The sequence below is a fragment of the Bacillus sp. 1A genome (genome assembly GCF_052682215.1).
The window spans coordinates 1,201,885-1,432,570 of sequence record NZ_JBQYLZ010000001.1 but is presented as its reverse complement, the minus strand read 5'-3'; the positions used below and the strand labels follow the sequence as shown (position 1 = coordinate 1,432,570).

The window sequence follows — 230,686 nt, the reverse complement described above, 5'->3', positions numbered from 1 at the left end:
ATACCTGCACCAGGTCCGATATCAAGTAAATAATCAGCAGCCATCATCGTATCTTCATCATGTTCAACGACAATTAACGTATTTCCTAAATCGCGCATTTCTTGCAACGTACGAATAAGACGATCGTTATCGCGCTGATGCAAACCGATTGAAGGCTCATCAAGAATGTAAAGTACGCCAGTAAGACGAGAACCGATTTGTGTCGCTAAACGAATACGCTGCGCCTCACCACCTGATAAAGTTCCTGCAGCACGACTTAACGTTAAATAATCTAAACCGACGTTCACTAAGAATCCAACGCGCTCCTGGATTTCTCTTAAAATTAAATGAGCAATTGTTCGTTGTTTCTCCGTTAGCTCCACATTCGAGAAGAATTCCTGTACTTCTTGAACAGAATACTTCGTTACATCAGCAATCGTTTTATCACCAACGAAAACAGCTAAACTCTCAGGCTTTAAGCGTCCACCTTTACACTTCGGACAAGCTTGCTCTGCCATATACTTTTCCATTTGCTCACGGACATAATCAGAACTCGTTTCACGATAACGACGTTCGATATTTGGAATAACACCTTCAAATAAAATCTCATTTTCCTTTACTTGACCAAATTCATTTACATAGCGGAAATAAACTTTCTCTTCACCGCTTCCGTACAACACTTTATCAAATAAATCTTTCGGTATATCTTTCACAGGCATATCCATATCAACGCCGTAATGATTACATACAGATTGTAAAAGCTGTGGGTAATATTGTGAGCTTGTCGGCTCCCAAGGCGCAATCGCATGTTCATTTAATGATAAATCCCAATTCGGAATGACAAGTTCTAAATCCACCTCTAACTTTGAACCAAGTCCATCACAAGAAGGACACGCCCCGAATGGACTATTGAATGAGAACATGCGCGGCTCTAATTCTCCAATTGAAAAGCCACAATGCGGACAAGCATGATGTTCACTAAATAGAAGTTCCTCTTCTCCCATTACATCAATTAACACTCGGCCCCCGCCAAGCTTTAATGCACTTTCAAGTGAATCCGCAAGACGGCTTGCAATCCCTTCTTTTACAACAATACGGTCAATTACAACTTCAATAGAATGCTTCTTATTTTTATCTAACTCAATATCTTCAGATACATCAAGCATTTCACCATCAACACGTACACGAACATATCCTTGCTTCTTAATGTCTTCAAGCACTTTCACATGTGCACCTTTACGCCCAGAAACGATAGGAGCTAACACTTGTAATTTCGTACGTTCAGGATATTCAAGTACACGGTCTACCATCTGCTCTACTGTTTGTGATGTAATTTCAATACCATGATTCGGACAAATTGGCGTACCAATTCGCGCAAATAATAAACGTAAATAATCATAAATCTCCGTGACCGTTCCAACTGTTGAACGTGGATTACGACTCGTCGTTTTTTGATCGATTGAAATCGCTGGAGATAAACCTTCAATCGTATCTACATCCGGCTTATCCATTTGTCCTAAAAACTGACGCGCATACGCAGATAACGATTCTACGTATCTGCGCTGCCCTTCTGCATAAATCGTATCAAACGCTAATGATGATTTCCCTGAACCAGACAATCCCGTCACAACAACAAGCTGATTTCTCGGAATGGTTACATCAATATTTTTCAAATTATGTGCTCTAGCACCTTTTACGACAATAAAATCCTTGCTTATGCTCACTCTGTTCACCCTTCCGCTTTTAATTCTAATAGTAAATCTCTTAATTCAGCTGCACGCTCGAAATCTAACGCTTTTGCTGCTTCTTTCATCTCTGCTTCCATCTTCGCAATTGTCTTTTCACGCTCTTTTTTCGTCATCTTCTTGGCTGGTACTGCTTCATATGTTTCCGGCTCTTCAGCAGCTGTCGTTGCACGGATAACATCACGCACGCCTTTTTGAATTGTTTTCGGCGTAATACCATGCTCTTTATTGTAAGCTTCTTGTATAGTACGACGACGTTGTGTTTCTTCAATCGCAATTCCCATCGATCTCGTTATACGATCTGCATACATAATAACGCGGCCGTTTTCATTACGTGCTGCACGACCAATTGTTTGAATTAATGAACGCTCTGAACGCAAGAATCCTTCCTTATCAGCATCTAAAATAGCTACAAGTGATACTTCTGGAATATCTAATCCTTCTCGTAATAAGTTAATACCGACAAGTACGTCAAACTTACCAAGGCGAAGGTCACGGATAATTTCAATACGTTCTAACGTTTTAATTTCAGAGTGGAGATAGTTCACTTTAATTCCTACATCTTTTAAGTAGTCCGTTAAATCCTCTGACATTTTCTTCGTTAAAGTCGTAATTAATACACGTTCATTTTTTGCAATGCGATCTTGAATTTCACCTAATAAATCATCAATTTGTCCTTCAATTGGTCGTATATCAATTGGTGGATCTAAAAGCCCTGTTGGACGAATAATTTGTTCTATTACCTCCGGTGCCTGCTCTAACTCGTACGGTCCTGGCGTTGCCGAAACGTAAATAACTTGATTCGTTTTCCCTTCAAACTCATCAAACGTAAGCGGTCTATTATCTAAAGCTGATGGCAAACGGAACCCATGATCCACAAGTACTTGCTTACGTGCTTGGTCCCCGTTATACATCGCTCTTACTTGTGGTACTGATACGTGTGACTCATCCATAACAATTAAGAAATCTTTCGGGAAATAGTCTATTAACGTATATGGCGTTGCCCCCGCCGGACGAAGTGTTAAATGACGGGAATAATTTTCAATCCCTGAACAAAAGCCCATCTCACGCATCATTTCTAAATCATAACGTGTACGTTGCTCTATACGCTGCGCTTCTAACAACTTGCCATTATCATTTAATTCCTTTAAACGCTCTTCTAATTCTTTTTCGATATTTTCAATAGCGACCTTCATTTTTTCCTCACGTGTAACGAAGTGAGATGCTGGGAAGATCGCTACATGATCACGTTCTGCTAATACTTCACCTGTTAACGCATTTACTTCGCGAATACGATCGATTTCATCGCCGAAAAATTCAATTCGAATACAATGCTCATCAAGTGATGCTGGGAAGATTTCAACTACATCTCCGCGCACACGGAATGTACCACGCTTGAAATCAATGTCATTACGTCCATACTGTACATCAACAAGTTCACGAAGCAATTGATTGCGGTCCTTTTCCATACCAACTCTAAGTGAAACAACTAACTCGCGGTATTCTTCTGGAGAACCTAAGCCGTATATACACGAAACACTCGCAACAATAATCACATCATCCCGTTCAAATAGTGCAGATGTTGCTGAGTGACGCAATTTATCGATTTCATCATTAATCTGCGCATCTTTTTCAATAAACGTATCTGTTTGCGGCACATACGCTTCTGGCTGATAATAATCGTAATAACTAACAAAATATTCAACTGCATTATTCGGAAAAAAATCTTTCAGCTCACTATATAACTGTCCTGCTAACGTTTTATTATGAGCCATGACAAGTGTTGGCTTCTGCACCTCTTTAATGACATTTGAAATCGTAAATGTCTTACCCGTTCCTGTCGCTCCAAGCAACACTTGCTTTTTCTTTCCACTATTAATTCCCTCTACAAGCTTCTCTATAGCTACCGGCTGATCACCTTGCGGGGAATACGCTGAGATAATTTCAAATTGATGTTCCACTTAAGTTCCGACCTCCTCATAAAAATCTGTATTATCATTTTACCACGAATACCCCCAAAAAACCTAAAAAAACGAACAGATATTCGGTAAAGTTTTCGACAATATATAGAAAAAGGAAGGAGAGCACACTTCCTTCCTTATCAAACCTTCTCCCGCATGAACAAACAGTAAGCACCACACTGATTAAAATTCTACTTCATTTAAAACCAGCTCTTTTTCCTACTGTCATCCTCTCCTATACAAACTATTGGTATACTAAAAAAAGCTACTTTCCACTATGAAAGTAGCTTCTTGTTCCCTTTCTCCTTCTTCGGAAAAATAACATATGAAAACGAAATAACTGTATCCACTAAAAGTATAATCGCCCAAACTTGGCTAACGCGACTCGCTGCTTTATTTAAAACAATTCCTGATTCTAACCAATTCCCCCATTGTTCAAATGGTACAAAACCGTACAGAAAGAAAAAGAAAATATGCACAACAACAAACAAACTAAGGTGTAATACCCAATTTTTTATTTCCTGTTTCGCATATGCCATACCTGTTAATTCTATCTGTTCTTCCATAATTGGCGCTGGTTCATTCCGCCATTTCGCAACTAGCTTTTGCACAAACATATCAAGCTTCTTCAAATCCTTTTTCCCGTAGAAGACCGCATATAATAAAATAATTACAGTAATGATTTGAAAGTTAGAGAACTTTCCTGTTTGATAGTAATCCACTACTGCTAAAGTTAAAATAAACACTTCATTTAAGAGTAGGACAATCCCCATAATAAAACTTGCCTTTTTCAAACGAAAACCGTAACGGAGTAAAAAGAAACTAATAGCCGATAACCAAAATACAATTTCTGCCCCAATTAAAAAATACCAACGATATTCTGCGAGTATACTCATTTATCATTCTCCCTTTCATCATAAATACGAAAAGCCTCATCCATATATATTAAAAGTTCTTCTTCAATTGGATACATGCTCATTTTCTGTGAATCTTCCTTCGATTTTCTAACTTCCCATAACTTATCTAAAAATGCTTCATCACCATTGGCCATTTCTAAACACTTCCGCATTAATTTCTTCGTTGCCCCTTGTACCTCATCATTTGCAGTTTCTTTACCATCTTTCATAAAAGTGCGAAATTGCTTTAATAAATCTACCCACTCTAAAACATTCGGATCTTCTTCACTCATATTTGGCAAATTATGAAGCAATTTTTGTTCTTCCTTTGAAAATAATTCATTTTGAAATATTTCACGTATACGAGAAGACTGTTTCGAAAGCTGAATCAGTTCAAACATAATTTTCCAATCAAGTTCTCCCTCTACATCTACCGAATAAACAACAGCTTGTAAAACACGCTCCATTCGATTAAATTTCTTTTGTTCTTCCTGTACAAATCGAAGTTGTTTTTTAAGCGAATCCTTTAAATTAAGCTCACCTTTTACTAACATATTCGCAGACTCTTTTAATGAAAATCCCATTTCCTTTAAAAATAAAATTTGTTGCAGCCGTATTACGTCAGCTTCACTATATAAACGATGTCCACCTTCTGTTTTCCCGCTCGGCTTTAATAAATCTATTTGATCATAATAACGTAATGTACGTACTGTTATCCCTGTTTCTTTCGTCAATTGTTGTATTGAAATCACTACCATCACCTCTTCCCCTTCATTATAAAAGATGACGTTACGTCACTTTCAAGCCTTTTGTAAAAAAATACAAAAAGCTGTTTATACTCTTTGTATAAACAGCTTTTACGGAAATAACCCTTTTTGTACAGCACGCCCACAAAATAAAATAAGTGCTCCAACGACAACACTCGTTGCTGTTTTATGATAATGAGCTAATAGTAATAAATAATACGATAAACCTACAGTACCAATCATAATACAAATGCTTGGCACTGGATTACGAGAAAAATTTTGCATTCCCCAAAGAAGCGCAAATATGACTGTAGCGACACATAATACCGGTAATCCCATCCCAGTTCCCCTTTTTCTATCTATTCCTTGTTGCTAAAGTACTCGTCAATGCCATACTTATTAATAAGCCAAAAATAGCAATATATAATAGCTCATTTACATGTACTACTTGCCTATCTAAATACTTATTTACACCAAGATACATAATGAACAAAAAAACCAAGCTCGTAATACAAATCGTAAAATACGACTTCATCTTGTTCACAACTCTCTCATCAATCGACGGTACTCCCTCTTCTTTTAAACGCTTCTGTTCTCTATATTCCGAAATTCCATACAAAACGACTAGTGCTATATTCGATATAAAAGTAGTTCCCCACGAAATACTTAACATTATTAAACTCGCATTCAAAATAAGCCCCACTAAGAACAAACTTCCTATAAACCGTATAACATCTTGCTTACTCATACATGATCGACCTCTTTTTGATTTCTATATTTCCACTTCGGCCAATAGTTCACAAAAAAATACACCCACTGCCCTATTACAAATAAAACAAACGGCATACCAGCATTTCCATCAACAATTAAATTATATAAACTCCATATCGCTAAACTAATCGTAAAAAATACTCCTACATATTTAAACGCTTTATCCGACTGAAATCTCTCAAACTCATCTTGCATTTTTCATTCCTCCTATCTCTATGCCCGTTTTCCTATCATGACTCCTATGATGAGACTACCCGCAAATAAGGAGCTACATATCATAAATATTTCTTGCACTGGTATAACAGCTCTGCCTATCGCTTTACTCACAACAATATAAACAATAAGCAATAGAAACGCGAATACAAATGAGACATTTACATACTTTTTTATGTTTTCATTTACTCGCTCATCTATATCTGGAAGTTCTTCTTTTTTGTACTTACGCTTTTTGTAATACGAATACACTATCAAAAATACAATTGCTAAAACGTTACTCACTACGAGCGGTAAAATTGGTATAGCCGGATTCATACTATGAACTACAATGTCTCCCAAAAACAATCCAAAAGTCGCACCGATAAATAACTTTTTAGTATCTTCCATTTTTTCTCCCCTTACTCTAGCGTAAATATTTCCTCCACCTTCACCCCAAAATATTTGGCGATTTTTAGGGATAACTCTAGACTCGGGTTATAATGATGGTTTTCAATCGCCACAATCGTCTGCCGCGTCACCTGCATCGCCTTTGCCATTTCAACTTGCGTTATATGATGTTGCTTTCTTAACTCTTTTATTTTATTTTTCACACCCATAGGCTCCACCTTCGAAAGTAAAGATATCTTTACTTTAATTATAAATATTTTCCATTTATAAGTAAAGATATCTTTACAAATTTTAGAAAAACGTTTCACTGATCACCTTCTCTAACAAAGTACAAGCGTAATTCAATTTATATCAGCTATTTTTTTAATATATCGACACCCGTAGCACTATAAACATAAAAAAAGCTGTCCCAAAATATCTTTTGGAACAGCTTCTTCGTCCTACTACATAAATCCTAATACATATACAAGAACGTATCCAAGAATAGAAAGGAAAACCGAGCCGATCAGCCCCGCCACGAATGCCTTACTTCCTAACTTACGGAACGTTTTAAACTCTACATTTAAACCAAGACCCGCCATCGCCATTGCAATAAGCATGTAAGCAATGACAACAATGTATCCGGCAACAACTTCTGGTATAACCCCGAGCGAATGCACTGCACTCATCGCTAAAAATCCGAAGATGAACCACGGAATTGGAAGGTCACGCCACGATTTTTTTTCCTCGCTGCCTTCACTCTTACCAAACCATAATCCAATTAAAATCGCTACTGGCACAAGCATTGCAACGCGCGTTAATTTCACGATAACTGCGATGTCTACAGCCGTACTTCCTCCTGGCGCCGCAGCTGCGATGACATGAGCGATTTCGTGCAGCGTCGCACCTGAGAATACACCGTAACCGTACGGTGAGAAGCCAAGCACTGGGTATAATAGCGTATAAATAAGTGTAAATATTGTACCTAAAATTGCAATAATTGCTGCCCCAACTGCCGTTTCTTCATCCTTCGCTTTCACTTGCGGTGCAATTGCCACGACCGCAGCCGCGCCGCAAATTGCTGTTCCGCACGCTGTTAAAATTCCGAGTTTCTTTTCTACCTTAAATACTTTCGTTAGCCCATATACAACGAAAATCGTAAATGTAATAACAACGGCAGCGATGACCAATACTTTCGGCCCTGCCTTCGCAATATCAACAAGATTTAACCGCATTCCAAGTAAGATAATCCCAAAGCGCAGCAACTTCTTACTCGCAAAGTTCGTTCCGGCAATCGCATCATGAGGAACTCCAATTGCCGCACGCCAAACCATCCCAATTAGAATAGCAATCACTAATTGTCCCATAATATTTAAAAATGGAAGCTCTGCTAAATATTTCGCAGCAATTGCGATTAATAATGTAATCCCAATTCCTTGTGAAAATCCAAAGCCCTTCTTCTTTTGTATAACAAGTGTTTGTTCCACTTTGTACCACTCCAATAATCGTATTGGAACATGCATGTTCTTTCTACTTACATTATAAGAGAGTTTCTATAATAAGTTTAATATCAATATTGAATCTCTATCATCAGAAATACTTATGATAAAATGATAGAAAAAGAAAGGAGCCCATTACATGAACGTAGACATTTTAAAAATATTTGTTACTGTCGTTGAACAGAAGCATTTCTCCCGTGCAGCAGAATTATTAAACCTTTCACAGCCTGGCGTAAGTATGCATATACGCAACTTAGAAAACGAATTTGGCACTACTCTTATTCAGCGCTCCCCAAAGCACGTCCAAGTGACGGAGGCTGGAAACATATTATATATACATGCAAAACAAATGCTCTCTCTTTATGAAGATGCTAAGCAAGAAATTAACGAGCTACATAACGTTGTAACAGGAACTCTTCGCATCGGTGCTAGTTTTACAATTGGCGAATACTTACTTCCAAAAATACTGGCTAACTATGCGAATGAAAATCCACACGTCGAAGTTCATACCTTTATCTCAAATACAGAAGACGTTTTGCAAAGCCTTCGCTCTAATCAAATCGATATCGGCTTAGTGGAAGGGCAAGTCGTATACGCCGACGTTGACGTTGAAACGTTTATGCAAGATGAAATGAAGCTCGTCGTCCCGCCAAATCATCCACTGCTCCGCACAAATGAAATAAATGAAAGCACACTCCAAGATCAAGTATGGGTATTAAGAGAAAGTGGTTCTGGAACACGTGCTTATAGTGACCGCTTTATTCATCAACACCATTTAAAATTGAAGCGCTTCTTTACATTCAGTAGTATCCAAAGCGTGAAAGAAGCAGTTAGTGCCGGGCTTGGCATCGCTATACTTTCTGATTGGACTGTACGGAAAGAGTTACTGGCAAAAGAGCTATTCCACGTCGAAGTTCCAAATGAACAACTCATCCGTCCATTCTCCATCGTGCGCGGCAAATACTTCATCCCGTCTAAAGCTATTCAAGTGTTTTTAAATCATGTAGACTCTTTTGCGAAAAAACAGCATTGACCTTCACATTAGTGTGAAGGTTTACAATACATGTAAAAGGAGTGAAACACATTGCGAATTGGAGAGTTATCAAAAGAAACCGAGGTTAGCGAAAGATCACTAAGACATTATGAAGAAAAGGGATTACTCCCTTCTAAGCGCCTCGCAAATGGCTACCGTGACTTTGATGAAAGTGCCATCGAAAAAGTGGAGCTTATTCAAATGTACTTACAAATTGGCTTAAATTTAGAAGAGACGGCAAGGATGCTGCGCTGCCTCGAAATAGAGCCGCACCTGTACGAAAATCCTTGCAGCAGTATCCTTACGCTTTATGAAGATAAACTTAATGAAGTAACGAAGCAAATCTCATTACTTTCTAGCATTCAAACGAATTTGCAAAAACACGTTTCACTCCTAAAGCAAACAAAAGAAAAGGGATGATTACATGTTTGTTATACATGGCAGTTCAAGACAAAACGGAAATACAGAAGCTTTAACACATATGGTGATTGATGGAATTGAAACAGAACAAATTTACTTGCGTGATCATATCGTCCACCCAATCATAGATCAGCGCCATGATGCAGAAGGATTCCAACCTGTAAATGATGACTACGAGCAGTTAATTGAGCGTATGTTAGAACACGACACAATTATCTTTGCTACACCGCTATACTGGTATGGAATGAGCGGTCATATGAAAAACTTCGTCGATCGCTGGTCACAAAGCTTGCGTGATACATCTCTTCATTTCAAAGAAAAAATGAAAGGTAAAAAAATGTACGTTATCATCGTTGGCGGAGACAATCCAAAGCTGAAAGCATTACCGCTTATCTCCCAGTTTCAATATATCTTTGATTTTGTTGGTTCATCATTTGAAGGGTATGTTATTGGGGATGCGAATGGACTAGATGAAATCAAAGACGATGCAGAAGCGCTAGCAAAGGCACAATTGTATAATAATGAATTCACAAATAGCAAATAGAAATAAGTTTGACAAACTATTTAGACTTAGCAACGCAAGAAGAACTAGAAATCATGTTACAAGAATATCCTGGCACAATACTTTTCATTAGCCATGACCTTGCCTTCATTCGTTCTGTTGCAGACCATATTCTACAAGTAGATGAGAGTGAACCAAGAATATTCCACGGTAATTACGAGCAATACACAAAAAGAACCACCGGGGATTCTGTAAACGTAACTGAACAAGAATTATTACGATTACAAACAAAATTAACAGAAATTATCGGCCGAATTTCCATGCCAAATCATCACGATGATATCCCATCTCTCGAACAAGAATACGAAACATTATTAGTTCAAATCCAGAAATGTAAAGAAGCGCTCTAATGTCTTCCCTATATATCGACAGGGCCTTCCGCATTTCCCAAGAAATATTGGAACTTCGACATAGAATAGCATTAATAAAAGTGAAAAAGCCGTGCATCAGCGCGGCTTTTTCACTTTAAATACGGACAGCAGTTCCGCTCACTGCAACCATTAGCATTCCTTCGCGAACTACTTCGTAATCCACGTCGATACCAACAATTGCATTCGCATTTTTTTGTCTTGCGAAAGTTTTCATCTCTTCCATTGCAATGTCGCGCGCTTCTTTTAATTTACTTTCATAAGCGCCCGCACGACCGCCGACAACGTCACGGACAGAGGCGAAAAGGTCACGAACGATATTCGCGCCCATAATCGCTTCTCCATTGACGATATCGATATACTCAATAATTTCTTTTCCTTGAATTGTAGACGTTGTTGTTACAATCATGCTTCATAGCCTCCCATATAAGATTTTCACTTACTTATGGTGCACTAATTCAGCAGAAATTATATTTACGAACTGAACTGTGCTTCGTATAACCTGCTGTATCCTCCGCCTTGTTCAATTAATTCATCATGTGAACCTTGTTCTGCAATACCATCTTTATTTACAACGACGATACGATCTGCATTTTTAATCGTTGCAAGTCTGTGAGCAATAACTAATGTTGTACGGCCCACAGATAGTTCAGCAAGTGATTTTTGAATCGCCAGTTCCGTCTCTGTATCTAATGCGGAAGTCGCTTCATCTAATATTAAAATTGGCGGGTTTTTCAAGAACATACGAGCAATCGCTAGACGCTGCTTCTGTCCACCAGAAAGTTTCACCCCACGCTCACCGATAACGGTATCTAAACCGTCTGGTTGTGAGTAAATTAAGTCTTCTAACTGCGCACGTTTTACTGCCTGCCAAATTTCAGCTTCTGACGCCTTTAAGTTTCCGTAAGCGATATTTTCACGAATTGTTCCTGAGAATAAGAACACATCTTGCTGCACAATTCCAATTTGCTTACGAAGTGAAGATAACGTCATATCTTTCGTATCAATACCATCAATTTGAATCGATCCAGACGATTGTTCATAAAAACGTGGTAATAGACTACATAACGTCGTTTTTCCAGCTCCTGATGGTCCTACGAAAGCAACTGTTTCACCTGCATGTATTTTCAAACTAATATCATTTAAAATCGGTTCTTTATTTTCATATCCGAATGTAACGTTGCTATATTGAATATCACCATGTACATGTTTAACTTCCATCGCGTCTTTAAAGTCTACAATATCTGGCTCTGTTTCAAGAAGCTCTACATACCTCTTAAAACCAGCGATCCCTTTCGGATAACTTTCAATAACCGCATTAATTTTTTCAATTGGGCGGAAGAAAATATTCGTTAATAGAACGAATCCGATAAATCCACCGTACGTTAATTCTCCTTGCAGAACAAACCATGTACCGCATATTAAGACGAAGAGCGTTACGAGACGCATGAGCATATAACTAATTGACGAATTTAACGCCATAATTTTATACGCCATTAATTTCGTTGTACGGAAACGAGCGTTGTTCACAGCAAATTGCTCTTTCTCAAACTTTTCATTTCCGAATGCTTGTACAACACGGATACCGCCAACGTTGTTCTCAATACATGCATTGAAATCAGCAACGTCTGAGAATAAACGTCTAAACGTACCTGTCATTTTTTTATTGAAGTAAAGTGCCAACCATAATAAGAATGGAATAACGAAGAACGTTAATAGCGCTAACTTCCAGTTGATCATCATCATAAATGAAAATGCCCCAACTAAAGTCATAACAGCGATAAATAAATCTTCTGGTCCGTGGTGAGCAATTTCCCCAATTTCCATTAAATCGTTCGTAAGACGTGATATTAAATGACCTGTTTTATTATTGTCAAAAAATCTGAATGATAGCTTTTGAATGTGATCAAATAATTTCTGCCTCATATCTGTTTCAATGTTAACACCAAGCATATGCCCCCAATATGTAACGACATATTGCAAACCTGCATTTAATATATACACTGCAAGTAAACCGAAACAAGCCCATAAAATAAGCGTCCAGTTTTGCCCTGGCAATAACTTATCAATAAATTGATTTACGATAAGCGGGAAGCCAAGTTCTAGTAACCCTGCGACAACTGCGCAAGAAAAGTCGAGTATAAATAAACCTTTATACGGTTTATAGTAAGAAAAAAATTTACGTAGCATATCTTACCTCCATTTTCCAAAATTAAAAAGACTCCCTAAATGATAACCATTATCAAATAATTATTCAAGTTATCCGTCTATGAAACTTCAAAATAAGGTTTGCGATAGTTATCGTTTTTTCCAGAAAGTCGATATATTTGAATAATCACCGATGTAAATTTCATTTACTACTAATCCCGCCCCCCACAACCAAAAAGGGTATCACCACAAGGTGATACCCTTTCTTCTATTACATCGCTTCCGAATCCCACTCATGCTCCTGCTGAACAAACACAATTCCTAATTCGTGATGTCCTCCGGCGTATAATGCCGTTTGAGCAAGGCGAAGCTCTCCATTTGTATCTAATACTTCTAATTTACAAAATGCTCCTGTCGTCTTCGTTTGAAGCGCATCATAAAATTCCTCAGCGCTTCCTGGAATGACTCCATTTACTTTCGTAATTACTTCTCCAGGCAGTAAATTCAGCTCTGCCCCAATTGTATTCGGGATTGTATCTAATACAACAAGCCCATCATTACGTGCAGCGAAGTACGCCGGTCTTGTCTCATCAGCAATTTTTTCTTGCATGGAAATTGTGAAACGCCCAAGCATTGCGACTCCCATTGCGATAATGGCAAGTACGTGCCACCAATAACTTGCGATTCCTAAAACAAGTACAATTCCTGCTAATCCGTAGACACGTCTTCCTGTAAATAATAAAGCTTCCGTTGGCTCATAACTTCTAATCTTTCTCATAAATCCAATTAAAAATGGAACGAGGAATAGAGAATAGGTATGTGAACCGATTGAAACGACAGGCCACCATGAAATAAACTGCGTTACTGCATCACCTGGTACAAGAATAAAAATAGGCACAATCCATAAACGCTTTGATTCGTGTAAACCAATCTTTAGCCCACGCTTACCCTTCCTAATCTTCGGCGTAGAATATCCTACTGCATTTTTAGAAATCAACAAGCCCTCTACAACAAGCATGACGCCTAGTAAAATAGCAAGAGATACAATCGTACTCTCTTCACCCTCTCCAAGCTGTAAGAAGGAAACTGGTAGCTTAGAAGATAATAGAACGCATACAATTGCGATACTAAATGTATAAGCTGCTGATAAATATCGATACATAGCAGTTAATCCAAATAATAACGTCCAAAGTAAGATGACCCATAAGCTCGCTTTGGAAACAACAAGGCCAAGTCCAATTGTAAGAATAGATACGATTAATCCGTATCCAACTCCCGCAAATAGAGATGTTCGCAGTTCAAACCAAATATCATAAACTTTAAAGGAAAAATCCTTTCGTTCTCGTAACATACGTAAGTATCCAACGAAGATACTACTTATTAAAAATACATAGACAGCAGGGTGTAAGAAAAAACGTCCAACTGCCCGCATTATTTCAAAAATCCATGCCTCCACGAACCCATTCACCACCATTTATATCATTCTTTCTTTTTATATTATCATAACTGGACAAACGTTTGTTTAACACAAAAAAATACAGGCAGCAAACTACCTGTATTTCTTTTTATCCCGCTTTAATGGGCAGTAAGACCCCCACTGATTAAAGTTTCACTTTATTTCGCTATTAATTTTAATGCGGACTGTAATTGTAGATCATTTTCTCCAGAACGGATTTTTTCAATAATTTTAGTTTGAATCGCCTCAGCTGTCTTTTTATCCAGCTGTCCCGTCGCTTCCATCTCATTCGCATTTTGGAATGCTTTCAGCGCTGATTCAGTCTCTTTACTAAAGTATCCATCTTCACGCCCCGGTACATACCCTAAACTCTTAAGCATTTCTTGCGCGTGTTTTACTTGCACATCATTTGAATTGTATGAAAGTGTCTTTTCAATTTGAATTGGTGTCGCATGATAATAATCTGGTTGCTTCACTTCTACTGTTGGCGCGATTCCTTTTTTATGAATCCAGTTTCCATCTGGTGTTAACCATTTAAACATCGTTAATTTAATGTTGCTGCCATCTTTAAATGGAACGGCTTGCTGAACAGTACCTTTACCAAACGTTTTTTCACCAATTAAATCGTATCCTTCTCCCTCTTTTAGCGCACCCGCTAAAATCTCTGAAGCAGAAGCACTTCCATTATCAATTAATACTGAAATTGGATATGGCTTTTTCTCTTTCAGTTCCGTAGAGAATTTCTTTTTCTCACCATTTCGTTGCTCTACTTGTAGCATCGGCTTTTTATCCGTCATAATTTCCCCTAGTATCTCTTCTACACTATTTAAGTAGCCACCAGGATTACCACGCACGTCAATAACTAAGCCTTTTATGTTTTTCTTCTCTAACTCTTTTAACTGATCCTTAAATTCTTTCGCCGTATTTTCAGCAAAAGAAGTGATTTGCATATAACCGATATCTTTTCCGCTCTCTTGTTTCACAGAACTAAACACCGTGAAGATTGGAATTTTTTCACGCTTAATTTTAAATACAATCGGATCAGCTACTCCTGCACGCTTAATTTCAATCGCGACAGTCGTTCCTTTTTTACCACGAATCTTTAATACTGCTTCTTCACGTGATAAATCTTTCACACTATTTCCATCTACAGATAAAATTTGGTCATTCGGTTTAATTCCAATCTTTTCTGCCGGTGAGCCTTTAATTGGAGATACGATAATAAGCTTACCGTCCGTTTTGTTCACCTCAGCCCCGATCCCCTCTAGCTCAGGATCAAGTGATTCACTAAACTGTTTAGCCGTTTCTTTATCCATATACGTGGAATAAGGGTCCTTCAGCGTAGACAACATGCCTTGTATTGCACCTTCGACTAACTTGTCATCCTTCACGTCTTCCACATAACGTGAATCAATTAGTGCATACGCCTCATTAATTTTTGCCAAATTCCCTTGTGAGGTGCTAGCGTTTCCACTCGAAATTGTTTGCGTTACTTCTGCTGGGTTAACCCCAAATAAAGACATACCTGCAAACATTCCGCCAGCACCAATTAAAAATGCAACAACCATTCCAATAATTGCAACTCTACGTTTCAATGCGGAATTCCCCTTTCCAAAACACACAGGTGGTGTAGCAAAAGGCATCACACAGTGTGTGATGCCTTTACCTATTTCTACTATATGATAAGCTTGTACGAATTATGTTTGCAACTTTTTATACTTTTAAGAAGCGACGAATTGACATTACACTTCCCCACATACCGATTAAAGCCCCGATTAACACTAGTAAACCAGCTAATTGGAATACGAAAGGACTGTATGGTAGAAGTTCGAAAATTGTTCCGCCAAGTTTTTCGTTAAACACACTTTGTAGTGAATTATACGTAACTAGAATTAAGCCAATTGGAATAATTGATCCTAATACTCCTAGGAATAATCCCTCTAATAAGAACGGCCAACGAATAAACCAGTTTGTTGCACCTACCAGTTTCATAATTTCAATCTCAGTACTACGAGCATAAATTGTAATTTTAATTGTATTAGAGATTAAGAACATTGCTGTGAATAAAAGGCCTGCAATTAACGCAATCCCGATATTACGTCCTGTTTTTACAGTATCAAATAATTTTTCAACTTGGCCTTTACCATATTGAACATTACTTACAAACTGCATTTTCTCAATCTTTTTCGCGATTGTCGCTGTATCTGTTGGTTCTTTTGCTTTTACAATAAATACGTTTTTAAGTGGGTTATCTTGTTCAAATAACTCAAACGTTTTTCCGCTATCACCTAAGCTTTTAATTAAGCGTTTTAGCTCTTCTTCTTTAGAAGAATATTTAATAGATTCTACTTTCGCAATCTTACTCATATCATCTTCTAATTTCTTTTGATCAGCTTCTTTTGCTGCTGGATCAATGTGTACACGAATTTCTACATCTTGCTCTACTTTCGTCGCAAAATGGTTCATATTCATAATCGCTGTTAAAAAGACACCTACAAGTAATAATGTAACTGTTACTGCACTAACAGAAGCAAATGTCATCCATCCGTTACGTGATAGATTCTTTACACCTTCTCGCAAATGTCGACTAAGGGTCTTAGCCTTCATATCCGTATCCTCCCTCAATCTCATCTCGAACAATTTTTCCGCCTTCAATCGCGATTACACGATGACGAATTGTATTTACGATATCTGAGTTATGTGTCGCCATAACAATCGTTGTACCACGCTCGTTAATACGCGTAAAAATCTTCATAATATCAAGAGCTGTTTCAATATCTAAGTTACCTGTTGGCTCATCGGCAATTACAACCTTTGGTCTATTAACAATTGCTCTCGCAATCGCAACACGTTGCTGCTCTCCGCCCGAAAGTTCACTTGGTAGTGCGTCTGCACGATCCTCAAGACCTACAAGACCTAAAACTTCTGTTACACGCTCACGAATGGCTTCTTTTTCTTCTTCAATTACTTCTAAAGCAAACGCAACATTCTCATATACCGTTAACTTAGGTAGTAATTTAAAATCTTGGAAAATTACGCCTAATTGACGACGGAAATATGGAACATCTCTTTCTGCTAATGTTTCAATAACAAGTCCATTTACATTAATTGATCCTGTAGATGGCTTCTCTTCACGATACATCATTTTAATAAATGTAGATTTCCCGGCTCCACTCGGTCCAACTACGTATACAAACTCACCTTGTTTAATGTTAACTGTGAGACCAGCAATGGCTTTCATACCATTCGGGTACTCCTTATAAACATTCGTCATTTTTATCATTATTTATCACCCAATACTTAATGATTTTTTTCGAAATACTTTTCTGTACATCTGAAAATAAAAGATAACCTTTTATTCTCGCTTAACCACTCTTGTTGAAGGTAGCTTCCATTCATGCTTTTTATTAGCAGCGCTACTCTATGTAATATATTTCAGCAAAATTCTACAAACCTCATTGTAACATCAAACGGTTTCCAGTTCGGATACATTTTTGTTACAGTTATGTTACACAAAAAAAAAAAAAGGAAACGAGTCGTCATAGTTCTTACCCAAAATCATTTTGGGATAAGATTATATAACCAACCCGTCCAGTTCACCCTTTTTATTTATGTTCAGCTAACCACTCAGCTACTTTTTTCGCATCCTCACCTTGAATAATTCCTGGTGACATGGAACCGCGACCTTTTTCAATAATCTTTTCAATCTCTGCTGCATCATATTTCTGTCCCACTTTTCGTAAATCCGGTCCAGTTGCTCCCGATAAATCTTTCGCGTGACAGCCTATACAACTTTTTTGGTAAATTTGCTCTGCGCTATCTGTGCTTGCAGATTGTTTCGAAGGCTTACTCTCTTCTTTATTTCCACATGCTCCTAAAGCAAAAACGACTGATGTTCCTAACGCAATAGCCAACAATTTCTTTTTCACTTCTATCGCTCCCCATTGTTGATATTCTTTTCATTCCTAACACACTCATTTTCATTATAAGCATTATCTTTATATAGAAAAACTAAGGTATATTTCATATTTTTCAAAAATACAGTAAGAACCCTGATAATATAAAGCTTTCATAAGTTGTTTCAATTCTGTGAACAACATAAAAATTTCTATAAAGAATTCTTGTTGAACAGAAAATCAGAAAAGTTCTGTTCAAGTCTTACTCTATTGCCGCTCTGTTTTACTATTCTCTACTTTTTACAATACAATATACAACATTGTATGCTACATATAATCTCATCAAAAAGAGAAGTTGTCGTTTCCAACTTCTCTTCCTCTTTACTTCATCTATAGAAATAAAATCAAATTCTTTATATCCTCGATTATCCTCAGCATACGCCGACAACTTTGTTGGCTTTTTTTCGCTTATTAGATGCGAGAACGTAAGTAAGCATCAATAAATGGATCAATTTCTCCATCCATAACTGCTTGTACGTTACCAACCTCTGTATTTGTACGGTGGTCTTTCACAAGAGAATACGGGTGGAATACGTAAGAACGAATTTGGCTACCCCATCCGATTTCTTTTTGTTCACCGCGAATTTCATCTAACTCCGCTTGTTGCTCTTCTAATTTCTTTTGGTATAATTTCGCTTTTAACATTTTCATCGCGTGCTCACGGTTTTTAATTTGTGAACGCTCTGACTGACATGTTACAACTGTGTTTGTTGGTGTATGTGTAATACGAACTGCTGAGTCTGTCGTATTAATATGCTGTCCACCTGCACCACTTGCACGGTACGTATCAACTTTTAAGTCTTCTGAACGTATTTCGATTTCAACTTCATCATTGAACTCAGGTACAACTTCACAAGACACGAACGATGTATGACGACGGCCTGAAGAATCGAATGGCGAAATACGTACAAGACGATGTACACCTTTCTCTGCCTTTAAATAACCGTAAGCGTTATGACCTTTAATTAATAAAGTAACACTCTTAATACCAGCTTCATCACCTGGTAAGTAGTCAACCGTTTCTACTTTAAACCCACGTTTTTCAGCCCAACGTGTGTACATACGTAATAACATAGAACCCCAGTCTTGTGATTCTGTTCCACCAGCACCTGGGTGTAATTCTAAAATAGCGTTATTTTTATCATAAGGATCGCTTAGTAGTAACTGAAGCTCATACTCATTCATTTCTTGAATTAAGCCTTTCACTTCAGATTCAAGTTCCTCATGTAAATCTTCATCATACTCTTCTTTTAAAAGCTCATGCGTGATTTCTAAATTTTCGAAGGTCTCATCTAACTGACGGAACTTTCCAACCATCTCTTTCAGTGCATTAGCTTCGTTAATTACAGCTTGTGCACCTTGTTGGTCATCCCAAAATCCTGCACCCATCATTGTCTCTTCTAACTCTGCAATTTGTTTCTCCTTAGTAGGAAGGTCAAAGAGACCCCCTAAAAGCCGCTAATCTCTTAGCCATTTTCTCTAATTCTTGTCTAATTTCTACTAATTCCATTTCCTTCACCTCTATGTAATTGCTGTTGCTTTCTTATGAGAACAAGGGAAACTCTCTCCAGTTATGACGGAGAGAGTTTAATCTTTCTTAATTATACATTTTTGATGTAAAATTTTGCAAAGCAATCTGGGCTACCGCCCTGTATTACTTCCCGATACCACAGCAGTTTTTATATTTTTTACCGCTACCACATTTACATAAATCGTTGCGGCCTACTTGGTCACCTTTTACAACTGGTTTTTTCTTCGCTTCTTCGCCATCGCTAGATGGATGAACAGCTTCACCTTGAACAACTTCTTGACGCTCTAAGTTTTGTTCAATTTCAGCTTTCATAATGTAACGAGAAATTTCCTCTTCAATAGAAGCAATCATTGACTCGAACATTGCGAATCCTTCCATTTGATACTCACGAAGTGGATCAATTTGACCGTAAGCACGTAAATGAATACCTTCACGAAGGTGATCCATCGCATCAATATGCTCTGTCCATTTCGTATCTACTACACGGAATACAACAACTTTTTCAAACTCACGCATTTGCTCTTCTGGCAGAAGCTTTTCTTTGTCGTTGTAACGCTCTATTAATTTCGCGATAATTGGCTCGCTCATTTCCTCTGGAGCAAGACGACGTAACTCTTCTTCTTTTATATCGCCTTCTTGCAGAAGGTTTGTATTTAAGTAGTCAACAAGACCTTTAATGTTCCAATCTTCTTCAATTTCCTCTTGTGTATGAAGCGCAACAGCACGTTCTACTGTAGATTTCATCATACCTTCAATAATACTGCGTAAGTTCTCAGAATCCATTACTTCTTGACGCTGTTTGTAAATAACTTCACGTTGCTGACGAAGTACATCATCGTACTGCAGTAACTGCTTACGTGCATCATAGTTATTTCCTTCTACACGTTTTTGTGCAGATTCTACCGCACGAGAAACCATTTTACTTTCAATCGGCTGTGAATCATCCATACCAAGACGATCCATCATCGCTTTCATATTGTCAGAACCGAAGCGGCGCATTAGTTCATCTTCCATAGACAAGTAGAACTGCGTTACACCAGGGTCCCCTTGACGACCAGCACGACCACGTAACTGATTATCAATACGACGGCTTTCGTGACGCTCTGTACCGATAACTGCTAGACCAACGTTTCTAATATCGTCTCCAAGCTTAATATCCGTACCACGACCAGCCATATTCGTCGCAATCGTTACAGCACCTTTCATACCAGCTTCTGCAATGATATCTGCTTCTCGCGCATGGTTTTTCGCATTTAAAATGTTATGGCGTACACCTTTACGTGTTAACATTTTTGAAATAAGCTCTGACGTTTCAATTGCAACTGTACCGACAAGAATAGGTTGCCCTTGTTTATGACGATTTACAATATCCTCAACAACTGCATTGAATTTGCCTTCCATTGATTTGAAGATTAAATCAGCACGGTCATCACGAATAATATCTTTGTTCGTTGGAATTACGATAACATTCATATTGTAAATACTACGGAATTCTTCTTCTTCCGTTTTCGCTGTACCAGTCATACCAGATAACTTTTCATACATACGGAAATAGTTCTGGAACGTAATTGTTGCGAGTGTCATACTTTCATTTTGAATTTCTACGCCTTCTTTTGCTTCAATAGCTTGGTGCAAACCTTCGCTATAACGACGACCTTTCATAAGACGACCAGTGAATTGGTCTACAATTACGATTTCGCCTTCTTGTACAACATAATCTGTATCAAGGTGCATGACAACGTGTGCACGAAGCGCCTGATTAATATGGTGAAGAAGTGCGACATGTTTTAAATCGAATAAGTTTTCAATATGGAAAGCTTTCTCTGCTTTCGTAATACCATCTTCAGTTAACATTACATTTTTCGTTTTCACATCAAATGAATACTCTTTTTCATTTTCTAATGTACGAACGAATGCATTTGCAAACATGTATAGCTCTGTTGATTTTTGAGCTTGTCCCGAAATAATAAGCGGCGTACGTGCTTCATCGACTAAAATAGAATCGACTTCATCGATAATAGCAAAATGAAGTGGACGCTGAACGCACTGTTCCCTATATAAAACCATGTTGTCACGTAAGTAATCGAATCCAAGCTCATTATTTGTGCTATACGTAATATCAGCAGCATAAGCCTCTTGTTTCTCTTCGCGTGACATACTGTTTAAGTTAATTCCTACTGTTAAGCCAAGGAACTCATGAAGTTGTCCCATTTCGCTCGCATCACGTTGTGCTAAGTATTCATTGACTGTAACAACGTGAACACCTTTTCCTGTTAAAGCATTTAAATATACAGGTAATGTAGATGTTAACGTTTTACCTTCACCCGTTTTCATCTCAGAGATATTCCCTTCATGTAAGGCAATACCACCCATTAACTGCACGCCATACGGACGCATTCCAAGAACACGAGTCGCAGCTTCGCGAACAACTGCAAAAGCTTCTGGAAGTAGATCATCTACTGTCTCACCTTTTGTTAGACGTTCTTTAAATTCAAGCGTCTTTCCTTTTAATTGTTCATCTGTTAGTGGCTTAATAGATGATTCTAATGCATCAATTTGCTCAACTGTCTTCTGCATACGTTTAATTTGGCGTTGATTTACATCAAATACCTTTTTTAAAATACCGATCATAGGAAATACGCTCCTCTTTTTTATTAAAATAAAACTTCCGATTGTTTTTTCTTTTTCTATTACAATCAGTCGTTATAAAAATCAAATGTATGTTATGCCAATTTTTCTCCTAATTAAAAAAACTAAAATGTATATACCTAATGATAATTGTAACACTTGTCTTATAACTATGCCAACAATCGGCCGAATGTCTCGTTCTAAATTAAGAAAACTTTTAAAAAAAATCTATTTTCAGCAAAAAAAGCGCAGCCATTTCGGCTGCGCTTTTGAATTATTATTTAGTTTCGATTAAACCATATTTCCCATCTTTACGGCCATATACAACATTAGTTTCATTTGTATCAGCATTTGTGAAGACGAAGAAATTATGTCCTAGCATATCCATTTGTAGGATCGCTTCTTCAACGTCCATCGGTTTTAAATCAAATCGTTTTGTACGTACAAGTTCTAATTCATCCTCTTCTACCGCATCCAGAACAGCTACTGCTTCTGGAAGGATAAAGTTCGTTTTCATAGAACCTTTCTCACGTAATTTACGATTTACCTTTGTTTTATGTTTACGAATTTGTCGCTCAAGTTTATCAACTACTAAATCGATAGCAGCGTACATATCGCTATTAGTTTCTTCTGCACGAAGTAATAAATCAGTAAATGGAATTGTTACCTCGACACGTTGCTTGTCAGAGTATACTTTTAAATTAACTTTAATCTCTGGGAATGTATCAAAATAACGCTCTAACTTACTTAGTTTTTTCTCTACATATTCCTTTAATGCTGGAGTTACTTCAATATTTTCACCACGAATGTTGAATTTCATAGATGAATTCCTCCTTTCAAGCCTATGTACTATAATTTCGACATTGGCTTAAAAACTCCTTCTAACTTTTTTAAAAAAATTAGTGGAATTGCGATTTTTTTATCGTTTTTTGTTGAAATGAAAAGATGCATCGTTTCTATCTTTATTTTATCCTATTAACATCGTGAATAACGAATATAACTGTGGACAATTCGTTACAGAAAAGTAACAACTTTTTGACAACTTGATTCATAACAAAAACCTCTTGCAAAAAACAAGAGGTTCTACCATATATATAACGTTGCCACAAACGCAGCTCTCTCTTCCCAAAAACAATATTCCTACAGTTTTACAACATTAGCTGCTTGTGGTCCACGTGCTCCATCTACAATGTCAAACTCAACTTGTTGCCCTTCTTCTAATGACTTATATCCCTCTTGTTGAATAGCAGAAAAATGAACAAACACATCATCACCATCTTCACGCTCAATAAACCCAAATCCCTTTTCTGCATTGAACCATTTCACTCTTCCTTGCATGTTCATTCCATTCCCTTCACTCTAAAAATCAGGGCATTCGCCCCATACTTTGACTATAGCGAATGACAACTTACGAAGTCAAAGAAGACTTATCGTCTTTTTATTATCCCTTTCGACAGTTACAGATCAACTTCTACAAAGCGTCAAACTAGAAACTTCCCTTGCTCCTCTATCGTATAAAAGACTTCCAATTTGTCTAACTGTAATTCCTGTCGTATATACATCATCAACGAGTAAAATATGTTGATCACGAAACATATCTTCTCCCTGAAAATAAAAAGGATTACTTCCCGAAAGCCTTTCTTTACGTGTCTTCTTACTTTGCTTTTCTGTTTCCCTTCTTCTTAATGAGGGATAAGAAATTTTGACAGGTAAACATGCTGCTAATAACTCTGCCTGATTAAAACCACGTTCATATTCCCGTTCCCTACTAAGCGGAACAGCAATAACACTTGAAACGCTCGTAAAATGCTTTTGAAACAGCTCCCGAAAGGATCGATAAAAAATATGAACTAACTCCGCATCTCCCCGAAACTTAAACTGTGCTAATATTTCTTTCATCTCATCATCGTACACGTGCAAAGAACGATTTTTAAAAGGACGATACTTCTCCTCTTTTATCCACCTTATGCAATCCACACAAATATCATTTTCTTTATATTCGGAAGTCAAGTCCTCTAAAGATCGCCCACACTCCATGCAAATCTCTCCTATAATATAGGAAAGTTTCCGCTCACACCTATCACATATATATTTTTTGTGAGACTTTACAAAGAAGGTGTACCAACTAACTGTTTCCAACATATACTCATCGCAAAGTAGACAATGCATTAATCGATTAATCCTTGTTCTTTCGCCTTTTTGTTCATACTTTGAATATGCCTTTTCGCGCGTACCATCGCCTCTGTCTTACCGTAATGAAAATAAACGACCTCGCCATAAGGTTCTTCAAAACTACGACCTGCTCGGCCTGCAATTTGTACAAGCGCACTTTCTGAAAAGATTTCTTCTTCCGCCCCTAACACCGCAACTTGTAAATTCTTCACAGTTACTCCTCTCTCTAAAATTGTCGTTGTAACTAATAACGGAATTTCTCCCTTTCTGAAAGCTGCTACTTTTTCTTTTCTCATCGGATTTTCTGCATGTACACCATCGATTCTAGGATCCAACGTTTTCAATATCAGGCTCAATTCTTCTATATATCGCACATGAGGAACAAATAAAAAAATGGGATACTTTTTGCTTACGTACATTTTTAACCATTGTAGTAACACTCGAGGAATTCTTTTATGGTGGAGACTTTTCTTCCAATTTCCGCACCAGCAAAATAGAGGAACTGGTAACGGATGACGATGGTATCGTCCAGAGACAATGATACCTTTTTGTTTACCACTTCTGAAATTATGTTTCCACTTTTCATCGGGAGTTGCCGTTAAATAAATACGCGCCGCTTTCTCTTTCATCGCTTGTTGCACTGCATATTGTAACATTTGATCCGCATAATACGGGAAGGCATCAATCTCATCTACAATCATGACATGAAACGCTCTATAGTAACGTAACAGTTGATGCGTAGTTGCAACGACTAACGCTGCATCTTTGTCCCTATCTTCACTTCCTCCGTATAAGGACGCTACATTTACATTTGGAAACACTTTTTGTAATCTCGGCGCTAATTCTAGTACAACATCTGTTCTTGGCGTTGCGATACAAACTCTTTCTCCTTTTTGAAGTGCCTCTGCAATACCGTAAAATAGCATTTCAGTTTTTCCAGCCCCGCACACAGCCCAAATAAAATAAGAGTCTTTCTTCTTAATAGCTTCTATAACACCTTGCGCCGCCAACTCCTGACCAGTAGACAAGGCCCCGTTCCACTGTAACGAATTTAAACCTTTTTCTCCTCTTCTTTCAGCGATCCCACGAACGAGTACAGCACATTCACTTACCCTCCCCATCGTTATACACTTCCGGCAATACGTACATACTCTACTACACCTTTTACATAAAAATGACGCAAATAGTCGCTGCTCTATATTTCCGCAGCGCTGACACATATATTTAGAAGCTTTCTTTTTTACACCTTGTACACATACGACCTCTCTCTTCTTTTTCAAATCTTGTAATGTATCCCGTAAATCTGAAGAGAGTTCCTCTAATAGTAACTGTTTCCCTGCTAACATCAGCAACCACCTCCAGCACTACTATAAACCTTTCTCATAATCTCGTAAAAACGCAAAAAAGCCGATAACCTACTTATAAAATAGTAAGCTATCGACTTTATACACGTTTTTTTATTAAATTATAATCCTATAATCTACCGTAACCTAAGAAATGTTTTTGGTTATAAGAACTATTTACACTACCGTAAGTAACACCCGTTGATTCATCAGCAGCATGGATCATTTGACCGCCACCAATATAAATACCAACGTGAGATACGCCTGCTCTGTAAGTACCTTGTAAGAAGATAAGATCTCCTGGTTTTGCTTCAGATGGGCTAATCTTTTGTACAGAGTTCCATAAACCTCTAGTATCTTGACGACCTAAACCGTAAACATAAGAGATTAAACCACTGCAGTCAAATCCACCATTTGAAATTGACGCACTACCCCATACGTATTTCAGACCTACTAAACCTTTAGCTTTTGAGACAACATCTTGTCTACCGCCACCAGTGTCAGCTGGTACTTCTGGAGCTGGTGCTGGTTTTTTCGCTTCTTCCTTTTTAGGCTCTTCTTTTGGAGCTTGTACAGCATTGTTTGCTGGCGCTGCTGGTTGAGCTTGTGTTTGTGCTGGTTGAGCTGGAGCCTGTGCAGGTTGTGTTGCAGCCTGCGCTTGTTGTGCAGCTTGCTCTGCTTGTTTTTGAGCAGCAGCTTCTTGTGCAGCTTTTTCTTGCGCTTCTTTTTCAGCAATTTGTTGTAATTTTAATGCCTGTTGTTCAAGCTCCTTCAATTGATCTTCCGTACTTGTCATTGAAGTTACAACTGTATCCATTTTACCACTTAAGTCATTTACTGCTGTTGCTTTTTTCGCTTTTTCAGCGTCAAGTTCTTTTTTAGCAGTTTCAATTTGAGCTTGTGCTTCTTTTAATTCTTTTTGCTTTGTTTTTACCGTTTCAACATCTTTTTTCACGTTCGCTTGATCTTCTTGTTGCGTTTTCATGATGTCTTCGTCAGACTCAAGAATTTTAGAAACTGAATTTAAACGATCCACTAAATCTGCAATGTTTTTAGAGTTTACAAGAACTTCTGTTACAACGTTTGTGTTTGGTTGTTCTTGAAGTGCAACTAAACGTTTTCTTAATAACTCTTCACGTTTTGCAATTTTCGTTTGTAGTTCTGCAATATCTTTATTTTTCTTTTCGATTAATTGCTCCGTATCAGCAACTTTTTTCGTTGTTTCATCAAGTTTTGACGCATTCTCTTGAACAGATTTATCCAAACCTTGAATTGTTTTGTTTAAGTCGTTCATTTGTTTTTGTAATTCATCACGTTCTTGTTGTTGTTTATGTAAAGTGTCATTTTGTGTATTAATTTGTGATTTCACGTCAGAAATTTTATCTTCTGCAAATACATTTGGTGTTAGTCCTGAAAACATTAACCCTGCAACTAATGCGCAAGATGCCATTTTTAGCTTTTTCATTTTATTTTTTACACCGCTTTCTTTTGTCTTTTTTCCGTATATAACCTATAAAATTTATACCATAATTCGGGATTTTTTTTGCTAATGTTACGCTATTGTAAAACAAATGTAATATTATATGTAACTCTATCGCAAAATATGCACATTTTTGTATATATGTGTAGAATTTTAAAAGCTTTTTATAAGCAAAGAAAAAACGCAAGGTTTCCCTTACGCTTTGTTAAATACACTAATACGAATGCAATCCAAGCATTATTTCATCCATTTCTCAGCCCAATTTTGGACTTCATCCATAACACTTTCTAATGCTTTCCCTTTTTCAGTTAAGCCGTACTCGATTCGAACTGGTACTTCTGGATAAACATTACGAACTACAATGCCTTCACTTTCCAATTCCTTTAAACGCTCTGATAACATACGATCGCTCATATTCGGTATAATATCTGCGATTTCTCTAAAACGTTTTGACTCTTCAAGCAAAGATTTAATAATTAAGCCAGTCCATTTTTTACTAAGCAAAGTAAAAGCTGACTCAAACTTTGGACATAAACAAGAATTATGCTCCATATGTTTCACCTCTCTTCTATTATAATATAGTTTCTTGTAAAAAGTAAGTTATAAAACTTTCCTCATTATTTTATTTTACGTACATTCTACCATTTCCAAATATTAACTTGTCAACTACACGTAAAATATCCGTAAAAAAACCCTCTTCAAAAAGAGAGCTTTTTATATCTTATTACTTCGTATACCATCCAAGACCTAGTGCACCTTCACCTAAATGCGTACCAATTACAGCACCGAAATAACCTGTGCGGATTGTAACATGGGGATATTTTGCTTCTAATTCTGCCTTCCATTCATTCGCTTCCTCTTCACGTTGTGCATGAATGATAACAGCTTCCATAGGTACACCTTGACTTGCTTGCTCATCAAAAATTTCAACAATTCGTTTTAACGCTTTTTTACGTGTACGAATCTTTTCAAATGGAATAATGATTTTATCTCTAAAATATAAAACTGGCTTCACTTGTAACAAACTACCAATGAAAGCTTGTGCACTATTTAATCGTCCTCCACGTTGTAAATGATGTAAATCATCCACTACAAAATAAGCGTCCATCGTTTTCTTCATTTCATCAAAACGGGCAACGATCTCTTTCGGATTTTTTCCTTCGCTTGCTAATTTTGCCCCTTCACGTACATAAAATCCTTGTACTTCACAACTAATTTCAGAGTCGTACGTATATACATCAATACCCTCTACCATTTGCCCGGCTGTCGTTGCCGTTTGATATGTACCACTAATCCCACTTGAAAGATGAATGCTAATAACCGCATCATAATCCTTAGATAGTTCTTCAAATAACTCAACAAACTTTCCGATTGCTGGCTGAGAAGTTTTCGGAAGTTCTTCTTGCTCACGTACTTTTACATAGAAATCATCTACTGAAATTTCAGCTTCTTCTTGATAAGATTCCGTTCCAAACACAACGTTTAATGGAATCATATATATATTGAGTTCATCACGAATATGCTTCGGTATATATGCTGTACTATCAGTAACAATAGCTGTTTTCATTTGCGTACCTGCCTTATAAAAAAGTTTTTATTCCCTAAGTTTACACGAAAACTAAAAATGGTGCATCCATACATGAAAATGCCAATTTGAAATAACACTTACCATCTCGACAAATTACAACAAAAAGGTGAAATACTCACCAAAAATTTCAACTTATTTATAAAAAATGTTTGAATATAAAAACGCTCGCTTTTAAAATGTAAAGTACTAGTCATTTTGGTAGATAGGGGCGTATACGAGTGTTATTACAATATTTAACAATCAAAGACTACGGTGAGCACGAAATTGTCATTCAAAAATCAAGATTTATTTGCTACGTTAGCAGAGCTACAACCGAAGCAGAAGCTCAAGAATTTATACAAAAAATAAAAAAACAAAATTGGAATGCCACACATAATTGTTCTGCGTATTTGATTGGCGAACAAGATCAAATCCAAAAAGCAAATGATGATGGAGAACCTAGCGGCACAGCTGGCGTACCTATGTTAGAGGTACTAAAAAAACGCGGTTTAAAAGATACCGTCGTTGTCGTTACACGCTATTTTGGTGGCATCAAACTTGGCGCAGGTGGATTAATTCGCGCATATGGAAAATGTACAAGCGAAGGCATTAATCATGTCGGTGTTGTTCAGCGAAAACTAATGCGTGTTATGCAGACCGAAATTGATTACACATTACTTGGCAAAATTGAAAATGAATTACGTAATTCGAAATATGCCATTAAAGATATACATTATCTCGAAAATGTCACATTTGATACGTATGTAGAAGAAGACGGAAAACAAGCATTCACAGATTGGATGATTGAATTAACAAATGGGAAATGTACAATTACAGAAGGAGATATGTTGTACTTAGAACAAGATGTTATCTAAGAATAACTACATCCTCACCTTTAAAGATTAATGTAGGGAATTACTTTCCTATAAATGAACTAAGGAGATTATATATGGAAGAACGTTATTATCATCTCCAAAATAGCAGAATAAAAAAGAAACGAAGAAGAAAGTTTTTCTACTTCCTTATTTTCGTATTTTTATTTGGTGGTGTAGGACTTTATATATTAAATTCCTACTCTTCTCTCATGGGGATGTATAGTGGTTTTACTCGTCAAAAATCGGACTTGAGAACCGAAGATGTAGAAATTACAAAGGAGCCTTTTACACTCCTCATTATGGGTATAGAAGATTATGCAACGGACGGTCAAAACGGTCGTACAGATTCATTAATGTTTGCGACCGTCAATCCTAAAACTAAAAAGATTTCGCTTATGAGTATCCCTCGTGATAGTCGCGTTCCAATTGTTGGTAAGAACAAAGAGGACAAAATTAACGCTGCGCACGCTTACGGCGGAGAAGAAATGGCAATCAAAACTGTCGAAGGTTTTCTAAAAGTTCCTGTAGACCATTATATTAAAATTGATTTCCAAGGCTTTAAAGGTATTGTTGATGCTGTTGGCGGTGTTACTGTTGATGTCCCATTCGATTTTTGGGAGCGTTCAGACGTGGATTACTACAAAAAAATCGAATTTAAGCAAGGACAACAAGACTTAAATGGGGAAGAAGCACTCGCATACGTACGTATGCGAAAGCAGGATCCAAACGGCGATTATGGTCGGGCCGCTAGACAAAGACAATTACTAGCTGCTGTTGCTCAAAAACTAAATTCAGCCTCTACCGTATTTAAAATTAAAGATTTAACAGCAGTCGTTGGAAAATATATAAAAACTGACATTCCTATTTCTGACGGACTTGCACTTTACAATAAACTATCTGGGTTTGATCCTTCTACAATACAAACGTTCAAACTTGAAGGAGAAGACAAAAAAATAGGTGGTATTTATTACTTCCTTCCGGATCCAAACGGTGTTGAGGCAGTACGTAACGAAATAAAAAAAGAATTAGGAGAAACAGCAAACACGCAAGACAATTCAACGACAAAAACTGAATCAAATCCTTCTTCAAATGCTAATTCTAACGAAAAAGCGAAGAAAGAAACGAATCAGAACCAAAATCAGAACAAAACACCAACTGAGCCACCTCCTTCTACGAATGCTCATGCAGAGTGGATTATGAGAAATCAGCAATAACAAAAAGAGCCAAATCGCATATGATTTGGCTCTTTTTTATTTACTTATTAAAGTGTTGTAAAATTGCTTCAACAATGCGCTCTGATGCACGGCCATCACCGTAAGGATTAGATGCTTTTGACATCTTATCATGAGCTTCTTTATCTGATAATAACTCATCAGCAAGACCAAAGATTGTCTCTTCGTCTGTTCCTGCTAATTTCAATGTACCTGCTTCAATACCTTCTGGGCGCTCTGTTGTATCACGAAGAACAAGAACCGGTACACCAAGTGACGGCGCTTCCTCTTGTACACCACCAGAATCCGTTAACATTAAGTATGAACGAGCTGCAACATTGTGGAAATCAATTACATCTAGCGGCTCAATTAAATGAATGCGGCTATGATCGCCTAAAATATCATTCGCTGTTTCACGAACAACTGGGTTCATATGAACCGGATACACAACTTGTACGTCTTCATGCTTATCAACAAGACGTTTAATTGCACGGAACATATTACGCATTGGCTCTCCTAAGTTTTCACGGCGGTGAGCTGTCATAAGTACAAGACGATCGTTTCCAAGTTTCTCTAGTACAGGATGACTATATGTTTCTTTTACAGTCGTTTTTAGTGCGTCAATCGCTGTATTTCCTGTTATGAAAATGCGTGACTCATCTTTATTTTCTTTCTGTAAGTTCGTTGCTGATTTTGTTGTAGGTGAGAAATGAAGATCTGCCATGACTCCTGTTAATTGGCGATTCATCTCTTCTGGGTATGGAGAATATTTATCCCATGTACGAAGTCCTGCTTCAACATGCCCTACTGGAATTTGATTGTAGAAAGCAGCTAAACTTGCAATAAATGTTGTCGTTGTATCACCATGTACAAGTACAATATCCGGCTTTGCTTCTTTCATTACTTTATCCAAACCTTCTAAACCACGCGTTGTAATATCAATTAAAGTTTGGCGGTCTTTCATAATATTCAAATCGAAATCTGGCGTAATTCCAAAGATACTTAATACTTGGTCTAACATTTGACGATGTTGCGCTGTTACAGTCACAATCGACTCAATTTTTTCTGGATGTTTTTGCAACTCTAACACAAGAGGTGCCATTTTAATTGCTTCTGGACGTGTCCCGAAAATTGTCATTACTTTTAAACGTTCAGTCATTTCATTGCCTCTTTTCTTTCACTAGTTACAACTTCTATTATGACATATAAGAATATACATGAATACATGCCTTTTTAACGAATAACGGAAAAGTCCCTCTTACAAATACTTTCTCTTCCAACCGAATAATAATCTATCTCTTGCTTCTTGACATCCTCAATAGTATAACAATTTCTTCCATCTAATAAAATAGGCTCTCTCATAAGTTGTGCGTACCTTTCTAACGGATAAGCTCGGATAGCCTCCCATTCTGTCATGATAAAAGCCGCACTCGCTCCTCTAATCGATTCATCTATACATTCGCTATATTGTATAGTCTCTCCAAAGATATTTTTCATATTTGGAATCGCTTTTGGGTCATATAGAACTACATCCGCACCTATATGAATTAATTCTTGTATCATAATAAGGGACGGTGCGTCTCTTATATCATCAGTATTCGGTTTAAATGCCGCTCCCAGCACCGCAATCCTCTTCTTGTTCATATTTAATACTTTCTTCGCTTTCTCAATCAATAACAACTGTTGTTTATTATTCACTTCAATGACTGCTTTTAACAAGCGAAAATCATGCGCCACATTCCCTGCAATTTGCACAAGGGCTTTCGTATCTTTCGGAAAACACGAACCCCCATAACCAATGCCCGCATTTAAAAAAGACGCCCCAATTCTCTTATCCATTCCCATCCCTTGTGCAACGTCTAATACATTGGCTCCTACCTTCTCACATATATTTGAAATTTCATTGATAAAACTAATTTTTGTCGCTAAAAAAGCATTCGATGCATATTTAATCATCTCTGCACTTTTTATATTTGTAACATACGTTTTTAAGCGTAATTCACTATACAAATTCTCCACTTTTCGTGCCGCTTCCTCATTATCTGCTCCAATTACAATACGATCTCCCTGAAAAAAATCGTAAATTCCTGAACCTTCCCGTAAAAATTCCGGATTCGATACGATATGTAATTCATATCTATTTTGTAATTTCTCCTCAATCCATCCCCTCATAACATCATTTGTACCTACAGGAACCGTACTTTTCGTAACGACAATAATGTCATTCGTCGCATATGTTCCAATATCGTCACAAGCACTTCGAATATATGTTAAATCCGCTGTCCCATCTAATAAAGATGGCGTTCCAACTGCAATAAATATAAATTCTGCATCGTAAAATGCTTTTACTCTACTTGTTGTAAAAGTTAAACAATCATTCTCACATGCATCATTTATTAATTCATATAAACCCGCTTCATAAATAGGCAGATCGCCTTGCTTTATCCGTTCAATTTTCTCATCATTTATATCAAAACATGTGACTGAATGGCCTAACATTGCCAATCCTACTCCTGTAATTAATCCAACGTATCCGGTACCTATTATCGTAATTTTCATTTCCTTTTCGCACAGGAATATACAATAGAAAATATACGAATACATAGAATTCTCCCTGCGCTTCCCCCTCTCACATTAAAAATGAGAAAACTCTTTTACTTCTTTATTATATGAATTACTTTTTCCATTCTTTTTTAAGTTTTTGTAAAATTACATGTAAGAATATAAAATGAAACTTTATTCAGTAAAGGTCATCCATCACCGACTAATTATTAGTTAAACCAATCAGGCTTTTACAGGAATTAAGATCCCCACCTAACTTCTTTTCTCCAACTGAATTTTGAGGTGCGAACCTTACTGCCCGTTCATGCGGATAAATTCCCACATTTTAACACGGAACTTACTCATTTCTACGTGTAACACTTATAATACTGAAATTAAAGTATTCACTATCGAAGAAAAAGAGAAAATGTCATATTCCAAAGCCCAATACGATTAACCTTCTCAAATGATTCAACATTCTGTATACAATTGTCATATATTCTATCCGCTTCCATTTACCACACAAAGAAAAAAAGATTGAATTCTAATCTTTTTGTGATACCATATGTTATGAGCCTGTAAATAAACATCATAATTTTCAGATAAATATATTAAAAAAAAATTACGTTAGACTATAAAAGGGTGGGGTATTAATGGACTCACAAGTGATTTATGCCATCTTGGCATCTTTCATCACTGTACTCGTCGTTACTCCTTTAGTTATTAAGTTAGCTTTTAAAATAGGAGCAACAGATAAGCCAAACGCTCGTAAAGTGCATCAAAAGATTATGCCTCGTCTTGGCGGGTTAGCGATATTTATTGGTGTAGCTGTAGGATTTGTTGTCGGCGGCTTATACGAACAAAGAATGTTATCGATAACGCTAGGTGCGATTATCATTGTAATCATCGGTATTTTAGATGATATGTACGAGTTATCTGCGAAGGTAAAATTCGGTGGACAACTACTAGTTGCCATGATGATTGTAAAAAGTGGATTATTAGTGCAAGTATTATATATCCCAATCCTCGGGGATACTGAACTTGGATGGCTTGCTTATCCAATTACAGTATTTTGGATTGTAGGTATTACAAATGCAATCAACTTAATTGATGGCTTAGATGGGTTATCTGCTGGTATTTCATCTATCGTACTTGCAACGCTAGCATATATGGCCTTCACTAGCCCATGGGGCACTGGAGCCGCTATTATCTTACCACTAGCATTAATTACATTAGCAAGTACAATTGGATTTTTATTCTACAACTTCCATCCAGCAAGAATTTTCATGGGAGATACAGGCGCACTATTTTTAGGATACTGTATTTCTGTTATATCGTTACTTGGATTATACAAAAGTGTAACGTTATTCAGCTTTATCGTTCCAGTTATCATTTTGGGCGTACCTGTATTTGATACGACATTTGCAATTATCCGTCGTATCGTAAATAAAAAACCTATTTCAGCACCAGATAAATCGCATTTACATCACCGTTTACTTGCAATGGGCTTCTCTCATCGTAAAACGGTACTAATTATATACGCATTCGGTATTTTCTTTAGTGTAAATGCAATCATTTTCTCTAGTGCGACATTATGGTTATCCATTATTCTTCTTTTCGTTTTAATCTTCTTTACAGAAATCATTGCTGAAGTAATTGGGCTTGTACATGAACGTTACAAACCACTTATTTCCTTTTATAAAAAAGTGAAAAAACGCGAAGACTAATTGTAGTATAGCCTTTACAATTATGAAATATTCAAATAGCATCCTCTTTCTTATAAGAGGATGCTATTTTTTATTTTTTACTCCTCATTTCATATTTCCAAAATATAGATTGTTTGAGAGCTCCACTATTGGAGAAAGATATACATAATAAGAAAAGGATTATATTTTCTTTTTTACATCTTGATTGTCAAACTGAGGGTGAATGTTATGATCAAGCAAGTATTTCAATACGTTATTTTATTTTTAACAATTACTATGTACGCGTCATCTCATGCAGGAGCAACTACAATGACCCCTGCTGAACATCATCCAAATACTGAAACTACCTCTCCTATCCAAAAAATCGCGTACTTAACATTTGATGACGGACCAAACAAATATACTACGCAAATTTTAAACATCTTAAAGGAAAAGAACGGAAAAGCAACTTTCTTTGTTATTGGTGGAAAAGTACCACATTATAAAAAAACAATGCAACGATTAATTAAAGAGGGGCATTATATCGGACTTCACAGTATGTCACACGATGTAAAACGCCTTTACACTGGTGATCCATCCACTTTAATTACAGAAATGGAACAAACACAAAATATTGTTCAGCAAGTTACAAAATTAAATACACATCTCGTTCGTGTCCCGTATGGTAGCATGCCTTACTTAAAAAAGAATTACCGTGATGCACTTGTATCCGCCCAGTATAAAATGTGGGATTGGACAATTGATACATATGATTGGAAAAGCTATGACAATCCTTCTGCCATACTAGAAAGAGTACGTAATCAAAGTGATGAACAAGTCGAAGTTATTTTAATGCACGATTCAAGTGTCACTGTACAAATACTGCCAAAAGTAATCGATTATTTACAGTCACAAGGATACAAACTTCTTCCCTATAATCCATCTTCTCACCTCGAAGTGAACTTTTGGAAAGACACAAGATTGTAACAGCTTTAGTGCCTATTTGCTAAAGCTGTTTTATTTTTCTCTTCCCACCCTTCCCATTTTTGTGTAAAATTTTAAATAGTGATGAAGTTTCGAGGTGAATAGAAATGAAACGAATAGATCTCATTTTTAACGCAATACAAGAAGGAAATTACACAGAAGGTGTAACCGCATCAGAACTCGCTACCCTGTTGCAACTAGATCGTGCCAATGTAAGTAGCGACTTAAACAAACTTGTAAAAGATAAACGTTTATTAAAAACAAATACGCGTCCTGTTCGTTTTTATATAGAAACGAACGCTTCATTGGAAACGCATTCAAAGGAAATGACTTCATTAGATACATTTGCAATTGAAAATACAAGCCTTAAAATCGCAATCGAAAAAGCGAAAGCTTCTATTCTCTATCCTCCAAACGGTATGCATACTTTACTGCTAGGAGAAACAGGGGTCGGAAAATCTATGTTCGCTTCTTTAATGCACGAATATGCAATTGAAGTTGAACAGCTTCCTAAAAATGCACCATTTATCGTCTTTAACTGTGCCGATTACGCAAATAATCCACAGCTACTACTCGGGCAGTTATTTGGGATTAAAAAAGGAGCTTATACAGGGGCAAGTGATCAAAAAGGGTTAATTGAAAAAGCACATGAAGGGATCCTTTTCTTAGATGAAGTACATCGCCTTCCTCCAGAGGGACAAGAAATGCTTTTCACCTTTATTGACCGCGGGGTATACCGCCGCCTTGGAGAAACAGAAAACGAGCGTAAAGCACAAGTATTAATCATTACTGCAACAACAGAAGAACCAAATTCATTTTTATTAAAAACATTTACAAGACGTATACCAATGACTGTTACGCTGCCACCACTTCGTGAGCGTACACATAAAGAACGATTTGCTTTACTGCAACTATTTTTCACAAATGAAGCAATCCGTCTGCGAAAAGAAATTCACGTTAGTCCGAATGCAATGCGCGCTTTCGTCTTTTACAATTGTCCCAATAACATCGGGCAATTAAAAACGGATGTACAAATTGCCTGTGCGAAAGCCTACTCTGAGTTTGTGACAAAGAAACGTGATTCTGTCTATGTTTCAAGTACAGATTTACCTTGGTATATGAAAGAAGGGCTATTCATTGAAAGAAAGAGCCGTCATCTATACCAAATACCAAATGAAACATTTGTATTTACAGGTGATGAAGGTTGGAGTAATCATAAAACAGAAAATGAAAAACAGTCTTCTATTTACGATTATATTGATTATAAATACGAAGAACTTCAAGCTCGCGGTATTGAAGAAGACGAATTAGAATTACTAATAGAAAATGATATTCAAAGCTTTTTCGTACAATATTTTAACCAAATTTCTAAAAAAACAAGTCATGAAAATGTTTTTAAAATTGTGGATCGTAATATCGTTTCCGTATGTGAAAGAATTGCGGAACTTGCTGAAAAGCATTTATCTAAGACGTTTGATGAAAAAGTATTTCTCGCTTTAAGCTTACATGTACAGACAACTCTACAACGTTTGCAAGCTGGGAAACAAATTCATCACCCACAATTAAATCAAATTCGTACGAAATATAAAGACGCTTTTTCCGTAGCTATGCAATGCATTCAACTACTGGAGGACGAATTACAAATAACAATGCCTATTGATGAAGCAGGCTTTTTAACAATGTTCTTCGTTGTTGATCCAATTCCTGCCTCACAAACAGAAGTAAAAGTATTAATATTAGCGCACGGCAACGGCATCGCAACAGAAATGGCAAACGTCGCAAACGAACTGCTCGGCATTGAGGAAGTAACCGGTATCGATATGCCGTTACATGAATCGCCGAAAGATTTCTTAGAGCGTGTGAAAGTGTATATGAAAACACTCCAAAATGTAAATGGACTTCTCTTACTCGTTGATATGGGCTCGCTCGCTTATATTGGTGATATATTAGAAACTGAGTTCAAAATTCCGGTACGTGTTCTTTCCATGACAAGCACTCCACATGCACTAGAAGCAGCTCGAAAAGCTCAACTTGGCTACTCGTTAGATGCATTATATGAAACAGTGAAGAACTTAACACCGTTTTACTTAAACGTACAAGAAGAAAAGAAAAAGCCACTATCACCAATGAAGTCTGTTATTTTAACAGCTTGTTTAACTGGGGAAGGCAGTGCTTTAGCTATTCAAAAAATGTTAGAGAACTATTTGCGATTTGACAAAGACTTAATTGAAATTATTCCAATTAGTATCGTCCATGAAAAAGATTTAACGAAAATGATTGAGAACATAAAAAAAGAGCGGAATATCATTTGTATCGTCACAAATTTCGATGTGCAGGTGCCATGCTTAACATATCATTTCCAAGACATTGTAAACTACACAGCGATTCAGCCAATTCAAGAATTAATTACGTATGAAGAAACATATGCAAAAATGGCTGATATTCTGGAACAACAAATGCAGCGGAACGACGGAGCATTACTTATTAAAACAATTCGTTACGCATTAAATACAATTCAAGAATTAATTTCCTTACAGCTAACTCCTGACAGCTTAATGGGTGTGATTCTGCATATGAGCTGTATGGTTGACCGTCTTCAAAAAGGAGAAAGCCTCCTTCCTCATCCAGATAAAGAGAAACGAAGACAAGATGAGTACTGGATGTATATGAAAGTAAACAAAGCATTACAACCAATTGAAAATACATTTGAAATACAAATACCTGATGATGAAGTGTTTTATATCATGGACTTCTTCATTAAAAATCAGCCTGTAAAAAATTAATCGAAGCAGTTTTTTAAATATATCGACCGTAACGCGAATTATATTAGCGATTTTCATAATATATAGATTTACCGATAATAACCGCTAAAATTTGCACCTTATAGAAAAAAGGCTGTTCCAAAATTGATATGCTCCCCTTAAGGTAGACAGATTAAAAAATAAAAATCTGTTTGATCTTAAGGGGAGTTTTTTTGATGTCCAAAAAACGGTATCTTCCTGAATTTAAGCTAGAGCTATTGCTTGCTTATAGAAAAGGAAATTATACAATTACAGAACTTTGTAAGAAGCATCAAGTTACACAATATTCATTCAAGGAATGGATGAAGTGTTTTGAACAATACGGGATTGAAGGTCTACAAAAAAGCTCATCATGGAAACGATATTCAAAGGAAGTCAAAGAAACAGCGATTATGGAGTATTTATCAGGGGAATATTCTCAATATGAAATTATTAGAAGACATGAAATCTCAAGTAGATCCGTTCTCCAGCGATGGATAAAAGATTATAATAGTCATAGAGAGTTGAAAGAGACGCCGAAAGGGAAGATGCGATCTATGACGAAAAAGAGAATAACTTCTTGGGAGGAACGAATTCAAATCGTCCTATCCTGTTTAGAAAACGATAAAAATTTTCAAATGACAGCTGAAACATATGATGTTTCTTACCAACAGGTCTATCAATGGGTTAAAAAATATAACAATGGCGGAGACGAAGCATTAAAAGATAGACGTGGAAGAAAGAAGGAAGAACAAGAACTTTCACCAGAAGAAAAAGTAAAGTTAGAAATGAAAAATCTTGAAAGAGAGAATGAACGGTTACGAGCCGAAAATGCATTCTTAAAAAAGTTAGAAGAACTCGAGAGGAGGCGTTAAATCAAGTACGTTTTGAAAATAAATATGTCGCAATTCAAGAACTTCATAAAGAAAAAAATATGACAATTTCACTACTCTGTAAAATCGCTGGCATTACACGTGCAGCATATTATAAGTGGATAAATCGTAAACCTTCAGTTAGAGAAATAGAAAATAAAAAAATCATAGAAGAAATACAAACTCTTCACGAGAAATTAAACGGGATCTATGGCTATCGTCGAATGGTGTTAAATATGAATCGCCTATTCGGTCAAACCTTCAATCACAAACGTATTTATCGTTTGATGAAGATAGCTGGATTACAATCTATCATTCGTAGAAAGAGAAAGCGTTACAAAAACACCACTCCACAACATGTCACACAAAACGTATTAAATCGTGAGTTTCAAGCAAATAGGCCAAATGAAAAGTGGGTAACGGACGTGACAGAATTCAAGTACAGCTCATCTAAGAAGGCTTATTTAAGTGCGATTCTTGATTTGTATGACGGTTCCATCGTCAGCTACGTTCTAGGACATTCTAACAATAATCAACTTGTATTTAAAACCTTTGATCAAGCACCAGTTCGTTCACCTAAGGATGAACTTCTTCTGCATAGCGATCGTGGTTTTCAATATACTTCCCATGGATTCAAGCACCGTGTAGATAAAACAGGCATAGTCCATAGTATGTCACGTGTTGGTAGATGCATTGATAATGGGCCAATGGAGTCTTTTTGGGGAACGATTAAGTGCGAGAAATATTACTTACATAAATACGATACGTTTGAGGAACTAAATCAAGCGGTAGATGAGTACATTCAATTTTATAATTATGACCGATTCCAAAAACGACTAAACGGCCTCAGCCCCATGGAATATAGGGCTGAAGCCGCTTAGGATGTTTTTATTATTTCCACTGTCTACTTGACGGGGGGCTGTTCAAATATGGACAGCCTTTTTTCTACTTCTTTACTTTTCTGATTCTCCCCCTGATTTCGCCCTTCTTATTCGACTTCGTATAAACATTTACATATACATTCGCCTGAATGATTTCTTGAAGTAGGCTATCAAACGCTCTTCCCTGTAAAGGACCTTCAAAATCTTCCACATTGACTACACCGGTCACGACTCCTTCATTTACACTAATCCCTTGCTTTATTGGACCAAACAAATTTAAAACCACTGGACCAATTTGATCCGCTTTTCCTAAATGAATTTGGCATGATGTAACTTTTTCGATGTTTTTCAATATGATCCGATATTGTAATTTCTTTAAATCATCACTAAATATAAACTCTGTTACACCATAAGCTTCTGTATTTACAGGAGGTATTTCCCTCTTCCCTGTTAACCTCGCAAAGAAATGTGTTGTCATACGGGCATTCTCCTCATATAAATTTCCCAGCACTACTTCTACTACTTTATGGTTTATACATAATCATTTATGACTTTTTCAAGTTTTAATTACGAAGAAAAGATTCACACAATCTTTACATTAGAATCGTTCCTTTTTCTTTACTACCTCTTGTATAATGCACGTAGAAAAGCATTCTAGGAGGTAGTTTTGAAAAATAACAAATACACTTTCCACACATTATTAGAGATTTTTCTCGTCTCATTTAAATTAGGACTTACTTCATTTGGGGGCCCTGTCGCCCATCTTGGCTATTTCCACCATGAATACATACAAAAAAGAAAATGGATGGATGAACGAAGCTATGGAGATTTAGTAGCACTATGTCAATTCCTTCCTGGTCCTGCTAGCAGTCAAGTCGGTATGGGGGTTGGATTATTAAGAGGCGGGGTATTAGGAGCTATTATTTCATGGATTGGATTCACTTTACCGTCTGTGCTTGTTTTAGTTTTCTTCGCCTCATTCCTTAATCAATTCGACCTTGGAAGTGCTGGCTGGATTCATGGACTAAAACTTGTAGCCGTCGCCATTGTTGCTCATGCCATATGGGGAATGGCGCAAAAATTAACGCCAGACCGAAATCGTGCGACGATTGCTATTGTAACTGCCGCAATCGCCTTATTATGGCCAAGTAGCTGGACACAAGTCATTCTCATTATAGTATCTGGCTTTATCGGCTGGTTTTTATATCGCAACCAACCAATTAGTCAATCTCAACATATAAAAGTACCTATTTCAAAAACGATAGCAGTTTCTTGTCTCATCTTATTCTTCGGACTATTACTGTTGCTACCAATATTAAGACCGTTCTCATATTACATCGCTTTATTTGATAGTTTCTATCGCTCTGGCGCACTTGTATTTGGAGGCGGACACGTCGTGCTACCCCTTCTTGAAGGTGAGTTCGTACAAAACGGAATGATGACGAAAGAACAGTTCCTAGCTGGATACGGATTAACACAAGCCGTACCAGGTCCACTATTTACATTCGCTTCTTATATAGGAGCTGTATTAAACGGGACGCTTGGGGCAATACTCGCAACAATTGCGATCTTTCTTCCTGCTTTCTTGCTCGTTATTGGTGTTTTACCATTTTGGGACAGTGTGAGAAAAATCTCTTACATACAAGGTGCACTACTTGGAGTCAATGCAGCTGTTGTCGGTATTTTATTAGCGGCTTTTTATGATCCAATTTGGACAAGCACAATTATGAACGCTGTAGATTTTGTTTTTGCATCTCTTCTATTTTGCTTGCTCGCTTTTTGGAAAACACCACCTTGGGTTATCGTTATACTCGGAGCCTTTGGCGGATATATCCTATCGATTTTGTAAATACAAAAAACGACGGCATTATGTAGCCGTCGTTTTTTTATTAAAACTTCACAAGCTCTATTCCGTCAGGCAACTCGCTCTCTGTTAAAATACGCAATTCTTTCACACGATCCATTACGTAAGAAGAACGCTTCACAAGCTCTGGATCAATATACGCTGGATGAACCATAATTTCTACCGTTTGTTCACCTTGTACTCTTTCTTTTAACTTCACAAAGTAATCTTCCGTCACACCATCTGCGTAAAAATCACTATAAAACACATTTGAAAATGGACGCACCGCTCGGTCTTCTTCACAACGACGAATTGGAACATTATATGTAGCAGCTAATCTCTCAAGAACATCGTGCAAGATCGGTAACCCATGCACGTGATGATGACTATCTAAATGAGTTGGTTTTAATCCGTAAGATAAGAATTTCTCAATTTGAGCAGTCCACTCTCTCTCAACTTCCTCTGGATTTACCTTCCCTTCCCATACGACGCTTTGTTTATGAAACAATCCATCGCTATTTACAAGTGATGGTACGTCTCCAAGAAGAGGTTCCCCTGCCGTTAATACGAGATGTACGCCTACTCCGAGTAGGTTATATTCTTTGGCTAAGCGTACCGCATGCTCTGTTCCTGGCATATTCATCATCATCGTCGTTGAATTTACAAGTCCATTTATATGTCCATCAATAATACCGTAATTTGTACCTTCTGTAAGACCGAAATCATCTGCGTTTACAATTAACTTAATCATCGTAATACCTCCTAATAGAATAAAAAAAGCGGGCTAAATAGCGCCGCTTTATTTCTCTACCTTTTTGAAGAACTGCGGAAGATATTCTTTATGTGCTTCCAACATTTCATCTAAAATTTGTTTTGCAACTTTATCTGATGGTACAAGTGGATTAATTGTCATAGCAAGCAGCGCTTTATGATAATCTCCTGTAACAGCAGCTTCAATTGTTGTGCGCTCAAATGATTTAATTTGTTGTACTAAACCGCGAACTGGTACGGGAAGATCTCCAACTGCAATTGGTTTTGGACCTTCTTTCGTAATAATACAGTTCACTTCAACAGCAGAGTCATGTGGCAAGCTTGCAATTGTTCCGTTGTTTCGTGTATTAACAGGCTGGATATCACCTTTATTATTGTAAATAGACGTAATTAAGCTACATGCTGCGTCACTATAATAAGCGCCGCCACGTTTTTCTAATTGTGGTGGTTTAATATCTAAGTTCGGGTCTTTATATAGCTCGAATAAATCGTCTTCTAACTGTTTCACTACCTCTGCACGTGTACCTTTTTCAATCGAAGCTTCTTTCTCTTCTTCTAGCATTTCACGTGTTTTGTAGTAATAGCGATGGTATGGACATGGAATTGCACGAAGGCCGCGAATAAAGTCTGGCTCCCAGTTAAGCGCTGCAATATTTTCCATCGTAATTTGCTTTTCTGGATCTGTTACAAGCTCTAACACACGATCCATTACACTTACGCCATCTAAATATACGTCTAGTCCGTATACCATATGATTTAAACCTGCGAAGTCAACGTGGACACGACTTGCATCTACTTCAAGTAATCTTGCAAGACCCATACGGATTCCGATTGGAACGTTACATAGACCAACTACTCTTTGAATATTTGTATAACGAAGCACAGCTTCTGTTACCATACCAGCTGGGTTTGCGAAGTTAATTAACCATGCATTCGGACAAAGCTCCTCCATATCCTTACAAATATCTAAAATAACAGGAATCGTTCTCAGTGCTTTGAATAAACCACCAGGACCATTCGTTTCCTGACCGATTACATCATATTTTAACGGGATTGCTTCATCTTTTGCACGTGCTTCTAATAAACCTACGCGAAGCTGCGTTGTTACGAAATCAGCATCCTTTAATGCCTCGCGGCGATCAAGTGTTAAATGTACCTCGATTGGTAAACCAGATTTTTTCACCATACGTTTCGCTAAGTTACCAACGATTTCTAACTTTTCTTTTCCTGCCTCAATGTCTACTAACCAAATTTCACGAACAGGAAGCTCATCATATCGTTTAATAAATCCTTCAATTAACTCTGGTGTATAACTAGATCCACCGCCGATTGTAGCAATTTTAATTCCAGTCATGCTTTATTCCCCTTTCGCTTCTAACTTTTTATAAAGGTCAATAAATTCTGCTGCTAATTCTTTTACTGTAATCGCATTCATTAAATGATCTTGTGCGTGAATTAAAAGAACACTAATCTCTGTTTTTTCTCCTCTTGCTTCTGATTGTATGAGCTCTGTTTGGAAATGATGCGCTTCATTAATCGCTTCTTTCGCCTTTACCATCGCTTCATCAGCCTCTGCCATTTTCCCCTGTTTGGCAAATTGAAGTGCCTCCATCGCAAAGCTTCGTGCATTACCACTATTTAAAATTAATTGGAATGGAATTTGTTCTGCTGTAGTCATCATAATTACCGCCCTCTCTATTATGGTTCAACCGATTTACATACCCCTTCAGTTTGAACATGTCTATTAAATTATTATTTTATGAATGATAGTTTGGTGTTCTTGAAGATGAGTCTCATCTTTTTGAACATGATATAAAGGTAATTGTTCTCACAGACAATATTGTCTGTGAGAACAATCTCTATGTTACATAGGTACAGAGTTGTTATTTCCTTGCGCTGCTGCTTTTTCAGTACGAACAACTGAACGGTCAGATAATACAACGAATGGATAGTAGATTACCATCGCAATTACAAAGTTGAATAACTGTAGAATTGCACCTGAAAGATGCCCACCTGTTACAAGATAACCACTAATAATTGGTGGTGTTGCCCATGGAATCATCACAACTGTTTTTGGTACCCAGCCAATAGATATAGCTGTATAAGAAGTAATTACTAATACAATTGGTGTTATGATAAACGGTAAGAATAAAATTGGATTTAAAATAATTGGTGTACCAAAGATTACTGGTTCGTTAATGTTGAATGCACCTGGTCCAATTGATAAGCGAGAGACACCGCGTAATTGTGCACTTTTTGCTACAAGTAATACAACTACTAAGAACGCTAATGTTGCACCAGAACCACCAAGATATACGAAAGTATCAAAGAATGGTTTTGTAACAATGTTTGGAACATCAAATGCAGATGTACCACCTTGGAATAACTTCATGTTTTTCTCTAATGCCGGTAAGTATAATGGCTCAATAATACCACCAACGATATTTGGCCCATGTAAACCGAAGAACCAAAGAAGATGAACAAGGAGTACAATGACAATGGCACTTGGTAATGTCCCTGCTAAACTTTGCAGTGGTGATTGAATCGTATTAAAGATAAATTCATGAACACTTGTACCAGCTAATTTCACTGCTAATTGAATACCTGCAACTACTGTTAAGATAACAAATGCTGGAACTATAGCTGCGAAAGATCTTAAAACTGCCGGTGGTACTCCATCAGGCATTTTAAAAGTAATGTTTCTTTGTACGAAGAAACGGAATACTTCAGTAACAAGGAGTGCCACAATAATTGCTACGAATAACCCTTGTGCACCTGTCCAAGCTAAGTTCAATCCGCCTTCTTTCGGTGTTGTTGGCGTAAGAATAATTAACGCACCAAATGAAATAATACCTGCTGACAAACCATCAACGCCGTAAGATTTTGCTAAGTTATAACTTGTTGTAAATGCTATGATTAGTGCTAGAATCGCGAAAGAACCAGTCCACATTCCACCGCCAACTTGTTTCCACGTTTCACCAAACAAACCTTTCATGAAATCTTGGAAAGCTTCAGACGGAAAACCATTAATTAGTGATGCCAGTGCACCAACTAAAATAAGTGGCATAACTGCGATAAATCCGTCACGGATCGCAGCTAAATGACGTTGCGACCCGATTTTACCAGCGACAGGAACAATATATTTCTCCATAAATGCAATAAATTTTTGCATTTCGCTTCCCCCTAATTATTTTTTAAGTGTTAACGCGTGATCTAAAACTGCTTCTCCATTCATCATGCCGTAGTGCATTGGATTGATAACGTCGATTCCAATGTTTCTCTCATCAGCAAGCGTTTTCATTGAAGAAAGCATGTAACGAACTTGTGGTCCTAGTAATAATACATCTGCTTGATCGATATTTGTTTTTACTGCATCCCCAGATACAGCCCAAATCTTTCCTTCTAGACCGCGAGCTTTTGCAGCCGCTTCCATTTTTGTAACTAGTAAACTTGTAGACATCCCTGCTGAGCAACATAATAAAATATTCATTTGAAAATCCCCCTTGTGTAGTATAAAAAATTTATGTTTATTTATTTTTCTTTACGCTATTTATTAATGCAATTAGCGTGCCAACTTTTTAAAACCACTAAAATCAGCACTTTTTCGACTGTTTTCTTTGTGTGTTAACGCTTTCAATTAGTGTGTCCCCCAAAAAACACACAGTGTGTTATAAAACAACACGCTTTTAACACATAACTGTATGAAAATAGATTAGTGTTTAGTTGTCTAGTTGTATTTAAAACAAAAAAACACTAAAAAAATTTTTCACGCGTGAAAATCTAGTAAAAATAAACCTCTCTTGAACACACTCTTCTATCTATTGTCCAAGCCAACTCTACTAAATTACATAGAATAGAATAAAATAACACAATTCGAAAGGGGATTCCTATGCCAAAACATAGAAAACAGAACAAAATAAAGATTTATAGAATAACAAGCTATAAAAAAGACAAGCGCTCTGAATTAGACTATGACAAATTTGAACTAGAACCGCAGGAAATAGAAAACAAACAGGACAAACAAGATAAACAAGTACAATCGGAAAATGTAATCATAGTACCCACAAATTCACACAGCTTAGATATATGGGATGAAATTTCTCTAAAAGAAATACAAGCTGGTGAGCATACAAATTTATTTGCAGAACAAAGTAATTATCAAAATATTACTTTGTTACAAGTAAGCGATGTCCGTTTATATTTGGACAAGCAATTACAATTTAGTTCCATCGATGAGCAAATTTATCATGAAGCACTTGTTCATCCAATTATGTCAAAGGTAATTGATCCAAAACGTGTTCTTATATTAGGTGGTGGCGATGGTCTTGCCCTGCGAGAAGTTTTAAAATATGAAACTGTGCTACATGTAGATCTTGTTGATTTAGATGGATCGATGATTGATATGGCTCGTAATGTTCCTGAATTAGTTTCTTTGAACAAAAGTGCATTTTTTGATAATCGTGTAAATACACACGTATGTGATGCAAAAGAATTTTTAAACTCTCCTTCCTCTTTATACGATGTCATCATTATTGATTTTCCAGACCCAGCAACAGAGTTGTTAAGTACTTTATATACAAGCGAACTATTTGCTCGTATAGCTACATTCTTAACAGAAGGTGGAGCATTCGTCTGCCAATCTAATTCACCTGCTGATGCACCACTAGTATATTGGAGTATTGGTAACACAATTGAACATGCGGGATTAACTGTGAAAAGTTATCATACAATCGTTCCTTCTTTCGGAACTGACTGGGGATTTCATATTGCCGCTAATTCTGCCAATGTACTCAATCAAATTGAGCAATTATACGTAGTACCAACTCCTCGAACATTACCTTCTCTTCTTTCTCCTTTATTTCAATTTAAAGAAGAACATTTAGAACAACGTAATCTCGCTCTTCTAAACTCAGAATCGAATCTTATCCTACATCAATGTTACAAAAAGGAAATGGAGTTTTGACGATATTATAGTGAGGAGTGCTACCTTATGGAATACTCTACTTTCGGTAAGCATATAATAGTAGATTTATGGGGAGTGGACTTTTCTTTATTAGATGATGTTCACTTTTTAGAACATCATTTAGTTACCGCTGCTGATTGCTCTGGTGCCCATGTTTTAAATGTAAGTACAAAAGAATTCGATCCGCATGGCGTTACTATTTTAGTTTTACTATCTGAAAGCCACCTTTCTATTCACACTTATCCAGAAAAAAACTTTGCAGCCATTGACTGTTATACGTGCGGTACAACCGTTGAACCGCAAATAGCGATTGATTATATCGTAAATATATTAAAACCAAATGAGATGCATATAAAAAAACTAATTCGTGGTATAGGAGAGATTGTAAATACCGATTAAATATCACTCTTACTCATTTGTAAAAAGGAGGATTGCAAATACCATCAGTGGAACGAACACTCCACTGATGGTACAGACACATACATAAAAAAACCTTGCATACGCAAGGTTCATTCAGTCGCTGACATCTTCCTATATAATTCTACAAATTCACTCGCTAATTCCTTCACCGTAATCGCGTTCATTAAATGATCTTGCGCGTGCACCATTAGAAGAGTAACTTCGGTCTTTTCACCACCAGCTTCTTTCTGTATGAGCTCCGTTTGTACACGGTGCGCCTCTTTTAATTCCTCTAACGCTTCTTGTAATTTCGCTTCTGCTTCTGTAAACTCTCCACGCTTTGCACAATCAATTGCTTCCATTGAACAACTTCTCGCATTTCCCCCATGCAAAATTAAATGAAAAGCTTTCGTCTCTATCGTATCCATTTTAGTTCTTTACTCCCCCTTTTCTTCCGCTACCTTTTGTTTATCCCATATTTTTAAGAACGGTAAATAAATGAAGAATGCAAGCGCAAAGTTAACAAGTTGTAAAACAACGCCTGAAATTTTCCCGCCCGATCCTAAATATCCACTAAATAGAATTGGTGTCGTCCAAGGTACAGCAGCTCCACTCGGGCGAGCAACTAATCCCCATTCCATTGCAAAGTAAGAAACAATTGTTAACACAACTGGAACCAATATAAATGGAATTAATAAAATTGGGTTCATTACAATCGGCATACCAAAAGTTACCATCTCATTAATATTAAATATGCCAGGAGCAATTGACAATCTCCCTAAACTTTTTAATTGCTGACTTCGCGCAAATAGTAACATTCCTACAACTAAAGCAAGTGTTGCACCGGAACCGCCCATATAAATCCATAAATCAAAAAACTGTGCGGTAATCGTATTTGGTACATCTTGCCCTGCTTGAAAAGCAACTCGATTTTGATCCATTAACGATAACCAAACGGGGCTCATTACACCACCAACAATAGTAGCACCATGAATTCCACACGACCAAAGAACATGAACGAGAATAACTGCTATTATTGCGCCCCAGAGACTAGCACCAAGTACACTAAGTGGTTCCTGTAAAATTTGCCCTACAATATTATGGATACTGCCAAAAGAAGTATTTTCTATAATTAAGCGTAAAATCCAAATAACCGTTACAACAATAAATCCTGGAACAAGTGCCGCAAATGAACGCGTCACAGCTGGTGGAACTGTCTCTGGCATCTTTATAATTATCTTTTTTTGTACAATAAACCGATAAAGTTCAGTAGATATAAGTGCAATAATCATTGCTACAAACAACCCTTGGCTTCCCATTAATGCTGCTGGGATAGCACCTTCTACAAGTACACTCTCTTTTGTACTTGGTATAATATATGCGACTTGAAATGGTGTCGCAAGTAAAAACGTCACAAGCGACAATGCCCCAGATGCTAAAGCATCCACTTTATAATACTCCCCAAGCCTGTAAGCGATTCCAAAAACAGCTATTAAAGCCATTATATTAAAAGTTGCACTAACTGGATACCCCAAAGCCCTCTGCCAATTCTCCCCAAACAAACCTGCCATAAAATCATTGTATCCTGGTATTGGTAAAGCACTAATAATAAGAAAAAATGATCCAATAATTAAGAACGGCATCGTCAAAATAATCCCATCACGAATTGCTTGCAAATGCCTCTGTTCTGCAACCTTCCCCGCTAATGGCATTACATATTTCTCTAAAAACTGTATCATCTATCCCACTCTCCTCATTGTTTCATGGACAAAGCTGCTTGTAAGATAGCCTCTCCATTACAAAGTCCGTAATGGACGGATTGAATGACATCAACAGGTATTCCCTTCTCCTTACATAATTCTTTCATTTTCGGTAATAAATAACGTACTTGCGGTCCAAGTAAAAGTACATCAGCTTCATCTATGTGACTATTTACTTCAGAACCTGATACAGCCCAAATCTTTACCTCTATCCCTTTTGCCTCTGCTGCTTTCTCCATTTTTGTAACAATCAAACTGGAAGACATTCCCGCTGCACAGCAAAGTAAAATATTCATCCCTTTTCCCTCCCCCTTTTTCCAAACCTAAGTTACGGTGCATCCTTTGCCACCACTAGGTTACAAATATATATGTCTAGATTTCCTGCTGTATGCCGAGCTTAAAAACAAAAATTTCTCGGTTTTCACGCTATTCCATCTATCATTATTCTCCTAGTAAAGAGGACTCTAACTCGCTATAATAATTCAGTATGATTTTTTTAATTGATAGGAGGATATATTTATGAAGGCATATCGCTTTCCACTTATTTTATTATCTTCTATCCTAATTGGTGGTTTCATTGGTTATTTCATGGGTGCCGATGCAGTTGCTTTAAAGCCGCTTGGTGACATTTTCTTAAACTTAATGTTTACGATTGTTGTACCTCTAGTGTTCTTTAGCATCGCGTCATCTATTGCTAATATGGATGGATTAAAACGTTTCGGTAAAATTATGTCTAGTATGGCTGGGACTTTCTTATTTACAAGTATTTTAGCTGCTATTTTTATGATTATTGTCGTGAAAGTATTCCCGCCAGCACAAGGGGTTATATTAGAACTAACGCAGCCTGATAAAGCTGAAAAAGCTGTTAGTGTTGCGGATCAAATTGTTGGTATTATAACAGTATCTGATTTTTCGAAGTTACTATCTCGTGAAAATATGTTAGCTCTTATTTTCTTCTCTATTTTAATGGGGGTTGCAACTTCAGCAGTTGGTGAAAAAGGAAAGCCATTCGCTACATTCTTACAAGCTGGTGCAGAAATTTCAATGAAAGTTGTATCTTTCATTATGTACTACGCTCCAATCGGACTTGCTGCTTACTTCGCGGCATTAGTTGGTGAATTCGGACCACAACTTCTTGGAACTTACTTCCGAGCAGCAATGGTATACTATCCAGCGTCTCTCATTTACTTCTTTGTATTCTTCACGTTCTATGCCTACCTTGCGGGTCGCAAGCAAGGTGTACAAATTTTTTGGAAGAACATGGTCTCTCCTACAGTTACATCACTAGCAACTTGTAGTAGTGCTGCTAGTATTCCAGCGAACTTGGAAGCAACGAAGAAGATGGGTATCTCTTCTGACGTTCGTGAAACAGTTGTCCTTCTTGGATCTACACTTCATAAAGATGGATCTGTTTTAGGTGGCGTATTAAAAATTGCTTTCTTATTCGGTATTTTCAACATGGAATTCGAAGGACCGAAAACATTAGCAATCGCACTTGTTGTTTCTCTATTAGTAGGAACAGTAATGGGTGCTATTCCAGGCGGTGGTATGATTGGTGAAATGTTAATCGTTTCTCTATACGGCTTCCCGCCAGAAGCATTGCCAATTATCGCAGCCATTAGTACAATCATTGATCCTCCTGCAACAGTGTTAAACGTAACAGGAGATAACGCTTGTGCCGTAATGACAGCTCGCCTTGTAGAAGGTAAGAACTGGATCAAAAACAAATTTGCTTAATAAATAGAAAGAGGATGCTCGTTTGGAGCATCCTCTTTTTTTCGTTATTTGTTGATAAGTCGATATATTGAAAAAATCGTTGATATATTTGAAGTTATAATAGATATATCCGAAAAATCGTTGATATATTTGAAGTTATAACAGATATATCCGAAAAATCGTTGATATCTCCTTCCGCCACAAATTTGTTAAAATCTTCACAAACATTCCACATTCATTATCCATTTTCCGTACTATAATCATGTATGGAAAAGGAGATGGAAACAATGACACAAAGCGCACCAGAATTTAAAGTTTTGCAAAGCATTGCATTCCTTGCTGTCGTTTTGCAAAGTTCGTTATTATATACAATGAATCAAGGAAATGTTTTACTTGAGCAATCCCTCATTATGGGCATGCTATTCAACCTTGCAAAATTTTCGGCACCTGCATTCATATTTATCGTTGGATTTCATTTAATTCGTCACTATACGAAGCAATTAGTATACAAAGAATATATTTCTGAAAAAGCCGCACATTTACTCATTCCTTATTTCTTCTGGTCTATTCTTTACTTATTAACAACAAACGATATGATTACACTACAAAGCGGAATAAAAAGTTTATTACTCGGAACAGCCGCACCCCATCTTTGGTATGTGATTATGATGTTCCAAATTCATTTATTGTTCCCTTTACTGTGCACACTATTTTATTGGTTTCAAAAACGAACCGAAAATAAAAAAGACATATATAAATATATGACCATCTTTGCTTGTCTATATTTCTTATTAATGTGGTTTTCTTCTCACTACATTTTTAATGGAGAGAAATTGACTAGCTCAACCATTTTACATTATACAGATCGTTCCTTCTTCTTCTACTCGTTCTATTTCGTCATGGGAGGAATCGCTGCTGTCGCACTAAAAACTTGGCGTATATTTGTCATGAAACATATCCCGCTTATCACAATATTATTTTTTATCTTATTTTTATTCATCAATTATGAGTTGTTTAGTTTTTACGGAGCAAACTCTATTCATTTAACCGTTTCGACTTATTTAAAACCGTCTATGTTTCTATATATCGTATGCGAAATTATTATACTTTACGTGCTTTCTATTACAATCGTACAGCGACGCGGTTTTTTATATAAAGCTTTACGATTTATCGGGAATTACACGTACGGTGCTTATTTAGCTCACTTTTTCTTCTTGCAACTATGTACAAAATTTCTTTCTTTATTCACACTGCAAGAAAACACAATATTATATAGTCTATTATTATTTACAATAACGGCCACAATCTCAATTTCAGCAATGGTCATTTGCAGTACACTACCACTTCATACGTGGATTACAGGCCCTTCTCCTACGACGAATGTGAAATGGGCGAAGATTGTACTTCGAAAAAATCATGAAAAAGTATTCAAACCATATCTTTGATATAATAGAATTCCATACAAGAAAAGAAAGTAGGACACACCTATGATTAATCAAATTGGACAAATTATGTTATATGTAAATAATCAAGATGAAGCAGTACAATTTTGGACTGAGACAGTAGGATTCCAAATTATTGCGGAAGAAAATAACGGACAAGGGTTTCGCTGGATTGAAATTGCGCCAGCAAAAGAAGCAGGAACAAGCATCGTCCTTCACGATAAAGCGTTAATTGCGAAGATGCAACCTGAATTAAACTTAGGTACTCCTTCACTTATGTTCTTCGCTAATAACTTAGATCAACTGTATAAAGATCTTTCTGAGAAAGGTGTTACAGTTGGACAAGTTGTAGATTTACCTACTGGTAGAGCATTTAACTTTGCTGATCATGAAAACAATTACTTTGCGGTAATGGAGCGAAAATAAAAAAGAAGCTATCCGAAAAAATCGGATAGCTTCTTTCATTTTAAGAAACTTGTTCTGCATTCGTTTCCCTATGTTGTATATGACTCGTGATCCAAGAAATTCCGCCGGCAACAACGAGGTAACATAACAATATTAAAATTTGCATTTGTAATTGTGACCAATCTCCTAAAGAGATAACATCTTGTAATCCTCTAAGAGAATGGGACATTGGGAGAAACTGTCCAATTTTGCTAAGAACAGCTATATTTAATTCTCCTGGGAAAGTACCCCCGCTCGTTGCTAATTGCAGGACGAGAAGCGTTACTGCTAAGAACTTTCCAACAAGACCAAATACCGTTACTAGCATAAGAATAAATGTCATGAACGTAAAAGAAATAATGATACTTGATAAAACAAAGAGTGGCACACTTGCAACTTCTAATTTCATAACACCTAGCACAACCACATCCACTAATAACGCTTGAATAAGTCCAATTACATATACCAAGCCTAGTTTATTAATAAAATGTACTGTTCCGCTTACTTTCATATTTTGTCTACGACCAAGCGGTAAAATATTCGATGCCATAATTCCGCCAACATAAAATGCCAGTGATAAAAAGTATGGTGCAATGCCTGAACCGTAGTTAGGCACATCAGAAACTGTCGACTTCACTAATTGAACTGGCTCTGAGAACATCGTATTGCGTGCATCATCATTACGAACATCCGCTATCTTCTCTGCGCCCTCTCCCAATTTCGTAGAAAGTTCTTTCGCACCATCGTCAAGTTTAACAAGTCCGTTCGTTAACTTATCAGCACCATGATTCAGCTCTGTTCCGCCACTCACAAGGTGATTTACACCTTCTTGTAATGATGTAAATCCATTTCCCCATTTCGTAAATCCGCCAGCTACATTCGCAGCACCATCTGCTATCTTTTTCGTTCCAGCAGTAGCTTCGCTTAACTTAACTCCGAATGTATTCATACCTTCTTCAATCTTATTCTGACCGTCAGCAAGCTTCTTCGCACCTTGTGTCAATTGTTGTTGGCCACCATTTAAAGCGTTTGTTGCTTTAGCTAATCCATTAGAAGTAGCAATGATCTTTTGAAAAGCAGGGTCTTGCTGCACTTCCGGATGACTTTTCACGTACTCTTCTAATTGTTGTTTTACACTATTAGCTGCACCCTCAGCTTTTACTTGCCCTTCAGCAAGCTTCTCACTTCCGCTCACCCATTCATTTGTACCAGCACTTAATTCACTAACTCCTGATTGTAAAGTTTTTTCACCTTGTGCTAATAACTCCATACCACGATGAAGTGATGTCGATCCTTCACTCAGCTCATTCGCTCCCCCCGTTAAGGCAGATTGGCTAGAAGCAAGTTTTTCACTTCCCTCTTTCACTTTTGATGTCCCGTCACTTAAACGATGAATACCATCTGCAAGCTCATTTGCTCCATTTCTTGCATCTGTCGTTCCTTCATGTAACTTCTTAGCGCCATCACTTGCATCACTTAACCCTTGTGCCAAGTCTTGAAACTTTGAAAAGACACCTTCTGTATAAGATTTCGTAATACTATTTGAAATTTTTGTTTTCATATTTTCCACAGCTGTCGTTCCAATTTGAGCTGCTACAAAGTTTTTACCCGGATTTACTTTGTACTGAAGCTGCGCTGGCTCTGGTTTCTCATCCATAAGTGTACTTACCTTTTTAGAGAAATCCTCCGGAATCGTAACAACCATATAATACTTATCTTCTTTTAGCCCTTCATCAGCATTTTTTTCTGATACGAAATGAAAAGCTAGTTCCTTATTCTCTTTTAAATTTTTGACAAAATCTTCTCCTGCATGAATTGTTTTTTCATCCATCGCAGCACCCTTATCTAGATTCACAACCGCAACAGGTAATTTATCTAATCGTCCGTACGGATCCCAATATCCAGCTAAAAAGAATCCTGAATAAATTAACGGAACGATTAATAAAAAAATTAAAGCGATACGTCCATGTTTATGGTGCCACATCGCTTTCCAATCTTTAAATATAAGTTGAATTCCTTTCATGAAACATACTCCTCTTCTAATTTAACACCCTTCGAATGGTTTAACAGATTTACTATACACGTCACTTTCCATACTGTATAATACATCTTTAATTATCAATTCATTCCTTTTGGTCTATAGAAAGGAGAGTCAATATGGAACTTCTTCAACTAAAATACTTTCAGACAGTCGCACGATTAGAGCATATGACAAAGGCCGCTGAAGAATTGCATATCGCACAACCTTCGCTCAGCAAAACAATTGCTAGATTAGAAAAGGACTTAGGCGTCCCTTTATTTGATCGCCAAGGTCGACAGATTACATTAAACTCTTTTGGAAAAGTATTTTTAAAACGAGTAGAGCGCATTTTTCATGAATTAAGTGAAGGCGAACGAGAAATTCAAGATTTAGCTGAATTACAACAAAGCTCTATTACACTGGCAGTTTCTATCCCGAGAATATTACCAGAACTACTCGGCTCTTTTTTACTAGAACATCCTAACGTTCGATTCCAGCAATTTCTCGCATCTACTCCTTCTATGAAGCGACAACTAGATAATATAGAAATTGACTTTTGCATTTCTTCTGTGCCAATTGAAGGCGAGGAAATTATGTGGGAACCACTTATTACAGAAGAAATTTTCTTAGTCGTCCCTTCAGGTCATCGTTTATCAGGACGCGAAAGTATCCATCTGCATGAAGTAAAAGACGAACCATTTATTAGTATGAACACTGGTTACGGATTTCGGCACTTAACAGATGAATTTTGTAAAGAAGCTGGCTTCACTCCACATATCGCTTTTGAAGTAGATGAACCAACCGTGATTAGCGACCTTATTAAGCAAGGTCTCGGCATCGCGTTTGTCCCAAGTTTAACTTTATTAAAAAACTCTACTTTAGCATTAAATAAGTTACGTATTATTGAACCAAATTGCGAGCGAACTATCGGATTGAGTTGGTCGAAGAAACGCTACTTATCAAAAACCGCTCAGCAATTCCGTAGATTCGTAATTGACTACTTCTCCAATATTAGAACGTAAAATTATATCGACTTAGTAAAAAATAAAAGGTGCCACCTCCAGAGGATAGCACCTTCTATTTCTTACTCTTCTCCAATTCCATTTCCGCTAAAAGCGGCAATACGTTATCGAAAATGTGCGTATTATTATTTTCGCCTGTTACGTATCCACCGTAATATCTACTAAATATATTGTCATTTCGGAATGTGGCCATATGATCATATAATTCCTTTGCAAACTTTGTATCACCTGTTTGTAGTACGTACAAGATCGTTAGTCCGTATGCAGCTGGCGATTCATAATTCACAGTTTGTTTTCTCGTTTCTAAATTGTAACGACCGTATAGCTTTCCATCCTCCTGGAATTTTTTCTTTATAAATTCCATGTAAGCATCTGATGAAAGACCACCTAAACTACGATGATATGCAACGTATGATTGGTCAATAAGATTCACTTCTTTATCGTACGTAAAAGTACCATCTTCTTTATACTCTTTCGGGAATGCCCAGCCATGCCTTGGGTAATCCGCTAAAAATTGAACCACGTCCTGATATTGCTGATCAGAAACTTTCCCATACTTTTTCATATACGAGAATGCGTGCGGATTTAAGTATGATGTTGTTGCAAAATTATTTTGTTTCCCTGCATCTGCATCATAATAATCAACGTAATAATTATCTTTCTTATTATAACGAATTACAGCGTCACTCAATTGATCTGCCAAGTTTTTATAACGCTCTTCCTTGTACATTTCATAAGCGCGATATAATTGTTCTATAATACGAAGATCATCTATAAGTGCATTTGTAGCTGACTGCATTTCTCCCTTTTCAGAGATTTTCCATAAAACAATTTGGTCCTTATGTACAAAGTTATTTTGAATAACCTTAACTTGTTCATCGAATAACGCTTGATCGTCTTTATCCAATGTATATTGTAGCCACAGTCCTGCCGATTCTGATAAAGCTTCACGGCCCTTCGCTTCACCCGTACCTGCCTTTGTATCCCCTAAAGGATATGTAGCAAGCGTCCCATTTTCATTTACCATATGTCTTAAAATAAAATGTTCCGTACGGTTTCCTTGCAAAGCTGACCAAAATACAATGCCACCTAAAGCGATTAAGAGAATAACTCCAATCCCTATATATAAACGTTTCCGCAATCTTTTCACCTCCCTAATAAGGCTAACCTTAATTTTACCAGAACATACGTAAAATTAAAAAAGACAATCTATTAGATTGTCTCCCTTGCCTCTATCCCTCACAAGCCTCTTTAGAAGGTCTATATAGCGATGCCACAAGTCGATCATATTCACGACGCGTAATCTCTTTATTATACAGCTTCAATAATAAATCTCTATGCTCTTTTGAAAATGCCATCTTTTTAATGACTTCAGGATACATAAAACATCCTCTCCATTTCACATAAACTTCTTCACCTCGAAAAACAGAACTTATGTTCGCATAAAAGATTATAAAATATTCCTTACTAAAAAACAAACAAAATATTATTAAAAATTAACTTCTTTCTATTTAGAATATTCAAACATTATATTACCATATCCACTTTTTAAATACATATATATTTTTGGTAGTTTTTCTGAATAAATCTTCCAATTCAATCAGAAAATAATGGCAAAAAGAAGAGGAGTTTACATATGGATACGGTAACATTAGCAAGAGCATTTTTTGGTTCTTCATTAGCATTTCACATTATCTTTGCAACACTTGGTGTCGGACTTTCATTAATGATTTTTATAAGTGAAATACTCTATCACTGGAAGAAAGATTCCGATTACGCCATTATGGCGAAAAGATGGACGAAGGCTTTTGCCATCCTTCTCGGTGTAGCAATTCCAACTGGAACAATTGTTGGTGTGCAAATCTCACTTCTTTGGCCTGGTTTTGCCAAAATTGTTGGGCAGGTTATTTCTGTTCCCTTTCAAATTGAGATTTTCGCCTTCTTTTTAGAGGCGTTGTTCATGTCTATTTATGTATATGCAGCTGACAAACTACCTCCATTCATGAGATTAATCTCGCTATTCTTCGTCATGATTGGTGCCACGGCATCTGCCGTGCTTATTACATCAGCAAATACATGGATGAATACACCCGCAGGCTTTTCAATGGGGCCAGATGGATCAGTTTTTAACGTTGATCCATGGAAAGCTTTCTTTAATCCGAGTTTTGGTACAAGCGCATTCCACGTTGTGATTACAGCCTATGCAACTGGAGCTGCCGTCATTGCCTCTATCGCTGGATTTAAATTATTAAAGAAGAACTTAAGTAAACGTGAAATTGCTTATCATAAAAAGGGACTACTGTTAGGACTCGTCGTGACATTTATTACAGGTGCTACGATGTGGCTTTCGGGACACGAATCGGCAATTGCCTTACATAAGCATTCCCCTGAAAAACTGGCATCTGCTGAAGCTTTATTTGAAACGACATCACATGCACCGTTATCCATTGGCGGAGTTGTAGACCCTAACACACTTGAACTAAACTATGCACTAGAAATTCCGAACATGCTTAGCCTACTAGTGGGACTCGACCCTAGCACCGTCGTAAAAGGACTAAAGGAATTCCCACAAGAAACATGGCCACCATTTTACACACATACACTATTCAACTTAATGGTCGGCACCGCTGCCTTTACTTTTGCAGTTGCAGCAATCGCCCTCTTATATTGGTACTTTGTTTACCGAAAAAAAGGTGCAGAATTACCGAAGTGGCTTCTTTGGGGAGCTGCAGCATGTGGACCAATTATGATGCTCGGTATTGAATTCGGGTGGATTTTCAGCTGTAGTGGTCGTCAACCGTGGACCATTTATGGTATGCAACGGACAGTCGACGCTTCTACACGCGCTGATTTTGTCGGTCCTTTATTTATTCTATTCATCATTTTATATATTGGACTCGGCATTTTAACAGTTTTTGTACTACGGACATTCTTTAAGAAACATCCGCTTACAAATGATTTACATCACGAAGGAGGCGATTCTCGTGCATGAGGAAAGTATTGCAATCATCATCTTATGGGCTCTTATTTTCGTATACAGTATATTAGGGTCCATCGATTTTGGAGCAGGTTTTTGGGGCATGGTATACGCAAAACATCCAACGCTCGCTGCCAAACTTGCCAATCGATACTTATCACCAACTTGGGAAGTAACAAATACATTTCTCGTTTTTGTCGTTGTCGCTTTTCTCGGTTTCTTTCCGAAAGCTGCTTTCACCCTTGCGACAGTGATGTTCGTGCCAGTTATGTTAATTTTAATACTCATTGCAATTCGCAGTACATTCATGGTATTTGCTTACTCTCTGCCAAAGTATCAATTCCTCCTTCGGGTGATTTCAGGTATTACTGGGCTCTTAATTCCAGCCTTATTAATTACCGTTTTACCCGTTACAGAGGGGGCTTATATTACAATCTCTGAAGGAAAAGAAGTACTCCTGTATGGAAAACTTCTTTCTAGCCCCGTTATCTACTGCTATATGCTCTTTGGGCTAACTTCGGAACTATTTCTCTCCTCTCTCTTTCTTGCTGATTTTGCGAGAGAGCAAGGTTCAGAAGATTCGTATAGAATTTATAGAAGAAACGCCATCATCCTCGGTCCTGCAACACTCGTTACGGCGATTATCGCCCTTGTTGTAATGGATCCGGAAACACACTGGCTTATGCAAGGACTAATAAAGCAATTCCCATGGTTTACAGTTTCTATCGTTTTATTCGTTATCGGATACTCTTCTCTTTGGTGGACAAACAAGAAGTATGGCACACTAGGATACCCTCGCATTGCCGTTTTAGCAGTCATCGCTCAATATGCATTTGCAAGTTACGCTTACGGTGTCGCGCATTTACCTTATATTATTTATCCTGATGTAACTGTATTTACAAGTTTTACAACGACAGAAACATTCTATGCATTGCTTATCCTATACGCAATTGGAATCGCAATTTTACTACCAGGATTTATTTTCTTCTGGAATTTATTCTTGAAGGATCGAACTTTTTTGAAGGAAAAATAATATATTCGGGGGAGTCTGTTCCAAAAGGCATTTTGGAACAGACTCCTTTTGTCATGTTTTGTCGATAAGTCGATATATTTTAAAAATCGCTAATATATTTTGAGTTGCGCTGATATATTTCCATAATGGCTGATATATTTTAAGTTGCACCAATATATCTCCATAATCGCCCATATAAATTTCATTTACTATCTTACTGCCACTCTAATTTATAGACTCCTCTCATAATAGTTATTTCACTATTCGTGACACTTGTCCTTTCGCTTGAAAAACACATATTCACTTCATTCCATTATATGCCTAGTTCTTCTTATTTTTTGCTGAATATACTACCAATACAGACCTTGAGACAAGCTACATTGGTTTAAGGAAAAGTAGAAAGGTAGGTAAAATATGAGCATTGAAATATGGATTACTATTATTGTATTCTTCTTAACGATGATCGTTATCTTTTGGCGACCCCGTGGCTTAAATGAGGCTTGGCCGGCAGCAATTGGCGCTGGCATTATCCTGATTACTGGACTTGTATCAAGACCAGACGTCATAGATATTATTAGTAAAATTGGCGGTGCCTCTATAACAATATTAGCGACCATCGTTATGGCGGTTATATTAGAAAGCTTCGGCTTCTTCCACTGGTCCGCAGCGAAACTTGCAAATTTAGCAAAAGGCTCTGGTCGCCGTCTATACTGGTATATTCAATTATTATGTTTTCTTATGACTCTTTTATTTAATAACGACGGTAGTATTTTAATTACAACTCCAATTTTAATTCTACTTCTAAAAAACCTTCAATTAAAACCACATCAACAAATTCCTTATTTATTAAGTGGTGCTTTAATCGCTACTGCATCTAGTGCACCAATTGGTGTAAGTAATATCGTAAACTTAATCGCATTAAATATCGTGAATATGACTCTTTACATGCATACTGCTATGATGTTTGTACCTGCAACACTAGGTTTATTATTTATGTCATGGCTCATGTATACAGTGTTAAAGAAAAAGCTTCCGAAAAAATTACCTGTTTCTTCTTATGACATTGAAGAGATTTTCTTCACAAAAAACTTCCATCCACTTAAAGGAACAAATTCTGTTAATACGAAACAAAAACGTACAAAATTCATGTTAAAAGTATTAGGTTTCGTCTTTCTTATGCGCTGTCTTCTATTCGTTGCATCCTTCTTATCGATTCCAATCGAAATTGTTGCTGTACTCGGTTCACTCGTTCTTCTCATCTGGAGATGGTACTACTTACGAACAAATCCTGTCGACATTTTGAGAAAGACACCGTGGCACATTTTAATTTTCGCATTCTCTATGTATGTCATTATTTACGGTCTTCACAATGCAGGGTTAACAGCGGCGCTTGTAAGTTGGCTCGAACCAGTTGTAAGTCAGCATCTACTCTATGCTAGCTTTGCAATGGGCGGACTTGTATCTATCCTCTCTAACGTCTTTAATAATCACCCTGCACTTATGATTGGTACCATTACGTTAACAGAAATGGGCCTAGATCCAGTCACATTAAAAACTATCTATCTCGCAAATATCATTGGTAGTGACATCGGTTCACTATTATTACCAATCGGTACGCTAGCTTCCCTCATTTGGATGTATATCCTAAGACAAAACAAAATTAAAGTGAAATGGAAAGATTATTTAAGCGTATCTCTCATCGTAATCCCACTCACAACAGCCGTCACATTATTCCTCTTATACTACTGGGTACAATTATTCTTCGCCTTATAGAAAATAGAAGCCCCCTTTGCTACCGTCTTAGCAAAGGGGGCTTCTTCTATATTTAAGTTAGGTACTACAGTGTGATCAATCAAGTAAAGAGGTGTAACGTGTTATTGGTATAAATGACTACCGGTGTCTTTAAATTCTTTCGCTTTCTCTTTCATCCCTTTTTCAATTGCTTCTGTCGTTTCTAAATCGTTGTCTTTCGCATATTCACGAATATCATGTGAAATTCTCATACTACAAAACTTCGGTCCACACATTGAACAGAAATGAGCCGTTTTCGCACCTTCTGCTGGCAATGTTTCATCGTGATATTCCATCGCACGTTCAGGGTCTAAAGATAAATTAAATTGATCGCGCCAACGGAATTCAAAGCGAGCTTTTGAAAGTGCATCATCACGCTGATGAGCCGTTTTGTGCCCTTTCGCAAGATCAGCTGCATGTGCAGCAATTTTGTACGTAATAACCCCCGTGCGAACATCATCTTTATTCGGTAAACCTAAATGTTCTTTCGGCGTTACATAACAAAGCATCGCCGTTCCAAACCAGCCAATCATCGCCGCTCCAATTGCCGATGTAATATGGTCATAACCTGGTGCAATATCTGTTGTTAACGGCCCCAGTGTATAGAACGGCGCGCCCTGACAAATATCAAGCTCTTTCTCCATATTCTCTTTAATTAAATGCATCGGTACATGCCCAGGTCCTTCAATCATCACTTGCACATCATGTTTCCAAGCAATCTTCGTTAATTCACCAAGTGTTTCAAGCTCAGAAAACTGTGCTTCGTCATTTGCATCTGCAATCGAACCTGGACGTAATCCATCTCCAAGAGAGAACGAAACATCATACTGCTTCATAATTTCACATATCTCTTCAAAATGAGTGTATAAGAAGTTTTCTTTATGATGGAATAAACACCACTGTGCCATAATTGAACCACCACGCGAAACGATACCTGTCGTACGCTTTGCAGTAATCGGAATGTAACGAAGTAATACGCCCGCGTGAATCGTAAAGTAATCCACACCTTGCTCCGCCTGCTCAATTAACGTATCACGATACACTTCCCACGTTAAATCTTCTGCAATTCCGTTTACTTTTTCCAGCGCTTGATAGATCGGTACAGTTCCAACTGGTACAGGCGCGTTACGAATAATCCACTCACGCGTCGTATGAATATTTTTACCTGTAGATAAATCCATAATCGTATCCGCACCCCAACGCGTTGCCCACGTCATCTTCTCTACTTCTTCTGCAATAGAAGAAGATACAGCAGAGTTTCCGATATTTGCATTGACCTTCACGTGAAAGTTACGGCCGATAATCATCGGTTCTGCTTCCGGATGGTTAATATTCGCTGGTAAAATGGCACGACCTTCCGCGATTTCCTTACGAACAAACTCAGGCTCTACTCCTTCACGAATCGCAACATATTCCATCTCAAACGTAATGATGCCATTACGCGCATAATGCATTTGCGTAACGTTTGCCCCTTGCTTTGCTCTAAGCGGCTGACGATCCATTTGCGGGAAAACAGGCGTATGTTTCAAAGCCACTTTCACACCGTCATCCTCTGGTTTTACTTCGCGCCCTTCGTATGCTTCTACATCTCCGCGCTCCAGGATCCAAGAGTGGCGCGGCGCCTGCAATCCCTTTTCCAGTTCCACTTTATACGCAGGATCTGTATAAGGACCGCTCGTATCATATACACGAATTGGCGGATTCGGAATACCGTTCGTTTCGCTTTGTTCAATCTCACGCATCGGCACTTTCATACCAGCGCGTGGTCCATCCACATACACTTTCTTACTTCCTGGTAAACTCGATTTCAATTCAATTTGCTCAGCTGAAACAGACTGTTTCATAACCTTTGTTGCCCCCCTGTACGTGACAAGGACAAGATATGGCCAGCGTATGCCAAAATAAAAAGAGCCAGGTCCATAAAAAAATAAGGACCTGGCTCATAAAGACATCATTATGTAAAGCCGTTAACTTCCCTACGCTGGTACGAGCCAGATCAGGTCCAAAGGGTTAAGAAGTTCACACGCTTCTCTCTCAGCCTACGCATACGTTAGGCACCCCTAGTTTATCACTGATTTAATTTTCAATACTTTCCCATCATACACGATAATCTGAAAAATGCAAAGTTTATTTCTTTTGTTGTTTATGGAATCATCCACGTTAAATAATATGCCTGTACATACGTCATAATACCAACAATAATTACGAAGAATAAACTATGCTTCACTGTAAAGCGGAATAAATCTGATTCTTTTCCAGCAAGTCCAACTGCTGCACAAGCAATTGCAATCGATTGCGGTGAAATCATTTTTCCTGTTACACCGCCCGTTGTATTTGCTGCAACGAGAAGTACTTCAGATACACCGACTTGCTGCGCTGTAATCGCTTGTAAATTCGAGAACAGTGCATTCGCTGACGTATCGGATCCTGTTAAAAATACACCGATCCAGCCTAGGAATGGTGAGAAGAACGGGAATAGTCCGCCAGTTCCTGCAAGTGCTAATGCTAATGTAGAAGATAGACCAGAATAGTTTGCGATAAACGCGAATCCTAATACGAATCCGATAGATAGAATTGGCATCTTAAGCTCATTTAACGTTTCTTTAAATGTTACTACTGCATCTTTTGCACTCATTTTCAAAATAAAGATAGAAATGATACAAGCAATTAAAATTGCTGTTCCCGTCGCTGATAAAATATCTAATTTCAAGATTGCTTCATAAGGCGTCGGTTTATTTACAATTGGCTCTGCTTTCATTACTAAATTGTGTAAGCCTGGAACTTCAAACTTAAACACAAGGCTTTCCAAAGCACCGCCTGGAGCAAATAATGCTTTAAAGAAACTTTGGCTCCAAATGACTACCATCACAGTTAAAATAATGAATGGAGACCATGCTTTTACTACTTTTCCTACCGTTAGTTTCGGCATAGATATCGCCGTTGCTGCTACTTCACTATTTGCTTCTTTAGACTGATAGATTTCTTTCGGCTGCCAAACTTTTAAGAATAGCGATAAACTCACTAAACTTACAAGTGCCGACGTAATATCCGGAAGTTCTGGTCCTAAGAACGTCGCTGTAATGAACTGCGTAATTGCAAATGAACTACCTGCTACAAATAGAGCCGGCCATGTTTGTCTTACTCCTTTAAATCCATCCATTAAAAATACGATAAAGAACGGAACAAATAATGATAAGAACGGTAATTGATGCCCAGCCATTTGTCCAATTTTATGCGGATCAATACCTGTTACTTGTCCAGCAACTGTAATCGGAATTCCCATCGCTCCGAACGCTACCGGTGCCGTATTTGCGATTAAACAAAGACCCGCTGCATATAAAGGATTTAACCCAAGACCTGCAAGAAGCGCTGCGGTAATCGCTACTGGTGCACCAAATCCTGCTGCCCCTTCCAAAAATGCTCCAAATGAAAAACCGATTAAAATAACGAGTAAACGATGGTCATTCGTAATGGATAATACAGATGCACGAATCACATCGAATTGACCTGTTTTCACAGATATTTTATATAAAAATACCGACATAATGATAATCCAAGCAATTGGCCATAGTCCGTATAAGAAACCATATCCCGTCGCTGCCATCGCCATCGTGAACGGCATCTTATAAGCGAATAACGCAACTAAAATTGTAAGTACAACTGTAATTAATCCTGCCACATACCCCTTCATGCGGAAAACTGCTAAAGCTAAGAAAAAAAAGATAATCGGAATAAGTGCGACCGCTGCCGAAATCCAAATGTTTCCGAACGGATCATAAACTTGTGTCCATGTGTTCATTGTTCTCTCCCCCTAAAGAATCCCCTTTTAAATAGAATAACCTTATCAATAGACTATCAGGTCATCATACCTTTAAGCCTAAAAATAAAAAAACGTTTAAGAAAACGTTTTCAATAACTTTCATTTATACTGTACCATAACAATTTCTATTTAAAAAGATTTTTTTGAAAATTTTATTATTTAACGAAAAAATCTTACAAAATCGTCATGTTCTTGTAATGTTCATCGATAGAAAGCTTGCCAAAACTATTGCATAATAATAGTATAACAACGGACATTATTTATGAGGTGATATATATGAACGGAAACAAAATATTAGCAGCTTTATCATACTTTAGTGTATTATTTGCCCCTATCTTATTCCCTATTATTGTGTGGATTGTGGGCGATGCGGAAACGAAACCACATGCAAAACGTGCTCTATGGACACACATTATCCCAAGTATCGCTACATTCATTGGCGTAACTATTTTAGGAATTATGGGTCTTGGATCTGATCAACCGGATGTAACACTGGGCATCGGTACAATGATTGTCTTATGTATTTGCGGAATCATTAGCTTATACTACTTTATTTGGAACATCGTAAAAGGTATTAAAGTACTGAAAGCTTAAGTTTAAACAAACGTTTGATTAAAACAGTATGCATCATAATAAATGAAGTTTTATCGGCGATACGACAATCTTTTAATAAGAAAAAAAACGTCCCAAAATACCTTTTGGGACGTTTTTTTTATCTTCTGCGTTTCTTCTTTTTTCTCATCATTTTTTTGCGGCGCGTATTCACTTTATCCGCTATAATGTGAAGGGTACTTGCTACAATAATTCCCATTATGAACGTTACAATTTCAACTTCATGTTCCTTCGCAATTTCTATTAAATTCCCATCAAGCGCGATTACATTTAATAGGAATAAAAACGGAGAAAACACAATTAACATGTATGCAATACGAATCACATCACCAAGTATAATTGTATGTGTAAAGAAGGATCGATGCGGCATGACCTTCTTATACGGATACCAAAATATACGTAGGAACCCCCATTTATTATACGCATTACTATATGTATCTAAATCCGGCGTTAAAAATGAAGTACCTACTAAAAAGCCAATTGCAAAAGTTAATAAAAAATCCAAGTTTGTTAATCCATACGAAAAGAGCATAAACAAAACAACCGGAAGGGATATTAAGTTTATTTTCGTATGCGTTTTTCCTGATGGCATAATGCACTTCCTCGCTTACGTTCGCCCTGTCACCATATGACAGTTCTCACCTATTGATCTAATTTCTGATCGATAAAGGATGTGTCTATATCCGAACCAAACCATTCTGCCAACTTCACTCGTGCCTTATCTTTCACCTCTTCATTGACGTATAACGACGCTTGTAATAGAGCAGCCATTAACGCCCCTAAATCATCTGTATAACCAACTCCAGCAATGAAATCTGGGATGGCATCAATTGGTGCAATAAAATAAGCAAGTGCTCCAATCACAATAATTTTCACTCGCTTTGGAACATCAGGTCTTTGCAAAACATAAAACAATAATAAACTTGCATAAATGACCGACTGTCCCGCTTGCTTTGCAACATGTTTTGCTTTCTTCCAAAACGCTTCAACTGAAAATTTTTGTTCCATGTAAAAGCCTCCCTATTTTTTTAAAGAAATAAGCTACAATATGTTATCAGTAAAAGTTCATCAAAATTACACATAATCTATCAATGAACTTTCATTGTAACAAACAAACGAAAAAAGAACAAGTGTTCGTTAATTTTTACATACTTTCCTTCATATAATAGGTTTCTAGATAACCACTCACCCATTGTCATTTCTTATTTCTCAACAAGAAAATTTTCACTTTCACTTAACATTCTGCTCTACCTTTGTTATATTTTCTAGTTGACGGACATATAAACGAATGTTAAAGTTTTCTCTGGTAGTGACAAATCTTATACAAAAAATGTAAAATGTTATAGTGTTTCTCAGAAATGAATTTTGTTGTATAATACAGAAATGACGTTATGCTTATGAGCAGCACAAGAAACCAAAAGGGTATGCATAGTTATAGTCGTATATGGGTGAATATAGAACCTCTAATTATGGCCAAGAAAACTATGTATTTTTTATTTTAGCATTTTTCGCTCCAAAATCGACCAAGCCTGATAGAGAAAGGGTGGAAATGAATGAAAGAAACCTTGAAATCACAATTTCAAAATGTGCGTTTCACTGTATTCGTAGCTTTAGCTTTATGGCTGAAGACTTATCTTATTACACGCACAAGCTTTGATTTAAAACTTGAATCTTTCATGCAAGAATTCATTTTATTCCTTAGCCCATTAGCAGCATCATTACTGCTTGTTGGTCTTGCATTATTTGCAAAAGGGAAAAAACGTAACTATATAGCACTTGGAATTAATTTTGTTTTAACAATCGTTCTTGTTGGTAACGTAATGTTCTACGGATTCTACAATGACTTCGTTACTTTACCAGTACTAGGACAAACATCTAACTTTGGAAGTTTAGGTTCTAGTGTGAAAGAATTGTTTAACTACAAAATTATCCTTGCATTTGCTGATATTATTGTATTCTTCATTTTATTGAAGAAGATGAAGAATTTTGCACCGACAGAACGTGTAGCACGCCCAATGCGTTCCCTATACTTCGTGTCAACAGTTGCTATTTTCTTCGCAAACTTAGGACTTGCAGAAGCTGAGCGTCCTGAACTATTAACACGTTCATTCGACCGCGTTATGCTTGTTAAAAACTTAGGTTTATATGTACACCAAGTGTATGATCTTGGCTTACAAGCAAAATCAAGTTCACAAAAAGCTTTTGCTGACGGTAGTAAATTACAGGAAACAGAGAACTACGTAAAAACAACGCAAAGCAAACCAGATCCAAATATGTTTGGTACGGCAAAAGGGAAAAACGTAATTGTTGTCTCTCTTGAGTCATTACAAACATTCTTAATTGGTGCAACAGTTAACGGACAAGAAGTTACACCATTCTTAAACCAATTTACGAAAGAAAGTTATTACTTTGATAACTTCTTCCATCAAACTGGGCAAGGAAAAACATCTGATGCTGAATTCTTAGTAGATACTTCCATGTATCCACTAGACCGTGGGGCTGTATTCTTCACACACGGTAATAACGAATATACAGCAACTCCAGAAATTTTACGTGAGCAAGGATACCATACATCAGTATTCCACGCGAACAACGCAACATTCTGGAACCGTAACATTATGTATCCGGCACTTGGTTATGATCGTTACTACAACGAGCTTGACTACAAGATTACGCCAGAAACGAAATTAAATTGGGGATTAAAAGATATCGAATACTTCGATCAATCTATCGATATGTTAAAAGAAGTGAAGCAACCGTTCTATACTCGCTTCCTTACTTTAACAAATCATTACCCATTCACTTATGATGACAGCACGAAATTAATCGATGAATACAATTCTGGTGATGGCGTATTTGACCGTTACATGGTAACTGCTCGCTATTTAGACGAAGCAATGAAACACTTTATTGAACGTCTGAAAGCAGAAGGTATTTACGACAACTCAGTTATCGTATTCTACGGTGACCACTATGGTATTTCTGAAAACCATAACCGTGCAATGGCACAGTTCTTAGGAAAAGAAGAAATCACTGCATTTGACCATATGAACTTACAAAAAACACCGATGTTTATTCACGTTCCAGGTCAAAAAGAAGGTAAAACAATTTCAAAACCAACTGGTGAAATTGACATTAAACCAACAATTCTAAACTTACTTGGTGTAGATTCTACGAATCAAGTTCAATTTGGTCATGATGTATTCTCACCTGATAATAAAGGATTCGTTGTTCTTCGTGACGGTAGCTTCATTACAGATAAGTACATGTACACGAACAGTACTTTCTACGACCGTACTACTAGCGAAGTTGTACAATTACCAAAAGAAGAATCTCAACCACTCATTGATCGTGCCCAAAATGAATTGAACATGTCTGACAAAATCATTGAAGGTGACTTACTTCGCTTCTCTGAAAGTAATAAGACCAAAACTGGTGAAGTAAAGACAGCTATTAAAGAAGAAAAGAAGAGCGCTGAGTAATCTCAGCCTCTTTTTTTTTATTTCTCCATACAATCACTTATATTCATTAACTTTAACATTACATAACCTTTACCAAATATTCACATAGAATTAATGAAACATCTCTATAATAAAATATGTAAGCAAGGTTCTATATATTTCTTATCTCTCATCTGTAATAAGATCCCTTAAAGAAATATATGAATCATTTATTTCTACTTTCTTATAATTGTCTTTCAATATGTTTTGTTTCCATACACAAAACATTCAATAAGACGATGTCCCTATGAAAGATAGCTACCCTCCTTGTGCAGCATTCCATCAGAATGTTGCTTTTTTTTATTCAAAAGCAGGATTCTTATTTCTCATTTTCGAATTTGTATATACAAAATGCTGTAAATCACTACTACTTCTCTACCATTTACAAATACATATACGTCATATGTAAAGAAGTACTCACATAAAAATTACTATAGTGATTTTTATTCCGAATGAAAGCTTCACTTTACTTATGCACTTACGAAAGGATGGGACAGAAATTGGCATACGAAAAATTTGTACTATGGAATGATGCAGTTATTGATACAACAAAACATCGCGCGTACATAGAACTTGAAGAAAGAGGCTTACAGTTTGGAGATGGTGTCTACGAAGTTATTCGCCTATATAAAGGGAACTTTCACTTATTAGATCCGCATATCACAAGATTATATCGCTCCATGGAAGAAATAGAATTATCACTCCCTTTCTCAAAAGCAGAACTTATTATCCTGCTTTACAAACTAATTGAAAATAATAATTTCTACGAAGATGGAACGATTTATTTACAAGTATCTCGTGGTGTACAAGCTCGTACCCACACATTCTCATATGACGTCCCGCCGACAATCTATGCCTATATTACGAAGAAAGAAAGACCCGCGTTATGGATTGAATATGGTGTACGTGCTATATCAGAACCAGATACCCGCTGGCTACGCTGTGATATCAAATCATTAAATTTATTACCCAATGTATTAGCCGCTACGAAAGCTGAACGTAAAGGTTGTAAAGAGGCTCTTTTCGTACGAAATGGTACTGTAACTGAGGGAAGTTGTTCTAATTTCTTTCTCATAAAAAACGGAACTCTATACACACATCCAGCCAATCACCTTATTTTAAATGGCATCATTCGTCAATATGTCCTTTCTTTAGCGAAAACCCTTCGCATTCCGGTAAAAGAAGAACTGTTTAGCATTCGCGATGTTTATCAAGCGGATGAATGTTTCTTTACAGGAACGACGATTGAAATTTTGCCGATGACTCACCTTGATGGAACTGCAATCCAAGATGGTCAAGTTGGTCCTATCACAAAAATGTTGCAAAGATCCTTTTCTCAAAGCTTGTTACAATCCAATATGTCATCTTCTTAAACACGAATAATTTCTAACCTTTCTACATTCAATATATGTATTTAAATGGAAATCAAGGTGTAATTTACGCCTTGATTTTTTCTTGTAATCTTTTTGTCATATTCAGATTCCCGCATAAGTCTTGACAGTAATCGACATGCTCTTTAGAATTTTTAACAGTTGGTAAATATTTCTTCACTACATTACAGACAGAAAGGAATCGACAAATTATGAAAAAATACCTTGCCGGTCTTGCGGCAGTGTCTGTAGCAGGAGGAGCAGCACCTACACTTGATAGTGTTCAAGCTGCCCCTGAACAAAATACACAAAAAGCTGCTACACAAACTGTCCAAGCTTCCGCATCAAACAGCTCATCTTATACGGTAAACACTAGCGTATTACATGTTCGTGCAGGATCAAGTACTTCTCACGACATCATCTCGCGTGTTTATAACGGTCAATCATTAAATGTGATTGGCGAAGAAAATGGTTGGTTCAAAATTAACATTAATGGAAAAACAGGATTTGTTAGTGGCGAATTTGTATCAAAAAATGGAGCAAGCAATTCTAATGTAAGTACAACAGGTGGGACCAATAAAGTTACTGCCGATGTATTACGTGTGCGTACAGCTCCTAACACTTCTAGTTCTGTTTCTGGGCGTGTATATGCAGGACAAACGTTAAACGTTGTCGGCCAAGAAAATGGTTGGGTGAAAATCAACCATAATGGACAAGTAGGTTATGTAAGTGGCGAATTCGTATCTGGCGTTTCTTCTAATGCAGGTTCTTCAAACAACAATACAAATAATAACAACCAAGAATCTGTAAAACCAGCAAGCGGAAACTATACAGTAAATGTATCTTCCCTTCGTGTTCGTACAGGTCCTAGCACTTCTCATACAACTGTAGCTTCTGTTACAAAAGGACAAGTTGTACAAGTTGTTGGAGAAGTTCAAGATTGGTTCAAAATCAATTATGCAGGACAAACTGCTTACGTAAGCAAAGACTACGTAACAAAAGGCGGTTCTAACGACAACGTTACACAAGGAAACAACCAAGATAACAAACAAGAACAAAACAATAATGTAACTGTTCAAACTGGCGGTACTTACGTTGTTAACGCAACATCTCTACGCGTTCGTACAGGCCCTGCTGCTTACCATAGTGTAATTGGTGGCGTGTTAAATGGTACTACATTAAACGTAGTTGGATCTGAAAACGGTTGGTTTAAAGTAAACTATCAAGGAAAAACAGGCTTCGTTAGTAGCGAGTTTGTAAAATTCGTTAAAGGTGGCACTGCTACTCCTGAACAACCAAAACAACCTGATCAAGGTGCAATTGGTGACTACTACATTAATGCTTCTGCACTAAACGTACGTAGCGGCGAAGGTACAAATTATAGAATCATAGGCGCACTTCCACAAGGACAGAAAGTTCAAGTAATCTCTGAAAACTCTGGATGGAGCAAAATTAACTACAACGGTCAAAATGGTTATATCGGAACACGTTTCCTATCTAAAACACCAGTTGGTGGCGCTGTAAATAATAAGCCTAACGACAACCAAAATAACAATCAAAACAATAACAACAATAATACAGGCAATAATAGTGGTGATAGTTCTTCCATACTTGCATACGCAAAAGGAATGCAAGGCGTACCATACGTTTGGGGCGGTACTTCTGCTACTGGTGTTGACTGCAGTGGTTACATCTACCACGTATTTAAGAAATTTGGTCATAACATTAGTCGTCAAAGTGTTGCAGGATATTGGAGCAGCTTACCACAAACTTCAAGTCCACAACCAGGTGACTTAATTTATTTCAAAGACACTTATAAAGCAGGTCCTTCTCATATGGGTATTTACCTTGGAGGCGGATCATTTATTCAAGCCGGAGATAAAGGTGTCGCAATCGCTTCATTAAGCAATTCTTATTGGAGTAAGCACTTCTTAGGTTATACGAAAGCACCTTAAGTTATATTTTAGAGCCTTCTAGATTACTAGAAGGCTCTTTTTAATATATGTCACCTATATCCCCGAAAAAATAATGTATCTATTTCCCTATTTCATACACTATATTCTACAAAAACACTCCATAACGTTATCATAATGTATATTTTCACATAAAAAACATAACCTATTTCATGTCTAATCATTTTATATGTGTTTTTTTAAAGAATTTTCTTTTTATTTAAACTTTTCGTTAGACGTTTGACCTCCGATGTCCATTATGATAAGTTACTTAAGATGTTATATTCGTAAACGTATAGACAACTGGTTTATACACTTTTTTTACTATGAGGAAGGAGCATACACTGCATGAATCTTTTATGGGGAATTGGCGGCGTGATTGGAGTATTAGCAATTGCTTTCTTACTATCTTCCAACCGCAAAGCTATTAATTGGCGCACAATTTTAATCGCGCTAGCATTACAAATGTCATTTTCATTTATCGTATTACGATGGGATGCCGGAAAAGCAGGTTTAAAATACGCTGCAGATGGCGTTCAAGGATTAATTAATTTTTCTTACGAGGGAATTAAGTTCGTTGCTGGGGATTTAGTCAACGCAAAAGGCCCTTGGGGATTTGTTTTTTTCATTCAAGCACTACTTCCAATCGTATTTATTAGTTCATTAGTTGCAATCTTATATCATTTCGGTATTATGCAGAAATTTGTTAGTGTCGTTGGTGGTGCATTAAGTAAACTTCTTGGAACTTCTAAAGCAGAAAGTTTAAACTCAGTAACCACTGTATTTTTAGGACAAACTGAAGCTCCAATCTTAATCAAACCTTACTTAGCACGTTTAACAAATAGTGAATTCTTCACTATTATGGTAAGTGGTATGACAGCTGTTGCCGGATCAGTTCTTGTCGGCTATGCAGCAATGGGTATTCCGTTAGAACACTTATTAGCAGCAGCAATTATGGCAGCTCCATCAAGTTTATTAATCGCGAAACTAATTATGCCAGAAACAGAAAAAGTAGATAATAACGTTGAACTTTCTACAGAACGTGAAGATGCAAACGTTATTGACGCAGCAGCACGTGGTGCATCTGAAGGTATGCAACTTGTTATTAACGTAGCAGCCATGTTAATGGCTTTCATCGCATTAATCGCTTTATTAAATGGTCTGTTAGGATTAATTGGCTCTCTGTTCCATATTAAACTTAGCCTTGATTTAATCTTCGGTTACTTACTATCACCATTTGCAATCTTAATCGGGGTTTCTCCTGGTGAAGCTGTACAAGCAGCAAGCTTTATCGGTCAAAAACTTGCAATCAACGAATTCGTTGCATATGCAAACTTAGGACCACACATGGCAGAGTTCTCTGCAAAAACAAATTTAATTTTAACATTCGCAATCTGTGGATTCGCAAACTTCTCTTCTATCGCAATTCAATTAGGTGTAACAGGAACGTTAGCTCCTACTCGCCGTAAACAAATTGCACAGTTAGGGATTAAAGCAGTTATCGCTGGTACATTAGCAAACTTCTTAAATGCAGCAGTTGCAGGTATGATGTTCCTATAAAGTGAAACTTTAATCAGTGGGGGTTTTCTTCATCCCCCACTGATTATTAGTTGAACCAATCGGACTTTTATGGGCAGTTGATCCTCACCTAACTTCTTTGCTTTCGCTGAATTTTGAGGTGGGGGTCTTACTGCCCATTAAAGTCGGATAAAATGACGCAAAGTCTCCTCTTTCTAAAGAGGGGGCTTTTTATTATATGTTGTATATTTTTTTGGTATATATTAAATACTTTATGCTTAAATATAAGAACATTATGATACAATAATTAGTAAGTCTGTTTATTTTTTCTTGCAAAATAGAGATACTACTTGTTGTTGCTCTCCAAAATAACCTAGTCATCCGGTCTATTTCTTAATAATTGTGCATACTACAAGTATCCTTGCATGAATTACCTTTAAGGAGGAAAGTTTTGTGAAAGATAACTTCTATAAAGTCCTCTCTATGTGGATTTTACAAATTTTATTTTATTTTACAACTGTACATGTAACGCAATATGAGCATGCTATCATTTTCACAATTATATATGTAATTGTTAATGTACTATTTCTATTATTGACTGATAAAACCGCATTTGTTCTCTTTATATTAGGAACCATTACTTCGGTATTCTATCTGTTCTACCAAGCATGGCTTTACTTATGGAGTACATCAGAACAATGGGAATACATTATTACTCACTTCCTAATGGCAGCAAACTTCTTCATCGTATATATCTCAACTCATTTATTAAAGAAGGTTATTCATGAAAATAAAGAATTAACCAAACGTGTGAGAACGTTAGAACAATACATTGGAGAATCAAAATTATTAACAAGACAAGAATTCGAAAGACGACAAGCATTATTAATCACTGCAATGAATCGTCGTAATGAAACAGGTGTTATTATTTACTTTGATTTCAATTCCTTTAGTAAATATACAAAGGAAAGTGTTATGAACCGTGTAGCTTCATTATTAGTTGAAACGATAAGAGATGACTTTGATCTTGCTGCTGAATACGATAATAATAAGCTCGTTATTTTATTACAAAACACAAATGAAGCCGGTGCTGACATTGTAATGAACCGTCTAAAGCCAAAAATGGAGCAATGGCTTGCTGCTGAAGCGATCCAAGATATACAAATTTCACGCGAGCAAATTGGGAACAAAGGAAAGACGTTATTATGATGACACTCGTTATACTGCTTTTATTCCTTCTGTTTTGCGTACTCGTTTTTTGGATTAGTATCACATTTTCGATTAAGTATATACTTATCTTTACAGCCTTTCTATTCTCTGCCTTACTTGTTTACTATTCTTTCTTAACACTCGCAGGTTTAGTTCACCGAAATAGTAAACGAAAAGATCGTACGCTAGAACATTATCCAAGCGTCGACATTTTAATACCAGCCCACAATGAAGGGGTCGTTATTAAAGATACTTTAGAGGCGATGGCAAAGATTGAATATCCAGGTAAACTAACTGTTTATTTATTAAACGATAACTCTCAAGATGAGACACCTGAAATTGGTGACGATTTTGACAAAGCTTATGCTCATATTCGTCACATTCGTGTTCCGGCGGGTGAACCAAAAGGGAAATCGCGTGTATTAAACTATGGTCTTAGTATTTCAGATGGTGAATACTTCTGTGTGTATGATGCAGATAACCAGCCTGAACCACATGCACTGCGAATGCTTGTAGAACACGCTGAAACAACCGAGGATGCTGTTGGAGCTGTTGGTCACGTTCGTACTGTAAATGAAAACAGAAACTGGCTAACACGAATGATTTCATTAGAATTTCAAATCTTCCAGCTCCTTATGCAATCAGGACGCTGGTTACTATTCCAAACAGGTTCACTAACAGGAACAAATATGCTTCTTCGTCGCTCTGCATTAGAAGAACTTGGCGGTTATGATCCGTATGCAATTGCAGAAGACGCTGAATTAACATTACGAATTACACAAAAAGGCTATCTCTTACCAATCGTTCCAGAATCAATTACATGGGAACAAGAACCTGAGCATTTAAAAATCCTTATTAAGCAGCGTACACGTTGGCTCCAAGGGAACTTGTACATTTTAGAAAAAATGTTTTCTTCCTTAAGTTTCTTTAAAGGAAAACTTCTCGTCCATTCCTTACAACAAGTTTTAGTGTATGTTGTATTTTGGCTATTCTTAATCATCTCGAACGTTTGGTTTGTAATTGGGTTACTCGGGATATTCCAAATTCAATATAGCATTCCGCTGCTATTTATGTGGTATGTCGCATATATTACATATGTTTCTCAATTATTTAGTGCCCAGAGTGTGGAACGAACCTTTACACCAACTAATATTTTTATTAGTGTTATCATGTACTTTACGTACGCACAGCTCTTTACGTACTTATTCATTCGCAGCTTAATTTTATACTTACGTGCAAAGAGCAAGAAACAAGTCATTGGCTGGGATAAAACAGTTCGATTCAAAAAAGAAAAGTAAAACTTTAATCAGTGGGAGTTCTCCCACTGATTTTTATTTTGTAAATAAAAATCAGCACAGAGCGCCGTATGCTCTGTGCTGATTTATTGCCGTATAAATTATATATATCAGACAATACCCCTTAGCTGAAAGTAATTTCACGTCCATCCCCCAACGAACGATTGACCTTCATTTATATACGAAAAAGTGATTGCTATTTTTGTAGAACCAATTGCTTCTCTTGCTGTTCTTTGCGCGTTTCAGTCTTAGGTTCCGTGCTTTCTTGGACACTACGATGTGCCACACGTTTCAAACAAATATGCTTCCACTTTCTTTCGTAACGTTTCATTATTCTAGATGTCCCCCTTGAATGCGCTTTAAAACTATTTGAAATCGCTTACAGGAAATAATATAGCACATATACATAAACGTGACAACACATTTCCGACAATTTTTTGTCAAAAATATGAATAGAACCCGCAAGATATCGAATATTGTCGAAATGTATCGATTTTTCTTTGTATAAAAGGCATACTACTTACATAGTAAAGTATTTTATTTCCCTTACGTGGAGTTCAAATTCCTTCTATATAAAAAAGAGCTGATACATAATCAGCTCTTTTTTCTTCTATTATTAATGACGCTTCATACGTCCTTCTTTTTGTAACTCTTTAAATAATGCCGCCATCATAAAGAAAATAACGAAGACGAATGGGAATGCTGCAATGATAGCTGCCGTTTGTAAGGCTTCTAATCCACCTACATATAATAAGATAGAAGCTAATGCTGCTAGAACGATACCCCAGATCATTTTAATACGGTTTGGTGGATTTAAACTACCATGTGTCGTTAACATCCCTAAAACAAATGTCGCAGAATCTGCAGATGTAATAAAGAATGTAGAAATCAGAAGAATTGCTAGAACAGATAAAGCTGATCCAAAGCTTCCCATCTGATCAAACATAGCGAACAATCCTACTTCAGTCCCCATCTCTTTAATTTCTTTAAAGATATGTGCATCGCCGAACAGCTCCATATGAATACCCGTCCCGCCGAAAACAGAGAACCAAAGCGCACCGATTACAGTCGGTACGAGTAACACACCGATAACAAACTCACGAATCGTACGTCCTCGTGAAACACGGGCAATAAACGTACCTACAAATGGTGACCATGCAATCCACCATGCCCAATAGAAGATTGTCCACGACTGAATCCATTGGTTTCCACCTTCATCTAATGGACTTAAGCGGAAGCTCATGCTTGGCAATTCCTGAATATAAGAACCGATTGTTGAAGTGAAGTAATTCATAATAAAGTTTGTTGGACCTGCAAATAATACAATAATCATAAGTGCAAACGCCAAAATAATATTCGCATTACTTAAATATTTAATTCCTTTATCAAGACCTGTTTGCGCAGATAACATAAATAACACGGTTACGATTGCAATAATAACTAACTGTGTCGGCAATGAATTCGGGATAGATGTTAAATAACTAACACCACCAGCAATTTGTTTCGCACCAAGACCTAATGATGTTGCGACACCAAACACAGTTGCGAAAACAGCTAACACATCAAATGAATGAGCAATACGTCCATGTTCCCCGCTTTTGAATAACGGGCCTACTGTCGCACTAATTGTACTTGCTTTTCCTTTTCTAAAAGTAAAGTAAGCAATACACAGCGCTACAAATGCATATAGTCCCCACGGATGTAATCCCCAATGGAAAAATGAAAAACGTAATGCAAGACGTGCACTTTCCTCAGTTGCACCTTCTCCAAACGGAGGTGCGTACAAATGGTTTAATGGTTCAGCAACGCCCCAGAAAACTAAACCGATACCCATACCAGCGCTAAATAGCATAGCAAACCATGTCATATAACTATAATCAGGTTCATCATCATCTTTACCTAAACGAATAGAACCGTATTTCGAAACAATTAAAAAGATAGACACAACTAAAATAATAGAAACAGAAATAATATAGAACCATCCAAACTTACTAACCAATACCGTTTGAATCGCAGTCGTTACATTTCCTAGGCTACCTTTTCCAATAATAGATTCGGGAATAATCCCCCAAATTGTAAATGCAATACATAATGTTAATGAAACGATGAATGTTTTTGTCAGTTTCCTCATCAAATCCCCCTTCGTAGGTTTCACTTTTGTAAATAACATAAATTCCGATATGTAAAATCGGATAGAAAACTATAATTTTACGGTGATTTTCTTACTTTCACCTTCACCAACTAGAATTCTTATGGACAGCCTTACCTTCCGTATAATCTTTTTACTCTGCAAGAGCTATAAGATCGAAATACTGCTGTCAAATTGTGCGAGAAAAATGCGGATGGGAATGTGTTTTCCCAAAAAAGGATGTGTTACAGATGTAAAAAAGGGCACTTTTCTTCCTTGCAACCCTTTCTGTTTGTAACAATTATGCGGTTTTTTTGCTAGTATATAGCACGTGTTTATAGTTTCACAAACGAAATGTTTATGTTTATATAACTATATTACCCATAAAACGGTAAAATACTCAAGGAATGTAACTGTTTAGTAAACATTATGTAATACTCCCGTAATATTTTTATTTACGCCGAAAACAATATGTTGTATTAAATATTTTGAATATAAGTAGAAACCTACTAATCATATAGAATGAAAAACGCTTTCTTATGTTTTTTGCTATATTACAGGATGTTAACGACTGATTACGAATGGTTTGTAATTGTGTGTTTTCCTCAAATCCGAAAAAATCTGTTGCTATAATGAGGACACGAAAACAAACGCAATGGAGGCTATCATGAAAAAATTAATTGGAATAGCAACAGCAGCAGTTTTTGGTCTTGGGATTTTCACATCATCTGCTAATGCAGAAACTGTTGTAACAACAGACGTACTAAATGTACGCGAAAACCCTACTACGGAATCAAAAGTTGTCGGTAAATTACTAAACGGGAATAAAATAGATGTTCAAAATACAGAGAACGGATGGTCAAAAATCACTTTAGATGGTAAAGACGCATTCGTAAGTACAGAGTTTACAAAAAGCATCTACTACGTAACAGCTAACGTATTAAACGTACGTGCTGAAGCGAACACAAACTCAGAAATTCTTGGAACGTTGAAGAAAGACGATATGATCGAAACAACGAACCAAGTACAAAATGAGTGGTTACAATTTGAATATAACGGGAAAACAGCTTATGTTCACGTTCCTTTCTTAACAGGTACAGCACCTGTTATCGAGAAACAAGAACAACCTGCTCCTGCTAAAACTGTAGCACCAGCTAAAGCGCAAGCACCTGCAGCACAAGCAAAACCAGCTGCTAAGCCTGCTGTGAAAGCTGCTGAAACTAGCACACCTTCTGGTGGTCGTGAGTTAACAGTTGTAGCTACAGCATATACAGCTCACCCAAGCGAAAACGGTGGCACATACGGTGGTCGTGTATTAACTGCAATGGGTCATGACTTAACAGCGAACCCAAACATGAAAATGATCGCTGTTGACCCGAAAGTAATTCCATTAGGATCTAAAGTATGGGTTGAAGGTTACGGAGAAGCTATCGCTGGAGATACTGGCGGTGCAATTAAAGGTAACCGTATCGACATTCTACTTGGATCAGATAGCGCTGCTCAAAAATGGGGACGCAAAACTGTTAAAGTGAAAATTTTAAAATAACCAATGACTGCTAAAGCCAGTTCTCTTTGTTGAGAGCTGGCTTTTATTTTTTTATAATAACTATAAGGAGGTTATGTTCATGAATGTACAAGCAAAAGTAGACTGGATCGGTACACCAAAACCGTATATATATAAAGATGAAGTAACATACGACGCTACTTCCATTGACTTTTCACTCGCTGGCGATGACAATCGATATAAATTAATTGTGCTCAGCTTTGAAGAAAATACACATTACAAAATTGTCCAATATGGAATCAAACCCGGCTCACAAAAGCCATTTCCTATCGATATTCCATTCGAACAAAACATGTTACCAATTATAGAACAAATATTACATGATCCATATGTGCAAGCGATATTAAAGGAAACGCGCTCCTAATTGTAAAAAAGGATATCACCTCGTCAGATTTTTTCGGCTAAGTGATATCCTTTTTATTTTCCCTTCGTAAACACGAGTAGAGAAAAATATATTAACGGTTCGACACAAAATATCGATTTACCGACAAAGATTGACAAGTGAAGTAAACTACAAAAAAGATGCCGTTCAAAAATATTGAAAAACACCTTTCCATCTCCATTCATAGTTACAATATGATAATTCAAATTTCATTTTTTCTGTTTTGAGCATTTTTTGTTTATAATGGTAAAGGAAAGAAATATGTGTACGGAGGAATATTATGCTGCAACACTCAATTACGAAAGATGAAATTATGATGATTGCGAATGAGTTCGTTCAAGGACTAGATCCACAGCAAACAGCTGATCAGGAACATGTCGCTACAGCTCGGCACCTATATCGTAGTGGTGTTGTCTACAACGTTGACTTTGATGGTTATACGCTATCAGGAACTGTAGATGCTGCAGGCAGCGTATATAGCGTCCATATCCCGATTCGTAACGTCGCTGAAAGCTATTGCGATTGCTTTGCACCAACACAATGTGAGCATATGCTCGCTGTTTTACTATCTGCAGCATCTAGTTTCGGGCAAGTAGGAGATGTATTAACTTTATTTAAAAATAATACGAAACCTTCCCTTCCTCCTATTCGAACTGCAAGACAAGTATTGCAATCATCAGCGTTTGAAGAAACGGATTATAAAAGTTGGCAATCGTATTTTGACAACGAATATGAATCATTTAAAAAAGAACAAGCTCGGCTTACTTATAAACAAATGTATTTTCTTATGAGTATTTTTACAGACTTCTATACGAAACTCGAGCGGAAAGCTCCGCGTATCGTTGCGATACATGAGTTGTTCAGGCTACATGCAGCGCTTTATTGCTTTCAAAAATTATTAGAAGAAATTCAGGACTTCGAAGCAAATAAAACGTATTCTTATCACCAGCCTGTTAACGTCGTTCGCTTATTTGTAGATAAAGTGGAATCCATCGTTCGGGACTTACAATCAGAAGCGATTCCTTCAGAGTCTGAAACAATTTTGCAAGAAACAGCTCGTCTCGTTCACGAAGTATTCTTCTCCACCGACGCCTATACGCAAGAAAGATTTTTTATTTATCGTCACATATGGAGTGAACTCTTACACAATAAAGAGAAACTGCAAGAAGAAGAAAAGCGAATAGATACGAAAATCAATCCACTTTCCAAAGCATTAGCATCTTCTCATCTACTCTTTTTAAATGACGAAGACCTATTAGCGATGGACTTACTAAAGAAACAGCCTGCTTCTGTTGTAAGTCTGTACTTCTATTGGTTAGAAGAGCTATTAAATACAATGCAGTGGGATCGTGCGAAAAACTGGCTTTCCTTTACGTATAAACAAGTGAAGAAAACGATACATGAGCACGAAAATACGATTTTCATAAAAGATATCGTTCGCTTATTTGTCATCATGTATGAAACGTATGCAACCCATACAAATGAACAAGCCGGACTCGAAATGATTTTGCAAGAGCTACTACCATATAGTTTCGCAAACTATGAGCAATACGTACTCGCGAAAAAGCAATATCGTACATGGGCAGAACTTCAGCTCTTACATGGGTTTGAAGCAATTGAACTTTTGAAAGAGCCGCTGAAAGATATTGAAAAGGAAGCACCAGAAGCAGCCCTTCCTCTTTATCACCTTGCTGCTACCGAGGCCATTGAAGAGCGAAACCGCAAATCATATAGACGTGCAGTTCGTTACTTAAAGAAATTACGTACATTATATAAACGATTAAAGCGCACTGATGAATGGGATGCTTTCATTATTCACATCGCAAACTTACATTCACGTCTGCGTGCACTACAAGAGGAATTACGGAAAGGAAAATTAATCGATGATCAATCAAACTGAAGTAACAATTAGGCTCCAGCACGTTAGTCAAGGTTGGTTCCTTTGGGGAGAAAATGACAGCGGTACTCCATTATCCGTAACAAGTTGGAAACGAAATGCATTTACGTGGCACTCCACTTCCTTCTACGGCACGTTTCTAAAAGAAGCGACCTTTGAAGGAAAACAAGGTGTTATGCTAACAAACGCACAAGCATTTGAATACATCGCTAATAAACCGATGAACTCCTTTGCACATATTCAAATGAATGGCCCCATTACAGCACTTACGAAAGATGCGAACGAATTATGGGATGCCTTCACAAGCGGTAGCTTCGTACCTGATATGGAGCGTTGGTCTCAGCAACCATCTTGGAAAGTGCAAAATACCCCAATCGAAGATGACACATTGGCATCTCTTTTCTCGGCCGCGGTAAATGAAAGCATATTACAAGATAACCGTTCAAACGATGGATGGGAAGATGCCAAGAGACTTTATGAACATTACGACTTTACGAAAAGACAATTGGATGCAGCACTACATGAAGAAGATTGGCTTCGAAAAATTGGTTACATTGAAGATGACCTTCCCTTTACAATCGGACTACGGCTACAAGAGCCGCAAGAAGAATTTGAAATGTGGAAGCTTGAGACAATTGTTACACCAAAGCGCGGGGCACATCGCATATATGTATATGAAAGTATCGATTCTTTGCCAAAACGATGGCACGATTATGAAGAACGTATCCTTGAAACACAAGAAGGATTCAGTAAGCTCGTACCGTGGTTAAAAGAAGGCGATACATTCCGAAGTGAGCTCTTTGAAACAGAAGCGTGGAACTTCTTAACAGAAGCAAGTAACGAATTACTCGCTGCAGGTATTACGATTTTACTGCCATCCTGGTGGCAAAATTTAAAAGCGACAAAACCAAAATTACGTGTGCAGCTGAAGCAAAATGCCACGCAAACGCAATCTTTCTTCGGCATGAATACACTCGTTAACTTTGACTGGCGCATTTCAACAAACGGCATTGATTTATCCGAAAGCGAATTTTTCGAACTCGTTGAACAAAACAAACGGTTATTCAATATAAACGGTCAATGGATGAGACTGGACCCAGCCTTTATTGAAGAAGTACGAAAGCTTATGAACCGTGCCGATAAATATGGACTAGAAATGAAAGATGTCCTTCAGCAACATTTATCAAACACTGCTGAAACAGAAATTGTAGAAGAAGATAGTCCATTTACCGATATTGAAATCGAGCTAGATGGATATTATGAAGAGCTATTCCAAAAACTATTGCACATTGGAGATATTCCAAAAGTAGATGTCCCTTCTGCACTAAACGCAACACTCCGTCCGTATCAACAACATGGCATTGAGTGGTTATTATATTTAAGAACGCTTGGATTCGGAGCATTATTAGCTGACGACATGGGACTTGGAAAAAGCATTCAAACGATCACTTACTTACTATATATAAAAGAGAACAATCTCCAAACAGGCCCTGCTTTAATCGTGGCACCGACATCTGTTCTTGGAAATTGGCAAAAAGAATTTGAGCGTTTCGCACCAAATTTACGTGTTCAGTTACATTATGGAAGTAACCGAGCGAAAGGCGAATCATTTAAAGACTTCCTTCAATCAGCAGATGTTGTATTAACATCTTATGCATTAGCTCAGCTTGATGAAGAAGAACTTAGTACGTTATGCTGGGATGCTGTTATTTTGGATGAAGCGCAAAATATTAAAAACCCACATACGAAACAGTCGAAAGCAGTACGAAACTTGCCAGCAAATCACAAAATCGCTTTAACCGGTACACCGATGGAAAACCGACTTGCCGAGCTTTGGTCTATTTTCGACTTCATTAATCATGGATATCTCGGCAGCTTAGGACAATTCCAGCGCCGCTTCGTCTCACCGATTGAAAAGGACCGTGACGAAGGAAAAATCCAACAAGTTCAACGTTTTATCTCGCCGTTTTTACTGCGTCGTACGAAAAAAGATCAAACCGTCGCATTAAACTTACCAGATAAACAAGAACAGAAAGCTTATTGTCCACTTACTGGTGAACAAGCTTCCTTATATGAACAACTTGTTCAAGATACATTGCAAAATGTAGAAGGATTAAGCGGGATTGAAAGACGCGGATTTATATTACTCATGCTGAACAAACTTAAACAAATTTGTAACCATCCCGCTCTTTATTTAAAAGAAACAGAACCAAAAGACATCATCGAACGTTCCATGAAAACGAGCACGCTAATGGAACTAATTGAAAATATAAAAGATCAAAATGAAAGTTGTTTAATCTTCACACAATACATCGGTATGGGGAACATGCTAAAAAATGTGTTAGAAGAACATTTCGGTCAGCGCGTCCTCTTCTTAAACGGTAGTGTACCGAAGAAGGAACGTGACAAAATGATCGAGCAGTTTCAAAACGGAACGTATGACATTTTCATCTTATCGTTAAAAGCAGGTGGAACTGGCTTAAACTTAACCGCTGCCAACCATGTCATTCACTACGACCGTTGGTGGAATCCAGCTGTAGAAAACCAAGCAACAGACCGCGCATATCGTATTGGTCAAAAACGTTTCGTTCACGTTCATAAACTTATTACAACGGGGACACTCGAAGAGAAAATTGATGAAATGTTAGAAAGAAAACAATCCTTAAACAATGCCGTCATTACAACCGATAGTTGGATGACCGAACTATCTACAGATGAACTAAAAGAATTACTTGGTGTATAAAGTGAAACTTTAATCAGTGGGGGTTTTGTTCATCCCCACTGATTATTAGTTGAACCAATCGGACGTTTACGGACAGTTGATCTCCCACCTAACTTCTTTGCTCCAACTGAATTTTGAGGTGGGAGTTTTACTGTCCGTTAACGCGGGATAAACAAAAGGAGCTAATCTCAAAAGATTAGCTCCTTTTTCTACTCCAAAACCAATTGCTTATTATAATTCCTGTTAATCCGCCGCACGTATCCAGTAATGAATCTTGCCACATCGGTGTACGATCTCCCGTAGTCCATTGATGAATTTCATCAAATGTTGCATATCCCGCAACGAATAGAAGAGCGTATAGGAAGCACCTTTTTCTCGAATAACCCGATCGATGAAAAGCATAATACGTCAATGAACCGAGCATAAAGAACACCATAAAATGAGCACCTTTACGAAGGAAAAACTCAATAAATCCGCCTACGCCTTTATTTGCAATGCTAACAGGTGTACCACCACCATAATCGATAGATACCCACGAAAAATGCTCTTCCACAAACTCAACATTTACATATTGTTCAATATCCGAACGCATATCCTGCTTTTTATATGGTTGTGCCGAGGAATAGAAAATCAACCCCATCCATAGTAAAACAGGAATCCAAAATAACCATTTACGATTCATTCTTCCGAAACCCCTCTCTTAGTCTTTTAAGCGTACCAAAAAAAAGAATAAATTTCACGCCAAAACATGACATTCACGCCCTATTTATAAAGTGAAAGGGGGTGATAAACATGGCAGTCGAAACAATCGTAACGGACTTAACTTTACGCCTTGTCTTAAACAGTGGATTAGATAAGAACGGAAAAACAGCTTTTAAGCAAAAACAATTTAAGCGTGTTAAAACAAACGCAAACTTAGAGCAAGTACAAAACGTAGCACGTGCTCTTGCTTCTTTACAAGCATCACCGCTTCACGCTATACAACTTGTTAGCACATCAGATCTTTCTACCCTATAAGGTGGAACTCTAATCAGTGGCGGGCATCCCCCGCTGATTACACCGATCGCCCTACCCGCATATAACACGATAAATAAAAAGGAGGAAATAAAGTATGCAAGTACTAGAATTAATTTTCGCGAAAGAAGATGGAAAAACAGTTGTTTTTTCTATCGAAAAACCTATCACACCCGTCGATGCACAAGTCGTAAATCAAGTAATGGATACCATCCTTGCCTCATCTGTATTTTCATCAATTAATGAAAATACCAGAAAAAAAGGAGCCCGTCTCGTAGAAAAGAATGTATCTGAAGTTCCAATTAACTTATAAACAAAAAGACGAATCTGCATCATTTTGCAGATTCGTCTTTTTTCTTCGGCATTTCAATCGGAATAAAGATTTTTGAAAAACCGACGCATACATATTTATAGTGTTCTCCACCTATATCAAACTCGGTCGTATATGTTGAGAAGAAAATATAATCATTTCGCTTTGTATAATTCTCAATTAATAATCCAACTTGTGGCTCAACATATTTTTTCGCCAACTTCTTACCAGCCGATGCTAAATCGCCAAGGAGACCCTCTTCATTTTCCTTTTGAACTTCGTCTAGCTTCTTACTTACATCATTACGTTTCATAAACTGCTTCGCTGCCCAGTCTGTATATTCACCTTTACTCGGATTACTATTTGCTAAATATACTAGAAGCACGACAACTAGAGCCATAATAATATACTTTTTCTTCATACTATCTCACCGCCTACTCTTTTCTATTTTCATATATATGTACAAGCGATGCAAATTAGAAAGACTAACATCTATTGATTGTAAACGAATAGTCAAAATTTACAATATGAAACAGAATATTAATAATCAATTTACTTAATTCGTATATAATTATATTTGGTATTACTATCATTTATAGGGGAGGAATCAAATTTATGAATGAAGAAAATGATATTATTATTTCTAATTCTACAATGATGCTGGAACCTTACAAGCACCCTTATTATCGCACCAAAATTATCGACAGTAGCGGGAACCATCTTTACTCCTGTCAAACTGCTCTCCAACTCATCAAGCAATCTTGTCTAACCAATGTTCACTCTACTTATCAAGGTAGACGTAATGCAGTCCAAACAAACTTTAAATTTAAACAAAATGTCCCAATTCCAATTAATCATCGAGAATATATTTGTGCTTTCCCGACAGAATCTCCTTCTTCTCCAAACTGTATATGGCTATTTTATAACCATATAGATGACATAGAATTTTTCAAAAAGAGTAAAAAAGCTAACATTCATTTTTCAAATGGCACAACTACAACAATACATATCAGTCCCCATAAGTTAAAACAGCAATTATTAAAAGCTGGATACGTATTATCGCGTATGAACATGCAAGATTCACTACAATTTAAAAACCTCTTATTACATTTACTACCGTAACAGAATAAGTAGAATGGAAAGCAATATCCATTGCCTTCCATTCTTATAATCATATTTATTCTCTTAAACTATTTCGCATTTTCTCAAGTGCTTGCCGATACACCCACCTCACTTGATAATAGGTCATTTCCATCTCGTTAGCGATCTCCCCCATCGTCTTCCCTACAAAAAAACGTTCGAAAATAATATACTTCTCCTTCTCATCTAATACACTCATAAAATCCTTTGCTCTCATTTCAATATCTTTAAAATGGAAGATATCCTCATATTCTCCTACACATACACACTTTTCTTGCACTGCAAACTCTTTCTTCAATCTTTCTAATATATAACCACGCACAGTTATAACTGCATATGCAGGAAAACTTCCTTTCTCCGCATCATACCTTTCATACGCATGCCAAAGACCAATTAAACCACATTGATAATACTCTTCATGATCTTGATAAATACCTAACTTCTTTATTTGATTTACAATCATTCCTTCATACAACACAATTGCCTCTTTAAAAGTTGCTGGTTTCACACAGTACCCACTTCTAAAAGGTATACCTCTTTGTTATTCCGCCGGTACCTCCACAATATAAAAATAAAGAAGCGATTTCACTGTGAGTAATTTCAAATATTACCGCCGAAATTTTAAATTACACGAAGTAGAATTTGAAATTCTGCTGGTCGTATTTGAAATAAGGGTAAAAATAAAAAAGGTGACTCTTGGGAGAGTCACCTTTTAATCAAATCATATTATGCGCCAAAACTGTTTCCTAACCCTTTTAGAAAACCTAGTCCTATCGTTAGAATAAAGAAAATTACAATTAAAATTGTCGCTTGTTTCTTGCTTAAACCAGCCACAATATGTAACCCTAACCCTGTTAAAATTAAACTCCAAATATTAAAAATCTCAATTGAAGATGCAATGCCATTTAAAACTGTCCCTTTTTCAAATAAAGGAGCTAAACTTGTATAAGCATCCGTTCCATTTCCTTCAAAAATCAAACCTAATCCTACATTTAACAAGCTCCCAATGTAGAAAACAAGATTAGCGTATAAGTAAATAGATAATATCTTCATGTAAGGAGTATCATTTCCCATTAACATCATAATCACTTTATAAAAACCTGCTGCAATAAAGAGGCCAATAGGTGTTCCAAATAAACCAAAAAGTGCCCCGCCACCAAGTGCAAACCATTTTATCATCTGCCCATCTTGGCCATTCATTTCTTTTGCCACTTCTGGGGTATTAACCACTGATAAATAAAATACCGCAGCTGTCGTAACCGTTCCAATTAGAACAAATATGAGGAAAGCTACCCAAACCGGACTTTTCGTCTTCATTCTCTCAAACTGTTCACCTGGAGAAGTAATCATCCCTAATAATGACGGCTTTTTCGAACCTACATCTTGCGTATTAATATTCGTTTCCATTATAACGCCTCCTTATTTATACTGGCATATTTGGTAAAAATGCCGCAATTAACATAACAATCGCTGCTAAGAATAACGCTTTAATGATGAATAAAACGATAATTGGAATTGCTGCTTTCACTTTACTTACTCCCGCTGTAATTTGCAGTCCTAACCAAATTAAAACGATATTCCATAAATAAAATATTTCAATTGAACTCCCTATTCCATAAGCAACTGAACCTGGCTCAAATAATGGTCCTAAGCTTGTATATGCAGTTGGTGCGACACCTAAAATTAAAGCTATAATAGCATTAATAAATCCACCAATAATAACAACAATGTTCGTATATACAATAATCGTTACTAATTTTTTATACGAGGTATCATTCCCATAGAACATCATAAACACTTTATAAATAGCTGCAACAACGAATGTTGCAAGCATAGCACCTAAAGTACCCGATACAGTACCGTAAATAACGTCGGATGTCAGTGAACTCTGTCCCGCAAATTCACCTAGTTCTTTTTTCATTTTCACCATCTCAGGTGAAGTATTTGTAACGTACGTAGTAAAAGCACTTAACAGCCCCTGTAATAGCGCTATCAAGAAGAACATGCCCCAAACTTTCTCGCTCGTCTTCATTCTCTCAAACTGTAAACCAGGAGAGGTAATCATTCCAAACAATGATGGCTTCTCTCCGCCAGCTTTTTGCGTATTCAAATTTGCTTCCATTATAACGCCTCCTTCTATTTATATAACCCGTTCTAATGGGTGGTTTTCCTCACATAGAGGCTACGACCGCCCACTAGAACGGTATGTGTAGTAGAGAGCCTCTCTACTACACTACTAACTTATTCATAACGTAATGCTTCAATTGGATCTAATTTTGCAGCTTTATTCGCTGGAATTAATCCGAAAATAATACCAAGTGTCATAGAGAATAGTACGCCTCCAACGACAACTTCCCATGAAACGAGTGGTGGCCATTTCGCAAATGTGGAAACGATATATGCCCCGCCATACCCAAGACCAATTCCAATCAAACCACCTAGAAGCGTTAACATGACTGCTTCAATTAAAAATTGTAATAAAATTTTACTACGCGTTGCCCCAAGCGCTTTACGTATCCCAATTTCGCGCGTACGCTCCGTTACAGATACGAGCATAATATTCATAACACCAATACCACCAACGACTAATGAAATACCCGCAATACCGCCAATGATCATCGTCATAATATTAGTAACTTTAGAAACACCTTCTTGGAATTCCTTCAAGTTTACTAATTCATATTTACCTGGAATTTCACTTGGCTTACGACTATTTAATACATCAACAGCTTGTTTCCCTGCTGATTCTAAATCATCTACATTTTTGGATTGAATTGCGATACTTTGAATTTCATCTGTTCCGTATAAAACAGGCCATAACGTAATCGGAATTAACCCTTCTTCCATTTCAAATCCCATAAACTCATTATCAGATGTATACACACCGACAATTTGCATCGGTTGTCCTTTCATCTCAATAATCTGTCCTACTGGATTTACGTCCTTAAATAACGTTTCCTCTGTTTTTGTACTAATCATCACAACATTATTTGCATGAGAAATATCTGATTCGTTTAAAGTACGTCCCTTTACGACCTTTACTTTATTAACCGCAAAATATTCATTATCAAGACCAATAACATTCAGATTTGCTTTTTTATCATTTACATCAAGCACCTCTGTCGTCTGGTTTGTCGTAATAACATGTGAAACATCTTTCACTTGTTTTACTTCCATAATATCCTCTTCCGTTAACTTCGGTATTTCAAATCCACCTATAGAAAACTCATCATTCATATCTGGTTTAAACTGAATTGGCATGAGGTTATTACCAGAACCTGCGATTTTTGACTTCAACATCGCTTCCCCGCCTTGCCCAATCGCAACGACAGTAATAATAGAACCAACGCCGATAATAATACCAAGCATCGTAAGAGCTGAACGCAGTTTATGAGCTAAAATAGAAGATAGGGCAATTTTTATACTATCTAGTAAACTCATACCGCACACCTTCTATCTTCTGTAATTTTCCCGTCTCGCAGTACAATGCGGCGGGAAGAATACGCTGCTACTTCCTCTTCATGCGTAACCATAACAATCGTTGTACCTTCTGCATTAAGCTTCGTGAAAATATTCATCACTTGCTCACCAGACTTCGTATCAAGCGCACCAGTAGGCTCATCAGCCATAATGAACGTTGGATTATTCGCAATCGACCTTGCAATCGCTACACGCTGCTTCTGTCCACCTGATAGTTCATTCGGCAAATGATGAACCCTATCTGACAAACCGACTTTACCAAGCGCTTCCAGAGCCCTTTGACGACGCTCTGCTTTCTTCACACCACCGTATACGAGCGGAAGTTCAACATTTTCGACTGCCGAAAGACGCGGAAGCAAATTAAAGTGCTGAAACACAAAGCCAATATATTCATTACGAATTAAAGCAAGCTTTGACTCGTCTGCTGTTAAGATATTCACATCATTCAGCATATATTCGCCTTCTGTTGGACGATCTAAACAACCGATAATATTCATAAGCGTTGATTTACCAGAACCAGACGGTCCCATAATCGAAACGAACTCGCCGCTTTGAATTGTTAAACTAATATCATGTAAGATCGGCACTGCCAATTTTCCTTGATAATACGTTTTAGCAATATTATTTAACGTAATCATTTCTCTTTCACTTCCATTCCGTCATACACGTCGTCGGAAGGATTTTTAACCACCTTTTGCCCCACTGTTGCGCCTTCAGTAATTTCTGTCCAGTCTCCATCAGTAGAACCTTTTTTCACATTTTGTTTACGAAGCTTTCCTTTATCCTCAACATAAACAAATGCATCATCGCCTTTTTCTACAATGCTCTTAGTTGGAACAGCAATCATCGTCTTATTCTCTAAATTTACTTGCAATGAAACGTGATAACCCGGAGATAAACCATCTTGACTATCAAGACTTGCTTTATATGTATATTGGGACATATTTTGAGTCGCTTCACCCATACCACCAGCTTGAGCCATCTCTGCACTCGTTGGGAATTCACTTACCTCTGTAATTTTACCTGTCCACTTCTTCTTATTATTCGCTTTCGCAGTTACAGTAAATGTTTGATCTGGTTGAATTTGTGACTTTTGAAGCTCAGTTAACGTCCCTTGAACTTGGAATGGATCTTTAGACGCCACTTGTAAAAATGCTTTCCCTTGACCACCTAACGCTTGAGATGAGCTTTGCGCCGCATCTTTATCTAACTTTTGAACGACACCAGTAAAATTACTATAAATCGTAAGCTCTTTCTGCTTTTTACTTAACTCTTCTTTTTGCAACTTCCCTTTTTCCTTCTCAAGATCAGTTGTCTTTTGCGCCATCTCTAACTCACTTACTTGCTCGTCCATCGGATCTGTTACTTCTTTCCCAGCTCCGCTATCCTTTGCCTTCTTAATTTCTTTCTTCAACGAATCAATTTTCTTCTTTCCTTGATCATAACGCATATCTGCCATCTTTTGATCAAGCTCAGCTTGCTTCATTTGCAAGTTAATCTCTTCATTATCATAAGAGAATAACTTCGTACCTTTCTCTACCTCTTGTCCTTCTTTCACTGCAATATCTTTCACTTTTCCTTTAGTCGGATCCGCATAGAAACTTTCAATATTCCCTGGTTTCACCTGACCAGAAATTAGCTTCGTATTATTAAGCTTTCGCTCCGTTACCTTCTCAAAGCTCACAGCATCAGCCGTCGTTGCTGCGCCTTTCTTCTTCCCTTGCATTACAAAAATATTAACTGCTGCCACAATAACAATTAGTGCAATAACCCCGATAATAATCCATTTCTTCTTCTTGTTTGGAGTACGAACCGTATTTGGTATCATATTCTCGCTCCTTTTTATAACTTAATAGTTTAATAAAAAATTGTACAAAACTTTCCGAAAACGAATTACATATTATTACATTCTTTTTACAAAGTTTTACACATCCATTTATATTGTAACAAAAATTCCAATGATTAGAAATATGACATATTGTCTTTTAAGATAGATTTAAGGAAAGATTATACGAATATAAGAAAAGCCATCCAAAATGATAATTGGATAGCTTTTCAAACAAAATATTACGCCGCTTTAGGGGCTTTGCTCTCATGTCCACGTTGAACGATGAACAAGAAGACTGTTGATAAAATGGCACCTGTTAATAGTAAAATGAAACAACCATCCCAGCCAGAACGATCAACAATAACACCAATTGCTGCGTTTGCTACAAGACTTCCACCTACATAACCGAACAGACCACACATACCAACTGTCGTACCTACTGCAAATTTCGGTACTAATTCCATCGCGCTTAAACCGATTAAGAACTGTGGTACGTAAATTAAACAACCGATAATAGAAACTGCAATACTTACAACAAGTATGCTAGTTGCTTGCCAATATACAAACGTACCAATTACAACTCCGACCATACTAATGATACATAATGGCATACGTTTTCCTTTAAATAATTTATCACTTAAAAGACCCACGATTAATGAACTTGGAATTGCCATACCTTCAAAAATTGCGTACGCCGCATGTGCTTCATTTTTTGAGAAGCCTTTAACTGTCGTTAAATAAAGTGGAACCCAATTAATAACACCGAAACGAATTAAATAAACAAATGCATTCGCAATACATAAGAACCAAACAAATTTATTTTTCACTACATACTTCATTAAAATTTCTTTTGGTGACATCTTGTTAGCATTATCTGCTTTTTCAAGATTTTCATAGTCATTACGATACTCATCAATTGGAGGAAGACCTTCTGATTCTGGTGTATCCTTCGCATTAATCCAAACAAGAACTGAAATTACCATTGCGATAATTGCTGGGAAAATAAACACGCCGCCTTGCCAATGATTTTCACCAAAAATAGCTACACCAATTCCGACAAGTGGTGGCACAAGCATTCCGCCAACGTTATGTGAAATATTCCAAATACCTGTTTTCGTACCACGTTCTTTCTTCGAAAACCATTTCGTCATAACGATACTACAAGGTGGTGCTCCCATACCTTGTACAATACCATTTAGAACAAGTAGTGTAACAATCATTCCAAATGACGATGCAAAACCGAAACAAATATTTACAAGCCCTGATAAGAATAAACCGACTGCGATAAAGCGCTGGGCGAAAGCTTTATCTGACAAATTCCCCATAAAGAACTTACTAAATCCATAAACAATTGCCATAATTGAACCTAGTAGTCCAATTTCAGCTGTACTAAATCCATATTCTTGTACTAAATACGTACTTGATAACGTAAAGTTACTACGAACTAAATAATAAGCAGCATACCCAACTGAAATTCCCATCAATACACGAATACGTAATAATTTGTATACTCGATCAATCATATCTGCTGGCAATCTCTCAATTGCAGGTGCTGGCTTAAGCCATTTAAACATATTCTTTCGTCTCCTTTTCTCACTTCTGAGAGAGACGCTGTCTATTCCATATCTCGATTATTCCGCTATTTGATATATTTTGGTTTGTTCTTCTAACCGGCTGTCCTTCTATTTCTTTCTCGTTCTTCGCAAACATCGTTGGTACGCCAAACGAAACTTTTTCTAAAATATGACCCGCTTCTTCTGATAAACAATAATCAATAAATAAATCCGCAATAATACCATTCGGTGCACGTTTTAGTTTCGAAATCGCATTAACAGATAACCCTGTTTGCTCAGGTACAATACTTACAATTGGAAAGCCTTGTTTTTGAAGCATTCTCTGATCTCCCATGAAATTGATGCCTATCATATACTCACCGCTTGCAACAAGTTCTGCCGGTATGTAACCATTCACCGTTACTTCACCAACTTGTCCTGCAAGGTTTTTAACATATTCCTTCGCTTCCTCTTCACCTACAGTATCAATGAGTGATTGAAAAAAAGTATATGCTGTTCCTGAGACATTCGGATCTGGCATCACAATCTTTCCCTTATATACTGGATTTAATAAATCTTGCCACCTTGATGGATAGGGAAGTCCGAGCGGTGCTATTTCTTCATTCCACCGCTCTTTATTGATTGCAATTGCCAGCTTCTCCACTTCATAACCGTACCAATAACCGTCTTTATCTTTAACAGTTTTTGAAATACGGTTCGCGTGCTGACTCGTAACAGGAATAGATAGATTTTTTTGTTTCATCATTTGATGCGCGTCTACCGTACCGCCAATAATAATATCCGCTTTCGGATTTCCAGCTTCCTCTTCTACCCTCCGAAGAAGCTCTTCTGTCGAAAGACGAATAAATTCATACGTACAGCCGCGTTGTTTACAAAATGATGAAAGCAAAGCTTCACCAACTTCCTCACGTGCTGCTACATACGCAACAAGATGACGATCATCCAAAATAGGGAGACCACTTTTATTATATTTAATAGAGGTTGTATCTCGAGAGCAACTAGACATCGCTCCTCCAATTACTAGCAAAAAGAAGAAAAAGGCTATCTTTCTCATGACACATTCTCCTTTACAAATAAAGTGAAACTTTAATCAGTGGGGGTTTTCTTCATCCCCCACTGATTATTAGTTGAACCAATCGGACTTTTATGGGCAGTTGATCCCCCACCTAACTTCTTTGCTTTCGCTGAATTTTGAGGCGGGAGTCTTACTGCCCATTAAAGCGGGATAAATTTGCGAGGGAGCTTTTCATATACATAACATTCCCATTATTATCGCCGAGATATTGCACAACAAAGTACGATGGATATACAGAAATAGTAAGAATGTCTTCCCGCTCATTCTTTATACGCTTCCCTGTTTTATAAGCGGTAATATAAGCAATCGGTTCATTCTGTGATTGTAATAATTTCTGTATTTCTCCGTAATCTGTAATTTGCTTTGCATACCGAATCGAATCAAGTATGTGCGTAAGATTCATCGTACGTTCTACATCACCTTGGCGCACTATAACATCCTGTGCTGACGCAAAAAAATCACTAATACGGTCTGGTGTGTAATACAGGCTTAACAAATACGTTTGAAATGCTGAAATCATTGGATCCGTACCATTCTTTCCGTACATATCAGCCCCGTACTGGAACAAGTCACCTACTGCAAAAGTACGTTTATTTCCATTCAAGTACGTTACTTCTCCAGTAAATACTTGTTCTTGATTCTTAGCTTCTCTCGGTTCTATTTGAATTCGGTCAAAGAATGAAACAATCGTATGCAAACGAACTTCATCCGTTATAACAATTTCTCCCCACTTTTCATGCCTAACCTTCATTTCAGTAGGCAGGGATTCATTCACCCTTTGTAAAACAGTTTGTTTGTCATTCACTATTGTGATTCGATTATATATTTGCTTCTCCATCACATAAAACAAAATAAGAGAAACAATTATACAAAGGACAAACATAAGAATTTGAAATGATAGCCTTTTCATTTCTGCCTACCTCCAAGATAAAAAAACGTTGTTTCGAAAATACCGCATAATTGTTTCATAAATGTATCATTTAACCGCTTTCAAGTTTTTTATGTCTTCCATCCGTCTCGGAAGCAAAAATGTAATAAATATTGTAGTTCCTATTTCTTCACTACTCTCAATCCGCATACTTCCGCCCTGCTTATTCATAATCTCCTGGCAAATATACAAACCGTAACCATTCCCGTAACTAGAAGGAAGGACTTTACCTTCTGACGATTCATTCCACTCTGCAAGCACACCTTCATCTATACCGATGCCATCATCATGAACAAAAACCTTTGCCTCGCGTTCATTTACAATTACATTCATACGAATTTGCGTAGCATCGCTATACTTTATCGCATTATCAAGCACGTTTAAGAAAATCTGTTTCGTCTTATCGAAATCCGCAACAACATGTACATCTGTTAACTCATTTATCACTTCAATCTCAAATTTCTGCAGGCGCGGTTTCACAATTGAAACTGCTTCTTCTGCTAATTCCTTTATATTCACAACTGTAGGTGATACTTCAAACGTACTCGTCCCGTACTTTGAAGACTTAAGTAATTCCTCTACAAGTGATAATAAACGCTCACTCTCTACAGCCACATAACGCAGGCTCTCCTGTACATCTTCCTTCGCCTTTAACTTCGGAATTAAATCTACATAGCCAATAATCGCCGTTAACGGTGTTTTTAGCTCATGCGTAATACGGTCTAAGAAATCTTTCTGCTTCTCTTTCTCCTCTTTCAATTGCTTAATATGCAGTTCAATTCCATCAGCCATCGCATTAAAAGATGCTGAAAGCTGAGCAATTTCCACATATTCATTTAGCTCAATCTTGCTTTTATAATCACCATTCGCAAGCCGCTTTGCCATTTGTCTTAACTGATCAATCGGCTTATGAAGAGACTTTGCCAAACGAATTGCAAAGAAAATACCCGCAGCTACTAGACAAAGAGACGTCATTAAGAACGTCCAGCCAACATTTGTTAAAACTTCCTTTTCACCCGTTAACTCATTTATAAAACGAACACTTCCGATGACATCGTTTCCATAATAAACTGGGCTTGAAAACAAAAGAATTGGAGCTGGATCTCCCTCTTCAAAAACATAAGACTTCTTCCCCTTCAAAGAACTTTCAATATCAATGTTCCGATGAAGAAGCGCTCCTTTTTGCGTATCCGCAACAACATCTCCATTCTTCCCAATCATCTGTACACGGACATCCATGCGCTTTGCTAAATAGGAAGCAATTAAAAGTGAATTCGGACCGAGCGTCTCTACCTCTGCTTCCTTCTCTAAATAATTCATCGTATAAATTTGTGCTTCTACACTTAACTTTTCTAAAGAATTTGCCGCGTTATGATACATATTCTTTTCTAACGTAATATAAACAACTACGTACAAAAGAACAAAAATCGGGATTAACAGTCCCACTATTCCAAACACCATATTCCTTTTTAAAGACATACCATCACCACTTAACAATCTAGTTTATAGCCAACGCCATAAATTGTCTTAATATATTCCCCGCTATTCCCTAGCTTCTTCCGCAGTCTTTGCACCATAATATCAACCGCTCTCGTATTTCCGATATACTCAAACCCCCATACTTTCTCAAGTAACTCATCTCTCATAAATACACGCTGCGGATTGGAAACAAACAACTGACATAAATTAAACTCTCGGTACGTTAACTGAATTTCTTTTCCACTCACATGCACTTTTCTTTCCTTAGGACAGATTGTTATCTCTCCCGCTCCGATTACTTCATGACTTACCGTTACCTCTTTCTTCTTCACGCGCCGCGTCATATTCTTAATCCGAAGAATAAGCTCAGCATAATTAAATGGCTTCGTCACATAATCATCCGCACCAAGCTGCAGACCAAGCAATTTATCATTCATCTGACTCTTTGCAGTTAACATGAGCACTGGAATATCCCTATTCTTCTCACGGAACAAGCGAAGCAACTCATAACCATCTGTATCTGGAAGCATAACATCCAAAATCAGTACATCCGGTCCTTCATTCCATTTCGCTAAAGCTTCTCTTCCATCAGCCGCCGTGAGCACTTCATATCCTTCCATCTCCAACTGCATCCGAATCAAATTACGAATACTCGATTCATCATCAACTACAAGTATTTTCATTGTTCTCCTCCTTCCATCCCGTATTTATAGTACAGTTTAGTATAGCAAAAATCATACAAAAAAAGAGAGGGTATTGTCGAACATATGTTGAACGACAATACCCTCTCTTTCACTTATTATATTTTATTTAGCATACCCATTAGGTTGCTTCTGATGCCAATTCCAAGCGTGCTCAATGATTGTCTTCACATTTACATACTTAGGATCCCATCCTAACTTCTCTTTCGCTTTCTGAGAAGAAGCAACTAAACGTGCTGGATCTCCCGCACGGCGCGGTGCTACCTCAGCTGGAATTTCATGATTTGTAACTTCACGAACTGCATCAACGATTTCTTTCACGCTGAAACCATTACCATTTCCTAAGTTATAGAAATCACTCTCTCCGCCGTTCTGTAGGTCTTTAAGCCCTAAGAAGTGAGCTGCCACTAAATCTTCAACATGAATATAATCGCGGATACAAGTACCATCTGGTGTATTATAATCCTCACCAAACATCATAATCTTCTCACGTTGACCTAACGCCACTTGCAGTACAAGAGGAATTAAATGTGTCTCTGGACGGTGATCTTCCCCAATAATACCATTTGGAGTTGCACCAGCTACGTTAAAGTATCTGAAAATCTTATAACGTAAATTAGAAGCTTGGCTATACCAATGAAGCATCTTCTCGATTGCTAACTTCGTTTCTCCGTACGTATTCGTTGGATTTGTCATCGTTTCCTCAGTAATAAGGTCTACATCTACCTCACCATACGTTGCCGCAGTAGAAGAGAAAATAAACTTATCTACCTTAAACTCATCCATTACCTCTAATAAGCAAAGTGCACCATACACATTGTTATTATAATATTGAAGAGGCTTCTCCATACTAACTCCAACTAAAGAATCAGCTGCGAAATGCATAACTGCCTCAATATTTTCTTGTTTAAAAACATCTCTTAAAAATGCTTTATCACGAAGGTCGCCATTATAAAACTTCGCACCTTCCGTAATTGCATCCTCATGACCAGTTTGTAAGTTATCTACTACTATTACAGATAAACCTTCGTCTACTAATTTTTTCACAGCGTGAGAACCGATATAACCAGCTCCGCCGCAGATTAAGATTGAATTCATTGTCTTCCTCCTACATATATTAGGATTTCTTACTCACTTACTTATTATAAAAGGTATACGATTGCTCGTATACCTTTTGTGTACCTTTATTACTTAGCAACGAAATAATCCGTTACATATTGTGCCCAAACTTCGTGGCCTTTAGCACTTGGGAAACCGAATTCTTCTGTTAAATATGGCAGGATAGCCTTCGTTGATGCATCAGGCCATACTCCCCAATGATCTACATATGTATAACCATTTTGCGTCGCAAATTGCTTTAACGCCTCAATTGCCTTCGGATAATTCTTCGCACCATACACTGGGTTTGGTGGTTGAATCATAATCGTAGCACCCTTTGCGCTAGTAGAAAGTGCTTGCACAAATTTCTGTGTACTCGCAACAGAGTTTCCATTACCAGTTTTACCATTGTCAGTAATAAACGGCGGCTCGAATAAAATCACATCTGGATTTTCTTTCGCAATCTCTTTATCACGTTTATTCGCAATTAACTCGTCTGTGCTTTCACCCTTATATTCCTTTACCGTCACATTCCATAAACCTTTGCCGTAAGCAGTTTCTAAATTAGTCGTTAACTTAGCTGCCCAAGCATCTTTTTCAGATGAAGAAGCTTCATCACCAACAATAACAAGGTTTACCACCTTTTTATCCTCAGCAGCTTTCTTTAACTTCTCTTTCACTTCATCTGGTAAATTCTTCGCATATGCTTCATTAAAAGATGACTTCGCATCTTGTTTTTTCTCTGTTTTCTTCGCTCCGCTATCTTTCACTTCAGACTTCGTTTTCGTTACTTCACTCGTCTGTCCCGTCGCATTCGCAATCTTCTTATTCCAGTACAATTTACCGCTCACAACCGAAGCAACAAACAATACAAAAATAACTAGGACAAGTACTGCTTTCTTATTCATCGATTCACCTCATCTATTATTCTCACAACATATAATACTAATATAAATTCATGCAAAAATAAACCCAACTCCTACCAAAGGAGTTGGGTTATTACATATTACTTAGTAACTTCAAGATGCGCTCTTAATTTATTCGTTACATCTTGTTTCGCTGCATCTGGAACATAGTAGTACCAAATACCATCAGCGGCTTTGTGGCCGTCACCTGGGATTTGGATATCTTCACTATTTTTCAAGCAATCTTTATAGTTCTTTTGCATATCAAACATTTGATCTTGTGTTAAGTTTGTTTTCACGTTCTTTTGAATTGCCGTTAACACATCACCATAGCTTGATAGAGAAGCGAAGCTTGCACCCTTCTTAATAACAGCCTGCATTACTTGACGTTGACGCATTTGACGTCCGAAGTCACCGCGAGGGTCTTCCTTACGCATACGTGTGAATGCTAGAGCTTGGTCACCTGTTAAGTGAATATTCCCTTTTTGAAAATGATGCTCCCCAAGAGAAAATTCTAAATCATTATTCACATCAACACCGCCAACCGCATCAACAATGTCTTTAAATCCTTCCATATTCACTTCAATATAATAGTTAATCGGAACATTCAAGAATTTTTCCACTGTCGCTACAGACATGTCTACGCCACCAAATGCGTAAGCATGATTGATCTTATCACTTTTCCCTTTTCCAACAATCTCTGTATACGTATCACGGGGAATACTTACAGTTTTCATTGAATTATTTTTTGGGTTTAATGTGATAACCATTAAAGAATCTGAGCGACCTTTATCTTCACCACGTTCATCAGCTCCTAGTAATAGGATAGATACAGGTTCAGATTTGCTGATTTTTGCTGTTTCCGAACTATTGGAATCTTTATCACGTTTTAATGGTTGATGAACTTCATTTAATGTATTTGAGACTTTAGAATATACATTATAAGCGTATACTCCTCCACCTATAATCATTACCCCTATAATTCCTAGTATCCATAATAGGATTTTCTTTTTCATTCCTTTAGCCCTCTTTCAATTTATATAATAATCCCTTATTTCATATCTACTCAAGAACAATTTCCTATCAAAAATGTCGCCTTATTAATTTATACTACTTCATTTCCTTTATAAACCTTGGAGAAATATGTGATTTTTTATAAACCGAATAAATAAGTGAAGCCGTAACGACTCCACTTATCTTCTATTTTTATTAACACCATAAAATCACATTTATAACAACGTCTTAAATTCATTCTTCAAAAAGAATTGCATATTTCTCTTAAAAGTTTCAATTTCTTGTTCAGAAATTTTTTCATCTCGAATAACCTTTTGTTGAGTAGCTTGTTCAATTAAGGATAATCCCTTAATATCTGAATTTTCTTCCCTTGGAATAACATGTATATGAAGATGCCTCACAACTTCACTAATCGTTACAGTATATACACGTCCTGCCCCTAACTCTCTTTTTAGAAACAAAGACACCTTTTGGATAATTAGTCCTAGCTCCAGTAACTCATCGCTTTTTAATTCATACCAAGATTCTACATGTCTTCTAGGTTCTATATATACGTATCCCAAGATTTGTGATTCTACATTCCCCAAAGATACAATCATATTTTCCCCTTCGAAAATTACATTCTTCTTTATACAATGGTTTCTACAAATTACGCAATTATCCATAGTTATACCTCACTATATAAAATCTTCGATTACTATACTTTTCTAAAAACTCATTCCTTTTACATTACAAAAAATCAAATATATATCCCTACTGAATAATTTTTTCTTTTTTATTTAAGTAATCTGTTACAAGATTATTATAGTCTAATTGTTTCTTCAGTATAACTTCTATCATTTCTCTTACTGCACCATGTCCGCCCTTATTTGTAGTAACATATGTAACATGATTTTTTATATAATCTACTGCATCACTCGGGGCAAAAGATATTCCTACCTCTCTTATTATCGGATAATCGTTTATATCATCACCCATAAAACAAATACATGTTCTATCAATATTCAGTAACTCTATTATTTTTTGAAGAATTTTTTGTTTATCTTTTATACCTTGATAAACAAAATCTATCCCCAATTCTTTAGCTCTTATTGTAACTGCTTCAGATTTCCTTCCAGTAATAATGGCAAATTTAATTCCAGCATATCTCGCTAAACTAATGCCCATTCCATCCTTTACATTAAAGCTCTTATATTCATTCCCATTAGAACCAATTAATAAACTGCCATCAGTTAAAACCCCATCAACATCAAGTACAATTAATTTTATTTCGCTTTTCATTATACTTAAATTCCTAACTTCGTTAAATTTTGGAGATGAATCATTGAAACTGGCTGTCTATATTCATCCACTATAGGCAACACATTAATTCTTTTTTCTTCCATGATCCCTAAAGCCTCTGCGGCTAATGTACTTTCACTAATAGTTATAGGATTTTCATTATAAATTTTCTCAATTGTTTCCTCTAATGGATTAACCCCTGAAACCAAGGCTCGTCTTAAATCACCATCTGTAAGAATTCCAATAATTTTACCTTCCTCATTAACTATACTTATTGCACCTAGCCCCGAAGATGTCATTTTAAAAATAACATCTTTTACACTGGACTCACGAAAAGCAATTGGATTTTTATCATAGTCTTCAATAATATCTCTTATCGTTAATAATAATCTCTTACCTAAAGAACCTCCTGGGTGAAAGACTGCAAAATTTTCTGGTTTAAATTCCCTCGCCTTTAATAAAGCAATTGCAAGAGCATCCCCAAGAGCTAGGGTTAGTGTTGTACTAGTAGTTGGTGCCAATCCTAATGGACAAGCTTCTTGTACTTTTCCAATACTCAATACTCGATCAGCTTTTTTCGCTAATGTTGAATCTTCATTACCTACTAGCCCAATAATTTTAGCACCAATTCTTTTAACAGATGGTACAATATTAAGGACCTCTTCCGATTCTCCACTGTTAGAAAGTGCTAATACTATATCAGTTGATGTTACCATCCCTAAGTCGCCATGTAACCCTTCTGCGGGATGTAAAAAAAATGAGGGGGTTCCAGTACTTGCAAATGTAGCTGCCATCTTTTTACCAACAATACCAGACTTACCAACACCAGTAATTACAAGTCGTCCTTTACATTCTAGTATCATTTCAACTGTTTCATTTATGCCTTCACTAATGTTATCACTTAATTCAAGCAAGGCCTTCGCTTCTTTAAAAAGGACATCTTGAATATCCTTAGAATAATCACTCTTAGTAGTTCTATTAATTAATTTAGACATCGATGGACTCCCTTTACAATTATTTAATTCCTTTTACAATTTTATCTATATCAACAATTGGTTTTAACACCTCTTCTAGATTTTCAAGCTTAATCATATTTGGTCCATCAGACCAGGCGCTATCTGGGTTTGGGTGCACCTCTGTAAATAACGCATCCATTCCTACAGCTGCTGCCGCACGTCCTAAGTAAGGTACAAATTCTCTCTTTCCACCAGTAGTGGTTCCTTGCCCTCCCGGAATTTGAACGCTATGTGTTGCATCAAAAACAACAGGTACTCCTAATTCTCTCATCTGTGGTATTGAACGCATATCAACTACTAAATTGTTATAACCAAAAGTAGACCCTCTCTCAGTAAGAAGAATCTGCTCATTACCTGCTTCTTGCAATTTAACGATAACGTTTTTCATATCCCATGGAGCAAGGAATTGCCCTTTTTTAACATTAATAATTTTATTTGTTTTTGCCGCTGCAATTAGTAAGTCTGTTTGACGACAAAGGAATGCTGGAATTTGAATAATGTCCAAGACTTGTCCAGCAAGCTCCGCCTGACTTGCCTCATGAATATCAGAAGTAACAGGTATACCAAATTTCTCTTTAACATCTGATAATATTTCCAAGCCCTTCTCAATTCCAGGACCTCTATTTGAAAATATCGAGGATCGATTAGCCTTATCGAAAGATGCTTTAAAAACAAACGGGATATTTAGCTTATCTGTAATTTCTTTTACAGCTGCAGCAGTTTCCATTACAAGTTGCTCACTCTCAATTACACAAGGACCCGCTATCAATACAAAAGGATTATTTCCACCGAATGTAATATTATCATTTAATTTTATAGTCTTAACCATATACTATTTCCTCCATTAATCTTTCGACTTTTTTTATATCTTCTGGAGTATCTACTCCTACAGCCTCATAGGCAGTTTCAACAACTTTTATACTATAACCATTTTCAAGAAGCCGCAACTGTTCCAGCATCTCTATCTTTTCAAGTTTAGATTTTGATAACTTTACAAACTCAGTTAATATTGGTCGAGGATAGCAATAAATACCCAAGTGTTTATACAAATCAATCTCTTCGGCACCTCGATTATAAGGAATAGGGGATCTTGAGAAATATAAAGCCTCATTATTATTTGCTGTTACAACTTTCACTATATTTGGATTATCTATTTCTATTTCATCTTCTATTTTTTTCATAGCCGTTATAACGCTACTAGTATCATTCTTACTTTCTTTTATAACTTTATCAATAAGTTCTGGATGAATAAGTGGTTCATCACCTTGTATATTGATAAATATGTCCCCTTCAACCTTTTCAGCTACTTCCGCAATACGATCCGAACCTGATTCATGATCGGCCTTAGTCATTATAACTTTTCCACCAAACATATTTACACTATTGAAAATTGACTCGTGATCGGTTGCTATTATTACTTCATCAACTAAATTAGCCAAACTTACTCTCTCGTAAACACGTTGAATCATGGGCTTACCCTTGATTTCAGCTAAAGGTTTTCCTGGAAAACGAGTAGAACCATATCGGGCTGGTATTACTGCAACAACTTTCATTTTTTTATCCTACCTTTCCTTGTTAGATACTTTATTTAAGAATCCACATTTCTCTTATTTTTTGTTCTATAAATCTTCTTTTGTAAAACAAAGCAGTAAATGTTATACATGTGATGATCAAACGAACAATAAGAAAATTATAAAGGGTCATAAGAAAAATACTAATAGCTATAAATACAATTGATACCTGGATAAAGAATCTAATATCATATATACTATTACTCTCTATTTTTTTCATAAACAAGTAGTGAAGTATCATAAAAACCAAATAACCTATAGCAGTGGTATACGCTGCTGCAATGAATCCCAGCATAGGTATAAAGATGTAATTAAGTAGTATATTTAACAATGCGGCACCTACAGTACAAATCATAATAAATACTGTTTTTTTATGATAAAACTCTATGTTAGTGAAGAACCCCGTAACAACAAAGAAATATAAACCAATAGTAACAGGAGGAATTATCCACATAGCTTCAGAATAACTTGGTGGTGCTAAGATACTTATTATCTCAGGAGCAAAACTAATAAACATAATGCTAACAACACCATATATGACTAAAATGTAGTTTGCCACCTTGCCTATCTCTTTATATTTTTGTTCTTTCATTTTTTTTAAAGTAAATGGAGATAGTGAGGAATTAATGGCCGCATATATAATTTGAAGAATTGATGCGGCTGTATAACCTAAGGTATAAATACCAGCCTTATCTACCCCTATAATATTTGCTATCATAATGCGATCAGCCTGCGATAAGACAAAGAAAGATAAATAATGTGGTATGAGTGGTAAATTAAAAACAAGCACATACTTCCAGTACCGCAAATTAACTGAACATTTCGCACGTAATAAAATATAAATGTAGATCATGCTATTAACAAATATATTTATAAGCCCACTAATTACTATCACAATAGTAGCTTTATCTCCTGATATGTGTAGCACTGCAATAATTGCTATTATTTGAGATGCCATAGCTGTTAATACAGTTACTACAGTTAATCCTTTGTATTTATAGTCAAATTTTTGTTCAGCCGACCAATATCCAAGAGCCGGATTTACCAAAAAACCTATAAACATTATTGTCATTTGTAAATTAGATAGGTTAGTTATATTAAGTACACTATCCTTTAAAATTAAAAATATTATATACCACACACCTGCAGAGATACTTGATAGAATAAGAATTGAAGAAGCAAATCTAGCTTTATCCTCTTTAAAATCAAGTAATCCATTACTAAAAACACCTGCAGATAATGAAAGAGTAACAACCACCGTCAACGCTGCTTGCCATGCATTAAACAAACCTATGGTTCCATAGTCAGTCTCACTCATAATTCTTGTATATATTGGAGTAACTAAAAAACGTATTCCAGCTGTAAGTATACTAGATATTAAAAACCAAAAAGAAGCCTTAATAGGCGCTGGTGTATTTTTATATTTATTGATAATTGACATTATTCTCATCCACATTACCCTTCAAAAATGTTAATTCATCCAGATTGACTCGTTCAAAGATTTCTAATTTCCCACCTCGAGATGCATTATATATTTTCACACCGTTTTTTTCTGCATATTCTTGTGCAACTTTATACGATTGTGCCATTAAATATCCTGCATTAAGGTCAGTTTGTGTTATATAATCTTTTAAATAATTTTTCCCCTTTTCTGTATAATTACAATCTACACCTAACAAATATATTTCTTTAAATCCCATATACACAGCCAATTGCATTAGGGAATAGGTTATGGTAAATCCATCGTATATTACGGAAAAAGCATCGTCACTAAATTTTGTGAAATGCTTTAATTTGACTCCATTATGATCTAACAAATTTAAAGGATACGCAATAAAATCACCTGATATTGGAGGTGAAAGTTTTTTAGTAGATATCCCACAAAATGTATATGGCATATTTGCAGTAGAAATGGCTTCTTTTAACTTCTCATAAGCTCTTAAATCTTGTATCCCATAATAAGTCGGTCTCCAGCTCGTATCTTCATAAGACAATACAATGGAATTCATACTAAATGTAGATTCATTTTTTAACATTTCTAAATCCTCTAGCTTTAAACTTGGGCCTGTTGCTACTATAAAACAACGTTCACCTTCATGCTTATCCTTAAATCCCTTAAGTTTTTCATAATTATATCCACTGTAGATGCCATATTTCCTAAGCATACGAAAAAAATTAAATGTCATAATTCTAGGCATATACCTGAAGATCCAGAGAAGGGAATAATGAATATATTTATTATTCTTAATCACTCTCTCTTTTATTACTTTAATCATCCACTTTCCCTCCATTTGGATAACTATCAATATGTTTATAGTTGATTTGTTGGTTATGCCTTTTCCTAGTTACTATTTTTTCTAATAACCACATAAATATCGGTATCCATAACAATACCCTTGGTATTTTAGTAATAGTAGAACGCACTGAAAAAATTATATCTATACCAGCTGGAATAAACATAGCTACCTTATAATAATTCATCTGCTTTAAGTTTTTTTCGATATATTGGCTAAATAATTGAATTAAGAAACCATATATAGCTATACCAAAGATACCCTTAGTACCAAAATCAAAATAAAAATCTGCTATATACGATCCTCCAAGATGCCAGATATCCAGTCTCTCTATTAAATTATATTCAGTAAAATTGATATTACTAAATATACTTGATACGAATGGAATTGCAGACATACTAGCAGTAACTATTTGCATTCCACCTGCATAATCTACCAATCCATTACTACCGACTTTTTCTATAACCTCACAAACAACATTTATCGTCAATCCGAACTCTTCAAGGGTTCCTAAAATAGGATTACTTTGATTAGATAATAACCCCTCATAAATCTTGTCAAAACTTAAACCATAGCTTCTTGTATTTCTAATCACAATAAATAAGGACAAGATAAAGTACCCTATAAAACTACCCAAAATCACAAATTTTCGATTGAATTTTTTTACAGAACTATGATATAAATATAACATAATTAGTATATTTAATATTGCATATGCCCTCATGCCAGTAAACATTGTAATAAATTTATATAATATATAAATTATCAAGATGCATTTCGCTTTCCATTTGTGATTTTTATTAGAAACCATAAGCAAAAAAATTGCCGGATTAACTAAATAGGATACATATCTTAAACCTAAATTCACCCCAAACTCATGAACAGAAGAATATCCTCCTGCACCCATTTGCTTGATTTGATTAAATAATAGATATAAATCTATCGGAAGTGAAACAACAAGCAAAATAGCACCTAACACACCATAGTATTGTTGATTTTTATTTATTCCTTTCACACTAATACTAGGATTTTCTTTCCCCTTAGATTTCTTAGCAAGCATCATACCCAAAAATAAAAAAGCTACACTAAGCATGCTAAAATTCATAACTGCTCTATATATCTCTTCCCCATATTTATACAAACCGACACCATATGCTAGGTCTACAAAACTATAATTAATTGAGAGTAGAAACAAATGTGAAAAATGGAATACATACGAAAATATTAAGAACATCCCTGCGATTGATATTATATTAATCCTTAAATATTTCATAAAGATTAATTGTATAAATATTGTTATAAGCAATGTTGCATTTATATATATCATCCATTTCTCATAGCTAAGGCCCTCTGTCCGCTTCAAAATCAACCACAGTATCCCAATATATCCTAAGTAAAGAAATGCCAAAAGCATCTTATTGGTTTTTTTTAGCTTCACACACCTTCCCCCTCTGCATATTTCTCGTATATTTTTTGAATCCCTTTAACCGAACTTTCCATTTCATACCCTGCTTGTTTCATCTCATCAAAAGTATTCTCCCTTGTATCATCATCTGAATACTTAAGAATTTGTTCCGTCCAATAATCAACTGACTGAGTTAAAGATACAAACTCTACTAAGTTTGTAACTTTTACTTCCTTTGTTATGGTATCTGCAACTATACATGGCAAACCTGCACTTTGAGCCTCTATTAACGAGACTGGTAGCCCCTCATAATGGGATGGCAATAAAAATACATCCATAGCCTGTAAAATTTTATTTACATCATTTCTAGCACCTAAGAATTTAACCTTATTCTCAAGTCCTAGCTCATAAACCTTATTTTTTATCTCTTCCTCTAATTCACCATCACCGATAAGTAATAATGCAGTATCTTTTCTGGTTTTCACTATATTTTTATAGACATCCAGAATAAAACTATGATTTTTTTGATAAGATAGTCGGCCCACATTACCAATTACAAATTTCCCTTCAAGGCCAAGTTCCTCTCGTATTTCTTTCCTAACTGTAGGATTAAAGTTATACTTTTTGACGTCTATAGCATTATTAATCACAGTAAAGTCGGCCTTTTTTCCAAATAAAGATGTACCTGCTAATTTCGAACAAGCAAATAGCTCTGTTGAAAATAATTTAAATGGAACTCTAAAGAATGGGATTATTTTTTCGTTTTTTCCGAAACTTGTATTATGAGAATGACATATTCTTCCTGGGGTGCGTGCTAAGGTTCCAGCTATAGCAGAAAATAAGGCCGCTTCATTAGTATGTGCATGAATAACATCATATTTCTCTGTACGTAATATCCTATATGTTTCAGATATAAATTTCCCAATTCCCTTTCCACTACGTTCTATGAAATAAATTTTCGAATCGTATTTTTCAAGATCTTTTTTACGACTATGATCTAAACCATTAAATAATACAAAATCAATCTTAAATCTTGAGTGATCTATATTCTTATGTATATTTAATACAACACTCTCCACTCCTCCGGAGCCAAATGCACCAAGTATATACAAAATTTTCATTTGAGCCATAGAGAAATCCTCATCTTTCATTCTTTAATATCTAAAATATAATTATTAATAGCTTTTTTAAATTTTTCATTATCTGCATTTACATCTAATAAAAATTGATCACACGAATCATAAAACTCTTCCCAATCTATATTTCTATAGTAATGATAAATATCATCACAAACTGTATCAGAGTTTAAATCCACACTGTAACCAAATCCATAATTACATGCAACTTCCTCCATATACGTATCTGGTGAAACTAGGATAGGTAATCCTAATAAAGCTGCATAATATAACTTATTGGATAAGGCATAATCGAGGAGCATCGAATTATTTCCATAGAGATTATTTATCATATCAGTCATTTTATAATAATCCATCGTTTTTTCTGGCGGAAATCGGTCGATAAGATTAACATTGCTGACTTTTAAATTTTCACAATATGAACGTAATGCAAAAGCATCCGCACCAATGAAGTTTAAAACAAATCTTTGATCGTTTGCAAATCTAGCTATCACCTTTTTATTTTGTTCATGAAATCTAATCAAACCTATAAAGGAAATACTAATTTTATTCTCATTTATTATCTTTGTATTTCTAAAATCACGGATAGTAGATTTAGAAATACTGATATCATTATGAGATAAAACATAATCATACTTTGGCAAAAAAGATTCGTAACCCTTAGAAGAAATAACCGCTAAAGCCGAATGCTCTATCAAATCCTTTTCAAAAGCATAAAACAATGGATTCTTTTCCATAGTATAATCGCGAATATCAATAATATATTTCTTTTTATAATATTTTTTCAATACACTTTTCAACAGAATACCCGTTGTTGTGTGAAGAACAATTACTCCATCATAATTGTTCTTCTCTAAAATGCTTTTTGCAAATGCCCTAAATTTCATATAGCCTACTAACTTCTGTTTTTTGCTTAAATTTTCATTCATTTGATATTCAAAAGGAAATAAATTTTCAGCCGACGATGTCTCTTTTACACCATGCCTATTCCAATATATTACATCATAAGGATTATCTATATTTTCTTCATACTTTGATAGATATGGAACTAGATACATATTACTTAAACAAACAAAACATATTTTAGCTTTCATTGCTTAGGCCTTTCCCCAAATTACTTTATTAATTATTTTTGTATAGCTTTGAATTAGCTTAATTACTTTTGTAGATACATTAGTATCAACATAATCAAGTGCAAGTACTGTTGCTTCTGAATTCTCCCACATCGCACGTGATAGTTCTACAGCTTGAATAATATCTAACTCTTTGATTCCCCCAACAACTACTGTGCCCTTATCAAGAACTTCTGGGCGCTCTGTTGAAGTACGGATAAGCACACCTGGGAATCCAAGAATTGCAGCCTCTTCAGAAAGAGTACCACTATCTGAAAGAACACAAAATGAATTTAATTGTAATTTATTATAATCAAGGAATCCAAATGGCTTTAACTGCCTAATTAGAGGATGGAAGTTAAAGCCACGTTCCTCTATTTTTTTCCAACTTCTTGGATGTGTTGAATATACTAATGGAATTTGATATGTTTCTGCAATTTGATTTAAAGCATTCATTAAAGACATAAAGTTTTCTTCATTATCTATATTTTCTTCACGATGCGCAGATACAACAATATACTTTCCTTCTACTAAATCTAACTCTTTTAAAATACTACTTTTTTGTATTTTATCCATATGCTTATGGATTACCTCTGTCATTGGTGACCCTGTAACAAAGATGTGTTCTCTGCGAATCCCTTCAGAAATTAAGTGTCTTCTACTGTGTTCAGTATACGGTAGATTAATATCTGATGTATGATCTACAATTTTTCGATTAATTTCCTCTGGTACATTTTGATCGAAACATCTGTTTCCCGCTTCCATATGGAAAATTGGTATTTTTAAACGTTTTGCTGGAATAGCCGCAAGACAACTATTTGTATCTCCTAAAATAAGAAGTGCATCCGGTTTTTCTGTTTCTAGAACTTCATAAACTTTAGCAATAATATTCCCCATCGTTTCACCAAGATTTGAGCCTGCAGCATTTAAATAATGATCCGGTTCTCTTAAGCCTAAGTCTTCAAAAAACACTTGGTTTAATGTATAATCCCAATTTTGTCCTGTATGAACAAGAACATGATCGAAATATCTATCGCACGCTTTAATAGTTTCCGAAAGCCTTATAATTTCCGGTCTAGTACCAATAATTGTCATAACTTTTAATTTTCCCATGAATTATACCTCCAAAAAATAAGTGTCTGGTCTTTCAGGATTAAAACATTCATTTACCCACATTACTGTCACAAGATCATTTTCCCCTACATTTACAATGGAATGTGTATATCCAATTGGTATATCAACAACTTGTAACTTTTCCCCATTCACACGATATTCAATAATATCATCTGAATCTATCTTTCTAAATCGAATTAAACCTTCACCACTCACGACTAAAAACTTTTCGTTTTTGGTATGATGCCAATGGTTTCCTTTTGTAATTCCTGGTTTGGATACATTTATAGAAACTTGTCCTCTTTCAGCCGTTCTAATAAATTCCGTGAATGAACCTCTATTATCAATATTCATTTTAAGATCATATGCAAACTCGTCTTCAGGTAAAAAACTCAAGTATGTACTATAAAGCTTTTTAGTTAGAGCATCTCCCATGTTTGAAATACTTAAATTCCCCCTACTTTCTTTAAAGTTTTTTATAACATTTGCTAATTCTCCAAGCTTAATCTTATGTGTTATAGGAACAAAACAATGCTCATCCTGTATAGTTGGATTATGCTTCAAAGCCCTTAAAAACTCTTCCAAAACATCATCTATATAACAAAGATTTAGTTCTACATCAGGATTATTTACTTGAATATCTAAACCTCTGGAAATATTATGACAATACGTTGCTACCACCGTATTGTAGTTAGGTTTACTCCACTTCCCAAATAGGTTTGGGAGTCTATATACATAAGCTTTAGCACCAGTTTCTTTAGAATAATTGAATAATGCCTCCTCACCAGCTTTTTTACTTTTTCCATAAGGATTATTATTTTCTGCCTGAATGGAAGAAGTAATAAGTACAGGGACCTTATTACCATGCTCTTTTAATAAGTTTAGCAATTGAGATGTAAATTCAGCATTTCCTTCCATAAATTCTTTTTCATCCTTAGGTCTATTCACACCAGCTAAATGGAAAACAAAATCACATTCTCTCGTATACCTTTCAAGTAATGTAATATTATCTTCTCTAGAAAATTCGAATACATCTTTATACCCCTGATTTCCAAGTTCGGCAACGAGGTTTTTCCCAAGGAAGCCCTTTGCACCTGTAACAAGAATTTTCATTAGTTATCCCGCCCTCTAATTCATTGAATAAATATTTGTCTTATTCCATTCCTTAAGTTCTTGTTTTACATAATCTAATTCTAATAATTTTTCTTTAATTTGCTCAATATCAAGGATTTGTGTATTATCTGAATTATATTCTCCAACAGTAGTAAGTTTTTGATTTCCTTCTGCAAAATACTTATCATAGTTAAGATCTCTTCGGTCCGCAGGAACCCTAAAGAAACCACCTAAATCTTCCGCTACCACGTATTCTTCCTTCGTCAATAATGTCTCATAACGCTTCTCTCCGTGGCGTGTACCAATTACTTTAACTTCATTATCAACATTAAATAATTCCTTTACAGCTTGAGCAAGATCCCCAATGGTACTTGCAGGAGATTTTTGAACCATAATATCCCCAGCTACAGCATTTTGAAATGCAAATACTACTAATTCTACTGCCTCTTCTAAGCTCATCAGGAATCTTGTCATATTAGGATCAGTCACAGTTAAGGGTTGGCCCGCTTTAATTTGTTCTATAAATAATGGAATAACTGATCCACGTGAAGCCATAACATTACCATATCTCGTACCACAAATAAGTGTATTCTCTGGAGATACTGTTTTTGATTTTGCCACAAACACTTTTTCCATCATCGCTTTCGAAATACCCATAGCATTGATTGGATAAGCAGCTTTATCTGTAGATAAACAGATAACTTTCTTCACATCATATTCTATAGAAGCTGTTAGTACATTATCCGTACCTATAATGTTAGTCTTTACTGCTTCTAACGGGAAAAATTCACATGAAGGCACCTGTTTTAATGCAGCTGCATGAAAAACATAATCTACACCATGCATGGCATTTTTAACACTTGCTAAATCTCTTACATCTCCCAAATAAAATTTAAGTTTGTCATTTGTATAGAGTTTTCTCATGTCATCCTGTTTTTTTTCATCACGTGAAAAAATACGAATTTCTTTTATATCAGTATCTAAGAATCTTTCCATCACCGCATTACCAAAAGATCCTGTACCTCCTGTGATTAGTAGCGTTTTATTTTTGAACATACTTACTAGCCCCCTCTAATTTTATTTCATTTAATAAGTTATTCAGTCTCTCCATATAAATCTTTTTAGAGAAATTACAATCATAGTAATTCCTCGCATTTTCTCCATATAACAAATGTTTGTCTGTTTCTTTAGCAAAATTCCTTATATTATTAGCCAATTCTATATAATTCTCTGCTGAGGAACATAATCCACAATTCGCCTCATTTATAACAATTTGAGTTTCTCCGTTTATCGCACCTATAATAGGCTTTCCAGCAGCCATATACGATTGAACTTTATTAGGTAATGTATATGATATTACTTTATTTTCCTTTAATGTAATTAAGAAGGCATCTGCCATCTCATAAAATCTTGGCATTTCTGTAATAGGGTATTGCCCATGGAATATAACATTATTAATTTCTAAATCCTTGGTCAGTTCTTCACATTTTTTACGTGAAGATCCATCTCCTACAATATGAAACTTAATACCACTATCTTTTTTAAGTTCATTTGCAGCATAAATAATTGTTTCCACACTTTGCATTTCACCTATGTTACCTGCAAATACTAAATTTATAATTCCATCTTTTTTATTGATAGAATCAATATTTTCAAATAATGCCTCAGCGTATACTGGAAGGTGTGTAATGTTACTCTTAATATTTAAAGTATCTTTAAAATACTCCTCAAACAATTTAGAACTTGTAAAGATCTCATCTGCACTTTTATAAATCCATTTACTTATTTTTAACAACACTCTATATACTTTACTATTCGGCGAAATACCAGCCGATGCAATACTCTCAGGCCACAAATCATGGCAATATAATACAAGGGGCTTCTTCGTCATTTTTTTCAAAATAACACCAGGTATTGCCATCGTTACAGGAGAAAGTTGATACACTAAAATAAGGTCAAAATCCTTCTTCATAAAGATGGATTTTAATGTAGATGATATAGCGAAACTAATATAATTTAGAGCTAATCTTTTAGTCCCTTTTCCCCTTCCAAGGAGCCATGAACGTATTACTTTCACTCCATTTATTTCTTCTTTTCTATTTTTAAATACTCTATATCTTTCATCTACAATTCCACTAGGGTAATTAGGAAGCCCTGTTAGAACAGTTACTTCATGTCCTTCTCGTACTAGTTCAGAACAAATATCATTGACTCTAAACTGTTCAGGAAAAAAATATTGACACACTACAAGTATTTTCATTATGACTTTACTCCTAAACTCTTAATATTGCTAAAAAGCTGGTTTTATTAATTATTCCCTTCTTTAACACCTTCACTTTTAGCTACACTAAGTATTGTTTTAAAACATATTCTAATATCAAAAACAAAATTTATTTTTTGAACATATTCTCCATCTAGCTTAGCTTTTATATTTATAGGTAATTCATCCCTACCATTAACTTGTGCCCAGCCAGTAAGGCCTGGACGAATATCATTTGCATTATACATATCACGTTCTTTAATTAAATCATATTGATTCCAAAGCGCCGGCCTAGGACCAACTATACTCATCTCACCTTTAAGAATATTCACAATTTGTGGGAGTTCATCTAAACTTGTTTTACGTAAAAAACGACCAACCTTGGTAATATATTGATTTGGATTTTCTAAAAGATGTGTAGGTGTATCATTAGGTGTATCTATTTTCATTGTTCTAAACTTTAGAATATAAAACTCAGATTTATCTTTTCCAATTCGACATTGCTTAAATAAAACTGGACCTCTCGAATCAATCTTTATACACAAAATTAATAATAAAAATATAGGTGATAGAATTATTAATCCCATTAACGAAATAATAAAATCCATCACACGTTTCATATAATTTACATATAGCATTTTTCACAACCCCGATTATATTAATTTATACTTTAGGTTATTTTTAATATCTTGTTAATAAAAATGAAGCCTTTTTAATTTACAAGCACTTTATTATTAGCTATATCCAATAACCGTTCCCTTATTTCTTCTTTATTCATGTATTCAAAATCATGCATAAACTCCAATAAAATACCTTGATCCATTAAAATAGCTTTCCCCACATGAATCTTCGGAAAAATCTGTTCTGGATGTATTTCACTTTCATTTAATAGTTCTTCATACATTTTCTCTCCCGGCCTCAATCCGGTAAATTCAATTCCAATTTCTTCAATGGAATACCCCGAAAGGGTAATAAGATTCTTTGCTAAATCAACAATTTTCACTGGATCTCCCATATCAAGGACAAAAAGTTCTCCACCTTTAGCTAACGTTCCAGCTTGAATCACTAGTCTTGAAGCCTCTGGTATTGTCATGAAGTAACGAATCATATCTGGATGAGTAACAGTTACAGGTCCACCCTTTTGAATTTGCTTCTTAAATAATGGGATTACACTTCCCCTACTACCAAGAACATTCCCAAACCGAACAGCAACGAACCTTGTATTATTACTCACCGCTGCCAAATGTTGTACAAGCATTTCTGCGAATCTCTTTGTTGCCCCCATTACATTCGTAGGGTTTACAGCTTTGTCTGTAGAGACCATTACAAACGTATTTACTTTAAATGTATCAGCTGCTTCTGCAACATTTTTTGTACCAAAAATATTATTTTTCACAGCCTCTTCAGGATTACGTTCCATTAAAGGTACATGTTTATGTGCAGCTGCATGATACACAATGTATGGTTGATGTTTCTTCACGATTTCAAAAATTTTATGACGATCTTGTACATCAGCAATTTCTGTAGTAACTTCAACTGAATCCTTATATGTAACCCGCATTTCCATTTCTATGTTATAAATACTATTTTCACCATGTCCTAAAAGAACAATTTTTGCTGGTTTATATTTCATCACTTGGCGGCAAATTTCTGATCCAATAGATCCACCAGCACCTGTTACTAAAATTGTTTTACCTGCAATCTTTTCTCCGATTCCCGCATCATCTAATTGAATTGGTTCCCTACCTAATAAATCCTCTACTTGTACATCACGCACTTCATTGACAGACACTTTACCATCTAGAAGATCTTCAAGCATTGGTACAATTTGAGTTTTAGCTTTTGTTTTTCTACACTTTTCAAAAATCTCGTTTATTTGTTTACGATTTAAAGACGGAATAGCAATAATAATGTGTTCAATATCATTATCTTCTACAACTTCTTTAATATGATTTGTTGTACCAATGACTGGAACATTATAAATTTCTAATTTTTGCTTATTTCTATCATCATCGACAAACGCAATTGGATATAAATCTGCTTCCTTATTATGTAGTAACTGTCTAACTACCATAGTACCTGCTGAGCCTGCACCAACAATTAATGTGCGTTTCTTATTAGTCGGTTTAGTAATATACGTATCACGGAACATACGCCATAAAAAGCGAGAACCACCTATTAATAATAAATGTAGCATCCATGCGATAGCCAAAATTCGAACATAAATATCATGATTTATAATTTGTTGAACAATTGCTGTTACAATTATAGAAAGTGTAATTGCTTTAAATATTTGTTTCAGTTCTCCAATACTTGCATATTCCCATGCCTTGTTATAAAGCTTATAAATAGCCGCAAAAATATGATGACTACATAATAATGTAATAGAACTAATAATTACTGTCGCAGGAATTTTACTTAATATATTGGGATGCACAAACCAATAACTTAAATACACGGCAGTTAAAACGATGAATGAATCTAATAATGTTAATAATGAGAGCCGTTTTCGATAACTCAATATATCTATCCCCTTCTTTGTTTAATTACTATCTTATTAATAATAAAAAAAGACATCCTTTTATGAATGTGCCTCTTCTTTTTTTACAATTTTTGTTATATATTTCATCAAATCTGTTTTCAACTCTTCATTTTGAAGTGCCATTTCAATTGTCGTTTTAATAAATCCAAACTTCTCCCCAACATCATAACGAGTACCTTCGAAGTCATAGGCAAACACTCTTTGCAGTTCATTTAATCGTTGAATTGCATCAGTTAATTGGATTTCTCCACCAGCACCTGTTTGTTGATTCTCTAGGAACATAAAGATTTCTGGCGTTAATACGTAACGACCCATAATTGCTAAATTTGATGGTGCTGTACCTTCTGCTGGCTTTTCAACAAATTGACGCACTTGATAACGACGGTCATTTTGTTCAACTGGATCGATAATACCGTAACGATGTGTTTCATTTTCTGGTACCGTTTGTACACCTATAACTGATGATTGTGTTCCTTCATATTGATCCATTAGTTGTCGTAAACATGGTGTTTCTGCTTGTACAATATCATCACCAAGTAATACTGCAAACGGCTCATTTCCAATAAATTTACGTGCGCACCATACCGCATGACCAAGTCCTTTTGGTTCTTTTTGTCTTATGTAATGAATATTAATTTTTGAAGAAGCTTGTACTTTTTCAAGCATTTCATGTTTTCCCTTTTCTAACAGGTTTTGTTCTAATTCAAAGGAATGATCAAAATGATCTTCAATCGCACGTTTCCCTTTTCCAGTCACAATAATAATATCTTCAATTCCTGATTCTATCGCTTCTTCTACTATGTATTGGATTGTCGGTTTATCGACAATTGGTAACATTTCTTTCGGCATTGCTTTCGTTGCTGGTAAAAATCTCGTGCCAAGACCAGCTGCTGGAATAATCGCTTTTCGTACTTTTTTCAATTGTAGCCCTCCTTATACTATTTTATTTATATGTAACAATAACAAAAACCCTACCTATAGAGTCATGTTTATAACTCCATAGGTAGAGTTTCTATTATAAATAAAAGTATGGGCATCCAACCCATCCTCACGTCATACTCCCGACGACAAGCGTCTAAGGTAGGTTCGAAAATAAATTTTCTACCCACAGCACGACCGAGTGCCTCCGTTGATAACGGTTAGGAGACATCACCAGTTCTTTATTTAAAAAATACCGAACAATTTTTTACGACGAATTTGTTCCGGATCTTCTTTATAAATTGCTTTCCCGCTAATGATTAAATACGGATTTTCTTTTAAGTCGCTCATAACGTTCATTCCGAATTCTTTCTCAACTAATTCATAGCTTTCTGCTAAATGGAATCCTCTTGATGTTGTGTTATGTGCATCTGATGCGATCATATGGGTTAAATTATGCTCCACAAGCTGCAATGAAAACTTTTTGATTTTTTTACCAAACTTACCTAGCAAACTACCTGCCGTCACTTGTGTTAATACACCTTTATTGACAAGGTTATATAACTTATCTGGCCTCTCGATTAACTCGGCATTACGTTCGGGATGAACGATAATTGGGATCATTCCTTTTACACGTAGTTCATAAAATAGTTGTTCTGCATAACGAGGTACATGATTAGATGGAAATTCAATGAATATGTATTTGTTTGTTTCATTTAAAGTAACGATTTTACCAGCTTCATAGTCTTCTAATATGTCACCATATAACCTGACCTCTTGCCCCGGTAAAATGGTAAGTGGAATATTATGTTGTTGCAGTTCATCATTTAGTTGTTTTACTTGATGAAGAATTGAGGTACGTTCATTTATATATTTTCCATTTTGATGATGCGGTGTTGCGACAACTGTATGAATACCTTCCTCTATTGCCTTTTGCGCCATCACTAAACTATCTGTTACTGTCTGTGCACCGTCATCGATACCAGGTAAAATGTGACAATGTAAATCTATCATTTGTTTCATCCTCCCTCTCTCATATAAATCTTTTTTCCCTTGAATATGAGAAATCTCATATTCAAGGGAAAAAAGGAGATATGTTCTTCCCATATCTCACTCTTTCAATTAATTTGCACCGTAGTAATAATATAAGCCCTGTTCACGTTCACGATCATTCAGAACAACGCCTAACAGTTTACCTTTTGCTGATTCTAATAAACCTTTTGCTTTTACTGCTGTTTCCTTTTCTGTCGATTCACTACGAACGACAAGAATAGAAGCATCACATACATTTGCCATAATTTGTGCGTCAGTTACAGCTAAAATTGGTGGCAGATCAAAAACAACTAAATCATACAGGCTATACGCTTGTGCGAGAAGCTCTTGCATCGATTTTGAACCTAATAATTCTGCTGGGTTTGGCGGGATTGGACCACAAGCTAAAAAATGCAGATTATCTACAGCTGTCGTTTGTACACATTTCTCTAGACGTTCACTATGTGTTAATACGTTCGTTAGTCCAAAAATATTATCTACTTGAAACATTTGATGCATCGCTGGTTTACGCATATCTGCATCAATTAATAATACTTTCTTTCCTTGTTGGGCAAACACAACTGCCATATTTGCTGTTGTCGTTGTTTTCCCTTCACTTGGGTTTGCAGATGTTACCATTAATGAATGTAAATTCGTATCAACAGCTGCAAATTCGATATTCGTTCGAATATTACGATATTGCTCTGAAATTGGTGATTTCGGTTGTTGATGAGCAATTAATTGACGACGTTGACGATGATTTTTTTTCTTTTTAAATAAATTAAGAGCCAATTGTTTGTCCCCTCACTTTTCTTGATGATGGAGCGTGTGATTTCACGTTCATTGTTTCTTCATCCATACGAGCTACAATACCTAACACTGGTAAGCCAAGTAAATTTTCTACATCTTCTTCTTTTTTCACTGTGTTATCTAAGTATTCTAGTAAGAATGCAAGACCAACGGAAGCCATTAAACCAAGAACAAAGACGATCACAACATTTACCATTGGTCGGGGCTTAATAGGCGATAATTCTTCTGGCAATTCTGCTTTTGATAGTACAGTGACATTGTTAACACTCATGATTTTTGCTACTTCACTTTGAAATACTTCGGCAGTTGTATTTGCAATATCACGAGCTAACTTAGGATTTTTATCTTGTACTGTTACTTCTACAACTTGTGAATCTTTCTTATTAGCTACTTCAATCTTTTCATTTAAAATTTCTGTTGTTAAATTTAAAGCCAGTTTTTCTTTCACTTGATCCAAAATAACAGGACTTTTAATTATAACTTTGTATGTATTTGTTAACTGAATATTTGTTTGTACCTCATTGTATTGAATTGCTGCCCCTTCTTGCTTCTTCTGGTTCACAAGAATTTGCGTAGAAGATTGATAGATTGGTGTCATGAAGAAGAAGCTAATAATAGCACTTACAATAGCTGCACCAAAGGCGATTACGAGGATCATTGCTAAACGTTTTTTTAAAATATGAAATAACTCTTTCAAACTAATTGTTTCTTCCATAAGTTCCTCCAACTTTCTAAAATTTGCACATAAGAAAAATTATAACATATAATCTTACATTTTTTTATTTTAGTAATATCTATGTACGATTGTTATTTAAAAACATATATAATCTTACAAAATAATCTTAAATATGACAACACATTCCATCAATTTGCCAAAAATTCTATTATATCATGCTCTCCGTATAATACGATACAAAATTTTATAACAATTCAAAAAAGCTAGTAAAAAAATTACTAGCTTTAAAAAAATACTATTTCATACATTATTTTCTAATAATATCCATATTGCTCTTGTTCTTCTCTTTTATCGTTTAATATAACACCAAGTAGCTTTCCGGATGCTTTATCTAATATTTGTTTCGCTTTTATTAGTTTATCTTTTTCTGTTTTTTCACTGCGCGCTACTAATACAATCCCATCACATTTATTAGCGAGTATTTGTGCATCTGTAACGGCCAGTACAGGTGGTGTATCAATCAAAACGATGTCAAACATCTTATATGCCTCTAGAAGTACTTCGTCCATTTTACGATAGCCTAGTAGCTCCGCTGGATTTGGCGGAATTGGCCCCGCTGACATGACATATACGTTCTCTATGTCTGTTTTTTGAATACATTGCACAAACGAAGCCTGTCCTGATAATAAATTTGTTAATCCATTTGGATTGTGTGCAGCAAATAAGTTTTGCAATGTTGGTTTACGTAAGTCAGCTCCAATTAACAATACTTTTTTCCCTTGTTGTCCAAAAACAACTGCTAAATTAGAAATGGTCGTTGTTTTTCCATCACCTGGATCTGCTGAAGTGACAATGATAGAACGAATATGGTTATCTACAGATGTAAATTCAATATTTGTACGGATATTACGATATTGTTCCGCAATGCGTGATTTAGGCTCTTTATTTGTAATTAATTGTCTTAATGGCTTCCTTTTCTTTCTCCCGAACATGTTATGGTCTCCTTTTCAGAATACGACATTTTCTCCTTTTTCTCTTTTATGCTCGATATGCTACGCCAATTTTTCATTTGCTTCTACCGTTAAATTTCTCCATTACTTTCCTCTACAATTCATCATAACGAATCAGAATAACCTTTGTCCTATCTCACACCTTCTATAATGTGACAACGACATCTCTATTTTTATCACGCTATCATTTATCTTAATTTCAAAATATTTATAGCGTCATTATACACGCATTTCCAATAATTAACAATGAAAAATCTGATTAATCTGACCTCTGGTATTTCCAACTAAAAATAGAGTAATAAAAAAATCCTTCTGTATATTACAAAAGGATTTTTTTATTACTCTCTATTCTTTTTTATCACCAATCGCAAATGTAATTTCAGCTTCACATGCAACTTCACCATCTACTGTTGCGATTGCTTTTCCTTTTCCGATTGGACCACGTACACGTGTCATTTCTACTTCTAGGCGAAGTTGATCACCTGGACGTACTTGTTTTTTGAAACGACAATTGTCGATACCAGCGAAGAAAGCAAGTCTTCCGCGGTTTTCTTCTTTCTTTAATACCGCAACTGCGCCGACTTGTGCTAATGCTTCTACAATAAGTACACCGGGCATTACTGCATAGTCAGGAAAGTGTCCGTTAAAGAATTCTTCGTTTGCGGATACATTTTTAATTCCAACCGCTCTTTTACCTTCATCTACTTCTAATATTTTATCAACAAGTAAAAATGGATAACGGTGAGGAATGATTTCTTTAATTTGTTCTATATTTAGCATACAATAATCGCCCCTTTTGTAATATTGGTCTTACCACTTGGACATATTGTTTATTATCCCATTTTGTTTATTGTTTGTCATTATAAAGTGAAACTTTAATCAGTGGGTGCCCTTTCCCACTGATTATTAGCCTTCACCAATCGGGCTTTTACGGGCAGTTGATCTCCCGCCTAACTCCCTTATCCGCGGAATTTTAAGGCGGGAGTCTTACTGCCCGTTAATGCGGGATAAAGTGAAATTTTAATATCTATTCAGCTTTATATATAAAAAAATGCACACACTCTATTCTCTTAAAATAGCTGCAAATACTTGCAACTGACACGGAGGTAGAAAAGAGTGTATGCCCAAATTAGGGAAAGGCAATATGTATTTGAACATGATTTGCCTTAATGTCGTATTCGACTCATTATATTATAAACGTTTTCAAATAAGGAAATATTAAATTTAACCATATATATGAATATTTTACCTATTTCCTTCGTTTTTCTTTATTTTTCTTCTATTTTCTCAAAAAATCAAAATAAAAAAATAGAAAAATAAAAAAGAACTAAGGTTAACACCTTAGTTCTTCTCATCTTCTCCACTATTTGCGAGCTAATAATAAGCGGGGGATGCCCCCACTGATTAAAGCTTCACTTTATCGTAAAGCACGCTTTGGTAATTTATCGATATTCTCTAACATAATACCTGTACCAACCGCAACACATTGCATTGGGTTTTCAGCAATTAATACTGGTACTTTTAGTTCTTCTGCTAGAAGCATGTCGATACCGTGTAGTAAAGCTCCACCGCCTGTTAGAATAACACCGCGGTCGATAATGTCCGCAGATAGTTCTGGTGGCGTGCGCTCTAGTACGCCTTTTGCAGCTTGTACAATGATAGCCGCGTCTTCTTTTAGTGCTTCTGTAATTTCTTCAGAGCATACTGTAATTGTACGTGGTAAGCCCGTTACCATGTCACGTCCGCGAATTTCAAGCTCTTCGCTACGTGCACCTGGGAATACTGTACCAACTTTAATTTTAATATTTTCTGAAGTACGTTCTCCAATTAATAGCTTATACTTACGTTTAACGTAGTTTAAGATCTCCATATCAAACTTATCGCCAGCCATTTTGATAGAGGAAGAGGTAACAATATCACCCATAGATAGTACAGCGATATCTGTTGTACCTCCACCAATATCAACAACCATGTTACCGCTTGGTTGGAAGATTTCCATACCAGCACCAACTGCGGCTACTTTTGGTTCTTCTTCTAAAAATACTGTTTTACCACCTGAACGTTCAGCAGCCTCACGAATTGCTTTTTGTTCTACTGATGTGATATTTGTTGGACAACAAATTAAAATGCGAGGTTTTGAAAAGAAGCTCTTCACGTCCAATTTGTTAATGAAATACTTTAACATTGCTTCTGTAATTTCGAAATCTGCGATTACACCATCTTTAAGCGGACGAATTGCTACAATATTACCAGGTGTACGTCCCACCATACTTCTTGCTTCTTCACCTACTGCTAATACTTTCCCACTATTACGATCAATTGCCACAACAGATGGCTCATTTAATACAATACCCTTGCCTTTAACATGAATTAATACATTAGCCGTACCTAGGTCAATTCCGATATCTCGCGCAAACATTCCCGTCATTTCCTCCTCGATATTCAAAATCAGGTTATACCCGAATTCTTTTACACCTAATTTCTGATTTTATCATAAATTTAACAGAAACGTAATATTCGCAAAAAGAATTCTTCTGAAAAATATTACCGAATTGAAACGGAATGTTTGCGATTGCATATTTATTGACGTACCGGCTTTTCTACATCTTCTTTTCTATACTTTTGTTTTGTTGCTTCTCCGCCTCTTAAATGACGAATAGACTTATGATAATCAAGAATTTCTTTCACTTCATTTGCGAGCTCTGGATTAATTTCTGGTAGACGTTCCGTTAAATCTTTATGGACTGTACTCTTTGATACCCCAAATTCCTTTGCAATGACACGCACTGTCTTTCTTGTCTCCACGATATACTTACCAATCTTGATAGTTCTCTCTTTGATGTAATCGTGCACACCACTCGCCTCCCTAAATTGGATGTGAGAAGTGTGAAATGAGCCTCGCTGCATACCACTAAGAAGTAAGTGTGAGTGCTGTTTGTAAGCGTTAAACATTCTTGGATTTATAATGAAATGATTCACGATTTCTCACCTCAAACACTCTCTTTGCTTTGGTTTATACCATTGTATTGCCCGCACTACTGATATATGCTACATGTTCACTATTTTTGCGGACTAAGTTAAGAAAAATTACGTTTTTTTGTGAGAAATACGTTAACAGTGACTATTTTGGCGAAAAAAAAATGACACCTTGTATATAAGGTGTCATTCTTCTCGTTCCAACTCTTCTTCTAACAATTGATGGTGGGGAACCTCTTTCTTACCGGCAATATAATAATATAAAGTGAATAAAACAAACAATAAAATAATAGCAGTCGACAGAACAAATAAAAATGACACAGTATCCCCTCCTGTTTGTAATATATATTCGAGAATCTCGTCATATTTCCTTGTTATTGCAACTTTTTTCACGAAATTGAGTATTTTTATATAAAGTGAAACTTTAATCAGTGGGCGCCATTTCCCAATGATTCTTAGCCTTCACCAATCGGGCTTTTACGGGCAGTTGACCCCAGGCCTAACTTCTTAGCTTTCACTGAATTTTGAAGTAGGGGTCTTACTTCCCGTTAATGCGGGGTAAAAGTAAAAAAATCAGCTCTCCTAGTGAGAACTGATTTTTTCACTTTCTTATTCTTGTGAAGAAGAACTATTTGTTGATTTTTCTTCTTTCTTCGGCTCTTCTTTTTTGTCACTAGTCGAACCGCTTGTCGATTTCTCTTCTTTTTGAGACTTATCTTCTGTTTTACTTTCTGGTTTCGTGCTCGTTGACTTTTCTTCTTTTTGAGATTTGTCATCAGCCTTTTTACCAGAAGCATTCGTTGCTTTTGCAGCACCTGCATCAGCTTTAATTTCTGCTACTGACTTATTTAAGTAGCGCTCAGGGTTCACAGCCACGTTGTCTTTACGTACTTCAAAGTGAACGTGAGAACCTGCTTCTTTATTCATTGCACTTAGACCGGATTTTCCTAATACTTCACCTTGTGCAACTCGTGCACCTTTTTCTACTTTCACACTGCCTAAGCTTTGATAAGAAACTGCTACACCATTTCCGCTATCAACTGTTACAACATAACCAAGAAGTGAATCTTTTTCAGCTTTCGTTACTGTACCACTTAAAGCAGCAGCTACATCGAATTCTTTTCCATTCTTCGCAGCAATGTCGATTCCTTTATTTGGGGAATATGTGTTGTTATAAAAGACAAGTGCTTTTTCTTGTTCCGCCTCAGTTGCTGCATCTTCATAGAATTTCTTCTGTACGACTACTTCCACACTCGCGGCAGCTGGCATTTTCACTACTTCTGAAGATTTCGTTACTGGTACTGCTGGATCTTCCGATTGTGTATACGGTGTTGCTTGATCTTGGTTCGGAGTCTTCTTCGGATTAGCCCCTTGGAACCATAGCGCAACCATTAAAATTACCGCTGCACAAGCAATGTATAGTGCCGGAAACACCCATCTTTTTTGAAATAAATGTACTACCTTTTGCGACTTTTTATTATTTCTTCCTCGCATTCCATCATCACCTCAGCAATCATTTTGAACAATATTCACGTATCCTATACAACGTATAACTAATTACTTTTCGACAAAATCTGTAAAAATATGTATAGGAATTGTAAAATTTCCGAGGAAATGATAGAAAATAGAAAAAACTGAGCGTTTCGGCTCAGTTTTTAGTCCATTTGTTTCTTTTTGTAAACCACCATACAAAGAATAATTGAAAGGGCACACCAAATTATAATATTTATTAAATCACCACTAACAGTTGAAAAACCTTTTCCAGCCAGCATCTTTGGCATTGCATCTACAAGATGTTTCGTTGGAAGAAACTCAATTGCCTTTGTTACAAACTTATTTTTAATAAATTCTCCTAACATTGGAGCCAGGAAAAAAACAAACAAGATCGGCATACCTACTACTGATGTCGATGCCATTGTTTTAGCTAATAATCCAATTGCCGTACCTAACATAAGGAAGAAAAATATACTAATAATTAAAAATAGAACTATTAAAACCATATTTCCCTTTACCACACCTAAAATGGCGAAGTTACTAATACAAATCACAAATGTAATAAGACCTGTTAATGCGCTTTTTCCTAGTAATACTTCTAATGATGATGTTGGTGATAACATCATAACACGTAAAGTATGCTTTTCTTTTTCTTCCGCAATTAAAGCCGCTTGAACAAAGCTCCCTACCATTATTAAGGTCATTAAAGTTACCATATTAGCTATTTGGTCTTTCGGCCCATCCATCTGTTGATAAACAAAAGCAAACATAATTGGCATCGCCGCCATTACAAGTACCGATGCATTTGTTTTAATATCCTGTACCTCTTTCCGAAAAATAGCTGAAAATCGTCTCATTGAAAATGTCATTATAATCCCCTCCCAGTAACTTCAATAAAAATATCTCCTAGCGTTGGCTCGTAAGAATGAATGGATAATAGTTCTCCTTTTTTCATCCATTCTGAAATGCGTTTTGCACCTAATTCATCTTTTTGCACGACTTCTTTTTGCTTATCTTTTAATACGACTTGTATTTGGTTTTTCGCGTATTGTAAGCGAAGGTTTTCTGGTGTATCAAGCGCTACAATTTCTCCGCCGCATAGAAAGGCGATGCGGTTACAAAGTGTTTCTGCTTCGTCCATGTTGTGCGTCGTTAAGAAAATTGTCGTTCCTTCTTTGTTCAAGTCTTTTAAGATTTTATGAATGTTTTGCACGTTTACTGGATCGAGTGCAGATGTTGGCTCGTCTAAGAAGAGGATATCTGGTTTATGAAGGATTGCTCTTGCTAGTGTAACGCGTTGCTTCATCCCTTTTGATAGTTTCTTTACTGGTGTTTTTTTATCATCTAATAGATTCACTTGTGCTAGCACTTCATCGATTCGTTCTTTTTTGCAATCGTATAAGTCACAAAATAATAGTAAGTTATCATAAATGCTCAGTCTTTCATATAAACCGCTATTGTCTGTTAAAATACCAATTCGTTTGTAATCGATATTGCTTGGTCCTGTAATATCTTTACCTAATACTCTTACCGTTCCAACGCTATGCAGTAATTGAGAAGTTAAAATCTTTACTGTTGTCGTTTTCCCAGATCCACTCGGTCCGAGGAATCCGAAAATTTCGCCTTGCTTCACCTCAATATTCACATTTCGAAGTGCCGTTTTTTCGTTGAAACTTTTCATTACATCTTTCATTTCAATTGCCAATGTCATCTCGTCATCCCCTTTGTTTTTCTCTTTTATAAATGAAAGTCGCTTTAGCGCTTTTCGTTTTTTGTTTTGCTTTTCTTGACTCAATCATATGAAAAACAAAGGGTAGGCGCAGTAAAATACCGGTAAAAGGAGTATTTTTACCGGTGAATGAATCGTATTTCGAACTTATTGGAGCACCTTTTATAGCCCAATGACACCTTTTAATTCATCCATTCGTCCTTTTGAAAGCGGAATTGAACTTTTTCTTTCGTCATCCAAAATTAAACTAAAACTATTACGAGTCCAAGTAATCACTTCTCGAACCCTTTGTAAATTCACAAGGTAAGAACGATGACATCTAAAGAAACCAAAACCTGTTAACCTTGCTTCTAGTTCGCTTAATGTTAATGAGCATACGAAATCCCCTTCACGAACGTGAATATGTGTCACTCCATTTTGCGTTTCAATGAAATGAATTTCCATTGGATCAAGTAAAATGATTTTATCGTTCACTTTCGCTGGTATTCTTTCTAACTTCATTTGCGGAATCATTTGAACGACCTTCTCTTCATCGACTTCTTCTGCTTCCTCTTGTTCAATTTCTACTTTTTTCACACCATTATTGTTTAATATGTATACATCTTCTGTTAATGAAAGGGCGTCCGATAGAAAGGATGACGTGATAAAGATTGCCTTTCCTTGCTCTTTCATTTTCATGATTGCTTTTCGAATAATAATCGTACTCTCAGTATCTACATTTTGCTCTGGCTCTTCCAAAATAACTAAATCCGGATTATGAATCATAACTCGCCCGATATGAAGACGGCGTTTCTCTGAAAATGATAGTTTTTCTATTTTAACGTTTAACTTATCTAAAAGGCCGACATATTGTACAACTTCTTCCGTGCTCATATTCGATTCATAAAGACCTATTAAAAACTTAAAGTATTCCTTCACCTTCAAACGATCATATGCTGCATCTTTCAAAAAACAAAAACCGATGCGGGAATAATTTTTCCTTCCGATTGCTTCACCTTCAAACAGTACATTTCCCGCTGATGCTTCTTCCTCCCCAATAATGATGCGGTGCAAAATCTTTGCTGTATGGTTATTACACTGCAAAACAACACATTGCCCTTTCTCAACCTCTAGCTCAATTACCGGTAACTGGTTCGTCTTCCCTAATTGTTTCAACTCCAATAACGCCATTTCGTCTCCCCCGAATGCTTTTTATCACATTATACCAAACAATTAATGGAAATTTTTGATATTTTATGAAGCACTATAAAAAGAAGGCTATCCAAATAAGAGGATAGCCTTCTTCTCTAGTTTTGCTCTATCATATACGTCTTGAGCTGATCACGCAGCGTTCTCTTTAAGAATTTCCCTACAGATGTTTTCGGACTTTCGTTTACAAATAAAATATCGTCTGGCATACATCATTTTGGAAACTCTGCTTCTAGTAAAACATACAGATCTTCTCTTTCTACTGCTTGTCCCTCTTTTAGTACAACGCAAGCAAACGGGACGTTTTTCATGCAGCACCGCCACAACAGATGCTTCTAACACTTTATCATGCGACATTAAGGCATTTTCTAAATCTACGGAAGAAATCCATTCGCCTCCACTTTTAATTAAATCTTTCGTACGATCAGCAATCTTAATACATCCTTCCGAATCAACCGTGACAATGTCTCCTGTATAGAGCCAACCGTCTTTCATTGATTCTTCTGTACGTTCATCCTTATAATAGCTTCCAGCGATCCATGGGCCCTTTAAACAGAGTTCTGTCACCACTAAACATTGACGATTTTTTTAATATATCTATTAACCTATCCACTAACAAAAGAAAACCGTCCCAATATACCTCTTGGAACGGCCTCTTTCCCCCCTACTTCTTCACCATTAACTTTCCTTCATAATCATTCATCGACTTTATTTCGACACCTTTATAATAATGAGCAACGATATCTGTATATTTCTTGCCTTCCGCTGCCATGCCATTTGCTCCGTATTGGCTCATGCCGACGCCGTGGCCGAAGCCTTTCGTCGTAACAATGATTTTATCTCCATCTTGTTTCCACGTGAAGTCAGAAGAGCGTAAATCTAACTTTTCACGAACTTGCTTTCCTGTTAATGTTTTCCCTTGAAATGCTACGTCTTTTACTCGCTTTCCTTCCGTAAGATCTTTAATATTTCCAACCTTCCCGTCTGCCAACACCTTCACACCAAGACGTTTTTGAAAGTCAGCTACTGTAAAGGTTTGCTCGCTCGTAAATTTTGGAGAGGCTTGATCCCACGGACTATCTACGCTCTTTAAGTACGGATAATCATTTCCCCAATAATCAGCTGCATTTTCTGTCCGGCCATTACTCGTTGAGAAGAAGGATGCTGAGATTGGTTTTCCATCATACGTTAAAACTTGTCCTGCGGTTTTCGAAACGGCTTCTTCGATTTTCTTCAAATTATTTTCGTAGTTATTGCCCCATTGTTTCTTCAATTCTTCTTTACTTTTGTACACTTGATCTTTCACCGTATCGGTCACGTCCGCATTGTTTTTCTTACCTCCGCTTAGCATACGCTGTACCACAAATGTTCTCGCTGCTAATGCCTGCGCCTTTAGCGCCTCTATTTCAAAACTGGCATTCATCTCAGAAGCTACTACACCGGTCACATACTCCTCCATAGGTAATGTTTCTACCTTCTTTTGCCGATCACGATATACAGCAACTTGAACCGCTGTATCCACTTTCCCTGGAGCTGGTATACTTTCTATCGCTGGAGGAGTTTTAGAAGCTGCCTCTTCCCCTACTTTTGCTTTCGCAAACGGAATAACAAGAGCAGCAGGTACAATGATAACGAGCGCTATGAGAAGCGCTACTGTGATAAAAAGTGGCTTTGAAAATTTCATCTTATTTCCCCCAATATCCAAAAGCTTTACTCCATTCATTCTTATGGAACAACTCTTTCTTTTAGAACATACTTAAGGGGAACCGGCTAAAACGAAAATTTTCTAAATATTTTTACTGGTACGTGCATAAGTATAGAATTTATTGACTATAACAGTAATAACCCAAAAAAATAGCCCCTACGTCAAAAGACGTAGAGACTATTTCAATTAAGCGTGAAGATCAGAAACTTCTTGTTCTTTCACTTCTTCTACTTTTTCGTTTACACGTTCAATAGTTGCACCTAATGCAGCTAATTTCTTATGGAAATCTACATAACCACGGTCAAGATGCTTTAACTCAGTTACACGAGTGTAACCTTCAGATACTAAACCAGCTAAGATTAATGCAGCAGCAGCACGTAAGTCAGTTGCGCCTACTTCAGCACCTTGTAAGCTGTTTGGACCGTTCATAATAACAGAACGACCTTCGATTTTAATATCAGCATTCATACGACGGAATTCTTCAACGTGCATAAAGCGGTTTTCGAATACCGTTTCTGTAATCATACTTGTTCCATCAGCTTGTAGTAATAATGCCATCATTTGTGATTGCATGTCTGTTGGGAAACCTGGGTGAGGCATCGTTTTAATATCAACCGCTTTTAACTTATCTGGGCCGATAACACGTACACCTTCATTTTCCTCAATAACTTTAACACCCATTTCTTCCATTTTCGCTGTAATTGAGCGTAAATGTTCAGGCACAGCATTTTCAATTAAGATGTCTCCACCAGTAATTGCCGCTGCAACCATGAATGTTCCCGCTTCAATACGGTCAGGAATAATAGAGTGGTTTCCACCATATAATTTATCAACGCCTTCGATACGAATCGTTCCAGTTCCAGCTCCGCGTACTTTCGCTCCCATCGCATTTAAGAAGTTAGCTAAGTCAACGATTTCTGGTTCTTTCGCTGCGTTTTCAAGGATTGTTGTCCCTTTTGCTAATGTAGCTGCAGACATAATGTTTTCTGTCGCGCCCACGCTTGGGAAGTCTAAATAAATTTTAGCCCCTTTTAGTTCTCCCTCAACGTATGCCTCAACAAAACCATTACCAACCTGTACTTTTGCTCCCATTGCTTCGAAGCCTTTTAAATGTTGGTCAATTGGACGTGAACCAATTGCACATCCACCAGGAAGTGCAATGCGAGCACGGCCGTTACGTGCAAGTAATGGTCCCATTACTTGAACAGATGCACGCATTTTACGTACATATTCAAATGGTGCTTCAATGTTTAGTTCTTTAGAAGCATCGATTGTTACTTGGTTATTTTCAAATACGACTTCAGCATTTAAATGACGTAATACCTCATTAATTGTGTATACATCAGACAAAACTGGTACTTCAGATAGTACATTCTTTCCATCACTCGCTAATAGGGCTGCAGCGATTATAGGTAATACAGCATTTTTTGCGCCCTCAACACGCACTGTGCCGTTTAACCGCTTTCCGCCACGGACGATGATCTTTTCCAAATTATTCCCCTCCGTGTCCTTTTTTCAGTATCTATTCACTCAATACTCAGAAGTTATGATCGGTGTGCCAACCACAATTGTATCTTTGTTGTCTGTAGAACGTATTGCTATTTGCACATTTATTTTCTCTCTATTTGTTGAAAGAGCGTCATCCCACTTTTTATTGTATGCGGAGACTGACACAAATGCTCTTTCTTCTATCTGTTCGATCGCTCTTGCTGAAAGATCTTTCAAAAACTGATTGGTTTTATTTTGCAAAACACCTTCAATCTTATCATTCAGTACACCTTGAACACAAGTGTAAATTATAGGTTTTTCACTAAAAATTTTATTTGTTTTCTGAATGTACTTCGGGTCCCATTTCGCCCCGCTTACTTCAAAAATAATGAAAGTGTTTTCTTTAGTATTTTCCTTACTCCATGTTACTACTACTCGTTCTTCATAAGAAGAAAACTTTTTATAGGATGTAGCTTTATATCCATCTGGAGATTGCTCTAATTCCCACTTTTGAATATTCGCCTTGTCCTTCACATCGTTTAACAACTTTTGAAACATATGTATATTAGAAATTGTTTTTGTTTCTCGCGCTAACCATGACCACTTCTCTACTTTAGCATCATTTTTCTCTAAAGTTGCAATCATGCTCTCCATTTTCTGTTCATCGCTGATCGGTTTCATCTCTCTATATCCAACCAAAAATAAAACAACACTTATCACAACAATAAGAATGGCTTTAAGCTTCAATTTCATCCCCTCCTATCCCCATTGTTAACGGAGATATGAGGTTCTATACACTTACTTTACTAAATACGTTAAACTCTTTGAATAGCCTAAATAATCAAGGAAAAAGTTACTTACAGATGTCCCAATTGCAATTGTAATTAGGATGAGTAACACTCGCGTCTGCATCACCTTTCCAGACTTCATTAAACGCTCAATGTGAACACCTTGTAAGGCCCACCACGTAATGGTAATAAACAATAAATGCGAAACAATGGCAATCAGTGCTTGTTGCCCTAAAAGATGTGCCAAAAAATCGACCCCTTTTTACCCAGCTACTACTTACAAAATACTATAAAAACGATACCATAATAAGTAGGAGCCACACTTTTTCAAATACAAATAAGCATCTTACATTTCACATCATAATTTGCTCTCAAAAAACATATACCTACATGCATTTTCAATTGTAATTCACACAAAATAAAAAGCGCAGAGTAACAACTCCACACCTTTTATTTTCACTATTGTACCACGTTCCCTAAGAAGAAGAAATCCTTCATTAATGGAAAATATTCATAAAAGAAATTGTATCCAATCATCGGCATAATCCCTAGTATTACAATCGAGATTGCACAAAGGCTCATAACAACCTTTATATTCAATGGCAAACGAATTTTCTCTTCCACTTCTCCCGTTCGGAAAAACATTTGCTGTAGAATACGGAAATAATATACGAATGAGATGACTGTCGTCCCCATCATAATAGAAGCTAGTACGTAATGAGCTGGCTCTACATGCAGTGCACCTAAAAAGATGTTAATTTTCCCGATGAAACCAGCTGTTCCTGGTATCCCGGCCAACGATAATATAAAAATCGTCATCACTATCGCTGTAAATGGCGACCGCTTATATAATCCGGTAAAAATAGTAATATTTTCTTTGTCGCTTTGTAAGATTAAGCCGTGAATAATTGCAAATGCGCCTATATTCATAAGCATATACGCAAGCATGTAAAACCACATGCTATCCATCGTAAATGGTGATAATGCTACAAGCGGAACGAGTAAATACCCCGCATGTGCGATTCCCGAATAGGCAAATAGGCGTTTTACGCTATATTGCTTTAACGCTACTACGTTTCCAATAATCATCGTAATACTCGCTAGTACTGCAATGTATATGCTCATACGTCCGTATAAAGATTGCATGTCTCCTTGCACCGATACACTTGCAAAAACCATGAGAAACAGACGAATAATGAGTAAGAATCCAGCAATTTTAGAAATCGTCCCGAGAAAAGCAGTAACAGGTGTAGCCGCTCCCTCATACACATCTGGTGCCCACATATGAAACGGCACTGTCGCAATTTTAAACGAGAGTCCAACGAGTAATAGTAGAAATGCGAGAGCTAACAATAACTGAATACCACCAGCAAGCTCCCCTGCGAATACTTTTTGCATATCCACGATATTAGTTGATCCTGTAATACCGTATAAATAACTCATTCCAAAGAGCGTAATTGCCGTGCCAATACCTCCATTAATGACATATTTCATGGCCGCCTCGTTTGACGCACGGTTCCTTTTTCGTATTCCTACTAAAATATATGAAGAAAGTGAAAGCAATTCTAAACCGACGAAAAGTGTAATGAAGTCGATACTAGAAGCCATAAACATAGCCCCAAGAAGCGCCATTAAAAATAAGTAATAATATTCTCCCTTATCTTCAATTGGATTCTTCTTATCATCGCTCATGGCGGTGCATAAGATGAGGGCCGCTCCGCCTAATAACAACGTTTTAAACCCTTTTGAAAACCCATCTAACACAAACGATCCATTTAAAATATCTCCCGCTGGTTCACCGTATAGCGTGATTAACGACACGATTGCTAATATGACGGCTGCGATTGCACTAAGCGCTACATATCTATGATTCAACTTAAAAAACAAATCACATATGGAAAGAAGGATGGCAGCTCCGAGAATAATGAATTCTGGCACCATGAGATGCCATGATAAGCTAAGTAACGTATTCATATCCATCCTACTTCACCCCCAATGTTTTCAATGTATTTTGAAGCGGATCCCCTAGTATTTCTGGCATTACTCCAATTGCAATAATGCAGAAGATAAGTAGCAATATAGGGACATACTCCCATCCGTGTATATCAGCTTTCGCCTCCCACTCTTTCTTACCAAAAGTTACTTGAAGCGTTGCTCTTAATACGTATACAGCGGTTAAAATGATGCCGAGCACACCGACTGCAGCAATGACTGGCTCCCCTTGGAATAAACCGAGAAAGGCAAGAAACTCGCTAACAAATCCAGACATTCCTGGCAATCCAAGCGATGCCATTGCTCCTGCTAAGAAGAATCCGCTAAGTACCGGGACACTTTTTGCGAGTCCGCCAAGCGCTGTAATGTCCGACGTTCCAAAGCGCTGTTCTATAACGCCCAGTAAGAAAAAGAGTAAGGCTGCAATTAAACCGTGAGAGACAACTTGGAATAGTGCCCCTTGTATACCTGGTGCATTTAACGCCGCAAGGCCCATTAATACGATGCCCATATGCGAAATACTAGAGTAAGCAAGCACCTTTCGAAAATCCGTTTGAATGAGCGCTAAGAAGGCTCCGTACAATAAATTGATGACTCCTAAAATCGCAATAAGCGTTGCAAACTCGCGAAAGTATTCCGGGAATAGCCCCTTTCCGAAACGAATCATACCGTATGCCCCAATCTTCAGTAAAACGCCCGCGTGAAGCATAACTACAGCCGGATGCGCTTCAATATGCACATTGACCATCCAGCGATGTAACGGGAAAACGGGTAGTTTAATCGCAAAAGCAATCATTATGGCAAGAAACAATCCGAACTGTAAGCTACTTGAGACAGCCATTCCTCCCCCAGCACCTACGCTCGTTAATATTTCTTTAAGCTCTGTAATATTTGTTGTACCTGTTTTTGCAAATAAAACTGAGAAAACGATGAGTAAAATAGCGGAGCCAATACCGTTATATATTAAATAACTATAAGCAGCCTTTTCACTCGACAATTTCCCCCACTTTCCAATTAATAAAAACATTGGCGGCAACGTAATTTCAAAGAAGATAAAGAACAACATTAAATTTTGAGCAGCGAAGACGCCGAGCATCCCTATTTCTAACATGAGTAGCAGCATATAAAAGGCTTTCAAGTTTCTTTTAATCGTAAATGCCGCAATTGCTGCAAGCATCGCTAGAAGGGCTGTCAGCACCATCATAACGAGCGATAAACCATCAATGCCGAGCTCGTAATAAATGGAAAACCATCTTTTATCCACCGCTGCAAAATCCCCAAATTTAATCCATTTCACTTTTTCATCGAATAGCGACAAACTCTTTCCAGAAGCATATGTACAAGCGAGGACGATAGCGATTCCAAATGGAAGCGCCGTCCCAAATAAACCAAGCGCTCGCACAGTACGCGATTCTTTTTTTGGCGTTAATACAAGTAAGAGAATTCCTAAAAGCGGGGAAAAAATGAAGAACGTTAATAACAAATCATTCATCGTAAATCCCCTCCCGTATAGAGCAAAATAATGACGAGTACTGCAAGCGAAACAGCTGTTACAGTGCCGTACACTTGTACATTTCCGTTTTGAAGTCTAGAACCGAGTCCGCTTATCCCTTTAACTAGACTCCCTATTAAAACGGCAATTCCTTCGACTACATACACCTCAAATAAGCGAAGCACATGAGCGATTCCCTTCGTAATAGGGAGCACCGTCATATTGTATAGTTCATCCACATAATATTTTTCTTTCAAAAGGTTATAAAGAGGTGTTCCATCGCCCCCAGCCCAATCTCTAGAAATAGATTTCTTGCCATATATGAAATATGCAAGAGCAATCCCAGCCAAGGAAACGAGCGTCGCAACAATCATAATCCAAACTGGTCCGTGTGCCTCTCGCGCTTTAAATGCTACATCTTTCGTAAGCCAATCCCCGAGAAACGTCCCAAACCACGGTGTATTTATATAACCTGCCACTACTGCAAGGACCCCGAGAACGATCATCGGATACGTCATAATGCGGGGCGATTCATGCACATCTTCCTTTGTCTTTGCTTCCCCAGTAAAGACAAGGAAGTAGAGCCGGAACATGTAGAATGCTGTTAAAAATGCTGCAATTACTGCTAATATGAATAAAACGTAATTGCCATTCATCCAAGTCACCGCTAAAATTTCATCTTTACTAAAGAAACCAGAAAGGAGCGGAACCCCACTAATTGCAAGTGTACCGATTAAAAATAGTGCACCCGTTACTTTCATCTTCTTCTGTAAACCACCCATTTTATTAATGTCTTGCGTATGCACTGCATGAATGACACTTCCTGCCGCCAAAAATAGTAGCGCTTTAAAAAAGGCGTGTGTCGTTAAATGGAAAACACCAGCTACATAACCAGCAGATCCTAATGCGAGCATCATATAACCTAGCTGGCTAACCGTAGAATAAGCGAGCACTCTCTTTATGTCCGTTTGTACAAGACCGATAGAAGCCGCAAAGATCGCAGTGAAAGCTCCAACGATTGCCACCGTCTGCATCGCCACCGCACTTGCTGAAAATAGCGGAAACATCGTCGCCACTAAATATACGCCAGCTGCGACCATCGTCGCCGCATGAATAAGTGCCGAAACAGGCGTCGGCCCTTCCATCGCATCTGGTAACCACGTATGAAGCGGGAACTGACCTGACTTCCCCATCGCCCCGATAAAAATTAATATCGCTGTTATTGTAATCATGGTAGGGGTAAGATCACCCGTACGAATCGCCCTAAATATTGCGTCATATTCAAAACTACCCGCGTGCCAAAAAAGTAAGATCATCCCTATAAATAAACCGACATCTCCAATACGAGTCATAATAAAAGCCTTTTTCGCAGCAGCCTTCGCTTCTTCTTTAAAGAAATAAAAACCGATGAGTAAAAATGAACCAAGGCCGACTAACTCCCAAAATATATAAAGCTGTAATAAATTCGGTGATATAACGAGCCCGAGCATCGCAAATGTGAAGAGCCCTAAATAGGCATAAAAGGTTGGTAATCTTTCATCACCTTTCATATAACCTTTCGAATACACATGTACAAGTAAACTCACAAGTGTAACGATAAACAGCATTAAAGCCCCTAATGCAGTCACTTCAAAGCCAAATGATATATCAATATCTCCCGTTCTAAGCCATACCCACTTATGCTTCAATCCTACTTTCGAAAACCGTTCTATTAATACAAGTACCGCAAATATAAAGGAGAGAAAGACGAGGAAAACACTAAGTACACTGCTTCCTTCTCTAATTTTCTTCCCGAATATAAGTAATAAAAAAAACGAAACAAGCGGGAAAAGCGGTATGAGCCATGCATAATCGATCATTGTTTCCTTCCCCCTTTTCGGTCACAATGTTATCCTTTGAGCGTATCCATTTCATCTACATGAACCGTCGTACGATTACGATACAAAGCAATTAAAATGGCGAGTCCTACCGCCGCCTCCGCTGCTGCTACAGCCATCGTAAACAGAGAGAAAATTTGCCCTGTTAAATTTGGGAACAAACCTAATTTACTAAACGCGACTAAATTTAAATTGGCCGCGTTAAGCATTAATTCAATACAAACTAATACAATCACTGTATTTCGCTTCGTTAAAGCTCCAAACAAACCGATGCAAAACAAAATAATCGCAAGCGTTAAATATGCAGAAGCTGGAACGCTACTCATTGGAATCCTCCTCTTTCTCATCCTTCTTCGCAAGTATAATCGCGCCAACAAGTGCTACAAGTAAAATGACTGAGGTTAACTCAAATGGAATAATATATTTCGAATAGAGAAGTGTACCGATTTGAAGTGTGTTTTTTTCATGGAGAGGTAAACTTCCTCGTGTGCTTTCATTTGCAAAATCAATATTGTTAACAGCGAAATACATAACTGCCCCAAATGCTACAACCGCAAAGAAGATAATCCATTTTCGAAGAGTAAGACGCGATTCATTTTCTGCGTTATGTTGCGTTAACATAATGCCAAAAATCATAATAATTGTAATCGCACCGGAGTAAAGTAAAATTTGTGCAACTCCGATAAATTCGGCCGATAAAAGAAAGTACAAACCTGCGATACTAAGAAATGTCAGAACGAGAGCTAGCATCATATGCATGACTTTCGTTAAATTCAACATAAGAACACCGCCGATAATTGCAGACAAGGATAGTATAAAGAATGCTACAAACTCGCCATTCATGCTTTATTCTCCTTCCTGACGTTTTCGTCGTTTTCGTCAAGCCACTGCAAATTTTTAAATAAATCATCACGTGAATATTCCGCGAGCTCAAAGTTATTTGTCATAACAATCGCCTCTGTCGGACAAACTTCTGTACATAAATCACACAGAATACAAATTTCAAAATTAATATCGTACGTGTCGATAATTTTTCCTTTTTTCGTAGGGTCCGGATGTTTTTTTCCTGTTAACTGAATACAGTCTGTCGGACAAATGTTGGAGCATTGGTTACAAACAATACACTTTTCCGGATAAAACTTTTGAATACCTCGAAAGCGGTCTGGCAACGGCAACGGTTGATTCGGATAATCGTAAGTCACCTTCTTCTTACTCAAATTGCTTAATGTATATTTTAATCCTTTAAATAGTCCTTTCATCTCTTACTGGCACCCCCCTCATAGATTAGAAGAATAACTCCTTAATCAATGCCGTTAAGAAAATATTCGCAAGTGCAATTGGCAATAATACTTTCCAGCCAAACTCCATTAACTGGTCACCTCTTATACGCGGAAACGTAACGCGGAACCAAATTAGTAGAAAGACTACACTGCTAAATTTCAAAGCAAACCATACAGCTCCTGGGATAAATCCAAGGAACATAACTGGATTCCATCCGCCTAAAAAGAGCACTGTAATTAAAGATGACATTCCGAAGAAATATACGTACTCTGAAAGCATGAAAAACGCCCATCGAAACCCTGAGTATTCCGTATGATATCCAGAAACAAGTTCCGATTCTGCTTCTGGTAAATCAAACGGCGTCCTATTTAACTCTGCTACCGCCGCGATTAAGAAAACGACGAAACCGATTGGCTGCACGAAAATGTACCAAACATTCTCCTGTGCCGCTACAATTTCATTTAAATTCAGGCTACCAGCTAACAAAACGACGCCAATTACACTCATTACGAGCGGAATTTCATAAGAAATCATTTGCGCCGCCGCACGCATCCCTCCTAAAAGGGAATATTTATTATTTGATGCCCATCCTCCGGTTACGACACCAATCGTCGTAATGCCAGAAACAGCAATGTAATACAGTAAGCCTACGCCAATATCCGCGAACTGAAATTTATCAGTAAACGGGATGACTGCAAGCACCATAAATGCCGGTGCGAATGCAATGACAGGCGCTAATATAAACAACGGTTTATCTGCCGCTTTCGGAATACTATCTTCTTTCAATAATAGTTTTAAAACATCAGCTACCGTTTGCAGTAAACCGAACCGGCCCCCAACTTGGTTTGGTCCAATCCGCCCTTGCATAAAACCCATTACTTTCCGTTCTGCCAAAATACCATATGTAACGAAGCCAAGGACTGCAAATAATAGAAGCACCGCTAATCCGAAAAAAATGAAGAAATTCGTCCAGCTTGAAGGTGATTGTAAGAGCGTTTCAATCATTAGCCATCAACCTCCCCAAGTACAATATCAACTCCACCTAAAATCGTAATTAAATTGGCGATGTTTTCACCTTTCAATAACTTCGGTAAAATTTGCAAATTGTAAAAAGACGGCCTGCGAAACTTCAAGCGGTACGGCTCTTTCTTTCCATCACTAGCAATATAGCAACCAATCTCTCCTCGCGGCGATTCTATACGGACGAACGCTTCCCCTTTAGGCGCCTTAATGATTTTCGGCACTTTCGCTAGCACAGCTCCGTCTTTCGGGAACTGCTGGACAGCTTGCTCAACAATTTTTAATGACTCCTCAATCTCTTGCATGCGGCAAACGTAACGATCCCAAGCATCTCCCACACTCCCAACAGGAATATCGAAATCAAAACGATCATAAATGGAGTACGGTTCATCCTTGCGAAGATCCCAGTTTACTCCGGTACACCGCAAATTCGCTCCGCTTAAAGAATACGAAATCGCTTCTTCCGCGCTATATATACCAACGCCTTTTACACGATTTAAGAAAATCTCATTACCGCTAACGAGATCATGATAACCTGCCAATTGTTCTCGCATATACGGAACAAACTCTTCCACTTTTTCAATCCAACCGTCCGGCGCATCCCACTTTACACCCCCGACTCTCATATAGTTAAAAGTAAGACGGGCACCGCATAATTCGTTTAATAAATTTATAATCATCTCTCGTTCACGAAAAGCGTATAAAAACGGGCTGACCGCTCCTATATCAAGAAGATTTGTCCCCCACCAAACGAGGTGGCTCGCAATCCTTCCAAGCTCCATTGCAAGTACTCGTAAGTATTCGGCCCGCTCCGGGATTTCAAGCCCCATCATCGTCTCTACAGCATGGCAAATGACGTAATTATTCGTCATGGCCGATAAATAGTCCATTCGATCTGTATAAGGGATAATTTGCGTATACTGTAAGCTCTCGGCAATCTTTTCGGTCCCGCGATGCAAATATCCAATAACTGGTGTAGCTTCTTTAATAATTTCCCCGTCAATCTTAATAACAAGCCTGAACACACCATGCGTACTCGGATGCTGAGGCCCTACATTCAAAAGCATTTCTTCCGTACGGATCATAAGCTACACCTCCACATCATACGGTTCATAATCTTTCCGAAGCGGATACCCTATCCAATCATCTGGCATTAAAATACGTGATAAATTCGGATGTCCCTTAAATACAATGCCGAGCAAATCATACGCTTCTCGCTCTGGCCAGTCCGCTCCTTTCCAAAGCGCTGCAACCGACTCTACTTCTGGTGCTTCCCTATCCAACTTCACCTTCACCGCTACTGACTGTTTCTTTCCATATGAAAATAAATGAACATACACTTCCATATGTGTCACAAAATCCGTCGCATGTAGCTCTGACATATAATCAAAAGCAAGTCCCTCATGGAATCGCAGTAACTCCATTACTTCATAATATTTTGAGGGCTCCACCACAAGAGTTGGCACATCTTTTGAAAGTTTATTAATGTAGGAATCTACTAACGTATCCTCTCCAATTTTCCCCTTAATAACTTCAACATACTGATTTAAATACGGCTGATTCACGGATGGCTCTTCCTGCTTCGGCTCCTCTTCCGCTTTACCTTCAGCGCCCTTTGTCTTCGCCCTTGCTGCCGCAGCCGCTTTCGCCTTCGCTGCTGCAATTGCCTTCGCCTTTTCATCTCCCGATTTCCCATCACCTAGCGAGGCCTTCTGCTTTGCTAGAGCCGCTACCTTTGCCTTTGCTGCCGCTACTGCCTTCGCTTTCGCTTTGGCCTTCTCTTCTTCCGTTACTTCTTCTGTTCCTTCTCTTTTTTGCTTCGCTAACGCCGCCGCTTTTGCTTTTGCTGCCGCTGCTGCCTCCGCCTTTTCTTCTTCCGTTACCTCTTCTGTTCCTTCTCTTTTTTGCTTCGCTAACGCTGCCGCTTTTACTTTTGCTGCCGCTGCTGCCTTCGCTTTCGCTTTGGCCTTTTCTTCTTCCGTTACCTCTTCTGTTCCTTCTCTTTTTTGCTTTGCTAATGCTGCCGCTTTTGCTTTTGCGGCTGCTGCTGCCTTCGCCTTCGCTTTGGCCTTTTCTTCTTCCGTTACTTCTTCTATTCCTTCTCTTTTTTGCTTTACTAACGCTGCCGCTTTTGCTTTTGCTTTTGCTGCTGCCTTCGCCTTCGCTTTGGCCTTTTCTTCTTCCACAGTTATATCATCATTTTTTGGTAGCGCTTTCTCTTTTTCTCGATTTTCTTCCTCAAGTTTACTTATTTCCACATCATGTTTCGCAACGAGACGCTTTCTCGCCTCTTCTTTCGCATGCCTAGCCGCTTCTCTTTTCAAATCCTCTAGATCTTTATTTGGATCACTCATTTATTCGTCACCTGCTTTCCCGTCTTTGCCTCGTAACGAATTTTTTCTTTCAATTTATTAATTCCATAAATTAAAGCAGCAGGATTGGGTGGGCAACCAGGAATATACACATCAACTGGTACAATTTGATCCACACCTTTCACAACAGCGTACGAATTTACATATGGGCCACCTGCTGTCGCACAAGATCCCATTGCAATAACCCATTTTGGTTCGGGCATTTGATCATATAAACGCCGAACAATAGGTGCCATCTTCTTCGTTACTGTTCCCGACACAATCATAACGTCCGATTGCCTTGGCGATGTCCGAAAAAATGACCCAAATCGATCTAAATCGTAATGTGATGAACCTACTCCCATCATTTCAATTGCACAGCATGCCAGTCCGAATGTCATCGGCCATAAAGAATTGCTTCGTGCCCATCCTTTTAACTGCTCCAATGTAGAAAAAAAGATATTTCGTTCTAATTCCGCCCGCTCATTTGGATGTAATTCCTCAAAATTTATAACCATTGTAACACCTTCTTTTTCCAAGCATACGCTAATCCAACTAGCAACATTACAACAAAGATGAGCATTTCAATCAGTGCAAATAAACCGAGCTTGTCATATGCAACAGCCCATGGATATAAAAATAAAGTTTCTACATCAAAGATGACAAACAATAAAGCAAAAATATAATAACGAGCATGAAACCGAATATTTGCATCATGAAAAGGCTCAATCCCACTCTCATACGTCGTCGCTTTCGCTGCACTTGGTTTGTTTGGACGCAGCATCTTTCCTAATGTAAGAGCCACTACCGGCAGCAATATACCTAATAGCAAGAAAATCAAAACGATCATATAACTATTTTCATATACACTTGCCATTGTGAAACCCTCCCCCCTGAATTAAGAACAAGTTCACTTAGTAAACAATATGTCCTAGTTGCAGTAATTATTATTTTTAAATTTTTCTAAATAATGCAACTATTTTAATCATTATAGCAAACTTCAAATTCCTATGTCGATATATTGGGGACCGAAACGAGAATTATTAAAATCTATTTTTATAACTCGCTAAACCTGTGTAAAATAAGTATAGAAATTATATATATGTTTCAAGAAACAATAAAAAATAAAAAGAGGAATTTATATGTATATACCGTGGGTGAGATAAATGAAAAAACAAACACATGTAAGTATTCTTATAAGCATTATATTGTTATCTATAGCGATTCATTACGTGGCAATGCCTTTTCTATATGAATACTCATTTCCTTTTCAAATATTAATTGGAATGAGTACCTTATTCATTGATATTATCGCTTGTAGTTATATACTTTATTTTTCAAATAGGAAAGAAGGGTTACCTCGTTTATTTTGGACCGTTTTATCTGTTGGAACCCTCTCTTATTTCATTGGTGATATGGTCGTTGCCTATCAACGTTTAATTTTAAAGGACTACTATACATTCGTTGATCCGTCCGATTTTTTTTACTTACTTTTTTTAATTAGCTTTGCATTTGCCTTTCTATATGAAATCATCTATAACCGCGATTTATTAGAAAAGCTTTTTATGATATGTGATATTTGTATTATTGTTACAGCACAATTCACTTTAAGTTACTACTTACTTATTGAACGCACCATTCACGTTTCTTCAACATCCTATATCGACATATTTGTTCAACTTACCTATCCAATGGCCGATTTGCTCTTTCTTCTCATAGGAATCAATCTGTTATTCAAGCCATTATCCTTATTATCCAAAAAAGTTGGTGCGCTTCTTGGCAGTGCTTTAATTTTATATGCTACTACAGATGCGATTTATGCTTATATTAAATACTTCACACCCGAGTATTCTATGTTTACAGTTACTCCTCTCTATCAAGTAACTTTAGTACTAGTAGCAATCGCCTGTATTCTGCATACAAAAGAACCTGAAAGACAAGAGCAAGTACTATTAACACCTAAACTTGGGGAATCGATCAGATTGTCATTACCTTATATTTCTGTAGTAATGCTTATTGTTTTTATACTAGTTGAATATGTTTTTGCACCTATTGTAGTAATCGGGCTTATAATAACTTTCTCCTTCGTTCTCATACGCCATAGTTTAGTTCGAAAACAAAATAAAATATTATTACTAGCCCAAATGCAATTCAACTCGGAACTCGAAAAACAAATTGAACTACGTACAGAAGATTTAGTAGAACAAAAAAATGAACTATATCATAACCAACAGATGTTTAAATCTTTATATGAGCATCATCCAGATCCAATCTTCACCTTAGATTTGTACGGTAATTTTCTCAAAGTGAATAACGCTGGTACTACTTTGCTCGGTTATCAAACGAATGAATTATTAAATCAACCTTACTATTCACTTACGTATGAGGAAGATTTGGAAGAAATCATTAGTGCCTTTCATCGGGTAAAAAAGGGGAAATCTATTTCTTTAGAAGTACGGGCATATCATAAAAATAGGGATATTTACTACTTGCATGTTACAGCAGTTCCTATCTTTTTAAAGGATCATATTTCTGGTGTTTATTTAATGATTAAAGATATTACGGAAAGCAAACAACAACAAGAACAAATTAATTTTCTAGCATATCATGATACTTTAACAGAGCTTGCAAATCGCCGTGCATTTCATCAATATGTAGAACAAGCAATTGCTCGATCCGAAATATCAAAAAGGCCTTTTGCTGTTATGTTTCTCGACCTAGACCGCTTTAAGGTTATTAACGATACCCTCGGTCATAGGGTAGGAGACCTTCTATTAATTGCCGTAGCAAAAAGACTAGAAAGACTATCGACACCAAATATGAAGCTCGCCCGGCTAGCTGGGGATGAGTTCACAATCCTGATCGAAAATTATAAAAAAAGACCCGATGTAAAAAAAATGGCTGATACGATTGTAGCAGCCATGAACGAACCATTCGAAATTGAAAGTCAACATTTACAAATCTCACCGAGCATCGGGATTGCAATATATCCTGAAGCAGGTGAAGATCCATTGTCCATTTTACAGCATGCTGATATGGCCATGTACGAAGCAAAAAATAAAGGAAAAAATGGTAGCTCTCTGTACACGAAAGAATTGTATAAAAAAATGGAACGAAAAGCTCGAATTGAAAAAGATTTACCACTCGCTTTAGTAAACGAAGAGTTTTATCTCGTCTATCAACCACAAATTGATATTACGACGAAAAAGATTATTGGTGCTGAAGCATTAATACGCTGGAAACACCCACTCCTAGGTGACATTCCGCCATGTGAGTTCATTCCAATTGTAGAAGAGACGCCTCAAGTCGTTCCACTCGGTCATTGGGTATTAAAAGAATCTTGTCGCCAGTTAAAAATATGGCATACTTTCGGCTACACAGATTTAAAAATAAGTGTGAACTTATCTGCAAAAGAGTTCCAGCAAGATCATTTAATCGAGAACATTTCACAAATACTAACAGACATTAAAGTCGATCCAAAGCATGTAACACTTGAGCTAACAGAACGAATTGCAATGATCAACGAAAAAGAAACATTATCAAGACTAAAACAATTAAAGGAATATGGTATTCAAACGTCCATTGATGACTTCGGTACCGGCTATTCCTCTCTCGCTTATTTATCAATTTTCCCTATCGATACGTTAAAAGTACCGAGAGAATTTACACAACTAGCCGATCATCGGCCTGAGGAACGAGCCATTGTTTCCACTATCCTTTCCCTTGCAAATACTTTAAACCTCTCTGTCGTTGCTGAAGGAATTGAAACAGAAAAACAACTTAAGTTTCTACAAAAGAACAACTGTAAATATATGCAAGGTTACTATTTCAGTAAACCACTTACTAGTCATCAATTTATAAAATTTCTACAAAAAACACCCAGTATGAACCAATAGCTCATACTGGGTGTTTTTATAGTGTCGGAATTGTTTTCTCGTAATACTCCTCTGCAATTTCTTCATAAAAAGCTGCTGACGTCGTATAAAAATATGGAATTAGCCATAGGAATCCAATCCCGAGCGTAATACAACTTAATATAAACCAACCAATAAAGCTTAAACATAAAATGAAATACTCCATCTTATGTCCATTCATCATACGACGACTTTCTGTAATAGCTTGATTTATGGAATACTCAGGATGATCATTTATTATAAAGTACGTCATCGCATAAGAAAATGATTTAATAATGCCTGGAATAATAAATAGTAAAAACCATAAGAAAATATAAATGTTCACTACTATATATAATAAAAATGACTTTATAAACTTACTTCCTTCTGTAAACCATCTGAATATATGCCCAATACGTGCTTCCTTTTCACGAATGATATGTAGCGCTAAATGATAACCACCTAGCGTTAATGGACCTACCATCAATATTGTAATAACGTCTACTGAAAGTGAGTTATTTACTTCTTTCCAATCCCAAAATTGAAAGAAAATGAAATCAATACTAAAGCTAAAAGCTGAAATAAGAATCGAAATCAGTAATGTTGCCCCGACAGCTAATCCCCATTTCCCTTCTAATGAATCTAACGCTTCTCCTTTTAAATCACTAATCATATTGTTCCTCCTATACGTAATAACTCTATTAGTATAGCATGTTCCTACTACAATTCATCTTTTGAAAGATAGCGATAAAAATGCGCTGTCGTTGTACTCATATACGGACTAAGCCAAAGAAATCCTATTCCGAGTGTAAGAATCGCTAAAATACCCCATCCTATAAAACTAAGCCATAAAAGAAACAAATCTAACTTATGTCCCTTCATAAGATGTTTACTTTCTTTCATTGCTCGTGACACACTATACTCTGGATTTTCAATCATTACATAGTACGTCATCGCATAAGAAAAATACATCACAATCATAACAACGATTGAAATAGCTAATAGTACAAAGAAAGCGATAGTAAACGACGTATTTCCTTCTTCACCGAAAAATGCGAATAAGGCTACTAGCAACATTGGAATCCATGTACCTGTATATAACAAAATTGCAAGCATTGCCCACATCGTTTTCATCATTCTTTTAAAGCCACGAAATCCTTCGAATAAGTGATCTACTTTAGCACCTTCTCGTTTACTCATCTGTAAAAATACATTTGTATAACCGTATGATGTAATTCCATACGATGCGTTACTCAAAATTATTATGATGCAATAAAAAATACCAAATGTAATACCTGCTCCAATTGATATTGTTTCCTCTTCAAGTGAACCTGTTAAACCAGCAAATAGTAAAAATATAATAACTCCTGGAATTAAAAGTATAAGCATTGCAGCCATTGAAACAACATAACTTAAAATAAAATATAAAATCGTTGATCCAACACCTAGTCCCCATTTTCCCTTTAAAGAGTGCAACGCTTCTCGTTTCATTTCACCGATCATTTCTTCATCCCCTTTATAAATTGTTGTACATTCTCTACTTATACAAGCATCAATATAATTATACCATTTTTGTAAAATTATCCATGAACTACACAAAAAAATCCGTAAAGGCAAAGCCTTTACGGATTTTTTATTTCATATCAGAAACGTTTAAACGGTTCACAGCACGTTGTAATGCCATTTCTGCACGTTTAAAGTCAACATGTGCTTGTTTATCTTGCATACGTTGCTCAGCGCGACGCTTCGCTTCATTTGCACGATGGATATCGATATGGTTTGCTTCTTCAGCAGATGATGATAATACAGTTACTTTATCTGGACGAACTTCGATAAAGCCACCGCTTACTGCTACATAATCAGTGTGTCCACCATGTTTCAGACGAACTGCACTAATTTTTAACGGTGCAACAGTTGGAATGTGACCTGGTAAGATCCCCATTTCCCCACTCTCTGCTTTTACGCTTACCATTTCTACTTCTTTTTCGTAAACCGGTCCATCAGGAGTTACAATACTGACTGGAAATGTCTTCATACTTCGTCCCTCCTAAGGCCTTACGCCATCATTTTCTTCGCGTTTTCAATAACTTCTTCAATGCCACCAACTAAACGGAATGCATCTTCTGGAAGGTCATCATATTTTCCTTCTAGAATTTCTTTGAAACCACTAACTGTATTTTTTACAGGTACGTAAGAACCTTTTTGACCTGTAAACTGCTCAGCTACGTGGAAGTTTTGAGATAAGAAGAATTGAATTCGACGAGCACGATGTACAACTAACTTATCTTCTTCAGATAACTCATCCATACCTAAGATAGCGATGATATCTTGAAGCTCTTTGTAACGTTGTAAAGTTTGCTGTACTTGACGAGCCACTTCATAATGCTCTTCTCCTACGATTTCTGGCGAAAGTGCACGAGATGTAGATGCCAATGGATCTACGGCTGGGTAAATACCCATTTGTGTTAAACGACGCTCTAAGTTTGTTGTTGCATCTAAGTGAGCGAACGTTGTAGCTGGTGCTGGGTCAGTATAGTCATCGGCTGGTACATATACCGCTTGGATAGACGTGATAGACCCTTTATTTGTAGATGTAATACGCTCTTGTAATTGACCCATTTCTGTTGCAAGTGTTGGTTGGTAACCTACCGCAGATGGCATACGACCAAGAAGGGCAGATACTTCAGAACCTGCTTGCGTGAAACGGAAGATGTTATCGATGAACAATAGTACGTCTTGTCCTTGCTCATCACGGAAATGCTCAGCCATTGTTAAACCTGTTAATGCAACACGTTGACGTGCTCCAGGCGGCTCGTTCATTTGTCCGAATACCATCGCAGTTTTCTTAATTACGCCGGAATCGCTCATTTCGTGGTATAAATCGTTACCCTCACGAGTACGCTCACCTACACCAGCGAATACAGAGATACCACCGTGTTCTTGTGCGATGTTGTTAATTAATTCCTGAATTAATACAGTTTTACCTACACCGGCACCACCGAATAGACCGATCTTACCACCCTTAATGTAAGGAGCAAGTAAGTCTACTACTTTAATACCAGTTTCAAGAATTTCTACTTTAGTAGATAATTCTTCGAATGCAGGTGCTTGACGGTGAATTGGATCACGACGTACATCCGCAGGAACTTCACCATCTAAGTCAATTGCATCACCTAATACGTTAAATACGCGACCAAGTGTTACATCACCAACTGGTACAGAGATTGCTTTACCAGTATCTTCTACTTCTGTGCCACGAACAAGTCCATCTGTGGAAGACATTGCAACTGTACGAACTGTGTCATCACCTAAATGAAGTGCAACTTCAAATGTTAAGTTAATGTTTGTTCCGTTTTCGTTGCTTTGTTTTACCGTAAGGGCGTTGTAGATTTCTGGTAGCTTTCCGCCATCAAACTTAACGTCTACAACCGGACCCATGATTTGCGTAACGCGCCCTTTATTCATCGGGTTCCCTCCTAGCTTTCTTTTAATTAGCCAGCTTTCTAAGAGAAGTCGGCTTTTAATTTTTTATTAGTGTAGCTTTCGCAGTTCTCCTGAAAGAACCGCTTCCGCTTTTTAATACTATTCTAACGCTGCTGCTCCACCAACGATTTCCGTAATCTCTTGCGTAATCGCTGCTTGACGCGCACGGTTGAATGAAAGTGTAAGTGAATCGATAACTTCCATTGCGTTGTCTGTAGCACTCTTCATTGCTGTCATACGCGCTGCGTGTTCACTTGCTTTACCGTCTAGTAATGCACCGTACACTAAGCTTTCTGCGTATTGTGGCAATAATACTTTTAAAATTTCTTCTTCAGAAGGTTCGAATTCATAAGCTGTCGTCGGTTTGTCAGACGCCACATCAGTAAGCGGTAAAATTTTATTTTCCGTTACTTCTTGTGAAATTTTACTTACGTAATGGTTGTAGTAAATATATAGCTCATCATAAGCACCATCTGCGAACATCGCAATTGCTCGAGAAGCAAGGTCTTTAATATCAGTAAATGATGGGTGGTCAGATAATCCAACTACTTCATCAATGATGTTAAAGCCGCGACGTTTTAAATAATCACGTCCTAGTCGGCCAAGCACAATAATTGAATATTGGTTTGAATCCATATTATGACGTTCACGAATTACGTTACTTACTGTACGTAATACGTTACTGTTATAACCACCTGCTAGTCCGCGATCAGATGTAATAACGATGTATCCTGTACGCTTTACAGGGCGCGAATTTAGCATTGGGTGATTAATCCCTTTACTTCCTTGCGCAATGCTCGCTACTACTTCTTGAATCTTTTCCATATACGGAACGAAAGATTTAGCATTTTGCTCTGCACGGTTTAACTTAGATGCAGATACCATCTCCATCGCTTTCGTAATTTGACTCGTTTTCTTTGTCGAGTTAATCTTCGCTTTTATATCGCGTAAAGATGCCACAGGTTTTCACCACCTTTTTTCCGGAAGTTGGCACGATTAGTAAGAATTCTCTTCCTAATCTACGTTGCAAGACATTCTTGCTCATGATTGAAGGAAAAGAATAGGTGCACCTACTCTTTTCCTTTACATAACCGTCAGCAATCTCAAATCTTGAGATGCCTTTTATATATATTATCTAGCTCCAGCGGCTTGAAGGCTCGGTGGCTTCACTTCTTCCTACGAGGCAAAGACCGCCTCTTCGTCAGAAGCTCCATCCCCCTCACATTCAGAACGAGCCGCTTACGCTTTTATTATTCAGAAGCTACGAATACTTTTTTAAATCCATTAATAGCTGCTGCGAATTTGTCGTCATCCGCAAGTTTCTTAGTTGTGCGGATTTCTTCTAATAAGTCAGTCGCATTAGAATCTAACCAAGCATGGAATTCTTCTTCGAAACGAGTGATATCTACTACTGGGATATCATCTAGGAATCCACGTGTTAAAGCGTAAAGAATGATAACTTGTTTCTCTACACGTAATGGTTTGTGTAATCCTTGTTTTAATACCTCAACAGTACGAGCACCACGGTTTAGTTTCGCTTGAGTTGCTTTATCAAGGTCAGAACCGAACTGAGCGAACGCTTCTAACTCACGGTAAGATGCAAGGTCAAGACGAAGTGTACCTGATACTTTACTCATTGCTTTAATCTGAGCAGATCCACCTACACGAGATACAGAAGTACCCGCATCGATCGCTGGACGTACGCCAGAGAAGAATAGGTCAGATTGTAAGAAGATCTGTCCATCCGTAATAGAAATTACGTTTGTTGGGATGTAAGCTGATACGTCCCCTGCTTGTGTTTCGATGAAAGGTAGTGCAGTTAAAGAACCGCCGCCTCTTGCATCACTTAATTTTGCTGCACGCTCTAATAAGCGAGAATGTAAGTAGAACACATCCCCTGGATATGCTTCACGACCTGGAGGACGACGTAATAGTAATGAAAGCTCACGGTAAGCCGCTGCTTGTTTTGATAAGTCATCATATACTACCAATACGTGTTTACCATTGTACATGAACTCTTCACCCATTGTTACACCAGCATAAGCAGCTAAGTATAATAATGGAGCTGGTTGAGAAGCTGATGCAGTTACAACGATTGTGTAATCTAATGCACCGTGCTTACGTAGTGTTTCTACTACGTTACGTACAGTTGATTCTTTTTGTCCGATAGCTACATAGATACAAATCATATCTTCATCTTTTTGGTTAATGATTGTATCAAGTGCAACTGCTGTTTTACCTGTTTGACGGTCACCAATGATTAACTCACGTTGACCACGGCCAATTGGTACAAGAGCATCGATCGCTTTAATACCTGTTTGAAGTGGCTCATGAACAGATTTACGATCCATTACACCTGGTGCTGGACTTTCGATTGGACGAGTGTTTGTTGTATTGATTGGGCCTAAACCATCAACTGGTTGACCTAATGGGTTTACAACACGACCGATTAGTTCTTTTCCTACTGGTACTTGCATGATGCGACCAGTACGACGAACTTCGTCACCTTCACGAATTTCTGTGTAAGGTCCTAAAATAATGATACCTACGTTGTTTTCCTCTAAGTTTTGTGCTAGTCCCATAACGCCGTTAGAGAACTCTACAAGTTCACCAGCCATAACGTTATCAAGACCATGAGCACGCGCAATACCGTCACCAACTTGGATAACTGTACCAACATCACTAACTTCGATTTCAGACTGATAGTTCTCGATTTGTTGCTTTATCAGTGCGCTAATTTCTTCAGCTCTGATGCTCATGTGCTTCACCCCTATCTATTCTTCATTAATTCACGCTGAATACGTGCTAATTTTCCTTGTAAGCTTCCGTCGTAAATGCGATTTCCAATACGTACTTTAATGCCGCCTAGTAAATCTTCATCTACAACATTTTTTACGCGAATTGCATCTTTTCCCGTTCTCTTTGCAAATGCTTCTGCAATGTTAAGCTTCTCTTCTTCCGATAGAAGACGAGTAGAATATACAGTTGCGTCGGCTACGTTACGTTCTTCATTAGCAAGAACAACATATTCATCTGCAATTTCAGGTAAGATATCAATGCGTTTGTTATCAATTAAAATATATAACGTATTTAAAATAGATTCAGAAACAGATCCGAATACGTTCGTAAGAAACGTTTTCTTCTGCTCTTTTGAAATGTTCGGTTGCGTTAAAAAGCTATGTAGTTCTCCGTTCTTTACATAAACGTTTTGTACAAGGCGTAATTCCTCTTCAAACATTTCTAATACGTGTTTTTCTTTTGCAATTTTAAAAAGAGCGACAGCATAACGTTTTGCTACAATCCCATTGCTCATCGCGCTTCTCCTACTTCTTTAATATAATCGCGAATTAACTTAACTTGATCTTCTTCTTTTAACTCTTTTTCAATTACTTTAGAAGCAATTTGAACAGATAAAGAAGCGACTTGTTCTTGTAAAGCAGCAATCGCTTGCTCTTTTTCGCGTTGAATTTCTTGTACAGCAGATGCTTTAATTGATTCTGCTTCTTCTTTCGCAGCAGCAACAATAACATCTTTTTGATCTACAGCTTGTTTTTTCGCTCTTTCGATTAACTCTTGTGCTTCAACACGCGATTGTTTTAACATTTCACGTTGTTCTTCTACTAATTTCTTCGCTTCAGCATTACTTCTTTCTGCAGCGTCGATTTCATTAGTAACATGCTCTTCACGTTCTTTCATAATTCCCATTAAAGGACCCCACGCGAATTTGCGTAGCATTACTAATAGAAGTAAGAAAATGAACAATGTATAAGCAATCGTTCCAAATGGAATGGAAGCCCCTAATAATAAAGTTGGCACAAGGATTCACTCCCTTCAAAATATCTAAATTGATCATATGAAAAAAAAAGACATACGTTTCGTTCATAAAGCAATGGCGAAGAAAGTTCGGAAAAACACTCTTCGCCATCTATGTAAGGGGAGTCTCCCTTATTTGTTCATTACGATGAATGCAATAACTACACCGATGATTGGAAGTGCCTCAACTAAAGCAACCCCGATGAACATAATTGTTTGAAGCGCGCCTTTTAATTCTGGTTGACGAGCAACACCTTCGATTGTACGTGATACGATAAGACCGTTACCAATACCTGCACCTAATGCTGATAAACCAATTGCAATTGCAGCTGCGATTACACCTAAACTCATTTAATTTGTCCTCCTTTGTATTATAAAAAAATAAATTTTTTCTTACTTAAATTATATTAATGGTCATGGCTTACTTTATGAGCCATATAAACCATCGTTAACATAACGAAAATAAATGACTGGATTGATCCAACGAATACACTGAATCCCATCCATGCTAACATTGGTACAAGCGCACCTAATGCTCCAAGGAATGATGCCCCGCCTAACTTAGCAAGTAATCCTAATAAGATCTCACCTGCATAAATGTTACCGAATAAACGAAGACCTAACGTTAATGTGTTAGCAAACTCCTCAATAACCTTTAATGGGAATAAGAATTTCATAGGTTGGAAATAACCTTTTACGTATTCTTTCGTACCCTTCATCTTAATTCCATAATAATGGGTGAGGGTAACTACCATCACGGCTAATGTTAATGCAACTGCTGGATCAGACGTTGGTGATCTCCACCATGCAATATGTTCGCCAGCCTCAACTGTTGAATACATGAATGGTAAACCAAGGAAGTTCGATACGATGATAAACATGATAAGCGTAACGCCAAGCGTTAAGAAACGTCCACCTGTTTTCCAATCCATCGTACTATTGATAATCCCTTTCACGAAGTCAAACACCCATTCCATGAAGTTTTGCATCCCGGTTGGGCGAAGGGCTAAACTGCGAGTTCCGATAACAGCGATTAAGAAAACAATAACTGCTGCTACAGTAACCATCATAACTGATGACAAATCGAACGTTAAACCTAGAAATTCAACTAATTTACCGTGTTCCACTAGTAATTCACCTCTCTTCCCTGCTCTTATACTCTAAATAAAGAAAATCTATGATCATGACAAGGTATCCTGTCAGCAATCCTACACCTAGGCCCCACATCGCAATTAACTCTTGATATTTGGCTGCAAATAAAATTAATAACCCAATCGTGGCGAATCTCGAATATGTACTTACCGCTGTCGCCTTAAACTTCACGTTTTCTCCATTTGTTACGCGATCCAACAGCTTGTCTGTTCTACGTGCAATGATGCGCAAACTAAGAAAACTGAAAATCGTTCCGATAATCAGCCCAAGAAATACATCCTTGTAAGAGGTGAATCCCCATCCTAGCACTAGAAGCGCAAGCAAGTAGTACATATATTTCTTTTGTCTTTGGACAAGTCCATGTACGTCTATCATCATTGCTCTCCCGAATAGTAATGTCGAATGAGTCGAATCATTGCGTATATCCCTGTTCCTAATCCGAGTAATAACCCTATAATAAGAAACAACGGAAACGTTCCAACCTTACTATCAATCCACTGCCCACCAAAGATTCCAATAAGAATAGAACCGACTAACTGAGCAAGAATACCTGACATTAAAGCATAAGCTTTTATATGGCTGCGATCGTTTTTTTGCAAGGATTCATCCCTCCAATATGTAACCCTCATTCACGATGTGTTAATAATAACTCATTTTTCTGCATAAATCCTATACAAAATAAAAAGTTTACATTTTCGTCACGGAATAGATGTATTTTTGTCACTGAAAGCCCTACCATCTATCCCCGTTGTTAGCATACAATAGGGTATTAACAGTGTCAACGAGAAATCGTAAAAAATCAAAAAATTTGAGTATTAGTCATTTCCTCCCAAAAATGAAAACGTTCCCCTTCTAAATACTGGTTATGGATATGCAATTTCTAGCAGTTTTCTCATTATAATAGAAGGAAATGTTCACAAGTTTGTCACTATTATATTTTTACGATATAACGCTTTCCTTCCATAATATAGTGCTCTTTAGACGTAAGACTTCTATATTATATGTGGTGTGTATTCAACTTATGTTGTATATACTATGTATATTTATCCCCCCTCCCCTACTTACTCGGAACAAAAAAACGAGAGGGGAATCCCTCTCGTCAGTTGTCTTACTTCGTTCCGAATAAACGGTCACCAGCATCACCAAGACCTGGTACTACATATCCGTGGTCATTTAATTTCTCATCTAATGCTGCTACATAAATATCAACATCAGGATGTTCTTCTTGTACTACTTTTACTCCTTCTGGAGCTGCAACGATACACATTAATTTAATTTGTTTTGCACCGCGCTTTTTCAGAGAGTTAATTGCTTCAGCTGCAGAACCACCTGTTGCTAGCATCGGATCTAGTACGATAAAGTCACGTTCTTCTACATCCGTTGGAAGTTTCACATAGTATTCTACCGGTTGTAACGTTTTAGGGTCACGGTATAAACCAACGTGTCCTACTTTTGCTGCTGGAATTAATTTCAGAATTCCATCAACCATTCCTAAACCTGCACGTAAAATCGGAATTAAACCAAGCTTTTTACCAGCGATCACTTTTGTTGTCGCTTTGCTTACAGGTGTTTCAATTTCAATGTCTTTAAGTGGAAGATCGCGAGTAATTTCGAAAGCCATTAAACTTGCTACTTCGTCCACTAATTCACGAAAATCTTTCGTACCTGTATTCTTATCGCGAATATATGTAATCTTATGTTGAATTAACGGGTGATCAAATACATACAGTTTTCCCATGTGAATCTCTCCTTTAGATGATATTCATGCGTTTGCACGCTTTTTTACACTATTTACGATTGTAAAGAAAACGCTACTAATATTCAAGGGCAAATTTGGCAAAATCATGATTTTACGATGAATCTATCTAGTATCTTTACCAATTATGGGAGCTGTATCCTTCATTATATCGCCAAAATTTATTCATCATTTGTATACATACTTAAAGAACAATATATGTCCAAAAAAAAACTGCCAAAACAATTACGTCTCAGCAGTCTTCTTTAATCTATTATAGGTCTGTGTACATTGGAAATTTGCTCGTTAACGCTTCTACACGCTTACTTGCTTCTTCTAATGCAGCTTCATTTTCATGATTTTTTAATGTGTAAGCAATAAGTGACGCAATTTCATCCATTTCTTCTAAACCGAAACCACGAGATGTTACAGCTGCCGTACCGATACGTACACCGCTTGTTACAAATGGGCTTGCTGTTTCAAATGGAATTGTATTTTTGTTCACTGTAATACCAACTTCATCTAATACGTGCTCTGCTACTTTACCTGTGATTTCTAAGTTACGAACATCAATCAGGATTAAATGATTGTCTGTTCCACCAGAAACAAGTGTAAGTCCTTCTTTTTGAAGACCTTCAGCTAAGCGGTTCGCATTATTAATGATATTTTGTGCATATGTTTTAAAATCATCTTGTAGCGTCTCACCAAATGCAACAGCTTTTGCAGCAATTACGTGCATAAGTGGACCACCTTGAATACCAGGGAAGATTGATTTATCAATTTGTTTTGCAAATTGCTCTTCACATAAAATCATACCACCACGTGGACCACGTAATGTTTTATGTGTTGTCGTTGTAACGAAATGTGCGTGTGGTACTGGGTTTGGATGTAAACCAGCAGCTACTAAGCCAGCGATATGTGCCATATCAACCATAAAGTATGCACCCACTTCATCTGCAATCTCACGGAATCGTTTGAAATCGATAACACGAGGATATGCACTTGCACCTGCAACGATTAATTTTGGTTTATGTTCTTTCGCTTTTGCTAATACATCATCGTAATTAATACGGTGAGATTCAGCATCCACGCCATATTCTACGAAATTATATTGTACTCCACTGAAGTTAACAGGGCTTCCGTGTGTTAAGTGACCACCATGAGATAAATTCATACCAAGTACTGTATCGCCTTGCTCTAAAATCGTAAAGTATACTGCCATGTTCGCTTGTGCACCAGAATGCGGTTGAACATTTACATGCTCTGCACCAAAAATTTCTTTCGCGCGGTCACGTGCGATATCTTCCACTACGTCTACGTGCTCACAGCCACCATAGTAACGTTTTCCAGGATATCCCTCAGCATACTTATTCGTTAAAACAGAACCTTGCGCCTCCATTACTGCTTCACTTACGAAGTTTTCCGAAGCAATTAACTCAATCTTTGAACGCTGTCTTCCTAGTTCTGCCTCAATTGCAGCAAATACCTTTTCATCTTGACGTTTTAAATGACCCACCAAAATCCCCCTTTTCTGAACGAATTACATCGATTCCCAATAGTTTTTTCTCATTTATTCAGAAAAAACGAAAATTCAGGTTGTAATTCTTTCGAACCTTCATGTTTTCAACTACATTCTAACATGACTTTCTATATCATAAAAGAAAAAAAAGACCGAAAATCGGTCTTTTCTTTCTTCTATTATAAAGTCAGACTACATACCTTTTATCTTTCGATATAAAGCTATTATGCGACTTTATAATTTTTCATGTCTAACGGCAAGTTATAGTCTCTTCCTTCGCCGCATAAACAGCACGTGCTCCACCAATTAGTTTTCCACGTGTCGTTGCCATCGTTACATGCGCACTTCCAATTTCCTTCACACCTGTACGAACCGGAACAGCTACATGCTTTAAATGCATACCGATAAATGTATCACCAATATCCATTCCTGCATCTGCTTTAATAAACTCAATTACTACCGGATCTTTCAAATTGTGATACGCATATGTTGCTAATGCACCACCTGCTGATCTAACAGGCGTAACTGTTACAATTTCAAATTGATATTTCATCGCCAACTCTCTCTCAACTACTAAAGCACGGTTTAAATGCTCACAACATTGAAACGCCAACTCAATACCTGTTTGTTCTTGAAATTGTTTTAACTCAGAAAAAATCGCCTCTGCTACTTCCATCGTTCCTGATGTCCCAATTCTTTCTCCTAGCACTTCGCTCGTGCTACACCCCACTACAAAAATTTGTCCACTTTGTAATGAAGCTTGTTCTTGGAAATCAGCAAGCGAAATTTGTAACTGTTCTCTTACCTTTACGATTTCTGTCATTACGCCTCTTCCTTTCACAGGTTGGTTCACCAAATTATATTTCATACTACTTCTAGTTAGAATCTATTACTTTGTTTCGTATGTTTTAATTTTCCCTACGCGGTTTTCGTGACGACCACCTTCATAGTCAGTTGTTAACCAAATTTTTGCGATGTCACGTGCTAGACCTGCACCAATTACACGCTCGCCCATTGCTAACATGTTCGTATCATTATGCTCTCTCGTTGCTTTCGCACTGAAAGTATCATGAACTAATGCACAACGAATACCATTTACTTTGTTTGCTGCAATTGACATACCGATGCCTGTCCCACAAACTAAAATACCACGATCTACTTCGCCATTCGCTACCATTTCCGCTGCTGGAAACGCAAAATCAGGGTAATCAACAGAACCAGCTTCACATTCACAACCTAAATCAATATATTCAATATTTAACTCTTCTAATAAACTTACAAGTTCTTTACGGATATTCATACCGCCGTGATCAGATGCTACTACTACTTTCATTTTTACCCCTCCAAAGTTTCAATCAATTATCTCCATTTCTCACTCGTTACCTTAACGGAACGAAGTAATCTCCAATATCGTATTATACACGAAACATCAACCTTCTGAATGTTTTTTCAGTAAAGTTTGTACAAGTTTTTCCATCTCTTCTAACGTTTCTTTATAAATAGAAAGTGACCCGCCAAATGGATCTGAAATATCCTTACTTATCCCCTCAGTTACTCCATATAATGTATCCACTTTCTTTTCAACACTCGGATAATGCCCAAGTACAATTTGCTTATGGTTTTCCGTCATTGTTACTACAATATCTGCCCAATCAATCAAAGCTTCATTTATCTGTTGCGAAGCATGATCGATTGTAATTCCCTTTTCAGCTAAAGCTTCCTTTGCATGTATCGACGCATCACTACCAGGATAGGCGAAAACACCAGCAGATTGCACTTCAAACTTACCTTCTCCATGATGACGAAGTAACGCCTCAGCCATCGGGCTACGGCATGTATTTCCAGTACAAATAAATAACACTCGTTTCATCCAAACCCACCCCTTTTCTTCTTTTTCCTACCTTTCATCATAACGTACATAAGAATAGAAAAAAAGAAATGTGAATATACGAAAGGCGCATTTCTCTTATATTTTTTCTAAGAAAAATGCGCCTTATCCACATATATGTGAAACCCTATTTCCAAGTGCCTAGAGTATTTTAACATACATAGCAAGCGTACTACAAAACAAAATAAGGAATCCATTTCATATGAAACGGACTCCTCTTATACAATAATTATTTCATTGTAACTTTCATTACTTCTGTTGAACCTTTTGTAGCTGTTACGCCTACAGTTGTTTTAATAGACTCAGCTGCATCTGTGTTTGTAATAACGATTGGGGTAATTGTACTTTTCGCTTTTTCACGGATTAATTCTAAGTCGAATGAGATTAATTTATCTCCAGCTTTTACAGCTTGGCCTTCAGAAACGTGAGCTTCGAAACCTTCGCCTTCCATTTTTACAGTTTCTAATCCAACGTGGATTAAAATTTCTGTACCGTTTTTCGCTTTAATTCCTACAGCATGTTTTGTGTGGAATAATTGTACGATTTCACCATCAACTGGAGATACAACTACACCTTCAGTAGGATCGATTGCAACACCTTCACCCATCATACGACCAGCGAATACTGGATCTGGTACTTCTTCAATATTTTTCACTGCTCCAGTTAATGGAGCTACGATTGTTTCTTCATTTGTTTTTGAACCAAAACCGAATAATTTTTTAAACATAGGATAGTCCTCCTCATAATTTACCTAAAAGTTTATAGGGCAATCCCTAGTAAAACTCGGGATACATGTAAGACTTCATACTTCGAATATTATACTGTAAAAACGCTTTCGAAATAAATTACGTCATTACTAATAGACTCTTATTGTAGCTCTTTGCAAAATTCCAGTCAATTCTGATTGTCTGAATAACAATAAGAAGTTAACTTCTACTTATATTTTCTCTTTTTTTACCCAACTTGTCTAGAGGTCTTTACTACATTTTGTTTTTTGTTTTTAATTTGTAAAATTTTTTTCAAACTTTTTTCGAAATCCGCTTGACTAAAGTAAGTAACTATTTTATTATTACTTATATAAGGTAAGTTAATAACTTTTAGGAGGTTTTCAAAAATGATGGATTTCGGTCTTCTTATTATTCGTCTTATTATAGGTATTACATTCATGGGTCATGGTGCTCAAAAATTATTTGGTTGGTTCGGTGGTTACGGTTTAAAAGGAACAGGTGGCTGGATGGAATCAATCGGTTTACGCCCTGGTGTATTTATGGCATTTATGGCTGGCGCAACTGAATTATTAGGTGGTTTCTTATTCGCATCAGGTATTTTCACTGCAATCGGTTCATTATTTATCGTCGGAACAATGTTAATGGCAATCTTCACTGTTCACGGGAAAAATGGTTACTGGGTAACCCAAAACGGATATGAATACAACTTAATGTTAATCGCCGTTGCTATCGGGGTAGCTTTAATCGGACCTGGTGCATACGTTTTATTATAATTTTTATCTTGAATTCGAGATTATTTAGACGGAACTTACTTCAATCACAATGAAGTAAGTTCTTTTTATGTAATAAAAATATTATTTTCAGCAGGAGTTTTCCACTAACATCTTGTAAACAAACAATAAGTCATCATATTTAGAAAGGGGATTTTACGCATGTTATCCATTAATCCAAATGAACAAACGGAAAAAGAGAATTACAAATTATTAACGGGAAGTATCATTCCACGCCCTGTCGCATTCGTTACTTCTGTAACAAAAGACGGCGTATTAAACGGAGCACCGTATAGCTATTTCAATATTGTCGCTGCTAATCCACCACTTATCTCAGTTTCTGTACAACGAAAAGCCGGAGAAAGAAAGGACACTTCCCGAAACGCAATTGAAAAAGGTGAATTTGTCGTACATATCTCTGATGAATCTTACGTAGAAGCAATTAACGAAACAGCGGCTAACCTCCCGCCAAATGAGAGCGAAATTGAACTAGCAAAACTAACACCAATTGAAAGTGATGTCATCTCCGTTCCAGGTGTGAAAGAAGCTAATATTCGAATGGAATGCGTACTAGAACGCGCAATCCCTCTTGGCGGAACAGAAGACTCACCAGCTTGCGATCTACTAATCGGACGCGTCGTTCGTTTCCACGTCGCAGAACACCTATACGAAAACGGCCGTATTCATGCAGAAGGACTAAAACCAGTAAGCCGCCTAGCAGGACACAACTACGCTAAACTAGGCGAACAATTCGAGTTGGTAAGGCCTATCTAAAAGTGGAAGTGGCTCGCTCAGAATGGGAGGGGGATGGAGCTTCTGACGTAGAGGCGCTTTTTGCCTCGCAGGAAGACGCGAAGCCACCGACCATTCTAGCCGCTGGAACTGGATATATCTAAAAGTGGAAGCGGCTCGATTCCTTCCATCACTTAAACATAAAATCCCCTGCTAAATAGCAGGGGATTTTATCATTGTAATTCTTCCTTTTTTTCCTCTAAAGTAGGTACTTTCTCTTTTTTCGGTTTCCCAAGCTTAATTACTAAGAAATATAGGGAAAGCAATGTAATAAGAAAAACGATTATAAACGGATATGGAGAATAAAAGGCACGCGCTGCCTCCGTTTTTCCCGCTACAAACTTCAATGACTCAATATCTAAAAACTCAGCAAACATTTGTACACCGAGCATACTAAACCAAAAAACAAAAAAACTAATAATAATACCAAAAACTTGCTTCAATCTCGTCATTCATCTCATCCTTTCTATATCTATAATTTTTTAGCGCAATCAGTATAGTATAAATAAAACTATGCACAGAAAGGAGCTATCTTAACATTCGCGAATTAACTTCATCCAACCTAAAATTGAAATTTGCAAAATAATACCCCAAATAACAAGCCGTCTTAACCACCTAGGGAAAAAAGTTAAAAATCGAATATACCATTCCAATAATTTATTCATAACTCCCTCCTATTTAAAATTATATAGGAAAAAGGAGATATAATCCAAATCCAACCAAAATGATACCACCTACTATCTCACCATATGTACCGAGCATATCTTTCGCATGTCTACCAATTAATAAACCAATCCACGCTAATAACATACTAACAAATCCAAAAAGTAATATCGTAATAATTGTCTGCGCCCCGTAAATACCAAGACTAAGGCCTACTGAAAAACTATCTATACTAACGCCAAATGCAAATACGAATAAACTAATTCCAATAGGGGCCGTTCTAGTCTCTTCATTCTCCAAAATAGATGAATATATAATATAGAATCCTAGTCCAATTAATAAAATAGCACCTGCAAAATGCGCAATTTCTCCATACTGTTCTGATAAAAAGCGACCTAATACCATTCCTATAAATGGCATGATAATATGAAATATCCCTATCGTCATACCGATATACAGAATTTGTCTTACCTTTAAGGTCATCATTCCCATACCAAGACTCACTGAGAACGCATCCATCCCTAAGGCGAATGCCATAATTGTTAAAGGTATTAGCTGTTCAAACGTCATTCATGTCCCTCCTCGGACGTGCTACTTCAAAATATGCTTATCCGAGGAGAAATATTCTGTTTGCTAATCGCACCTTACGATTCAGTAATAATCTGATGTCCTGCTGCTTTCGTTAAGCGATTCATAATGGCATTCCCTATTCCTTCATTCGGGAATGATTCACTAAAAATAACATCCACTTCACTTGCATCAAACGTTCTAAGTACATCATATAATTTAGTCGCAACGCTAGCTAAATCGCTTCGAACACCACAAGATAATACAACATCCGCGCTATATACATGCTGATATTCTTCCGTCGTTAATACACCTACTTTAAACCCTTCTTCCTTTTTCTTATCCACAATAAGCTGAATAAATTCACGTGAACCTTCAACAATGCTAAGCGGCGCTTTCGGTGCATAATGTGTATATTTCATTCCAGGTGATTTCGGTTTTTCCTTCTCGTCCTTTAAAGCCGGATCTAAAGAAACAGTACCAATTACCGCTTCTAATTGTTCTTTCGTAATTCCACCTGGGCGTAATATCGTTGGAACCTCGCTCGTACAATCAATTACAGTCGATTCAACACCTACTCCCGTCGCACCACCATCTACAATACCTGCAATTTTCTCATTTAAATCTTCATATACGTGAGAAGCTAGTGTCGGACTTGGGCGCCCAGAGCGATTCGCACTCGGTGCTGCAACAGGTACATTTGCCTCTTCAATAAGAGCAAGCGCTACTGGATGATCAGGCATTCTTACTCCAACCGTATTAAGTCCTGCCGTCACCTTCTCTGAAATCCCTTCTTTTCTAGGTAAAATAATTGTTAACGGGCCTGGCCAAAAATGCTCCATTAACTTCTCTGCAACTGGCGGGATTTCTTTCACAATCCCATCTAACTGTGATTTTGTACCGATGTGGACAATAAGTGGATTATCGCTCGGTCTTCCTTTCGCTTCAAAAATTTTCGCGATTGCTTCATCATTCATCGCGTTTGCACCTAGTCCATATACCGTTTCTGTAGGGAAGGCAATCGCCTCGTTTTCCCTTAATAATTTTGCTGCTTCTTGTAACTGTGGATAATATTTTTTTCTTTCCACAACATTATCCACAACCCACATATTTGTATGCATTTTTTCCCACGTCCTTTTCTACCCTGAAATACTTGTCTATTTTTAGTTTACTATGAGATTTATCCAAAAGACAAACAAGGTTTATCCACAAAATGTGGATAAACCTAATTAATCCGTGGATAACTTTGTGAATAGCTGACAATTTAGTATTATTGCATTTGGCTCTTTTATATTTTTACAAAAGTGTTCTAACTGTCGAATTCCCTCTGGTACGTTTTCTTTCTCTATAGTAACAAAGTCAAAAAACTGAAAGATTGTTATAGATTGTGGATGATTTGTTAGTAAGTACAATTGTCGAATATTTTTTTCGTTCATATACTGCAAAAACATTTCAAAAAAATATAAGAAAGTCTGTTTATCCACATTAGGTGTGAATAAACAAGAACGAATCAGTGCGTGTTCTTCACTTTGTTCATATCCGATGACAGCCCGTATTTCTTCCGCCTCTTCCAAAATCATAAATTGCGCGTACAACTCATTTATTTTATCATCTTTTTTATTAGCTTGTCCGAAAAAAGAATGCAATCTTTCCACATCTGCTTTCGTAGCAAAATATACTTTCTTCATAGTAAATCCCTCCTCTTTGTTATATATGAGAAGGGACCTACGAATAGTACTATTTAGAGAATAAAGATGTAAAAGCTTCTACAATAAATAACTTAACTTCTGGCTTTTCTTCTTCCTCCTCTACTTTTACATACTCATTTTGTTTTGCTTGCTTTTGTTCCACAGGTTTCTCCACTTTTTCCACAGTTTTTGTTTCTTCTTTACTTACAGGTTGTTCTTCTACTTTCGTTTCATTTTTTACTACTTTCTTTTCAGAAGCTGTTACTTTTTTTGCGACTTCCTGCTTTACAGCTTTCTTTTCTTTCACCTTATCCTCTTTCTTCTCTGGTACATCCACTACTTCCTCATCTTGCTCCTTAACTTCCCCCTCTTCAGGAGATTCAGCCTTCACAACATGTTCTTCTTTCCTTACAGCTGTACCACTTGAAAAATCTAAGAAACACATCGGTGGAAATAATACACACCACCAGTTTGCTCCTTCCCCTTCCCCAATTGTAATCAATACCGCCTCATATTCCCCTGCTGGATAAATAAAATTACCATATACCTTTGTAGGGAACTTTACATTCTTACTAAATTTCACTTGAAATGAATCTTTACTTCCTTCTTTTTTCAACGTATTTGCCACTGTTTTTTCGATTTCTGGAATATGACTTTGAATGACTTTACGTGCCTCTTCAAATGAAGTTAAATCTGCTACCCATCCATCAATTTGTGCTTTTACTTCATCACGCACTTTGCGCTTTAAAGCCTGATCTTTATCTGAATCACTATTTGCTAAAATCCGTAATCGAACGGCCTCTTTCGGAATAACTGAAGGCCCTTTCGCATCAGCTTTCATATATCCAAACTGCACAAGCAACTGTGCACCAATTAATAATAGAAGAAGATAAGCAATAACTTGTTTTTTCATTTCCTCCACCGTCCCTTCTACAAACAGTGTGGACAGACTTTCATCTTTCTAAACTATTAAATTCAAAATCTATATAAATTTTTCCACAAAAAAATAGAGTAAGGTGTGAACCTTACTCCATCTCTGCAAATACCATACGATCTTTTCCATTAATATCAAAAACAACCTCAACATGAGCATGAGGAAAAGCTTGTTGTAGCAGCTCTTTTACGTCCTCACCTTGCCCTATCCCAATTTCAAATGCCACAATTGCTTTCTTCTGCAACACATTCGGCAACTCTTCCATAAAACGGCGATAGAAATCTAATCCGTCTTCACCGCCAACAAGCGCTCTCTTTGGCTCATGCTCTTTCACCACAGGAGAAAGGCCACGCCAATCCTCTTCCGGTATATATGGAGGGTTTGAAACAACAACATCTAACTTTTGACCTGTTTTATAAAATGGTGACAATAAATCACCATGATAGAACGTTACTTCTGCGCCTAAAGTTTTTGCATTTTCTTTTGCAACTTCAATCGACTCTTGTGCAATATCTACCGTATACACATGAAGATTTTTATTTTCTAAAGCAAGCGTAATAGAAATCGCTCCACTACCTGTACCAATGTCCGCCACATGTAGTTTCTCATCGCCAAAATGACGCTCGATTCTTTCTAACACTCCCACTATAAGCTCTTCTGTTTCCGGTCTTGGTATTAATACTTCTTCATTCACAAAGAACGACCGTCCATAAAACATTTCATAACCAATCATATATTGAATAGGAATACCTTCTACATGCTTGTGAATAAACTCCGTAAAACTTGTTTCTTGTTCCACAGTTATTTCTTCACGCATATTCATGAGCATTCCGGTTCTGTTCGTCTTTAATACATGACAAAGGACAAGTTCTCCCGCATTTTCATCTCGTCCATTTTCCTGTAAAAAAGAAGAAGCCCATTTCAGGGCTTCATAGACACGCATTACTCAGCTGCCTCCATCTTTTGAGCCTGATCTTCCATCACTAAGGCATTGATGAAATCATCTAACTTACCTTGTAAGATTTGATCTAGCTTTTGAATCGTTAAACCGATTCGATGGTCTGTAACGCGGTTTTGCGGGAAATTATACGTACGAATACGCTCTGAACGATCACCCGTACCAACAGCTTGTTTACGGTTTTGATCATACTCAGCTTGCGCTTCTTGTCTAAACTTATCATAAACACGTGCGCGTAATACTTTCATCGCTTTTTCTTTATTCTTGATTTGTGATTTCTCATCCTGACACGATACAACTACACCAGTCGGTAAATGCGTTAAACGTACCGCTGACATCGTTGTATTAACACTTTGTCCACCCGGACCACTAGAAGCAAACGTATCAACACGAACATCTTTTTCATGAATACTAATTTCTACTTCTTCTGCCTCTGGTAATACAGCTACAGTTGCTGTAGATGTATGAATACGTCCACCAGATTCCGTTTCAGGAACACGTTGTACACGGTGAGCACCATTCTCGAATTTCAGCTTCGCGAAAGCACCTTTACCGTTAATCATAAAGATAATCTCTTTATATCCACCTAACTCTGTATAGCTCGCTTCGATAATTTCAGTTTTCCAACCTTGTACCTCAGCATAACGGCTATACATACGATATAAATCACCAGCAAATAAAGCCGCCTCGTCACCACCAGCAGCACCACGAACCTCAACGATAACGTTTTTATCATCATTAGGGTCTTTTGGAACAAGTAAAATTTTCAGACGCTCTGACAATTCTTTATCTTGTCCTTCTAATTCAGAAACCTCTTCTTTTACCATGTCACGCATATCAGCGTCTAACTTATCTTCTAACATTGCTTTTGCATCTCTTAATTGCTCACGAACATCTTTATACTCACGGTACACCTCTACCGTTTCCTGCATATCAGATTGTTCCTTTGAATACTCACGAAGCTTATTCGTATCGCTAATAACCTCTGGATCACTTAACAATTCATTTAACTTCTCATAACGATCTTCTACAGCCTGCAAACGATCTAACACACCATTCACCTCTACATCCTAGTATCTAATACAAATAGTATATGGTACTTAATCAAAAAAACGCAAATTATATTTAAAAGCGTAAGCGGCTTGCTCAGAATCACAGGCTATTTGGAACTCTCGACCTTGAAGCGCTCTTTGCTTCGAGCGAGAGAGTGAAATGACCGGAGATTCTAGCCGCTAGAGCTAGATAATATTTAAAAGCGCAAGCAGCTTGCTCAGCTCTGACTGCTAAAGTTCTTAGCTGTACGAAGAGCTGGCCACCAATCTTCATCTATTTTCGAAAAAAACCCGCTCTACATAGCGAGTTTCATTTATCTTTGTTTTGTAGGTACTGCATGACAATGACGACAACGTGGTTCATACGATTCTGAAGCCCCAACTAAAATAATTGGATCATCAAATGCCGCTGGTTCTCCATCGATTAAACGTTGCGTACGACTTGCAGGAGATCCGCATGCAGAACAAACTGCCTGCAACTTAGTTACATGTTCAGCAATCGCCATCAGCTGAGGAACTTGTCCAAATGGTAGACCACGGAAATCTTGGTCTAATCCAGCTACAATGACACGATAGCCACGATTTGCCAATACTTGCACCACTTCCACAATGTCCCCATCAAAAAATTGTACCTCATCGATTGCAATAACATCCATTTCTTCTGTTACATGGTTAAATATATCTTTTGAAGCTGAAACAGGAACTGCTTTAACCTTTAATCCATTATGTGATACAACATCTTCTTCACTATAACGATTATCAATACATGGTTTAAATACAATCGCATGTTGTTTCGCAAATTGCGTACGGCGTATACGGCGGATGAGCTCTTCTGATTTTCCAGAAAACATACTCCCGCAAATCACTTCAATCCAACCATTTTGATTCATTAAGTACATTGAGCTCTCCTTTCATCTACTTTCCTAATCCAAAGTAGGGTAAAGGTTTAATATTTTTGCAAAAAAAACAGACAAGCGAATACATACACTTGCCTGTTTTATGTTCTTTATTACTTGATACCGTATTTCTTATTGAAGCGGTCAACACGTCCGTCTGCAGTAGCAAACTTCTGACGTCCAGTGTAGAATGGGTGAGAATCAGAACTGATCTCAATTTTTAGTAATGGATAAGTGTTACCATCTTCCCACTCAACAGTTTCGCTAGAGCCTTTAGTAGACCCGCTTAAGAATTTGAAGCCTGTGTTCGTGTCCATAAATACAACTTTATTGTAATTTGGATGGATTCCTGCTTTCATTCTTTTCATCTCCTTCCGCCCTGAATCATTTTCGAAACAGAGTTTTTCATCTTCAGCTGCTTACACAACTATATTGATGAAACACATATGATGAAATTATAACAAGGCTAACTCCATTTTGCAACTACCTGTTTTTGTCTTTTTAAAAATTAAAAGCACAAGCGGCTCGTTCAGAATCGCAGGACATTGGAGCTCTCGACCTCGAAGCGCTTTTTGCTTCGAGTGAGAGAGTGAAATGACCGGAGATTCTAGCCGCTGGAGCTAGATATAATTAAAAGCGCAAGCGGCTCGTTCAGAATCGCAGGACATTGGAGCTCTCGACCAAGAAGCGCTTTTTGCTTCGACCGAGAGAGCGAAATGGCCGGAGATTCTAGCTGCTGGAGCTGGATATAATTAAAAGCGCAAGCGGCTCGTTCAGAATCGCAGGACATTGGAGCTCTCGACCTTGAAGCGCTTTTTGCTTCGAGTGAGAGAGTGAAATGACCGGAGATTCTAGCCGCTGGAGCTAGATATAATTAAAAGCACAAGCGGCTCGTTCAGAATCCGGGACACTTCAAACTCTCGACCCAAATATGATTTTTATCTCGAAAAACAAAATTTTTCCCATATATTACTCTCTCTAATATTCCCTTAAAAAACATAAAAAACTCGCTTACCACAAAATAAGCGAGTCCCAATCTTTTCCCTTTACTTAGTTGTTACATATCTTTTTGAGTCTGCAACAATGTTTTGTAAAAATTCTTCATTTGTCTTTGTTTGACGAAGTTTACGTAAGAAACCTTCGACAAAGTCTGGTGTATCACGCATTGTTTTACGAATACCCCATAGCTTGTCTAAATGTTCTTTCGGAATTAATAGATCTTCTTTACGTGTACCAGAACGGCGAATATCAATTGCCGGGAAGATACGACGCTCAGCTAATGAACGATCTAAGTGAAGTTCCATATTTCCAGTTCCTTTAAATTCTTCGTAAATTACATCGTCCATACGAGATCCTGTATCAACAAGCGCTGTTGCTAAAATCGTTAAGCTACCGCCTTCTTCAATATTACGTGCAGCTCCAAAGAAACGCTTCGGTCTATGGAAGGCAGCTGGGTCGATACCACCCGATAGTGTTCTACCACTTGGTGGAATAACAAGGTTGTAAGCTCGCGCTAAACGGGTAATACTATCCATTAAAATGATAACATCTTTTTTGTGCTCTACAAGACGCATTGCACGTTCTAACACAAGTTCCGCTACTTTAATATGATTTTCTGGCACTTCATCAAAAGTAGAACTTACAACATCTCCTTTAACAGAACGTTCAATGTCTGTTACTTCCTCTGGACGCTCATCAATTAAAAGTACAATTAATTCAGCTTCCGGGTGATTTGTTGTAACACTGTGTGCGATTTCTTTTAATAGACTTGTTTTACCAGCCTTTGGAGGCGCGACAATTAAACCACGTTGTCCAAATCCAACTGGTGCGATTAAATCCATGATGCGTGTCGGTAACTTTTTCGGTTCCGTTTCCAATTTCATTTGGCGATCTGGGTATAATGGTGTTAATGCAGGGAAATGCACACGCTCTTTTGCCGACTCTGGATCATCTCCGTTTACAGCTTCAACTTGTAATAATCCAAAATAGCGTTCATTTTCTTTCGGAGGTCGTACTTTACCAGAAACCTTGTCTCCATTACGTAAATCGAAACGACGAATTTGCGAAGCTGAGATATAAATATCTTCTGAGCTTGGAGAATAGTTGATAGGACGTAGGAATCCAAATCCTTCTGATTGAATAATTTCTAATACGCCTTCCATGAAGAAGAAACCTTCTTTTTCTGCTCGAGCTTTTAGGATAGCGAAGATTAACTCTTTTTTCGTTAATTTGCTATAATACGAAATCTTAAATTCTTTCGCAAGCTCGTATAACTCTTTTAATTTCATGTTTTCTAATGCTGCAATTGACAAATTCATTCAGACACCACACTTTAACGTTATTCTCTTTTCACATGGGTAAAGGGAAAAAATACGGAAGGCAAATAATTAATAATGAAAGGCAATAAGTTCAAGTAGGGTAATATTCACTATTGTAACCCTTTTATCTAGTTTTAATCAATACGTTGAAACACAAATACAAGAAGCGAAGACAAGAAAATTTGTCTTCGCTTTTATTTAACCTAGTTCCAGTAGCTAGAATTGTCAGGAGCTACAATGCCCTGCGCTTCTGAACGAGCCGCTTACGCTTTTATTTAATCCAGTTCCAGCAGCTAGAATGGTCGGTGGCTTCACTTCTTCCTACGAGGCAAAAAGCGCCTCTACGTCAGAAGCTCCATCCCCCTCCCATTCTGAACGAGCCGCTTACGCTTTTATTTAATCCAGTTCCAGCAGCTAGAATGGTCGGTGGCTTCACTTCTTCCTACGAGGCAAAAAGCGCCTCTACGTCAGAAGCTCCATCCCCCTCCCATTCTGAACGAGCTGCTTACGCTTTTTACTTAATAACCAAGTTTGGTTTTTTATTCAAGCTATGGCGTCCGTCTACGAAGCGTACTGTGCCTGATTTTGCGCGCATAACAAGGGATTGTGTTGTTCCTACGCTACCTTTAAATTGAACGCCGCGTAATAGTTCTCCGTCTGTTACGCCTGTTGCCGCAAAGATTGCATCGTCACCTTTGACTAAGTCTTCCATGCGAAGGATACGATTTATATCTTCAATACCCATTTTTTTACAACGAGCTAATTCAGCTTCATTTTGAGGCAGAAGCTTTCCATGGATTTCTCCACCTAAACATTTTAATGCAACTGCTGCTAATACACCCTCAGGTGCTCCACCAGAGCCGAATAAAATATCTACACCTGTGCGATCAAATGCAGTGTTAATTGCTCCAGCCACATCTCCATCGTTAATTAATTTAATACGAGCACCAGCTTTACGAATTTCTTCGATAATCGCTTGATGACGTGGACGGTTTAAAACTGTCGCTACAACATCTTCAATATCTTTATTTTTCGCTTTCGCAACCGCACGTAAGTTATCGATAATAGGCGCATCAATATCGACCGCCCCAACCGCTTCTGGGCCAACCGCGATTTTATCCATGTACATGTCAGGAGCATGTAACAAATTACCATGATCTGCAATTGCAATAACAGCAAGAGCATTCCATCCACCAGCTGCTACGATGTTTGTCCCTTCTAAAGGATCAACCGCAACGTCTACACGTGGTCCATATCCTGTACCTAATTTCTCTCCGATATACAGCATTGGTGCTTCGTCCATCTCACCTTCACCAATTACAACTGTACCTTTCATCGGGATTGTATCAAATACATCACGCATAGCTGATGTTGCTGCACCGTCTGCCTCATCCTTTTTCCCGCGCCCCATCCAACGCGCTGATGATAATGCTGCAGCCTCTGTTACACGTACTAACTCCATAGATAAACTTCTTTCCACGATAATCCCTCTCCTTTAAGTCTTTATATTTCTGCCGTATTTTGTGAACCGTGTTTCTCTACAAGGTATACTTCCGCAAGTAGTGATGCTTCGCTCCCCCTTGCGGAAGTATCACTTATGCGTTCTTCATCTCTTCAATTTCTTGGCTTGTCATTTGTTCTCGCCAAATGTTTGCGCCAAGACCTTTAAGCTTGTCTACTATATTTTCATAACCTCGATCAATATGCTCAAGTCCGGTTACTTCTGTAATTCCATCCGCCATTAACCCTGCAATAACAAGGGCCGCTCCAGCTCGCAAATCACTCGCTTTCACTTTTGCACCTTGCAATAAAACAGGACCAGTTACAATTGCCGAACGACCTTCCACTTTAATTTGTGCATTCATACGACGTAATTCATCAATGTGTTTAAAGCGTGCGCCGTAAATCGTATCCGTTACAACACCCGTTCCGTGCGCCTTTGTTAAAAGCGTTGTAAATGGTTGTTGTAAATCTGTTGGGAATCCTGGATATACAAGCGTTTTTATATCAACTACTTTTAACCTTCTATTACCGTTCACTGTAATTTGGTCATCGTTCGTTTCAACTTGGACACCAGCTTCTCTTAACTTCGCTGTGACTGACTCTAAATGCTGAGGAATCACATTATCAACCGTTATTTCTCCTCCTGATGCAGCTCCTAAAATCATATACGTACCCGCTTCAATACGATCCGGAATGATCGTATGGTGACAACCGTGCAGTGAATCCACACCATCAATTCGGATTACATCTGTGCCCGCACCTTTAATGCGTGCACCCATGCTTGTTAACAATGTAGCTACATCAATAATCTCTGGTTCTTTCGCTGCGTTTTCAATAACAGTTCTACCTTTCGCTCGCACAGCTGCTAGCATAATATTAATTGTAGCTCCTACACTAACAACATCTAAATAAATACGTGCCCCGCGCAATTCATCTGCTCTTAAATAAATCGCACCCTGTTCATTCGTAACATGTGCACCTAACGCTTCAAATCCTTTAATATGCTGATCAATAGGCCTCGGTCCTAGATGACATCCACCTGGAAGCCCAATAACAGCTTTTTTAAAACGGCCAAGCATCGCACCCATTAAATAATAAGAAGCACGCAATTTTTTCACTTTTCCATTCGGTAAAGGCATTGCAACCATGTTAGAAGGATCGACTACCATCTCTTCCTCCTGTCCATAAGTTACTCTTCCCCCAATTTCCTCTAGCAAGTCTCCTAACATTTTCACGTCCGAAATATTAGGGACACCACCAATAGTTACTGGAGTATCTGCTAAAATTGTCGCTGGAATTAGTGCAACGGCGCTGTTCTTTGCACCACTCACTCGAATTGTTCCATTTAAAGCTCTTCCGCCTTCAATTAGCAATTTTTCCATATTGAGCTCCCTTCTTGTGAATGTATTTACTTTCTATATCTTTATAGAAAGCTCCCCTTAAGAATCTCAATCACTCTTTCCACCCTAAAACTCAATAAATAGGAAACCATTATCTTCATTTCTCCCGTAGTACGAATAGATAAAGATTAACTATTCATCGAATTTACTTTATCAATTTAGATACATTATCACATTTATTAATAGGACTATGCACATTATTTTCTATTTCAAAAACAAAATGATAAAAATCTTTAGACTTGTTCACGCTTTCATTATACAACGAAAGGAAACCGTCTAAAAGACTAGACGGTTTCCAAAACGGAATTTTATTCTTACGCTTTACCGTTAGAACCGAATTCACGCATTTTACCAGCAACAGTTGCTTTAATAGCGTCGCGGCCAGGTCCAATATATTTACGAGGATCGTAAACTTCTTGGTCTTTGCTTAATGCTTCACGAACAGCTTTTGTAAACTCAATTTGGTTCTCAGTGTTTACGTTAATTTTTGAAGTACCTAAAGAAATAGCTTTTACGATATCAGCAGTTGGGATACCAGTACCACCGTGTAATACTAAAGGTACGCCAGTGAAGTCACGAACTTGTTCCATTTCAGCGAATCCTAAGTTAGGCTCACCTTTGTAAGGACCGTGTACAGAACCTAAAGCTGGAGCTAGGCAATCGATACCTGTTGCTTCAACAAGGTGCTTACACTCTGCTGGATCAGCGTAAATTACGCCTTCAGCGATGATGTCGTCTTCTTGTCCGCCAACTGTTCCAAGCTCAGCTTCAACAGATACGTTACGAGCGTGTGCGTATTCTACTACTTTTTTAGTAGTTTCAACGTTTTCTTCGAATGGGTGGTGAGAAGCGTCGATCATTACAGATGTGAAACCTGCATCGATTGCTTCTTTACATTTTTCGAAACTTGAACCATGGTCAAGGTGAATCGCTACAGGAACAGTGATGTTCATTTCTTCGATTAAAGCTTTAACCATAGCTACAACTGTTTTGAAACCAGTCATATGACGAGCTGCACCCTCAGATACACCTAGGATTACAGGAGACTTTTCTTCTTCCGCAGCAGCTAAGATAGCTTGAGTCCACTCTAAGTTGTTCATGTTGAATTGACCAACTGCGTATTTTCCTTCTAGTGCTGTGTTTAGCATTTCTTTCATAGAAACTAAAGGCATGGTGAATCCTCCTAAAAAACGTTTTTTGTATCCGATAAGTTCTTATCGCTGGTAGTATGACCAGAATAAGGTAAAATATGTATATTTACATACCGGACTTTTTTCTACACTCAATAGGATAACAACTTGTACTCAAAAACTCAACCGTATTCACCTGCTCAATAGTCCATGTAAACGCTTTTTTCCATATTTTTTATAAAAAATTCATTTTTTACGCCTCTACAGCAAGCTGTTCTCTCACCGCTTGACGAATCTCATCAATATCAAACGGTTTAGCAAAGTGCATTAAAGCTCCTAAATCTTTCGCTTCTTGGATCATATCAAGCTCTCCATAAGCAGTCATTAAAATTACTTTAATACTCTCATCAATTTCCTTTACATGTTTTAAAATCTCTATACCATCCATACCTGGAATTTTCATATCTAACACTACTAAATCTGGATTATCTTTTTTCACGATATCTAAAGCTTGAAATCCATTCGCTGCTTGGAATGTCTGATAACCTTCTTTTTGGAACACTTCATGTAATAACACACGAATGCCATATTGATCATCAACGATTAAAATTTTACCTTCCATAACTCCCAACCTTTCTGTGTAAATACAAGATTTAAAGCTTCTTATATCTTAACGATTAATTTTCGCTATTCTTTGGCAAATCCCTTCCTATTCTTTCTTATTTTACCGTTTCCTATTTTGTTATGCTACCCTTCGATTTCACCTTTTTAAAAAAATAAACTATAATGAAAGCCGGTAAACACGTACGAAAGGGAGTAACATTATGTTAAAAATTTTTTCAACTCAATTAAGTGGTTATTTCTCCAGAGTTTCTCAAAAAGAAGAAATGAATATAGAAGATAGCGCCCGTCTACTTGCTCAAGCATTAGTTGGTAGCGGTTTCATTTATTTACATGGTACAAATGAAATGGAAGGCGTTGTTGCTGAAGCATTATTCGGTGCTGAGCCAATGAAGCAAGCAAAACGATTATTTGAAAATGGTAAAGAAGTAGAAGTAACTTCTGCAGACCGTGTACTTCTTATTAGCCGTTTTTCAACAGATGAAGAAGTTGTAGCAATGGCAAAAAAACTTCAAGCTGATGGACACTCTATTGTCGGCATCTCTGCTATTCAAGAAGGTACTGAATCACTAGAACAATATACAGATGTACATATTGATACTAAGCTGTTAAAAGGCCTTATTCCAGACGATGAAGGCAATCGCTACGGATTCCCAAGTTTAATGATAGCTTTATTTGCATATCATGGGATCAAATTTACAATCGATGAAATGTTAAATGAATATTAAAAAAAGCGCCCTATTTCAGGCGCTTTTTTTTATTACTTGCTCTCTTTATTCGTAATAGAAGCACTTACGAAGTCATGGAACAATGGTTGTGGACGGTTTGGACGAGATACAAGTTCTGGATGGAACTGTGCTGCCACGAACCAAGGGTGGTCTTTTAATTCAATGATTTCAACTAGACGACCGTCTGGGCTTGTACCAGAGAATACAAATCCTGCTTTTTCCATATCCGGACGGAATTGATTGTTGAACTCATAACGATGACGATGACGCTCATATACAACCGGCTCGTTGTAAGCATTGTAAGCATTTGTTTCTTCAGCAAGCTTACATGGGTATAGACCAAGACGAAGTGTGCCACCTAAGTCTTCTACATCTTTTTGTTCTGGTAATAAGTCAATGATTGCATAAGGTGTGTCAGGATTAATTTCAGAAGAGTTAGCTCCTTCTAATCCTAATACGTTACGTGCGAATTCGATTGATGCAAGTTGCATACCTAGGCAAATTCCTAAGAATGGAACTTTGTTTTCACGAGCATATTGAATTGCAACGATTTTACCTTCTACACCACGATCGCCGAATCCACCAGGTACAAGGATACCATCTGTGTCACCAACTAATTCTTGTACGTTCTCTGGTGTTACGTGCTCAGCGTTTACCCATTTCACTTCTACATCTGTGTCGAATGAATAACCCGCATGACGAAGTGCTTCTACAACAGAAATGTATGCATCTTGAAGCTCTACGTATTTACCAACAAGAGCAATTTTTGTTTTCTTAGAAAGGTTACGTACTTTATTAACTAGCGCAGTCCACTCTGTCATATCTGCAGCTGGATTGTCTAATTTTAAGTGATCGCAAACGATTTGGTCCATATTTTGCTCTTGAAGAGATAATGGAACCGCATATAAAGTATCTGCATCGCGTGCTTCGATAACTGCTTTTGTATCAATGTCACAGAATAATGCAAGCTTGTCTTTCATATCTTGAGAAACAGGCAATTCTGTACGAACAACGATAATATTTGGTTGAATACCTAAGCTGCGAAGCTCTTTAACGCTATGTTGCGTTGGTTTTGTTTTCATTTCACCCGCTGCTTTTAAGTACGGGATTAACGTACAGTGAATGTACATTACATTGTCACGACCGATGTCGCTCTTAATTTGACGGATTGCTTCTAAGAATGGTAGAGACTCGATGTCACCAACAGTTCCACCAATTTCTGTAATAACAACGTCCGCGTTTGTTTCGCGACCAGAACGGTATACACGCTCTTTAATTTCGTTAGTAATGTGAGGAATAACTTGAACTGTTCCTCCTAGGTATTCACCACGGCGCTCTTTTTGAAGAACTGAAGAGTAAATTTTACCTGTTGTTACGTTGCTGTATTTGTTTAAGTTGATGTCGATGAAACGCTCATAGTGACCAAGGTCTAAATCAGTTTCTGCACCATCATCTGTTACGAATACCTCACCGTGTTGGTATGGGCTCATAGTCCCTGGGTCTACGTTAATGTATGGATCAAACTTTTGAATCGTTACGTTTAAACCACGATTTTTTAAAAGTCTTCCAAGAGATGCTGCTGTAATACCTTTTCCTAGAGACGATACTACACCGCCTGTTACAAAAATATACTTAGTCATGAAAAAGCTCCCTCCTATTTTGCTGTTATATAATCACCGTTGCAAAGCGCAACGTATGTAGATAACACTGTATCCATCTTATTGTTAGACTCTTTTTATTTTCTAAACAAAAAACAAAAAAGAAAATTGCTCCCCTCATCACATAAAGTAATAAGTAGGGAGCAATTTTCTTTTATATTTACACTTTAAAAGTATTATCGTCCTTTTTTAAAGAGCCCAAAAATGATTCTACATGGACGATAATGAAAAGTCAAGAACTACAGTTCTTCCTCTTCTTCTTCTTCAGCTTCAGCTTCATCGTACTCAAGTTCTTCTTCGGCGAAGTCATCTTCATCATCTTCATCTAAATCATCAAGATCATCGTCATCTCCGTCTTCTTCTTCAAGAACCTTGTCCAAATCTTCTACCTCTTCTTCACTTGCTTCTGCATCGTCGAAGTCTTCATCTTCTTCGATGTAGTCGTCAAAACCGTCCTCTTCAACTTTACGTTTCTTCTTCGGTTTTGGCTGAGGTAAGATTTCTTCATCAATTTGCTCATATGGGTACCAGCTACGTAGTCCCCAACGATTTTCTCCTAAATTAATGAAACGTCCATCGATGTTTAAATCTGTATAAAATTGTGCGAGTTTCGCATTAACTTGCTCTTGAGATAGTCCCAGCACTTGAGCGATTTCTCGAACCAACTCGTTGAATGTCGTTGCTTGTCTTTTATCCCCTAAAACGCTATGTACAACTTCAATCATTGAACATTCTTTTAGCTCTTCTGGTGAATATTGCTTAAAATTCACTTATGCGGCACTTCCTTTCTTCAAATATAACCTTATATATAACGGTCTGCTTAAAAAAATCCATACTATTCATTATAAACAAAAGTCGCACAAATATGCTACAAAAAAAACGGGAAACTTTAATATGGTAATAAAATTATAATTTGTCTATTCCTTATTTCGGAAACATATGCGCTCCTTGCAGTACATACCTAATTTGCATTTCTGTATATTCTTCAAGCGTATACAGTTTTTGCAGGGCCCAACGTCTAAATCCCCACATTTGTCCTTGTATGAAAATGTTATGTGCAAGAAGCTGTATCTCTTTTTTATTTAATGTAAATGTCCCATTTTCTGTACACTGCTCTAAAATATTCTCAAACATCCCGACCATTTGAAACTCTTTTTCTAATACATATGGGAGTGATTCTTTCGGTAAAAAACGTACCTCTTGATACATAATTAATACTTCTTCTTGCAATTCATCCATCACTTTAAAATAATTCGTTATCGCTATCTTTAAGCTTTCTATACTTCCCTTCTCTGTACACACTACTTCCTCTAATCTTTCTTTTACATGTTCATAAATACTATCACAAACTAAATATAAAACATCATCTTTTGTACGAATGTACTCATAAAGTGTTCCAATACTAAACCCAGCCGCCTTCGCAATCTCTCTCGTTGTTGTACGTGGGAACCCTTTTTGCTTAAACAATTGCACCGCACCTTTAATCATTTGTTCACGTCTTAACGCAACTAATTTTTCATCTTTCACGGACGCATGTACATTATGTTTAACCATCCCCTTCACCTCTCCCTATTATTTTTTGGAAGGAAAAAGCGTAGGAAAATACCTACGCTTTCGTTCCTACTTCGTTAACATACGAGAAATTACAAGCCTTTGAATCTCTTGTGTTCCCTCATATATTTGTGTAATCTTTGCATCGCGCATATAACGCTCTACTGGATAATCTTTCGTATAACCGTAACCACCAAATACTTGTACCGCTTCAGTCGTCACCTTCATCGCTGTATCCCCTGCAAATACTTTTGACATCGCTGACTCTTTCCCATACGGAAGCCCTTCCGATTCAAGCCAAGCCGCTTGGTATGTTAGAAGACGTGCCGCCTCCACATCCGTTGCCATATCTGCAAGTTTAAAGCCAATTCCTTGCTGCGCCGCAATTGGTTTCCCAAACTGATGACGCTCTCTTGCATATTCTACAGAAGCATCTAAAGCCCCTTGCGCAATACCGACTGCTTGCGCGGCAATACCATTACGGCCGCCATCTAATGTTTGCATCGCAACTTTAAATCCTTGGCCCTCTTCCCCGAGTAGGTTCTCTACAGGAATACGACAATCTTCGAACATAATTTCAGTTGTTGGTGAAGAGCGAATCCCTAACTTGCTTTCCTTCTTCCCAACTGAAAATCCTGGTGTATCACTTTCCACAATAAACGCGCTCGTACCACGCTGCTTCGATTCGGGATCAGTTAACGCAAAAACAACATAAATATCAGCAATACCGCCATTTGTAATAAAGATTTTCGATCCATTTAAAATGTAATGGTCTCCATCTCGTTTCGCAGTTGTCCTCATTCCGCCAGCATCTGAACCAGAACTTGGTTCCGTTAAACCGTATGCGCCAATTTTCGTTCCTTCTGCCATCGGTCGTAAAAACTTTTGCTTTTGTTCTTCCGTTCCAAATTTAAAAATTGGCCAACCAGCAAGTGAAGTGTGTGCAGACAGCGTTACACCTGTTGAAGCACAAACACGAGATAATTCTTCGATAGCAATCACATACGCTAAGTAATCGCTTCCAATTCCGCCGTACTCTTCAGGCCACGGAATGCCGGTTAAACCAAGCTCTGCCATTTGATCAAATAGTGCACGATCAAATCTCTCTTCTTCATCACGCTCAGCTGCCGTCGGTGCTACTTCGTTCTTAGCAAAATCCCGAACCATTTTTCTTATCATTTCATGTTCTTCTGATAGTTTAAAATGCATTCCCGTCTCCCCCTTGTCCTTTTATAAAGCTCGACTAATAACAAGTTTCTGTATCTCACTCGTTCCTTCATATATTTGCGTGATTTTCGCATCACGGAAAAATCGTTCTACTGGATAGTCTTTCGTATAACCATAACCGCCAAATACTTGCACCGCTTCAATCGCAACTCCAACAGCCGTCTTAGAAGCGAATAATTTCGCAATAGAAGCTTCTTTACCGCATGGTAATCCTTGCGCTCTTAGCGATGCCGCTCTGTATACAAGTAATCGCGCTGCTTCTACACTAGTCGCCATATCTGCAAGTTTGAATCCGATTCCTTGCTGCGCCGCAATTGGCTTGCCGAATTGCTCACGCTCTTTCGCATAATCAATCGCACATGCAAGCGCCGCTTCCGCGATTCCTAATGCCTGCGCTCCGATTCCAATTCGTCCAACATCTAAATTCGCCATTGCCACCTTAAATCCTTGTCCTTCTTCACCAAGTAAATTCTCGGCCGGCACTTTCATATCTTCAAACGTAAGTTGTACCGTGCGAGAACCAAGAAGTCCCATTTTATGCTCATCTTTGCCGATAACTAAGCCTGGTGTATCTTTCTCTACTATAAATGCAGAAATCCCACTTTTTCCTGCCTCTGGATTTGTAGAAGCGAATACAATGTATGTACTTGCTTCACCGCCATTTGTAATAAATACTTTCGATCCATTAATAATGTAGTGATCGCCTTTCTTTACAGCTCTTGATTTCAAACTCCCTGCATCTGATCCTGCATTTGGTTCTGTTAATGCAAATGCACCTAAATATTCACCAGTCGCAAGTTTAGAAACATATTTCTGCTTCTGTTCTTCTGTTCCAAAATATAAAATCGGGTTCATTCCAACTGACGTATGTACAGCTAAAATTACACCAACCGTTGCACTTACCTTTGAAATTTCCTCAATTGCTAAAATGTAAGAAATAAAATCCATTTCTGCCCCGCCATATTTTGCAGGCGCTGGAATACCCATTAGTCCAAGCTCACCCATCTTCTGCAAAATCTCTTTTGGGAACACCCCTTGTTCCATACTAGGAACAAAGGGAGCTATTTCCTTCTGCGCAAAATCTCGAACCATTTTCCTCATCATTTGTTGCTCTTCAGTAAAATGAAAATTCATGTACTTCGCCTCCGTTTGCTATATATCTTTTTAATAATTTGGTAAGACCACTATTTTAATAAAAGGAGGACTTTATTCGTAAACGTAGAAACCACGGCCTGTTTTACGTCCTAACCATCCTGCGTTCACATACTTGCGTAATAATGGACATGGGCGATATTTACTATCTCCTAATCCTTCATGCAACACTTCCATAATGTATAAACATGTATCTAAACCGATAAAATCAGCTAATGTAAGTGGTCCCATCGGATGATTCATACCTAGTTTCATTACTTCATCAATCGCTTCTTTCGTCGCTACACCTTCATATAACGTATAGATCGCTTCGTTAATCATCGGTAATAAAATACGGTTCGATACAAATCCTGGGAAATCATTTACTTCAACTGGCACTTTCCCGATTTTTTTCGTAATATCTTCAATTGTTTCGTACACCTCATCATCTGTAGCTAAACCACGAATAATTTCAACAAGTTTCATAACTGGAACTGGATTCATAAAATGCATGCCGATTACTTTTTCTGGGCGTTTCGTTACTGCTGCAATTTCAGTAATTGGTAGAGAGGACGTATTCGTCGCTAAAATCGCGTGTTCTGGAGCGATTTCATCTAGATTCGCGAAAATTTTCTTTTTAATGTCCATTTTCTCAACAGCCGCTTCAATAACAAGATCCGCTTCCTTCACACAATCTAAATCAAGCGTTACTGTAAGGCGATTTAACGTCGCTTCCTTCTCTTCTTCCTTCATGCGTCCTTTTTCTACTTGGCGCGCTAAGTTTTTCGTAATAATAGCCAATCCTCTGTCTAATTGCTCTTGTTTTAAATCTTGTACCTTCACATCATATCCTGCCATTGCACATACTTGTGCGATTCCCGAACCCATTTGTCCTGCACCAATTACAACTATTTTTTGTACACTCATTCTTTCTTCCCCCTTAATATAAATTGTTAATAAATCAAAAATCACCTACACGTAAATTAACGAACTTCAATCATAATTGCGTCACCTTGACCGCCACCGCTACAAATAGAAGCAATTCCAATTCCGCCGCCGCGCTGCTTCAGTGCGTGGATAAGTGTAACGATAATACGCGCTCCACTTGCTCCAATTGGATGTCCCATTGCCACTGCGCCGCCATTTACATTCAATTTGTCTGGGGCAATTCCTGCAATCTCTGTACTTGCAATTGCTACCGCTGCAAATGCTTCATTAATCTCGAATAAATCGATATCTTCAATTGTCTTGCCTGTTTTTTTCAACAATTCGTTAATTGCATAACCTGGCGTTCTTGGGAAATCTTTAGACTCCACTGCAATTGCTGTATGTGCCAAAATTGTCGCTAATGGCTTTCTTCCTTCTTGCTTCGCTCTGTCTTCGCTCATTAATACGAGCGCAGCACCGCCATCATTTAGTCCAGGAGCATTACCCGCTGTCACTGCCGACGTCTTATCAAATACAGGTTTTAATTTCGCTAATTTTTCAATCGTTGTATCCGCGCGTGGCGCCTCATCTTTTGCAACGACGATAGGATCGCCTTTTCTTTGCGGAATCGTTACTGGCACGATTTCCTCTTCAAAACGTCCTTCTTTATGCGCTGAAACCGCACGCTGATGGCTACGATATGCCCATTCATCTTGCGCTTCGCGAGAGATTCCATCTTCCTTCGCAACTTCTCCACCATAAACACCCATGTGTATACCTGAAAATGCGCATGTCAAGCCGTCAGCAACGTTTAAATCGATGATTTCGTTGTTACCCATTCTGTATCCCCATCTTGCGCCTCGTAAAATGTAAGGACTGTTACTCATTGACTCCATACCGCCAGCTACAATTAGTGATTGATCGCCAGTACGAATAATTTGATCCGCTAACGTAACCGCACGAAGCCCTGATGCACAAACTTTATTCACTGTTTCCGTCTGTACTTCCCAAGGGATTCCAGCAGCCCTCGCAGCTTGGCGCGATGGAATTTGCCCCTGTCCCCCTTGAATAACTGTTCCAAATATAACTTCCTCAACATCACTAGCAGAAACATTTGCTCTCTCAAGTGCTGCTTTAATTGCAATTCCCCCAAGTTCTGTCGCCTTCACGTCTTTTAAAGATCCTCCAAATTTCCCAACCGGTGTTCTTGCAGCACTTAAAATAACTGTTTTACTCATATCTATTTCCCCCATCTCTTTTTTTTAGGACCGAGCGCTCGCTCGGTGTTCTTACGTTGAGAAGAGGTGCAATGATTGCACCTCTCTCTAAAGTTGTATTCATGCTTGCAAATTACATCGCTTCTTTCTTCTGTCCGATAACAGAGCGTTCTAAAATCTCTGTTACATCAAGAGTTTGAACCTTCTCTTCTACTTCTTTCGCTTTCGTCCCATCGCTAATCATCGTTAAGCAATATGGACAACCTGTACCGATAATGGATGGTTGCACAGCTAGTGCTTGTTCTGTACGAGCAACGTTAATACGTGAACCTGCTGTCTCTTCCATCCACATTAAGCCACCACCTGCGCCACAGCACATTCCGGTTTCACGGTTACGTGCCATTTCTACAAGATTCACACCAGGAATTGCTTTCAAAATATCGCGTGGCGCTTCGTATACTTCGTTGTATCTTCCTAAGTAACAGGAATCATGGTACGTAACTGTTTCCTCAATAGCGTGAACAGGTTTTAAGCGCCCTTCTTTCACCCACTGAGCTAACAATTCTGTATGATGATAGACTTCTGCTTGCAAGCCAAAGTCTGGATACTCATTTTTAAATGTGTTATAAGCGTGAGGATCAATCGTAACGATTTTCTTCACTCCTGCTTTTTCAAATTCCTCGATATTCTTTGTCGCCATCTCTTGGAAGACAAATTCATTTCCAAGACGTCGCGGTGTATCTCCAGAATTCTTTTCTTTATTACCAAGTATCGCGAATGAAATGCCTGCTTCGTTCATTAACTTCGCAAACGATATCGCAATCTTCTGACTACGATTATCATATGATCCCATTGAACCAACCCAGAATAAATATTCGAACTCCTCGCCAGCTTTCGATTTTTCTTTTACAGTTGGAACCGTTACTTCATCATCACCTTGGCGCCAAGTTTCACGCTCTTTACGGTTCAGTCCCCACGGATTCCCTTGACGCTCGATATTTGTCATCGCACGCTGCGCTTCCGCGTCCATCTTTCCTTCTGTTAAAACGAGATAGCGGCGTAAATCAATAATTTTGTCAACATGCTCATTCATAACCGGACACTGATCTTCACAGTTACGGCACGTTGTACAAGCCCAAATCTCTTCCTCTGTAATAACATCTCCGATTAAACTCGGATCGTAAGCAAGCGTTGTAGCTGCTGATTCTTGTTGCCCTTTCCCAGCTGCCATCATCGCTAACTGATTTCCTTGTGTATTATTAAAAGCAACTACTGGAACCCACGGTGCTTTTGATGTCACTGCTGCTCCTTTATCAGTTAAATGATCGCGAAGTTTTAAAATTAAATCCATCGGCGATAACATTTTCCCTGTCCCTGTTGCCGGGCACATATTTGTACAGCGACCACACTCTACGCAAGCGTATAAATCAATAAGCTGATTTTGTCTAAAGTCTTCGATTTTACCAACACCAAATGTTTCTTGCGTTTCATCTTCAAAGTCAATCTTTTCAAGTTTCCCTGGATTTGAAAGACGTCCGAAGAAAACGTTAACTGGTCCCGCAATTAAATGCGCGTGTTTTGATTGTGGAACATACACTAAAAACGTTAACAAAATTAGTAGATGCACCCACCAAGAGAAATAGAACACAGAAATGGCTGCGGTTTCATTTATTCCCGAGAAAACGTAAGCGATTGCAGAAGCGATCGGTTCACTCCATGAAAGCTCCTCGCCGTGCCATATAATTCCCATCCCATTACCGAGTAGCACAGAAATCATTAAGCCACCAATAAAGATAAGAACAAGGCCTGATTTGAAATTACGTTTTAAACGAACTAGCTTCTCAACATAACGTCTATGAAAAGCCCAAAAGACTGCAATTAAAATAACAAGTGTGACAATTTCCTGGAAGAATGTAAATGCAGGGTATAGTGGTCCAAGTGGAAGATGTGATCCTGGTGCGAGTCCTTTCCAAACGAAGTCAATTGCTCCAAATTGGACAAGAATAAATCCGTAAAAGAACATAACGTGAATAATGCCGCTCTTCTTATCTTTCAGCAGCTTTTTCTGACCGAAAACATTGACCTTAAGGAGATCCCAACGCTCTTTAAAACGACGGTCAAATTCAATCTTTTTTCCTAACTGTATGTAGGCCATCCTCGTCCGTATAAGATACACAAACAAATATCCTGCATAAGCAATAACAGCAATGGCAGCCAGCCAATTAATGATCAGTAAGCTATTCATTTTTATGCTACCCCTCTCTTTGTAAGCCCTCTTTCTTTTTTAGAATCTTCAAAAACATATAATTTTCTGAATTTTATCCCCTGTCTTCATTATATAATGAGTGAGCATTCAGTCAACAGTTTTTTGTTATACAACAACATATTTTTTAATAAAGCTGTTTATTTCGGTGAAACTATAAAGTGAAACTTTAATCCGTAGGGGGTTGTTTCCTCTCGCCTGATTCCTTTAAGTAAGCCTAATTTTTAAGTAGGAGGCTTACCGCCCCTTAATATGGGATAAGGTGAAGCCAATCGGGATTTTCCGGGCAGCCAGTAAAATGAAGGCGAAAAGAATGCAAAGGAGGGAATTCACTTATGTTCTTCTTATCTCTCTTGTTAATATGCGTTACTCTTTGGATCACAATTGACCTTTTATATGGGAGGATTCTTCATTTAAAGCGTGTGCGCTCTCGTACTTTGCCTTTACGTCAAAGTAATTTTCACCTTTATACATACGGGCAAGATTTATATGATGCTTTATTTACTGATATACAACAAGCAAGGCACCATGTGCACGTTTTATTCTTCATTGTAAAAAACGATAAAATCAGTCGTGAATTTTTAAAGTTACTTATCGATAAGGCACAGGAAGGAATTGAAGTAAGACTTTTACTCGATCGATTGGGAAGCCATTATTTATCAAACGAGGCAATTCGTTCCCTAAAAAAACACGGCGTCTCTTTTTCATTTTGTCATAAAGTGAAATTTCCTTTTCCGTTCTTTTCTGCAAATCAAAGAAACCATAGAAAAATTACAGTTATTGACGGGAAAATTGGTTATATTGGTGGGTTTAATATTGGAGAAGAATATTTAGGGCATAATCAAAAATTAGGATTATGGCGCGATTATCATTTACGCCTTACAGGAGAAGGAATACAAGATTTACAAAAGCAATTTTTACATGATTGGCTCGACGATACGAAGCAAAATTTATTAGATTCACCTCTTTATTTTCCTAAGCAACAACCAGGAATCATTCTACATCGTTTTATCCCTACTGATGGTGCCTATTTGCAAAATACATTTTTACATTTAATCGAAAGTGCGGAAAAAGAACTCTTTATCGGTACACCATATTTCATTCCTGGGAAGAAAATTATGAATGCATTATTAAAAGCGCGAAAACGTGGGGTTCAAATCACGGTTCTCGTTCCAGAAAAAGCGGATCACGCCCTTGTTCGCGAAGCAAAATTCCCATATTGCCGAAAGTTAATACAAGCTGGGTGTAATATTTACGCATTTCAACAAGGGTTTTTTCACGCTAAAGTTATTATAGTCGATGATTATATTTGTGATATTGGAACTGCAAACTTTGATATGAGAAGTTTATATATTAACCATGAAATCAACTGCCTTTTATATGATAAACATTTTATACAAACAGTAAAAAACAAATTCCATGAAGATCTAGAAAATGCGTCATTACTTTCCTTTAAAGATGTTAGCCCCCTTTCTCTTATTGATAGAGGGAAAGAATGGGTAGGAACGATACTTGCTTTCTTTCTATAGGAAAGATAATGGATAAAGGAGATGTATTCATTATGATTATGCGTTTCGGATATGTCTCACATGCAATGGCACTCTGGGACTGTTCTCCGGCTAAAACGATGACATTTACAAGCTTTCAAAAGCTTAGTAAACAAGAACGAGAAGATAAATTATACGATGTTACACGGCAAAATCTTGAGCATACAATACGTATTCTTCATTACAATATAGCTCATGAAATTCCATTATATCGCTTATCTTCTTCCATCGTCCCACTTGCAACGCATCCCGAAGTCGAGTTTGATTATATCGGGTTGTTCACACCGCTTTGGCGTAAAATTGGGGCATTAATTAAAGAATACAATTTGCGAGTAAGTTTTCATCCAAATCAATTTACGCTATTTACAAGCGACAAGCCACATATTACAACTAACGCTATTACAGATATGGCCTATCATTATAAAGTATTAGATGCAATAGGAATTGCAGATTCTTCTTATATTAACATCCATGTAGGTGGTGCCTATGGAAATAAAGAACAGGCGGTTGGACGTTTCCATGAAAATATAAAAAAACTTCCTACACATATAAAAGAGCAAATGACGCTTGAAAATGATGATAAAACATATACAACTGCTGAAACTTTATCGATTTGCCAAAAAGAAAAGATTCCATTCGTATTTGATTATCATCATCACATGGCAAACCTTTGCGAGGAACCGCTAGAAGTGTTACTCCCTGCAATTTTTGAAACTTGGTCACATACAAATGTCCCTCCTAAAGTTCACATTTCCTCCCCTAAATCAAAAAAAGAATTTAGGGCTCACTCTGAATATATTGATTTAGAGTTTATTAAGCCTTTCTTACACATTGCAAAAAAAATCGACCATAATTTCGATATTATGATTGAAAGTAAACAGAAAGATTTAGCAATGCTGCAATTAATACATGAATTATCCTCTATAAGAGGGATAAAAAGAGTAAATAGCTCAACATTACAATGGTAAATTGTAATGTTGAGCTATTTTTTTCAAAAAAAGTAATTTTTATAGTAAAAAACAACCTATTGTATATGCTATGATTGGAATTAGCATTTTCCACCTGCGATTCAACTTTATTGAAACGGAGCCATAATATGATTAATCAAAAAAAATATGTACACTTTGTCATGATGTATATAATTATATTTTCCCTTTGGATATTTCTTATCCCTAAGGACTTGAATATAAAAGAAATTGGAATTCTCTTCTTATTTTGTTTTGCTGCACTCTTTTCTTGCTATTGCTTATATAAAGCTATTAAGAAAATGAAGCGTAGTGATAAATTATTTTGGGTTTTATTACTCTGCACTTGCATATGCGGACTAACTATGGAAATAACTTTATTCCTTCATTCACTTTCTATATATGATCAAGTCATATTCTCATATAAGGCACTACCTTTTTTCATCATACAATATATTTTGCTCTTTTCTGGGTTTGCTATCAAATTCATAAAACATTATTCTATTAGGGGCCTTGCTCAATTTTCATTCGATAGCATCTTTATTGTTATTATGAATATTTATTTTACCTTAACTTTTATTTTGGACCTCTCAAGCTTTCGTATGTTAACAACAGATCACTGGGTTTTAATTGGTTACTTTATTGCACAAGCATTAGTAATTTACGCCGTTATTAGCCTATATAGACGAGAACAATATTCTGCTAGCAGAATTTCATTAATTATCGGTTTTACTATCATACTTGTGTACGGGTATATACATCTGTTCCAACTAAACATGGGGATGAAAACTTCTTCTGAAGTCTCTTATTTAGTACATACTGCTTCAATTTTATTAATTGGTTTATCTTCCATACTATACATTTTGGACAAACCAATGCAGCATGAAACGAAAACAAAGTATTATCGATTTGATTATGTGCGCTTTATATTACCCTATTTCAGTATAATCATTACTTTTTCCTTTATTCTTATTCAACCTTGGGATGATAAGTTCATGCTAATCGGTCTAGTATTATCACTCATCTTATTATTCCTACGACAACTTTACATGTGGAAAGATAATCAAGCACTAATCGATACATACGAACAGTTGACTACACAACTAGAAGGCAAAGTAGAAGAGGGTGCATCTGCGTTATCAAAGAGTGAACAACGCTATAAATCGTTATTCGAAGATCATCCTGATGCCGTTTTCTCTTTAAATATGGATGGTATTTTCCAACAATCTAATACAGCTTGTGAAAGCTTATTTACTGCCTACTATTGTGAAGTAGAAAGCTATTCTCTTCTACACTTTATTGACTCAAAAGACCATGATCTACTAAAGAAAGCTTTACAAATAACAAAAGAAGGTAGACCACAAACTTTAGAAGTTCGCACAAAAGAAAAAGAAGGCTATTACTATTACCTTCACGTTACACTCATCCCTACTTTCATAAACAAAGAAGTTGTTGGGATGTTCGGCATAGCACGTGATATTACAACTTTATATGAAAAACAAAAACAAGTAGAACATTTAGCCTTTCATGATGCACTGACTGGATTACCAAATCGCCGAAAGTTTGAAAAAGATTTAAAAAACATTTTAAATACAGCTCAAACTAGCGTGAATGATGTTGCCGTTATGTTCCTTGATTTAGATCGATTCAAAAAAATTAACGATAGACTTGGTCACGATGTCGGAGATCTATTATTAATTGAAGTAGCAAAAAGATTACGTGGTTGCTTGCGTTCAAAAGATATCGTTGCTCGCCAAGGTGGAGATGAGTTTACAATTCTATTACCAGATATGTACTCAGAAAAAAGTGCGGCTTTTATAGCTGAACAAATTTTAACCGTTTTAAACAAACCATTCTTCATTAAAGACGAAGAACTGTCTATTACACCGAGTATCGGAATTGCCATGTACCCTGATTACGGAACAGATGTAACAGAATTAATGAAAAATGCTGATATGGCTATGTATCGCGCGAAAGCAAATGGAAAAAACAGATTTGTTTTCTTCTCAAAAGAAATAAGTATCGCACAAAATGAAATTCAATTCTTAGAAGGCGAACTTGCAAAAGCATTACAACAAAATGAATTTTTCCTAGAATATCAGCCACAAGTAAGCACAAAAACAAAACAAATTATCGGTTTTGAAGCATTAATTCGTTGGAAGCACCCAAAACTCGGCATCGTGTCTCCTGCCCAATTCATTCCTCTAGCGGAGGAAACCGGATTTATTATTGAACTTGGAAATTGGATTTTACGTACCGCTTGCTTAGAGGCAAAAAGATGGCATAATCAAGGGTTTTCTCAATTAAAAGTTGGTGTAAATTTATCTGTTGTTCAATTTAATCATGCAAATTTAATCCCTACTATTTCAAAAGTATTAGAAGAAACCGAACTAAAATCAGAAGCACTAGATATCGAAATCACAGAAAGTATCGCAATTAATCAAAATCAATCTGTCATTTCCAAACTAGAACAGCTTCAAAATCTCGGTATTCAAATTTCAATCGATGACTTTGGAACTGGTTATAGTTCTTTAGCTTATTTAACAAAATACCCAATTAACACATTAAAAATTGCTCGAGAGTTTATTTGTGGAATTACAAATAGTCCTTTAGAGGAAGCGATTATCTCCTCCATCATTACACTATCTAAAGAACTGAATTTAGAAGTTATTGCAGAAGGTGTAGAGACGGAAGAACAATGGAAGTTTTTATATGAACAAAACTGTGACCACATTCAAGGATTCCTTATTAGCAAGCCTGTTTCTAGTAAAGACGTTTGGATATTACTACACAAAAAAACAACCGTCTAAGTAAGACGGTTGTTTTTTAATATTCAAAAGGTACCTCTCCAGCTAATTGTACCTCTTGATCATTATGAGAAATTATTTGGCTTTTCTCTAATGCTGTATCTCCTAATGAAATACCCCATGCCATCGCTAACGTTAATAGACTACCAATAAGTAGTTTCTTCATATTCCATCACCCGCATTTTTTTATTTAAATATATCATGAAAAATTATCCACATCTTATGCAATTATGCATATTTGTTTTTATGCCTTTTTTATTTTTTCATTTTTTTTATAATTGTTTCTTTTAACGTATGGTTTCCTAATATATCGAAAAAGAAGCACGCTTTTTCGTAAGCATCTTCAATTTCTGCTCTATCACACCCTAGCTTTGCTAGGCATTCACCTTTTCGAAAGTATAACTGTCCAATCAATGTCATACTATTAATTTGACACGATAGTTCAATGGCTTTATTTGCGTGACAAAGCGCTTCTTCGTATTGATTGTCTAAGAATAATGCTTTTGCATGATTATGTCTCACCTTCACATCAAACTCTTTATTATCATGTAATACCTCTAATTGTTTTAATATATTTTCATATAACTTAATACTCTTCTTAAAATGGCCGTTTTCAGCGTAAATGTTTGCAATTGCGTTTTCAATATAAAGGTTCTGATATACATCTATTCCTGCCAATTGTTGATTGAGCAATTTCTTTAATTCTAAAATACAATATTCGTAATCGATTTTTTTCAATATGTAAGCAGCTACATAATATTGCCATTGAAGAAATTGCTGAAGCTCAGGATGATATTCTTCCTTTTTCAACTCATTCCATACTTTATTATAAATTTCTTTATATTTCTTTTGCTTACAAAGCATAATAATTCGATCTTTTAACTGCTTATTCCTCTCAATATCAGAATAAATGAGTACCTCATAAAAATGAATAATGGGAACTTGTAACTTCGCTGCAATGCCTTGCAATATATCCATACTTGGGTATACCGCGCCCGATTCAATTCGACTCACTTCCGATTGATGACATATGTTATCGGATAACTGCTTTTGTGTTAATCCTCTCATCACCCTAATTTTCTTAATTTCACTTCCTAGTTTTTCTGCGTGCATACTTACTCACCATCCCATTATAACAATCTAATTTTTTAAGTTGTCATACCACTACAATAATGTGAATTCGACAATTTTTGATATGAAATAATGCATAATATATATAAAATTCGGCAAATTTTTCATACAATCCATCTCACATAATATAATAGACTAGTAATTTTATAGATAAATTATAGAAAATTTGCCCGTGCTTTCATTACATTCGGTCTTCTTTATCCTTTATCAGCAGAAGCTATTCACACCCAAGAACTAGATAGAAATGAAGTAAAAGTTGAAATCGCTCAGCCTAGTTTAACGATTTAAAAATTAACACAACCTCAAAATGATATAAAAATATATGGCGAAAAAGTATTTAAAGGGTGAGATAAACGAGGCTAAAGCTCAACAAGAGTGAGTGACAACTGAAATGAATGTAGATTCCCAACCTACAAATAAAGAAACAAAAGAAAATCAAACCGAAGTTCACCTTGCACAAACTTACAAAAATTACAAAGTATATTGCCAAGATTTTATTGTAAAAGTAGATAAAAATGGAGTAATTACAACTGTTAGTGGTAAAATTGCCCAAAATTTAGACCAACAACCTAATCTTACTATAACAAATTTTTTGTCGAAAAATGAAGTAAAATCTAAATTACGCGATATACTTCAAATTCTGAGCGATGCGACTGCGACGAAACTCTCTATTGAAATACTTGTTTATAAGAAAAAAGAAGTTTACCACTCATAGGTAAACTTCTTTTCATATCCATCCCTTTTCTTCCGCAATTGTAATTGCCTCAATTCTATTTTTCGCATCTAGCTTCGTTAATACTTCAGAAATATAATTACGTACTGTACCAGGCGAAAGATAAAGTGCCTTCGCAATTTCATTTGCCGTCTTTCCTTCTTTCGCAAGTAACAATACTTCTTTTTCACGATCTGATAACGGATTTTGCTCCTGCCATAAGCCGAACATCAAATCTTGAGAAATCTCTCGCTTTCCTTTCATTACATTACGAATCGCTGCAGCTAAATCTTCACTTGGGCTATCTTTTAATAAATATCCGTGCACGCCAGCTTTCATTGCTCGTTCAAAATATCCAGGGCGCGCAAATGTTGTTAAAATCATTACTTTGCATGCTGATTTTTCTTTCTGTAACGTTTCCGCAACATCTAATCCGCTTTGAATTGGCATTTCAATATCCATAATGCTTACATCAGGTTGTAGCGATTCAATTAGTTTTAGCGCTTCTTCCCCGTTCGCAGCTTGCCCAATTACTTCAATATCATCTTCTAGATCAAGTAGGGCCCCCAATGCACCACGAAGCATCCGCTGATCTTCTGCAATAATAATTCGAATCATGCCCTCACCTCATCTTTTCCTGTTCTAATGACAACTGGTACTTTTACTATTAATAGTGTCCCTGGATTGATCGTACCCAGTTCAACAAACCCGTCAATAAGAGCGATGCGCTCTTTCATACCACGAATGCCATTTCCATCATGGTTTTGATCTGCTAAACCAACTCCATTATCTTCTACTGTCAAAATTAATTCACCTTGTGATTCTAGTACAGAAACTGTGCAACGCGTCGCCTTACTATGCTTTACAACATTCGTCACAGCCTCACGTAAACACATTCCTAAAATATTTTGTTCAATTGGTGATAACGAACTTGCACTCGTTTCTTGTTTTATTTCTAATTCAATAGTAGCAGCTTGTAAGATTGCTTTTATTTGCTCAAGCTCTTCTTCTACTGTAATCATACGCATATCAGAAATTAGTTCCCTTAGCTGCTTTAAAGCGGTACGAGATGTTTGTGTAATTTCCTTTGCTTCCGCGCTTGCACGCTCCGGATTTTTTACAATTAACTTCTCCACGAGCTGGCTTTTTAAAGTAATGAGTGATAACGTGTGCCCTAACGTATCATGAAGATCTCTTGCAATCCGCTGCCGCTCTTCACGTTTTACTAAGTCTTTAATTTGTTCATTTGCTTCGTCTAACTGATTCCTTAACATCTTTTTTTGATTAAAATTTCGCATTCCGAATGGTGTAAGAAGCATTAAAATAAACATTGGAACGATATTTACTAAACTTGTAGTTGTTAGTTGGTTCATATTTACAAATAAAAATGCCCCAAGCATTATAACTAACAAACACAATAGCACTCGAAATACTTTCTTATTTGGTGCAAATCCCATCGCACTTGCGGTGAAAAAGCCAAAGAATATCATGAAAGGATTGTAAAATAAAGCAAATAAAAAGATAAGTACCATTTGAATACATGCCCAAAAAACGAACGTCCTCTGCACAAAATAAAGCTGACGGTATGTGATAATAAAAACTATCAACATACCGCTTCCAATTACAAGCTTCCACCCTGATGCCTGCACTAAATGGTAAATTGGAAATAACAGATACACGAACCACATATACGGGAAGAAACCCATATGTTTCGGAAAAATCTCAATCCTTTTCTTCTCTATCATTTATACCGCTTCCTGTCTTTTTCTTATATATATTGATACTACAACAAATATAAGGAAATAACCTCCTAATACCGCGATATTTTCCCAACCAACCGATTTTCCAGCTACAATATCCCATGCACCGCTTCCGAAGTGGTATGTTGGTGTCCATTCACCAATTGTTCTTAATATTTTTGGGAATACTTCAATTGGCATCCATAGGCCACCAAGAATTGCTAAACACATATTTAAAATGTTCGCTAACCCTGCAGCAGCATCAACCTTTTTAATAGAACCGACTATCGATCCAAGCGCTAAAAACGGTGTTACACCTAGTAATAACCATAAACCAGCGCCCATCCATTGACCGAACGTTAACTGAACATCATTAATTAAAATACCTGCTATAAAAATAACTACGATCGAAAAAACATTTACTACTGTTTGCGAAACAATTTTTGCGGAAATGTATGCTCCCTCTGGCAGAGGTGTAATTCTCAAAAGTTGTGCCCATCCTTTTTGTCTTTCCTCAGAAAGACGCACACCGAAGCTAAAAAGTGCTGTTCCAATAATACTAAATGAAGTCATAGAAATTAAATAATGAGCTTTCCATTCATTCCCGTTCTGTGGCACTTGAATAACATTTGTGAAAATGTAGTAAAACATAACTGGCATTAATAATGAGAAAAAGATAAATAATTTATTGCGAAACGTACGTAATATCTCCATCTTACATTGCATCCATAAGGCTCTCATGCGATTCCCTCCTCCTGATTTGCGACAAACTGTTCAAATGCTTCATCAAGACTTCCACGTTCAACTGAAACATCTGTTACAGGTAAGTTCTTTTGATAAATCGCTTTTAAAGTTGCATCTGTATCTTCAGTTGTTAAAGTGAAGTGCCCTTCGTTTGACTGTACTTCTGTTACGTTTGGTAATTCTTTTAGTAATTTTGCAGGAATACTTTCCTTCGAATAAAACTTGATTGTTTTTCGCGAAATCGTCGCCTTCATCTCATCTGGTGTACCATCTGCGATAATCTTTCCATTCGCAAATAATAAAATGCGATTCGCCAATGCATCCGCTTCTTCTAAATAGTGCGTCGTTAAAATAATTGTTTTCCCTTCACTTGCTAACTTTCGAATTGTTTCCCAAAACGTTCTTCGAGACGTAATATCCATCCCAACTGTCGGCTCATCCAAAAATAGCAAATCTGGATTTCCTGCAAGTGCGAGTGCAAAGTTTAATCTTCTTTTTTGCCCACCTGATAATTTCTCACATCTTTGCTTTCGCTCCGATTGTAAATTTGATAACTGTAGTAACGTTGCTTTCTCTACCGGATTCGTATAATAACTACGGAATAACTCAATTGCCTCTTCGACTGTAATGCTATCAATAACACTTACTTCTTGTAGCATCGCGCCGAGGCTATTACGCACATCTCTATGCTTTGGACTTTTTCCAAATATAGAAACAGTTCCTTCCGTCGGATCCTTTAATCCAAGCATCATCGACATCGTCGTCGTTTTTCCTGCACCATTCGGTCCAAGTAGTGCTACTATTTCTCCTTTATTCACATGAAATGAAACATTATTTACTGCCTTTTTATATTTAAATGTTTTAGAAACACCATTTACTTCTATAATCTTTTCCATCTCTCCACCCCCGCTGTTTCTTATATTTACATTGTATGTGTTGGAAAACTTAGGAAACAGTATGATGCGTCATGACATCGATATGACAATTGTCATGTATTCCTTATGAGAGGAATCAACCTACATACCGCAAGCGAGTAGCAGGACGAAAATAAACATGATACAATCGGGTAAGACATATATTCGAGGAAGGACAGTGGTTTTCATGATTATTCGTAATGAACAAGATTTAGAAGGCTTACGAAAAATCGGCCGCATCGTTGCACTTGCACGTGAAGAAATGAAAAAAGAAGCGAAGCCAGGTATGACAACGAAAGAGCTTGATTTGATCGGTAAAAAAGTATTAGATGAGCATGGTGCTATTTCTGCACCTGAAAAAGAATATGATTTCCCAGGTGTAACTTGTATTAGTGTAAACGAAGAAGTTGCTCACGGTATTCCAGGAGATCGCGTATTAAAAGAAGGCGACTTAGTAAATGTCGACGTATCTGCTGCACTTGATGGCTATTATGCAGATACAGGTATTTCATTTGTACTTGGAGAAGATGAAGCAAAAGAAAAGCTTTGCCAAGCAGCGGTTGATGCATTTTGGGCGGCAATGAAAAAGGTGAAAGCTGGTTCAAAACAAAACCAAATTGGTCGTGCTGTTTCAAACTTTGCACATAAAAATGGATATAATGTAATTCAAAACTTAACTGGTCACGGTATTGGTCTTAGCTTACATGAAGCACCAAACCACATTTTAAGCTACTTTGACCCAATGGATAATGCACTTCTAAAAGACGGTCTTGTTATCGCTGTAGAACCATTCATTTCTATGAAGGCTGATCACATTATCGAACGTGGCGATGATGGTTGGACATTCGTTACACCTGATAAAAGCCTTGTTGCACAATGTGAACATACAGTTGTTGTAACACGCGGCGAGCCGATTATTTTAACAGAAATCTAATATAAAAAAACGGCTGTTTTGTAGATTTATTCCACATAAAACAGCCGTTTTTTTATTTTGGGAAAATATGTGAACTATTGTTGAACTCTTTATCATTTAAGTATATAATCTTTAGCGGAGGTTACTTAAGCTTATCTTTACTAAAAAGATATTGTAGCTAAGGAGGAAAACACCTTCTTTTTTATTGTTTAAACAGTTTCAAAAATGACCGCAGCAACGGATTAGTCGAATATTATGTAATTCTCATATTCATCTAACAATGTAAGAAACAATTGTCTTTCAACTTCGGTCCACTAATCGTACAACTCTCTTTAGACAAAATAGATCACTATTTTCAAAGTACATATTGTCTTCATTCTGACCAAAACCAACCCTATCTAGATTTTTATTTCCACATAACTTTAAGGCAAAAATAAGCCTTCACAAAGGGATACACTACATTGGTTAGTATGTATCGTAAAACTTACCTTTATAACCATTCTTTTTTACTAGATATACATGAAAACTATCTCACATATGAAGGTCTGATATCATTCTTTATATCAGTATTTTTTTCGACATTTTTTGTCGAATTGTGTATATTTCCGCAGAACTGTGTAAATATACATTTTGTTTTACGTTAAATAATATTACTTTGAACATAATTCTGTTTGTCTGAGAAAGCGTATAGAAACGGAGGGATAACAAAAATAAATAGCTTATAACAAATACTTTTATTATTCCATTTGTTCATGTGGAATAAGTCCCCAATGGACAAATGAATGTTCAGAGGAGGAACAATGAAAAAACTTTTCAATGTATGTTTAATTGTATTCGTACTATTTTCGCAACTTGCTAGTTTTCCATACAATCAAGTAAGAGCGGAAACCTTAACAGGAGATTCCTTATTTGACACTGTTGAAATGAAAGATGCAACGAATCATATTATTGACGAAGCAAAAAATCCTAACAACTTAATAAAGATAGGATCAACCATTCAAGTAGAATACGCTTGGTCAATAAAGGATCAACAAGTTGCACATGCAAATGATACAGCAGTAGTTCAAATACCACTTGCATTAAAAGTATCTAAAGATTTGCAAGGGGATTTAGTAACAGATCAAAAAAATATTGGTCAATATTTTATAACAGCTAAAGATAATAAATTAAAATTAATATTTAATGATCAAGTAGAAAATTTGAAAGACGCTAAAGGAAAAATTAAAGTTGATACCGTGTTTAACTCAACTTTAAAAACTGGAGAAAAATCAGTTCAAATCGCTTTTCCTTTAGGAACAATGGTTCAGCCTATATCAGTTCCTGTTCAGGTAGAAGACTCTAAAGAAGATGGCACCAAACAGGATACTAATAAACAAGTGCAAGATCCAGTAGCTAAACCTGTTACTGACAATCCGGAGCAAGATCCAGCAACTAAACCTGTTACTGATAATCCGGAACAAAACCCAGCAACTAAACCTGTTACTGATAATCCGGAACAAAACCCAGCAACTAAGCCTGTTACTGATAATCCGGAACAAAACCCAGCAGCTAAAATTGCTACTGACAATCCAGAACGAAAGCTAGCAAGCGACCCTGCTGAGAATACAAATTCAGGTCCAAAGCAAATAACAACAAACATTTTAACCGGTGTAAAGTTGACGGATAAAGACGGAAAACCATTTACAGAGGATAACCGTCCAAGTACAGATTCCCCTGCCAATATTGAGTTTACATGGGAACTTTTAAAATCAATGAATGTGAAAAGTGGAGATTACTATATTTTTGATCTTCCTAAACATTTTAAGATTTACAATACAATTAACAGTCCTTTATATGATAGTGAAAACAATCAAATTGGTAATTTTACTGTTACAAAAGATGGAAAAGTCACGATGACATTCAACGATTATGTTGAAGAGCATCCAGATGTTGCTGGTAACCTACAATTAAAGACAGAATTTAATAAAGCTGAAATTAAAGGTACAACAACACAAGAAATTCCTTTCCCGATTAAAGATAAGGATGTTTCTATTACAGTTGACTTTAAGCCTAATGTACAAACAGCTACGAATAAAAAAGGGTTACCTGATAGACCAATTAATACAAATGAAATTAATTGGAAAGTAGAGATGAACAAAACGAAAGACACCCTTAAAAACGCTGTTTTTAAAGATAACATTCCACAAGGTACAAGCTTAAATAAAGATTCTATTAAAGTTTATTATTTAGAAGTTGATGTTAATGGGAATGTAATGCGTGGTGCAGAAGCTGAGCCAACAGATTACAATATTATTTCATCAGATGGCTCAAAATTGGAGATTGTTTTCAAAGATTCTATCAATAAAGCATATCAAATCGAATATGCCACAAAAATTACTGATGAAAATATTAAAAGTTTCCGAAATAACGTTACGATAACGAGTGATAATCAAAAGCAACAAAACGCAAGCTCTACTGTAACGGTTTCTCGTGGTACACACTTAAATAAAACAAGTAAATATGATCCAAAGACGCAAACAATTGAGTGGACAATTACTTACAATGGTGATCAAAGAGAGATCAAAAAAGCAGATGCGATTTTAAAAGATATTTTTGACGATACACACGAACTAGATGCAAATTCTATTGTTGTGAAAAACGCTTCATATAATGAAAAAGGAACGCTTGTAACAGGAGACGCTGTTAATAATTACACTGTAAGTAACAAGAAGAATGGATTCGATTTACAGTTTAATGATGATATTAATAGTGCTTATGTGATTACCTATAAAACCAAGCCAACTAATAAAGTTATAGAAGATGGAAAAGTAAAAAATAAAGTTATAGCTGATAATGATTCAAGTAAAGAAAATGAAGCTAGCTTCAAGCAGCAAAATATTATTAAATCTAATAATAAAGCTGAAACAAATTATAAAGACAAAACAACAACTTGGACAATTATAGTAAATAATAACAACTATCCATTAAACAACGCGATCATTACGGACACCTTTGATCATGGTGGATTACAATTAAAAGATAAGAAACTAGAAATTAAAGACGGAAATTATACCCTTCAAGCTGGGACTGACTATGTTTTAGATGCAACAGATAAAGGCTTCAAAATTACTCTTATCGGTACATATCAGTCTAATATGACAAAGACATTAGTCGTAAAATATACGACAGACTTTGATTATACAAAGCTAGAGAGTGGTAAAACTTCATTTAAAAATACAGGTAACCTATCTTGGATAGATACGGATTCTAATCCACAATCAAATAAAGTTGAAGCTAATTTCGATCCTGATACTTTCACAAAGGCAAATGGTTATAAATACGGTTCTTATAACGCCCAAACGAAGGAAATTACTTGGATAATAGGCTTTAACTATAATAATGTTGAGATTAAAGATCCTTATGTTATAGACGTAATACAAGATAAACAAAAGTTAGTGCCTGGATCCATTGAAGTGCGCGATATGATTTTAAATGGAAATCCTGATAATGCACAACCTGGTAATGCTGTACCAACTGAGAAATATGAACTTGAAGAACCTACAGAGAAAAATAAAAACACCCTAAAGGTTCATTTCAAACAATCAATTAATTCACCTTACTATATTATCTTTAAAACAAGCCTTGATGGTGAACTTATCCAAGGCACCTACAAAAACGAGGCAGATTTAAAAGATGGCTCTAAAATTGTTAACACCCTTACAGGTGACACTCAAGTAAATAAAGGTGGCAGCTTCGTTACTAAAAAAGCTGTGCAAGACGACAACTATATTAATTGGAGTATCGCAATTAACGAAAGCCAATCAACCATTGCAGATGCAGTTGTAACAGATGACCCCACCGAAAATCAGGTAATTGTGGAAGATTCATTCCACTTATATCCTACAACTGTTGATCCATATGGAAATTTAACAAAAGATACAGTAAACGAATTAAAAGAAGGAACAGACTATAAACTCAAAATAACAACAGACAATAATACCGGAAAGCAACATTTCGAAATTGCCTTCTTGAAAAAAATTGATCGAGCTTATATTTTAGAATATCGCTCACTTATTAATGCAGACGATAAAGAAAAAGTAAGTAATAAAGCGAAAATCACAGGCAATAAGTTGACAGTTAAAAACACAGAAACTACTGAAACGATTGAAGTGAGAATGTCTTCTGGTTCAGGCGGAGGATCTGCTACTAAAGGTCGTGGAAACCTTGAAATTATGAAGGTAGATAACGACAATAAGAACGCACTATTAGCTGGGGCAGAATTTACTTTATACGATCGTACAGGTAAAACTGTTATCCGTAAAATTACAACAGACAAAGACGGTATCGCTAAATTTAATAATTTAAAACGCGATAAATATTTATTAAAAGAAACAAATGCTCCTGAAGGCTATGTAATTAGCTGGGATTTAAAACAAGGGAAAATTGTTGAACTTGGTACACAAGAGACTACAACATATAAACTTGCAAATAAGAAGTTTGTCGGGAAAGTAGTTTTAACAAAATCTGATGACCTGAACAAAAACGCAACACTACAAGGCGCCGTTTTCACACTACTAGATAAAGACAAAAAAATAATTCCAGAACATGAAAAATTAACAACAAATAATAACGGACAAATTATTATAGATAAACTAAAACCAGGAACTTACTACTTACAAGAAACGAAGGCTCCTGAGCATTATCAATTAGATAGCAAACTTATTCCGTTTACTATCTCTGAAGATCAAACAACAGTAGTAAACCGAACTGCGACAAATAGTTTAACTAAAGGATCTGCTCTTTTAACAAAAGTGGATAATTATAATAAAACTTTAGCAGGGGCAGAGTTTACTGTTCAGGATCGCAACGGAAAAAATATTCCTGGATATGAGAAATTAACAACAAATGAACATGGACAAATAGAAGCAAAAGATTTACGTCCGGGTAAATACCAGTTTGTCGAAACAAAAGCTCCTGAGCATTATGAATTAGACAAAACGCCTATTTTATTTGAAATAGAAAAAAGCCAAACTACAGCCGCTTCTATTACAGCAAAAAACGCTTTAATTAAAGGTGGCGTTACGTTAACAAAAGTGGATGATATTGATGGCACGACCCTTGAAGGTGCGGTATTCAAAATTGTTAACGACAAAAATAAAGATGTCCGTACAAACTTAAAAACAGAAAAAGATGGAACTTTGACCGTTAAAGATTTAGATCCTGGTGAGTATCAATTTATTGAAACAACACCACCTAAATACTATGACTTAAATAAAGAACCAATTCCGTTTACAATCGAGAAAAGTCAAACAAGCATTATCTCAATTACTGCAAAAAACAGTTTAACAACAGGTGCTGTTGAGCTATTAAAAGTCGACGAATTTGATAAAAAGACTCCTCTTGCTGGAGCTATGTTCAAAATCGTGAATGATAAGAACGAAGACGTTCGTACAGAATTAACTACCGATACAAACGGAACTGTTAAAGCTTCTGACTTACGCCCAGGCAAATACAAATTTATTGAAACGAAAGCTCCTGAACATTATGAACTGCGATCAACACCAATTGAATTTACAATTGAGAAAGGTCAAAAAACACCGATTGTTATTACAGCTGAAAATGGTCTACTACCAGGCGATGTTGAACTAATAAAAATCGATGATGTTGATGGCACTCCACTTACAGGTGCCGTATTCAAAATTGTTAATAGCAAAAATGAGGATGTCCGTACAGAATTAGTTACGAATCAGGAAGGGAAAATTATTGCTACTGGTTTACGTCCAGGTAACTATAAATTTATCGAAATGAAAGCTCCTGAGCATTATACCTTAAATAAAACACCGATTGAATTTACAATTAAGGAGAGCCAAGCGACTGCTATTAACGTTACAGCTACTAATAGCTTAATAAAAGGCGGTATTGAATTAACAAAAGTTGATTCTGTAAATGCTAAGGAAACCCTTGAAGGTGCAGTATTTAAAATCGTTAATAGAGATACGAATGAAGATGTTCGTACGGACCTTGTTACAAATAGTAAAGGAATGTTAGCTGTAGATGACTTACGTCCTGGTAACTATAAACTTATCGAAACAAAGGCTCCAATTTATTACGATGTAAATGCAGAATCAATTGAATTTACAATCGAAAAAGGTCAACCAAAACTTCTTCCACTTACATTTAAAAATAGTTTAACGAAAGGAAAAGTTAAACTTATTAAAGAAGATGATGTGGAAAGTAGTATTGCTCTTGCCGGCGCGGTGTTCACATTACAAGACGCAACTGGCAAAGAAATTGCGAAAGATTTAAAAACAGATGATTATGGAGTACTAGTTATTCCTGATTTAGCACCAGGAGATTACCAATTTATTGAAACATCAGCTCCTGAACATTATAAATTAGATCAAACACCTATTAAGTTCACGATTAAAAAAGGTCGCAAGGATGATCTGCCAGTCCCTGTAATTGTAAAAAACAGTTTACTTACAGGTGGCGTTACTTTAACTAAAGTAGATGACGTTGATGGCGTTACACTTAAAGGTGCAGAATTTATAATTGTTGATGCTCATGATACGAAAAAGGTCGTTCGTAAAGGGTTAACTACTGATGAACAGGGGAAAGTTTCTGCTTCTGATTTACGCCCGGGTGACTATCAATTTATTGAAGTAAAAGCTCCAAAAGACTATGATTTAAGCAAAAACCCTATTCCGTTCACTATCGGAAAAAGTCAACAAGAAAACATTACCGTTACTGCTACTAACAGCTTAACGAAAGGCGGCGTCATTTTAACAAAAATTGATGACATCGATCGTACAATGCTGAAAGATGCAGTATTTAAAATTGTTGATATGAAGGGTAACGAAGTTCGCACAAACCTTGTTACAAACGACAATGGTGAAATTTCTGTTTCTAATTTACGTCCAGGAGACTATCAGTTTATTGAAACAGCTGCTCCTGAACATTATATGTTAGACGAAACACCGATTCCATTTACAATTGAAAGAAGTCAAACGGAAAAAATTACTGTTACAGGTAAAAATACGTTGAAAAAAGGTAGCGTGGAATTAACAAAAATTGACGATATTGATACTGATACGAAGCTCGCTAATGCTGTATTTAATTTATTAGATGCAGACGGAGAGATAGTTGAAGAAGGCTTAAAAACAAATGCTGAAGGAAAAATTGTTGTTGAAAATCTACGTCCTGGTATGTATAAGTTTATTGAAACAGCTGCTCCTAAACATTACGATTTAAATAAAAAACCGATCGAATTTACAATTAAGAAAAGCCAAACTGAAACTCTTCATGTTACGGCTAAAAACGCTCTAACAAAAGGTGCAGTGGAACTTTCTAAAGTAGATGACATCGATGGCACTACACTTGAAGGTGCAGTATTTAACATTGTTGATATAAATGGTACTGTAATTCATAAAGACCTTGTTACAAATAGTAAAGGGAAGATCGAAATTAACGACCTACGTCCTGGTGATTACCAATTCATTGAAACAGAAGCTCCTAAGCATTACGTTTTAGATGAAACACCAATCAATTTCACTATTGAAAAAGGACAGAAAAAAACTATTTCTTTAACTGCTAAAAATAGTTTAAAACAAGGTAGTATCGAATTAATTAAAGTTGATGATTTAAATGATCAAACAAAACTTGCCGATGCTGTGTTTAATTTACTAGATCAAAACGGGAAAGTACTTAAAACGGATTTAAAAACGAACAGTGAAGGAAAAATCATTGTTGAAAACTTACGTCCTGGTACGTATCAATTTGTCGAAACAACGGCTCCTAAACATTATGATTTAGACAAAAAGCCAATTGTAGTTACAGTTGAGAAAAGCCAGAAAGATATTGCTACTGTTACTATGAAAAATAGTTTAACAAAAGGCGGCGTTGAACTTATTAAAACGGACGACGTCGATGGTACTACTCTTGAAGACGCAGTATTTAGCATTGTTGATATGAATGGTACTGTAATCCGCAAGAATCTTACTACAAATTCACAAGGTAAAATTAGCGTTTCTGACTTACGTCCTGGTGATTATCAATTCGTCGAGACGAAAGCTCCGAAACACTACGATTTAAATAAAGAACCGATTCCTTTTACTATTGAAAAAGGACAAGCTGAACCGATTTCTGTTACTGCTAAAAATAGTTTAACAAAAGGTGCGGTAGAGCTTTCTAAAGTGGATGATATCGACGGTACAGCTCTTGAAGGCGCAGTATTTAAAATTGTTGATGACAAAAACAATGATGTTCGTACTGACTTAACTACTGTTAAAGATGGAAAAATCTCTGTTCCTGATTTACGTCCAGGAGACTATCAGTTTATTGAAATAAAGGCTCCTGAACATTATAAATTAGATAGTACACCGCTTAAATTTACAATTAAGAAAAGCCAAGCAGAGAAGCTACAAGTCACTGCTACTAACAGCTTAATTGAAGGTGCTGTTGAATTAATTAAAGTGGATGATATAAATCCAGATACAAAACTTTCTGATGCAGTATTTAACATCATTGATGCGAAAGGTAAAGTTGTTCGCACGAATTTAACTACTGATAAAGACGGGAAAGTTTCTGCTTCTAATTTACGACCAGGAGATTATCAATTCGTTGAAACGAAAGCTCCTAAAGATTATGATTTAAATAAAACACCGATTCCTTTCACTATCGAGAAAAGCCAACCAGCTCACGTTTCCGTTACTGCTAAAAATGGCTTAACTAAAGGTGGCGTGGAATTAACGAAAGTTGACTCTCTAGATGCGAAAGAGACACTGGAAGGTGCGGTATTTAAAATTACTGATATGAACGGTAACGATATTCGTACGAATTTAGTTACCAATAAAGATGGAAAAATCATCGTTAAAGACTTACAACCTGGAGACTATCAATTTATTGAAACGAAAGCTCCGAAACATTATGACTTAAATGAAGAGCCGATTAAGTTCACAATTGAAAGAAGTCAAACAAAACATGTCTTCGTTACAGCTACGAACAGCTTAACGAAAGGTAGTGTGGAGTTAATTAAAGTTGACGATGTTGAAGAAAACACAACACTGGAAGGTGCGGTATTTAAAATTGTTAATAAGGATGGACACGATGTCCGTACTGATTTAACTACTGATAAAAACGGCCGTTTAGTTGTGGATGAATTAGCACCAGGAGACTATGAGTTTATCGAAACAAAAGCTCCTAATCACTATGACTTAAACGAAACACCTATTAAGTTCACAGTTAAAAAAGGACAAGAAAAAATCGCTTCCGTTACCGTTACGAATAGCTTAACGAAAGGCGCTGTTGAACTTTCTAAAGTGGATGACTTTGACGGTTCTGTCCTTAAAGATGCAGTATTTAAAATCGTCGATATGAACGGGCACGACGTTCGTTCTGATTTAACTACTGATAAAGATGGCAAAATTTCTGTTTCTGATTTACGTCCAGGAGACTATCAGTTCGTTGAAACGAAGGCTCCTAAGCATTACGACTTAAATCAAAATCCTATCAAGTTTACTGTTGAAAAGAGTCAAACAGCTAAAGCTTCTGTTACTGCTACTAACAGCTTAACTAAAGGTTCAGTCGAATTAACTAAGCTTGACGACGTTGACAACTCTACTCTTGAAGGAGCTATCTTTAAAATTGTTGATCATAACGGACTTGATGTTCGCACTGATTTGACTACTGATAAAGATGGCAAAATTTCTGTTTCTGATTTACGTCCGGGAGACTATCAGTTCGTTGAAACGAAGGCTCCTATTGGATACGATTTAAGTGCTAAGCCAATTCCTTTCACAATTACGAAAGGACAATCTCAAGTTACTTCTGTTACAGCTTTAAATAGTTTAATAACAGGTTCAATGGAGTTAACTAAAATTGATATTGATTACCATGGAACACTTGAAGGTGCCATTTTCAATATTTTAGATCACGACGGAAAAGTAGTACGAGAAGGTTTACAAACAGACGGGCATGGTAAATTAATCGTAAATGATTTGAAACCTGGTAATTATCAATTAGTGGAAACAAAGGCTCCTAAAGGCTATCAATTAGATGCATCACCAATAAACTTTACAATTGAAAAAGCTCAAGTTGCACCACTACAAATTACAGTTTCAAATAAAAAAATCGATTCTTCATCCGGTGGAGATGATAAAACAATTACTCCTCCTAATAAAGAAGAGGAAACAGGGAAAGAAACTTCTGAAGAACTAGAAAAAGGAAATCCTGACACACATGGTAAAGGAACTTCTGAAGAACTAGAAAAAGAAAATCCTGACACACATGGTAAAGGAACTTCTGAAGAACTAGAAAAAGAAAACCCTGACACACAAATAAACAAACAACAAGATGACCAAAATAAGGGGAAAGAACTTCCAAATACAGGTCACAAAAATGATTCTACTCAAACAGTAGGCATCGTACTTCTACTAGCTGGTGTGTTAAGTATTTTAGCTACAAAACGAAAAAAATATTATTAATAGTTTTTCACACCTAATCAAGTGAACATTTGATTAGGTGTTTTTTTATGCCAAAAAAGGACGATACATAGAGTATCGTCCTTTTAACGGGGTGAGGCTGCCCAAAAGTACGGAAAACCTTTGAACAGCCTCGTATTTTCATATGGATGCCTTACATATATCACTGATAATAAGTATGAAATGCGGAAACATATTTATCATCACATGATTCAAACATGAGAAAAGAAACCCTATAGGATTCTTTTCTCTACATAATCTAAAGTTTGGGTACACTAGATTCATGCAATGTAGGAGCTTTCCAAGCAGAAAGCGAACCTTCATTTAAAATGATAGCATACATATCTCCATCAAAAATATGCAAATATGCATATAGCGTTTTTTTATTTCTCAATGTCAGAATATTGAAAAATAATGAAGATGACGGTAAAATAAAGTCGTTATCCGTCTTCTTTTGTCAGTCAGAGAGAATAGAAGAATAGGAGAGGAAAAAATGAAAAAATCTTTGAAACAAAAAATAGTAAGCTCTTTGCTTGCTGTATCACTCGCTGTTAGCTTAGCTCCAATTGGACAAGCCAAAGCTGATTCCACGTCAGAAATCACACAGACTTCACCTATCACAAAACAAGTTGATGCAAGCCGCGCCATCGAACACATCCGTTTCTTATCCGAAACAATTGGTCCTCGCCCTGGTGGGACAAAATCAGAAGAATGGGCTTCTCGCTACGTTGGTATGCAGCTTAAATCAATGGGCTATGAAGTAGAATATCAACCATTTCAAGTGCCGGATCAATACGTTGGATTTATTGAATCACCATTATCCACAAAACGTAATTGGCAAGCCGGCGCTGCCCCTAACGCACTAATTTCTACAGAAGCTGTTACAGCTCCTCTTATCTTTGTTCAAGGTGGAACAAAATTAGAGGATATCCCAAATGAAGTAAACGGAAAAATTGTTCTATTTGAAAGAGGAACAACAGTTGCAGACTATAATAAACAAGTTGAAAATGCTGTTAGCAAAGGAGCAAAAGGTGTCCTTTTATACAGTTTAATTGGCGGACGCGGAAATTATGGACAAACCTTCAATCCCCGCCTAACGAAAAAGCAGTCTATCCCTGTCTTTGGTCTTGCTTATGCACAAGGAAATGCATTTAAAGAGGAAATCGCTAAAAAAGGGACCACTCTTCTTTCTCTAAAAGCGAGACATGAATCTAACTTAACATCACTTAATGTCATCGCTAAAAAGAAACCAAAAAACAGCACAGGTAATGAAAAAGCTGTCGTTGTAAGTTCGCACTATGATAGTGTCGTTGGAGCACCTGGAGCAAATGATAATGCTTCTGGTACAGGATTAGTATTAGAACTAGCTCGTGCTTTTCAAAATGTAGAAACTGATAAAGAAATTCGTTTTATTGCTTTTGGTTCTGAAGAGACTGGCTTACTTGGCTCCGATTATTACGTTAATAGTCTATCCCAAAAAGAACGCGATCGAATTTTAGGTGTCTTTAACGCAGACATGGTTGCAACAAATTACGATAAAGCAAAGAATTTATATGCTATGACGCCTAACGGTTCTCCAAACCTTGTAACAGACGCAGCCTTACAAGCAGGTAAACAATTAAATAATGACCTCGTACTGCAAGGGAAATTCGGCTCCAGTGATCACGTGCCATTTGCTGAAGTTGGTATTCCTGCCGCCCTATTTATTTGGATGGGTGTCGATAGTTGGAATCCATTAATCTATCATATTGAGAAGGTATACCATACACCTCAAGATAATGTGTTAGAAAACATTTCGCCTGAACGTATGAAAATGGCATTAGAAGTTATCGGGACAGGAGTTTATAATACACTTCAAAAATCTGTTGCTCAAACTGAACAGAAAGCTGCTTAATCATTTAAAAGACCACTGATTTTTTGAAGTGACCCCTGTCAAGTAGACAGTCTTTAAAAAGCACAATTAAGCAACCTGAGTTCTATATTTATATGGACTCAGGTTATTTAATTTCTTTTGAAATCTTTGATAATTATAAAAGTACATATATTTGCGCACGGCAACTTTCACCTCATCAGCCTTACGGAAAGAGTATAAATGGAAACACTCTGACTTGAAATGACTAAAGAAGTTTTCTATACAAGCATTGTCCCAACAATTTCCCTTTCGTGACATGCTTGCCTTCATTTGATATTTTTTTAGTAATTGGTTATATTGTCGAGATGTATATTGAAACCCTTGATCACTGTGTAAAAGAATTCCTTTTGCATTTCGTTTTTTTCTTGCCTTTTTCAGGGTATCTAACACAAGCTTCAAGTCGTTTCTACGGCTGATTTCATAGGCGACAATTTCATGATTGTATAGATCTTTAATCGCGGATAAATATAGTCTCTGTCCATTGAAAATTAAGTAAGTAATGTCTGTTACCCATTTCTCATTCGGTTTGGAAGCTTGAAAATCTCTGTTTAGATGGTTATCTGAAATCACATAGGCTTCTTTCTTTCCGTAATAAGGACGTTTTCTCCTAATAACGGATCTGATACCTAATTCCTTCATAAGTCTCTGTACTCGTTTATGATTAATATGAAGATTATAGGTGATTTTCAACCAAACTTGTATTCTTCTGTAGCCATAAATTCCTTTCAGTTTTTTATAGCACGTTACAATCTTTTTCTTGATTTCAGCATCCTCCAATTGTTTTTCAGAAGGTGCTGAATACCGCTTTACCCATTTGTAATATCCACCTCTGGTTACACCAGCAATCTCGCATAACATGATAACCGTGTGCCCTGTGTTTATCATCTCATGGATAATTTCAAATTTTTTCGTTTTGGATACAGCTTCCATTCCTCCTTTTACATCTTTAAGAGCTTTTTTAGCATTTCATTTTCCGCTTCTAATCGTTTTATCTTTGCTTCTGGATCTTCTGGCTTCGTTCTTGGTCTGCCTAAACCGGATCCTTTCGCTTTACCACGTTTTTCTTCTAGCCCTTTGATTCCTTCGGCTTCAAAGTATTTCACCCAACGCCTTACGACCGAGTGATCAATTCCTAATTCCTTGGCAACAGTTTTATAGCCCATTCCTTCTTTTATATATAAATCTACTGCTTTCTTCTTGAATTCCATATCATAAGTTACTCGAATTTTACCCATAGAAAAATCCCCTCCATAGTAAACAGATTAATGTGCTTTCTTTTTTCTGTCTACTATAAGGGGATCATATCATTTATCGGTGGTCTTTTATTGAGAAAATATATATATGCATAAAAGCATATTTCCTCCTGCCCATTATCCTATACAATATTAAGTGTAACAAAAATGATTACAACTAATAAGGAGGCTTTTTCTACTATGAAAAAAATGATTTTAGCTAGTGCTTTAACTTTAGCAGGAATTACTGGAGCTACCGCTTTTATTCCTGAAACAAAAGTCGCTGCTGCCACTCAAGAACAAAGTTTTACAAAATTTTATTCTTTACAAACTGGAAGTAGTTCTGAACAAGAACCTATTTTCCTTCAAAAAGGACAGGAACTAACAATTCAACCTAACAGTAAAACTCCTAGTTACAGTGTTTATGACTCAAGTCATAACCTTATTGGGCGCTATTCTGATGGTTACGGCCGAATTTTCACTGCAAAAACAGATGGAAATATGTATGTTCAATTTCATGCACCTTTCGTTTACTATAGTCCTGTTAGCTTTTCCGTTACGTATACAATCCAATAAAGTGAAACTTTAATCAGTGGGGGTTTTCTTCATCCCCCACTGATTATTAGTTGAACCAATCGGGCTTTTATGAGCAGCCCGACCCCCAACTAAATTATTTGCTTTCGCTGAATTTTGAGGTGGGGGTCTTACTGCCCATTAAAGCGGGATAAAATAAAGGGCCTTTCTCAAGGTCCTTTATTTTATTTCCCAATTCACTTTTACAAAACCATCTTTCACCATTACACCACTTATATTAAATACATACTTTTCATTTGCCTTTAATGTAGCTTTGAAAGTACCTTTTTTCGATTCACAGATCTCTTTTAACTCTCTTATACCTTCTCCTTGTCTTTCATACAAGCTAAAGCATAAATTCCCACGTTTTGCATCTGTCTCATAAGAAAATGTTACTTCTGTATCTTTTGCATACTCTAGTTCAATATCTTTCCCAGCAATATCCCATGATGAGAATTTTGCCTCGTAGCTGGTCTCCCCTTTCTTCTCATTTTCTAAATATATATCACCAGCTCTCCACATATCATCTAACGTTTGGACGAAAGCAAAGCCGCTCAGTAATACAAACATTGCACTTGCAAATATGACAACTAATGTTATCTTTTGTTTTTTCATAGCCTTCATCGTATGTTCTCCTTCTATTTTCTTGTTACTTCTTCGTATCATATATAACAAAACTCCAATAAAAAATGGCAATACAATCGATATAACACTCCACCACTTACTTATCCCACGCGTTTTCGCATCTGTATACACCCATGATGCTACACATACTAAAAGTGCTATAAAAGTTAAAAGCATTGTAATCCCAGCTATCTCAAATACTACAAATGGATTAGCGAACTCTATCATGTAATTTATACTCCTTCTTTAAAAATGACTGTATGACAACATATATAGGAACGTATAGATGCATCATAATCACACTTGCTATCAACATAGGGACTTTATGATTCAAATGAGTGACAAACTGCTCCATAACAATTGTTAATAAAATAATCCAAATCGCATGAATACAAATAACCCATCTCTTCTCTAATTTTCGAGCATTTCGTACGCTCTGTTTCGTATTATTTATCAGCTCTTCGCTTGGAATCATGTCTTCAGCTAAGCTGCTCCTTATCTTCTGATCAAACTTATCTTCCGTCATAAACGAACCCCTCCAAATGTTCCCGCATTTGCTTCTTCGCATAATTAAGGCGGTATTTCACCGTACCAATCGGTATATTTAATATTTCGCTCATTTCTTTATAAGAGTATTGTTCATAATAGTAGAGTACGAGCACGGTTTTATATTTTTCATTCAATAGCTGTATAACTTCCCGTATCATTTCCGCTTCCACTTTTTGAATAAATTCTTCTGATATATTCACTTCATCTGCGAAATCGATTTCTCCACCATCCTCTTTATGAAACAAATCCAATACGCGATCTTTCCACCTTTTCTTCTTACGATAAAAGTCATAAAACGTATGAACACAAATTGTAGTAATCCATTTTTTATAATTTTCCACGTAAGAAAGCTGGTGCCTAGAGGAAAAAACTTTTATCCAAGTCTCTTGAAAAATGTCTTCTGCATCTTCTTTCGTTTTTGCTAATTTATAGCATAAGGAATATATTTGCTGCTTATATATATCAATTAATTCTTCTACCTTTTCTTCCATCTTAAACCTCCTGTCATTTATATAAGACGACGCAAATTCTCCTTTTGTTTGATAAAATTTTATTTTTTTATTATCTCCATACAAAAAGGCAATCACAACATCGTGTGATTGCCTTTTACTAAAAACGAAAAATCGGTTAGAATACTCGGTGGCTTCGCGCCTTCCTATTCTGAACGAGCCGCTTCCACTTTTTTTTATTGTCCAGCTCTGCCTCCTAGCCCCTTCTGTCTAAGAACCTTCCCCACAAGAAGATAAAAAGCATCTTCTGTGGGAAAGAACCTTAGCCTTCGGGGCTAAACAGTCGGCTCCGCTTTTCTTTATTACATTTTTTCTGGTGCAGATACTCCTACGATTGCTAATGCATTTTGAAGTGTAGTGCGTACTGCTTTCATTAACTCATAGCGAGCTTTACTTAATTCTAAGTTATCTTGGTTTAATACTTTTTCTGCATTGTAGAAGCTGTGTAATGCTGCTGCTAATTCAAATGCATAGCTTGTAATGCGGTGTGGCAGACGTTTTTGCGCTGCATCCGCAACTACAGCTGGGAATTCACCAAGTTTTTTCAGTAACTCTACTTCTTTCTCCGAAGTAACAAGCTTGTAATTCACGTCTCCGCCTGCAGCTAGTCCTAACTCTTCACCTTGACGAAGGATACTGCATACGCGAGCATGAGCATACTGTGCATAGTATACTGGGTTTTCATTAGATTTTGATACAGCTAAGTCCATATCGAAGTCTAAATGAGAATCACCGCTACGCATTGCGAAGAAGTAACGCATTGCGTCCACACCTACTTCTTCCATAAGCTCACGAAGTGTAACTGCTTTACCTGTACGCTTACTCATCTTCATTTTTTCACCATTTTGGTACAGTTGTACCATTTGGATGATTTCTACTTCAAGTGTTTCTTTATCGTAACCTAGCGCTTGAATAGCAGCTTTCATACGAGGAATGTAACCGTGGTGGTCAGCACCCCAAATGTTGATTAACTTATCGAAACCACGCTCTAATTTATCACGATGGTAAGCGATATCTGGCGTTAAGTATGTGTAAGAACCGTCGTTTTTAATTAATACACGGTTTTTGTCGTCACCGTAAGTCATAGAACGGAACCAAGTTGCACCGCCTTCTTCAAAGATCTCGTCACGCTCTTTTAATACTGCAAGTGCAGCATCGATTTTTCCGTTTTTGTATAATGATGTTTCTGAGAACCATACATCAAACTTAACACGGAAGCTTTCTAAGTCTTTTTGAAGTTTTGCTAACTCATATTTTAAACCGTATGAACGATAGAACTCATAGCTTTCTTCAGCATCAGCTTTTGCATAACGATCGCCAAACTCTTCAGCTAAACGCTTACCGATTCCAATGATGTCCGCACCATGGTATCCGTCTTCTGGCATTTCTTTCTCTAGGCCTAAAGCTTGCATGTAACGAGCTTCAACAGAAAGAGCTAAGTTATGAATTTGGTTACCAGCGTCATTAATGTAGTACTCACGAGATACATCGTATCCTGCTTTTGCTAATACGTTACATAAAGTGTCACCTACTGCCGCACCACGTGCATGTCCTAAGTGAAGGTCACCTGTTGGGTTCGCAGATACGAACTCAATTTGTACTTTTTCACCTTTACCAGTATTCGTTTCACCGTAAGCTTCGCCAGCGTTAACGATTGTTGGGATTAAGTCTGTTAAGTAGCTATTATCCATGTAGAAGTTAATGAAACCAGGTCCTGCGATTTCAATTTTTTCAATAGAAGCTTTTGCTTTATCGAAGTTTGCAACTAATTCTTCTGCAATCATACGAGGTGCTTTTTTCGCAACGCGTGCAAGTTGCATTGCCATATTTGTAGAGAAGTCACCATTTGTTTTATCTTTTGGAGATTCTAATACAACGTTTGGAATCTGTTCTTCTGTCGCTAATTCTGCCTTTAATACAGCAGCTTGAATTTCTTCTTTAATCAATCCTTTTACTTGTTCTAAAGAATTCATTATTTTGCCTCCTTCAAATTAAGTGTAATTGTATATCTGCCAGCTTCTTGTTCACTTAGAAGCAATGCGTACGTTAAGAAGAGTTGTCCTTTTTTCTTTTCATCCGACCATTTAAAAAGAACGTTATCAGTCTTTGTTTGCAATGCAAACGTACCAAGTTCACTCGTGTACGTACCAGTTGTCCATTCACCTTTCACATGCGTTTGACGCATTGAAACAGCACCTGAACGCATAATGAGAACTTGTTCATCTTGAATTTTAATAATTGTTTTCACTTCGCCTTGTTCGTTCGGCTCTTGGAATGTTACATATGTACCTTGACCTTTTACATAGTATTGACCATTTGCTTCAAAAGCAACGGTTTCCTTCCTCGCCCCTTCACGGATTTCTGTTACGAAATGAACGTGTACCGGCAAGCCTGCAAGTTGTTTCTCCACGTCTTGCACACCTTTCAAATGTTATAGATATTAAATACTACTTATAATAAATCACTTTTCCTATCATATCAAAAAAAACCTCTGTCTGTCTGCTGAAAAATCAGGAAAACTCCATTTCAAAAAATAATTCACTTTCACTTTATTTCATATGATACAATGTTTTTTAAATCTAAATATTCTTTCATTTAAAGAGGTGAGTTATGTGCTACCGACAAAATTAAAAAAGGGTGATGAAATTAGAGTTATTTCACCATCTTGTAGCTTAAGTATTGTCTCAACTGAAAACAGAAAGCTTGCTGTAAAAAGATTAACTGACATGGGCTTTCAAGTTACATTCTCAACATATGCTGATGAGATAGATCGATTTGCTTCCTCTTCTATTTCTTCACGTGTTCAAGACCTCCACGAGGCATTTAGAGACCCTAATGTAAAAGCCATTTTGACAACACTTGGCGGATACAACTCTAATGGTTTATTGAAACATCTCGATTATGATTTAATTCGAGAAAACTCGAAATTTTTCTGTGGCTATTCTGATATTACCGCTTTAAATAATGCAATTTACACAAAAACTGGACTTATTACATTTTCAGGACCCCATTTCTCTTCATTTGGAATGGAGAAAGGTCTCGAATATACGACTGATTACTTTTTACAATGCTTAACTTCTAATAAGCCTATTGAAGTCTTGCCATCTGAAACGTGGAGCGATGATTCTTGGTATATAGATCAGGAAAATCGAGAATTCATTACAAATGAAGGTTATATTTCGATTCATGAAGGCGAAGCAACTGGAGAGATTATCGGTGGTAATATGAGTACATTGAATTTACTACAAGGTACACCATATATGCCAAACTTACAGGGGAAAATATTATTTCTTGAGGAGGATAGTTTAACTGGAAAAGCTACCCTTAACACTTTTGATCGTTATTTACATTCTCTTATGCAGCAACCTGACTTTGAACATGTAAAAGGCATCGTTATAGGAAAGATGCAAAAAGGTGCAGAATGTACGATAGAAGACATTCAAGAAATGATTGCTTCAAAGCCTGAACTTGCACATATCCCCATCATTGCAAACGCAAGTTTCGGGCATACAACCCCGATTTTCACTTTCCCAATTGGTGGACGTGCAAAAATCATTTCCAATAAAGAGAATTCAGCTATCACCATTTTAACGCACTAAAAAAGGAGCGAACGATTCGCTCCTTTTACGGTTTTTCTATTTTTTCCAACGCTTTTTGCGGAATTGATTCTTTTGGGATTTCAGCCCATCCTTTTCCTTGCATACCTTTTGCATAAATTTTTATAAACGCCCCCGTATGCAATTCACGGTTCATCATTCTTTTCACAACTTGTAACTTTCCGTCTTCTGTATACCCTTTAAATGTATACAAGTATTCACCGTCTTTTTTCTCACCTTTATTTATAACCGCATAATAATCTTGTATTTCTTTATTTGAAAAGAAGTTGTCTACAAAAGCATGCACACCTTCTGTTTTCGTGTTTAAATAGTACGCTGTTCCACCTAAAATAATGGCGAATACAGCTAAAACTTTAATTACCAATTTCATACATGCGCCTCCTGTTTGCACTTCTTTCTCACTAATCTTATGTCTATACCTGTATTATACGGAAAAAGGCATACTATACTCTATTGAAAAGTCTTACACTTTCCTTACATTATTGTAAGGGTTTTTCAACTTATAGCAATTTCCCAATAAAAAATTTTTCCGTTTCATGAATTTTTATATTATTATTGAATGATACAAATTTTTATTACAAAAATCAAAGGAGACAGTTTTCAAATGGCTATCTTGCAAGGTTTAGCACTATTACTTGTTGTACTTTGTCTATTTACACTTTTTAGTTACCGTGCTCCTTACGGAATGAAAGCAATGGGTGCTTTAGCTAATGCAGCAATCGCAAGTTTTCTTATTGAAGCATTTCATCGTTATATCGGTGGAGAGATGTTTCATAATGACTTTTTACAATCAGTAGGAGAAGCTTCTGGTAGTATGAGCGGTGTCGCAGCGGCAATTTTAGTCGCACTAGCAATCGGTGTTTCACCCGTATATGCTGTTTTAATCGGTATCGCTACTAGCGGATTCGGTATTTTACCAGGATTTTTCGCTGGATACGTTTGCGCTTTCGTCGTGAAATTTCTCGAAAAGAAATTACCGGCTGGTGTAGAGTTTTTAGCAATTTTATTTATTGCCGCACCAATCTCACGCGGAATGGCCATGCTTATGGATCCGCTCGTGAACGCAACGCTCGGTAAAATCGGTTCTATGATTTCAGTTGCAACTACAGAAAGTCCTATCATTATGGGTATTATGCTTGGTGGATTAATAACAGTTATTTCTACCTCTCCATTAAGTTCTATGGCACTAACTGCAATGCTAGGATTAACAGGTTTACCAATGGCAATTGGTAGTCTTGCCGTAGCAGCCTCAGCCCCAATGAACTTTATTTTCTTTAAACGACTAAAAATTTGTTCAAAGAAAGACACAATCGCTGTAGCAATCGAGCCTTTAACACAAGCCGATGTTGTTTCAGCAAATCCAATTCCAATTTATGCGACAAACTTCGTTGGCGGTGCGCTTGCTGGTATTATTACATCTCTGTTCCAGCTCGTTAATAATGCGCCAGGAACAGCATCACCAATTCCAGGGCTTCTCGTCTTGTTTGGATTTAATGACGTTATAAAAGTAACGATCGCTGCTGTACTATGTGGAATCGTTACCACTATTGTCGGATACATCGGATCAATCGTATTCCGCAAATATCCAATTCGTTCTGCTGATGAAATTCGCGGCATTACTTCGGAAGAAAAAGTTGCATAAGAAAAAGAGCTATTCTCATTGTTTGAGAGTAGCTCTTTTTCTTGTCGTGTAACGGTAAATGAAATTATATCAGCAATTTTTTTAATATATCGACTTACCGACACATAACGATAAAATAAGAGCTCCCTATTCATATAGGAGGCTCTTATTTTATCTAGCTACATCGGCTGAATGATCGGTGACTTCGCTTCTTCCTTTGAGGTAAAAAGTACCTTTTGCAGGAAGGAACCTTAGTCACCGGGTCTAAACAGCCGGCTTCACTTTTATTTTATCCAACTACAGCGGCTAGAATGATCGGTGGCTTCGCTTCTTCCTTCGAGGCAAAAAGCGCCTCTACGTCTGAAGCTCCATCCCCCTCACATTCTAAACGAGCCACTTCCGCTTTTATTTCACCCAACCGAGCAGCATTTCCCGCACGAATTTGCTTGCTGCGACTGGTGTTTGATCACTATGGTCGTAGACAGGAGCTACTTCTACTAAGTCTGCTCCAACTACATTTATATTTGAATTTGCAATTGCCACGATGGAATCTAATAATTCTTTAGATGTGATACCTCCAGCTTCTAACGTTCCTGTTCCTGGGGCATGAGCTGGGTCTAATACGTCAATGTCGATTGTGACATAAACTGGGCGTCCTGCAAGCTTCGGTAATACTTCTTTTAACGGTTCTAATACGTCAAATTTATATAAGTTCATACCTACTTCTTTTGCCCATTCGAATTCTTCCTTCATTCCAGAACGAATACCGAAAGAATATACGTTTTCCGGACCAATTAAATCGCACACTTTACGAATAGGTGTAGAGTGGGATAAAGGCTCCCCTTCATACGATTCACGTAAATCAGTATGGGCATCCATATGGATGATTGCTAAATCCGGATATTTTTTTGCCATTGCCTTAAAAATTGGCCAAGACACTAAGTGCTCACCGCCGAGACCTAGTGGAAACTTATCGGCATCTAAAAGTTTTGATACATACTCTTCAATCATGTCTATGCTACGCTGTGGATTTCCAAATGGTAATGGAATATCACCCGCATCAAAATATTTTACCTCTTCTAGTTCACGATCTAAATATGGGCTATATTCTTCAAGACCGATTGACACTTCACGAATACGTGCAGGGCCAAAACGAGAACCTGGACGGTAGCTTACTGTCCAATCCATTGGCATCCCGTAAATAACTGCCTCTGACTCTTCAAAACTTGGATGACTTTTAATAAATACTTTACCTGAATAAGCTTCATCAAAACGCATACTCTTTTCCTCCTTGTGTGGAACTTAAGGTATCCCAACCTTTCATTATTTCTCAAATTTGGAGCCTATAACTCCTCTTTCTCGATTTACCTGTGCCTTCTTCTTACAAGAAGACTACTTCATTTGTAGCAGTGTAAGTAACTAGCATGTTCAAGCCTTCTAGACAAACACCTTAAATGAGTCACTTACACTTTATTTATTTCAATTTAACGCTCTTACTTAATTAAATCGCCAACAAATTTCGGTAATGCGAATGCTGCATTGTGTAATTCTTTTGTGTAGTATTTCGTTTCGATTTCGTGGAAACGCTCTTCACTCACTTCTAATGGATCATGTTTTTTAGATCCAATTGTGAACGTCCAAAGACCACTTGGGTAAGTTGGAATGTTCGCTGTGTATAAACGAGTAATTGGGAAGATCTCCTTTACGTCTTTAAACACAGTTGTAATTAGTTCTGGTGTGAACCAAGGGTTGTCCGTTTGTGCAACGAAAATACCATCTTCTTTTAACGCTTTAGAGATTCCAGCGTAGAAGCCTTTTGTAAATAGATTTACTGCTGGTCCTACTGGCTCAGTAGAATCTACCATAATTACGTCATATTCATTTTCGCTTTCTGCAATGTGTAGGAAACCGTCTCCTACTTTTACTTCTACACGCTCATTATCTAGTGCGCCTGCAATTGATGGTAAGTATTGTTTAGAGTACTCAATTACTTTTCCATCGATTTCAACAAGAGTTGCTTTCTTTACGCTTGGGTGTTTTAACACTTCACGAATAACACCGCCATCGCCACCACCTACAACTAATACGTTTTCAGGGTTTGGATGTGTAAATAAAGGTACGTGCGCTACCATTTCATGATAAACGAACTCATCTTTTTCTGTTGTCATAACCATGCCATCTAAAATAAGCATGTTTCCGAACTCTTCCGTTTCAACCATATCAAGTTTTTGGAATTCTGTTTGCTCCGTATGTAATGTGCGGTTAATACGCGCCGTAATCCCAAAATGTTTTGTTTGTTTTTCAGTGAACCATAGTTCCATCGTACAATCACGCCTTTCAATGCAAATTTATAATAGGGACATCATTAATGTCCCCTAACAAAAATAAAACAAAACATCCAAAAAGTATAGTTAAAAGTACAAAAATACCGAAAATATATTTTAGTCAGAGGGTTCTAACATATGTACGAAAAGGGATTGCCCTGTAATAGGAAAGAAAACCCTTTCTTAAGAAAGGGCTTTTGTCTCTACTTCTACCGGTTTTCGAACCGGAATTAAAATCATTACACAACCGACTAACACAACAATTCCACCTACTAAAAACGGACTTTGCGGTGAAACAGTGTGGCCGATGATTCCTGATAAGATGGGAGCAATCGCGCCGCCTAACCAACGAACAAAGTTGTAAACACCTGATGTAACAGATCTTTCATAAGGTGAAATATCCATTACATAACTTGTAAATAATGCATTATTTAATCCAGATGCTAATCCCGATAGAACAATTAATACAATTTGTAACCACATAACTTTCACGAAGAATAGTGCGATTAAGAAAAGCGCAAATACGAGTAAACTACCTTTCAACAATGCTTTCGGTTCATATTTCCCTTCTAGCTTATGGGCCAAAATTGCAGAACCGTAAGCTAACGCTAATCCCCATCCGCAAAATACAAACCCTAATTGAATAGCAGATAAATGCATAACAAGTGGTGAATATGCTAGCACAACGAAAAATCCGTAGTAGTATAACATTCCTGAAATCGCACCTTGCATAAACGGTTTATATTTCACCAGGTTAAGTAATTCCCCTACGCCTGCCGCTTTACGTTTCACTTTTCGCTCCGGTTCTTTTACAAAAAAGAAAACTAAAATAAATGCTAAGAAAATTAAAATACTCGTCGCAAAAAATGGGTAACGCCAAGAATGTCCACCTAATATCCCGCCTAATAACGGTCCGCCTGCCATCCCTAAACCGATAGCTGCTTCATATAGTCCTACTGCTTCATGAACTTCTTTACTTAATGCAATCAATAATGTCATCGCCGTTGCGAAGAACATCGCATTTCCTAATCCCCACCCCGCGCGGAAAATAGATAATTGGGCAATCGTTTGCGATATACCGCATATAAACGCAAATACAGTTACAATCGCAAGACCGATCGTCATCATTCGTTTATCACCAAATCTTGATGCGAATATTCCAGCTGGTAACATCATAATTGCCATCGTTAAAATATATGCTGTAAATAACATCTCTACTTGCCAATGCGATGCACCAATTTGCTCAGCAATACTTGGTAAGATTGGGTCGACTACCCCTATACCCGAAAAGGCAAGGAAGGTAGCCACCACTGTAATCAATCTCCCTAATTTTTGTTTGCTCTCCATTTTGATCATTCTCCTTTTGTACTCTCTAAAAATGTCGCTGCACGATGTAGGCTATCTTCGAGTTCCGCCTTTACACGCTGCATTTGCTCCATTTTCTCGTCTAGCGTTTGCACTTGTTTTTCAAGCATCTCTTTAATTTCTTGAATCACTTCGCGGTCACGAGGATTCTCACTATTTCTTCTTTGCTCCATTCTTTCTTTTAACGATAAAAAATGTTGCATTTCTTGAAGTGTAATCCCTAATACTTCTTTCGCTTCTACAATCCTTTTAATTCTAGCGATGTCCTCGTCCGTATACAGGCGAATGTTCCCCTCACTACGTTCAGGGGGATGAATTAAACCAATTTCCTCATAATAACGAAGTGTACGTTTTGTTAAACCAACTTGCTTTGTGACTTCATCAATTTTATACATGTTTATTCCTCCCTTCACTCGATTATTACATTTTACGTTAACGTTAACTTTTGTGCAACTGTTAGACTTTTGTAAATGTTTATCCCATTCAATTGTATTTTTCCAAAAGCAGTTTCATAATGAAAGAAAAGAAACGATAAGGAGATTTCCGTATGAATAAACCACTTATTTTCGCCCACCGCGGGGTAAAAGGAACACATCCAGAAAATACGATGATTGCCTTCCAAGAAGCAGAACGCATTGGTGCCCACGGAATTGAGCTTGATGTCCACCTATCAAAAGATGGTGAACTTGTCGTGATTCACGATGAAACAGTAGATCGCACAACAAATGGCATAGGTCTTGTTTCTGAAAAAACGGTAGCGGAATTACAAGCTTTAGATGCTGGTAGCCATAAAGAACCTTCTTTCCATGAAGCAAAAATCCCAACGTTACGTGAAGTATTCATTTGGTTATCTACGACAAATTTACAGCTCAATATTGAGTTAAAAACAGATGTTATCCACTATCCAACTATTGAAGAAAAAGCTGTTGCTCTCGTTCGTGAATACCATCTATCTAATCAAATTGTATTCTCATCATTTAACCACGACTCTGTTTCATTATTAGCAGAAATAGCTCCTGAAATCCCGAGAGCAATTTTATATGACACACCACTTGCTGATCCGATTGCTGAAGCAAAAAATAGAAACGCAACTGGTTTACACCCAAACTTTCAATTATTAACAAAAGAATTTGTCCAATTTGCACAAAATCAAGGGTACGTTTTCCGCCCTTATACGATTAACGAATACAAAGATTTACAAACTATGATTGACTATGGCGTAGATGTCATTATTACCGATTGGCCAGCACGTGCCCTTGAGCTCCTTTCTTAATTGAAGGAGCTTTTTGTTTTCGAAATTTCATTGTTTAAAATAACCGAAAACCCTCAATACTAATACAATAATGTTTGTATTAGTATTGAGGGGCTGAAAAAGATGGATCAAACTATGAATCCGAAACTTAAAAAATATAAACGTCTTTTCTTCACCGTAATGTTTTCTTCTGTTCTTTTTTTCGTTTTTTCCTTTTTTGTTATTATTATAGTTGCAAAAATTATGGGACCTCCTCCTGTTGCTGTCCCACAAACGAGTGTCTTTTATGCTAATGATGACACTGTTATCGGACAAAGTAATGAAATGCAAAAACGTTACAATGTATCTCTCAATGAAATCTCTCCTTATGTAAAAGAGGCGACACTATCTATCGAAGATCAACGATTCTACAAACATCATGGCTTTGATATGAAACGTATTGCTGGTGCTATTGTTGCCGATTTAAAAGCGATGGCAAAGGTCCAAGGTGCTAGTACGATTACACAACAGTATGCTCGTAACCTATACTTAGATCATGATAAAACGTGGAAACGTAAACTATTAGAAGCGATGTACACAATTCGCCTTGAAGTGAACTATAATAAAAATCATATTTTAGAAGGATATTTAAATACAATTTATTACGGGCATGGTGCTTACGGAATCGAAGCTGCGTCTCGTCTATATTTCGATAAAACAGCAAAAGAATTAACATTAGCGGAAGCTAGTATGCTCGCAGGTATCCCGAAAGGACCTAGTGTCTACTCTCCCTTTTTAAAAGAGGATCGTGCGAAAGGACGACAATCTCTCATATTAGACGAAATGGTAGAACAAGGTTACATTACGAAGAAACAAGCAACGTCAGCAAAGAAAGAGCCACTAACTTTTTCCTCATTAGATACAAAAAAAGTTGCAGAGATTGCACCTTATTTCCAAGATGCTGTACAAGCTTCTCTTCTTCGTGATATCGGATTAGATGAACAAGCCTTACAAAAGGGTGGTTTGCGTATTTATACAACGCTAGACCCTAAATTACAATCGGTCGCAGAGCAAGCTGTAAAAGATCACATACCTGACACAACAAACATACAAACTGCGCTCGTCTCTATGAATCCAAAAACAGGTGAAGTAGCTGCCCTTGTTGGTGGAACTGATTATAATACGAGTCAATTTAACAGGGCTACACAGGCCGCTCGACAGCCTGGATCTACGTTTAAGCCATTCCTGTATTATGCGGCATTAGAACGAGGATTCACCCCCGCTACGCGCTTAAAAAGCGAATACACTGTGTTCACTTTAGGTGACGGTGTTTCAAAGTATAAACCGAAAAACTATAAAGACTATTATGCAGACGATTTTGTAACAATGGCGCAAGCTCTTGCGGTCTCTGATAACGTATATGCCGTGAAGACCAATTTATTTTTAGGCGAAGACATTCTTACAAAAACAGCGAAGCAATTCGGTATTACTACCGCATTAAAAGATGTTCCGTCTCTCGCTCTCGGTACATCTCCTGTAAAACCAATTGAAATGGTTAACGCTTATAGCATGTTCGCAAACGGCGGAAAAGAAGTAAAACCGATGTTTATTCGCCGCATTTTGGACCAGGAAGGAAACATGCTATACGATGCTCATTTGGAGAGTAAACAAGTTCTCGATAAAAGCAAAGCGTTTGTAATGGAAGAAATGATGACAGGTATGTTTAATAAAAACCTAAGTAGTTATGCCGCTGTAACCGGCCAATCAATGTTATCAAAGCTATCAAGAACATATGCAGGAAAGTCTGGTTCTACAGAAACAGATAGTTGGATGATAGGGTTTACCCCGCAACTTGTAACTGGTGTGTGGGTTGGATACGATCAACCTAAATCGATTTCAAACGTAGCAGAACAAGGATATGCGAAAAAAATATGGACCGATACGATGGAAAAAGGCTTAGATGGACAACCTCAAAAAGAGTTTAAACAACCAAGTGACGTCGTTGCAGTCGATATTAACCCTGAAAACGGAAAAATCGCTACAAAAAATTGTCCCATTTCAGTGAAAATGTATTTCGCAAAAGGTACAGAACCGACTGAATATTGTATGGATCATGTTGATGATAAAGAAGAATTTGAAAAGACAACTGAAGAAAAGAAGAAAACAAGTTGGTGGAAAAAATATCTTCCTTGGTAAAAAAAATAGCTGACGGGTATCCGTCAGCTATTTTTTATTCACTTAATAATGCACGGCGCAATTCTTCACTAGATTCGTTCCAAATCGCTTCATTATGTTCTTTCAAGAACGTACCAAGTACTTTTTTAGATGATTCATCCATATGGTCAACCATAATGTGACGCTTCATTGATTTATCCATTTTGTTTACGTGCTCTGGAAGTGATTTATATCCGCGGCGAATTTCACGGTCAACTGTCATTTCACAAGCTGTTACACCTGCATAATAAGCTCCTGTCGCCGTTCTTTCAACCGTTACCCACACAAGCCAAAATGGTTTTCCGTTTGGAACTTCATCTTTATTTGTTAAAAACTTAATACCTTTTTCGACTGTACTACGCGCATGCATCGCACCGATATCAACAAATGCTGTTTTCTCTAGTACATCGACAAATACAGGTGAAATGTTTTCTAGACTTAATGCTCCAACACCAAAACCACCATGTCCATCTGTTGAATCATTTTTCACGATATTAAAACCGATTTTTTTCTTTTTCTCTGTCATATGTAAACTCCTCCTCACTTAATGATTATAAAAGGCCAAAAATAGGCGCAATGATACTGTCTAAAAATACAAATACATATGGAATGACAACATTAAAAATAGGTTGAATTGTATAATTGCTAAGCGGTGTAATAACAAGAATTAATAACGCTATTGCTCCATACTTTTCATACTGTGTCATTTTCGCACGAATATTTGTTGGTGCTAGATCTTCCACAACTCGATACCCATCAAGTGG

Annotated in this window: 215 protein-coding genes, 3 pseudogenes and 1 riboswitch (2 of these 219 running past the window's edge); of the genes and pseudogenes, 50 read left to right on the top strand and 168 right to left on the bottom strand. The window is 36.9% G+C overall.

Going from position 1 to position 230,686, the window contains the following annotated elements:
- The 10 genes from uvrA to ACUN0F_RS07085 all read right to left on the bottom strand — a co-directional run.
- Positions 1-1,697, bottom strand: partial view of an excinuclease ABC subunit UvrA gene (gene uvrA / locus ACUN0F_RS07130; RefSeq protein WP_264461713.1) — the 5' portion only. 1,174 nt of this gene lie to the left of the window's left edge; only the first 1,697 of its 2,871 coding nucleotides appear in the window; its start codon is at positions 1,695-1,697; the stop codon falls past the left edge of the window.
- Positions 1,698-1,708: 11 nt separating this feature from the next.
- Positions 1,709-3,685, bottom strand: a complete 1,977-nt coding sequence (uvrB, locus tag ACUN0F_RS07125; protein ID WP_000400988.1) for an excinuclease ABC subunit B — start codon at positions 3,683-3,685, stop codon at positions 1,709-1,711.
- A 275-nt stretch (positions 3,686-3,960) separates the two neighbouring features.
- The gene (locus tag ACUN0F_RS07120; protein WP_264461691.1) at positions 3,961-4,581 is read right to left on the bottom strand and encodes a hypothetical protein; all 621 of its coding nucleotides are present in this window, start codon (positions 4,579-4,581) and stop codon (positions 3,961-3,963) included.
- Positions 4,578-5,339, bottom strand: coding sequence for a MerR family transcriptional regulator (locus ACUN0F_RS07115; protein WP_264461692.1), 762 nt, complete (start codon positions 5,337-5,339; stop codon positions 4,578-4,580). The genes ACUN0F_RS07120 and ACUN0F_RS07115 overlap by 4 nt, the downstream gene beginning before the upstream one ends.
- Before the next feature lie 99 nt (positions 5,340-5,438).
- Positions 5,439-5,666 (bottom strand): hypothetical protein, encoded by a 228-nt coding sequence (locus ACUN0F_RS07110; protein ID WP_000524145.1) that lies wholly within the window; start codon positions 5,664-5,666, stop codon positions 5,439-5,441.
- A gap of 16 nt (positions 5,667-5,682) precedes the next feature.
- Positions 5,683-6,075, bottom strand: coding sequence for an ATPase (locus ACUN0F_RS07105; RefSeq protein WP_264461693.1), 393 nt, complete (start codon positions 6,073-6,075; stop codon positions 5,683-5,685).
- The gene (locus ACUN0F_RS07100) at positions 6,072-6,293 is read right to left on the bottom strand and encodes a hypothetical protein (RefSeq protein ID WP_264461694.1); all 222 of its coding nucleotides are present in this window, start codon (positions 6,291-6,293) and stop codon (positions 6,072-6,074) included. Before ACUN0F_RS07100 ends, ACUN0F_RS07105 begins: the two co-directional genes overlap by 4 nt.
- A gap of 18 nt (positions 6,294-6,311) precedes the next feature.
- On the bottom strand, positions 6,312-6,701 hold the full coding sequence (locus ACUN0F_RS07095) for a hypothetical protein (RefSeq protein ID WP_264461695.1): 390 nt from the start codon (positions 6,699-6,701) through the stop codon (positions 6,312-6,314).
- Positions 6,702-6,712: 11 nt separating this feature from the next.
- Positions 6,713-6,910, bottom strand: a complete 198-nt coding sequence (locus ACUN0F_RS07090) for a helix-turn-helix transcriptional regulator (protein ID WP_000538359.1) — start codon at positions 6,908-6,910, stop codon at positions 6,713-6,715.
- A 234-nt stretch (positions 6,911-7,144) separates the two neighbouring features.
- Entirely contained in the window at positions 7,145-8,167 is a 1,023-nt protein-coding gene (locus ACUN0F_RS07085; protein ID WP_000438417.1) for a YeiH family protein, read from the bottom strand.
- A gap of 151 nt (positions 8,168-8,318) precedes the next feature.
- Between ACUN0F_RS07085 and ACUN0F_RS07080 the strand changes: the two genes are divergently transcribed.
- Genes ACUN0F_RS07080 through ACUN0F_RS07065 form a run of 4 tightly spaced genes read left to right on the top strand, consistent with a single transcriptional unit; the run spans position 8,319 to position 10,544 of the window.
- The gene (locus tag ACUN0F_RS07080; protein ID WP_046955577.1) at positions 8,319-9,212 is read left to right on the top strand and encodes a LysR family transcriptional regulator; all 894 of its coding nucleotides are present in this window, start codon (positions 8,319-8,321) and stop codon (positions 9,210-9,212) included.
- 51 nt (positions 9,213-9,263) lie between these two features.
- Entirely contained in the window at positions 9,264-9,632 is a 369-nt protein-coding gene (locus ACUN0F_RS07075) for a MerR family transcriptional regulator (protein WP_264461696.1), read from the top strand.
- A gap of 4 nt (positions 9,633-9,636) precedes the next feature.
- Positions 9,637-10,176: a flavodoxin family protein gene (locus ACUN0F_RS07070; RefSeq protein ID WP_445539303.1), complete on the top strand. Its 540-nt coding sequence runs from the start codon at positions 9,637-9,639 to the stop codon at positions 10,174-10,176.
- Positions 10,177-10,184: 8 nt separating this feature from the next.
- On the top strand, positions 10,185-10,544 hold the full coding sequence (locus ACUN0F_RS07065) for a macrolide transporter (RefSeq protein ID WP_264461698.1): 360 nt from the start codon (positions 10,185-10,187) through the stop codon (positions 10,542-10,544).
- Between the two features lie 115 nt (positions 10,545-10,659).
- Here ACUN0F_RS07065 and ACUN0F_RS07060 read toward each other — a convergent pair whose 3' ends face one another.
- The 16 genes and pseudogenes from ACUN0F_RS07060 to ACUN0F_RS06985 all read right to left on the bottom strand — a co-directional run bounded on the left by ACUN0F_RS07060 (position 10,660) and on the right by ACUN0F_RS06985 (position 28,843).
- The gene (locus ACUN0F_RS07060) at positions 10,660-10,971 is read right to left on the bottom strand and encodes a heavy metal-binding domain-containing protein (RefSeq protein WP_000637523.1); all 312 of its coding nucleotides are present in this window, start codon (positions 10,969-10,971) and stop codon (positions 10,660-10,662) included.
- A gap of 65 nt (positions 10,972-11,036) precedes the next feature.
- Entirely contained in the window at positions 11,037-12,752 is a 1,716-nt protein-coding gene (locus tag ACUN0F_RS07055) for an ABC transporter ATP-binding protein (RefSeq protein WP_264461699.1), read from the bottom strand.
- A 229-nt stretch (positions 12,753-12,981) separates the two neighbouring features.
- Positions 12,982-14,184, bottom strand: a complete 1,203-nt coding sequence (locus ACUN0F_RS07050; protein WP_264461700.1) for a PDZ domain-containing protein — start codon at positions 14,182-14,184, stop codon at positions 12,982-12,984.
- Positions 14,185-14,324: 140 nt separating this feature from the next.
- Complete coding sequence (locus ACUN0F_RS07045) at positions 14,325-15,761, bottom strand: S41 family peptidase (protein WP_080345118.1); 1,437 nt, start codon at positions 15,759-15,761, stop codon at positions 14,325-14,327.
- Between the two features lie 118 nt (positions 15,762-15,879).
- Entirely contained in the window at positions 15,880-16,773 is an 894-nt protein-coding gene (gene ftsX, locus ACUN0F_RS07040) for a permease-like cell division protein FtsX (protein WP_000645020.1), read from the bottom strand.
- A complete protein-coding gene (gene ftsE, locus ACUN0F_RS07035; protein ID WP_000594325.1) occupies positions 16,763-17,449 on the bottom strand; it encodes a cell division ATP-binding protein FtsE in 687 nt (228 codons plus the stop codon). The genes ftsX and ftsE overlap by 11 nt, the downstream gene beginning before the upstream one ends.
- A gap of 322 nt (positions 17,450-17,771) precedes the next feature.
- Complete coding sequence (gene cccB, locus ACUN0F_RS07030; RefSeq protein ID WP_000727965.1) at positions 17,772-18,095, bottom strand: cytochrome c551; 324 nt, start codon at positions 18,093-18,095, stop codon at positions 17,772-17,774.
- A gap of 438 nt (positions 18,096-18,533) precedes the next feature.
- Positions 18,534-19,632 (bottom strand): peptide chain release factor 2 gene (gene prfB, locus ACUN0F_RS07025; protein WP_096001656.1). Its coding sequence is split into 2 segments (ribosomal slippage): positions 18,534-19,559 and positions 19,561-19,632, totalling 1,098 coding nucleotides; the frame shifts between segments, so codons are not numbered across the junction.
- A 144-nt stretch (positions 19,633-19,776) separates the two neighbouring features.
- Positions 19,777-22,284, bottom strand: a complete 2,508-nt coding sequence (secA, locus tag ACUN0F_RS07020) for a preprotein translocase subunit SecA (protein ID WP_000579395.1) — start codon at positions 22,282-22,284, stop codon at positions 19,777-19,779.
- A gap of 274 nt (positions 22,285-22,558) precedes the next feature.
- Positions 22,559-23,101 carry a ribosome hibernation-promoting factor, HPF/YfiA family gene (gene hpf, locus ACUN0F_RS07015; RefSeq protein WP_000671189.1) on the bottom strand — a complete coding sequence of 181 codons (543 nt, stop codon included), beginning with the start codon at positions 23,099-23,101 and terminating at the stop codon, positions 22,559-22,561.
- A gap of 320 nt (positions 23,102-23,421) precedes the next feature.
- On the bottom strand, positions 23,422-23,619 hold the full coding sequence (gene cspC / locus ACUN0F_RS07010; protein ID WP_033710669.1) for a cold shock protein CspC: 198 nt from the start codon (positions 23,617-23,619) through the stop codon (positions 23,422-23,424).
- A gap of 126 nt (positions 23,620-23,745) precedes the next feature.
- Positions 23,746-24,450 (bottom strand): ComF family protein, encoded by a 705-nt coding sequence (locus tag ACUN0F_RS07005; protein WP_079998488.1) that lies wholly within the window; start codon positions 24,448-24,450, stop codon positions 23,746-23,748.
- Positions 24,450-25,799: an ATP-dependent helicase ComFA gene (gene comFA / locus ACUN0F_RS07000; RefSeq protein WP_264461701.1), complete on the bottom strand. Its 1,350-nt coding sequence runs from the start codon at positions 25,797-25,799 to the stop codon at positions 24,450-24,452. The genes ACUN0F_RS07005 and comFA overlap by 1 nt, the downstream gene beginning before the upstream one ends.
- 127 nt (positions 25,800-25,926) lie before the next feature.
- A pseudogene (locus ACUN0F_RS06995) lies at positions 25,927-27,367 on the bottom strand (C40 family peptidase).
- Between the two features lie 146 nt (positions 27,368-27,513).
- Positions 27,514-27,828, bottom strand: a complete 315-nt coding sequence (locus ACUN0F_RS06990) for a winged helix-turn-helix transcriptional regulator (protein WP_000400858.1) — start codon at positions 27,826-27,828, stop codon at positions 27,514-27,516.
- A 172-nt stretch (positions 27,829-28,000) separates the two neighbouring features.
- Positions 28,001-28,843, bottom strand: a complete 843-nt coding sequence (locus ACUN0F_RS06985; protein ID WP_088608299.1) for a DegV family protein — start codon at positions 28,841-28,843, stop codon at positions 28,001-28,003.
- A gap of 239 nt (positions 28,844-29,082) precedes the next feature.
- Here ACUN0F_RS06985 and ACUN0F_RS06980 point away from each other — a divergent pair, with 239 nt between their 5' ends.
- Both ACUN0F_RS06980 and ACUN0F_RS06975 read left to right on the top strand, forming a co-directional pair.
- Positions 29,083-29,718 (top strand): YigZ family protein, encoded by a 636-nt coding sequence (locus tag ACUN0F_RS06980; protein WP_000926678.1) that lies wholly within the window; start codon positions 29,083-29,085, stop codon positions 29,716-29,718.
- A gap of 74 nt (positions 29,719-29,792) precedes the next feature.
- Positions 29,793-30,932, top strand: a complete 1,140-nt coding sequence (locus tag ACUN0F_RS06975; protein ID WP_046955565.1) for an LCP family protein — start codon at positions 29,793-29,795, stop codon at positions 30,930-30,932.
- Positions 30,933-30,972: 40 nt separating this feature from the next.
- Here the strand turns inward: ACUN0F_RS06975 and wecB (ACUN0F_RS06970) are convergent, their stop codons facing one another.
- Entirely contained in the window at positions 30,973-32,088 is a 1,116-nt protein-coding gene (gene wecB, locus ACUN0F_RS06970; RefSeq protein WP_000140139.1) for a non-hydrolyzing UDP-N-acetylglucosamine 2-epimerase, read from the bottom strand.
- Positions 32,089-32,162: 74 nt separating this feature from the next.
- The gene (locus ACUN0F_RS06965) at positions 32,163-33,533 is read right to left on the bottom strand and encodes a UDP-glucose dehydrogenase family protein (RefSeq protein WP_269808225.1); all 1,371 of its coding nucleotides are present in this window, start codon (positions 33,531-33,533) and stop codon (positions 32,163-32,165) included.
- Between the two features lie 590 nt (positions 33,534-34,123).
- Between ACUN0F_RS06965 and ACUN0F_RS06960 the strand changes: the two genes are divergently transcribed.
- From ACUN0F_RS06960 to ACUN0F_RS06945, 4 genes are all read left to right on the top strand, one after another.
- Complete coding sequence (locus tag ACUN0F_RS06960) at positions 34,124-35,197, top strand: glycosyltransferase family 4 protein (protein WP_000378316.1); 1,074 nt, start codon at positions 34,124-34,126, stop codon at positions 35,195-35,197.
- A gap of 207 nt (positions 35,198-35,404) precedes the next feature.
- A complete protein-coding gene (locus ACUN0F_RS06955) occupies positions 35,405-36,142 on the top strand; it encodes a polysaccharide deacetylase family protein (protein ID WP_000595619.1) in 738 nt (245 codons plus the stop codon).
- A gap of 104 nt (positions 36,143-36,246) precedes the next feature.
- On the top strand, positions 36,247-38,922 hold the full coding sequence (locus tag ACUN0F_RS06950; RefSeq protein WP_445539302.1) for a sigma 54-interacting transcriptional regulator: 2,676 nt from the start codon (positions 36,247-36,249) through the stop codon (positions 38,920-38,922).
- Positions 38,923-39,116: 194 nt separating this feature from the next.
- Positions 39,117-40,672 (top strand): IS3 family transposase gene (locus ACUN0F_RS06945; protein WP_445539301.1). Its coding sequence is split into 2 segments (ribosomal slippage): positions 39,117-39,750 and positions 39,750-40,672, totalling 1,557 coding nucleotides; the frame shifts between segments, so codons are not numbered across the junction.
- A gap of 64 nt (positions 40,673-40,736) precedes the next feature.
- Here ACUN0F_RS06945 and exsM read toward each other — a convergent pair.
- Positions 40,737-41,150, bottom strand: coding sequence for an exosporium regulatory protein ExsM (gene exsM, locus ACUN0F_RS06940; protein ID WP_000207035.1), 414 nt, complete (start codon positions 41,148-41,150; stop codon positions 40,737-40,739).
- 189 nt (positions 41,151-41,339) lie between these two features.
- Between exsM and ACUN0F_RS06935 the strand changes: the two genes are divergently transcribed.
- Positions 41,340-42,521, top strand: a complete 1,182-nt coding sequence (locus ACUN0F_RS06935) for a chromate transporter (protein ID WP_046955563.1) — start codon at positions 41,340-41,342, stop codon at positions 42,519-42,521.
- Between the two features lie 40 nt (positions 42,522-42,561).
- Here ACUN0F_RS06935 and chbG read toward each other — a convergent pair whose 3' ends face one another.
- From chbG to ACUN0F_RS06910, 5 genes are all read right to left on the bottom strand, one after another.
- The gene (gene chbG / locus ACUN0F_RS06930) at positions 42,562-43,266 is read right to left on the bottom strand and encodes a chitin disaccharide deacetylase (protein ID WP_445539300.1); all 705 of its coding nucleotides are present in this window, start codon (positions 43,264-43,266) and stop codon (positions 42,562-42,564) included.
- 48 nt (positions 43,267-43,314) lie between these two features.
- Positions 43,315-44,640, bottom strand: a complete 1,326-nt coding sequence (gene celF, locus ACUN0F_RS06925; RefSeq protein WP_000145754.1) for a 6-phospho-beta-glucosidase — start codon at positions 44,638-44,640, stop codon at positions 43,315-43,317.
- Positions 44,641-44,643: 3 nt separating this feature from the next.
- The gene (locus tag ACUN0F_RS06920; protein ID WP_000989050.1) at positions 44,644-44,967 is read right to left on the bottom strand and encodes a PTS lactose/cellobiose transporter subunit IIA; all 324 of its coding nucleotides are present in this window, start codon (positions 44,965-44,967) and stop codon (positions 44,644-44,646) included.
- Positions 44,968-45,150: 183 nt separating this feature from the next.
- Positions 45,151-46,458, bottom strand: coding sequence for a PTS cellobiose transporter subunit IIC (gene celB / locus ACUN0F_RS06915; RefSeq protein WP_264461337.1), 1,308 nt, complete (start codon positions 46,456-46,458; stop codon positions 45,151-45,153).
- Positions 46,459-46,473: 15 nt separating this feature from the next.
- Positions 46,474-46,776: a PTS sugar transporter subunit IIB gene (locus ACUN0F_RS06910; RefSeq protein WP_445539299.1), complete on the bottom strand. Its 303-nt coding sequence runs from the start codon at positions 46,774-46,776 to the stop codon at positions 46,474-46,476.
- A 399-nt stretch (positions 46,777-47,175) separates the two neighbouring features.
- Here ACUN0F_RS06910 and ACUN0F_RS06905 point away from each other — a divergent pair, with 399 nt between their 5' ends.
- Positions 47,176-48,249 (top strand): polyamine aminopropyltransferase, encoded by a 1,074-nt coding sequence (locus tag ACUN0F_RS06905; RefSeq protein WP_445539298.1) that lies wholly within the window; start codon positions 47,176-47,178, stop codon positions 48,247-48,249.
- Positions 48,250-48,276: 27 nt separating this feature from the next.
- Positions 48,277-48,648 carry an adenosylmethionine decarboxylase gene (speD, locus tag ACUN0F_RS06900; RefSeq protein ID WP_445539297.1) on the top strand — a complete coding sequence of 124 codons (372 nt, stop codon included), beginning with the start codon at positions 48,277-48,279 and terminating at the stop codon, positions 48,646-48,648.
- Positions 48,649-48,758: 110 nt separating this feature from the next.
- On the opposite strand, the gene ACUN0F_RS06895 is transcribed toward speD, so the two are convergent.
- The 3 genes from ACUN0F_RS06895 to ACUN0F_RS06885 are packed head-to-tail and all read right to left on the bottom strand — an operon-like array spanning position 48,759 to position 50,704.
- Positions 48,759-49,076: a PTS lactose/cellobiose transporter subunit IIA gene (locus ACUN0F_RS06895; RefSeq protein WP_000379644.1), complete on the bottom strand. Its 318-nt coding sequence runs from the start codon at positions 49,074-49,076 to the stop codon at positions 48,759-48,761.
- A 9-nt stretch (positions 49,077-49,085) separates the two neighbouring features.
- Complete coding sequence (gene celB, locus ACUN0F_RS06890) at positions 49,086-50,387, bottom strand: PTS cellobiose transporter subunit IIC (protein ID WP_000614052.1); 1,302 nt, start codon at positions 50,385-50,387, stop codon at positions 49,086-49,088.
- Between the two features lie 14 nt (positions 50,388-50,401).
- Complete coding sequence (locus ACUN0F_RS06885) at positions 50,402-50,704, bottom strand: PTS sugar transporter subunit IIB (protein ID WP_001023536.1); 303 nt, start codon at positions 50,702-50,704, stop codon at positions 50,402-50,404.
- A gap of 223 nt (positions 50,705-50,927) precedes the next feature.
- Between ACUN0F_RS06885 and ACUN0F_RS06880 the strand changes: the two genes are divergently transcribed.
- The 3 genes from ACUN0F_RS06880 (at position 50,928) to ACUN0F_RS06870 (ending at position 53,992) form a co-directional block, all read left to right on the top strand.
- Positions 50,928-52,145 (top strand): dicarboxylate/amino acid:cation symporter, encoded by a 1,218-nt coding sequence (locus ACUN0F_RS06880; protein ID WP_046955558.1) that lies wholly within the window; start codon positions 50,928-50,930, stop codon positions 52,143-52,145.
- A gap of 266 nt (positions 52,146-52,411) precedes the next feature.
- On the top strand, positions 52,412-53,569 hold the full coding sequence (locus tag ACUN0F_RS06875) for an acyltransferase (protein ID WP_445539296.1): 1,158 nt from the start codon (positions 52,412-52,414) through the stop codon (positions 53,567-53,569).
- A gap of 42 nt (positions 53,570-53,611) precedes the next feature.
- Complete coding sequence (locus ACUN0F_RS06870; protein WP_063221823.1) at positions 53,612-53,992, top strand: VOC family protein; 381 nt, start codon at positions 53,612-53,614, stop codon at positions 53,990-53,992.
- 40 nt (positions 53,993-54,032) lie between these two features.
- Here the strand turns inward: ACUN0F_RS06870 and ACUN0F_RS06865 are convergent, their stop codons facing one another.
- Complete coding sequence (locus tag ACUN0F_RS06865; RefSeq protein WP_445539295.1) at positions 54,033-56,033, bottom strand: YhgE/Pip family protein; 2,001 nt, start codon at positions 56,031-56,033, stop codon at positions 54,033-54,035.
- Positions 56,034-56,167: 134 nt separating this feature from the next.
- Here ACUN0F_RS06865 and ACUN0F_RS06860 point away from each other — a divergent pair, with 134 nt between their 5' ends.
- Positions 56,168-57,052, top strand: a complete 885-nt coding sequence (locus ACUN0F_RS06860; RefSeq protein WP_445539294.1) for a LysR family transcriptional regulator — start codon at positions 56,168-56,170, stop codon at positions 57,050-57,052.
- 55 nt (positions 57,053-57,107) lie between these two features.
- On the opposite strand, the gene ACUN0F_RS06855 is transcribed toward ACUN0F_RS06860, so the two are convergent.
- Positions 57,108-58,193 carry a transcriptional regulator gene (locus tag ACUN0F_RS06855; RefSeq protein WP_445539293.1) on the bottom strand — a complete coding sequence of 362 codons (1,086 nt, stop codon included), beginning with the start codon at positions 58,191-58,193 and terminating at the stop codon, positions 57,108-57,110.
- A 91-nt stretch (positions 58,194-58,284) separates the two neighbouring features.
- Positions 58,285-58,434, bottom strand: a complete 150-nt coding sequence (locus ACUN0F_RS06850) for a hypothetical protein (protein WP_000283173.1) — start codon at positions 58,432-58,434, stop codon at positions 58,285-58,287.
- A gap of 254 nt (positions 58,435-58,688) precedes the next feature.
- On the opposite strand from ACUN0F_RS06850, the gene cydA reads away from it, so the two are divergent.
- From cydA to ACUN0F_RS06835, 3 genes are all read left to right on the top strand, one after another.
- The gene (gene cydA / locus ACUN0F_RS06845) at positions 58,689-60,044 is read left to right on the top strand and encodes a cytochrome ubiquinol oxidase subunit I (protein ID WP_000381956.1); all 1,356 of its coding nucleotides are present in this window, start codon (positions 58,689-58,691) and stop codon (positions 60,042-60,044) included.
- Complete coding sequence (locus ACUN0F_RS06840) at positions 60,037-61,062, top strand: cytochrome d ubiquinol oxidase subunit II (RefSeq protein ID WP_046955553.1); 1,026 nt, start codon at positions 60,037-60,039, stop codon at positions 61,060-61,062. Before cydA ends, ACUN0F_RS06840 begins: the two co-directional genes overlap by 8 nt.
- A gap of 393 nt (positions 61,063-61,455) precedes the next feature.
- Entirely contained in the window at positions 61,456-62,814 is a 1,359-nt protein-coding gene (locus ACUN0F_RS06835) for an arsenic transporter (RefSeq protein ID WP_000021140.1), read from the top strand.
- Positions 62,815-62,915: 101 nt separating this feature from the next.
- Here ACUN0F_RS06835 and thiC read toward each other — a convergent pair whose 3' ends face one another.
- Positions 62,916-64,676, bottom strand: a complete 1,761-nt coding sequence (gene thiC, locus ACUN0F_RS06830) for a phosphomethylpyrimidine synthase ThiC (protein WP_445539292.1) — start codon at positions 64,674-64,676, stop codon at positions 62,916-62,918.
- 112 nt (positions 64,677-64,788) lie between these two features.
- Positions 64,789-64,904: riboswitch (TPP riboswitch) on the bottom strand.
- A 71-nt stretch (positions 64,905-64,975) separates the two neighbouring features.
- Positions 64,976-66,631 carry an L-lactate permease gene (lldP, locus tag ACUN0F_RS06825; RefSeq protein ID WP_001099351.1) on the bottom strand — a complete coding sequence of 552 codons (1,656 nt, stop codon included), beginning with the start codon at positions 66,629-66,631 and terminating at the stop codon, positions 64,976-64,978.
- 297 nt (positions 66,632-66,928) lie between these two features.
- Here lldP and ACUN0F_RS06820 point away from each other — a divergent pair, with 297 nt between their 5' ends.
- The gene (locus ACUN0F_RS06820; RefSeq protein WP_001014100.1) at positions 66,929-67,246 is read left to right on the top strand and encodes a DUF4870 domain-containing protein; all 318 of its coding nucleotides are present in this window, start codon (positions 66,929-66,931) and stop codon (positions 67,244-67,246) included.
- A gap of 118 nt (positions 67,247-67,364) precedes the next feature.
- Here the strand turns inward: ACUN0F_RS06820 and ACUN0F_RS06815 are convergent, their stop codons facing one another.
- On the bottom strand, positions 67,365-67,856 hold the full coding sequence (locus tag ACUN0F_RS06815; RefSeq protein WP_264461346.1) for a metal-binding protein: 492 nt from the start codon (positions 67,854-67,856) through the stop codon (positions 67,365-67,367).
- Between the two features lie 50 nt (positions 67,857-67,906).
- Positions 67,907-68,272 (bottom strand): YkvA family protein, encoded by a 366-nt coding sequence (locus ACUN0F_RS06810; protein ID WP_000435500.1) that lies wholly within the window; start codon positions 68,270-68,272, stop codon positions 67,907-67,909.
- 545 nt (positions 68,273-68,817) lie between these two features.
- Between ACUN0F_RS06810 and ACUN0F_RS06805 the strand changes: the two genes are divergently transcribed.
- The 6 genes from ACUN0F_RS06805 (at position 68,818) to ACUN0F_RS06780 (ending at position 78,111) form a co-directional block, all read left to right on the top strand.
- Positions 68,818-70,746, top strand: coding sequence for an LTA synthase family protein (locus tag ACUN0F_RS06805; RefSeq protein WP_000665354.1), 1,929 nt, complete (start codon positions 68,818-68,820; stop codon positions 70,744-70,746).
- A gap of 506 nt (positions 70,747-71,252) precedes the next feature.
- Positions 71,253-72,137 (top strand): D-amino-acid transaminase, encoded by an 885-nt coding sequence (locus tag ACUN0F_RS06800; RefSeq protein ID WP_088064822.1) that lies wholly within the window; start codon positions 71,253-71,255, stop codon positions 72,135-72,137.
- 209 nt (positions 72,138-72,346) lie between these two features.
- Entirely contained in the window at positions 72,347-74,089 is a 1,743-nt protein-coding gene (locus tag ACUN0F_RS06795; protein ID WP_445539291.1) for a C40 family peptidase, read from the top strand.
- Positions 74,090-74,434: 345 nt separating this feature from the next.
- A complete protein-coding gene (locus tag ACUN0F_RS06790) occupies positions 74,435-75,646 on the top strand; it encodes a NupC/NupG family nucleoside CNT transporter (protein ID WP_064476164.1) in 1,212 nt (403 codons plus the stop codon).
- A 411-nt stretch (positions 75,647-76,057) separates the two neighbouring features.
- Entirely contained in the window at positions 76,058-76,813 is a 756-nt protein-coding gene (locus ACUN0F_RS06785) for a GGDEF domain-containing protein (protein ID WP_445539290.1), read from the top strand.
- Positions 76,810-78,111 (top strand): glycosyltransferase family 2 protein, encoded by a 1,302-nt coding sequence (locus ACUN0F_RS06780; protein WP_000988744.1) that lies wholly within the window; start codon positions 76,810-76,812, stop codon positions 78,109-78,111. The genes ACUN0F_RS06785 and ACUN0F_RS06780 overlap by 4 nt, the downstream gene beginning before the upstream one ends.
- A 613-nt stretch (positions 78,112-78,724) precedes the next feature.
- Here ACUN0F_RS06780 and opuD read toward each other — a convergent pair.
- Positions 78,725-80,239 carry a glycine betaine transporter OpuD gene (gene opuD, locus ACUN0F_RS06775; RefSeq protein ID WP_264461349.1) on the bottom strand — a complete coding sequence of 505 codons (1,515 nt, stop codon included), beginning with the start codon at positions 80,237-80,239 and terminating at the stop codon, positions 78,725-78,727.
- Positions 80,240-80,903: 664 nt separating this feature from the next.
- Here opuD and ACUN0F_RS06770 point away from each other — a divergent pair.
- From ACUN0F_RS06770 to ACUN0F_RS06755, 4 genes are all read left to right on the top strand, one after another.
- The gene (locus ACUN0F_RS06770; protein WP_046955549.1) at positions 80,904-81,782 is read left to right on the top strand and encodes a cell wall-binding protein EntA; all 879 of its coding nucleotides are present in this window, start codon (positions 80,904-80,906) and stop codon (positions 81,780-81,782) included.
- A 79-nt stretch (positions 81,783-81,861) separates the two neighbouring features.
- The gene (locus ACUN0F_RS06765) at positions 81,862-82,164 is read left to right on the top strand and encodes a DUF3910 family protein (RefSeq protein WP_046955548.1); all 303 of its coding nucleotides are present in this window, start codon (positions 81,862-81,864) and stop codon (positions 82,162-82,164) included.
- A 298-nt stretch (positions 82,165-82,462) separates the two neighbouring features.
- A complete protein-coding gene (locus tag ACUN0F_RS06760) occupies positions 82,463-84,082 on the top strand; it encodes an SWIM zinc finger family protein (RefSeq protein WP_046955547.1) in 1,620 nt (539 codons plus the stop codon).
- Entirely contained in the window at positions 84,066-86,822 is a 2,757-nt protein-coding gene (locus ACUN0F_RS06755) for a DEAD/DEAH box helicase (protein ID WP_000610133.1), read from the top strand. The genes ACUN0F_RS06760 and ACUN0F_RS06755 overlap by 17 nt, the downstream gene beginning before the upstream one ends.
- 175 nt (positions 86,823-86,997) lie before the next feature.
- Here ACUN0F_RS06755 and ACUN0F_RS06750 read toward each other — a convergent pair whose 3' ends face one another.
- Positions 86,998-87,483, bottom strand: a complete 486-nt coding sequence (locus ACUN0F_RS06750; RefSeq protein WP_001080700.1) for a VanZ family protein — start codon at positions 87,481-87,483, stop codon at positions 86,998-87,000.
- A 110-nt stretch (positions 87,484-87,593) separates the two neighbouring features.
- Between ACUN0F_RS06750 and ACUN0F_RS06745 the strand changes: the two genes are divergently transcribed.
- A complete protein-coding gene (locus ACUN0F_RS06745) occupies positions 87,594-87,818 on the top strand; it encodes a DUF1659 domain-containing protein (RefSeq protein WP_000257711.1) in 225 nt (74 codons plus the stop codon).
- Between the two features lie 94 nt (positions 87,819-87,912).
- Positions 87,913-88,128, top strand: a complete 216-nt coding sequence (locus ACUN0F_RS06740; protein ID WP_001197599.1) for a DUF2922 domain-containing protein — start codon at positions 87,913-87,915, stop codon at positions 88,126-88,128.
- 19 nt (positions 88,129-88,147) lie between these two features.
- Here ACUN0F_RS06740 and ACUN0F_RS06735 read toward each other — a convergent pair whose 3' ends face one another.
- On the bottom strand, positions 88,148-88,546 hold the full coding sequence (locus ACUN0F_RS06735; protein ID WP_000731403.1) for a DUF4359 domain-containing protein: 399 nt from the start codon (positions 88,544-88,546) through the stop codon (positions 88,148-88,150).
- Between the two features lie 194 nt (positions 88,547-88,740).
- On the opposite strand from ACUN0F_RS06735, the gene ACUN0F_RS06730 reads away from it, so the two are divergent.
- Positions 88,741-89,247 (top strand): competence protein ComK, encoded by a 507-nt coding sequence (locus tag ACUN0F_RS06730; RefSeq protein ID WP_048542596.1) that lies wholly within the window; start codon positions 88,741-88,743, stop codon positions 89,245-89,247.
- A 55-nt stretch (positions 89,248-89,302) separates the two neighbouring features.
- Here ACUN0F_RS06730 and ACUN0F_RS06725 read toward each other — a convergent pair whose 3' ends face one another.
- The 59 genes and pseudogenes from ACUN0F_RS06725 to nuoA all read right to left on the bottom strand — a co-directional run bounded on the left by ACUN0F_RS06725 (position 89,303) and on the right by nuoA (position 146,894).
- Positions 89,303-89,773 carry a sigma-70 family RNA polymerase sigma factor gene (locus ACUN0F_RS06725; RefSeq protein WP_445539289.1) on the bottom strand — a complete coding sequence of 157 codons (471 nt, stop codon included), beginning with the start codon at positions 89,771-89,773 and terminating at the stop codon, positions 89,303-89,305.
- A gap of 218 nt (positions 89,774-89,991) precedes the next feature.
- Complete coding sequence (locus ACUN0F_RS06720) at positions 89,992-90,672, bottom strand: Yip1 family protein (protein ID WP_149212904.1); 681 nt, start codon at positions 90,670-90,672, stop codon at positions 89,992-89,994.
- 16 nt (positions 90,673-90,688) lie between these two features.
- Complete coding sequence (locus ACUN0F_RS06715) at positions 90,689-91,387, bottom strand: Yip1 family protein (RefSeq protein WP_445539288.1); 699 nt, start codon at positions 91,385-91,387, stop codon at positions 90,689-90,691.
- Between the two features lie 119 nt (positions 91,388-91,506).
- Positions 91,507-92,706, bottom strand: coding sequence for an ABC transporter permease (locus ACUN0F_RS06710; protein ID WP_264461352.1), 1,200 nt, complete (start codon positions 92,704-92,706; stop codon positions 91,507-91,509).
- Complete coding sequence (locus ACUN0F_RS06705) at positions 92,703-93,383, bottom strand: ABC transporter ATP-binding protein (protein WP_048542605.1); 681 nt, start codon at positions 93,381-93,383, stop codon at positions 92,703-92,705. The genes ACUN0F_RS06710 and ACUN0F_RS06705 overlap by 4 nt, the downstream gene beginning before the upstream one ends.
- On the bottom strand, positions 93,380-94,573 hold the full coding sequence (locus ACUN0F_RS06700; protein ID WP_445539287.1) for an efflux RND transporter periplasmic adaptor subunit: 1,194 nt from the start codon (positions 94,571-94,573) through the stop codon (positions 93,380-93,382). Before ACUN0F_RS06700 ends, ACUN0F_RS06705 begins: the two co-directional genes overlap by 4 nt.
- A 239-nt stretch (positions 94,574-94,812) precedes the next feature.
- Positions 94,813-96,147: an MFS transporter gene (locus tag ACUN0F_RS06695; RefSeq protein WP_000477580.1), complete on the bottom strand. Its 1,335-nt coding sequence runs from the start codon at positions 96,145-96,147 to the stop codon at positions 94,813-94,815.
- Between the two features lie 19 nt (positions 96,148-96,166).
- Positions 96,167-97,201, bottom strand: coding sequence for an ABC transporter substrate-binding protein (locus ACUN0F_RS06690; protein WP_445539286.1), 1,035 nt, complete (start codon positions 97,199-97,201; stop codon positions 96,167-96,169).
- Between the two features lie 151 nt (positions 97,202-97,352).
- Positions 97,353-98,132, bottom strand: coding sequence for a DUF3919 family protein (locus ACUN0F_RS06685; protein ID WP_445539285.1), 780 nt, complete (start codon positions 98,130-98,132; stop codon positions 97,353-97,355).
- A gap of 66 nt (positions 98,133-98,198) precedes the next feature.
- Complete coding sequence (locus tag ACUN0F_RS06680; protein ID WP_445539284.1) at positions 98,199-99,629, bottom strand: HAMP domain-containing sensor histidine kinase; 1,431 nt, start codon at positions 99,627-99,629, stop codon at positions 98,199-98,201.
- 11 nt (positions 99,630-99,640) lie between these two features.
- Entirely contained in the window at positions 99,641-100,312 is a 672-nt protein-coding gene (locus ACUN0F_RS06675) for a response regulator transcription factor (protein WP_445539283.1), read from the bottom strand.
- A gap of 123 nt (positions 100,313-100,435) precedes the next feature.
- The gene (gene galE / locus ACUN0F_RS06670; RefSeq protein WP_445539282.1) at positions 100,436-101,428 is read right to left on the bottom strand and encodes a UDP-glucose 4-epimerase GalE; all 993 of its coding nucleotides are present in this window, start codon (positions 101,426-101,428) and stop codon (positions 100,436-100,438) included.
- A gap of 89 nt (positions 101,429-101,517) precedes the next feature.
- Positions 101,518-102,336, bottom strand: a complete 819-nt coding sequence (locus ACUN0F_RS06665; protein ID WP_445539281.1) for an SGNH/GDSL hydrolase family protein — start codon at positions 102,334-102,336, stop codon at positions 101,518-101,520.
- Between the two features lie 98 nt (positions 102,337-102,434).
- The gene (gene tagU, locus ACUN0F_RS06660) at positions 102,435-103,349 is read right to left on the bottom strand and encodes a polyisoprenyl-teichoic acid--peptidoglycan teichoic acid transferase TagU (RefSeq protein WP_445539280.1); all 915 of its coding nucleotides are present in this window, start codon (positions 103,347-103,349) and stop codon (positions 102,435-102,437) included.
- 213 nt (positions 103,350-103,562) lie between these two features.
- Positions 103,563-104,012, bottom strand: coding sequence for an HIT family protein (locus tag ACUN0F_RS06655; RefSeq protein WP_445539279.1), 450 nt, complete (start codon positions 104,010-104,012; stop codon positions 103,563-103,565).
- A gap of 88 nt (positions 104,013-104,100) precedes the next feature.
- Entirely contained in the window at positions 104,101-104,628 is a 528-nt protein-coding gene (locus ACUN0F_RS06650; protein WP_445539278.1) for a KdsC family phosphatase, read from the bottom strand.
- A gap of 5 nt (positions 104,629-104,633) precedes the next feature.
- Positions 104,634-105,623, bottom strand: coding sequence for a KpsF/GutQ family sugar-phosphate isomerase (locus ACUN0F_RS06645; RefSeq protein ID WP_445539277.1), 990 nt, complete (start codon positions 105,621-105,623; stop codon positions 104,634-104,636).
- Positions 105,624-105,642: 19 nt separating this feature from the next.
- The gene (kdsA, locus tag ACUN0F_RS06640) at positions 105,643-106,473 is read right to left on the bottom strand and encodes a 3-deoxy-8-phosphooctulonate synthase (RefSeq protein WP_327812889.1); all 831 of its coding nucleotides are present in this window, start codon (positions 106,471-106,473) and stop codon (positions 105,643-105,645) included.
- Positions 106,466-107,197: a 3-deoxy-manno-octulosonate cytidylyltransferase gene (gene kdsB, locus ACUN0F_RS06635; RefSeq protein ID WP_445539276.1), complete on the bottom strand. Its 732-nt coding sequence runs from the start codon at positions 107,195-107,197 to the stop codon at positions 106,466-106,468. The genes kdsA and kdsB overlap by 8 nt, the downstream gene beginning before the upstream one ends.
- Positions 107,198-107,228: 31 nt before the next feature.
- Complete coding sequence (locus ACUN0F_RS06630) at positions 107,229-108,656, bottom strand: oligosaccharide flippase family protein (protein WP_445539275.1); 1,428 nt, start codon at positions 108,654-108,656, stop codon at positions 107,229-107,231.
- Positions 108,640-109,491, bottom strand: a complete 852-nt coding sequence (locus ACUN0F_RS06625; protein WP_445539274.1) for a 6-hydroxymethylpterin diphosphokinase MptE-like protein — start codon at positions 109,489-109,491, stop codon at positions 108,640-108,642. The genes ACUN0F_RS06630 and ACUN0F_RS06625 overlap by 17 nt, the downstream gene beginning before the upstream one ends.
- On the bottom strand, positions 109,484-110,947 hold the full coding sequence (gene wzy / locus ACUN0F_RS06620; RefSeq protein WP_445539273.1) for an O-antigen polysaccharide polymerase Wzy: 1,464 nt from the start codon (positions 110,945-110,947) through the stop codon (positions 109,484-109,486). Before wzy ends, ACUN0F_RS06625 begins: the two co-directional genes overlap by 8 nt.
- Entirely contained in the window at positions 110,944-112,044 is a 1,101-nt protein-coding gene (locus ACUN0F_RS06615) for a glycosyltransferase family 1 protein (RefSeq protein WP_445539272.1), read from the bottom strand. Before ACUN0F_RS06615 ends, wzy begins: the two co-directional genes overlap by 4 nt.
- A 17-nt stretch (positions 112,045-112,061) precedes the next feature.
- Positions 112,062-113,144, bottom strand: coding sequence for a hypothetical protein (locus ACUN0F_RS06610; RefSeq protein ID WP_445539271.1), 1,083 nt, complete (start codon positions 113,142-113,144; stop codon positions 112,062-112,064).
- 3 nt (positions 113,145-113,147) lie between these two features.
- Positions 113,148-114,275, bottom strand: coding sequence for a non-hydrolyzing UDP-N-acetylglucosamine 2-epimerase (gene wecB, locus ACUN0F_RS06605; protein WP_445539270.1), 1,128 nt, complete (start codon positions 114,273-114,275; stop codon positions 113,148-113,150).
- 3 nt (positions 114,276-114,278) lie between these two features.
- A complete protein-coding gene (locus ACUN0F_RS06600; RefSeq protein ID WP_445539269.1) occupies positions 114,279-115,388 on the bottom strand; it encodes a capsular polysaccharide biosynthesis protein CapF in 1,110 nt (369 codons plus the stop codon).
- A gap of 15 nt (positions 115,389-115,403) precedes the next feature.
- Entirely contained in the window at positions 115,404-116,444 is a 1,041-nt protein-coding gene (locus tag ACUN0F_RS06595; protein ID WP_098485632.1) for a polysaccharide biosynthesis protein, read from the bottom strand.
- Positions 116,431-117,648 carry a glycosyltransferase family 4 protein gene (locus ACUN0F_RS06590; protein WP_445539268.1) on the bottom strand — a complete coding sequence of 406 codons (1,218 nt, stop codon included), beginning with the start codon at positions 117,646-117,648 and terminating at the stop codon, positions 116,431-116,433. The genes ACUN0F_RS06595 and ACUN0F_RS06590 overlap by 14 nt, the downstream gene beginning before the upstream one ends.
- Before the next feature lie 47 nt (positions 117,649-117,695).
- Positions 117,696-118,286, bottom strand: a complete 591-nt coding sequence (locus ACUN0F_RS06585) for a sugar transferase (protein WP_098485630.1) — start codon at positions 118,284-118,286, stop codon at positions 117,696-117,698.
- 74 nt (positions 118,287-118,360) lie between these two features.
- A complete protein-coding gene (locus ACUN0F_RS06580; protein ID WP_445539267.1) occupies positions 118,361-120,169 on the bottom strand; it encodes a polysaccharide biosynthesis protein in 1,809 nt (602 codons plus the stop codon).
- 60 nt (positions 120,170-120,229) lie between these two features.
- Positions 120,230-121,111, bottom strand: a complete 882-nt coding sequence (bpsC, locus tag ACUN0F_RS06575) for a UTP--glucose-1-phosphate uridylyltransferase BpsC (protein WP_445539266.1) — start codon at positions 121,109-121,111, stop codon at positions 120,230-120,232.
- A 243-nt stretch (positions 121,112-121,354) separates the two neighbouring features.
- Positions 121,355-122,122, bottom strand: a complete 768-nt coding sequence (locus ACUN0F_RS06570; protein ID WP_445539265.1) for a tyrosine-protein phosphatase — start codon at positions 122,120-122,122, stop codon at positions 121,355-121,357.
- Positions 122,123-122,230: 108 nt separating this feature from the next.
- Positions 122,231-122,932 (bottom strand): CpsD/CapB family tyrosine-protein kinase, encoded by a 702-nt coding sequence (locus ACUN0F_RS06565; RefSeq protein WP_098857503.1) that lies wholly within the window; start codon positions 122,930-122,932, stop codon positions 122,231-122,233.
- Positions 122,922-123,665: a YveK family protein gene (locus tag ACUN0F_RS06560; protein WP_445539264.1), complete on the bottom strand. Its 744-nt coding sequence runs from the start codon at positions 123,663-123,665 to the stop codon at positions 122,922-122,924. The genes ACUN0F_RS06565 and ACUN0F_RS06560 overlap by 11 nt, the downstream gene beginning before the upstream one ends.
- Before the next feature lie 275 nt (positions 123,666-123,940).
- Complete coding sequence (locus ACUN0F_RS06555) at positions 123,941-124,618, bottom strand: CpsD/CapB family tyrosine-protein kinase (protein WP_088047748.1); 678 nt, start codon at positions 124,616-124,618, stop codon at positions 123,941-123,943.
- Between the two features lie 363 nt (positions 124,619-124,981).
- Positions 124,982-125,416, bottom strand: coding sequence for a 3-hydroxyacyl-ACP dehydratase FabZ (fabZ, locus tag ACUN0F_RS06550; RefSeq protein ID WP_000931959.1), 435 nt, complete (start codon positions 125,414-125,416; stop codon positions 124,982-124,984).
- Positions 125,417-126,053: 637 nt separating this feature from the next.
- Positions 126,054-127,055, bottom strand: coding sequence for a rod shape-determining protein (locus ACUN0F_RS06545; RefSeq protein ID WP_076541461.1), 1,002 nt, complete (start codon positions 127,053-127,055; stop codon positions 126,054-126,056).
- Between the two features lie 161 nt (positions 127,056-127,216).
- Positions 127,217-127,489 carry a sporulation transcriptional regulator SpoIIID gene (gene spoIIID, locus ACUN0F_RS06540; RefSeq protein ID WP_000544012.1) on the bottom strand — a complete coding sequence of 91 codons (273 nt, stop codon included), beginning with the start codon at positions 127,487-127,489 and terminating at the stop codon, positions 127,217-127,219.
- A gap of 309 nt (positions 127,490-127,798) precedes the next feature.
- A complete protein-coding gene (locus ACUN0F_RS06535) occupies positions 127,799-127,933 on the bottom strand; it encodes a hypothetical protein (protein WP_000008903.1) in 135 nt (44 codons plus the stop codon).
- 288 nt (positions 127,934-128,221) lie between these two features.
- Positions 128,222-129,106, bottom strand: coding sequence for a peptidoglycan DD-metalloendopeptidase family protein (locus ACUN0F_RS06530; RefSeq protein ID WP_445539263.1), 885 nt, complete (start codon positions 129,104-129,106; stop codon positions 128,222-128,224).
- A 161-nt stretch (positions 129,107-129,267) separates the two neighbouring features.
- Positions 129,268-129,975 carry an ABC transporter permease gene (locus ACUN0F_RS06525; protein WP_445539262.1) on the bottom strand — a complete coding sequence of 236 codons (708 nt, stop codon included), beginning with the start codon at positions 129,973-129,975 and terminating at the stop codon, positions 129,268-129,270.
- Complete coding sequence (locus ACUN0F_RS06520) at positions 129,975-130,817, bottom strand: ABC transporter ATP-binding protein (RefSeq protein ID WP_426970129.1); 843 nt, start codon at positions 130,815-130,817, stop codon at positions 129,975-129,977. Before ACUN0F_RS06520 ends, ACUN0F_RS06525 begins: the two co-directional genes overlap by 1 nt.
- 180 nt (positions 130,818-130,997) lie before the next feature.
- Positions 130,998-132,005 carry a LytTR family transcriptional regulator DNA-binding domain-containing protein gene (locus tag ACUN0F_RS06515; protein WP_445539261.1) on the bottom strand — a complete coding sequence of 336 codons (1,008 nt, stop codon included), beginning with the start codon at positions 132,003-132,005 and terminating at the stop codon, positions 130,998-131,000.
- A gap of 116 nt (positions 132,006-132,121) precedes the next feature.
- Positions 132,122-132,584: pseudogene (locus ACUN0F_RS06510) on the bottom strand (AMP-binding enzyme); the annotation flags it as partial.
- Positions 132,585-132,687: 103 nt separating this feature from the next.
- Entirely contained in the window at positions 132,688-133,707 is a 1,020-nt protein-coding gene (gene spoIID / locus ACUN0F_RS06505; RefSeq protein WP_000672643.1) for a stage II sporulation protein D, read from the bottom strand.
- Between the two features lie 207 nt (positions 133,708-133,914).
- Positions 133,915-135,219, bottom strand: coding sequence for a UDP-N-acetylglucosamine 1-carboxyvinyltransferase (murA, locus tag ACUN0F_RS06500; RefSeq protein ID WP_000411269.1), 1,305 nt, complete (start codon positions 135,217-135,219; stop codon positions 133,915-133,917).
- A 39-nt stretch (positions 135,220-135,258) separates the two neighbouring features.
- The gene (locus ACUN0F_RS06495; RefSeq protein ID WP_000767922.1) at positions 135,259-135,963 is read right to left on the bottom strand and encodes a YwmB family TATA-box binding protein; all 705 of its coding nucleotides are present in this window, start codon (positions 135,961-135,963) and stop codon (positions 135,259-135,261) included.
- A 51-nt stretch (positions 135,964-136,014) separates the two neighbouring features.
- A complete protein-coding gene (locus ACUN0F_RS06490) occupies positions 136,015-136,251 on the bottom strand; it encodes a DUF1146 family protein (protein ID WP_000940744.1) in 237 nt (78 codons plus the stop codon).
- 212 nt (positions 136,252-136,463) lie between these two features.
- Positions 136,464-137,978 carry an NADH-quinone oxidoreductase subunit NuoN gene (nuoN, locus tag ACUN0F_RS06485; protein ID WP_046955647.1) on the bottom strand — a complete coding sequence of 505 codons (1,515 nt, stop codon included), beginning with the start codon at positions 137,976-137,978 and terminating at the stop codon, positions 136,464-136,466.
- 7 nt (positions 137,979-137,985) lie between these two features.
- Complete coding sequence (locus tag ACUN0F_RS06480) at positions 137,986-139,488, bottom strand: NADH-quinone oxidoreductase subunit M (protein WP_264461375.1); 1,503 nt, start codon at positions 139,486-139,488, stop codon at positions 137,986-137,988.
- Positions 139,485-141,347, bottom strand: a complete 1,863-nt coding sequence (nuoL, locus tag ACUN0F_RS06475; protein ID WP_445539260.1) for an NADH-quinone oxidoreductase subunit L — start codon at positions 141,345-141,347, stop codon at positions 139,485-139,487. The genes ACUN0F_RS06480 and nuoL overlap by 4 nt, the downstream gene beginning before the upstream one ends.
- 29 nt (positions 141,348-141,376) lie before the next feature.
- A complete protein-coding gene (gene nuoK, locus ACUN0F_RS06470; protein ID WP_000100078.1) occupies positions 141,377-141,691 on the bottom strand; it encodes an NADH-quinone oxidoreductase subunit NuoK in 315 nt (104 codons plus the stop codon).
- The gene (locus ACUN0F_RS06465; RefSeq protein ID WP_445539259.1) at positions 141,684-142,208 is read right to left on the bottom strand and encodes an NADH-quinone oxidoreductase subunit J; all 525 of its coding nucleotides are present in this window, start codon (positions 142,206-142,208) and stop codon (positions 141,684-141,686) included. The genes nuoK and ACUN0F_RS06465 overlap by 8 nt, the downstream gene beginning before the upstream one ends.
- Positions 142,205-142,624: an NADH-quinone oxidoreductase subunit NuoI gene (nuoI, locus tag ACUN0F_RS06460; protein WP_000677191.1), complete on the bottom strand. Its 420-nt coding sequence runs from the start codon at positions 142,622-142,624 to the stop codon at positions 142,205-142,207. Before nuoI ends, ACUN0F_RS06465 begins: the two co-directional genes overlap by 4 nt.
- Positions 142,625-142,649: 25 nt before the next feature.
- Entirely contained in the window at positions 142,650-143,651 is a 1,002-nt protein-coding gene (nuoH, locus tag ACUN0F_RS06455) for an NADH-quinone oxidoreductase subunit NuoH (RefSeq protein ID WP_000573438.1), read from the bottom strand.
- Entirely contained in the window at positions 143,651-144,751 is a 1,101-nt protein-coding gene (nuoD, locus tag ACUN0F_RS06450) for an NADH-quinone oxidoreductase subunit NuoD (RefSeq protein ID WP_000621434.1), read from the bottom strand. The genes nuoH and nuoD overlap by 1 nt, the downstream gene beginning before the upstream one ends.
- A gap of 3 nt (positions 144,752-144,754) precedes the next feature.
- Complete coding sequence (locus ACUN0F_RS06445; RefSeq protein ID WP_445539258.1) at positions 144,755-146,020, bottom strand: NADH-quinone oxidoreductase subunit C; 1,266 nt, start codon at positions 146,018-146,020, stop codon at positions 144,755-144,757.
- Positions 146,017-146,535 (bottom strand): NADH-quinone oxidoreductase subunit NuoB, encoded by a 519-nt coding sequence (gene nuoB / locus ACUN0F_RS06440; RefSeq protein WP_000236331.1) that lies wholly within the window; start codon positions 146,533-146,535, stop codon positions 146,017-146,019. The genes ACUN0F_RS06445 and nuoB overlap by 4 nt, the downstream gene beginning before the upstream one ends.
- Complete coding sequence (gene nuoA / locus ACUN0F_RS06435; RefSeq protein ID WP_000179270.1) at positions 146,526-146,894, bottom strand: NADH-quinone oxidoreductase subunit NuoA; 369 nt, start codon at positions 146,892-146,894, stop codon at positions 146,526-146,528. The genes nuoB and nuoA overlap by 10 nt, the downstream gene beginning before the upstream one ends.
- Positions 146,895-147,183: 289 nt before the next feature.
- On the opposite strand from nuoA, the gene ACUN0F_RS06430 reads away from it, so the two are divergent.
- On the top strand, positions 147,184-149,913 hold the full coding sequence (locus ACUN0F_RS06430) for a putative bifunctional diguanylate cyclase/phosphodiesterase (protein WP_445539257.1): 2,730 nt from the start codon (positions 147,184-147,186) through the stop codon (positions 149,911-149,913).
- A gap of 16 nt (positions 149,914-149,929) precedes the next feature.
- On the opposite strand, the gene ACUN0F_RS06425 is transcribed toward ACUN0F_RS06430, so the two are convergent.
- The 19 genes from ACUN0F_RS06425 to ACUN0F_RS06335 form a co-directional block, all read right to left on the bottom strand.
- Entirely contained in the window at positions 149,930-150,583 is a 654-nt protein-coding gene (locus ACUN0F_RS06425; RefSeq protein WP_000622448.1) for a DUF975 family protein, read from the bottom strand.
- 47 nt (positions 150,584-150,630) lie between these two features.
- Positions 150,631-151,413 carry a DUF975 family protein gene (locus tag ACUN0F_RS06420; RefSeq protein WP_046955511.1) on the bottom strand — a complete coding sequence of 261 codons (783 nt, stop codon included), beginning with the start codon at positions 151,411-151,413 and terminating at the stop codon, positions 150,631-150,633.
- Positions 151,414-151,543: 130 nt separating this feature from the next.
- Positions 151,544-151,945, bottom strand: coding sequence for a F0F1 ATP synthase subunit epsilon (atpC, locus tag ACUN0F_RS06415; protein WP_060487972.1), 402 nt, complete (start codon positions 151,943-151,945; stop codon positions 151,544-151,546).
- A gap of 20 nt (positions 151,946-151,965) precedes the next feature.
- Complete coding sequence (gene atpD / locus ACUN0F_RS06410; protein ID WP_001032598.1) at positions 151,966-153,375, bottom strand: F0F1 ATP synthase subunit beta; 1,410 nt, start codon at positions 153,373-153,375, stop codon at positions 151,966-151,968.
- Between the two features lie 117 nt (positions 153,376-153,492).
- Positions 153,493-154,353: a F0F1 ATP synthase subunit gamma gene (gene atpG / locus ACUN0F_RS06405; protein ID WP_000157699.1), complete on the bottom strand. Its 861-nt coding sequence runs from the start codon at positions 154,351-154,353 to the stop codon at positions 153,493-153,495.
- A gap of 290 nt (positions 154,354-154,643) precedes the next feature.
- Positions 154,644-156,152: a F0F1 ATP synthase subunit alpha gene (atpA, locus tag ACUN0F_RS06400; protein ID WP_000027511.1), complete on the bottom strand. Its 1,509-nt coding sequence runs from the start codon at positions 156,150-156,152 to the stop codon at positions 154,644-154,646.
- Between the two features lie 11 nt (positions 156,153-156,163).
- Positions 156,164-156,706, bottom strand: coding sequence for a F0F1 ATP synthase subunit delta (gene atpH, locus ACUN0F_RS06395; protein WP_000064688.1), 543 nt, complete (start codon positions 156,704-156,706; stop codon positions 156,164-156,166).
- Positions 156,703-157,209, bottom strand: a complete 507-nt coding sequence (gene atpF / locus ACUN0F_RS06390) for a F0F1 ATP synthase subunit B (protein WP_001142625.1) — start codon at positions 157,207-157,209, stop codon at positions 156,703-156,705. Before atpF ends, atpH begins: the two co-directional genes overlap by 4 nt.
- A 129-nt stretch (positions 157,210-157,338) precedes the next feature.
- Complete coding sequence (atpE, locus tag ACUN0F_RS06385; RefSeq protein ID WP_000052064.1) at positions 157,339-157,557, bottom strand: F0F1 ATP synthase subunit C; 219 nt, start codon at positions 157,555-157,557, stop codon at positions 157,339-157,341.
- A 56-nt stretch (positions 157,558-157,613) separates the two neighbouring features.
- Positions 157,614-158,333, bottom strand: a complete 720-nt coding sequence (gene atpB, locus ACUN0F_RS06380) for a F0F1 ATP synthase subunit A (protein WP_000399874.1) — start codon at positions 158,331-158,333, stop codon at positions 157,614-157,616.
- A 7-nt stretch (positions 158,334-158,340) separates the two neighbouring features.
- Complete coding sequence (locus tag ACUN0F_RS06375) at positions 158,341-158,733, bottom strand: ATP synthase subunit I (RefSeq protein ID WP_000567600.1); 393 nt, start codon at positions 158,731-158,733, stop codon at positions 158,341-158,343.
- Complete coding sequence (locus ACUN0F_RS06370) at positions 158,733-158,957, bottom strand: AtpZ/AtpI family protein (RefSeq protein WP_001171220.1); 225 nt, start codon at positions 158,955-158,957, stop codon at positions 158,733-158,735. Before ACUN0F_RS06370 ends, ACUN0F_RS06375 begins: the two co-directional genes overlap by 1 nt.
- Before the next feature lie 26 nt (positions 158,958-158,983).
- Complete coding sequence (locus ACUN0F_RS06365; protein WP_000232961.1) at positions 158,984-159,097, bottom strand: DUF4024 domain-containing protein; 114 nt, start codon at positions 159,095-159,097, stop codon at positions 158,984-158,986.
- Positions 159,098-159,466: 369 nt separating this feature from the next.
- Positions 159,467-160,096, bottom strand: coding sequence for a uracil phosphoribosyltransferase (gene upp, locus ACUN0F_RS06360; protein ID WP_000517539.1), 630 nt, complete (start codon positions 160,094-160,096; stop codon positions 159,467-159,469).
- Positions 160,097-160,367: 271 nt separating this feature from the next.
- Complete coding sequence (gene glyA, locus ACUN0F_RS06355; RefSeq protein ID WP_445539256.1) at positions 160,368-161,609, bottom strand: serine hydroxymethyltransferase; 1,242 nt, start codon at positions 161,607-161,609, stop codon at positions 160,368-160,370.
- A gap of 253 nt (positions 161,610-161,862) precedes the next feature.
- Positions 161,863-162,480: a TIGR01440 family protein gene (locus ACUN0F_RS06350; protein ID WP_095205689.1), complete on the bottom strand. Its 618-nt coding sequence runs from the start codon at positions 162,478-162,480 to the stop codon at positions 161,863-161,865.
- A gap of 21 nt (positions 162,481-162,501) precedes the next feature.
- Positions 162,502-162,945, bottom strand: a complete 444-nt coding sequence (rpiB, locus tag ACUN0F_RS06345) for a ribose 5-phosphate isomerase B (RefSeq protein ID WP_000869917.1) — start codon at positions 162,943-162,945, stop codon at positions 162,502-162,504.
- 96 nt (positions 162,946-163,041) lie between these two features.
- A complete protein-coding gene (locus ACUN0F_RS06340) occupies positions 163,042-163,482 on the bottom strand; it encodes a low molecular weight protein arginine phosphatase (RefSeq protein ID WP_264461378.1) in 441 nt (146 codons plus the stop codon).
- A gap of 247 nt (positions 163,483-163,729) precedes the next feature.
- Positions 163,730-164,227 (bottom strand): PTS sugar transporter subunit IIA, encoded by a 498-nt coding sequence (locus ACUN0F_RS06335; RefSeq protein ID WP_000473649.1) that lies wholly within the window; start codon positions 164,225-164,227, stop codon positions 163,730-163,732.
- Between the two features lie 387 nt (positions 164,228-164,614).
- Here ACUN0F_RS06335 and ACUN0F_RS06330 point away from each other — a divergent pair, with 387 nt between their 5' ends.
- A complete protein-coding gene (locus ACUN0F_RS06330) occupies positions 164,615-165,001 on the top strand; it encodes a DoxX family protein (protein ID WP_000968618.1) in 387 nt (128 codons plus the stop codon).
- Positions 165,002-165,160: 159 nt separating this feature from the next.
- Entirely contained in the window at positions 165,161-165,772 is a 612-nt protein-coding gene (locus ACUN0F_RS06325) for a flavin reductase family protein (RefSeq protein WP_046960139.1), read from the top strand.
- Positions 165,773-165,963: 191 nt separating this feature from the next.
- Here ACUN0F_RS06325 and ACUN0F_RS06320 read toward each other — a convergent pair whose 3' ends face one another.
- The 15 genes from ACUN0F_RS06320 to spo0F all read right to left on the bottom strand — a co-directional run bounded on the left by ACUN0F_RS06320 (position 165,964) and on the right by spo0F (position 179,521).
- Entirely contained in the window at positions 165,964-166,242 is a 279-nt protein-coding gene (locus ACUN0F_RS06320) for a DUF3935 domain-containing protein (protein WP_000197467.1), read from the bottom strand.
- Between the two features lie 81 nt (positions 166,243-166,323).
- Complete coding sequence (locus ACUN0F_RS06315) at positions 166,324-166,455, bottom strand: hypothetical protein (protein ID WP_255298080.1); 132 nt, start codon at positions 166,453-166,455, stop codon at positions 166,324-166,326.
- 19 nt (positions 166,456-166,474) lie between these two features.
- Positions 166,475-167,023 carry a manganese efflux pump MntP gene (locus ACUN0F_RS06310; RefSeq protein WP_000142488.1) on the bottom strand — a complete coding sequence of 183 codons (549 nt, stop codon included), beginning with the start codon at positions 167,021-167,023 and terminating at the stop codon, positions 166,475-166,477.
- Positions 167,024-167,097: 74 nt separating this feature from the next.
- A complete protein-coding gene (locus ACUN0F_RS06305) occupies positions 167,098-168,141 on the bottom strand; it encodes an L-threonylcarbamoyladenylate synthase (RefSeq protein WP_000557344.1) in 1,044 nt (347 codons plus the stop codon).
- Between the two features lie 108 nt (positions 168,142-168,249).
- Complete coding sequence (locus ACUN0F_RS06300; RefSeq protein ID WP_000758432.1) at positions 168,250-168,708, bottom strand: hypothetical protein; 459 nt, start codon at positions 168,706-168,708, stop codon at positions 168,250-168,252.
- A 49-nt stretch (positions 168,709-168,757) separates the two neighbouring features.
- The gene (gene spoIIR, locus ACUN0F_RS06295; protein WP_060488174.1) at positions 168,758-169,621 is read right to left on the bottom strand and encodes a stage II sporulation protein R; all 864 of its coding nucleotides are present in this window, start codon (positions 169,619-169,621) and stop codon (positions 168,758-168,760) included.
- Positions 169,622-169,733: 112 nt separating this feature from the next.
- On the bottom strand, positions 169,734-170,585 hold the full coding sequence (gene prmC / locus ACUN0F_RS06290; RefSeq protein WP_215562439.1) for a peptide chain release factor N(5)-glutamine methyltransferase: 852 nt from the start codon (positions 170,583-170,585) through the stop codon (positions 169,734-169,736).
- Positions 170,585-171,652, bottom strand: coding sequence for a peptide chain release factor 1 (gene prfA / locus ACUN0F_RS06285; protein ID WP_002096180.1), 1,068 nt, complete (start codon positions 171,650-171,652; stop codon positions 170,585-170,587). Before prfA ends, prmC begins: the two co-directional genes overlap by 1 nt.
- 314 nt (positions 171,653-171,966) lie before the next feature.
- Positions 171,967-172,551, bottom strand: coding sequence for a thymidine kinase (locus ACUN0F_RS06280; protein WP_000281086.1), 585 nt, complete (start codon positions 172,549-172,551; stop codon positions 171,967-171,969).
- 110 nt (positions 172,552-172,661) lie between these two features.
- On the bottom strand, positions 172,662-172,907 hold the full coding sequence (locus ACUN0F_RS06275) for a type B 50S ribosomal protein L31 (protein WP_000643447.1): 246 nt from the start codon (positions 172,905-172,907) through the stop codon (positions 172,662-172,664).
- A 687-nt stretch (positions 172,908-173,594) separates the two neighbouring features.
- The gene (gene rho / locus ACUN0F_RS06270; protein WP_001053898.1) at positions 173,595-174,866 is read right to left on the bottom strand and encodes a transcription termination factor Rho; all 1,272 of its coding nucleotides are present in this window, start codon (positions 174,864-174,866) and stop codon (positions 173,595-173,597) included.
- 514 nt (positions 174,867-175,380) lie between these two features.
- On the bottom strand, positions 175,381-176,346 hold the full coding sequence (gene glpX, locus ACUN0F_RS06265; RefSeq protein WP_000442336.1) for a class II fructose-bisphosphatase: 966 nt from the start codon (positions 176,344-176,346) through the stop codon (positions 175,381-175,383).
- 115 nt (positions 176,347-176,461) lie between these two features.
- Positions 176,462-177,751 (bottom strand): UDP-N-acetylglucosamine 1-carboxyvinyltransferase, encoded by a 1,290-nt coding sequence (gene murA, locus ACUN0F_RS06260; protein WP_137053109.1) that lies wholly within the window; start codon positions 177,749-177,751, stop codon positions 176,462-176,464.
- 332 nt (positions 177,752-178,083) lie between these two features.
- Positions 178,084-178,941, bottom strand: a complete 858-nt coding sequence (locus ACUN0F_RS06255) for a class II fructose-bisphosphate aldolase (protein WP_001131858.1) — start codon at positions 178,939-178,941, stop codon at positions 178,084-178,086.
- Positions 178,942-179,152: 211 nt separating this feature from the next.
- Positions 179,153-179,521, bottom strand: coding sequence for a sporulation initiation phosphotransferase Spo0F (gene spo0F, locus ACUN0F_RS06250; RefSeq protein ID WP_000398593.1), 369 nt, complete (start codon positions 179,519-179,521; stop codon positions 179,153-179,155).
- A gap of 202 nt (positions 179,522-179,723) precedes the next feature.
- Here spo0F and ACUN0F_RS06245 point away from each other — a divergent pair, with 202 nt between their 5' ends.
- Complete coding sequence (locus tag ACUN0F_RS06245) at positions 179,724-180,248, top strand: DUF2529 domain-containing protein (RefSeq protein WP_000912428.1); 525 nt, start codon at positions 179,724-179,726, stop codon at positions 180,246-180,248.
- A gap of 32 nt (positions 180,249-180,280) precedes the next feature.
- Here ACUN0F_RS06245 and pyrG read toward each other — a convergent pair whose 3' ends face one another.
- The 8 genes and pseudogenes from pyrG to ACUN0F_RS06205 all read right to left on the bottom strand — a co-directional run bounded on the left by pyrG (position 180,281) and on the right by ACUN0F_RS06205 (position 190,204).
- Complete coding sequence (pyrG, locus tag ACUN0F_RS06240) at positions 180,281-181,888, bottom strand: CTP synthase (protein ID WP_000170450.1); 1,608 nt, start codon at positions 181,886-181,888, stop codon at positions 180,281-180,283.
- Positions 181,889-182,145: 257 nt separating this feature from the next.
- Entirely contained in the window at positions 182,146-182,676 is a 531-nt protein-coding gene (gene rpoE / locus ACUN0F_RS06235) for a DNA-directed RNA polymerase subunit delta (protein WP_001009784.1), read from the bottom strand.
- A gap of 154 nt (positions 182,677-182,830) precedes the next feature.
- Entirely contained in the window at positions 182,831-183,460 is a 630-nt protein-coding gene (locus tag ACUN0F_RS06230) for a TetR/AcrR family transcriptional regulator (protein ID WP_000238598.1), read from the bottom strand.
- A 66-nt stretch (positions 183,461-183,526) separates the two neighbouring features.
- Positions 183,527-184,666 (bottom strand): acyl-CoA dehydrogenase AcdA, encoded by a 1,140-nt coding sequence (gene acdA, locus ACUN0F_RS06225; RefSeq protein ID WP_000545531.1) that lies wholly within the window; start codon positions 184,664-184,666, stop codon positions 183,527-183,529.
- A 21-nt stretch (positions 184,667-184,687) separates the two neighbouring features.
- Positions 184,688-185,818, bottom strand: a complete 1,131-nt coding sequence (locus ACUN0F_RS06220; RefSeq protein ID WP_264461380.1) for an acyl-CoA dehydrogenase — start codon at positions 185,816-185,818, stop codon at positions 184,688-184,690.
- A gap of 72 nt (positions 185,819-185,890) precedes the next feature.
- Entirely contained in the window at positions 185,891-186,742 is an 852-nt protein-coding gene (locus ACUN0F_RS06215; RefSeq protein WP_000116033.1) for a 3-hydroxybutyryl-CoA dehydrogenase, read from the bottom strand.
- A 56-nt stretch (positions 186,743-186,798) separates the two neighbouring features.
- Positions 186,799-188,083 (bottom strand): annotated as a pseudogene (locus tag ACUN0F_RS06210) (acetyl-CoA C-acetyltransferase).
- A gap of 9 nt (positions 188,084-188,092) precedes the next feature.
- Positions 188,093-190,204, bottom strand: a complete 2,112-nt coding sequence (locus ACUN0F_RS06205; protein WP_001086763.1) for a heterodisulfide reductase-related iron-sulfur binding cluster — start codon at positions 190,202-190,204, stop codon at positions 188,093-188,095.
- Positions 190,205-190,557: 353 nt separating this feature from the next.
- Between ACUN0F_RS06205 and cls the strand changes: the two genes are divergently transcribed.
- The 3 genes from cls (at position 190,558) to ACUN0F_RS06190 (ending at position 195,544) form a co-directional block, all read left to right on the top strand.
- Complete coding sequence (cls, locus tag ACUN0F_RS06200; protein ID WP_000465814.1) at positions 190,558-191,751, top strand: cardiolipin synthase; 1,194 nt, start codon at positions 190,558-190,560, stop codon at positions 191,749-191,751.
- Between the two features lie 32 nt (positions 191,752-191,783).
- Positions 191,784-192,737, top strand: coding sequence for a UV DNA damage repair endonuclease UvsE (gene uvsE / locus ACUN0F_RS06195; protein WP_000605889.1), 954 nt, complete (start codon positions 191,784-191,786; stop codon positions 192,735-192,737).
- Positions 192,738-192,865: 128 nt separating this feature from the next.
- The gene (locus ACUN0F_RS06190) at positions 192,866-195,544 is read left to right on the top strand and encodes a DUF4084 domain-containing protein (protein WP_445539255.1); all 2,679 of its coding nucleotides are present in this window, start codon (positions 192,866-192,868) and stop codon (positions 195,542-195,544) included.
- Positions 195,545-195,560: 16 nt separating this feature from the next.
- On the opposite strand, the gene ACUN0F_RS06185 is transcribed toward ACUN0F_RS06190, so the two are convergent.
- Both ACUN0F_RS06185 and plcR read right to left on the bottom strand, forming a co-directional pair.
- Positions 195,561-195,707 carry a quorum-sensing peptide PapR gene (locus tag ACUN0F_RS06185; protein WP_046958556.1) on the bottom strand — a complete coding sequence of 49 codons (147 nt, stop codon included), beginning with the start codon at positions 195,705-195,707 and terminating at the stop codon, positions 195,561-195,563.
- Positions 195,708-195,796: 89 nt separating this feature from the next.
- The gene (gene plcR, locus ACUN0F_RS06180) at positions 195,797-196,654 is read right to left on the bottom strand and encodes a transcriptional regulator PlcR (RefSeq protein WP_264461382.1); all 858 of its coding nucleotides are present in this window, start codon (positions 196,652-196,654) and stop codon (positions 195,797-195,799) included.
- A 409-nt stretch (positions 196,655-197,063) separates the two neighbouring features.
- On the opposite strand from plcR, the gene ACUN0F_RS06175 reads away from it, so the two are divergent.
- The gene (locus ACUN0F_RS06175) at positions 197,064-197,387 is read left to right on the top strand and encodes a bacillolysin (RefSeq protein ID WP_088123793.1); all 324 of its coding nucleotides are present in this window, start codon (positions 197,064-197,066) and stop codon (positions 197,385-197,387) included.
- A 12-nt stretch (positions 197,388-197,399) separates the two neighbouring features.
- On the opposite strand, the gene ACUN0F_RS06170 is transcribed toward ACUN0F_RS06175, so the two are convergent.
- Genes ACUN0F_RS06170 through ACUN0F_RS06155 form a run of 4 tightly spaced genes read right to left on the bottom strand, consistent with a single transcriptional unit; the run spans position 197,400 to position 200,763 of the window.
- A complete protein-coding gene (locus ACUN0F_RS06170; RefSeq protein WP_000619265.1) occupies positions 197,400-198,002 on the bottom strand; it encodes a response regulator transcription factor in 603 nt (200 codons plus the stop codon).
- Positions 197,999-199,129, bottom strand: coding sequence for a sensor histidine kinase (locus ACUN0F_RS06165; protein ID WP_088064874.1), 1,131 nt, complete (start codon positions 199,127-199,129; stop codon positions 197,999-198,001). The genes ACUN0F_RS06170 and ACUN0F_RS06165 overlap by 4 nt, the downstream gene beginning before the upstream one ends.
- Positions 199,130-199,864 (bottom strand): ABC transporter permease, encoded by a 735-nt coding sequence (locus ACUN0F_RS06160; RefSeq protein ID WP_445539254.1) that lies wholly within the window; start codon positions 199,862-199,864, stop codon positions 199,130-199,132.
- A complete protein-coding gene (locus tag ACUN0F_RS06155; protein WP_445539253.1) occupies positions 199,861-200,763 on the bottom strand; it encodes an ABC transporter ATP-binding protein in 903 nt (300 codons plus the stop codon). Before ACUN0F_RS06155 ends, ACUN0F_RS06160 begins: the two co-directional genes overlap by 4 nt.
- A 157-nt stretch (positions 200,764-200,920) precedes the next feature.
- On the opposite strand from ACUN0F_RS06155, the gene map reads away from it, so the two are divergent.
- The 3 genes from map to ACUN0F_RS06140 all read left to right on the top strand — a co-directional run bounded on the left by map (position 200,921) and on the right by ACUN0F_RS06140 (position 214,045).
- A complete protein-coding gene (gene map, locus ACUN0F_RS06150) occupies positions 200,921-201,715 on the top strand; it encodes a type I methionyl aminopeptidase (protein WP_445539252.1) in 795 nt (264 codons plus the stop codon).
- 779 nt (positions 201,716-202,494) lie between these two features.
- Complete coding sequence (locus tag ACUN0F_RS06145) at positions 202,495-212,154, top strand: SpaA isopeptide-forming pilin-related protein (protein ID WP_445539251.1); 9,660 nt, start codon at positions 202,495-202,497, stop codon at positions 212,152-212,154.
- 490 nt (positions 212,155-212,644) lie between these two features.
- Positions 212,645-214,045, top strand: coding sequence for a M28 family metallopeptidase (locus ACUN0F_RS06140; protein WP_000749138.1), 1,401 nt, complete (start codon positions 212,645-212,647; stop codon positions 214,043-214,045).
- Between the two features lie 66 nt (positions 214,046-214,111).
- On the opposite strand, the gene ACUN0F_RS06135 is transcribed toward ACUN0F_RS06140, so the two are convergent.
- A complete protein-coding gene (locus ACUN0F_RS06135; RefSeq protein WP_445539081.1) occupies positions 214,112-214,993 on the bottom strand; it encodes an IS3 family transposase in 882 nt (293 codons plus the stop codon).
- Positions 214,994-215,001: 8 nt separating this feature from the next.
- Entirely contained in the window at positions 215,002-215,298 is a 297-nt protein-coding gene (locus ACUN0F_RS06130; protein ID WP_445539080.1) for a transposase, read from the bottom strand.
- A gap of 198 nt (positions 215,299-215,496) precedes the next feature.
- Between ACUN0F_RS06130 and ACUN0F_RS06125 the strand changes: the two genes are divergently transcribed.
- On the top strand, positions 215,497-215,871 hold the full coding sequence (locus ACUN0F_RS06125) for a hypothetical protein (RefSeq protein ID WP_000738236.1): 375 nt from the start codon (positions 215,497-215,499) through the stop codon (positions 215,869-215,871).
- Between the two features lie 177 nt (positions 215,872-216,048).
- Here the strand turns inward: ACUN0F_RS06125 and ACUN0F_RS06120 are convergent, their stop codons facing one another.
- From ACUN0F_RS06120 to ACUN0F_RS06100, 5 genes are all read right to left on the bottom strand, one after another.
- Positions 216,049-216,720 carry an anti-sigma factor gene (locus tag ACUN0F_RS06120; RefSeq protein ID WP_327972689.1) on the bottom strand — a complete coding sequence of 224 codons (672 nt, stop codon included), beginning with the start codon at positions 216,718-216,720 and terminating at the stop codon, positions 216,049-216,051.
- Positions 216,704-217,018 (bottom strand): hypothetical protein, encoded by a 315-nt coding sequence (locus tag ACUN0F_RS06115; protein WP_000133818.1) that lies wholly within the window; start codon positions 217,016-217,018, stop codon positions 216,704-216,706. The genes ACUN0F_RS06120 and ACUN0F_RS06115 overlap by 17 nt, the downstream gene beginning before the upstream one ends.
- The gene (locus ACUN0F_RS06110; RefSeq protein WP_445539250.1) at positions 217,005-217,532 is read right to left on the bottom strand and encodes an RNA polymerase sigma factor; all 528 of its coding nucleotides are present in this window, start codon (positions 217,530-217,532) and stop codon (positions 217,005-217,007) included. The genes ACUN0F_RS06115 and ACUN0F_RS06110 overlap by 14 nt, the downstream gene beginning before the upstream one ends.
- 320 nt (positions 217,533-217,852) lie before the next feature.
- Positions 217,853-219,523 carry an arginine--tRNA ligase gene (gene argS / locus ACUN0F_RS06105; protein ID WP_001086442.1) on the bottom strand — a complete coding sequence of 557 codons (1,671 nt, stop codon included), beginning with the start codon at positions 219,521-219,523 and terminating at the stop codon, positions 217,853-217,855.
- Entirely contained in the window at positions 219,523-219,960 is a 438-nt protein-coding gene (locus tag ACUN0F_RS06100; protein ID WP_000414868.1) for a DUF1934 domain-containing protein, read from the bottom strand. Before ACUN0F_RS06100 ends, argS begins: the two co-directional genes overlap by 1 nt.
- Positions 219,961-220,162: 202 nt before the next feature.
- Here ACUN0F_RS06100 and ACUN0F_RS06095 point away from each other — a divergent pair, with 202 nt between their 5' ends.
- Positions 220,163-221,149, top strand: a complete 987-nt coding sequence (locus tag ACUN0F_RS06095; RefSeq protein ID WP_264461386.1) for a S66 family peptidase — start codon at positions 220,163-220,165, stop codon at positions 221,147-221,149.
- A gap of 25 nt (positions 221,150-221,174) precedes the next feature.
- On the opposite strand, the gene ACUN0F_RS06090 is transcribed toward ACUN0F_RS06095, so the two are convergent.
- Positions 221,175-221,537 carry a YxeA family protein gene (locus ACUN0F_RS06090; protein WP_000779928.1) on the bottom strand — a complete coding sequence of 121 codons (363 nt, stop codon included), beginning with the start codon at positions 221,535-221,537 and terminating at the stop codon, positions 221,175-221,177.
- Between the two features lie 234 nt (positions 221,538-221,771).
- Here ACUN0F_RS06090 and ACUN0F_RS06085 point away from each other — a divergent pair, with 234 nt between their 5' ends.
- Positions 221,772-222,809 carry a PTS sugar transporter subunit IIC gene (locus ACUN0F_RS06085; protein WP_046958568.1) on the top strand — a complete coding sequence of 346 codons (1,038 nt, stop codon included), beginning with the start codon at positions 221,772-221,774 and terminating at the stop codon, positions 222,807-222,809.
- A gap of 384 nt (positions 222,810-223,193) precedes the next feature.
- On the opposite strand, the gene speB is transcribed toward ACUN0F_RS06085, so the two are convergent.
- The 4 genes from speB to ACUN0F_RS06065 all read right to left on the bottom strand — a co-directional run bounded on the left by speB (position 223,194) and on the right by ACUN0F_RS06065 (position 226,872).
- Positions 223,194-224,066 (bottom strand): agmatinase, encoded by an 873-nt coding sequence (gene speB, locus ACUN0F_RS06080; protein WP_001209823.1) that lies wholly within the window; start codon positions 224,064-224,066, stop codon positions 223,194-223,196.
- 215 nt (positions 224,067-224,281) lie between these two features.
- Entirely contained in the window at positions 224,282-225,109 is an 828-nt protein-coding gene (gene speE, locus ACUN0F_RS06075) for a polyamine aminopropyltransferase (protein ID WP_000424696.1), read from the bottom strand.
- Between the two features lie 186 nt (positions 225,110-225,295).
- Entirely contained in the window at positions 225,296-226,459 is a 1,164-nt protein-coding gene (locus tag ACUN0F_RS06070; protein WP_000444246.1) for an MFS transporter, read from the bottom strand.
- A 5-nt stretch (positions 226,460-226,464) separates the two neighbouring features.
- Entirely contained in the window at positions 226,465-226,872 is a 408-nt protein-coding gene (locus tag ACUN0F_RS06065) for a MerR family transcriptional regulator (protein WP_000276564.1), read from the bottom strand.
- Positions 226,873-227,024: 152 nt separating this feature from the next.
- Here ACUN0F_RS06065 and ACUN0F_RS06060 point away from each other — a divergent pair, with 152 nt between their 5' ends.
- Positions 227,025-227,750: a glycerophosphodiester phosphodiesterase gene (locus ACUN0F_RS06060; protein ID WP_001039759.1), complete on the top strand. Its 726-nt coding sequence runs from the start codon at positions 227,025-227,027 to the stop codon at positions 227,748-227,750.
- 102 nt (positions 227,751-227,852) lie between these two features.
- Positions 227,853-229,904, top strand: a complete 2,052-nt coding sequence (locus ACUN0F_RS06055; RefSeq protein WP_445539249.1) for a transglycosylase domain-containing protein — start codon at positions 227,853-227,855, stop codon at positions 229,902-229,904.
- Positions 229,905-229,938: 34 nt separating this feature from the next.
- On the opposite strand, the gene ACUN0F_RS06050 is transcribed toward ACUN0F_RS06055, so the two are convergent.
- On the bottom strand, positions 229,939-230,448 hold the full coding sequence (locus ACUN0F_RS06050) for a YwhD family protein (RefSeq protein ID WP_000136686.1): 510 nt from the start codon (positions 230,446-230,448) through the stop codon (positions 229,939-229,941).
- Between the two features lie 25 nt (positions 230,449-230,473).
- Positions 230,474-230,686: the final stretch of a site-2 protease family protein gene (locus tag ACUN0F_RS06045; RefSeq protein ID WP_000372469.1), read on the bottom strand. It continues 462 nt past the right edge of the window; the window shows 213 of its 675 coding nt (coding positions 463-675); the start codon falls outside the window, past its right edge — the gene reads right to left on this strand; the stop codon is at positions 230,474-230,476.

Bases quoted from the DNA above. Each gene is read 5' to 3' on its own strand.
- ACUN0F_RS07120 (WP_264461691.1), bottom strand. From the start codon at position 4,581: ATGAGTATACTCGCAGAATATCGTTGGTATTTTTTAATTGGGGCAGAA.
- ACUN0F_RS07115 (WP_264461692.1), bottom strand. From the start codon at position 5,339: ATGGTAGTGATTTCAATACAACAATTGACGAAAGAAACAGGGATAACA.
- ACUN0F_RS07110 (WP_000524145.1), bottom strand. From the start codon at position 5,666: ATGGGATTACCGGTATTATGTGTCGCTACAGTCATATTTGCGCTTCTT.
- ACUN0F_RS07105 (WP_264461693.1), bottom strand. From the start codon at position 6,075: ATGAGTAAGCAAGATGTTATACGGTTTATAGGAAGTTTGTTCTTAGTG.
- ACUN0F_RS07100 (WP_264461694.1), bottom strand. From the start codon at position 6,293: ATGCAAGATGAGTTTGAGAGATTTCAGTCGGATAAAGCGTTTAAATAT.
- ACUN0F_RS07095 (WP_264461695.1), bottom strand. From the start codon at position 6,701: ATGGAAGATACTAAAAAGTTATTTATCGGTGCGACTTTTGGATTGTTT.
- ACUN0F_RS07090 (WP_000538359.1), bottom strand. From the start codon at position 6,910: ATGGGTGTGAAAAATAAAATAAAAGAGTTAAGAAAGCAACATCATATA.
- ACUN0F_RS07080 (WP_046955577.1), top strand. From the start codon at position 8,319: ATGAACGTAGACATTTTAAAAATATTTGTTACTGTCGTTGAACAGAAG.
- ACUN0F_RS07070 (WP_445539303.1), top strand. From the start codon at position 9,637: ATGTTTGTTATACATGGCAGTTCAAGACAAAACGGAAATACAGAAGCT.
- ACUN0F_RS07060 (WP_000637523.1), bottom strand. From the start codon at position 10,971: ATGATTGTAACAACAACGTCTACAATTCAAGGAAAAGAAATTATTGAG.
- ACUN0F_RS07055 (WP_264461699.1), bottom strand. From the start codon at position 12,752: ATGCTACGTAAATTTTTTTCTTACTATAAACCGTATAAAGGTTTATTT.
- ACUN0F_RS07050 (WP_264461700.1), bottom strand. From the start codon at position 14,184: ATGGTGGTGAATGGGTTCGTGGAGGCATGGATTTTTGAAATAATGCGG.
- ftsX (WP_000645020.1), bottom strand. From the start codon at position 16,773: ATGAAGGCTAAGACCCTTAGTCGACATTTGCGAGAAGGTGTAAAGAAT.
- ftsE (WP_000594325.1), bottom strand. From the start codon at position 17,449: ATGATAAAAATGACGAATGTTTATAAGGAGTACCCGAATGGTATGAAA.
- secA (WP_000579395.1), bottom strand. From the start codon at position 22,284: ATGATCGGTATTTTAAAAAAGGTATTTGATGTAAATCAACGCCAAATT.
- hpf (WP_000671189.1), bottom strand. From the start codon at position 23,101: ATGAAATTCAACATTCGTGGTGAAAATATTGAAGTAACTCCAGCATTA.
- cspC (WP_033710669.1), bottom strand. From the start codon at position 23,619: ATGCAAGGAAGAGTGAAATGGTTCAATGCAGAAAAGGGATTTGGGTTT.
- ACUN0F_RS07005 (WP_079998488.1), bottom strand. From the start codon at position 24,450: ATGCATTGTCTACTTTGCGATGAGTATATGTTGGAAACAGTTAGTTGG.
- comFA (WP_264461701.1), bottom strand. From the start codon at position 25,799: ATGTTAGCAGGGAAACAGTTACTATTAGAGGAACTCTCTTCAGATTTA.
- ACUN0F_RS06990 (WP_000400858.1), bottom strand. From the start codon at position 27,828: ATGGAGCATAATTCTTGTTTATGTCCAAAGTTTGAGTCAGCTTTTACT.
- ACUN0F_RS06985 (WP_088608299.1), bottom strand. From the start codon at position 28,843: ATGAAAACAGCTATTGTTACTGATAGTACAGCATATATACCGAAGCAT.
- ACUN0F_RS06975 (WP_046955565.1), top strand. From the start codon at position 29,793: ATGGAAGAACGTTATTATCATCTCCAAAATAGCAGAATAAAAAAGAAA.
- wecB (WP_000140139.1), bottom strand. From the start codon at position 32,088: ATGACTGAACGTTTAAAAGTAATGACAATTTTCGGGACACGTCCAGAA.
- ACUN0F_RS06965 (WP_269808225.1), bottom strand. From the start codon at position 33,533: ATGTATTCGTATATTTTCTATTGTATATTCCTGTGCGAAAAGGAAATG.
- ACUN0F_RS06960 (WP_000378316.1), top strand. From the start codon at position 34,124: ATGGACTCACAAGTGATTTATGCCATCTTGGCATCTTTCATCACTGTA.
- ACUN0F_RS06955 (WP_000595619.1), top strand. From the start codon at position 35,405: ATGATCAAGCAAGTATTTCAATACGTTATTTTATTTTTAACAATTACT.
- ACUN0F_RS06950 (WP_445539302.1), top strand. From the start codon at position 36,247: ATGAAACGAATAGATCTCATTTTTAACGCAATACAAGAAGGAAATTAC.
- exsM (WP_000207035.1), bottom strand. From the start codon at position 41,150: ATGACAACACATTTCTTTGCGAGGTTAACAGGGAAGAGGGAAATACCT.
- chbG (WP_445539300.1), bottom strand. From the start codon at position 43,266: ATGATTAAGTTAATTGTAAACGCAGATGATTTCGGTCTTACAGAAGGT.
- celF (WP_000145754.1), bottom strand. From the start codon at position 44,640: ATGACTGGAATTAAAATTGCTACAATCGGCGGTGGATCTAGTTATACA.
- ACUN0F_RS06920 (WP_000989050.1), bottom strand. From the start codon at position 44,967: ATGATGACTACAGCAGAACAAATTCCATTCCAATTAATTTTAAATAGT.
- celB (WP_264461337.1), bottom strand. From the start codon at position 46,458: ATGCAAAAATTTATTGCATTTATGGAGAAATATATTGTTCCTGTCGCT.
- ACUN0F_RS06910 (WP_445539299.1), bottom strand. From the start codon at position 46,776: ATGAATATTTTATTATGTTGCTCAGCAGGGATGTCTACAAGTTTACTA.
- ACUN0F_RS06905 (WP_445539298.1), top strand. From the start codon at position 47,176: ATGCCAAAACATAGAAAACAGAACAAAATAAAGATTTATAGAATAACA.
- speD (WP_445539297.1), top strand. From the start codon at position 48,277: ATGGAATACTCTACTTTCGGTAAGCATATAATAGTAGATTTATGGGGA.
- ACUN0F_RS06895 (WP_000379644.1), bottom strand. From the start codon at position 49,076: ATGGATACGATAGAGACGAAAGCTTTTCATTTAATTTTGCATGGGGGA.
- celB (WP_000614052.1), bottom strand. From the start codon at position 50,387: ATGATACAGTTTTTAGAGAAATATGTAATGCCATTAGCGGGGAAGGTT.
- ACUN0F_RS06885 (WP_001023536.1), bottom strand. From the start codon at position 50,704: ATGAATATTTTACTTTGCTGTGCAGCGGGAATGTCTTCCAGTTTGATT.
- ACUN0F_RS06880 (WP_046955558.1), top strand. From the start codon at position 50,928: ATGAAGGCATATCGCTTTCCACTTATTTTATTATCTTCTATCCTAATT.
- ACUN0F_RS06875 (WP_445539296.1), top strand. From the start codon at position 52,412: ATGACACAAAGCGCACCAGAATTTAAAGTTTTGCAAAGCATTGCATTC.
- ACUN0F_RS06870 (WP_063221823.1), top strand. From the start codon at position 53,612: ATGATTAATCAAATTGGACAAATTATGTTATATGTAAATAATCAAGAT.
- ACUN0F_RS06865 (WP_445539295.1), bottom strand. From the start codon at position 56,033: ATGAAAGGAATTCAACTTATATTTAAAGATTGGAAAGCGATGTGGCAC.
- ACUN0F_RS06860 (WP_445539294.1), top strand. From the start codon at position 56,168: ATGGAACTTCTTCAACTAAAATACTTTCAGACAGTCGCACGATTAGAG.
- ACUN0F_RS06850 (WP_000283173.1), bottom strand. From the start codon at position 58,434: ATGTATCCTGAAGTCATTAAAAAGATGGCATTTTCAAAAGAGCATAGA.
- cydA (WP_000381956.1), top strand. From the start codon at position 58,689: ATGGATACGGTAACATTAGCAAGAGCATTTTTTGGTTCTTCATTAGCA.
- ACUN0F_RS06835 (WP_000021140.1), top strand. From the start codon at position 61,456: ATGAGCATTGAAATATGGATTACTATTATTGTATTCTTCTTAACGATG.
- thiC (WP_445539292.1), bottom strand. From the start codon at position 64,676: ATGAAACAGTCTGTTTCAGCTGAGCAAATTGAATTGAAATCGAGTTTA.
- lldP (WP_001099351.1), bottom strand. From the start codon at position 66,631: ATGAACACATGGACACAAGTTTATGATCCGTTCGGAAACATTTGGATT.
- ACUN0F_RS06820 (WP_001014100.1), top strand. From the start codon at position 66,929: ATGAACGGAAACAAAATATTAGCAGCTTTATCATACTTTAGTGTATTA.
- ACUN0F_RS06815 (WP_264461346.1), bottom strand. From the start codon at position 67,856: ATGCCATCAGGAAAAACGCATACGAAAATAAACTTAATATCCCTTCCG.
- ACUN0F_RS06810 (WP_000435500.1), bottom strand. From the start codon at position 68,272: ATGGAACAAAAATTTTCAGTTGAAGCGTTTTGGAAGAAAGCAAAACAT.
- ACUN0F_RS06805 (WP_000665354.1), top strand. From the start codon at position 68,818: ATGAAAGAAACCTTGAAATCACAATTTCAAAATGTGCGTTTCACTGTA.
- ACUN0F_RS06800 (WP_088064822.1), top strand. From the start codon at position 71,253: ATGGGACAGAAATTGGCATACGAAAAATTTGTACTATGGAATGATGCA.
- ACUN0F_RS06795 (WP_445539291.1), top strand. From the start codon at position 72,347: ATGAAAAAATACCTTGCCGGTCTTGCGGCAGTGTCTGTAGCAGGAGGA.
- ACUN0F_RS06790 (WP_064476164.1), top strand. From the start codon at position 74,435: ATGAATCTTTTATGGGGAATTGGCGGCGTGATTGGAGTATTAGCAATT.
- ACUN0F_RS06780 (WP_000988744.1), top strand. From the start codon at position 76,810: ATGATGACACTCGTTATACTGCTTTTATTCCTTCTGTTTTGCGTACTC.
- opuD (WP_264461349.1), bottom strand. From the start codon at position 80,239: ATGAGGAAACTGACAAAAACATTCATCGTTTCATTAACATTATGTATT.
- ACUN0F_RS06770 (WP_046955549.1), top strand. From the start codon at position 80,904: ATGAAAAAATTAATTGGAATAGCAACAGCAGCAGTTTTTGGTCTTGGG.
- ACUN0F_RS06765 (WP_046955548.1), top strand. From the start codon at position 81,862: ATGAATGTACAAGCAAAAGTAGACTGGATCGGTACACCAAAACCGTAT.
- ACUN0F_RS06760 (WP_046955547.1), top strand. From the start codon at position 82,463: ATGCTGCAACACTCAATTACGAAAGATGAAATTATGATGATTGCGAAT.
- ACUN0F_RS06755 (WP_000610133.1), top strand. From the start codon at position 84,066: ATGATCAATCAAACTGAAGTAACAATTAGGCTCCAGCACGTTAGTCAA.
- ACUN0F_RS06750 (WP_001080700.1), bottom strand. From the start codon at position 87,483: ATGAATCGTAAATGGTTATTTTGGATTCCTGTTTTACTATGGATGGGG.
- ACUN0F_RS06745 (WP_000257711.1), top strand. From the start codon at position 87,594: ATGGCAGTCGAAACAATCGTAACGGACTTAACTTTACGCCTTGTCTTA.
- ACUN0F_RS06740 (WP_001197599.1), top strand. From the start codon at position 87,913: ATGCAAGTACTAGAATTAATTTTCGCGAAAGAAGATGGAAAAACAGTT.
- ACUN0F_RS06735 (WP_000731403.1), bottom strand. From the start codon at position 88,546: ATGAAGAAAAAGTATATTATTATGGCTCTAGTTGTCGTGCTTCTAGTA.
- ACUN0F_RS06730 (WP_048542596.1), top strand. From the start codon at position 88,741: ATGAATGAAGAAAATGATATTATTATTTCTAATTCTACAATGATGCTG.
- ACUN0F_RS06720 (WP_149212904.1), bottom strand. From the start codon at position 90,672: ATGGAAACGAATATTAATACGCAAGATGTAGGTTCGAAAAAGCCGTCA.
- ACUN0F_RS06715 (WP_445539288.1), bottom strand. From the start codon at position 91,387: ATGGAAGCAAATTTGAATACGCAAAAAGCTGGCGGAGAGAAGCCATCA.
- ACUN0F_RS06710 (WP_264461352.1), bottom strand. From the start codon at position 92,706: ATGAGTTTACTAGATAGTATAAAAATTGCCCTATCTTCTATTTTAGCT.
- ACUN0F_RS06705 (WP_048542605.1), bottom strand. From the start codon at position 93,383: ATGATTACGTTAAATAATATTGCTAAAACGTATTATCAAGGAAAATTG.
- ACUN0F_RS06700 (WP_445539287.1), bottom strand. From the start codon at position 94,573: ATGATACCAAATACGGTTCGTACTCCAAACAAGAAGAAGAAATGGATT.
- ACUN0F_RS06695 (WP_000477580.1), bottom strand. From the start codon at position 96,147: ATGTTTAAATGGCTTAAGCCAGCACCTGCAATTGAGAGATTGCCAGCA.
- ACUN0F_RS06690 (WP_445539286.1), bottom strand. From the start codon at position 97,201: ATGAGAAAGATAGCCTTTTTCTTCTTTTTGCTAGTAATTGGAGGAGCG.
- ACUN0F_RS06685 (WP_445539285.1), bottom strand. From the start codon at position 98,132: ATGAAAAGGCTATCATTTCAAATTCTTATGTTTGTCCTTTGTATAATT.
- ACUN0F_RS06680 (WP_445539284.1), bottom strand. From the start codon at position 99,629: ATGTCTTTAAAAAGGAATATGGTGTTTGGAATAGTGGGACTGTTAATC.
- ACUN0F_RS06675 (WP_445539283.1), bottom strand. From the start codon at position 100,312: ATGAAAATACTTGTAGTTGATGATGAATCGAGTATTCGTAATTTGATT.
- galE (WP_445539282.1), bottom strand. From the start codon at position 101,428: ATGAATTCAATCTTAATCTGCGGCGGAGCTGGTTATATCGGTTCTCAC.
- ACUN0F_RS06665 (WP_445539281.1), bottom strand. From the start codon at position 102,336: ATGAATAAGAAAGCAGTACTTGTCCTAGTTATTTTTGTATTGTTTGTT.
- tagU (WP_445539280.1), bottom strand. From the start codon at position 103,349: ATGAAAAAGAAAATCCTATTATGGATACTAGGAATTATAGGGGTAATG.
- ACUN0F_RS06655 (WP_445539279.1), bottom strand. From the start codon at position 104,012: ATGGATAATTGCGTAATTTGTAGAAACCATTGTATAAAGAAGAATGTA.
- ACUN0F_RS06650 (WP_445539278.1), bottom strand. From the start codon at position 104,628: ATGAAAAGCGAAATAAAATTAATTGTACTTGATGTTGATGGGGTTTTA.
- ACUN0F_RS06645 (WP_445539277.1), bottom strand. From the start codon at position 105,623: ATGTCTAAATTAATTAATAGAACTACTAAGAGTGATTATTCTAAGGAT.
- kdsA (WP_327812889.1), bottom strand. From the start codon at position 106,473: ATGGTTAAGACTATAAAATTAAATGATAATATTACATTCGGTGGAAAT.
- kdsB (WP_445539276.1), bottom strand. From the start codon at position 107,197: ATGAAAGTTGTTGCAGTAATACCAGCCCGATATGGTTCTACTCGTTTT.
- ACUN0F_RS06630 (WP_445539275.1), bottom strand. From the start codon at position 108,656: ATGTCAATTATCAATAAATATAAAAATACACCAGCGCCTATTAAGGCT.
- ACUN0F_RS06625 (WP_445539274.1), bottom strand. From the start codon at position 109,491: ATGATTAAAGTAATAAAAGAGAGAGTGATTAAGAATAATAAATATATT.
- ACUN0F_RS06615 (WP_445539272.1), bottom strand. From the start codon at position 112,044: ATGGCTCAAATGAAAATTTTGTATATACTTGGTGCATTTGGCTCCGGA.
- ACUN0F_RS06610 (WP_445539271.1), bottom strand. From the start codon at position 113,144: ATGAAAGCTAAAATATGTTTTGTTTGTTTAAGTAATATGTATCTAGTT.
- wecB (WP_445539270.1), bottom strand. From the start codon at position 114,275: ATGGGAAAATTAAAAGTTATGACAATTATTGGTACTAGACCGGAAATT.
- ACUN0F_RS06600 (WP_445539269.1), bottom strand. From the start codon at position 115,388: ATGAAAATTCTTGTTACAGGTGCAAAGGGCTTCCTTGGGAAAAACCTC.
- ACUN0F_RS06595 (WP_098485632.1), bottom strand. From the start codon at position 116,444: ATGTTCAAAAATAAAACGCTACTAATCACAGGAGGTACAGGATCTTTT.
- ACUN0F_RS06590 (WP_445539268.1), bottom strand. From the start codon at position 117,648: ATGAAAATACTTGTAGTGTGTCAATATTTTTTTCCTGAACAGTTTAGA.
- ACUN0F_RS06585 (WP_098485630.1), bottom strand. From the start codon at position 118,286: ATGCTATATGTAAATTATATGAAACGTGTGATGGATTTTATTATTTCG.
- ACUN0F_RS06570 (WP_445539265.1), bottom strand. From the start codon at position 122,122: ATGATAGATTTACATTGTCACATTTTACCTGGTATCGATGACGGTGCA.
- ACUN0F_RS06560 (WP_445539264.1), bottom strand. From the start codon at position 123,665: ATGGAAGAAACAATTAGTTTGAAAGAGTTATTTCATATTTTAAAAAAA.
- ACUN0F_RS06555 (WP_088047748.1), bottom strand. From the start codon at position 124,618: ATGTTCGGGAGAAAGAAAAGGAAGCCATTAAGACAATTAATTACAAAT.
- fabZ (WP_000931959.1), bottom strand. From the start codon at position 125,416: ATGCTAAATATAGAACAAATTAAAGAAATCATTCCTCACCGTTATCCA.
- ACUN0F_RS06545 (WP_076541461.1), bottom strand. From the start codon at position 127,055: ATGTTTGCGCGAGATATCGGAATTGACCTAGGTACGGCTAATGTATTA.
- ACUN0F_RS06530 (WP_445539263.1), bottom strand. From the start codon at position 129,106: ATGCGAGGAAGAAATAATAAAAAGTCGCAAAAGGTAGTACATTTATTT.
- ACUN0F_RS06525 (WP_445539262.1), bottom strand. From the start codon at position 129,975: ATGACATTTTCAATGAGACGATTTTCAGCTATTTTTCGGAAAGAGGTA.
- ACUN0F_RS06520 (WP_426970129.1), bottom strand. From the start codon at position 130,817: ATGACATTGGCAATTGAAATGAAAGATGTAATGAAAAGTTTCAACGAA.
- ACUN0F_RS06515 (WP_445539261.1), bottom strand. From the start codon at position 132,005: ATGGCGTTATTGGAGTTGAAACAATTAGGGAAGACGAACCAGTTACCG.
- spoIID (WP_000672643.1), bottom strand. From the start codon at position 133,707: ATGAAATTTTCAAAGCCACTTTTTATCACAGTAGCGCTTCTCATAGCG.
- nuoN (WP_046955647.1), bottom strand. From the start codon at position 137,978: ATGAATACGTTACTTAGCTTATCATGGCATCTCATGGTGCCAGAATTC.
- ACUN0F_RS06480 (WP_264461375.1), bottom strand. From the start codon at position 139,488: ATGAATGATTTGTTATTAACGTTCTTCATTTTTTCCCCGCTTTTAGGA.
- nuoL (WP_445539260.1), bottom strand. From the start codon at position 141,347: ATGATCGATTATGCATGGCTCATACCGCTTTTCCCGCTTGTTTCGTTT.
- nuoK (WP_000100078.1), bottom strand. From the start codon at position 141,691: ATGAGTAGCGTTCCAGCTTCTGCATATTTAACGCTTGCGATTATTTTG.
- ACUN0F_RS06465 (WP_445539259.1), bottom strand. From the start codon at position 142,208: ATGAATGGCGAGTTTGTAGCATTCTTTATACTATCCTTGTCTGCAATT.
- nuoI (WP_000677191.1), bottom strand. From the start codon at position 142,624: ATGAAAGGACTATTTAAAGGATTAAAATATACATTAAGCAATTTGAGT.
- nuoH (WP_000573438.1), bottom strand. From the start codon at position 143,651: ATGATTGAAACGCTCTTACAATCACCTTCAAGCTGGACGAATTTCTTC.
- nuoD (WP_000621434.1), bottom strand. From the start codon at position 144,751: ATGATCCGTACGGAAGAAATGCTTTTGAATGTAGGGCCTCAGCATCCG.
- ACUN0F_RS06445 (WP_445539258.1), bottom strand. From the start codon at position 146,020: ATGAGTGATCCAAATAAAGATCTAGAGGATTTGAAAAGAGAAGCGGCT.
- nuoB (WP_000236331.1), bottom strand. From the start codon at position 146,535: ATGGTTATAAATTTTGAGGAATTACATCCAAATGAGCGGGCGGAATTA.
- nuoA (WP_000179270.1), bottom strand. From the start codon at position 146,894: ATGGCAAGTGTATATGAAAATAGTTATATGATCGTTTTGATTTTCTTG.
- ACUN0F_RS06430 (WP_445539257.1), top strand. From the start codon at position 147,184: ATGAAAAAACAAACACATGTAAGTATTCTTATAAGCATTATATTGTTA.
- ACUN0F_RS06425 (WP_000622448.1), bottom strand. From the start codon at position 150,583: ATGATTAGTGATTTAAAAGGAGAAGCGTTAGATTCATTAGAAGGGAAA.
- ACUN0F_RS06420 (WP_046955511.1), bottom strand. From the start codon at position 151,413: ATGATCGGTGAAATGAAACGAGAAGCGTTGCACTCTTTAAAGGGAAAA.
- atpC (WP_060487972.1), bottom strand. From the start codon at position 151,945: ATGAAGACATTTCCAGTCAGTATTGTAACTCCTGATGGACCGGTTTAC.
- atpD (WP_001032598.1), bottom strand. From the start codon at position 153,375: ATGAATAAAGGGCGCGTTACGCAAATCATGGGTCCGGTTGTAGACGTT.
- atpA (WP_000027511.1), bottom strand. From the start codon at position 156,152: ATGAGCATCAGAGCTGAAGAAATTAGCGCACTGATAAAGCAACAAATC.
- atpH (WP_000064688.1), bottom strand. From the start codon at position 156,706: ATGAGCAATGGGATTGTAGCAAAACGTTATGCTGTCGCTCTTTTTAAA.
- atpE (WP_000052064.1), bottom strand. From the start codon at position 157,557: ATGAGTTTAGGTGTAATCGCAGCTGCAATTGCAATTGGTTTATCAGCA.
- ACUN0F_RS06375 (WP_000567600.1), bottom strand. From the start codon at position 158,733: ATGATAGACGTACATGGACTTGTCCAAAGACAAAAGAAATATATGTAC.
- ACUN0F_RS06365 (WP_000232961.1), bottom strand. From the start codon at position 159,097: ATGGTAGGGCTTTCAGTGACAAAAATACATCTATTCCGTGACGAAAAT.
- upp (WP_000517539.1), bottom strand. From the start codon at position 160,096: ATGGGAAAACTGTATGTATTTGATCACCCGTTAATTCAACATAAGATT.
- ACUN0F_RS06350 (WP_095205689.1), bottom strand. From the start codon at position 162,480: ATGAAATATAATTTGGTGAACCAACCTGTGAAAGGAAGAGGCGTAATG.
- rpiB (WP_000869917.1), bottom strand. From the start codon at position 162,945: ATGAAAGTAGTAGTAGCATCTGATCACGGCGGTATGAATATCCGTAAA.
- ACUN0F_RS06340 (WP_264461378.1), bottom strand. From the start codon at position 163,482: ATGAAACGAGTGTTATTTATTTGTACTGGAAATACATGCCGTAGCCCG.
- ACUN0F_RS06335 (WP_000473649.1), bottom strand. From the start codon at position 164,227: ATGTTTAAAAAATTATTCGGTTTTGGTTCAAAAACAAATGAAGAAACA.
- ACUN0F_RS06330 (WP_000968618.1), top strand. From the start codon at position 164,615: ATGATGGATTTCGGTCTTCTTATTATTCGTCTTATTATAGGTATTACA.
- ACUN0F_RS06325 (WP_046960139.1), top strand. From the start codon at position 165,161: ATGTTATCCATTAATCCAAATGAACAAACGGAAAAAGAGAATTACAAA.
- ACUN0F_RS06320 (WP_000197467.1), bottom strand. From the start codon at position 166,242: ATGACGAGATTGAAGCAAGTTTTTGGTATTATTATTAGTTTTTTTGTT.
- ACUN0F_RS06315 (WP_255298080.1), bottom strand. From the start codon at position 166,455: ATGAATAAATTATTGGAATGGTATATTCGATTTTTAACTTTTTTCCCT.
- ACUN0F_RS06310 (WP_000142488.1), bottom strand. From the start codon at position 167,023: ATGACGTTTGAACAGCTAATACCTTTAACAATTATGGCATTCGCCTTA.
- ACUN0F_RS06305 (WP_000557344.1), bottom strand. From the start codon at position 168,141: ATGCATACAAATATGTGGGTTGTGGATAATGTTGTGGAAAGAAAAAAA.
- ACUN0F_RS06300 (WP_000758432.1), bottom strand. From the start codon at position 168,708: ATGAAGAAAGTATATTTTGCTACGAAAGCAGATGTGGAAAGATTGCAT.
- spoIIR (WP_060488174.1), bottom strand. From the start codon at position 169,621: ATGAAAAAACAAGTTATTGCTTATCTTCTTCTATTATTAATTGGTGCA.
- prmC (WP_215562439.1), bottom strand. From the start codon at position 170,585: ATGCGTGTCTATGAAGCCCTGAAATGGGCTTCTTCTTTTTTACAGGAA.
- ACUN0F_RS06280 (WP_000281086.1), bottom strand. From the start codon at position 172,551: ATGTACTTAATGAATCAAAATGGTTGGATTGAAGTGATTTGCGGGAGT.
- ACUN0F_RS06275 (WP_000643447.1), bottom strand. From the start codon at position 172,907: ATGAAAGCAGGAATCCATCCAAATTACAATAAAGTTGTATTTATGGAC.
- rho (WP_001053898.1), bottom strand. From the start codon at position 174,866: ATGAATTTGTCAATTGCAGCATTAGAAAACATGAAATTAAAAGAGTTA.
- murA (WP_137053109.1), bottom strand. From the start codon at position 177,751: ATGGAAAAATTGCTAATTGAAGGCGGAAGAGCTTTAAATGGAACAATT.
- ACUN0F_RS06255 (WP_001131858.1), bottom strand. From the start codon at position 178,941: ATGCCTTTAGTTTCTATGAAAGAAATGCTAAACACAGCACTAGAAGGA.
- spo0F (WP_000398593.1), bottom strand. From the start codon at position 179,521: ATGGAAGGTAAAATTTTAATCGTTGATGATCAATATGGCATTCGTGTG.
- ACUN0F_RS06245 (WP_000912428.1), top strand. From the start codon at position 179,724: ATGTTAAAAATTTTTTCAACTCAATTAAGTGGTTATTTCTCCAGAGTT.
- pyrG (WP_000170450.1), bottom strand. From the start codon at position 181,888: ATGACTAAGTATATTTTTGTAACAGGCGGTGTAGTATCGTCTCTAGGA.
- ACUN0F_RS06230 (WP_000238598.1), bottom strand. From the start codon at position 183,460: ATGGTTAAACATAATGTACATGCGTCCGTGAAAGATGAAAAATTAGTT.
- acdA (WP_000545531.1), bottom strand. From the start codon at position 184,666: ATGCATTTTAAACTATCAGAAGAACATGAAATGATAAGAAAAATGGTT.
- ACUN0F_RS06220 (WP_264461380.1), bottom strand. From the start codon at position 185,818: ATGAATTTTCATTTTACTGAAGAGCAACAAATGATGAGGAAAATGGTT.
- ACUN0F_RS06215 (WP_000116033.1), bottom strand. From the start codon at position 186,742: ATGAGTGTACAAAAAATAGTTGTAATTGGTGCAGGACAAATGGGTTCG.
- ACUN0F_RS06205 (WP_001086763.1), bottom strand. From the start codon at position 190,204: ATGAATAGCTTACTGATCATTAATTGGCTGGCTGCCATTGCTGTTATT.
- cls (WP_000465814.1), top strand. From the start codon at position 190,558: ATGTTCTTCTTATCTCTCTTGTTAATATGCGTTACTCTTTGGATCACA.
- uvsE (WP_000605889.1), top strand. From the start codon at position 191,784: ATGATTATGCGTTTCGGATATGTCTCACATGCAATGGCACTCTGGGAC.
- ACUN0F_RS06190 (WP_445539255.1), top strand. From the start codon at position 192,866: ATGATTAATCAAAAAAAATATGTACACTTTGTCATGATGTATATAATT.
- ACUN0F_RS06185 (WP_046958556.1), bottom strand. From the start codon at position 195,707: ATGAAGAAACTACTTATTGGTAGTCTATTAACGTTAGCGATGGCATGG.
- plcR (WP_264461382.1), bottom strand. From the start codon at position 196,654: ATGCACGCAGAAAAACTAGGAAGTGAAATTAAGAAAATTAGGGTGATG.
- ACUN0F_RS06175 (WP_088123793.1), top strand. From the start codon at position 197,064: ATGAATGTAGATTCCCAACCTACAAATAAAGAAACAAAAGAAAATCAA.
- ACUN0F_RS06170 (WP_000619265.1), bottom strand. From the start codon at position 198,002: ATGATTCGAATTATTATTGCAGAAGATCAGCGGATGCTTCGTGGTGCA.
- ACUN0F_RS06165 (WP_088064874.1), bottom strand. From the start codon at position 199,129: ATGATAGAGAAGAAAAGGATTGAGATTTTTCCGAAACATATGGGTTTC.
- ACUN0F_RS06160 (WP_445539254.1), bottom strand. From the start codon at position 199,864: ATGAGAGCCTTATGGATGCAATGTAAGATGGAGATATTACGTACGTTT.
- ACUN0F_RS06155 (WP_445539253.1), bottom strand. From the start codon at position 200,763: ATGGAAAAGATTATAGAAGTAAATGGTGTTTCTAAAACATTTAAATAT.
- map (WP_445539252.1), top strand. From the start codon at position 200,921: ATGATACAATCGGGTAAGACATATATTCGAGGAAGGACAGTGGTTTTC.
- ACUN0F_RS06145 (WP_445539251.1), top strand. From the start codon at position 202,495: ATGAAAAAACTTTTCAATGTATGTTTAATTGTATTCGTACTATTTTCG.
- ACUN0F_RS06140 (WP_000749138.1), top strand. From the start codon at position 212,645: ATGAAAAAATCTTTGAAACAAAAAATAGTAAGCTCTTTGCTTGCTGTA.
- ACUN0F_RS06135 (WP_445539081.1), bottom strand. From the start codon at position 214,993: ATGGAAGCTGTATCCAAAACGAAAAAATTTGAAATTATCCATGAGATG.
- ACUN0F_RS06130 (WP_445539080.1), bottom strand. From the start codon at position 215,298: ATGGGTAAAATTCGAGTAACTTATGATATGGAATTCAAGAAGAAAGCA.
- ACUN0F_RS06125 (WP_000738236.1), top strand. From the start codon at position 215,497: ATGAAAAAAATGATTTTAGCTAGTGCTTTAACTTTAGCAGGAATTACT.
- ACUN0F_RS06120 (WP_327972689.1), bottom strand. From the start codon at position 216,720: ATGATAGAGTTCGCTAATCCATTTGTAGTATTTGAGATAGCTGGGATT.
- ACUN0F_RS06115 (WP_000133818.1), bottom strand. From the start codon at position 217,018: ATGACGGAAGATAAGTTTGATCAGAAGATAAGGAGCAGCTTAGCTGAA.
- ACUN0F_RS06110 (WP_445539250.1), bottom strand. From the start codon at position 217,532: ATGGAAGAAAAGGTAGAAGAATTAATTGATATATATAAGCAGCAAATA.
- argS (WP_001086442.1), bottom strand. From the start codon at position 219,523: ATGAATTCTTTAGAACAAGTAAAAGGATTGATTAAAGAAGAAATTCAA.
- ACUN0F_RS06090 (WP_000779928.1), bottom strand. From the start codon at position 221,537: ATGAAATTGGTAATTAAAGTTTTAGCTGTATTCGCCATTATTTTAGGT.
- ACUN0F_RS06085 (WP_046958568.1), top strand. From the start codon at position 221,772: ATGGCTATCTTGCAAGGTTTAGCACTATTACTTGTTGTACTTTGTCTA.
- speB (WP_001209823.1), bottom strand. From the start codon at position 224,066: ATGCGTTTTGATGAAGCTTATTCAGGTAAAGTATTTATTAAAAGTCAT.
- speE (WP_000424696.1), bottom strand. From the start codon at position 225,109: ATGGAACTATGGTTCACTGAAAAACAAACAAAACATTTTGGGATTACG.
- ACUN0F_RS06070 (WP_000444246.1), bottom strand. From the start codon at position 226,459: ATGGAGAGCAAACAAAAATTAGGGAGATTGATTACAGTGGTGGCTACC.
- ACUN0F_RS06065 (WP_000276564.1), bottom strand. From the start codon at position 226,872: ATGTATAAAATTGATGAAGTCACAAAGCAAGTTGGTTTAACAAAACGT.
- ACUN0F_RS06060 (WP_001039759.1), top strand. From the start codon at position 227,025: ATGAATAAACCACTTATTTTCGCCCACCGCGGGGTAAAAGGAACACAT.
- ACUN0F_RS06055 (WP_445539249.1), top strand. From the start codon at position 227,853: ATGGATCAAACTATGAATCCGAAACTTAAAAAATATAAACGTCTTTTC.
- ACUN0F_RS06050 (WP_000136686.1), bottom strand. From the start codon at position 230,448: ATGACAGAGAAAAAGAAAAAAATCGGTTTTAATATCGTGAAAAATGAT.